General features: G+C 71.7%; 206 protein-coding genes, 1 tRNA gene, 7 pseudogenes and 1 riboswitch (2 of these 215 only partly in view). Of the genes and pseudogenes, 113 read left to right on the top strand and 101 right to left on the bottom strand.

Translation table 11 applies throughout. The features are described from left to right. The 6 genes from ABTX60_RS10710 to ABTX60_RS10680 form a co-directional block, all read right to left on the bottom strand. On the bottom strand, positions 1–19 hold the 5' end (the start) of the coding sequence (locus ABTX60_RS10710; RefSeq protein ID WP_352096721.1) for a hypothetical protein. 1,112 nt of this gene lie to the left of the window's left edge; 19 of the gene's 1,131 nt are visible here — the first part of the coding sequence; the start codon lies at positions 17–19; its stop codon lies beyond the left edge, outside the window. A gap of 416 nt (positions 20–435) precedes the next feature. After that, positions 436–594, bottom strand: a complete 159-nt coding sequence (locus ABTX60_RS10700) for an ATP-binding protein (protein WP_502992305.1) — start codon at positions 592–594, stop codon at positions 436–438. Between the two features lie 262 nt (positions 595–856). Further along, entirely contained in the window at positions 857–1,528 is a 672-nt protein-coding gene (locus ABTX60_RS10695; RefSeq protein ID WP_352096720.1) for an SMI1/KNR4 family protein, read from the bottom strand. 149 nt (positions 1,529–1,677) lie between these two features. Then, the gene (locus tag ABTX60_RS10690; RefSeq protein WP_502992304.1) at positions 1,678–2,214 is read right to left on the bottom strand and encodes an ATP-binding protein; all 537 of its coding nucleotides are present in this window, start codon (positions 2,212–2,214) and stop codon (positions 1,678–1,680) included. 453 nt (positions 2,215–2,667) lie between these two features. Beyond that, the gene (locus ABTX60_RS10685) at positions 2,668–4,230 is read right to left on the bottom strand and encodes a hypothetical protein (RefSeq protein WP_352096719.1); all 1,563 of its coding nucleotides are present in this window, start codon (positions 4,228–4,230) and stop codon (positions 2,668–2,670) included. Between the two features lie 255 nt (positions 4,231–4,485). Continuing rightward, positions 4,486–5,259 (bottom strand): hypothetical protein, encoded by a 774-nt coding sequence (locus tag ABTX60_RS10680; protein ID WP_352096718.1) that lies wholly within the window; start codon positions 5,257–5,259, stop codon positions 4,486–4,488. A gap of 474 nt (positions 5,260–5,733) precedes the next feature. Here ABTX60_RS10680 and ABTX60_RS10675 point away from each other — a divergent pair. Together ABTX60_RS10675 and ABTX60_RS10670 are read left to right on the top strand one after the other, a co-directional pair. Then, a pseudogene (locus ABTX60_RS10675) lies at positions 5,734–6,551 on the top strand (helix-turn-helix domain-containing protein). 14 nt (positions 6,552–6,565) lie between these two features. Beyond that, a complete protein-coding gene (locus ABTX60_RS10670; RefSeq protein WP_352096789.1) occupies positions 6,566–6,754 on the top strand; it encodes a DUF397 domain-containing protein in 189 nt (62 codons plus the stop codon). A 113-nt stretch (positions 6,755–6,867) separates the two neighbouring features. On the opposite strand, the gene ABTX60_RS10665 is transcribed toward ABTX60_RS10670, so the two are convergent. The 4 genes from ABTX60_RS10665 to ABTX60_RS10650 form a co-directional block, all read right to left on the bottom strand. Then, on the bottom strand, positions 6,868–7,128 hold the full coding sequence (locus ABTX60_RS10665) for a hypothetical protein (protein ID WP_352096717.1): 261 nt from the start codon (positions 7,126–7,128) through the stop codon (positions 6,868–6,870). A 394-nt stretch (positions 7,129–7,522) separates the two neighbouring features. Continuing rightward, positions 7,523–7,744, bottom strand: coding sequence for a hypothetical protein (locus ABTX60_RS10660; protein WP_352096716.1), 222 nt, complete (start codon positions 7,742–7,744; stop codon positions 7,523–7,525). Next, positions 7,741–8,076 carry a hypothetical protein gene (locus ABTX60_RS10655; protein WP_352096715.1) on the bottom strand — a complete coding sequence of 112 codons (336 nt, stop codon included), beginning with the start codon at positions 8,074–8,076 and terminating at the stop codon, positions 7,741–7,743. The genes ABTX60_RS10660 and ABTX60_RS10655 overlap by 4 nt, the downstream gene beginning before the upstream one ends. A gap of 120 nt (positions 8,077–8,196) precedes the next feature. Further along, entirely contained in the window at positions 8,197–8,820 is a 624-nt protein-coding gene (locus ABTX60_RS10650; protein ID WP_352096714.1) for an HD domain-containing protein, read from the bottom strand. A 171-nt stretch (positions 8,821–8,991) separates the two neighbouring features. Between ABTX60_RS10650 and ABTX60_RS10645 the strand changes: the two genes are divergently transcribed. Continuing rightward, the gene (locus ABTX60_RS10645) at positions 8,992–9,534 is read left to right on the top strand and encodes a hypothetical protein (protein WP_352096713.1); all 543 of its coding nucleotides are present in this window, start codon (positions 8,992–8,994) and stop codon (positions 9,532–9,534) included. A gap of 30 nt (positions 9,535–9,564) precedes the next feature. Here ABTX60_RS10645 and ABTX60_RS10640 read toward each other — a convergent pair whose 3' ends face one another. Then, the gene (locus tag ABTX60_RS10640; protein ID WP_352096712.1) at positions 9,565–10,524 is read right to left on the bottom strand and encodes an ATP-binding protein; all 960 of its coding nucleotides are present in this window, start codon (positions 10,522–10,524) and stop codon (positions 9,565–9,567) included. A 110-nt stretch (positions 10,525–10,634) separates the two neighbouring features. Between ABTX60_RS10640 and ABTX60_RS10635 the strand changes: the two genes are divergently transcribed. Next, a complete protein-coding gene (locus tag ABTX60_RS10635) occupies positions 10,635–12,149 on the top strand; it encodes an ABC transporter substrate-binding protein (RefSeq protein WP_352096711.1) in 1,515 nt (504 codons plus the stop codon). A gap of 9 nt (positions 12,150–12,158) precedes the next feature. Here ABTX60_RS10635 and ABTX60_RS10630 read toward each other — a convergent pair whose 3' ends face one another. After that, the gene (locus ABTX60_RS10630) at positions 12,159–12,560 is read right to left on the bottom strand and encodes a Rid family hydrolase (RefSeq protein WP_352096710.1); all 402 of its coding nucleotides are present in this window, start codon (positions 12,558–12,560) and stop codon (positions 12,159–12,161) included. Positions 12,561–12,688: 128 nt separating this feature from the next. Between ABTX60_RS10630 and ABTX60_RS10625 the strand changes: the two genes are divergently transcribed. Then, positions 12,689–13,069, top strand: coding sequence for a winged helix-turn-helix transcriptional regulator (locus ABTX60_RS10625; protein WP_352096709.1), 381 nt, complete (start codon positions 12,689–12,691; stop codon positions 13,067–13,069). Positions 13,070–13,089: 20 nt separating this feature from the next. Here ABTX60_RS10625 and ABTX60_RS10620 read toward each other — a convergent pair whose 3' ends face one another. Beyond that, positions 13,090–13,851 carry a CDP-alcohol phosphatidyltransferase family protein gene (locus tag ABTX60_RS10620; RefSeq protein ID WP_352096708.1) on the bottom strand — a complete coding sequence of 254 codons (762 nt, stop codon included), beginning with the start codon at positions 13,849–13,851 and terminating at the stop codon, positions 13,090–13,092. A 108-nt stretch (positions 13,852–13,959) separates the two neighbouring features. Here ABTX60_RS10620 and ABTX60_RS10615 point away from each other — a divergent pair, with 108 nt between their 5' ends. The 5 genes and pseudogenes from ABTX60_RS10615 to ABTX60_RS10595 all read left to right on the top strand — a co-directional run. After that, on the top strand, positions 13,960–14,940 hold the full coding sequence (locus ABTX60_RS10615) for a zinc-dependent alcohol dehydrogenase (protein WP_352096707.1): 981 nt from the start codon (positions 13,960–13,962) through the stop codon (positions 14,938–14,940). 170 nt (positions 14,941–15,110) lie between these two features. After that, the gene (locus tag ABTX60_RS10610; protein WP_030843501.1) at positions 15,111–15,509 is read left to right on the top strand and encodes a 6-pyruvoyl trahydropterin synthase family protein; all 399 of its coding nucleotides are present in this window, start codon (positions 15,111–15,113) and stop codon (positions 15,507–15,509) included. Further along, entirely contained in the window at positions 15,506–16,711 is a 1,206-nt protein-coding gene (locus ABTX60_RS10605; protein WP_502992303.1) for a glycosyltransferase family 4 protein, read from the top strand. Before ABTX60_RS10610 ends, ABTX60_RS10605 begins: the two co-directional genes overlap by 4 nt. Beyond that, positions 16,708–17,835, top strand: a complete 1,128-nt coding sequence (locus ABTX60_RS10600; RefSeq protein ID WP_352096706.1) for a class I SAM-dependent methyltransferase — start codon at positions 16,708–16,710, stop codon at positions 17,833–17,835. The genes ABTX60_RS10605 and ABTX60_RS10600 overlap by 4 nt, the downstream gene beginning before the upstream one ends. Beyond that, positions 17,832–19,046: pseudogene (locus ABTX60_RS10595) on the top strand (lysylphosphatidylglycerol synthase transmembrane domain-containing protein); the annotation flags it as partial. The gene ABTX60_RS10600 and the pseudogene ABTX60_RS10595, both read left to right, overlap by 4 nt. Positions 19,047–19,186: 140 nt before the next feature. On the opposite strand, the gene ABTX60_RS10590 reads toward ABTX60_RS10595, so the two are convergent. After that, entirely contained in the window at positions 19,187–19,915 is a 729-nt protein-coding gene (locus tag ABTX60_RS10590) for a creatininase family protein (RefSeq protein ID WP_352096705.1), read from the bottom strand. Positions 19,916–19,956: 41 nt separating this feature from the next. Between ABTX60_RS10590 and ribA the strand changes: the two genes are divergently transcribed. The 3 genes from ribA (at position 19,957) to ABTX60_RS10575 (ending at position 22,967) form a co-directional block, all read left to right on the top strand. Then, positions 19,957–20,616 (top strand): GTP cyclohydrolase II, encoded by a 660-nt coding sequence (ribA, locus tag ABTX60_RS10585; RefSeq protein ID WP_352096704.1) that lies wholly within the window; start codon positions 19,957–19,959, stop codon positions 20,614–20,616. A gap of 142 nt (positions 20,617–20,758) precedes the next feature. Further along, positions 20,759–21,820: a saccharopine dehydrogenase gene (locus tag ABTX60_RS10580; protein WP_352096703.1), complete on the top strand. Its 1,062-nt coding sequence runs from the start codon at positions 20,759–20,761 to the stop codon at positions 21,818–21,820. Continuing rightward, positions 21,810–22,967, top strand: coding sequence for a saccharopine dehydrogenase family protein (locus ABTX60_RS10575; RefSeq protein WP_352096702.1), 1,158 nt, complete (start codon positions 21,810–21,812; stop codon positions 22,965–22,967). Before ABTX60_RS10580 ends, ABTX60_RS10575 begins: the two co-directional genes overlap by 11 nt. A gap of 3 nt (positions 22,968–22,970) precedes the next feature. On the opposite strand, the gene ABTX60_RS10570 is transcribed toward ABTX60_RS10575, so the two are convergent. Then, positions 22,971–24,203, bottom strand: coding sequence for a serine hydrolase domain-containing protein (locus tag ABTX60_RS10570; protein ID WP_352096701.1), 1,233 nt, complete (start codon positions 24,201–24,203; stop codon positions 22,971–22,973). A gap of 243 nt (positions 24,204–24,446) precedes the next feature. Between ABTX60_RS10570 and ABTX60_RS10565 the strand changes: the two genes are divergently transcribed. Continuing rightward, a complete protein-coding gene (locus ABTX60_RS10565) occupies positions 24,447–24,857 on the top strand; it encodes a VOC family protein (protein WP_352096700.1) in 411 nt (136 codons plus the stop codon). Here ABTX60_RS10565 and ABTX60_RS10560 read toward each other — a convergent pair. Both ABTX60_RS10560 and ABTX60_RS10555 read right to left on the bottom strand, forming a co-directional pair. Then, positions 24,815–25,210, bottom strand: a pseudogene (locus tag ABTX60_RS10560) (MFS transporter); the annotation flags it as partial. The gene ABTX60_RS10565 and the pseudogene ABTX60_RS10560 sit on opposite strands and share 43 nt — an antisense overlap. A gap of 59 nt (positions 25,211–25,269) precedes the next feature. Next, positions 25,270–25,935: a TetR family transcriptional regulator gene (locus tag ABTX60_RS10555; protein ID WP_352096699.1), complete on the bottom strand. Its 666-nt coding sequence runs from the start codon at positions 25,933–25,935 to the stop codon at positions 25,270–25,272. A gap of 65 nt (positions 25,936–26,000) precedes the next feature. Between ABTX60_RS10555 and ABTX60_RS10550 the strand changes: the two are divergent. Beyond that, a pseudogene (locus ABTX60_RS10550) lies at positions 26,001–26,837 on the top strand (shikimate dehydrogenase); the annotation flags it as partial. A 34-nt stretch (positions 26,838–26,871) separates the two neighbouring features. Here the strand turns inward: ABTX60_RS10550 and ABTX60_RS10545 are convergent. Genes ABTX60_RS10545 through tkt form a run of 8 tightly spaced genes read right to left on the bottom strand, consistent with a single transcriptional unit; the run spans position 26,872 to position 37,373 of the window. After that, the gene (locus tag ABTX60_RS10545; RefSeq protein WP_352096698.1) at positions 26,872–28,338 is read right to left on the bottom strand and encodes a translocation/assembly module TamB domain-containing protein; all 1,467 of its coding nucleotides are present in this window, start codon (positions 28,336–28,338) and stop codon (positions 26,872–26,874) included. A 58-nt stretch (positions 28,339–28,396) separates the two neighbouring features. Next, positions 28,397–28,984: a histidine phosphatase family protein gene (locus ABTX60_RS10540; RefSeq protein ID WP_352096697.1), complete on the bottom strand. Its 588-nt coding sequence runs from the start codon at positions 28,982–28,984 to the stop codon at positions 28,397–28,399. A 3-nt stretch (positions 28,985–28,987) separates the two neighbouring features. Continuing rightward, complete coding sequence (gnd, locus tag ABTX60_RS10535) at positions 28,988–29,872, bottom strand: phosphogluconate dehydrogenase (NAD(+)-dependent, decarboxylating) (RefSeq protein ID WP_352096696.1); 885 nt, start codon at positions 29,870–29,872, stop codon at positions 28,988–28,990. A 1-nt stretch (position 29,873) separates the two neighbouring features. Next, a complete protein-coding gene (pgi, locus tag ABTX60_RS10530; RefSeq protein ID WP_352096695.1) occupies positions 29,874–31,538 on the bottom strand; it encodes a glucose-6-phosphate isomerase in 1,665 nt (554 codons plus the stop codon). After that, positions 31,531–32,466: a glucose-6-phosphate dehydrogenase assembly protein OpcA gene (gene opcA / locus ABTX60_RS10525; protein WP_352096694.1), complete on the bottom strand. Its 936-nt coding sequence runs from the start codon at positions 32,464–32,466 to the stop codon at positions 31,531–31,533. Before opcA ends, pgi begins: the two co-directional genes overlap by 8 nt. Continuing rightward, positions 32,463–34,136, bottom strand: coding sequence for a glucose-6-phosphate dehydrogenase (gene zwf, locus ABTX60_RS10520; RefSeq protein WP_352096693.1), 1,674 nt, complete (start codon positions 34,134–34,136; stop codon positions 32,463–32,465). Before zwf ends, opcA begins: the two co-directional genes overlap by 4 nt. Further along, a complete protein-coding gene (gene tal / locus ABTX60_RS10515) occupies positions 34,133–35,278 on the bottom strand; it encodes a transaldolase (protein WP_352096692.1) in 1,146 nt (381 codons plus the stop codon). Before tal ends, zwf begins: the two co-directional genes overlap by 4 nt. 19 nt (positions 35,279–35,297) lie before the next feature. Beyond that, on the bottom strand, positions 35,298–37,373 hold the full coding sequence (gene tkt / locus ABTX60_RS10510) for a transketolase (protein WP_352096691.1): 2,076 nt from the start codon (positions 37,371–37,373) through the stop codon (positions 35,298–35,300). A 136-nt stretch (positions 37,374–37,509) separates the two neighbouring features. Between tkt and ABTX60_RS10505 the strand changes: the two genes are divergently transcribed. Next, on the top strand, positions 37,510–38,421 hold the full coding sequence (locus ABTX60_RS10505) for a helix-turn-helix domain-containing protein (protein ID WP_352096690.1): 912 nt from the start codon (positions 37,510–37,512) through the stop codon (positions 38,419–38,421). Between the two features lie 51 nt (positions 38,422–38,472). Here the strand turns inward: ABTX60_RS10505 and ABTX60_RS10500 are convergent, their stop codons facing one another. Continuing rightward, a complete protein-coding gene (locus ABTX60_RS10500; RefSeq protein ID WP_352096689.1) occupies positions 38,473–39,867 on the bottom strand; it encodes a glycoside hydrolase family 16 protein in 1,395 nt (464 codons plus the stop codon). A gap of 320 nt (positions 39,868–40,187) precedes the next feature. Here ABTX60_RS10500 and ABTX60_RS10495 point away from each other — a divergent pair, with 320 nt between their 5' ends. The 4 genes from ABTX60_RS10495 to ABTX60_RS10480 all read left to right on the top strand — a co-directional run bounded on the left by ABTX60_RS10495 (position 40,188) and on the right by ABTX60_RS10480 (position 44,163). Continuing rightward, a complete protein-coding gene (locus ABTX60_RS10495) occupies positions 40,188–40,697 on the top strand; it encodes an SRPBCC family protein (protein ID WP_352096688.1) in 510 nt (169 codons plus the stop codon). After that, positions 40,690–42,309, top strand: coding sequence for a phytoene desaturase family protein (locus ABTX60_RS10490; protein WP_352096687.1), 1,620 nt, complete (start codon positions 40,690–40,692; stop codon positions 42,307–42,309). Before ABTX60_RS10495 ends, ABTX60_RS10490 begins: the two co-directional genes overlap by 8 nt. A gap of 48 nt (positions 42,310–42,357) precedes the next feature. Further along, complete coding sequence (locus ABTX60_RS10485) at positions 42,358–43,239, top strand: SDR family oxidoreductase (protein WP_352096686.1); 882 nt, start codon at positions 42,358–42,360, stop codon at positions 43,237–43,239. A 72-nt stretch (positions 43,240–43,311) separates the two neighbouring features. After that, complete coding sequence (locus ABTX60_RS10480; RefSeq protein ID WP_352096685.1) at positions 43,312–44,163, top strand: oxygenase MpaB family protein; 852 nt, start codon at positions 43,312–43,314, stop codon at positions 44,161–44,163. Between the two features lie 203 nt (positions 44,164–44,366). On the opposite strand, the gene ABTX60_RS10475 is transcribed toward ABTX60_RS10480, so the two are convergent. From ABTX60_RS10475 to ABTX60_RS10460, 4 genes are all read right to left on the bottom strand, one after another. Beyond that, complete coding sequence (locus ABTX60_RS10475) at positions 44,367–45,110, bottom strand: IclR family transcriptional regulator (protein WP_352096684.1); 744 nt, start codon at positions 45,108–45,110, stop codon at positions 44,367–44,369. A 175-nt stretch (positions 45,111–45,285) separates the two neighbouring features. Next, positions 45,286–46,641, bottom strand: coding sequence for an alpha/beta hydrolase family protein (locus ABTX60_RS10470; RefSeq protein ID WP_352096683.1), 1,356 nt, complete (start codon positions 46,639–46,641; stop codon positions 45,286–45,288). After that, the gene (locus ABTX60_RS10465; RefSeq protein ID WP_352096682.1) at positions 46,638–47,984 is read right to left on the bottom strand and encodes an MFS transporter; all 1,347 of its coding nucleotides are present in this window, start codon (positions 47,982–47,984) and stop codon (positions 46,638–46,640) included. Before ABTX60_RS10465 ends, ABTX60_RS10470 begins: the two co-directional genes overlap by 4 nt. Before the next feature lie 80 nt (positions 47,985–48,064). Further along, entirely contained in the window at positions 48,065–48,586 is a 522-nt protein-coding gene (locus ABTX60_RS10460) for a MarR family winged helix-turn-helix transcriptional regulator (RefSeq protein WP_352096681.1), read from the bottom strand. A 135-nt stretch (positions 48,587–48,721) separates the two neighbouring features. On the opposite strand from ABTX60_RS10460, the gene ABTX60_RS10455 reads away from it, so the two are divergent. Genes ABTX60_RS10455 through ABTX60_RS10440 form a run of 4 tightly spaced genes read left to right on the top strand, consistent with a single transcriptional unit; the run spans position 48,722 to position 52,503 of the window. Continuing rightward, positions 48,722–49,639 carry an SDR family NAD(P)-dependent oxidoreductase gene (locus ABTX60_RS10455; protein ID WP_352096680.1) on the top strand — a complete coding sequence of 306 codons (918 nt, stop codon included), beginning with the start codon at positions 48,722–48,724 and terminating at the stop codon, positions 49,637–49,639. Positions 49,640–49,650: 11 nt separating this feature from the next. Further along, positions 49,651–50,526, top strand: coding sequence for an amidohydrolase family protein (locus tag ABTX60_RS10450; protein ID WP_352096787.1), 876 nt, complete (start codon positions 49,651–49,653; stop codon positions 50,524–50,526). Positions 50,527–50,536: 10 nt separating this feature from the next. Then, positions 50,537–52,051, top strand: a complete 1,515-nt coding sequence (locus ABTX60_RS10445) for an acyl-CoA synthetase (RefSeq protein ID WP_352096679.1) — start codon at positions 50,537–50,539, stop codon at positions 52,049–52,051. After that, positions 52,048–52,503 (top strand): MaoC family dehydratase, encoded by a 456-nt coding sequence (locus tag ABTX60_RS10440; protein WP_352096678.1) that lies wholly within the window; start codon positions 52,048–52,050, stop codon positions 52,501–52,503. The genes ABTX60_RS10445 and ABTX60_RS10440 overlap by 4 nt, the downstream gene beginning before the upstream one ends. Here ABTX60_RS10440 and ABTX60_RS10435 read toward each other — a convergent pair. From ABTX60_RS10435 to ABTX60_RS10395, 10 genes and pseudogenes are all read right to left on the bottom strand, one after another. Further along, positions 52,494–53,321, bottom strand: coding sequence for a PaaX family transcriptional regulator (locus tag ABTX60_RS10435; RefSeq protein WP_352096677.1), 828 nt, complete (start codon positions 53,319–53,321; stop codon positions 52,494–52,496). The genes ABTX60_RS10440 and ABTX60_RS10435 overlap by 10 nt on opposite strands. A gap of 52 nt (positions 53,322–53,373) precedes the next feature. Further along, positions 53,374–55,056 (bottom strand): PHP domain-containing protein, encoded by a 1,683-nt coding sequence (locus ABTX60_RS10430; protein ID WP_352096676.1) that lies wholly within the window; start codon positions 55,054–55,056, stop codon positions 53,374–53,376. Between the two features lie 19 nt (positions 55,057–55,075). After that, entirely contained in the window at positions 55,076–56,911 is a 1,836-nt protein-coding gene (locus tag ABTX60_RS10425; RefSeq protein ID WP_352096675.1) for a LamG-like jellyroll fold domain-containing protein, read from the bottom strand. A 60-nt stretch (positions 56,912–56,971) separates the two neighbouring features. Further along, positions 56,972–59,905: a glycoside hydrolase family 2 TIM barrel-domain containing protein gene (locus tag ABTX60_RS10420; RefSeq protein ID WP_352096674.1), complete on the bottom strand. Its 2,934-nt coding sequence runs from the start codon at positions 59,903–59,905 to the stop codon at positions 56,972–56,974. Then, positions 59,902–60,477 (bottom strand): alkaline phosphatase family protein, encoded by a 576-nt coding sequence (locus ABTX60_RS10415; protein WP_502992302.1) that lies wholly within the window; start codon positions 60,475–60,477, stop codon positions 59,902–59,904. Before ABTX60_RS10415 ends, ABTX60_RS10420 begins: the two co-directional genes overlap by 4 nt. 134 nt (positions 60,478–60,611) lie before the next feature. After that, a pseudogene (locus ABTX60_RS43225) lies at positions 60,612–60,779 on the bottom strand (alkaline phosphatase family protein); the annotation flags it as partial. A gap of 160 nt (positions 60,780–60,939) precedes the next feature. Next, entirely contained in the window at positions 60,940–61,788 is an 849-nt protein-coding gene (locus ABTX60_RS10410; RefSeq protein ID WP_352096673.1) for a carbohydrate ABC transporter permease, read from the bottom strand. Then, a complete protein-coding gene (locus tag ABTX60_RS10405; RefSeq protein ID WP_352096786.1) occupies positions 61,785–62,669 on the bottom strand; it encodes a carbohydrate ABC transporter permease in 885 nt (294 codons plus the stop codon). The genes ABTX60_RS10410 and ABTX60_RS10405 overlap by 4 nt, the downstream gene beginning before the upstream one ends. Before the next feature lie 126 nt (positions 62,670–62,795). Beyond that, positions 62,796–64,073: an ABC transporter substrate-binding protein gene (locus ABTX60_RS10400; protein ID WP_352096672.1), complete on the bottom strand. Its 1,278-nt coding sequence runs from the start codon at positions 64,071–64,073 to the stop codon at positions 62,796–62,798. Positions 64,074–64,120: 47 nt separating this feature from the next. Continuing rightward, positions 64,121–65,173, bottom strand: a complete 1,053-nt coding sequence (locus ABTX60_RS10395) for a carbohydrate kinase family protein (protein WP_352096671.1) — start codon at positions 65,171–65,173, stop codon at positions 64,121–64,123. Between the two features lie 149 nt (positions 65,174–65,322). On the opposite strand from ABTX60_RS10395, the gene ABTX60_RS10390 reads away from it, so the two are divergent. The 5 genes from ABTX60_RS10390 to ABTX60_RS10370 all read left to right on the top strand — a co-directional run bounded on the left by ABTX60_RS10390 (position 65,323) and on the right by ABTX60_RS10370 (position 72,561). After that, complete coding sequence (locus ABTX60_RS10390) at positions 65,323–66,087, top strand: DeoR/GlpR family DNA-binding transcription regulator (protein ID WP_352096670.1); 765 nt, start codon at positions 65,323–65,325, stop codon at positions 66,085–66,087. A 184-nt stretch (positions 66,088–66,271) separates the two neighbouring features. Further along, positions 66,272–67,612, top strand: a complete 1,341-nt coding sequence (locus ABTX60_RS10385; protein ID WP_352096669.1) for a 6-phospho-beta-glucosidase — start codon at positions 66,272–66,274, stop codon at positions 67,610–67,612. A gap of 56 nt (positions 67,613–67,668) precedes the next feature. Next, the gene (locus tag ABTX60_RS10380; protein ID WP_352096668.1) at positions 67,669–70,710 is read left to right on the top strand and encodes an alpha-mannosidase; all 3,042 of its coding nucleotides are present in this window, start codon (positions 67,669–67,671) and stop codon (positions 70,708–70,710) included. 4 nt (positions 70,711–70,714) lie between these two features. Further along, the gene (locus tag ABTX60_RS10375) at positions 70,715–71,965 is read left to right on the top strand and encodes an alpha-L-fucosidase (RefSeq protein ID WP_352096667.1); all 1,251 of its coding nucleotides are present in this window, start codon (positions 70,715–70,717) and stop codon (positions 71,963–71,965) included. A gap of 77 nt (positions 71,966–72,042) precedes the next feature. Continuing rightward, positions 72,043–72,561: a cupin domain-containing protein gene (locus ABTX60_RS10370; RefSeq protein WP_352096666.1), complete on the top strand. Its 519-nt coding sequence runs from the start codon at positions 72,043–72,045 to the stop codon at positions 72,559–72,561. A 4-nt stretch (positions 72,562–72,565) separates the two neighbouring features. Here the strand turns inward: ABTX60_RS10370 and ABTX60_RS10365 are convergent, their stop codons facing one another. Continuing rightward, on the bottom strand, positions 72,566–73,702 hold the full coding sequence (locus ABTX60_RS10365) for an ATP-grasp domain-containing protein (protein WP_352096665.1): 1,137 nt from the start codon (positions 73,700–73,702) through the stop codon (positions 72,566–72,568). 258 nt (positions 73,703–73,960) lie between these two features. Between ABTX60_RS10365 and ABTX60_RS10360 the strand changes: the two genes are divergently transcribed. Continuing rightward, positions 73,961–74,821, top strand: coding sequence for a metallophosphoesterase family protein (locus ABTX60_RS10360; RefSeq protein WP_352096664.1), 861 nt, complete (start codon positions 73,961–73,963; stop codon positions 74,819–74,821). Beyond that, positions 74,818–75,477, top strand: coding sequence for a 4'-phosphopantetheinyl transferase family protein (locus ABTX60_RS10355; protein WP_352096663.1), 660 nt, complete (start codon positions 74,818–74,820; stop codon positions 75,475–75,477). The genes ABTX60_RS10360 and ABTX60_RS10355 overlap by 4 nt, the downstream gene beginning before the upstream one ends. 36 nt (positions 75,478–75,513) lie before the next feature. Here ABTX60_RS10355 and ABTX60_RS10350 read toward each other — a convergent pair whose 3' ends face one another. From ABTX60_RS10350 to ABTX60_RS10340, 3 genes are all read right to left on the bottom strand, one after another. After that, entirely contained in the window at positions 75,514–75,738 is a 225-nt protein-coding gene (locus ABTX60_RS10350; protein ID WP_352096662.1) for a hypothetical protein, read from the bottom strand. A gap of 177 nt (positions 75,739–75,915) precedes the next feature. After that, positions 75,916–76,446: a toxin-antitoxin system, toxin component gene (locus ABTX60_RS10345; RefSeq protein ID WP_352096785.1), complete on the bottom strand. Its 531-nt coding sequence runs from the start codon at positions 76,444–76,446 to the stop codon at positions 75,916–75,918. A gap of 32 nt (positions 76,447–76,478) precedes the next feature. Beyond that, positions 76,479–77,138 carry a helix-turn-helix domain-containing protein gene (locus tag ABTX60_RS10340; protein ID WP_352096661.1) on the bottom strand — a complete coding sequence of 220 codons (660 nt, stop codon included), beginning with the start codon at positions 77,136–77,138 and terminating at the stop codon, positions 76,479–76,481. Positions 77,139–77,376: 238 nt separating this feature from the next. Here ABTX60_RS10340 and ABTX60_RS10335 point away from each other — a divergent pair, with 238 nt between their 5' ends. From ABTX60_RS10335 to ABTX60_RS10305, 7 genes and pseudogenes are all read left to right on the top strand, one after another. Then, a complete protein-coding gene (locus ABTX60_RS10335) occupies positions 77,377–78,036 on the top strand; it encodes an MmyB family transcriptional regulator (RefSeq protein ID WP_352096660.1) in 660 nt (219 codons plus the stop codon). A gap of 68 nt (positions 78,037–78,104) precedes the next feature. After that, positions 78,105–79,259, top strand: coding sequence for an NAD(P)/FAD-dependent oxidoreductase (locus ABTX60_RS10330; RefSeq protein ID WP_352096659.1), 1,155 nt, complete (start codon positions 78,105–78,107; stop codon positions 79,257–79,259). Next, a pseudogene (locus ABTX60_RS10325) lies at positions 79,256–79,552 on the top strand ((2Fe-2S)-binding protein); the annotation flags it as partial. The gene ABTX60_RS10330 and the pseudogene ABTX60_RS10325, both read left to right, overlap by 4 nt. A gap of 79 nt (positions 79,553–79,631) precedes the next feature. After that, positions 79,632–80,996, top strand: coding sequence for an FAD/NAD(P)-dependent oxidoreductase (locus tag ABTX60_RS10320; RefSeq protein WP_352096657.1), 1,365 nt, complete (start codon positions 79,632–79,634; stop codon positions 80,994–80,996). After that, positions 80,993–81,883 carry a dihydrodipicolinate synthase family protein gene (locus ABTX60_RS10315; protein WP_352096656.1) on the top strand — a complete coding sequence of 297 codons (891 nt, stop codon included), beginning with the start codon at positions 80,993–80,995 and terminating at the stop codon, positions 81,881–81,883. Before ABTX60_RS10320 ends, ABTX60_RS10315 begins: the two co-directional genes overlap by 4 nt. A gap of 5 nt (positions 81,884–81,888) precedes the next feature. Then, positions 81,889–82,890: a proline racemase family protein gene (locus ABTX60_RS10310; RefSeq protein WP_352096655.1), complete on the top strand. Its 1,002-nt coding sequence runs from the start codon at positions 81,889–81,891 to the stop codon at positions 82,888–82,890. A 37-nt stretch (positions 82,891–82,927) separates the two neighbouring features. Beyond that, on the top strand, positions 82,928–83,599 hold the full coding sequence (locus ABTX60_RS10305) for a GntR family transcriptional regulator (RefSeq protein ID WP_352096654.1): 672 nt from the start codon (positions 82,928–82,930) through the stop codon (positions 83,597–83,599). Positions 83,600–83,628: 29 nt separating this feature from the next. Here ABTX60_RS10305 and ABTX60_RS10300 read toward each other — a convergent pair whose 3' ends face one another. Genes ABTX60_RS10300 through ABTX60_RS10290 form a run of 3 tightly spaced genes read right to left on the bottom strand, consistent with a single transcriptional unit; the run spans position 83,629 to position 85,807 of the window. After that, positions 83,629–84,564: a PDR/VanB family oxidoreductase gene (locus tag ABTX60_RS10300; protein WP_352096653.1), complete on the bottom strand. Its 936-nt coding sequence runs from the start codon at positions 84,562–84,564 to the stop codon at positions 83,629–83,631. Further along, positions 84,561–84,740: a hypothetical protein gene (locus ABTX60_RS10295; RefSeq protein ID WP_053674963.1), complete on the bottom strand. Its 180-nt coding sequence runs from the start codon at positions 84,738–84,740 to the stop codon at positions 84,561–84,563. Before ABTX60_RS10295 ends, ABTX60_RS10300 begins: the two co-directional genes overlap by 4 nt. Continuing rightward, on the bottom strand, positions 84,737–85,807 hold the full coding sequence (locus tag ABTX60_RS10290) for an aromatic ring-hydroxylating dioxygenase subunit alpha (protein WP_352096652.1): 1,071 nt from the start codon (positions 85,805–85,807) through the stop codon (positions 84,737–84,739). The genes ABTX60_RS10295 and ABTX60_RS10290 overlap by 4 nt, the downstream gene beginning before the upstream one ends. A 267-nt stretch (positions 85,808–86,074) precedes the next feature. Here ABTX60_RS10290 and ABTX60_RS10285 point away from each other — a divergent pair, with 267 nt between their 5' ends. Further along, entirely contained in the window at positions 86,075–86,644 is a 570-nt protein-coding gene (locus tag ABTX60_RS10285) for a hypothetical protein (RefSeq protein ID WP_352096651.1), read from the top strand. A gap of 548 nt (positions 86,645–87,192) precedes the next feature. Here the strand turns inward: ABTX60_RS10285 and ABTX60_RS43220 are convergent. The 3 genes and pseudogenes from ABTX60_RS43220 to ABTX60_RS10270 form a co-directional block, all read right to left on the bottom strand. Further along, positions 87,193–87,465: pseudogene (locus ABTX60_RS43220) on the bottom strand (transposase); the annotation flags it as partial. Positions 87,466–87,692: 227 nt separating this feature from the next. Continuing rightward, positions 87,693–88,109, bottom strand: coding sequence for a transposase family protein (locus ABTX60_RS10275; protein ID WP_352096784.1), 417 nt, complete (start codon positions 88,107–88,109; stop codon positions 87,693–87,695). A 111-nt stretch (positions 88,110–88,220) separates the two neighbouring features. Continuing rightward, on the bottom strand, positions 88,221–88,991 hold the full coding sequence (locus ABTX60_RS10270) for a hypothetical protein (protein WP_352096649.1): 771 nt from the start codon (positions 88,989–88,991) through the stop codon (positions 88,221–88,223). Positions 88,992–89,441: 450 nt separating this feature from the next. Between ABTX60_RS10270 and ABTX60_RS10265 the strand changes: the two genes are divergently transcribed. From ABTX60_RS10265 to ABTX60_RS10250, 3 genes are all read left to right on the top strand, one after another. Then, positions 89,442–89,579 carry a hypothetical protein gene (locus tag ABTX60_RS10265; protein ID WP_352096648.1) on the top strand — a complete coding sequence of 46 codons (138 nt, stop codon included), beginning with the start codon at positions 89,442–89,444 and terminating at the stop codon, positions 89,577–89,579. A gap of 95 nt (positions 89,580–89,674) precedes the next feature. Continuing rightward, positions 89,675–90,100, top strand: a complete 426-nt coding sequence (locus ABTX60_RS43215; RefSeq protein WP_502992301.1) for a peptidoglycan-binding protein — start codon at positions 89,675–89,677, stop codon at positions 90,098–90,100. Then, positions 90,097–91,275, top strand: coding sequence for a hypothetical protein (locus ABTX60_RS10250; RefSeq protein WP_352096647.1), 1,179 nt, complete (start codon positions 90,097–90,099; stop codon positions 91,273–91,275). The genes ABTX60_RS43215 and ABTX60_RS10250 overlap by 4 nt, the downstream gene beginning before the upstream one ends. On the opposite strand, the gene ABTX60_RS10245 is transcribed toward ABTX60_RS10250, so the two are convergent. Further along, positions 91,254–92,570 (bottom strand): MFS transporter, encoded by a 1,317-nt coding sequence (locus ABTX60_RS10245; protein WP_352096646.1) that lies wholly within the window; start codon positions 92,568–92,570, stop codon positions 91,254–91,256. The genes ABTX60_RS10250 and ABTX60_RS10245 overlap by 22 nt on opposite strands. 136 nt (positions 92,571–92,706) lie before the next feature. On the opposite strand from ABTX60_RS10245, the gene ABTX60_RS10240 reads away from it, so the two are divergent. Beyond that, entirely contained in the window at positions 92,707–94,758 is a 2,052-nt protein-coding gene (locus ABTX60_RS10240) for a phosphocholine-specific phospholipase C (RefSeq protein ID WP_352096645.1), read from the top strand. Here the strand turns inward: ABTX60_RS10240 and ABTX60_RS10235 are convergent. Together ABTX60_RS10235 and ABTX60_RS10230 are read right to left on the bottom strand one after the other, a co-directional pair. Further along, positions 94,748–95,695 carry a DMT family protein gene (locus tag ABTX60_RS10235; protein ID WP_352096644.1) on the bottom strand — a complete coding sequence of 316 codons (948 nt, stop codon included), beginning with the start codon at positions 95,693–95,695 and terminating at the stop codon, positions 94,748–94,750. The genes ABTX60_RS10240 and ABTX60_RS10235 overlap by 11 nt on opposite strands. Next, the gene (locus ABTX60_RS10230; protein ID WP_352096643.1) at positions 95,692–96,495 is read right to left on the bottom strand and encodes a phosphatase PAP2 family protein; all 804 of its coding nucleotides are present in this window, start codon (positions 96,493–96,495) and stop codon (positions 95,692–95,694) included. Before ABTX60_RS10230 ends, ABTX60_RS10235 begins: the two co-directional genes overlap by 4 nt. A 167-nt stretch (positions 96,496–96,662) precedes the next feature. On the opposite strand from ABTX60_RS10230, the gene ABTX60_RS10225 reads away from it, so the two are divergent. Further along, positions 96,663–97,271: a TetR/AcrR family transcriptional regulator gene (locus ABTX60_RS10225; protein ID WP_352096642.1), complete on the top strand. Its 609-nt coding sequence runs from the start codon at positions 96,663–96,665 to the stop codon at positions 97,269–97,271. Between the two features lie 153 nt (positions 97,272–97,424). On the opposite strand, the gene ABTX60_RS10220 is transcribed toward ABTX60_RS10225, so the two are convergent. Genes ABTX60_RS10220 through ABTX60_RS10210 form a run of 3 tightly spaced genes read right to left on the bottom strand, consistent with a single transcriptional unit; the run spans position 97,425 to position 101,332 of the window. Further along, complete coding sequence (locus ABTX60_RS10220; protein ID WP_352096641.1) at positions 97,425–98,774, bottom strand: DUF2510 domain-containing protein; 1,350 nt, start codon at positions 98,772–98,774, stop codon at positions 97,425–97,427. Positions 98,775–98,827: 53 nt separating this feature from the next. Then, positions 98,828–99,982 (bottom strand): anhydro-N-acetylmuramic acid kinase, encoded by a 1,155-nt coding sequence (locus tag ABTX60_RS10215; protein WP_352096640.1) that lies wholly within the window; start codon positions 99,980–99,982, stop codon positions 98,828–98,830. A gap of 45 nt (positions 99,983–100,027) precedes the next feature. Continuing rightward, positions 100,028–101,332 (bottom strand): MFS transporter, encoded by a 1,305-nt coding sequence (locus ABTX60_RS10210; protein WP_352096639.1) that lies wholly within the window; start codon positions 101,330–101,332, stop codon positions 100,028–100,030. 180 nt (positions 101,333–101,512) lie between these two features. On the opposite strand from ABTX60_RS10210, the gene ABTX60_RS10205 reads away from it, so the two are divergent. Further along, positions 101,513–104,197: an ATP-binding protein gene (locus ABTX60_RS10205; RefSeq protein ID WP_352096638.1), complete on the top strand. Its 2,685-nt coding sequence runs from the start codon at positions 101,513–101,515 to the stop codon at positions 104,195–104,197. Positions 104,198–104,299: 102 nt separating this feature from the next. On the opposite strand, the gene pcaDC is transcribed toward ABTX60_RS10205, so the two are convergent. From pcaDC to ABTX60_RS10170, 7 genes are all read right to left on the bottom strand, one after another. Next, positions 104,300–105,418 (bottom strand): bifunctional 3-oxoadipate enol-lactonase/4-carboxymuconolactone decarboxylase PcaDC, encoded by a 1,119-nt coding sequence (gene pcaDC / locus ABTX60_RS10200; RefSeq protein WP_352096637.1) that lies wholly within the window; start codon positions 105,416–105,418, stop codon positions 104,300–104,302. Beyond that, the gene (gene pcaB, locus ABTX60_RS10195) at positions 105,415–106,710 is read right to left on the bottom strand and encodes a 3-carboxy-cis,cis-muconate cycloisomerase (RefSeq protein WP_352096636.1); all 1,296 of its coding nucleotides are present in this window, start codon (positions 106,708–106,710) and stop codon (positions 105,415–105,417) included. Before pcaB ends, pcaDC begins: the two co-directional genes overlap by 4 nt. Continuing rightward, positions 106,707–107,312 carry a protocatechuate 3,4-dioxygenase subunit alpha gene (pcaG, locus tag ABTX60_RS10190; RefSeq protein WP_352096635.1) on the bottom strand — a complete coding sequence of 202 codons (606 nt, stop codon included), beginning with the start codon at positions 107,310–107,312 and terminating at the stop codon, positions 106,707–106,709. Before pcaG ends, pcaB begins: the two co-directional genes overlap by 4 nt. 6 nt (positions 107,313–107,318) lie before the next feature. Further along, positions 107,319–108,092, bottom strand: coding sequence for a protocatechuate 3,4-dioxygenase subunit beta (gene pcaH, locus ABTX60_RS10185; protein WP_352096634.1), 774 nt, complete (start codon positions 108,090–108,092; stop codon positions 107,319–107,321). Between the two features lie 111 nt (positions 108,093–108,203). Beyond that, positions 108,204–109,406, bottom strand: a complete 1,203-nt coding sequence (locus ABTX60_RS10180; protein WP_352096633.1) for a thiolase family protein — start codon at positions 109,404–109,406, stop codon at positions 108,204–108,206. Beyond that, on the bottom strand, positions 109,403–110,047 hold the full coding sequence (locus ABTX60_RS10175) for a CoA transferase subunit B (protein ID WP_352096632.1): 645 nt from the start codon (positions 110,045–110,047) through the stop codon (positions 109,403–109,405). Before ABTX60_RS10175 ends, ABTX60_RS10180 begins: the two co-directional genes overlap by 4 nt. Further along, on the bottom strand, positions 110,047–110,802 hold the full coding sequence (locus ABTX60_RS10170) for a CoA transferase subunit A (RefSeq protein ID WP_352096631.1): 756 nt from the start codon (positions 110,800–110,802) through the stop codon (positions 110,047–110,049). Before ABTX60_RS10170 ends, ABTX60_RS10175 begins: the two co-directional genes overlap by 1 nt. A 204-nt stretch (positions 110,803–111,006) precedes the next feature. Between ABTX60_RS10170 and ABTX60_RS10165 the strand changes: the two genes are divergently transcribed. Beyond that, positions 111,007–111,471 carry a MarR family winged helix-turn-helix transcriptional regulator gene (locus ABTX60_RS10165; protein WP_352096630.1) on the top strand — a complete coding sequence of 155 codons (465 nt, stop codon included), beginning with the start codon at positions 111,007–111,009 and terminating at the stop codon, positions 111,469–111,471. A 37-nt stretch (positions 111,472–111,508) separates the two neighbouring features. Here the strand turns inward: ABTX60_RS10165 and ABTX60_RS10160 are convergent, their stop codons facing one another. Beyond that, the gene (locus tag ABTX60_RS10160) at positions 111,509–112,435 is read right to left on the bottom strand and encodes a DUF3048 domain-containing protein (RefSeq protein ID WP_352096783.1); all 927 of its coding nucleotides are present in this window, start codon (positions 112,433–112,435) and stop codon (positions 111,509–111,511) included. A gap of 255 nt (positions 112,436–112,690) precedes the next feature. Between ABTX60_RS10160 and ABTX60_RS10155 the strand changes: the two genes are divergently transcribed. Beyond that, positions 112,691–113,881: a zinc-dependent alcohol dehydrogenase gene (locus ABTX60_RS10155; protein ID WP_352096629.1), complete on the top strand. Its 1,191-nt coding sequence runs from the start codon at positions 112,691–112,693 to the stop codon at positions 113,879–113,881. Between the two features lie 25 nt (positions 113,882–113,906). Here the strand turns inward: ABTX60_RS10155 and ABTX60_RS10150 are convergent, their stop codons facing one another. After that, positions 113,907–114,971 carry an ATP-dependent DNA ligase gene (locus ABTX60_RS10150; protein ID WP_352096628.1) on the bottom strand — a complete coding sequence of 355 codons (1,065 nt, stop codon included), beginning with the start codon at positions 114,969–114,971 and terminating at the stop codon, positions 113,907–113,909. Between the two features lie 74 nt (positions 114,972–115,045). On the opposite strand from ABTX60_RS10150, the gene ligD reads away from it, so the two are divergent. Beyond that, a complete protein-coding gene (gene ligD / locus ABTX60_RS10145; protein WP_352096627.1) occupies positions 115,046–116,077 on the top strand; it encodes a non-homologous end-joining DNA ligase in 1,032 nt (343 codons plus the stop codon). Here the strand turns inward: ligD and ABTX60_RS10140 are convergent. Both ABTX60_RS10140 and ABTX60_RS10135 read right to left on the bottom strand, forming a co-directional pair. Beyond that, positions 116,064–118,208, bottom strand: a complete 2,145-nt coding sequence (locus ABTX60_RS10140) for an OmpL47-type beta-barrel domain-containing protein (protein WP_352096782.1) — start codon at positions 118,206–118,208, stop codon at positions 116,064–116,066. The two genes, ligD and ABTX60_RS10140, sit on opposite strands and share 14 nt — an antisense overlap. Positions 118,209–118,252: 44 nt before the next feature. Then, the gene (locus ABTX60_RS10135; protein WP_352096626.1) at positions 118,253–120,733 is read right to left on the bottom strand and encodes a ThuA domain-containing protein; all 2,481 of its coding nucleotides are present in this window, start codon (positions 120,731–120,733) and stop codon (positions 118,253–118,255) included. A gap of 189 nt (positions 120,734–120,922) precedes the next feature. On the opposite strand from ABTX60_RS10135, the gene ABTX60_RS10130 reads away from it, so the two are divergent. Further along, the gene (locus ABTX60_RS10130; protein ID WP_352096625.1) at positions 120,923–121,900 is read left to right on the top strand and encodes a multicopper oxidase domain-containing protein; all 978 of its coding nucleotides are present in this window, start codon (positions 120,923–120,925) and stop codon (positions 121,898–121,900) included. Positions 121,901–121,992: 92 nt separating this feature from the next. Further along, positions 121,993–123,030 (top strand): LacI family DNA-binding transcriptional regulator, encoded by a 1,038-nt coding sequence (locus ABTX60_RS10125; protein WP_352096624.1) that lies wholly within the window; start codon positions 121,993–121,995, stop codon positions 123,028–123,030. Between the two features lie 51 nt (positions 123,031–123,081). On the opposite strand, the gene ABTX60_RS10120 is transcribed toward ABTX60_RS10125, so the two are convergent. Next, entirely contained in the window at positions 123,082–123,867 is a 786-nt protein-coding gene (locus ABTX60_RS10120) for a VOC family protein (RefSeq protein ID WP_352096623.1), read from the bottom strand. 212 nt (positions 123,868–124,079) lie between these two features. On the opposite strand from ABTX60_RS10120, the gene ABTX60_RS10115 reads away from it, so the two are divergent. Then, the gene (locus tag ABTX60_RS10115; protein WP_352096622.1) at positions 124,080–124,325 is read left to right on the top strand and encodes a WhiB family transcriptional regulator; all 246 of its coding nucleotides are present in this window, start codon (positions 124,080–124,082) and stop codon (positions 124,323–124,325) included. A 110-nt stretch (positions 124,326–124,435) separates the two neighbouring features. Here ABTX60_RS10115 and ABTX60_RS10110 read toward each other — a convergent pair whose 3' ends face one another. From ABTX60_RS10110 to ABTX60_RS10090, 5 genes are all read right to left on the bottom strand, one after another. Beyond that, positions 124,436–125,413: an acyl-ACP desaturase gene (locus tag ABTX60_RS10110; protein WP_352096621.1), complete on the bottom strand. Its 978-nt coding sequence runs from the start codon at positions 125,411–125,413 to the stop codon at positions 124,436–124,438. Between the two features lie 189 nt (positions 125,414–125,602). Then, on the bottom strand, positions 125,603–126,379 hold the full coding sequence (ddaH, locus tag ABTX60_RS10105; RefSeq protein ID WP_352096620.1) for a dimethylargininase: 777 nt from the start codon (positions 126,377–126,379) through the stop codon (positions 125,603–125,605). A 309-nt stretch (positions 126,380–126,688) separates the two neighbouring features. Continuing rightward, positions 126,689–129,121, bottom strand: coding sequence for an Orn/Lys/Arg family decarboxylase (locus tag ABTX60_RS10100; protein ID WP_352096619.1), 2,433 nt, complete (start codon positions 129,119–129,121; stop codon positions 126,689–126,691). 171 nt (positions 129,122–129,292) lie between these two features. Further along, entirely contained in the window at positions 129,293–131,569 is a 2,277-nt protein-coding gene (locus tag ABTX60_RS10095) for an ATP-binding cassette domain-containing protein (RefSeq protein ID WP_352096618.1), read from the bottom strand. A 10-nt stretch (positions 131,570–131,579) separates the two neighbouring features. Then, complete coding sequence (locus ABTX60_RS10090; protein WP_352096617.1) at positions 131,580–133,205, bottom strand: ABC-F family ATP-binding cassette domain-containing protein; 1,626 nt, start codon at positions 133,203–133,205, stop codon at positions 131,580–131,582. 309 nt (positions 133,206–133,514) lie between these two features. On the opposite strand from ABTX60_RS10090, the gene ABTX60_RS10085 reads away from it, so the two are divergent. After that, positions 133,515–134,159, top strand: coding sequence for a GOLPH3/VPS74 family protein (locus ABTX60_RS10085; protein ID WP_352096616.1), 645 nt, complete (start codon positions 133,515–133,517; stop codon positions 134,157–134,159). Between the two features lie 135 nt (positions 134,160–134,294). Here ABTX60_RS10085 and ssgD read toward each other — a convergent pair whose 3' ends face one another. Next, entirely contained in the window at positions 134,295–134,711 is a 417-nt protein-coding gene (gene ssgD, locus ABTX60_RS10080; protein WP_352096615.1) for a spore wall synthesis regulator SsgD, read from the bottom strand. A 294-nt stretch (positions 134,712–135,005) separates the two neighbouring features. On the opposite strand from ssgD, the gene ABTX60_RS10075 reads away from it, so the two are divergent. Together ABTX60_RS10075 and ABTX60_RS10070 are read left to right on the top strand one after the other, a co-directional pair. Then, entirely contained in the window at positions 135,006–136,049 is a 1,044-nt protein-coding gene (locus tag ABTX60_RS10075; protein ID WP_352096614.1) for a WD40/YVTN/BNR-like repeat-containing protein, read from the top strand. A gap of 70 nt (positions 136,050–136,119) precedes the next feature. Further along, the gene (locus ABTX60_RS10070; protein WP_352096613.1) at positions 136,120–136,443 is read left to right on the top strand and encodes a plasmid stabilization protein; all 324 of its coding nucleotides are present in this window, start codon (positions 136,120–136,122) and stop codon (positions 136,441–136,443) included. A gap of 10 nt (positions 136,444–136,453) precedes the next feature. Here ABTX60_RS10070 and ABTX60_RS10065 read toward each other — a convergent pair whose 3' ends face one another. Then, a complete protein-coding gene (locus ABTX60_RS10065; protein WP_352096612.1) occupies positions 136,454–136,747 on the bottom strand; it encodes a YciI family protein in 294 nt (97 codons plus the stop codon). Between the two features lie 61 nt (positions 136,748–136,808). Here ABTX60_RS10065 and ABTX60_RS10060 point away from each other — a divergent pair, with 61 nt between their 5' ends. Next, positions 136,809–137,501, top strand: a complete 693-nt coding sequence (locus ABTX60_RS10060; protein ID WP_352096611.1) for an endonuclease V — start codon at positions 136,809–136,811, stop codon at positions 137,499–137,501. Here ABTX60_RS10060 and ABTX60_RS10055 read toward each other — a convergent pair. Next, positions 137,489–137,683, bottom strand: a complete 195-nt coding sequence (locus ABTX60_RS10055; RefSeq protein ID WP_352096610.1) for a hypothetical protein — start codon at positions 137,681–137,683, stop codon at positions 137,489–137,491. The two genes, ABTX60_RS10060 and ABTX60_RS10055, sit on opposite strands and share 13 nt — an antisense overlap. Before the next feature lie 178 nt (positions 137,684–137,861). Here ABTX60_RS10055 and mmpA point away from each other — a divergent pair, with 178 nt between their 5' ends. Then, complete coding sequence (mmpA, locus tag ABTX60_RS10050; RefSeq protein ID WP_170320889.1) at positions 137,862–138,008, top strand: morphogenic membrane protein MmpA; 147 nt, start codon at positions 137,862–137,864, stop codon at positions 138,006–138,008. A gap of 16 nt (positions 138,009–138,024) precedes the next feature. Here the strand turns inward: mmpA and ABTX60_RS10045 are convergent, their stop codons facing one another. Continuing rightward, positions 138,025–139,203, bottom strand: coding sequence for a saccharopine dehydrogenase family protein (locus tag ABTX60_RS10045; RefSeq protein WP_352096609.1), 1,179 nt, complete (start codon positions 139,201–139,203; stop codon positions 138,025–138,027). Between the two features lie 91 nt (positions 139,204–139,294). Between ABTX60_RS10045 and ABTX60_RS10040 the strand changes: the two genes are divergently transcribed. The 4 genes from ABTX60_RS10040 to ABTX60_RS10025 all read left to right on the top strand — a co-directional run bounded on the left by ABTX60_RS10040 (position 139,295) and on the right by ABTX60_RS10025 (position 144,377). Next, complete coding sequence (locus ABTX60_RS10040) at positions 139,295–139,675, top strand: MmcQ/YjbR family DNA-binding protein (RefSeq protein WP_352096608.1); 381 nt, start codon at positions 139,295–139,297, stop codon at positions 139,673–139,675. 109 nt (positions 139,676–139,784) lie between these two features. Beyond that, positions 139,785–140,930: a CaiB/BaiF CoA transferase family protein gene (locus tag ABTX60_RS10035; RefSeq protein ID WP_352096607.1), complete on the top strand. Its 1,146-nt coding sequence runs from the start codon at positions 139,785–139,787 to the stop codon at positions 140,928–140,930. 11 nt (positions 140,931–140,941) lie between these two features. Continuing rightward, on the top strand, positions 140,942–142,156 hold the full coding sequence (locus ABTX60_RS10030; protein WP_352096606.1) for an acetyl-CoA C-acetyltransferase: 1,215 nt from the start codon (positions 140,942–140,944) through the stop codon (positions 142,154–142,156). A gap of 34 nt (positions 142,157–142,190) precedes the next feature. Then, on the top strand, positions 142,191–144,377 hold the full coding sequence (locus ABTX60_RS10025; RefSeq protein WP_352096605.1) for a 3-hydroxyacyl-CoA dehydrogenase NAD-binding domain-containing protein: 2,187 nt from the start codon (positions 142,191–142,193) through the stop codon (positions 144,375–144,377). Here ABTX60_RS10025 and ABTX60_RS10020 read toward each other — a convergent pair. Continuing rightward, positions 144,363–145,085 carry a MerR family transcriptional regulator gene (locus ABTX60_RS10020; protein ID WP_352096604.1) on the bottom strand — a complete coding sequence of 241 codons (723 nt, stop codon included), beginning with the start codon at positions 145,083–145,085 and terminating at the stop codon, positions 144,363–144,365. The genes ABTX60_RS10025 and ABTX60_RS10020 overlap by 15 nt on opposite strands. A 229-nt stretch (positions 145,086–145,314) precedes the next feature. Here ABTX60_RS10020 and ABTX60_RS10015 point away from each other — a divergent pair, with 229 nt between their 5' ends. Continuing rightward, positions 145,315–146,781, top strand: coding sequence for an amino acid permease (locus tag ABTX60_RS10015; RefSeq protein ID WP_352096603.1), 1,467 nt, complete (start codon positions 145,315–145,317; stop codon positions 146,779–146,781). A gap of 27 nt (positions 146,782–146,808) precedes the next feature. Here ABTX60_RS10015 and ABTX60_RS10010 read toward each other — a convergent pair whose 3' ends face one another. Continuing rightward, positions 146,809–147,693 (bottom strand): arginase family protein, encoded by an 885-nt coding sequence (locus ABTX60_RS10010; RefSeq protein ID WP_352096602.1) that lies wholly within the window; start codon positions 147,691–147,693, stop codon positions 146,809–146,811. Positions 147,694–148,188: 495 nt separating this feature from the next. Next, positions 148,189–149,682, bottom strand: coding sequence for a M1 family metallopeptidase (locus ABTX60_RS10005; protein ID WP_352096601.1), 1,494 nt, complete (start codon positions 149,680–149,682; stop codon positions 148,189–148,191). Between the two features lie 210 nt (positions 149,683–149,892). On the opposite strand from ABTX60_RS10005, the gene ABTX60_RS10000 reads away from it, so the two are divergent. The 3 genes from ABTX60_RS10000 (at position 149,893) to ABTX60_RS09990 (ending at position 154,938) form a co-directional block, all read left to right on the top strand. Continuing rightward, a complete protein-coding gene (locus ABTX60_RS10000) occupies positions 149,893–151,857 on the top strand; it encodes a Xaa-Pro dipeptidyl-peptidase (protein WP_352096600.1) in 1,965 nt (654 codons plus the stop codon). After that, positions 151,854–153,128: a M14 family metallopeptidase gene (locus tag ABTX60_RS09995; protein ID WP_502992300.1), complete on the top strand. Its 1,275-nt coding sequence runs from the start codon at positions 151,854–151,856 to the stop codon at positions 153,126–153,128. Before ABTX60_RS10000 ends, ABTX60_RS09995 begins: the two co-directional genes overlap by 4 nt. An 85-nt stretch (positions 153,129–153,213) precedes the next feature. Further along, positions 153,214–154,938, top strand: coding sequence for a BCCT family transporter (locus ABTX60_RS09990; RefSeq protein ID WP_352096599.1), 1,725 nt, complete (start codon positions 153,214–153,216; stop codon positions 154,936–154,938). Between the two features lie 136 nt (positions 154,939–155,074). Here the strand turns inward: ABTX60_RS09990 and ABTX60_RS09985 are convergent, their stop codons facing one another. Continuing rightward, a complete protein-coding gene (locus tag ABTX60_RS09985; RefSeq protein WP_352096598.1) occupies positions 155,075–156,025 on the bottom strand; it encodes an NAD(P)/FAD-dependent oxidoreductase in 951 nt (316 codons plus the stop codon). Between the two features lie 67 nt (positions 156,026–156,092). On the opposite strand from ABTX60_RS09985, the gene ABTX60_RS09980 reads away from it, so the two are divergent. Both ABTX60_RS09980 and ABTX60_RS09975 read left to right on the top strand, forming a co-directional pair. Then, complete coding sequence (locus ABTX60_RS09980) at positions 156,093–157,115, top strand: oxidoreductase (RefSeq protein ID WP_352096597.1); 1,023 nt, start codon at positions 156,093–156,095, stop codon at positions 157,113–157,115. Positions 157,116–157,143: 28 nt separating this feature from the next. Then, positions 157,144–158,784, top strand: a complete 1,641-nt coding sequence (locus ABTX60_RS09975; protein WP_352096596.1) for an ABC-F family ATP-binding cassette domain-containing protein — start codon at positions 157,144–157,146, stop codon at positions 158,782–158,784. On the opposite strand, the gene ABTX60_RS09970 is transcribed toward ABTX60_RS09975, so the two are convergent. The 4 genes from ABTX60_RS09970 to ABTX60_RS09955 all read right to left on the bottom strand — a co-directional run bounded on the left by ABTX60_RS09970 (position 158,781) and on the right by ABTX60_RS09955 (position 163,011). Continuing rightward, a complete protein-coding gene (locus tag ABTX60_RS09970; protein ID WP_352096595.1) occupies positions 158,781–159,329 on the bottom strand; it encodes a putative glycolipid-binding domain-containing protein in 549 nt (182 codons plus the stop codon). The genes ABTX60_RS09975 and ABTX60_RS09970 overlap by 4 nt on opposite strands. 113 nt (positions 159,330–159,442) lie before the next feature. Further along, a complete protein-coding gene (locus ABTX60_RS09965) occupies positions 159,443–161,842 on the bottom strand; it encodes a Tex family protein (RefSeq protein WP_352096594.1) in 2,400 nt (799 codons plus the stop codon). A 99-nt stretch (positions 161,843–161,941) separates the two neighbouring features. Further along, complete coding sequence (locus tag ABTX60_RS09960) at positions 161,942–162,067, bottom strand: LPFR motif small protein (RefSeq protein WP_267889763.1); 126 nt, start codon at positions 162,065–162,067, stop codon at positions 161,942–161,944. A 74-nt stretch (positions 162,068–162,141) separates the two neighbouring features. Beyond that, entirely contained in the window at positions 162,142–163,011 is an 870-nt protein-coding gene (locus ABTX60_RS09955) for an SCO6745 family protein (protein ID WP_352096593.1), read from the bottom strand. Positions 163,012–163,124: 113 nt separating this feature from the next. On the opposite strand from ABTX60_RS09955, the gene ABTX60_RS09950 reads away from it, so the two are divergent. Together ABTX60_RS09950 and ABTX60_RS09945 are read left to right on the top strand one after the other, a co-directional pair. Further along, positions 163,125–164,084: a GlxA family transcriptional regulator gene (locus tag ABTX60_RS09950; RefSeq protein ID WP_352096592.1), complete on the top strand. Its 960-nt coding sequence runs from the start codon at positions 163,125–163,127 to the stop codon at positions 164,082–164,084. Positions 164,085–164,116: 32 nt separating this feature from the next. Further along, positions 164,117–164,752, top strand: a complete 636-nt coding sequence (locus ABTX60_RS09945; protein ID WP_352096591.1) for a DJ-1/PfpI family protein — start codon at positions 164,117–164,119, stop codon at positions 164,750–164,752. Here the strand turns inward: ABTX60_RS09945 and ABTX60_RS09940 are convergent. Next, positions 164,739–165,494: an enoyl-CoA hydratase/isomerase family protein gene (locus tag ABTX60_RS09940; RefSeq protein WP_352096590.1), complete on the bottom strand. Its 756-nt coding sequence runs from the start codon at positions 165,492–165,494 to the stop codon at positions 164,739–164,741. The genes ABTX60_RS09945 and ABTX60_RS09940 overlap by 14 nt on opposite strands. A gap of 218 nt (positions 165,495–165,712) precedes the next feature. On the opposite strand from ABTX60_RS09940, the gene ABTX60_RS09935 reads away from it, so the two are divergent. Next, entirely contained in the window at positions 165,713–166,219 is a 507-nt protein-coding gene (locus tag ABTX60_RS09935; protein WP_352096780.1) for an ATP-binding protein, read from the top strand. A gap of 21 nt (positions 166,220–166,240) precedes the next feature. Here the strand turns inward: ABTX60_RS09935 and idi are convergent, their stop codons facing one another. The 3 genes from idi to galE all read right to left on the bottom strand — a co-directional run bounded on the left by idi (position 166,241) and on the right by galE (position 169,202). Then, positions 166,241–166,834, bottom strand: a complete 594-nt coding sequence (gene idi / locus ABTX60_RS09930; protein WP_352096589.1) for an isopentenyl-diphosphate Delta-isomerase — start codon at positions 166,832–166,834, stop codon at positions 166,241–166,243. Between the two features lie 311 nt (positions 166,835–167,145). After that, the gene (locus ABTX60_RS09925; RefSeq protein WP_352096588.1) at positions 167,146–168,084 is read right to left on the bottom strand and encodes a cation diffusion facilitator family transporter; all 939 of its coding nucleotides are present in this window, start codon (positions 168,082–168,084) and stop codon (positions 167,146–167,148) included. Positions 168,085–168,230: 146 nt separating this feature from the next. Then, entirely contained in the window at positions 168,231–169,202 is a 972-nt protein-coding gene (gene galE / locus ABTX60_RS09920) for a UDP-glucose 4-epimerase GalE (RefSeq protein ID WP_352096587.1), read from the bottom strand. A 278-nt stretch (positions 169,203–169,480) separates the two neighbouring features. Here galE and ABTX60_RS09915 point away from each other — a divergent pair, with 278 nt between their 5' ends. The 20 genes from ABTX60_RS09915 to ABTX60_RS09820 all read left to right on the top strand — a co-directional run bounded on the left by ABTX60_RS09915 (position 169,481) and on the right by ABTX60_RS09820 (position 190,598). After that, positions 169,481–171,286 carry a DUF5941 domain-containing protein gene (locus ABTX60_RS09915; protein ID WP_352096586.1) on the top strand — a complete coding sequence of 602 codons (1,806 nt, stop codon included), beginning with the start codon at positions 169,481–169,483 and terminating at the stop codon, positions 171,284–171,286. Next, positions 171,283–172,035, top strand: a complete 753-nt coding sequence (locus ABTX60_RS09910; protein ID WP_352096585.1) for a phosphocholine cytidylyltransferase family protein — start codon at positions 171,283–171,285, stop codon at positions 172,033–172,035. The genes ABTX60_RS09915 and ABTX60_RS09910 overlap by 4 nt, the downstream gene beginning before the upstream one ends. Continuing rightward, positions 172,023–173,084: an iron-containing alcohol dehydrogenase family protein gene (locus ABTX60_RS09905; RefSeq protein WP_352096584.1), complete on the top strand. Its 1,062-nt coding sequence runs from the start codon at positions 172,023–172,025 to the stop codon at positions 173,082–173,084. Before ABTX60_RS09910 ends, ABTX60_RS09905 begins: the two co-directional genes overlap by 13 nt. Further along, complete coding sequence (locus ABTX60_RS09900) at positions 173,062–173,841, top strand: CDP-alcohol phosphatidyltransferase family protein (protein ID WP_352096583.1); 780 nt, start codon at positions 173,062–173,064, stop codon at positions 173,839–173,841. The genes ABTX60_RS09905 and ABTX60_RS09900 overlap by 23 nt, the downstream gene beginning before the upstream one ends. 5 nt (positions 173,842–173,846) lie before the next feature. Further along, a complete protein-coding gene (locus ABTX60_RS09895; protein ID WP_352096779.1) occupies positions 173,847–174,719 on the top strand; it encodes a glycosyltransferase family 2 protein in 873 nt (290 codons plus the stop codon). A 105-nt stretch (positions 174,720–174,824) separates the two neighbouring features. Next, positions 174,825–175,754, top strand: a complete 930-nt coding sequence (locus ABTX60_RS09890) for an ABC transporter permease (protein ID WP_352096582.1) — start codon at positions 174,825–174,827, stop codon at positions 175,752–175,754. Further along, complete coding sequence (locus ABTX60_RS09885) at positions 175,747–176,538, top strand: ABC transporter ATP-binding protein (protein ID WP_352096581.1); 792 nt, start codon at positions 175,747–175,749, stop codon at positions 176,536–176,538. Before ABTX60_RS09890 ends, ABTX60_RS09885 begins: the two co-directional genes overlap by 8 nt. A 360-nt stretch (positions 176,539–176,898) precedes the next feature. After that, complete coding sequence (hpnC, locus tag ABTX60_RS09880; RefSeq protein ID WP_352096580.1) at positions 176,899–177,801, top strand: squalene synthase HpnC; 903 nt, start codon at positions 176,899–176,901, stop codon at positions 177,799–177,801. Beyond that, positions 177,798–178,748, top strand: coding sequence for a presqualene diphosphate synthase HpnD (gene hpnD, locus ABTX60_RS09875; RefSeq protein WP_352096579.1), 951 nt, complete (start codon positions 177,798–177,800; stop codon positions 178,746–178,748). Before hpnC ends, hpnD begins: the two co-directional genes overlap by 4 nt. Beyond that, entirely contained in the window at positions 178,745–178,879 is a 135-nt protein-coding gene (locus ABTX60_RS09870) for a DUF6380 family protein (protein ID WP_352096578.1), read from the top strand. Before hpnD ends, ABTX60_RS09870 begins: the two co-directional genes overlap by 4 nt. Next, complete coding sequence (gene hpnE / locus ABTX60_RS09865) at positions 178,876–180,288, top strand: hydroxysqualene dehydroxylase HpnE (RefSeq protein WP_352096577.1); 1,413 nt, start codon at positions 178,876–178,878, stop codon at positions 180,286–180,288. The genes ABTX60_RS09870 and hpnE overlap by 4 nt, the downstream gene beginning before the upstream one ends. Next, the gene (locus ABTX60_RS09860) at positions 180,288–181,421 is read left to right on the top strand and encodes a polyprenyl synthetase family protein (protein WP_352096576.1); all 1,134 of its coding nucleotides are present in this window, start codon (positions 180,288–180,290) and stop codon (positions 181,419–181,421) included. The genes hpnE and ABTX60_RS09860 overlap by 1 nt, the downstream gene beginning before the upstream one ends. A 122-nt stretch (positions 181,422–181,543) precedes the next feature. Next, positions 181,544–183,601: a squalene--hopene cyclase gene (gene shc, locus ABTX60_RS09855; protein WP_352096575.1), complete on the top strand. Its 2,058-nt coding sequence runs from the start codon at positions 181,544–181,546 to the stop codon at positions 183,599–183,601. Further along, positions 183,601–184,242 (top strand): phosphorylase family protein, encoded by a 642-nt coding sequence (locus ABTX60_RS09850; RefSeq protein ID WP_352096574.1) that lies wholly within the window; start codon positions 183,601–183,603, stop codon positions 184,240–184,242. Before shc ends, ABTX60_RS09850 begins: the two co-directional genes overlap by 1 nt. Before the next feature lie 5 nt (positions 184,243–184,247). Then, on the top strand, positions 184,248–185,270 hold the full coding sequence (gene hpnH / locus ABTX60_RS09845) for an adenosyl-hopene transferase HpnH (RefSeq protein ID WP_352096573.1): 1,023 nt from the start codon (positions 184,248–184,250) through the stop codon (positions 185,268–185,270). A gap of 4 nt (positions 185,271–185,274) precedes the next feature. Next, on the top strand, positions 185,275–186,432 hold the full coding sequence (ispG, locus tag ABTX60_RS09840; protein WP_352096572.1) for a flavodoxin-dependent (E)-4-hydroxy-3-methylbut-2-enyl-diphosphate synthase: 1,158 nt from the start codon (positions 185,275–185,277) through the stop codon (positions 186,430–186,432). Between the two features lie 28 nt (positions 186,433–186,460). Continuing rightward, positions 186,461–188,356, top strand: a complete 1,896-nt coding sequence (dxs, locus tag ABTX60_RS09835; protein ID WP_352096571.1) for a 1-deoxy-D-xylulose-5-phosphate synthase — start codon at positions 186,461–186,463, stop codon at positions 188,354–188,356. Then, entirely contained in the window at positions 188,353–189,768 is a 1,416-nt protein-coding gene (locus ABTX60_RS09830) for an aspartate aminotransferase family protein (RefSeq protein ID WP_352096570.1), read from the top strand. Before dxs ends, ABTX60_RS09830 begins: the two co-directional genes overlap by 4 nt. A gap of 66 nt (positions 189,769–189,834) precedes the next feature. Beyond that, positions 189,835–190,482 (top strand): helix-turn-helix domain-containing protein, encoded by a 648-nt coding sequence (locus tag ABTX60_RS09825; RefSeq protein WP_352096569.1) that lies wholly within the window; start codon positions 189,835–189,837, stop codon positions 190,480–190,482. Beyond that, the gene (locus ABTX60_RS09820; RefSeq protein ID WP_352096568.1) at positions 190,479–190,598 is read left to right on the top strand and encodes a DUF6126 family protein; all 120 of its coding nucleotides are present in this window, start codon (positions 190,479–190,481) and stop codon (positions 190,596–190,598) included. Before ABTX60_RS09825 ends, ABTX60_RS09820 begins: the two co-directional genes overlap by 4 nt. 16 nt (positions 190,599–190,614) lie before the next feature. Here ABTX60_RS09820 and ABTX60_RS09815 read toward each other — a convergent pair whose 3' ends face one another. Then, entirely contained in the window at positions 190,615–191,412 is a 798-nt protein-coding gene (locus tag ABTX60_RS09815) for a tyrosine-protein phosphatase (RefSeq protein ID WP_352096567.1), read from the bottom strand. Between the two features lie 179 nt (positions 191,413–191,591). Between ABTX60_RS09815 and ABTX60_RS09810 the strand changes: the two genes are divergently transcribed. The 5 genes from ABTX60_RS09810 (at position 191,592) to ABTX60_RS43210 (ending at position 197,317) form a co-directional block, all read left to right on the top strand. After that, the gene (locus ABTX60_RS09810) at positions 191,592–193,667 is read left to right on the top strand and encodes an alpha-galactosidase (RefSeq protein WP_352096566.1); all 2,076 of its coding nucleotides are present in this window, start codon (positions 191,592–191,594) and stop codon (positions 193,665–193,667) included. A gap of 316 nt (positions 193,668–193,983) precedes the next feature. Further along, positions 193,984–194,138: riboswitch (cyclic di-AMP (ydaO/yuaA leader) on the top strand. 4 nt (positions 194,139–194,142) lie between these two features. After that, a complete protein-coding gene (locus tag ABTX60_RS09805; protein ID WP_352096565.1) occupies positions 194,143–195,045 on the top strand; it encodes a M23 family metallopeptidase in 903 nt (300 codons plus the stop codon). A gap of 195 nt (positions 195,046–195,240) precedes the next feature. Next, entirely contained in the window at positions 195,241–195,957 is a 717-nt protein-coding gene (locus tag ABTX60_RS09800; RefSeq protein WP_352096564.1) for a DUF6250 domain-containing protein, read from the top strand. Between the two features lie 112 nt (positions 195,958–196,069). Further along, positions 196,070–196,888 carry an SGNH/GDSL hydrolase family protein gene (locus ABTX60_RS09795; protein WP_352096563.1) on the top strand — a complete coding sequence of 273 codons (819 nt, stop codon included), beginning with the start codon at positions 196,070–196,072 and terminating at the stop codon, positions 196,886–196,888. A gap of 243 nt (positions 196,889–197,131) precedes the next feature. Further along, positions 197,132–197,317, top strand: coding sequence for a hypothetical protein (locus ABTX60_RS43210; protein ID WP_502992299.1), 186 nt, complete (start codon positions 197,132–197,134; stop codon positions 197,315–197,317). A 434-nt stretch (positions 197,318–197,751) separates the two neighbouring features. On the opposite strand, the gene ABTX60_RS09785 is transcribed toward ABTX60_RS43210, so the two are convergent. Continuing rightward, positions 197,752–199,257, bottom strand: coding sequence for an MFS transporter (locus ABTX60_RS09785; RefSeq protein ID WP_352096562.1), 1,506 nt, complete (start codon positions 199,255–199,257; stop codon positions 197,752–197,754). 86 nt (positions 199,258–199,343) lie between these two features. Between ABTX60_RS09785 and ABTX60_RS09780 the strand changes: the two genes are divergently transcribed. After that, complete coding sequence (locus ABTX60_RS09780) at positions 199,344–200,294, top strand: helix-turn-helix transcriptional regulator (RefSeq protein WP_502992298.1); 951 nt, start codon at positions 199,344–199,346, stop codon at positions 200,292–200,294. Here ABTX60_RS09780 and ABTX60_RS09775 read toward each other — a convergent pair. Then, positions 200,291–200,902, bottom strand: a complete 612-nt coding sequence (locus ABTX60_RS09775; RefSeq protein WP_352096560.1) for a TetR/AcrR family transcriptional regulator — start codon at positions 200,900–200,902, stop codon at positions 200,291–200,293. The genes ABTX60_RS09780 and ABTX60_RS09775 overlap by 4 nt on opposite strands. Before the next feature lie 137 nt (positions 200,903–201,039). Then, positions 201,040–202,227 carry a glutamate dehydrogenase gene (locus ABTX60_RS09770; protein ID WP_352096559.1) on the bottom strand — a complete coding sequence of 396 codons (1,188 nt, stop codon included), beginning with the start codon at positions 202,225–202,227 and terminating at the stop codon, positions 201,040–201,042. Between the two features lie 140 nt (positions 202,228–202,367). Here ABTX60_RS09770 and ABTX60_RS09765 point away from each other — a divergent pair, with 140 nt between their 5' ends. Next, a complete protein-coding gene (locus ABTX60_RS09765) occupies positions 202,368–203,561 on the top strand; it encodes an MBL fold metallo-hydrolase (protein ID WP_352096558.1) in 1,194 nt (397 codons plus the stop codon). 25 nt (positions 203,562–203,586) lie between these two features. Here the strand turns inward: ABTX60_RS09765 and ABTX60_RS09760 are convergent, their stop codons facing one another. Then, complete coding sequence (locus ABTX60_RS09760; RefSeq protein ID WP_352096557.1) at positions 203,587–203,739, bottom strand: hypothetical protein; 153 nt, start codon at positions 203,737–203,739, stop codon at positions 203,587–203,589. 356 nt (positions 203,740–204,095) lie between these two features. On the opposite strand from ABTX60_RS09760, the gene ABTX60_RS09755 reads away from it, so the two are divergent. From ABTX60_RS09755 to ABTX60_RS09685, 15 genes are all read left to right on the top strand, one after another. After that, a complete protein-coding gene (locus ABTX60_RS09755; RefSeq protein WP_352096556.1) occupies positions 204,096–204,470 on the top strand; it encodes a CU044_2847 family protein in 375 nt (124 codons plus the stop codon). Continuing rightward, entirely contained in the window at positions 204,467–208,816 is a 4,350-nt protein-coding gene (locus tag ABTX60_RS09750; protein ID WP_352096555.1) for an nSTAND1 domain-containing NTPase, read from the top strand. Before ABTX60_RS09755 ends, ABTX60_RS09750 begins: the two co-directional genes overlap by 4 nt. 207 nt (positions 208,817–209,023) lie before the next feature. Next, positions 209,024–209,251 (top strand): hypothetical protein, encoded by a 228-nt coding sequence (locus ABTX60_RS09745; RefSeq protein ID WP_352096554.1) that lies wholly within the window; start codon positions 209,024–209,026, stop codon positions 209,249–209,251. Positions 209,252–209,855: 604 nt separating this feature from the next. Then, positions 209,856–212,153: a sensor histidine kinase gene (locus ABTX60_RS09740; protein WP_352096553.1), complete on the top strand. Its 2,298-nt coding sequence runs from the start codon at positions 209,856–209,858 to the stop codon at positions 212,151–212,153. A gap of 68 nt (positions 212,154–212,221) precedes the next feature. Beyond that, on the top strand, positions 212,222–212,653 hold the full coding sequence (locus tag ABTX60_RS09735; protein ID WP_352096552.1) for a roadblock/LC7 domain-containing protein: 432 nt from the start codon (positions 212,222–212,224) through the stop codon (positions 212,651–212,653). Positions 212,654–212,655: 2 nt separating this feature from the next. Next, entirely contained in the window at positions 212,656–213,027 is a 372-nt protein-coding gene (locus ABTX60_RS09730; RefSeq protein WP_352096778.1) for a DUF742 domain-containing protein, read from the top strand. Continuing rightward, complete coding sequence (locus tag ABTX60_RS09725) at positions 213,005–213,634, top strand: GTP-binding protein (protein ID WP_352096551.1); 630 nt, start codon at positions 213,005–213,007, stop codon at positions 213,632–213,634. Before ABTX60_RS09730 ends, ABTX60_RS09725 begins: the two co-directional genes overlap by 23 nt. Before the next feature lie 61 nt (positions 213,635–213,695). After that, positions 213,696–214,268, top strand: coding sequence for a GAF domain-containing protein (locus ABTX60_RS09720; RefSeq protein ID WP_352096550.1), 573 nt, complete (start codon positions 213,696–213,698; stop codon positions 214,266–214,268). Positions 214,269–214,447: 179 nt separating this feature from the next. Next, positions 214,448–215,476, top strand: a complete 1,029-nt coding sequence (gene tdh, locus ABTX60_RS09715) for an L-threonine 3-dehydrogenase (protein ID WP_352096549.1) — start codon at positions 214,448–214,450, stop codon at positions 215,474–215,476. 68 nt (positions 215,477–215,544) lie between these two features. Beyond that, positions 215,545–216,738 carry a glycine C-acetyltransferase gene (locus ABTX60_RS09710; protein WP_352096548.1) on the top strand — a complete coding sequence of 398 codons (1,194 nt, stop codon included), beginning with the start codon at positions 215,545–215,547 and terminating at the stop codon, positions 216,736–216,738. A 36-nt stretch (positions 216,739–216,774) separates the two neighbouring features. Continuing rightward, positions 216,775–217,677: a LysR family transcriptional regulator gene (locus ABTX60_RS09705; RefSeq protein ID WP_352096547.1), complete on the top strand. Its 903-nt coding sequence runs from the start codon at positions 216,775–216,777 to the stop codon at positions 217,675–217,677. A gap of 46 nt (positions 217,678–217,723) precedes the next feature. Next, the gene (locus ABTX60_RS09700) at positions 217,724–218,296 is read left to right on the top strand and encodes a helix-turn-helix domain-containing protein (protein WP_352096546.1); all 573 of its coding nucleotides are present in this window, start codon (positions 217,724–217,726) and stop codon (positions 218,294–218,296) included. Beyond that, positions 218,293–218,820: a GNAT family N-acetyltransferase gene (locus ABTX60_RS09695; protein WP_352096545.1), complete on the top strand. Its 528-nt coding sequence runs from the start codon at positions 218,293–218,295 to the stop codon at positions 218,818–218,820. The genes ABTX60_RS09700 and ABTX60_RS09695 overlap by 4 nt, the downstream gene beginning before the upstream one ends. 30 nt (positions 218,821–218,850) lie before the next feature. Continuing rightward, entirely contained in the window at positions 218,851–219,207 is a 357-nt protein-coding gene (locus ABTX60_RS09690; RefSeq protein WP_352096544.1) for an MmcQ/YjbR family DNA-binding protein, read from the top strand. A 123-nt stretch (positions 219,208–219,330) separates the two neighbouring features. Then, positions 219,331–219,404, top strand: a tRNA-Pro gene (locus ABTX60_RS09685). Positions 219,405–219,552: 148 nt separating this feature from the next. Here ABTX60_RS09685 and ABTX60_RS09680 read toward each other — a convergent pair. The 6 genes from ABTX60_RS09680 to ABTX60_RS09655 form a co-directional block, all read right to left on the bottom strand. Continuing rightward, complete coding sequence (locus ABTX60_RS09680) at positions 219,553–219,846, bottom strand: hypothetical protein (protein ID WP_352096543.1); 294 nt, start codon at positions 219,844–219,846, stop codon at positions 219,553–219,555. A gap of 48 nt (positions 219,847–219,894) precedes the next feature. Beyond that, positions 219,895–220,431: an NUDIX hydrolase family protein gene (locus ABTX60_RS09675; protein ID WP_352096542.1), complete on the bottom strand. Its 537-nt coding sequence runs from the start codon at positions 220,429–220,431 to the stop codon at positions 219,895–219,897. Positions 220,432–220,507: 76 nt separating this feature from the next. Next, entirely contained in the window at positions 220,508–221,647 is a 1,140-nt protein-coding gene (locus tag ABTX60_RS09670; RefSeq protein WP_352096541.1) for an amidohydrolase family protein, read from the bottom strand. A 1-nt stretch (position 221,648) separates the two neighbouring features. Next, positions 221,649–223,052 (bottom strand): type I glutamate--ammonia ligase, encoded by a 1,404-nt coding sequence (locus ABTX60_RS09665; RefSeq protein ID WP_352096540.1) that lies wholly within the window; start codon positions 223,050–223,052, stop codon positions 221,649–221,651. A 46-nt stretch (positions 223,053–223,098) separates the two neighbouring features. Continuing rightward, positions 223,099–223,911, bottom strand: coding sequence for an SAM-dependent methyltransferase (locus ABTX60_RS09660; RefSeq protein WP_352096539.1), 813 nt, complete (start codon positions 223,909–223,911; stop codon positions 223,099–223,101). 215 nt (positions 223,912–224,126) lie between these two features. Further along, positions 224,127–224,699, bottom strand: coding sequence for a hypothetical protein (locus ABTX60_RS09655; protein WP_352096538.1), 573 nt, complete (start codon positions 224,697–224,699; stop codon positions 224,127–224,129). A gap of 136 nt (positions 224,700–224,835) precedes the next feature. On the opposite strand from ABTX60_RS09655, the gene ABTX60_RS09650 reads away from it, so the two are divergent. Beyond that, positions 224,836–225,036 carry a hypothetical protein gene (locus ABTX60_RS09650; RefSeq protein ID WP_352096537.1) on the top strand — a complete coding sequence of 67 codons (201 nt, stop codon included), beginning with the start codon at positions 224,836–224,838 and terminating at the stop codon, positions 225,034–225,036. Between the two features lie 117 nt (positions 225,037–225,153). Here the strand turns inward: ABTX60_RS09650 and ABTX60_RS09645 are convergent, their stop codons facing one another. After that, a complete protein-coding gene (locus tag ABTX60_RS09645) occupies positions 225,154–225,969 on the bottom strand; it encodes a hypothetical protein (RefSeq protein ID WP_352096536.1) in 816 nt (271 codons plus the stop codon). Positions 225,970–226,170: 201 nt separating this feature from the next. On the opposite strand from ABTX60_RS09645, the gene ABTX60_RS09640 reads away from it, so the two are divergent. Continuing rightward, on the top strand, positions 226,171–226,753 hold the 5' portion of the coding sequence (locus ABTX60_RS09640; protein WP_352096535.1) for a helix-turn-helix domain-containing protein. The gene runs 95 nt beyond the window's last position; only the first 583 of its 678 coding nucleotides appear in the window; it begins with the start codon at positions 226,171–226,173; the stop codon falls past the right edge of the window.

Raw genomic sequence — 226,753 nt, 5'->3', positions numbered from 1 at the left:
GTGTCGGCGCGTCTGTCACGGCGCGTTCCCCCAGACTGTTCCGCGGTCGGCCGAGCTGCGGGGCGTGGGCCCCGGCTGCCGTCTCCGCGCGTTGCTTCGACGAGCGGCACAATGGCCGCTCGACGTCCTCCCCTTGAGGCGCAACCCTAGCGTCTCGTCGCATGATCGGCGCCACGTTGGGATAAGGGGGCCCGAGTGTGCAGGTGGGCGCCGTCAGCGTGAGGGCAGGCACGCGTGCGCGCTCGGCCCGCCGCCGGCGGATGGCCGCCGAAACCCTCGCCCCGAGCGCCGAAGTGCTCAACGCGGACCTCGTACCCTTGGCCATCGGTGATCTACACCTGCCCTTCCTGAACGACGAGGAACACCCGTCGACCGGCGTCGGCCACCGCGAGCACACCCGCCGGTGGAGCCGGATCGTCGACGGGGCGGACGGCTTCATGTCGTTGAAGGGCAGGTCACGTTCACGGACGCCCACACCGTCTTGCCGGGGCCGGAGCGGCGGTCGGTGACGCCCCAGGCGTCGGCCAGGGCGGTGACGAGGAGGAGGCCGCGGACGGACTCGGACTTGGCGTCGGGGCTACCGTCCCGTGACACTCAACTACCTCGGCCTGGTGCAGGTGGCCTGCCATGAACGCTCGGGAGGAGAAGAGGAACTGAACGCGTCCGTGGAGGCCCACCGGGAGGCGGTCGCACGTGCCAGGTGCACGCGGGCCCCTAGAAGGGATCTTCATCAGCGATCCCGGGTTCGAGCACTGCAAGAAAGCCGACACGGTCTGCGCGTGGAAGAAGGTCGGCTGACCTGACCTCTGACTGACCAAGCCTGGCCGGAGCACCCTGTGGTGCTCCGGCCGCGGTGCTATGCGAAGCGCGTCCAGTCCGGATCCCGCGGATGTGCCGGCCCGTCCCACACCAGCGCCTGATCGACGAGACCGGGCACCTTCGTGTCCTGGTGTCCGTCCGCGTACTCCACACCCCGGTTCTCGTACAGGGCGTCGGCGACTTCGATGAGGTAGTCGGCAAACGACGGCCAGACGCCCAACTTGGGAATGCCGGCCTCTTCGAAGGTGCCGATCCGTCCGTACCCCGGCCCTGGCGTGCAGTCCGTGAACAGCCCGTACAGACCGCTGCGGTCGGTCGCGGCGAACGCCAGGTATCGCACCATGGGGTCGTCCGGCATACCGATCGTGTGAGGGCCTTCATCCCAGTACGGCAGATGCTGCACGGGAGGAATCCCATGCTTCCTCGGCAACAGCCAGGCGGTCTCCTGTCCTTGTGGGGGGAGTCCGGTTTCGGGTTCGGGTGTCCAGCCGAAGTCACCGGGGTGACCCGTGCCGTTGTGGAGGCGATAGAACGCCTTGAGGCCTGATGGGATGGTGAGGTCGAGTTCCTGCTCGACCTCACGGATGTCGGCCTCCGGGGCGGGCACGGGAAGCATCCGGTAGGAGCGCGGAGCGTGCTGCTCCAGCCACTTCTCGATCCTCGCCCAGGCGCCCGCTACGGCCTGCTCCTGCTGCTGATCGTCCGTCATGTCCGCGACCCTACGGGTCACATGCCGCTTTCCGGCAACCGAACGAACCTCTTCTGCCGCACGAAGCGGAAGTCCGAGTGCGAGCGGTCCGAGTCGTCCCGGTGGGTCGTCGGTCCGGTGAGTCGTTGTCGCCCGCATGGGGCCCGTGCTCACGGGCTCGGCGGCAGACCGGCAGCTCGGTGGGGTGCCTGCCGCAGGGTGCCTCCGCGACCACTCGACGCGGTGCCCACAACCGCCCACACCGTCTTGCCCGGACCCGAGCGGCGGTCGGTGACGCCCCAATCGTCGGCGAGGGCGGCGACGAGGAGGAGGCCGCGGCCGGATTCGGACTCGGTTTCGGGTTCCGTTGGGCTGGTGGCGACGGGCCGGCGTTCCGCGCGGGTGTCGGAGACCTCCACGCGCAGCCGCCCGCCGTCCCCCTCGGCGGCCAGCCGGACGTGGAAGTCCCGGGCGGGCACCCGCCCGTGCCGTACGGCGTTGGCGCACAGCTCGGCGCTGATCAGGCTCAGCGTCTCGTTGACGTGGCTGTCGTAGGGGTGGCCCCAGGAGTCCAGGCAGCGCGCGACGAAGAGCCGGGCCAGGCGGGCTCCTCGCGGGGTCGGGGTGAAGGCCATGGCGAACTCGACAGGGGAGGCGGCGGGACCGGAGGGGAACAGCCGGTGCCGTCGAGGAGAAGGACTGTGCATGCCGTCAGAGTGGCGGTGGCGACAGGCGTGTCACCAGCAGCGACGCTTGTACGGGAGGGGCTGTACGCGGCGCGGGCGCCGGTGAGGGGCGGGGATGGAGGGTGTCGACTCTGCGGACAGGTACGGCCGTCGTCCCTGTGGTGGGTGGGGAAGGACGGCCGATGCTTGACGGGGGTTCTGAACGGGGCTCCGCGTCGGGCTGGACCGCTGCACGCGTGCGGGAGGTCGACTGAGGACGGGCAGGGCGAGCGGCCGGCTCGTCGGGAAGCGGGGGCCGCCGAAGCAGTCTCCTCGCTCGCTGCTCCGAGCGACGCACCACCGTCAGCGTGGCATCCTTCGGGCCCGCCGACGGGGAGAACGCCCGAACCACCGACGTGGAGTGGTGGTGAACCCGTGGGCGGGGCGACGGCGCCCCGCCCACGGGCGCGGTCGCGGACGAGGGCGGGCGGGAGCTCAGTCCAGCAGGGGACAGGTGAGGGGGAGAACGCGTTCGGTCAGTCGGCCGGTGAGGTGGGTGTCGGTGAGGGCGGGGTCGGTGAGCCAGTCCGCCGCAATCAGCCGGTCGATCAGGTCCCGCAGTTCGCCGGCGCCGACCGGGACCCGGGTGGCGAGGGCGTTCAGGGTGACGCCCCGGCCGCCGGGTCCGAGGCGTCCCACGTCGTCCGTCCACGTGGCCAGCGTCACGGCGAGCAGCCGGGCGCCGGCGGGTGCCTTGGCCTTGCGGAGCTTCTTGTCCGAGACCACTCTCTGGGCCCAACCGGAGAGCTTGGGCCGTGTCTTCCTGCCGAACGTGAACGGGCCCGTCCCGTCCTCGTCGGGCACCAGGGAGGGGACGGTGACCGGGGTGGGGTTCTCCGGCCGGGAGGCGAGCAGGTCGCCGACGGTGCCGGGGAGGGACAGCCAACCGCAGCCGGTCAATTGCTCGACCAGGTCATCCGGGTCGGTCAGGCCCAGAGCGTTGACGTCCTGGCCGACGAGGTTGCCGGTGCCGGTGTGCGCGGTGCGCAGGGTCAGCATCAGCACCAGCAGCCGTGCTTCCGCTCCGGGCAGCGGCGTGTGGCCGGCCACGTGCGCGAGGACGGAGCGCGCGTACTCCCACTGCGCCGGCACGGTCAGCAGGCGCGCCACGCCCGGTTCGTCGCCGTCCGGGACGCTACCGGTGCGGTGCTGGTGCTGGCGTCGGATGATGGCGGCGGCCTGCTCGGCGCGCTGGGCCTCCAGCCGCAGGGTGACGTCGCAACTGACGTCGGACCAGGTGAGGAAGGCGCGGGCCTTGCGTTCCTGGAGATCGGCCAGCATCGCCAGGTCGGGCTCGGGGCGCTTCTGGTAGGCGCGGAAGAGGTCACCGAGGTCGGTGAGTTCATCCCGCAGGGACAGGGGCCGCAGGTCGCGCGGAATGACACGCCGGCCGATCCTCGCCTCCGGCGGGCGGCAGCGCCGCGCGGGTGCGGGGCGGGGTGCGGGTACGGGGAGGGGCGCCGGACATCCCGTCCGGGTGGGGGCCTGCTGGTCGGAGAACTGCGGCGTGCCCGCGCCGGTGCCCGCCGCAGCGGGGGTCGGGCGGCCCGCGGTCCGGGGTGCGGACGGATGGGAGGTGGCCGCGGTCCGGGCCCCGGGAGTGGCGGCGGCACACCTGGAACAACACTCCAGGGCCTGCCACCAGCGTCCTGCCCGGTCGGTGATCACGGCCAGGACGACCGGTCCGCCGCACCGCCAGGGTTGTTCGGTACGCGCATGCCTGCCGGTGTCGGGGAGGTGGGCAATGCAGCCGTCGGCCCGGCAGGCGCAGTAGGTATCGGCTCTGGGGGCGGGGGTGGCGCGCAGATGCGCCTCCAGGTGGGCGAGCGCGGCCGTACGGCCTGCCGCCGCGGAGGGCAGACGCCGCTCGGCACAGGCGGGTCGGCTGCACGAGACGCGCACCTCCGAGCTGCCTCGGCCGACGGGGTCCAGACGCACGGTCCACCGGCGCCCCGGCACCCGTTCGTCCAGCTCGCTCCGTGCGGAGGCCTGTGTCATCCCGTTCGTCCTCCGTCTTCCGTGACCTGCGTGTCGCCGCCGCTTCCTGTTGTGCCGAGAGGTGTTCGGGCGGCGGGTTCACGGTATGCGGCACAGGGGTGAAGGAGGATGAAATCGCACACGGTGACGGCTTTCGGGTGACAACGCCGTCCGTCTCGGTGAGCCCGGGCTCGACGTCCGTCACGACGACGGAGACGGGTCTGAACCGGTCCTTTCGCGAGCGTACTTGGGCGGCTGGGGGGGATTAGCTGTCGGTCAGCTGCCCTGGTAGATCGTGGTGCACAGCAGCGTGGCGCCGTCGTCCACCAGGGCAGCCCAGTAGCGCGTCTGGTCGCCTGCCGCCCGGCGGCAGTTGTTCGCGTTGGCGCCCGCCGGGGCGCGGTAGACGCCTGTGATGTGCATGATCTCGTTGTACGGGACGGGTACCGGCTCGCGTCGGCAGGCCACGGCCGTCATCAGGGCGAGGGAGATCGAGTCGCCGGACTGCCGGCCGAGAATGCAGTAGTTGGCGTGGTAGACGCGGGTGAGGCAGAGCTTCGTGGTGTCGCCGGTGGTGGCGGACCGGTAGCTCCAGTACGACTTCCCATAGCCGGTGGGGCAGGCCGTGTTGAGGGCGGTCACCTGGACCTGCGCCTGCTCGCCGGCGCAGGACACGGGAGCCGGCGGAGCACCGGCGCTCCAGTCGACGCTGGTGGTGCCCCCGCGTCCCGTGTCGTGGACCGCCATGCAGTCGCCGGCCGAGATGGCTTCGAACGCCTCTTCGGTGGGATCCGGAGTGGGTGTCGACGGCTCGGGGTCGGGCTCGTCAGCGCTCCCCTCACCGGCGTCGGAGTCATCGGGGATGGGGTCGGTCGGAGAAGGAGTGTAAGGGGCCGGGCTGGAACTGGAGGGGGGCGAGTCGGACACCAGGTCCTTCAGCTCTCCCGCGTTGCTCACGCCCAGCCAGGTCAGGATCGACAGCACGGATGCGATTCCGCCTACGAGCGCCCATAACTTGGCAGTGGAATGATCATCGGATGCGTCTGCCACAATGCCCTCCCCCCTGAGGCTCAGGCGATGTTAACCATTCCGGCGCCGCTGAGAGCCGAGCTTCCCGTTTCTCAACGCCGTTGACCCTCATTCGCGTAGATCCAACACCCCACTGATCATCACCCGGCCGGATCATCCGTTTGTCGTCTTCGTCTACCTGCCCAACGAGCGGTACGGGCCGTGGGGTGGGGTGGGGTGACTTCAGGAGAGGGGAGGCGGCCCGTATCTCCGACGATTCCCTGACCAACGGCACGGTGTTCCTGGAGTGGCGGTGAGCCGCGCGGATGTGTATGTACGGGCGGTTGTTGTACGGGGAGGGCGGGCGTGCGTCCCCGGTACGGGGGAAGCGGGGCCAAGTGGCGCGAAGTAACGGTGCGTGTCCTTACAGTGGGTGGTGAGTGACGGTCCGGTGCGGTGCCTGCGGCGGGTTGAGGGGTGGGTGCCACTGTGCGGGTGGGCGAGGTGAGGTCACCGGTGACTACGGCTCACGGTGAGGGCGAGACGGGGATCCTGCGGTGCTTCGGGCAGCAGCTGCGGTTGCTGCGGACGAGCAGGGGGCTGACGCGGGCGGAGTTGGGTGCGAAGCTCGGGTATGGCGAAGACATGGTCACGTCGGTGGAGCTGGGGCGGCGCATCCCGAGACCGGAGTTCATCGACCGGGCGGATGCTGTGCTGGAGGCCGGCGGGCTGCTCACGGTGATGAAGGAGGAGGTGGCGCGGGCGCGGTACCCGGCGTTCTTCCGGGATGCGGCGAAGCTGGAGGCGGAGGCGGTTGAGCTGCATGTTTATGCCAACCAGGCTGTGCCGGGGTTGTTGCAGACGGAGGAGTATGCGCGGGCGGTGTTCGGCGTGCTGCGGTCTCCGCTGGATGACGTGGTCGTCGACGAGCGGATTGCCGCGAGGCTGGCACGGCAGGAGATCTTTAACCGCAAGCCAGCTCCGCTGGTGAGCTTCGTCATGGACGAGTCTGTACTGCGCCGCCCTCTTGGGGACCGAGCGGACTGCGCGGCCAGTTGGAGCAGGTGCTGCTCGTGAGTCGCATGCGACACGTCGAAGTACAGGTCATGCCGCTAGACCGCGAGGAGAACGCTGGGATGGCCGGTCCGTTCACCTTGATCGAGACGAAGGGAGGGCGCAGGATCGCGTACGTGGAGGTGTAAAACGTCAGCCGAGTCCACTGCGACCGTGAGCCCGTGCGGGCTCTCGAAGCCAAGTACGGGTCGCTGCGTGCACAGGCGCTGACGCCTCGCGAATCATCCGCGTACGTTGAGAAGTTGTTGGGAGAGCTGTGAGCACCGATAAGGCAATGCCTAGAGCGGATGCCCCCCTGAGTTGGGTCAGGAGTAGCTACAGCAGTGAGGAAGGCGGGGAATGCGTGGAAGTCGCCGTCGACGCTGTCACCGTCCATGTGCGTGACTCGAAGCAGGTGATGGAAGGTGGGCTTGTGTTGAGGGTCGGCCCGGCAGCGTGGTCGGCGTTGCTTAAGGCGATGTGATATTGGTGCCACCGTGAGTCGGCCGTCCCATGAAAGGACGAGCGGGGCACGCGGCGGCTAGCGAGCTGGACACTTCTCTCAAGGAAGCGCCCACCTCGCCATGAGAGGCGACCTCAGAATTCACGGCTTACAGTTGGATTCCAGCGGCCAGCAGCGATCTCCTTGTCCAAGCGGGCCTGGAAGTGCGCGTGGGCAGCGCGCATCTCACTTTCGCGGTCGACCTTGTAAAAGGGAGCTGTGTAGCCAGTTGGGGGTGGGGTCGTCTCAGGGTTTTCCAGATAGGCAAGCAGGTCCACGTAATCCTGCTTGGTTTGGTTGTAGCCGAAAGCATTGTGACTCGCAGAGATCCTGCGCCCCATTGCGTCGAAGTACATCTGCGACTCGTACTCGGATAGGACCGGGTAGCGCGATTTATATATGGCCGCGAGCTGGTCAGCGCTAATACCCAACCAGACTGACACTAGGGCGTCGAGCTCAACCAGGGCAGCCCGGCGTTCATACTCCGTGCGCAAAGGCGTGTCGTACTCCCAGTGTGGTTGGAGGTGCGCGGTGAGAGGCTTGAGATTGAGCGACCTGCGCCGCCTGCGCCTTCCGTACCCGTGGGTCGCGGAGAAGGAGCGGTTCGTCAAGGTGGCGCGGGTGGAACGCCACTGGGTATTCACGTAGGCACCCGGCGGGTGCCGAGCTCAGGACCGGCACCCGCGGCAGGCATGCCCCTGGTCGGAGCCGCTTTTCATCAGAGTCCGATGAACGGGGACCCGCCTTCTCCTAACCGGGCTGCGTAAGGCGGTATGCGACGGGCCGGTTCTCCACCTTCACCAGCAGGCCCTCGCCGACGAGGCCCCGGAGGATCTGCCGGGTGTACTTGTCTTGCGGGTCGTGCCCCGCGTCGCGCAGTGCGCGACGCCCGCGTTCGGTGTCCCAGAGGCCGCCGCAACTCCGCACGGCCTTCTCAAGGTCGGCGCGCTGGCTGCCGACCGGTTCAGTCAACGCTCCGCTCCCTGTGCCTGCTCGCGGACCGCGACGGCGTGCGCCTTCCCCGTGTGGTTGGCGATGCTCGCCGGTGCGCCGACGTAGTCGCATGACGGACACTTCCGCCACACCCCTTCGGACACGGCACGCGCGCTCACCGAGTGTCCGGGCCCGTAGCCGTGGCCGTGCAGCAACTGGGCGACGGAGGAACCGTACTCGGCCGCGAGCAATGCGGCTTCCGCCACTTTGTCGTGGCCGGGAGCGAAGAACGATCCGGCTCCGACCTTCTTGGCACAGCCGCACCAACAGGTTCCGGTCGCAGTGAGGTTGGGAAGAGGCTTCGTGGTCATGCCGTCACAGTAGGTCAGCTATCGATGGCGTAGGGGGCGTTCGTCGTGTTCGGTGCCTTCACCGAGCCCGCCATGAGAGCACCGGAACCGGAGCCGCATGGCCTTCCGGCCATGCGGCCTCTACCCCCGAACCACGGCAGCCGTTGCGTCTTCCTCCGTCCCGAAGCCTGGCCCGGACCCGCTGAGATCCGGTTCGCCGAACTCACTTCGCAATGCCTCGAAAGCCGTCACCTTGTCCTCGCCGAAGCGGCGGACGTAGGCGGCGTACTCGTCGGGGCAGAGGTATGCCTCGGGCCGGGACTTGGTGTGGAACTTGTCCGCGTACATCACCAGCCTCTCCTCCTCCGTCACCGCCACGTAGTCGGCGGGAGGGAGGGGCAGTGCCTGGCTGACGATGTCGTGCCGTGTGACTCCCACCCCGGTGTGGTGGGAGCAGAAGCGGCGGAGAGGTTCGGGGAAGCCCTCCGCTTCGAGGATCTCGTGGCCCAGCAGACCGTGCCGGATGTAGTTCCGGTGGTCCAGGCGTCCATCGGCGTCGTAGAGGCGGTAGACGCCGATGTCGTGGAGGAGACAGCCGGCGCGGACCAGTTCGGCGTCGAGGTGAGCGAGGTGGGGTGAGGAAAGGAGCTGCTCGGCGATTCCCCAGACGATCTCGCAGTGCCGGTGGACGAGGGTGAACGCCTCGGTGGTCGGCGCGTACTTCTCGTGCAGCGCCCGGATCTCTGCGGGTCCCGGAATCCTCATCGGGCGAGCGTAACAATCGCCCGCCCGGTGGAGAGGGGGAGTTCCCGCGGCGGCACTTTTCACGCGATCGGATGGTGGTTCGGGGAGCGGGCACCTGCCCGGCGTGCGAGCCGTTCGAGCTGGTGACGGGATTTGTTGTCCATCCTCAGCACGGAAACGGGAGCACACACCATGGGCCTGCACTTCCACCGCAACGCCGACGGCACGACGACCGGGCGCAACGAGGCCAACGGCTTCACCGTGACACATGCCGACGAAGAAGAGGTGAAACGGCAGTTGTACGAGGACGCGGGGTGGGAGTACACGCCTCCTCCGCCGCCGGTTCCGCCCGGGTTCCATCGGTTCTCCTTGGTGCACGACGAGTTCCGGGCATCCGGGTTCGAGGACGAGAGGTACGCGGGGCTGCGGGCCCGTCCGCCGGAGGGGTGCGTGCCGGTCGACCGGGGGTGCTTAGCCCTGGAATGCGAACGGCCCGGGAAGACGCTCCTGGACGCGGTCGCCGGTACCGTCGCGGAGGTCCGCAGAGAGCACGGCCTGGTGATGAACAGCCTGGGTGTCGAGAAACCTCAGGAATGGTTCGACGCGGACAGCAAGAACGGGTACGCCGCCACGATCGTCGCGCACTTGGTACTGATGGCAGCCGACCGCGCCCGACTGCTCGGTTACGGGCGCAAGGACGTGGCCCGGCTACTCGATGCCACGGGGATCGAGTAGCCGGAAGAGGTGTGGTCGGTGTGGTGCGCCTCAGGCCAGGGCGGTCGGCCCCGGCACATAGGCGGGGTCCACCTGTGCCGCCAGGTCCTCGCCCGTACGCGCGTCCGCCCAGGCGTGGACGTTGCGCAGGTGGAACTCGACCGCGTGGCGGTGGAGTCGATTCCAGTCCCGGACCTCGGCGTCGACCGCCTCGCGCAGGACCGTGAGGGCGTGGCGGTTGTGCGGCTCCAGCGACGCCAGTGCGTCCGGGCCGGACCCGGCCCGGCCCTGTTCCGCCGCGCGGATCCAGGGGGAGTGGACCAGGTGCGTCAGGAGGTCGTCACCCACCTGCTCCTTGAGGAAGAGCAGGTCGTCCTCGCCGGTCACCTTGTTGCCGACGACGGCGATGCGGATGCCGAACCGTTCCGCGTGGTCGCGGTACTGGCGGTACACCGAGACGCCCTTGCGGGTGGGTTCCGCCACCAGGAAGGTGATGTCGAAGCGGGTGAACAGGCCCGACGCGAAGGCGTCCGCGCCGGCCGTCATGTCGACCACGACGTACTCGCCGGCGCCGTCCAGCAGATGCCCGAGGTACAGCTCGACCGCGCCCAGCTTGGAGTGGTAGCAGGCCACGCCCAGGTCGGACTCGTCGAACTCGCCCGTCACCATGAGGGGGACGCCCCCTGCCCGGCCGACGTGCCGCGCGTGCAGTTCGTCGTCGCCGAGCGGACGCAGGAGGCGGGATCCGCGGCCCGGCGGGGTCGTCTTGATCATCGCCTCGGCGGAGGGGATGCGGGGATTGTCGCCCCGTAGATAGTCCTTGATCTCGGGCACGTGTGCGCCCAGGGGAGGGGCGGACTTCTCCTCGCCGCCCAGCGCCTCGGCCAGGTGCTGGTTGATGTCGCCGTCGACGGCGAGGACCGGGGCTCCGGAGCGCGCCAGGTGGCGGGAGAAGAGCGCGGACAGCGTGGTCTTGCCGCTGCCGCCCTTGCCGACGAACGCGACCCTCACGACGGCCCCACCTTGTTGAAAATGGATGTCATGTGGGTAGGTTTAGGGAGTGCTCGTCACCCCTGTCAAATCGCGTGAGCCGATCGGGTGTGCACCTTGATGCATAGGATGTGCAAGTGCGTGTCAAGAGCATCAAGAGTCCTGTCCGGTTCCTCGTTCCCCTCGTCCTTCTCCCGGGACTGACCGGCTGCTTCGTGTCCCCCGAGGGTGCGTCGTCGCCGGGCGGCGTGGCGTCGGGGTCGAGGTTGCGTGTCGCCCTCGCCTTCCCGCCCGCCGAGAACCTCTCGCCGTACGGAGCCGACGCCACGCTGCTCAGCCGGCTCGGCGTCACCGAGGGGCTGACCGCCCTGGACGCCAATGGTGCCGCGGCCCCCGCCCTCGCCCGGTCCTGGCGCCGGGTCGGCGACCACACCTGGCGCTTCACCCTGCGCGAGGCCACCTTCCAGGACGGCGCGGACGTCACCCCCGCCGCCGTGGCCTCCGCACTCACCCACGCCACGCAGGCCGGGCCCACACCCGCCGCCCTCGCCGGCGTCACCCTCGACGCGAAGGGCGACGGCGACGACGGCATCCGCATCACGACCGCCGAGCCCGACCCCGTCCTGCCCATGCGCCTGTCCAGCCCGAGCCTGGCGATCCTCTCCCCGAAGGCGTACGGGAAGAAGGGCGCCCCGACGCCGGTCGGCACCGCCACCGGGCCCTTCGAGATCACCGGGGTCAGCGGCGGCGGCTCCGCCACCCTCGACCGCTACGACCACCACTGGGGCGGCCTCGCCCACGCCTCCGGTATCGACGCGCGCTTCGTCAAGGACGGCACCGCCCGCGCCAACGCCGAGCGAACCGGCGACGTCGACATCGCCGAGGCGATCCCCGTCGCCCAGGCCGCCACACTCGACAAGGGCACCCTCGAGGAAGCCGGCACCACCCGGACCACCAGCCTGCAACTCAACACTGATACCGGGCCCTTCACGGACCCGCGGCTGCGCGCCGCGGCCCGCACGGCGATCGACTCCTCCGCCCTCGTCGAGGGCGTCTTCGAGGGATACGCCGACCCGGGCGCCGGCCTCTTCGGACCCGCCGTCACCTGGGCCGAGAGCAAGCGGGTGAAACCGGCCGGGCGCGCGCAGCCCGCTCGCCCCGGCGGGGCGTCGATCACCCTCGCCACCTACGACAACCGGCCCGAACTGCCCGAGGCCGCCCAGGTCGTGCAACAGCAGCTCCAGAAGGCCGGCTTCACGGTGAAGCTGGAGGTGCGCGAGTACTCACGGCTGGAGGGCGACGCGCTCGCCGGAAGGTTCGACGCGTTCATCGGCGCCCGCAACAGCCTTCTGGACACCGGCGACCCCGTCGGCGTCCTCGGCAGCGACTACACCTGCGACGGCGCCTACAACCTCGCCCGGTTGTGCGACCAGCGGGTCGACCGGGCCGTCGAGCGGGCGGTCGAGACCGACGGCACCGATGAGCGGCAGGACGCCGCGATGGCCGCCGAGGCCGCGATCCTCGGCACGGACGCGGTCGTGCCGCTGGCCCACCAGCAGGTCATCGCCGGTGTCTCCACCAAGGTCCGGGGCGTGCTGCTCGACCCCTACGAGCGGACCCTCGTGGATGCCGGAACGCGTCGCTGACCGGCCGCTTCAGGCGGGCAGCTTCGTGTCGATCACGCAGCTGATCTCGACGAGCTGCCCGGGGAAGGTCAGTTCGGTGACGCCGAGGGCCGTGCTGACCGGGCGGTGGGTGCCGAAATACGCCCGGTTGCCCTTCGCGGCCACCTCGGCGTTCCGCACCAGGTCCACCGCGTACAGCGTCTGGGAGACGATCTGGTTGCGGGTGGCACCGTAGTGGGCCAGAACCTTGTCGAGGTTGACGTGGGTCCGGTCGAGCTGGGCGGCGAAGTCGTCCTCGGGGTGGAAGGCGCCCGCCTCGTCGAACGAGAGCTGCCCGGAGACATGGACCAGGTCACCGGACCTGATCGCCTGGGCGTAGCCGAAGTGGCCCTCGGCCGGTATGCCGTGGTCGTAGACGTCGAGCGTGGTCATGGCGCGCGTTCCTTCCGTCGGGCACGGACCGCGGGCAACGGGTCCGTGCTCTCTTGCGGTTACTCGGAAACCGTAGGAGAGTGACCGCCGACCTGGAAGAACGCACTTTTCGGTGACTGGGGAACCAGATGGTGACCAAGCAGTTGAGAGACCTGCCCGAGAACGCGGACCTGCGGAGGGCGGATTCCCTGGCGCGAGAGATCTTCTCCGACGTGGCCAACAAGTGGGCGCTGCTGATCATCGAGGCGCTCGGGGAACGCACCCTGCGCTTCAGTGAGTTGCGCGACGAGGTCGAGGGCGTCAGCCACAAGATGCTCACGCAGAATCTGCGGATGCTGGAGCGCAACGGCCTGGTCGACCGGAAGGTGCACCCCACCGTGCCGCCCAAGGTCGAGTACACGCTCACCGAGCCGGGCCGCGCCCTGCGCGCCACGGTCGACGCGATCTGCGGCTGGACCAACCGGTACCTCGGGCACATCGAGGCGGCCCGAGGGCGCTTCGGCACCTGACCGGCGAGGGCGGCCGGGCGTCAGCTCGCAACCAGTTCCCGCACCTGACGGGCGGCCGCCGGCTCCTCGGCCCGCGAGGTCCGGTACAGCCACAGCACATCCCGTCCGAACGACCAGACCAGCAGGCCCAGTGCCAGGGCCGCGACGCCGAAGTTGGCCGCGTAGGGGAGGAGATCGGCGCCCGCCAGCAGCAGGAGCACGCCCTGGAGCGCGGCGACGGTCTTGCGGGCGGTGCTCGGCGGGAGCGCTGCGGTCAGCCAGGGCCACACCTTGGCCGCGGCGACGAAGACGTAGCGCATGCCGCCGATCAGCAGGACCCACGGTCCCAGCTGCATCGACACGTACACGCTGAGCACCAGGATCAGGAAGGCGTCGACCTCCATGTCGAAGCGCGCGCCCAGCGGGGTCGAGGTTCCGGTGCGGCGGGCGACCTTGCCGTCGACGCCGTCGAGGATCAGCGCCACCGCCGTCAGACCGACGAACAGTGAGACCGGCGGTGAGCTCTGGAACGAGTCGGCGACCAGGGCCGTGACCCCGCCGACGAGAGTGGCCCGGCCGAGGGTGACCCGGTTCGCCGCGCCGAAGGAGCGCAGCCGGGAGCGGTGCAGGGCCCGGGAGAGCACCGCCCAGGTGGCGATCGCGAACGCGAGGCCGCTCAGCCAGCCCGCCGGCCCCATCCCGATCGCCGTGCCGATCAGGGCCAGCAGCAGGACCTGCACGCCCGCCCCCAGGGCGGTCTCCTGCTGTACGAGCCTCGCGTCGTAAGTGTTGTTCAGGGCCACCGAACACCCTCCGGCCGTGTGACAGAGTCGATCAACGCCGCTACGTTGTGCGCGGCCTGTGCACCCCTCGGTACGCACTCAGCTTCCCGATCGTTCAGGAGGACTTCGATGAAGCACACCGGACGCGCGTTCTGGACAGACTCGCCCGGGCGAGGCGCGATCCGGGACGTCGCCCTGCCGGCGCCCGCAGAGGGCGAGGTGCTGGTCCGCACGCTGTTCTCCGGCGTGAGCCGCGGCACCGAGACGCTCGTCTTCCGCGGCGGCGTGCCCGTCAGCCAGCACACGGCCATGCGCGCGCCGTTCCAGGAGGGCGACTTCCCCGGCCCGGTGAAGTACGGCTACCTCAACGTCGGCGTGGTGGAGGAGGGGCCCGAAGAGCTCACCGGCCGCACGGTGTTCTGCCTCTACCCGCACCAGACGCGCTACGTCGTCCCGGCCGCCGCGGTCACCCCGGTCCCGGACACCGTGCCCGCCGAGCGGGCCGTGCTGGCCGGGACCGTGGAGACCGCCGTCAACGCCCTGTGGGATGCCGCGCCCCTGGTCGGAGATCGGATCGCCGTGGTCGGCGGCGGCATGGTCGGCTGCTCGGTGGCCGCCCTCCTCGCCCGGTTCCCCGGGGTCCGCGTCCAGCTGGTCGACGCCGACCCGTCGCGCGCGAAGACCGCCGAGGCGCTCGGCGTCGGCTTCGCCACCCCCGGGGACGCCGACGGCGACCTCGACCTTGTCGTGCACGCCAGCGCCACGCAGGCGGGCCTCACCAGGTCCCTGGAACTCCTCGCCGCCGAGGGGACCGTGCTCGAGCTCAGCTGGTACGGCGACCGGCAGGTGAGCCTCCCGCTCGGTGAGGCCTTCCACTCCCGCAGGCTCGTCATCCGCAGCAGCCAGGTCGGCACCGTCTCACCGGCCCGCCCGAACCGCACCTACGCCGACCGTCTCGCCGTCGCCCTCGACCTGCTCGCCGACCCCGCGCTCGACGCCCTGATCACCGGCGAGTCCTCCTTCGAGGACCTGCCGGACGTGCTGCCCCGGCTCGTCTCCGGCGAGATTCCCGCGCTGTGCCACCGCGTCCGTTACGACGAGAGCGATTGACGCATCGGCTGACGATTCGTTCCTTCCGGTACGAGTCGGCCACGACAAGAGCGCCTGACCTGAGAAAAGACGTACGACAGGCTGAACAGGGGAAGGCAACGGGCCGTACTACTCGGCATCCCCGGCACCGAGAGCGGGGAGCAGACGCGCCGCACCTGGAGGGTCGTCCGTTGTTCAGCATCACCGTCCGCGATCACATCATGATCGCCCACAGCTTCCGTGGCGACGTCTTCGGACCCGCGCAGCGCCTGCACGGAGCCACGTTCCTCGTGGATGCCACGTTCCGGCGCGAGCAGCTGGACGAGGACAACATCGTCGTCGACATCGGGTTGGCCACCCAGGAACTCGGTGCGGTCGTCAGCGAGCTGAACTACCGCAATCTCGACAACGAACCCGACTTCGCCGGGGTCAACACCTCCACGGAGTTCCTCGCCAAGGTCATCGCCGACCGGCTCGCCGAGCGCATCCACAAGGGGGCGCTGGGCGAGGGCGCCAAGGGCATCGCGGGCCTGACCGTCACCCTGCACGAATCGCACATCGCCTGGGCGAGTTACGAGCGTGCGCTGTGACCGACACGACCGTCGAACGGCCCGAGCACATGGGCCCGGCACCGGCACGGCTGAATTATGTTCCCGTGCAGCACGCCTCCCTGAAGAACGCCGAGATCATCCCCATGTCCCTGCGCACCGTGCACTTCGTACTGCCGGGCGGCATCGACGACCCGACGGCCCCCAGCGGCGGCAACGCCTACGACCGGCGCGTGTGCCTGGACCTGCCCGGCTTCGGCTGGCAGGTGACCAAGCACGCCGTGGCCGGCGACTGGCCCCGGCCGGGAGCCGACGCCCGTACGGAACTGGCCCGCGCTCTGGCCGCGTTGCCCGACGGATCCGTCGTGCTCCTCGACGGGCTGGTGGCCTGCGGCGTGCCGGAGATCGTGGTCCCCGAGGCGGAACGCCTGCGCATGGCGGTCCTCGTCCACCTCCCGCTCGGCGACGAGACGGGCCTGGACGCGGCGGTCGCCGCCGAACTGGACGCCAAGGAGCGGACCGTGCTGCGGGCGGTGCCGGCGGTGATCGCCACCAGCGACTGGGCGGTCCGCCGCCTGGTCTCCCACCACGGCCTTCCGCCCGAGCGGGTGCACGTCGCCGCCCCGGGCGCGGACATCGCGCCGCTCGCACCCGGAACCGACGGGGTGTCGCGCCTGCTGTGCGTGGCCGCCGTGACCCCGCGCAAGGGCCAGCACCGGCTGGTGGAGGCGCTGGCCGCGGTGAGCGACCTGCCGTGGAGCTGCGTGTGCGTCGGCTCGCTGACCCAGGACCCGGAGTACGTCGACCACCTGCGGTCCCTCATCAGGAAGCACGGCATCGAGGACCGGTTCGAGCTGGCGGGTCCGAAGTCCGGCCCCGCGCTCGACGCGAGTTACGCCACCTCCGACCTGATGGTCCTCACCTCCTACGCCGAGACGTACGGCATGGCGGTGACCGAGGCGCTGGCCCGGGGCATCCCGGTGCTGGCCACGGACGTCGGCGGGCTGCCGGAAGCGGTCGGCCGCGCCCCCGGCGGCGGGGTGCCGGGCATCCTCGTCCCGCCGGAGAATCCGGCCGCCATCGCCGCCGAACTGCGCGGCTGGTTCGGCGAGGCGGACGTGCGACGCCGCCTGAAGGCCGCCGCCCGCAGCCGCCGTGCCGCCCTCGACGGCTGGGCGACGACCGCACAGAGTCTGGCGGCGGTACTGCGCCGGCTCCCGACCGAACCCCGGAGGGCCGCATGACGAACCCGGCGACGACGACCCAGCAGAGCGGGGCGATCCCGGCACAGCCCGGGCCGAGGGAGGTCACGGGCGTGACGAACGGCGTATTTCCGGGCGGCAAGCCCGGCCCGGGGCAGTCCGCCACGACGGGCATCGCGGGCGCGGTTCCCGGCGGGACCGCGGCAACCCCGGGCCTGGGCTCCAGCGTGGAGTTCGTCCCGGGGTACGCCCCGGACGCCGTCATCCCCGGTGCCGGACCCAGCGGCCGGCCCGGCTCGCGTCCGACCGTCAAGCTGCGTGAGGCCAACCCGGACGACCCGCCCCGGTACGCGCCCGAGTGGCTGGAGCTGCGCGAGCCTGCCGATGCCGCCGCACGGGCGCACGACCTGCTCGACCCGCTGCGGATCCGGCTCGCCAACCTGCCGGGCAAGTCGGGCGTGGTCATCCACGACCTGGGCTGCGGCACCGGCTCGATGGGCCGCTGGCTCGCACCCCGCCTGGACGGCGCCCAGCACTGGATCCTGCACGACCGCGACCCCTACCTGCTGCACTTCGCCGCCGTCTCCTCCCCGCGCTCGGCCGCCGACGGCAGCCGGGTCAGCGTGGAGACGCGCCGGGGTGACGTCTCCCGCCTCACCCCGGACGCCCTGCAGGGCGCGTCCCTGGTGACGGCGTCCGCCCTGCTGGACGTCCTCAAACGCGAGGAGATCGACACGCTCGCCGCCGCATGTGCCGGAGCCGGCTGCCCCGCCCTGCTGACGCTGTCCGTCGCCGGGCGCGTGGAACTGACCCCGTCCCACCCGCTGGACGCGGAGATCGCCCAGGCGTTCAACGACCACCAGCGTCGTGACGGCCTGCTCGGACCCGACGCGGTCACCGCTGCGGCGGAGGCGTTCTCCGAGCACGGCGCGACCGTACGGCTGCACCCGAGCGCCTGGCGGCTCGGCCCCGAGCAGGCCGCGCTCACCGAGCAGTGGCTGCGCGGCTGGGTCGGCGCCGCCGTCGAGGAGCGCCCCGAACTGCGGGCCGAGGCCGACGTCTACCTGACCAACAGGCTGGCGGCCTGCGCGGCGGGCGAGCTGCACGTCACCGTCCACCACGTCGACCTCCTCGCTCTGTCCCGCCCGGTGGGCGGAGCGTCATGAGCCCGCAGGCGACGGGAACGCGCCCGCCCACCACGCTCACCGAGCACCCCCGGTCGCCCGCGACCGCCGGCGGCACCCGTGTGCCCGCGCCCTCCGGCCCGGTGGACACGGCCCGGGGGGACGCGGCCGTGCCGTGCCCGGTGGTGGGCGACAGGAGCGAGCCCGCCGCCTCGGCCCCGTCCGGCCCGATCCGGGTGGCCGAAGTCCCGACGAACCGTCACGCCCAGGACGACACCGGCCCGAACGCCCTCGGCCCGCAGGGCACCGGCGGCCCGGACGGCACTGCCCCGGAGGGCACCGGCGGTTCGGCCGGCACTGTCCCGGAGGGCGCCCGTGACCTGGACGGCACCGGCACGCCGGCGCCCGGCCCGGTCCGCGCGGCCCTGGCCCGCCTCGGCTCCCCGAAGGCCCGTACGCACCTCGGCACCCTCGCCGGAGTCGCCATTCTGGGCGTGCTGTTCTGGCGCCTCGGTACCGGCGTCTTCCTGGACGGACTGCGGCGTATCGACGGGGTGTCGCTGCTGCTCGCGCTCGGCATCGGGCTCGTCACCACCGTGTGCAGCGCGTGGCGGTGGGCGATCGTGGCCCGGGGGCTCAGGATCCGGCTGCCGTTCGGGCCGGCCGTCGCCGACTACTACCGGGCGCTGTTCCTGAACGCGGCCCTGCCCGGCGGCGTTCTCGGCGACGTGCACCGGGCCGTACGGCACGGGCAGAGCGAGGGGGACCTGCGGCGGGGCGTGAAGGCGGTCGTCCTCGAACGGACCGCCGGGCAGCTCGCGTTGTTCGCCGCCGGGGCCGTCGTCCTGCTGACCATGCCGTCCCCGGTGCTGGCCCAGGCCCGGAACATCGCCCCGCTAGCGGCCCTGACCGCCCTGGGCGCACTCGCCGTCGTCCTCGCCCTGCGCATGAACCGCTCGGCACCCTCGGCCCGCGGTCATAAGCTGCGCGCGCTCCTCGCCGAGGCCCGCGAAGGGCTGCTGTCGCGACGGAACGGGCCCGGAGTGGTTGTCTCCTCCGTGGTCGTGCTGGCAGGTTACGTCGCGATGTTCGTACTCGCCGCCCGGGTCGCCGGGACCGCCGCCTCCGTGGCCGTCCTGCTGCCCCTCGCCGTCCTCGCCCTGCTGGCGATGGGCCTGCCGCTGAACGTCGGCGGCTGGGGGCCCAGGGAGGGCGTCACCGCCTGGGCGTTCGGCGCCGCGGGCCTGGGCGCGGGCCGGGGGCTCGCCGTCGCGGTCGTCTACGGCGTGCTCAGCCTCGTGGCGAGCCTGCCCGGCCTGATCGTGCTCGTCGCCCGTTGGTACGCGGGCCTGCGGGCCGGGGCCACTCCCGGGGCCCCGGCGCCACAGGGTGACTACGCGTCGGAGGTCAGTATCGAGAAATACGCCCCGAACGAATCCGCAAGGCTCGCCAGCAGTTCCTTCCCCTTTTCCGCCGAACCCAGCGAAGGACGGCCGATGACACCGGAATCGGTATAGCCGGACATGCCGAGGGTGAGCAGATGACGCCGGTCGTCAGCGACGAAATCGGAGGTCTCATAACCGGGCCGGAGCATTTCGGGATGAGCGTGCAGAAGGATGGAGGTCTCGATTTCCCCCGCGTGCATGTCGGTGAGCAGCGAGGTGACCACACCCGCCCGCTCGCGCGCCGCCTCCCAGTCCTCCGCGGCCGGGAAGAGCGCCATCCGCTCGCCGCGGGCGGAGGATTCCTGAACCACGTTGCCCAGTACGTAGTTGCCGCCGTGCCCGTTGACCACCACCAGGGCGTCGACCCCGGACCGGCGCAGCGAAGCCGCAATGTCCCGTACCACCGCATGAAGGGTCACCGAGGAGATGCTCACGGTCCCCGGCCAGGCCGCGTGCTCGTGCGAGCACGAGATCGTCACCGGAGGAAGGAGGTGCACCGGATACGCGCCGGCTATCTCCCGCGCGACGGCACAGGCGACGAGCGTGTCGGTCGCCAACGGAAGATACGCGCCGTGCTGTTCGAAGCTCCCCACGGGAAGCACCGCGACCTGCCGTGAGACGCCGGCAGCTCGCGTCCGTACGTCTTCCGTGGTGTCCGCCGGCACCAGATCACTCATATCGTCACGGCCTTTCGTCTCTGCTTAGGAACTCGAGAATCATGACAGACAAAATTGGCGTACTCGGCAAGAAGGCACCGCAGCGGACCGGCGTGGAACGCGTCGTGAATGCCCCCTTGCCCACCGTGTACGGGAAATTCCAGGCGATCGGCTACATGGACCACGACCGCGGTGACGAACAGGTCGCGCTGGTCTACGGCGAGATCGGCGCGGACGACGTCCTCATCCGGCTGCACTCGGAGTGCCTGACCGGCGACGCCTTCGGTTCCCAGCACTGCGAGTGCGGCGACCAGCTCGACGCGGCCCTGCGCGCGGTCGTCGCCGAGGGCGCCGGTGTCGTGGTCTACCTCAGAGGGCATGAAGGCCGTGGCATCGGCCTGCTCGGCAAGCTGCGCGCGATGGCCCTGCAGGCGGAGGGCCTGGACACGGTCGAGGCCAACCTCGCCCTCGGCCTGCCCGTGGACGCCCGCGACTACGGTGTCGCCGCGCGGATCCTGGAGGACCTGGGCGTGCGGTCCGTGCGCCTGATGTCGAACAACCCGCGCAAGCGTGAGGCGCTGGTGGACCATGGCATCACGGTCGCCGAGCAGGTGCCGCTGCTCATACCGCCGTGCGAGAACAACATCACCTATCTGCGCACCAAGCGGGAGCGTCTGGACCATCACCTGCCCCACCTGGACGCGGTGGTGAGCTCCTCCTGACCGCTACGGCGGGTTCGGTTGCCCGACGTGACCTGGGCGAATCCGTACGCGGCCCGGTAGCGGGCCGCGTACGCTTCGTGGCGTCCGCCCCAGAAGCGTCGGCCCTCGGCGGCCGACGCCTCACGCCGGAGGCCCACCTGGTATGACCGAGCTCCATCTGTGGCTGCGCCACGAGGCCCGCACGACCGAGCGACGCACTCCGATCGTGCCCGACGACGCCCGGCGGCTCGTCGGGCACGGAGTGGAACTGACCGTCGAGGAGTCCCCGCAGCGGGTCTTCCCGATCGAGGAGTACGAGGCGGCCGGCTGCCGGGTCGCGCCCTCGGGTTCCTGGGTGACGGCGCCGCGGGACGCGGTCGTGCTCGGCCTGAAGGAACTGCCCGGCGAACCCGCCGGACTGACGCACCGGCACATCTTCTTCGGCCACGCCTACAAGGGCCAGCCGGGCGCGGCGGACCTGCTGGGCCGGTTCGCCGCCGGGGGCGGGGCTCTGTTCGATCTGGAGTACCTGGTGGACGACACCGGGCGGCGCCTGGCCGCCTTCGGGTTCTGGGCCGGTTATCTGGGCGCCGCCCTCGCCGTGCTCCGGCACCGGGGCCGGCTGCGGGCACCGTTGGCCCCGACCACCAAGGAAGACCTGGACGAGACGCTGAAGCCGGACGCCGCCGACGCCGGTTTCACCGGCCTCGTCATCGGCGCCCTGGGCCGCAGCGGCCGCGGCGCCCGCACGGCCTTCGCCACCGCAGGTGCCGACCCGACCTGCTGGGACCTGGCCGAGACCCGCGACCTCGACCGCGCCGCCCTGCTGCGGCACGACGTGATGGTCAACGCCGTGCTCGCCACCACTCCCGTCCCGCCCTTCCTGCGCCCACAGGACCTGGACGCCCCCGACCGTCGCCTGCGCACCCTGTGCGACGTGACCTGCGACGTCGGCTCCCCGCTCAACGTCCTGCCGGTGTACGAGGACACCACCTCCTGGGACGAGCCGGTACGCCGGCTGCGCGACGAGCCCCCGCTCGACCTGATCGCCATCGACAACCTGCCGTCCCTGCTGCCGCTGGAGTCCAGCACCGACTTCTCGGCCGCCCTGCTGCCCCACCTGCTCGACTTCGGCGTCTCCGGGGCCTGGGGGCGCTGCCTGGACCGGTTCCGTGACGCGTCCCGCGCCCACGGCCTCGTCAAGGGGGAGTCCCTTGACCAGTGAACCGGCACCGGCGAGTGGCGCCGTCCACTGGATCGGCGCCGGCCTGTCCACGGGCAGCGGTCTCGCCGCGCTGTGCGACACCGCCGAGCGGGTACGGCTCTGGCACCGCACCGAGAGCCGCGCCGCCGACGCCCTCGGCGAGCTCGGTCTCGCCGGCCGGGCCGAGCCCCGCGCGTACACGCCGTCCGGGCTCGCCGCCGAACTCGCCCCGGGCGACGTCGTCGTGTCGATGCTGCCCGCACCGGAGCACGCCCCGCTCCTCGCCGAGTGCGTACGGCAGGGGGCGCACTTCGCGTGCTCCAGCTATGTGTCGGAGGCGGTGCTGGAGCGAGTGCCCGCCGCCCGGAAAGCCGGGCTCGTCGTCCTCACGGAGGCCGGACTCGACCCCGGCATCGACCACCTGTTCGCCCACGCCCTGGTGGCCCGGGCCCGGGAGGCGATCGGCGACGGGACGCCCGCCTCCTACACCTTCACGTCGTACTGCGGCGGTGTCCCCGCCGTCCCGAACGACTTCACGTACCGCTTCAGCTGGGCCCCCGCGGGTGTCCTGGGCGCCCTGCGCTCCCCGGCCCGCTACCTCGAGGGCGGTGTGGAGACGGTCGCCGAGCGGCCCTGGGAGGCGACCCGGCGGCATGTCGTCGACGCGGAGACCTTCGAGGTCTACCCCAACCGCGACAGCGTCCCGTTCGTCGCGCAGTACGGGCTGCCGGACGCCTGGACACCGCGTACGTTCGTCCGCGGCACCCTGCGTCTGGAGGGCTGGCTGCGCGCCTGGGACGGCGTCTTCGAGGAGCTGAAGACCGGCGACGACGCCCGGATCGCCGCTCTGGCCCGGGAGCTGGCCGCCAGGTACCCCACCACGGACGACGACCGTGACCGGGTGGTCCTGGCCGTGTCGCTGGACGTGCGCGCCGAGTCGGGGCGCACGTGGCAGGGCGGCGGCCTCCTCGACCTGGTAGGCGATGCCGGGGAGAGCGCGATGGCCCGCTGCGTCTCACGGACCCTCGCCCTCGGCGTCCGCCACGTCCTGGACGGCTCCCTGCCGCCCGGCCTGAACCGCGCCGCGGAGACGGCTGCCCGGTCCGAGCAGTGGCTGCGTGAACTCGCCCGGGACGGCCTGGACTTCACCCTGCGCGTCGACCGGTAGCGGTCATCGGTCCGACAGGGCCTCGTGGACGAGCCGCTTGAGGTCCTTGAAGACCGTGTGGGAGGTCCGGGGCCGCACCTGCGTCATGAACTGCACCGTCAGGTCGCGGCCCGGATCGACCCAGAACGTCGTCGTCGCCACGCCGCTCCAGCCGAAGGCGCCGAGCCCGGACGGGACCAGGGTGCGCGACGGGTCGATCACCACGGAGCAGTTGAGGCCGAAGCCGAGCCCTTCGTTGCCGGGTTCGTCGTGGGCGGGGCGGCTGCCGAAGGCCCGCAGGTCGGCGCCGCCGGGCAGGTGGTTGCGGGTCATCAGCTCCACGGTCCGCGGATCGAGCAGCCGCACGCCGTCCAGTTCGCCCCGGCGGCGCAGCAGTTCCATGAAGCGGTGGTAGTCGTGGGCCGAGCACACCAGGCCGCCGCTGCCCGACAGGAACCGAGGCCGGCCGCGCAGCGGCAGCCCCGCGATCGGCTCGATGCCGCCGCCCTCCTTCTCCCCGTACATCTCCGAGAGCCGGGGCGCCTGTGCGTCCGAGACGTGGAAGCCCGCGTCCGTCATGCCGAGCGGCCCGAAGACGCGCTCGGCGCAGAACACGTCGAGCGGTCGGCCGGAGACGACCTCGATGATCCTGCCCAGGACGTTGCTGGCCACCGAGTAGTTCCACTCGGTGCCCGGCTCGAACTGCAGCGGCAGACTCGCGTACACCTCGATCGTCTCGGCCAGGTCCGCGCCCGGCGGCACCGACGACTCCAGGCCGGCCTCGCGGTACAGGGCGTCGACGGGGTGGGTGTGGTAGAAGCCGAAGGTCAGGCCAGAGGTGTGGGTCATCAGATGCCGGACGAGTATCGGGCCGTCGGCCGGGCGGGTCTCGACATCGGCCCCTTTGCCTCCGACATAGACCCGCGGCTCGGCGAAGGCGGGCAGGTGGTCGGCGACCGGGTCGTCCAGCGAGAGCCGGCCCTCCTCCACCAGCAGCAGCGCGGCGACCGCGGTGACCGGCTTCGTCATGGAGTACACGCGCCACAGCGTGTCGGGCTCGACCGGCAGGCGGGCCGCGATGTCGCGCATGCCGTGTGTCGTGAGGTGGGCGACGCGTCCGGCCCGGGCGACGGACACGAGGAAGCCCGGCAGACGCCCCTCCTCGACCAGCCGGGCGAAGTTCCGGTCCAGGCGGCCCAGCACCTGCGGATCCAGCCCGGCCTCATCCGGATCGACCTCTTGTCGCAGTTGTGCCATGGCTCGTCTCCCGTCGCGCTGGTCGAGGTGAGATCCGGCATACCCCGCCCGGACCGCCTCAGACCCCCATCGTGGTGCAGGAACGGTTCGTGACCGCGCAGGAACACGTGAGCGAGGGCCGTAGGGCCGCGGACGCAGGACCGATGGCCGATGGTGCGGTGGGGGCGGGCTTCCTAGGCTCGGATCACCGCCCCGCCGGGACACCAGGAGAACCGGCCGGGACGCCAGGAGAAAGAGGTCCCGATGCCCGTGAACGGTCGCAGCCACATCCGTATCGCCCGTCCCTCCCGGGACCTCGTGGCGGCCGAGCGGTTCTGGGGCCCGGGGCTCGGACTCGGTGTGCTGTGGCGGGCCGAGGGCGGGGACGGACCAGGGGAGCACGACCTGCTGATGCTCGGCTGGCCCGACGCCGACTGGCACCTGGAACTCGTGCACGAGCCCGCCCGCCCGGTCGAGCCCCGCCCCACGGAGGAGGACCTGCTGGTCGTCTACGTGGACGGCCCCGTCCCGGACGACCTGGTCGCCCGCCTGGAGGAGCACGGCGGCAAGAGGGTCGAGTCCCCCAACCCCTACTGGAACGAGTGGGGAGTCACGATCCAGGACCCGGACGGCTACCGCCTGGTCCTGTGCCGCCGGGCCTGGTCCAACAGCTGAAAAAAGCCCCGCGCCGACAGCGCGGCGATCACCGGCGGCACGCACAACGCCGCCGTGAAGAGCCCCACCGCCGACCAGCCGTCGGCCCCGGGCCCGGCGATCCGCGCCGCGAACCCGGCCGCCGCGAAACCGATCTGGGTGCCCATGGCCACCCCGGACAGCCGGACACGGGTCGCGAACATCTCACCGTAGACGGCGGGCCACACGCCATTCGCGGCGCTGTAGACCACGCCGAAACAGAGGACGCCCGTCAGGAAGGTCAACGGGTAGGAGCCGGTGGAGAGGGCCCACAGGTACAGGAACATCGTCACCGCGCTGCCGGCCGCGCCGATCAGGAACACCGGGCGGCGCCGAGAAGCGAGTGATGCTGCGCCCGCCTGCCGCCGGTGTCAAGAGGTCCCGCGCCGGGCCTTCAGTGGGCCGTGCGCTCCGCCGTCAGGTACGCGATCACCATGTCGCCCAGCATCGCGCGGTAGTGCGCGCGCTGCACCCCGTCGAGCAGGTCGCGGCCGAACAGGGCGCCGAAGGTGTGCCGGTTGGCGACCCGGAAGAAGCAGAAGGAGGAGATCATCGCGTGCAGGTCGACGGCGTCGACGTCGGCCGTGAACAGGCCCGACTCCTGCCCCGACGCCAGGATCCGCCGGATCACGTCCAGGGCGGGGGAGCCGATCTTCCCGAGCATCTCGGAGTCGGCGATGTGCTGCGCCTCGTGGATGTTCTCGATGCTGACCAGGCGGATGAAGTCGAGGTGCTGCTCGTGGTGGTCGAAGGTCAGCTCGGCCAGGCGCCGGATGGCCGCGACCGGGTCCAGATGGTCGACGTCCAGCTGCTGCTCGGCCTCCCGGATCACGCCGTACGCGCGCTCGAGCACGGCGGTGAAGAGCTGCTCCTTGCCGCCGAAGTAGTAGTAGATCATCCGCTTCGTGGTGCGGGTGCGGGCGGCGATCTCGTCGACCCGGGCCCCGTCGTAGCCGGCCCGGGCGAACTCCTGGGTGGCGACGTCGAGGATCTCGGCCCGGGTCCGGGCGGCGTCACGGATGCGCTCGCCGGGTCGTGCCGGTTCTTCGACGCTGGTCATCGGGTTCCTTCGGGCTCGGGGGCCGGTGCCGGTGATTCTAGAAGCAGGGGCCCGTCCGCTCGCCGGGTCTCGGTCCGTCGCTCAGCCCGGCACTGCACGAGCGGGAGGCCGAGCGGCAGGGCTTGCGCCTGGTGTACCGGCTGATCGACATCGACACACTCGGCGTGCCGCCCGAGGCGGTGGGCGATCTGCTGCGGGCCGCCCGGGACCTGGGCTTCGACGGACTCAACATCACGCATCCCTGCAAGCAGCTCGCCATCGAGCACCTGGACGCGATCGCCCCGCAGGCCAAGGCGCTGGGCGCGGTCAACACCGTCGTCTTCGAGGACGGACGCGCGACCGGCCACAACACGGATGTCACAGGCTTCGCCGCGTCGTTCGCGCGCGGGCTGCCCGACGCGCCACTGGAGCGGGTCGTGCAGCTGGGCGCGGGCGGCGCGGGAGCGGCCGTCTCCGACGCCATGCTCACACTCGGCGCCGGGCGGATCACCGTCGTCGACGCCCTGCCCGAGCGGGCCGCGGCGCTGGCCGGCTCCCTGAACCGCACCTTCGGGGAGGGCCGCGCGGCCGCCGCGCCCCCCGACCGGCAGGCCGACGTGCTCGCGCACGCCGACGGCGTCGTCCACGCCACCCCCACCGGCATGGCCGCCCACCCCGGCCTGCCCGTGCCCGCTGAACTTCTCCACTCCGGCCTGTGGGTGGCCGAGGTGGTCTACCGCCCGCTGGAGACCGAGCTGCTGCGCACCGCCCGCGCCCTGGGCTGCGCCACCCTCGACGGCGGCGGCATGGCCGCCTTCCAGGCCGCCGACGCGTTCCGCCTGTTCACCGGCCGGGAGCCCGATGCCGCGCGGATGCCGGCGGATCTGACCGCACTGGCCGGGGCCGTCGGGGCTTCGTCCTAGGGCACGGCCGACCGCGCAGCACACGGCGTGGCGCTCACTGGCGGCTGACGGTGCGGGTGATGCCGGTGACGACGGTGGTGGCGAGGATCCAGCCCATGAGCACGAGGGCGTAGGAGAGCCACTGGTAGCCGCCGGTGGGGGCGAACGCGGCCTCCTGTCCGAAGGAGATCACCGGAAGCAGCAGGTCGAGGGTGTAGAACAGCGGGTTGAACTGCGGCGCCTCGTCCGGCTTCAGCGGCGCGGGATGGTGCAGGGCGTAGACGAGGGAGCCGGCCATCAGCAGCGACACCAGCCAGCCCGCGGCCCGCAGCGGGCGGAAGCCGTAGCCCACGGTGGCGTCCTGCACATGACCCCACAATCGGCCGTACCAGGGCAGGGTGGCGCGCCTGCGGCGCTGCTTGGCGAGCTGGACGAGGCGGGCCGCGGGGTCGTCGCCGATCCTGCGGTAGGCGGCGGTCAACTGCTCGTAGGCGTGCGGGACATAACCCTCGCCGTCCCGCTCCAGCATCGCCAGCCGCCGCTCGGCCGGCTCGTGCGGGGTGAGGGAGGTGTAGACGAGGCTGTTGAGCAGGACCTCGTCGGGCACCACCTCCGGCTCCAGGAACAGCACGTCGAGCTGAGCGCGACGCAGGTTGAGGATGCCCTCCATACGAGGCCCCTTGCGCAGCCAGAGTTCGCCGATGGTGCAGCTGCTGGCCCGCAGCGCCGCGTCACCCGGATTCGCCAGCCGCGCGTGCGACAGGTCGAGACGGCCCGCTATGTGGGCGCCGCGCAGGCCGATCCAGCCCAGCACGTCCGCTTCGCGCAGCCTGGCGTCGCCCTCCACCGTGAGGGTCTCCGCGTCGAGGGCGACCGCACCGGCACCGGCCTCCAGTCGCGCCCCGTTGAGGTCGATCGTGCCGGCGACCGTCGCGCCCGACAGCCGTACCTCGCCGCGCGTGCGCAACCCCGGCGCCGACAGGCCGTCCCCGATGGTCACATGGTTGAGCTGGAGTGCCGGCTGACCGGCCGGCGGCTCGTCGATGGCTGCCCCGTCCAGGAACAGCGCGCCGGAGACCTGCGCCCCGCCCAGCCGTACGGGCCCGCCGAACCGGCAGTCCGACAGGCGCAGCACACCATCCACGCGCAGGGTCTCGGCGCTCAGGGCGGGCAGGGCGGAACCGCGCAGGTTCAGCTGCCGCAGGCGCGCCGCGTACAGCACGGGGGTGTCCTCGAAGAAGCAGCCACTGAGGCGCACGGCGTGGTCGATGTCGGCGTACTGGAGGAGCAGTTCCCCGGTGATCCGCGCGCCGGCCAGCCTGAGGGCGGCGGTCTCTCCGTCCTCCCGGGGTGCGCTCAGTAGCAGTGCCCGCACCACGGCCGCCCGTACGGTCCGTTCGGGTCCCCAGTCCGCGCCCCGCGCCGCGTCCTCGTCGGCTGTGCCCCGGAAGTCCACGTCCTGCCCCCGGGGAAAGGCGCGCCACACCCGCTCCTCGGCGGGCGTCATGTCGTCGATCTCCATCAGCCGGGACTCTGACGTGCCCGGCCGGAGGTGTCAACTCACCTCCGGCCGGGGCACGTTACGCCCGGGTGTTCCACTCCGCGATCACGGGCCGGCCGTGCTCGGTCGACAGCCGGCTGACCGTCCCGGTCTCCAGCCGGAACAGCCGCCCCTCCGCCGGGGACAGGCCCAGCCGGCGGGCGGTCAGCACGCGGAGGAAGTGGCCGTGCGCCACCAGCATCACGTCCCCGTCGGGCAGCGACTTCTCCGCCCGGGCCAGCACCCGGTCGGCCCGTTCGCCGACCTCCTCGGGGGACTCGCCCGGCTCGCCGTCGGGGCCGGGCGGGCCCCCGTCGGTCCACAGGTCCCAGTCGGGACGGGTGCGGTGTATCTCCTCGGTGGTGACGCCCTCGTAGGCGCCGTAGTGCCACTCGTGCAGGTCCGCGTCCTGCACGGTCCCGGTCAGGCCCGCGAGTTCGGCGGTGCGCACCGCGCGGCCGAGCGGGCTGGTCAGGACCAGCGCGAAGGAGCGGTCCGCGAGGAGCGGGGCGAGCGAGGCGGCCTGCTCCTCACCGTGCGGGGTGAGGGGCAGGTCGGTGAAGCTGGTGTGCTGTCCGCTCCGGCTCCACTCCGTCTCGCCGTGGCGGACCAGCAGCAGATCACCCACGTCTTAGGCCTTCTTCGCGGACTCGACGGCGTGGCCGCCGAACTGGTTGCGCAGCGCCGCGATCATCTTCATCTGCGGCGAGTCGTCCTGCCGGGAGGCGAACCGGGAGAAGAGTGAGGCGGTGATCGCGGGTAGCGGCACGGAGTTGTCGATCGCGGCCTCCACCGTCCAGCGTCCTTCGCCGGAGTCCTGGGCGTAGCCCCGGAGTTCCGCCAGGTGCTCGTCCTCGTCCAGGGCGTCCACCGCCAGATCGAGCAGCCAGGAGCGGATGACGGTGCCCTGCTGCCAGGAGCGGAACACCTCGCGGACGTTGTCCACCGAGTCCACGGCCTCCAGCAGCTCCCAGCCCTCGGCGTAGGCCTGCATCATCGCGTATTCGATGCCGTTGTGGACCATCTTGGCGAAGTGCCCGGCACCGACCTTGCCCGCGTGGACGTAGCCGTACGGGCCCTCCGGCTTGAGCGCCTCGAAGATCGGCAGCAGCCGGTCGACGGTCTCCTTCTCGCCGCCGACCATCAGGGCGTAGCCGTTCTTCAGGCCCCACACGCCGCCGGAGACACCCGCGTCGACGAAGCCGATGCCGCGCTTGCTCAGCTCCTCGGCGTGCTTCTCGTCGTCCGTCCAGCGGGAGTTTCCGCCGTCGACGACCGTGTCGTAGGGCTTCAGCAGGCCCGCGAGCTGGTCGACGACGTGCTGGGTGGGCTCCCCGGCCGGGACCATGACCCAGACCGTGCGGGGCGCTTCCAGCTGGTTGACGAGGTCGGCCAGACTGCTCGCGTCCGACTTCTCGGGGTTGGTGTCGTAGCCGATGACGGTGTGGCCGGCGTTGCGCAGGCGCTCGCGCATGTTGCCGCCCATCTTGCCGAGACCCACAAGACCGATCTGCATGTCAGTTCACTTCCCGAAGTTTGCGGTAGGCGGCCACCAGGGCGGCCGTGGACGGGTCGAGACCGGGGACATCCGCGCCCGCGGTCAGGGCGGGCTCGACGCGCTTGGCGAGCACCTTGCCGAGCTCGACGCCCCACTGGTCGAAGGAGTCGATGTTCCAGACGGCGCCCTGCACGAACACCTTGTGCTCGTAGAGGGCGATCAGCTGGCCGAGGACCGACGGGGTCAGTTCGGTCGCGAGGATCGTCGTGGTCGGGTGGTTGCCCCGGAAGGTGCGGTGCGGCACCTGCTCCTCGGGCACGCCCTCCGCGCGCACCTCCTCGGCGGTCTTGCCGAAGGCGAGCGCCTGCCCCTGCGCGAACAGGTTGGCCATCAGCAGGTCGTGCTGCGCCTTCAGTTCGTCGCTCAGCTCGGCGACGGGCCGGGCGAAGCCGATCAGGTCGGCGGGGATGAGCTTGGTGCCCTGGTGGATCAACTGGTAGTAGGCGTGCTGGCCGTTGGTGCCGGGCGTGCCCCACACCACCGGACCGGTCTGCCACTCCACCGCGTCGCCGTCGCGGTCCACCGACTTGCCGTTGGACTCCATGTCGAGCTGCTGGAGGTAGGCGGTGAACTTCGACAGGTAGTGGCTGTAGGGCAGCACGGCGTGCGACTGGGCGTCGTGGAAGTTGCCGTACCAGACGCCCAGCAGGCCCAGCAGCAGCGGGGCGTTGGCCTCGGCGGGGGCGTTGTGGAAGTGCTCGTCGACGATGCGGAAACCGTCGAGCATCTCCCGGAAGCGGTCCGGGCCGATCGCGATCATCAGGGACAGACCGATCGCGGAGTCGTACGAGTAACGGCCGCCGACCCAGTCCCAGAACTCGAACATGTTGTCGACGTCGATGCCGAAGCCGGCGACCTTCTCCTCGTTGGTCGACAGCGCGACGAAGTGCTTCGCCACCGCCTTGTCGTCGCCCCCGAGGCCTGCCAGCAGCCAGGAGCGCGCCGAGGTCGCGTTGGTGATCGTCTCGATCGTGGTGAAGGTCTTGGAGGCGACGATGAACAGCGTCTCCGCCGGGTCCAGGTCCCGCACCGCCTCGTGCAGGTCCGAGCCGTCCACGTTCGACACGAAGCGGAACGTCAGCTCCCGCGCGGTGAACGGCCGCAGCGCCTCATAGGCCATGGCGGGGCCGAGGTCGGAGCCGCCGATGCCGATGTTGACGACGTTGCGGATCCGCTTGCCGGTGTGGCCGGTCCACTCGCCCGACCGCACCCGTTCGGCGAAGTCCGCCATCTTGTCGAGCACCGCGTGCACAGCGGGCACCACGTTCTCGCCGTCGACCTCGATCACGGCGTCCCGCGGGGCGCGCAGCGCGGTGTGCAACACGGCCCGGTTCTCGGTGGTGTTGATCTTCTCGCCCCGGAACATGGCGTCCCGCAGCCCGAACACGTCGGTGGCCGCGGCCAGCTCCTGGAGGAGGGCCAGCGTCTCGTCGGTGATCAGGTGCTTGGAGTAGTCGATCCGCAGATCGCCCACGTGCACGACGTAGCGCTCGGCGCGCCCCGGGTCCGCCGCGAACAGCTCACGCAGGTCCGGCCGCGGCAGGGTGTCCGTGCGGTGGTCCTCCAGGGCGGTCCACTCGGGGCGCCGGCTGAGCCTGGGGGAGTCGGAGGGGGAGTCAGACATGAGCAGGGGTCTCCTCGGTCGCCTCGCCGTTCAGGGCGATGGCGTACATCTCGTCCGCGTCGAGGCGCCGCAGCTCCTCGGCGATCAGTTCGGAGGTCGCACGGACCTTCAGCGCGAGGGTGCGCGACGGCTGGCCCGGCAGGGTCAGCGTGGCCAGCGGCCCCTCGGGGCGGTCGATGACGATCTCGCCGTGCTCGGTACCCAGGCGCACGGCCGTCACGACCGGCCCGGCGGTGACCACGCGGTCGACCCGCACGTGCAGCCGTGCCTCCAGCCAGCGGGCCAGCAGCTCGGCGGCCGGATTCTCGGCCTCGGCCTCCACCGCCGCCGAGACGATCCGCGCCCGGGCCTGGTCCAGCGCCGCCGCGAGCATCGAACGCCAGGGCGTCAGCCGGGTCCAGGCGAGATCGGTGTCTCCGGGGGCGTACGAGCGGACCCGCGCCTGCAGCGTCTCCAGCGGGTTCTCCACGGCGTACAGGTCGGTGATCCGCCGCTGGGCCAGCGCACCGAGCGGATCCTTCGAGGGCACCTCGGGGGCGTCCACCGGCCACCACACCACCACCGGCGCGTCCGGCAGCAGCAGCGGCAGCACCACCGAGTCGGCGTGCTCGGAGACCTCGCCGTAGGTCCGCAGGATCACCGTCTCGCCGGTGCCCGCGTCGGCACCCACCCGGACCTCGGCGTCCAGCCGGGAGGACTGGCGGTCGCGCGGGGTGCGGGCGTGCCGCTTGATGACGACCAGGGTGCGCGAGGGGTGCTCGTGCGAGGCCTCTTCGGCCGCCTTGATCGCGTCGTAGGCGTTCTCCTCGTCCGTGACGATCACCATCGTCAGGACCATGCCCACGGCGGGCGTGCCGATGGCGCGGCGGCCCTGCACCAACGCCTTGTTGATCTTGCTTGCCGTGGTGTCGGTCAGGTCGATCTTCATGGCCTGCGCCAGCTCCGTCCGTCTCGTGCGAGCATCTCGTCGGCTTCCTCGGGTCCCCAGCTGCCCGAGGCGTACTGCGCGGGCCTGCCGTGCGTGGCCCAGTACTGCTCGATCGGGTCGAGGATCTTCCAGGACTCTTCCACTTCCTGGTGACGGGGGAACAGGTTGGCGTCGCCCAGGAGCACGTCAAGGATCAGCCGTTCGTACGCCTCGGGGCTCGATTCGGTGAACGACTCGCCGTAGGCGAAGTCCATCGTGACGTCCCGGATCTCCATCGACGTCCCGGGCACCTTGGAGCCGAAGCGGACGGTCATGCCCTCGTCCGGCTGGACGCGGATGACGATCGCGTTGGAGCCCAGTTCCTCGGTGGCGGTGGAGTCGAAGGGGGAGTGCGGGGCCCGCTGGAAGACGACCGCGATCTCCGTCACCCGGCGGCCGAGGCGCTTGCCGGTGCGCAGGTAGAACGGGACGCCCGCCCAGCGGCGGTTGTCCACCTGGAGCCTGATCGCGGCGTAGGTGTCCGTCGTGGAGGAGGCGTCGATGCCGTCCTCCTGCAGGTAGCCGCGTACCTTCGCGCCTCCCTGCCAGGCCGCCGCGTACTGCCCGCGCACGGTGTTCGCCCCGAGGTCCTGCGGGAGACGCACGGCCTTGAGGACCTTGAGCTTCTCGGTCAGCAGCGAGGGGGCGTCGAAGGCGGCCGGTTCCTCCATCGCGGTGAGCGCCATCAGCTGGAGCAGGTGGTTCTGGATGACGTCACGGGCGGCGCCGATGCCGTCGTAGTACCCGGCCCGGCCGCCGATGCCGATGTCCTCGGCCATGGTGATCTGCACGTGGTCGACGTAGGACCGGTTCCAGATCGGCTCGAACATCTGGTTGGCGAAGCGCAGCGCCAGGAGGTTCTGTACGGTCTCCTTGCCGAGGTAGTGGTCGATGCGGAAGACCTGCTCCGGATCGAACACGTCGTGCACGATGCGGTTGAGCTCCTCGGCCGACGCCAGGTCGTGCCCGAACGGCTTCTCGATGACCGCGCGGCGCCAGGATCCCTCGGGTGCGCTCGCCAGCTTGTGCTTCTTCAGCTGCTGGACGACCTTCGGGAAGAACTTCGGCGGCACCGAGAGGTAGAAGGCGTAGTTGCCGCTGGTGCCACGGGAGGCGTCCAGCTCCTCGACCGCGGAGCGCAGCTGCTTGAACGCCGTGTCGTCGTCGAAGTCGCCCGGGATGAACCGCATGCCCTCGGCGAGCTGCTGCCAGACCTCCTCACGGAACGGGGTCCGGGCGTGCTCGCGGACCGCGTCGTGCACGACCTGTGCGAAGTCCTGGTCCGCCCAGTCCCGGCGGGCGAAGCCCACCAGGGAGAAGCCCGGCGGCAGCAGACCGCGGTTGGCCAGGTCGTACACGGCCGGCATCAGCTTCTTGCGGGACAGGTCGCCGGTGACGCCGAAGATGACGAGCCCGGAGGGTCCCGCGATCTTCGGCAGTCGACGGTCGCGTGCGTCGTGCAGGGGGTTCTCGAAGTCGGTGTCGGCGTGCTCCGTACGGGGGGCGTGGCCGCTCACCCCGCTCTGCTCGACCCCAGCCGCCTCCTGGGCGGCCAGGGCCTCCTTCTCCTCCTTGGTCCCCTTGGTCTCCTGTTCGGCCGTCTGGGGGATGCCCTCGATGCCCTCGCTCATTCCGCGTCAACTCCCTTGTCGTTCAAGGACTTGGTGACCGCGTCCAGCAGCTCCTGCCAGGCCACCTCGAACTTGGCCACTCCCTCGTCCTCCAGTTGCCGCACCACCTCGTCGTATGCAATGCCGAGCCGTTCGACGGCCGCCAGGTCCGCGCGAGCCTGGGCGTAGCCGCCGGAGACGGTGTCGCCCTGGACGTCGCCGTGAGCGGCGACGGCGTCCAGCGTGGCCTCCGGCATGGTGTTGACCGTGCCGGGGGCGACCAGCTCGTCCACGTACAGGGTGTCCTTGTAGGCAGGGTCCTTCACACCGGTGGAGGCCCAAAGGGGGCGCTGCCGGTTCGCGCGGGCCCCGCCCAGCGCCTGCCAGCGCGCCCCGGCGAAGACCTGCTCGTACGCCTCGTAGGCGAGCCGCGCGTTGGCCAGGGCGGCCCGGCCCTTCAGGGCGAGGGCCTCCTGGGTGCCCAGCAGCGTCAGCCGCTTGTCGATCTCGGCGTCCACCCGGGAGACGAAGAACGAGGCGACCGACTGGATCGCGGCCAGGTCGAGGCCGGCCGCCTGCGCCTTCTCCAGGCCCGCGAGATAGGCGTCCATCACCTCGCGATACCGCTCCAGCGAGAAGATCAGCGTCACATTGACACTGATACCCGCCCCGATGACTTCCATGATCGCGGGCAGGCCCGCCCGCGTCGCCGGGATTTTGATCATCACGTTGGGACGGTCCACCAGCCAGGCCAGCTGCCGGGCCTCGGCGACGGTCGCCGCCGTGTCGTGGGCGAGGCGCGGGTCGACCTCGATGGAGACCCGGCCGTCCCGGCCCCCGGTCGCCTCGTACACGGGGCGCAGGACGTCGGCGGCGGCCCGGACATCGGCGGTCGTCATCATCCGGACGGCCTCGTCGACCGTCACACCGCGCACCGCCAGGTCGGCGAGCTGCTCCTCGTAGCCCGCGCCGGAGCCGATGGCGGCCTGGAAGATGGACGGGTTGGTGGTGACGCCGACGACGTTCCTCGTGGCGACGAGCTCGGCCAGGTTGCCGGACTCGATCCGCCGGCGCGACAGGTCGTCGAGCCAGATCGACACGCCCTCGTCGGACAGGCGCTTGAGTGCTCCCGCGTGCGCGGTCGCTTCGGACACAGTGATCATCTTCTTTCGGGCGGTCGGTTCAGCCACGGGCGGCGGTGAGGGATTCCCGCGCGGCGGCGACGACGTTCTCGGGGGTGAAGCCGTACTGGGCGAACAGGGTCTTCGCGTCGGCGGAGGCACCGAAGTGCTCCAGGGAGACGATGCGTCCGGCGTCCCCCACGAACCGGTACCAGGTCAGGCCGATCCCGGCCTCTACGGCGACCCGGGCCTTGACGGAGGGCGGCAGGACGCTGTCGCGGTAGGAACGCGGCTGCTCCTCGAACCACTCCACGGACGGCATCGACACCACGCGGGTGGGCACGCCGGCGGCCTCAAGGAGCTCGCGCGCACCGGCGGCGACGTGCACCTCGGAACCCGTGGCGATGAGGATCACCTGGGGCGTGCCGCCCTCCGCCTCGAACCGCACGTAGCCGCCGCGTGCCGCGGCCGGGTCCGGCTCGTAGGCGGGCACGCCCTGACGGGTGAGCGCGAGACCGTGCGGGGCCGGGGCGCTGCCGTGCCGCTTGAGGATCTCGGCCCAGACGACCGCGGTCTCGTTGGCGTCGGCCGGGCGCACGACGTTCAGGCCCGGGATCGCCCGCAGTGCGGCCAGGTGCTCCACCGGCTGGTGGGTCGGGCCGTCCTCGCCCAGGCCGATGGAGTCGTGCGTCCACACGTACGTCACCGGCAGCTGCATCAGGGCCGACATCCGCACGGCGTTGCGCATGTAGTCGGAGAACACCAGGAAGGTGCCGCCGTAGACGCGGGTGTTGCCGTGCAGGGCGATGCCGTTCATCTCCGCGGCCAAGGAGAACTCGCGGATGCCGAAGTGCACGGTGCGGCCGTAGGGGTCGGCCTCCGGCAGCGGATTGCCCTCGGGGAGGAACGAGCTGGTCTTGTCGATGGTGGTGTTGTTGGAGCCGGCGAGGTCGGCCGAGCCGCCCCACAGCTCGGGGACGACCGGGCCGAGGGCCTGCAGGACCTTGCCGGAGGCGGCACGGGTGGCGACGGCCTTGCCCGGCTCGAACACCGGCAGGGCGTCCTCCCAGCCCTCGGGCAGCTCGCCCTTGCTGACCCGGTCGAACGTGGCGGCCCGCTCCGGGTTCTCGGACCGCCAGGCGGCGATCCGCTTGTCCCAGGCGGTGTGCGCCTCGGCGCCCCGGTCGAGGGCCTTGCGGGTGTGGGCCAGTACGTCGTCGGCCACCTCGAACGACCGCTCAGGGTCGAAGCCGAGGAGGCGCTTGGTGGCGGCGACCTCGTCCTCGCCGAGAGCCGAGCCGTGGGAGGCCTCGGTGTTGCGCGCGTTCGGGGCGGGCCAGGCGATGATCGTGCGCATCGCGATGATGGAGGGGCGCTCCGTCTCGGCCCGAGCCGCACTCAGCGCCGCGTACAGCGCGTGCACGTCGACGTCGCCGTCCTCCCGCGGCTCGATCCGCTGCACGTGCCAGCCGTAGGCCTCGTAGCGCTTCAGCACGTCCTCGGAGAACGCGGTGGCGGTGTCGCCCTCGATGGAGATGTGGTTGTCGTCGTAGAGGAAGACCAGGTTGCCGAGCTTCTGGTGGCCGGCGAGCGAGGAGGCCTCGGCGGAGACGCCCTCCTGGAGGTCGCCGTCGGAGACGATCGCCCAGATCGTGTGGTCGAAGGGGGACTCGCCCGCGGGGGCCTCCGGGTCGAACAGGCCACGCTCGTAGCGCGCGGCCATCGCCATGCCGACGGCGTTCGCGACGCCCTGGCCCAGCGGGCCGGTGGTGGTCTCCACGCCGGCGGTGTGCCCGTACTCGGGGTGACCGGGCGTCTTGGAACCGTGCGTGCGGAACGCCTTCAGGTCGTCCAGCTCCAGCTCGTAGCCGGCGAGGTAGAGCTGTGTGTAGAGGGTCAGCGAGGTGTGGCCGGGGGAGAGGACGAAGCGGTCACGGCCGGTCCACTCGGGATCAGCGGGGTCGTGCCGCATCATCTTCTGAAAGATCGTGTAGGCGGCCGGCGCCAGACTCATCGCCGTGCCGGGGTGGCCGTTGCCGACCCGCTGCACGGCATCCGCCGCCAGCAGACGGGCGGTGTCGACCGCACGCCGGTCGAGTCCGGTCCATTCGAAGCTGTCCGCTGTCTGCGTGCTCATCTTCAAGAAGTCCTCGATCGGTGCGAAGGTGCTGGCCTGACGCGTTCAAAATTAAAAGTCTGACTTTTATGCCGGAAGGTCGCCGTGTGCCAGCCTGTGGTGAAAGTGGGACACCCACCGGCAGCAGGGCACGCACATGGGGCGGGACGAGGGGTACTTGGTGGACATTGTGGACAGAACCATCCAAGGCGGCGACGGAATCGATACGTTCCCCTTCCCGGTCGAGCTCAGCGTCGGCGGCGTCGGCATGCAGGTCGCCCCGATGGGCGACACCTGGCCGTCCGGCGTACCGCTGGAGCGCGTGCACCGCATCGACTTCCACATCGTCCTGCTGTTCGGCGCGGGCCCGGTCCGGCACATGGTCGACTTCACCGAGCACGAGGCCACGGCCGGGGACCTGCTGTGGATCCGCCCGGGGCAGGTCCACCGCTTCTCGCCCACCAGTGAGTACCGCGGAACCGTGCTGACCATGCAGCCCGGCTTCCTGCCCCGCTCGACCGTGGAGGCCACCGGCCTCTACCGCTACGACCTGCCGCCGCTGCTGCGCCCCGACGCGGCCCAACTCGCCGCCCTGCACGCCGCGCTGACGCAGCTGCGGCGCGAGTACGAGGACACGGCCACGCTCCCGCTGAGCCTGCACACCGCCGTCCTGCGCCACACGCTGACGGCGTTCCTGCTGCGGCTCGCCCACCTCGCGGCGAGTTCGCCCGAGGCGCGGCGGCAGCGGTCCGACTCGACGTTCACCCTCTTCCGGGACGCCGTGGAGCGGGACTTCGCCACCAACCACAGTGTCAGCGCCTACGCCGACGCGCTCGGCTACTCCCGCCGCACGCTGGTGCGTGCCGTGCGCGCCGCGACCGGGGAGACGCCCAAGGCCTTCATCGACAAGCGCGTGGTCCTTGAGGCCAAACGGCTCCTCGCCCACACCGATCTGCCGATCGGCCGGGTCGGCGTGGCGGTCGGCTTCCCCGACGCCGCGAACTTCTCCAAGTTTTTCCACCAGCACACGGACCAGACCCCGGCGGCGTTTCGCGCGGAGCTGCGCTGAGGACGGCGAAACGGGGCTCCGCGCACGCGCGAAGCCCCGTTTCAAGGCTCGTCAGTGCCCGAAGGTGAACCAATTGACGTTCACGAAGTTGGCCGGCTGACCGCTGGTGAAGGTCAGATACACGTCGTGCGTGCCCGTCACGGCGCTGATGTTGGCCGGGACGGTCCGCCACGACTGCCAGCCCCCGGTGCTGCCGACCGCGAAGCTCCCGACGGGTGCGTTGCTCCGGCTGTCCAGCCGCACCTCGACCAGTCCGCTGACGCCGCCGGCCGCTCCGCTCGCGACCCGGGCGCTGAACTGCCGGGCCGCCGCGGAGCCGAAGTTCACGCCCTTGAAGTGCAGCCAGTCGCCGCCCGCGAGCGCGCCGACGTTCTGCCCGCCGCCGGAGTCGGCCGTCGTCTCGGTGATCACGCCGGACTGGCCGTCGTAGGACTCCGCCTGGATGGTGCCGTAGGCGTCGCGGCCGCCGGTCGGGGGAGGCGTGGTGCCGCCGCCGGACGACAAAACCTGCACGTAGTCGACGACCATGGCGTGGCCGGGCTGCGTCCCGGCGTCCGGGCCACCGCCGAACGCGTCGGGGAAGCCGCCGCCCATCGCCACGTTCAGGATGACGAAGAAACCGTGGTCGGTGGCGTTCTTCCAGGTCGTCGCGTCGACCTGATCGGCGCGCACCGTGTGGTAGTTGACGCCGTCGAGGTAGAAGCGGATCTCCTCGACGCTCGTCGAGCGGTCCCACTCCATCCGGTACGTGTGGAAGCCGGCCTGGCAGGTCGTGCCCTGGCAGGTGGTCGAACCGCCGATACCGCTGGTCTCGTTGCAGGGCCCGCCCGGCGAGGTGCCGCAGTGCATCGTCGCGAACACCGTGTTCATGCCCTGGGTGTTCTCCATGATGTCCAGCTCGCCGACCGCCGGCCAGTTCCAGTAGTCGCCGCGGTACGGGCCGCCCAGCATCCAGAACGCCGGCCAGTAGCCCTTGGCGGCGGCACCGGTGACGTTCGGCACCTGGATGCGCGACTCGACGCGGAGCTTGCCGCCGGCCGGGGGCCGGAAGTCGGTGCGGTTGGTCTCGATCCGGCCGGAGGTCCAGTTGCCGGCGGCGTCCCGCCGGGGCGTGATGCGCAGGTTGCCGTTGCCGTCGAGCGAGACGTTGTCCGTGCTGTTCGTCATCGTCTCGATCTCGCCGGTGCCCCAGTTCGCGGGGCCGCCCGGGTAACCCTTGCCGGTCGCGTACTGCCAGTCGGAGGTGTTGACGCCGGAGCCGGCGGCGCCGTGGAAGTCGTCCACGAACAGCTGCGTCCAGCCCGAGGGGGGCGGGGGCGCGGAGGCGTTCGCGGACGGGGTGGCGACCGCGGAGGCGGTGGCCGCGAGCCCGAGGGTGGTGACCACGGCGACGAACGCCCGCCGCAGCGGACGCCGTCTGGGGGAGGTGCCGGTGGTGTCGCTCATGTGGGGATGCCTCTCGGATGGGAGACGGGTGAGAGCGCTCTCAAAGTGCCGTCAATGTGCTCCACGCCGCCTGGGGCGTCAAGAGGTAAAGCCGGGATTGGTGCGGACGCGGTGGATGAGTGCACAGCTTGAACACCCTCTGCCGAGGGGAATCGTGCGGGTGTGGCGTGGGAACGGCCCCGCGGTCAGGATGCAAGAGAGCGCTCTCAGAGTCTCTGCCTCACCTGTTTCGGTGCTCCGAAGCGCCACGCTGTTGAACAAGGGGTTCCGGGGCACTCGGGGGGTCGACGGACTACCGGTCGAGGCACCAGGAGGCATCCGTGGCCGTTCGCCATCACCTGATCCGAGTCGGCCCGGGCGCCGTGTGGGACGTCCTCGCCGACGGCCACCGCTACGCGGAGTGGGTGGTGGGAACCTCCGAATCCCATCCTGTGCGCGGGCAGTGGCCGCGCAAGGGCGCGGCGATCCGCTACGAGGTCCGGCTCGGCCCGATGCGGCTCACCAACGAGACCACCGTCCGCCACTGCGAGGAAGGCACCCGGCTGGAGCTGGAGGCCTACGCCGGTCCGTTCGGCACGGCCCGCATCGCGATCGAGCTGCGGCCCTGGGGCGAGCACTGCCTGGTGATCGTGGACGAGCACCCCCTGCGCGGCGCCGGCGGCCGGTTGCACAACATCGGATTCGAGGCGCTGATCCAGCTGCGCCACCGCGCGATGCTGGCCCGCCTCGCCAGGCTGTGCGAGGACGAGGCACACAACCCGGGCGGTGGCCGCCGCCCGCTGGGCCAGGTGACCGCGGGGCCCGGCGCGGGCGGAGCCCGCCATGCCTGACGCGGTGGTGATCGGCGCCGGCCCCAACGGCCTGGTCGCCGCCAACGTCCTCGCGGACGCCGGGTGGCACGTCGAGGTGTTGGAGGAGCAGCCCGAGCCGGGCGGCGCCGTGCGTCACGACCGGGGCGTCGACCCCGCGTTCGTCAACGACCTGTTCAGTTCCTTCTACCCCCTCGCCGCCGCCTCGCCGGTCCTGGCCCGGCTGCGTCTCGAGGAGCACGGACTGCGCTGGAGCCACGCGCCCAGCGTGCTGGCCCACCCCCTCACCGACGGCAGCTGTGCCGTTCTGGACCGCGACGCCGACACCACCGCCGCGTCCCTCGACGCCTTCGAGCCGGGCGACGGAGCCTCCTGGCAGCGGCTGCACGACGTCTGGCAGAGCGTGCGCCCCGACCTCCTGGACGCCCTGTTCACGCCGTTCCCGCCCGTCCGGGCCTCGGCGCGGCTCGCCTGGCGGCTGCGGGCCGCGGGCGGACTGCGCATGGCCCGCACCCTGGTGCTGCCGGTGCGCCGTCTGGGCGAGGAGGAGTTCCGCGGCCAGGGCGGGCGCCTGCTGCTCGCCGGCAACGCCCTGCACGCCGACCTCGCCCCCGAGTCGGCGGGCAGCGGCGGCTTCGGCTGGCTGATGACCATGCTGGGCCAGACCTACGGCTTCCCGGTCCCGGCCGGCGGCTCCGGCGCGCTCACCTCGGCCCTGGTGCACCGCCTGGAGACCCTGGGCGGCCGGGTGCGCTGCGGGCAGCGCGTGGAGCACGTCGTCGTCCGCGGCGGGCGGGCCGTCGGTGTGCGCACGGCGGCCGGTGACGCGGTGCGGGCCCGCCGTGCGGTGCTGGCGGACGTGTCGGTGCCCGCCCTGTACGGCGAGCTCCTCGACCCCGCGCACCTGCCCGCGCAGGTCCTCGACGACCTGCGGCGCTTCCAGTGGGACTTCGCCACGTTCAAGGTGGACTGGGCGCTCGACGGCCCGGTTCCCTGGCAGGCCGAGCAGGCCTCCCGGGCCGGCACCGTGCACCTGGCCGACGGCATGGACGAGCTGACCCGGTTCGCCGCGCAGATCGCCATGCGGGAGGTCCCGGACCGGCCGTTCGTGATCTTCGGCCAGATGACCACCTCCGACGCCTCCCGTTCCCCGCGGGGCACCGAATCGGCCTGGGCCTACACCCACATCCCCCACGAGATCCGCGCCGACGCCGCCGACGAGGGCATCACCGGCCGCTGGGGCACCAAGGACCAGGAGCTCATGGCCGACCGCGTCGAACGCCAGGTGGAACGCTTCGCGCCCGGGTTCCGCTCGCTGATCCGCGGCCGCCGCATCCTGGCGCCCCCGACCCTGGAGGCGCTCGACGGCAATCTCGCGGGCGGCGCCATCAACGGGGGCACCACCGCCATGCACCAGCAGCTCGTCTTCCGTCCCCTGCCGGGCGCCGGCCGCCCGGAGACGCCGGTGCCAGGCCTCTACCTCGCCTCCTCCGGCGCCCACCCGGGCGGCGGGGTGCACGGAGCGCCCGGAGCCAACGCGGCCCGCGCCGCTCTGCGCCGCAACCGGTCTCCCGGCCTGGCTCGCGCCCAGCGGCTCCTGGCCCGCCGCGACCGCACCGGAGCCAAGCGCTGACCCCTTCCCTCCGGGGGACGGACCCGGCGCCGCAAGGAAGGGCACCCCATGCGCAGCAGTCCGCTCGCCGAGCGCACGATCGTCGTCACCGGAGCCGCCCGCGGGGTGGGCGCTGCACTGGCCCGCGAGGTCGCCCGGCGCGGCGGCAGGGTGGCGCTCGTCGGCCACGAGAAGACCGCCCTGGACGCGGTGGCCGCTTCGCTGCCGGGCCCGGCCCTCGCCCTGGAAGCCGACGTCACCGACCTCTCCGCGCTGGAGGACGCGGCAGACACCGTGCGGGCCCGCCTCGGCCGTCCCTCGGCCGTGGTGGCGAACGCCGGCATCGCCGAGGGCGGTTCGCTGCTGGCCTCCGACCCGGCGGCCTGGCGCCGCGTGATCGACGTCAACCTCACCGGCAGCGCCCAGACCGCCCGGGCGTTCCTGCCGGACCTGCTCGGCTCGGCGGGCTACTTCCTCCAGGTCGCCTCCCTGGCGTCGATCGGCGCCGCCCCGCTGATGAGCGCCTACTGCGCCTCCAAGGCGGGGGTCGAGGCCTTCGCGCACTCCCTGCGGGCGGAGGTGGCGCACCGCGGGGTCGGGGTCGGCATCGCCTACCTCAACTGGACGGACACCGACATGATCCGCGACGCCGACCGGTACGCGGTGCTGCGAGAGCTGCGGCTGCACATGCCCCCGCCGGCCCGCCGCGTGTACCCCGTGGAGGTCGTGGCCGCACGCCTGGCCGGAGGCATGGAGCGACGGCGCACGGCCGTCTACGCACCGGGGTGGCTGCGGCTGGCCCAGCCGATACGGCCGGCCATGCCCCCCGTGGTCCTGCGCGTGGCGCGCCGCGCACTGCCCCGTCTGGAGGCCGCGGGCCCGGTCCGCTACACCGGGCCGCTGGGCGCCGGCGGCCTGGCCGACCGCACGGCGGCCGGTGAGCGGAACTGACAGGAGTTCTCCGGCCAGGCCCGGACGGGCGGTCATGCCGGACACTGGTCAGCAGGAGAAGGGAGGCCGAGCGTGCTGACCGGAGTCCGAGAACAGCTGGGTCAGGCCCTGTTCCGCCGCGTCGCGGGGCCGGGCGGGCCGGCGACCCGTGCCCGTATCCACCACACCCCCGGGCCGCGCTGGTTCGGGCCGGACCGGCCGATCCGCACGGTCCACGGTGACGCCTCGATGTTCATCGGCGGGCTGACCGCGCTGCTGCTGCAGTCGCTGCATCCCCTCGCGATGGCGGCCGTCGCCGGCCACTCCGGTTTCCGCGGCGACCCGTGGGGCCGGTTGCAGCGCACCAGCACTTTCCTGGCCGTCACGACGTACGGCACCGCCGCGGACGCCCAGCAGGCGGTCGACCACGTACGCGGCATCCACGAACGGATCCGCGGCACGACGGCCGAGGGCGTGCCGTACCACGCGGCCGATCCGCACCTGCTCGGCTGGGTGCACGCCGCCGAGACGGACAGCTTCCTGCGCGCGCACGAGCGCTACGGGGCCAGGCCGCTGGACGGCGCAGGCTACGACGCCTACGTCGCCGACACCGCGCGTGTCGCCGAGGCGCTGGGGGCGGTCGACCCGCCGCGGAGCCGTACCGAACTGGCCGAGTGCCTGACGGCCTACCGGCCCGAACTGCGGGCCACGCCCGAGGCCAGGGCGGCCGCCCGCTTCCTGCTGTTCCAGCCTCCCCTGCCCCTGGCCGTCCGGCCCTTCTACGGCGGGCTGGCCGCGAACGCCGTCACCCTGCTGCCGCCCTGGGCGCGCGGCATGCTGTGGCTGCCGCGGGTCCCGGTCGTCGAGGACCTCGCCGTGCGCCCCACGGGCCGGGTCCTGACCCGGACCATCCGCTGGGCCATGACCCCGGCCCGGGAAGCCTGACCCACGGGGCGTGCGGCGCCGTTCGAGCCCCGACACCGCTCAGGCTGTAATCCCAGCGTCTGCGGGGTCCCCGGCGCCGTTCAGGCTGTAATCCCAGCGTCTGCGGGGTCCCCGGTGCCGCTCAGGCTGTAGTCCCAGCGCCTGTGGGGTCCCCGGCGCCGCTCAGGGCTGCCACCCCAGCGCCCGCGGAATCCCGGCACCGCTCAGGGCTGCCACCCCAGCGCCCGCGAGATCCCCCGCGCCGCAACCCGCACGGCCGGGCCCAGGACCGGCACCTGGGCGTCGGCGTGGGGCACCACGATCGACACGGCGGCGGTCACCGTGCCATCGGCGCCGCGCACCGGCGCGGCCACCGACAGGGCGTCCTCCGTGACCTGACGGTCGCTCACCGCCACCCCCGACCTGCGCACCTCGGCGAGGACCCGCCGCAGCCGTTCCGGTTCGGTGATCGTGTACGGGGTGAAGGAGGCGAGTTCGCCCGCGCAGTACTCCGTGCGGAACACCGGGTCGCCGTGGGCCAGCAGGGCGAGGCCGACCCCGGTGGCGTGCAGCGGCCAGCGGGCGCCGACGCGGATGTGCACGCCCACCGCCGACCGCCCCGACAGCCACTCGATGTAGACGACGTCCCGGCCGTCCCGCACGGCCAGCTGCACGTTCTCGTGCGTGGCCTCGTACAGATCCTCCAGGTACGGCAGCGCGATCTGCCGCAGCGCGAGGCCGCGCGGGGCCAGCGCGGCCACCTCCCACAACCGCAGCCCGACGTGGTACACGCCGGACTCGTCCCGCTCCAGGGCGCCCCATTCGGTGAGCGCGCCCACCAGCCGGTGCGCGGTGGTCAGGCTCAGCCCGGCCCGCCGGCTGATGTCCGTCAGGCACAGCGCCGGATGCTCGTGGTCGAAGGCGGCGAGCACGGACAGCAGCCGGTCGGGCGCGGTGGGGGCGGTCATGGCCGGGCGTCTCCCGGGTGGGTCGGGGGTTTCTGATGGATCTCCGTGGAAGAAGGAGCGGCGTCCGGTGCGTGCGATCGGCGTGCGCCGTGGGCGGTCATGTGGCGGAGCCACCTGTCCGCCCACGGCGTGCGGCGAGCGTGCGTGCCGGACGCCGTGACGCCGCGGAGATCCATCAGAAACCCCCTAGATCGTAGGGGCGGGGGTAGGTGCTCGGACGGTACGGAAGGTAGCGGGGCTCGGTCGTCGGGTCCTCGGCCTTCGCCCGGGAGTTGAGGGCGCCCGGCGAGGTGTCCCAGCGGCCGGTGTCCAGGCGCTGCTCCAGGGTGTGCAGGGCGGCCAGTGTCTCGCCCGGGCCGAAGGTGCAGTGGCCCGGCGCGTCCACGTACGCCTGGCGGAGGAGCCCGGCGGCGCCCGACGCGGTGGCGGCCCGCCGGTAGGCGCTCTCCGACTGCACCGGGATCAGGGCGTCACCGGTGGTGTGGATGTTCAGCTGGGGGTCGCTGAGGCGGCCGGAGAGCACGCTGGTGTTCCGCATCCACCGCACCGCCGACGGGTCGGCGGAGACCCGCGGTGCCCGGCCCAGGGCCGAGAGGTCCGTGCGCAAGGACAGTCCCGCCTCCTTGTAGAGCTCCGTCACCTCTTTGTACAGCGGGGACCGTGCGAGCATCGAGGAGTAGTCGACGCCCGTGTTCCAGGACGGGTTGCCGCCCGCCCGGCTCTCGGCCTCCTGCCGCCAGCCGAACGCGGGCAGCTGGAGCAGACCCCGTACGGCGGCGTACTGGTTGGACTGCGCGGTCTTCCAGTCGCCGGGGCCCGGTTCGGTCTGCGAGGCGTCGTTGTGGCCGGGGATGTTGTGCAGGGCGGCGGCCAGGGCGATCCGGGCCCGCCCCCCGGGCGTCTGCTGGGCCGCGTCGACCTTCGAGGTGAGCGCCTTGCCGGCGGCGACCGCCTCGGCCTGGTCGGCGAACCCCGCGAGCCGCACACCGGAGTCCGGGGCGAGCAGGGTGCGCAGCGCGAACACCGGGTCCAGGGTGCTGTTCCAGTTGGCGACTCCGCCCTGCACCAGCCCGCACATCGACAGCGAGCCGTCGAACCGGCCGCCGTGCCGCTCGGCGAGCATGCTGGTGACGAAGCCGCCGTACGAGGTGCCCCAGGCGAGCGTCCGCCGGGCCGTGCCGAACTTCTGGGTGAAGAGGTCCAGCGTGGCGAGCTGGTCGGGCACCGCCTCGGCGATCGCCCAGCCGTTTGTCGCGTACGAGGAGCCGATCAGGGCGTAACCCTGGGCCAGCAGTGTGTCGCGGGCGGCGGAACCGGGGGCGTTCTGGGCCGGGTTGGGGGCTCCGGCCGGGGTGTAGCCGTGGCTGTAGAGCAGGACCCTGCCGTTCCAGGACGCGGGGATGTCCATCACGTACGCGGCGCCGGAGGAGAGCCTGCCCTCCAGGTGGGAGCCGGTGGGGGCGGCCTGCGCCGGCAGGGCGGTCGCGCCCAGGGACAGGCAGGCGGTCAGCAGGGCGAGGCGGATCCTCAACGCGGGGTTCCTTCCAGGGCGGGGGCGGCGGTGGGGGAGTCCAGGGCGTCCGTGTGCGTCTCGCGCAGCCGCCACACGGTGACCGCGGTGACGGCCGCGCCGGCGCACAGCAGCAGCGACACCGGGGTGCTGCCGCCGCCGAAGGAGGCCAGCAGACCGCCCGCGATCAGCGGGGAGAACCCGGCGCCGATCAGGGTCGCCCCCTGGTAGCCGAGGGAGGCGCCGGTGTAGCGGACGCGGGTGCCGAACATCTCGGTGAGCAGGGCGCCCAGAGGGCCGTACATCGTCGACTGGGCGACCCCGTGGCCCACGGCCAGCGCGAGGATCAGCAGGCCGGGCGAGCCGGAGTCGACCAGGGCCAGCACCGGGAAGGCGAGCGCGGCCGAGCCGACCGCTCCGGCGAGCACGACGGGCCTGCGCCCGACCCGATCCGACAGGGCGGAGGCGGCGGGCAGGACGACGAGGGCCACACAGGAGGCGACGGTCACCGCGGTCAGCACCTGCGGGCGGGTGTACCCCTCGTCGACGGCGTAGGAGATCATGAAGCTGGTCAGCAGCGACTGGGCGGTGAACGCGCCGATGCCGACACAGGCGGCCAGCAGCACGGGCTTCGGGCGGCGCAGCACCTCCACGATCGGGGGCCGGTCCACCGGCTCCCTCTTGGCCTGCGCGAACAGCGGGCTCTCGGTGACCTTCAGACGCACGAACAGGCCGACGCCCAGCAGCACGATGCTCAGCAGGAACGGCACGCGCCAGCCCCAGGAGCGGAAGTCGTCGTCCGGCAGGGTGGCGACCAGCGTGACCACACCGGCCGACAGCACGGATCCGAGCGGGGCGCCGAGCTGGGTGAAACTGGACCACAGGCCGCGCCGGGCACCTCGGGCGTGCTCGGCGTGTTCGACGACCATCAGCATCGCGCCGCCCCACTCGCCGCCGATCGCGATGCCCTGCACCACGCGCAGGGCGACCAGCAGCACCGGCGCCCAGACGCCGATGGTGTCGTACGTCGGCAGCAGGCCGATGAGGAAGCTGCCGGACCCCATCAGGACCATGGTCAGCAGCATCATCGACTTGCGGCCGATCCGGTCGCCGAAGTGCCCGAAGACGATGCCGCCGAGCGGCCGTGCGAGATAGCCCGCGGCGAAGGTGCCGAACGCCGCGACGGTGCCGACGGCCGGGTCGGCCCGCGGGAAGAACAGTTCGCCGAAGACGAGCGCGGCGACGGTGCCGTAGACGAGGAAGTCGTAGAACTCGACGGTCGTGCCGAGCAGGCCGGACACGGCGACCCGGCGCAACTGCCGGGAATCGGGGGAGGGTTGGGGGGTGGACGGAGTTGGCTGCACGGTGGGCTCCCTGGGGACGGGGCGCGGTTGGTCCGTGAAGTTATGCATCCATCGTGCAGCCGTCAATCATTTGCACAACATCAGTTCAGGCCGTCCTCCGCGATCCGCAGCAGCAACGCGTGCAGCGTCTCCCGCTCGGCCGGGTCCAGCGGCCCGAGCAGTTCACCGGTCACGCGCAGGCCGTCCTCGTCGGTGTCGCGGAGGAAGTCGCGGCCGCTCTCGGACAGCACGACGATCCGGCTGCGCCGGTCGTCGGGGGAGGGGCGGCGCTCGGCCAGGCCCAGCTTCTCCAGGTCGTCCACCAGGCCGACGATCGCGCTCGGGTCGTAGCCGAGCCGCGCGCTGAGTTCACGCTGCAGGGCGCCCTCGGTGGTGGCGAGGAAGCGCAGCACGGCGTAGTGGCGCAGGCGGACACCGGACTCCTGGAGGCAGGCGTTGAAGAGCTGCCCCGAGCGCAGGCCCAGGCGGTACAGCAGGTAGCCGGTGTCGGCGTGCAGTCCGCGCATCCACGGCTCGTGGGCGTCGATGGGCTTCGGGGTGACGTTCTGGCGTGCGATGGCGGGCTCCTCGGGCTCGGTCCTGCGTCCTGGCGATTCCAGCATCCCGCACCCATGGGTCGGCAACAACTATTGACGACAACAATTATTGCTCTTAGCTTCGATCTCGCAGTCGAACCCGTGCGACGCGGTGTGCAAGCCGTACGAAGCGCAGTCGAACCCGTGTGAAGGGACCCACCCGTGCCCAGCATCGATCTCTCCGGCAAGGTCGCCGTCGTCACCGGCAGCGGCCGCGGCCTCGGCCTCGCCTATGCCCATGCCCTGGCCGCCCGCGGCGCGTCCGTGGTCGTCAACGACGTCGACGAGGCGGTGGCCGAGGCGGCCGTGAAGTCCATCGCGGAAGCGGGCGGCAAGGCCGTCGCCGAAGTCGTCCCGGTGGGCACCTCCGAGGCTGCCGAGCGGCTGGTGAACCGCGCGGTCGAGGAGTTCGGCCGGCTCGACATCCTCGTCACCAACGCGGGCATCCTGCGCGACAAGGTGCTGTGGAAGATGACCGACGAGGACTTCGACGCCGTGATCACCACCCACCTCAAGGGCACCTTCACCTGCGCCCGCGCCGCCGCCGTGCGGATGCGAGAGCAGGGCGAGGGCGGCTCGCTGATCCTGGTCGGCTCCCCGGCCGGGCAGCGCGGCAACTTCGGCCAGACGAACTATGCCGCCGCCAAGGCCGGAATCGCCGCCTTCGCCCGCACCTGGGCCATGGAGCTGGGCCGGGCGAACATCACCGTCAACGCGATCGTGCCCGTCGCCGCCACCGCGATGACCGAGACGATCCCCGCCTTCGCCCCGTACATCGAGGCCATGAGGAACGGCGAGCCGCTGCCGGACTTCCTCCGCAAGGGCGAGGGCTTCGGCACCCCCGAGGACTGCGCCGCCCTCGTCCCCTTCCTCGCCTCCGAGGCCGCCCGGGGCATCACCGGCCAGGCCATCGGCATCGGCGGCGACAAGGTGGCACTCTGGTCCCATCCGCAGGAGATCAAGGCGGCGTACGCCGACGGCGGCTGGACCCCGGACACCCTGGCCGACGCCTTCCCCACGTCGGTCGGGGCCGAACTCCAGACGGTCGGCATCCCGGCGCCGAAGTTCCCGGAGGCGTGATGGACCGCTCGATGAACGTCGACGACCTGGTCGCGATCGACGTCCACACCCACGCGGAGGTGTCCTCCAAGGGCCACTCCTCCCTGGACGACGACCTGCACGACGCCTCCTCCGCCTACTTCAAGGTCGAGGGCAAGCGGAAGCCGACGCTGGAGGAGACCGCCGCGTACTACCGGGAGCGGAAGATGGCCGCCGTGATCTTCACGGTCGACGCCGAGTCCGCGACCGGCACCGCGCCCGTCCCGAACGAGGAGGTCGCCGAGGCGGCCGCCGCGAACTCCGACGTCCTGATCCCCTTCGCCTCCATCGATCCCTTCCGGGGAAAGGCGGGCGTCAAGCAGGCCCGCCGGCTGGTCGAGGAGTACGGGGTGAAGGGCTTCAAGTTCCACCCCAGCATCCAGGGCTTCTTCCCCAACGACCGGGCGGTGGCGTACGACCTGTACGAGGTGATCGAGGAGACCGGCGCGATCGCCCTCTTCCACACCGGCCAGACGGGCATCGGCGCCGGAGTCCCGGGCGGGGGCGGCATCCGGCTGAAGTACTCCAACCCGCTGCACGTGGACGACGTGGCGGCCGACTTCCCGCACCTGAAGATCATCCTGGCGCACCCGTCCTTCCCCTGGCAGGACGAGGCCCTCGCGGTCGCCACGCACAAGCCGGGCGTGCACATCGACCTGTCCGGCTGGTCGCCCAAGTACTTCCCGCCGCAGCTCGTGCAGTACGCGAACACCCTGCTGAAGGACAAGGTGCTCTTCGGCTCCGACTTCCCCGTCCTCACCCCCGACCGCTGGCTCGCCGACTTCGACAAGCTGACGATCAAGGACGAGGTCCGGCCGAAGATCCTCAAGGAGAACGCCGCCCGCCTGCTCGGGCTGACGAAGCCGTAAGGGGCCGTAGATGCGCAACGAGGGACTGGGGTCGTGGCCCGCACGCCGGGCCCGCAAGACCCCGCACCGCACGGCCCTGATCCACCACGGGTCCGCCACCGACTACGGCACTCTCCACGCCCGCACCACCCGCCTGGCCCACGCCCTGCGCGCCCGGGGTGTGCGCCGCGGCGACCGCATCGCCTACCTCGGCCCGAACCATCCCTCCTACCTGGAGACCCTGTTCGCGGCCGGCACGCTCGGCGCGGTCTTCGTCCCGCTCAACATCCGCCTCGCCGGACCGGAGATCGCCTACCAGCTGGCCGACTCCGGCGCGCGGGCCCTCGTCTACGGCCCGTCCCACGCGGGTCTCGTCGCGGGCCTGCCCGGCAGCACGGACGTACGCCTCTACCTGGAGGTCGGCGACGAGTACGAGGCGGCCGTCGCCGAGGCGTCCGAGGAGCCGGTCGACGAACCGGTCGGTGCCGACGACACCTGCATCATCATGTACACCTCGGGCACGACCGGCCGTCCCAAGGGCGCCATGCTCACCCACGGCAACCTCACCTGGAACGCGGTCAACGTCCTCGTCGACACCGACCTGATCGCCGACGAACGGGCCCTGGTCTCCGCCCCGCTGTTCCACACGGCGGGACTGAACATGCTGACGCTGCCGGTCCTGCTGAAGGGCGGCACCTGCGTCCTGGTCGAGGCCTTCGACCCGGACGCCACCTTCGACCTCGTCGAACGCCACCGGATCACCTTCATGTTCGGCGTGCCCACGATGTTCGACCAGATGGCCCGCCACTCGCGCTGGCCCGACGCGGACCTGTCCTCGCTGCGCATCCTCACCTGCGGCGGCTCCCCGGTCCCCACCCCGCTGATCGCCGCCTACCAGGAGCGCGGCCTGACCTTCCTCCAGGGCTACGGCATGACGGAGGCCGCCCCCGGCACGCTGTTCCTGGACGCCGAGCACGCCGTGAGCAAGGCGGGATCGGCGGGTGTGCCGCACTTCTTCAGCGACGTCCGCGTCGTCCGGCCGGACCTGGCGCCGGCCGAGGTCGGCGAGGTCGGCGAGGTCGTGGTGCGCGGCCCGCACGTCATGCCCGGCTACTGGGGGCTGCCCGAGGAGACCGCCGCCTCCTTCGCGGACGGCTGGTTCCGCAGCGGCGACGCGGCACACGTCGACGAGGACGGCTACGTCCACATCGTCGACCGCATCAAGGACATGATCATCTCGGGCGGCGAGAACGTCTACCCGGCCGAGATCGAGGACCGGCTCCTCGCCCATCCGGACATCGCCGAGTGCGCGGTGATCGGAGTGCCGGACGACAAGTGGGGCGAGGTGCCGCGCGCGGTCGTCGTGCCACGCGAGGGCGCCTCCCTCGACCCCGACGAGGTACTCGCGTCGCTCGCGGGCCGCCTCGCCAAGTACAAGATCCCCAAGTCGGTGGTCCTCGCGGACGAACTCCCGCGCACCGCCTCCGGGAAACTCCTCAAGTCCCGTGTCCGTACGCGCTACGGCCAGAGTGAAGGATCCGCATGAGCATCACCGTCAACGGTCTCGACGAACTCAAGAAGCTCGCCGGCGGCGACCTCGGCACCAGCGAGTGGATCGAGGTGACGCAGGAGCGCATCGACACCTTCGCCGACGCCACGGGCGACCACCAGTGGATCCACGTGGACCCCGAACGCGCCAAGGACGGCCCCTTCGGCGCACCCATCGCGCACGGCTACCTCACGCTGTCCCTCTTCATCCCCCTGTTCACCGAGCTGCTGGACGTCCAGGGAGTGACGACGAAGGTCAACTACGGCCTCAACAAGGTGCGTTTCCCCTCACCGGTCAAGGCCGGCTCCCGCATCCGCCTGGCGGCGAGGCTCGCCGAGGTCGAGGAGGTGCCGGGCGGCGTGCAGATCACCGTCGAGGGCGCCATCGAGATCGAGGGCGGCACCAAGCCCGCCGCGGTGCTGCAGAGCCTGTCGCGGTTCTACGCCTGAGTCCGCGCGGGCACCAGGTCCAGAAGGCGTTCCGAGGCGTCGCGGACGAGCGGTGAGAGCCGCTCGTGCACGGTCCGGAACGTCTTCTCGGCCTGTTCGGCCGGCCAGTCGTCCGGCAGATGCCCGACGGGCAGCCGTGGGTCGCGCCGGACGATCTGCAACCACTCCGTCTGGAGCCGCAGCCGCAGCACGAGGGCGTCGTCGGCGTCCGGCAGGTCGTCCTCCCACGCCTGCCAGCGCCGTACGAATCCCGCGTAATGTCCGGCCAGGTCGGACAGTTCCCACGTCTCCTCGATCATCCGGCCGATGTCCGTGCCGGTGTCCGCGTGTGCCCGGAAGACCTTCACATGCGCGGACAGGCCCAGCTCGGCGACCAGCGCCGACACGTCGACCTCGCCGGGGGCGATCCACAGGCCGTTGAAGAGCGGACCGAAGCCGCTCCAGGTCAGCCGGGAGCGCAGGTCGTGCCGCTGGCGCTGCCAGGACTCCGGCAGGGAGAAACCGAGCAGCGTCCAGGTGCCGTCCCACCGGCGGTTGACGGCACCCGTGCGCCAGATCCGCTCCTCGCCGTCGCGCAGCACCGCCTCCGATCGCTCGGTCAGCCCGAAGTACATCCGGCGCCCCTCGCGCTGCCGGCGCAGCAGATCACGGCCCGCCATACGGCTCAGCGTGGAGCGCGTCGCCTGCTCGCCGATCCCGGCCCGGGCGAACACGTCGATCACACTGCCCGAGTACACGCACACGTCACGGCCGAGCACCTGGTCGCCCAGGAACGTCAGCATCAGGGACTGGGGCCGCAGCGGCTCTTCACCGGTCACGCGGCCCACCGTACCTCCGCTCCATCCGTCGGTGACCTGCTGGTACGCCGGGTCAGGAGCCTTCGACGTCCACGAACACCGGGTTCGAGTAGAACCAGGTGTCCGCCCACGGATCACCGTCCCCGGGCGCGTGCGGGACGGGCCCGTGCGGGTCGACCGAGGCGCCGAGGTAGCCGGCGCCGTTGCGGTTGCCGTCGCTGCCGCGCAGCCGGACGTAGAAGGACTCCTCGCCCGCGGTCAGCGGGATGCGCAGGGTGTAGGTGCCCTCGCGCCCGGAGACGTCCTCGGTCCGCACGACCCGTGTGTCCGGGGCCTTCCAGACGTCGCGGTCGGCGACCGGCCCGCGCACCGCGCCGCGGATGACGTCCACATGTGCCAACTCGGGCAGGATCCCCTGCGGGTTGGGCCGGGAGGCGGTCGTCACCGTGACGTTCAGAGTGAGTTTCTCGCCCTTGCGGATTCGCAGCCGGCCGCCCAGCGTCACGCCCCGGCCCCGGTCGCAGTCCCGGGTCAGGCGGACGTCGAGCCCGTCGAGCAGATGCCCGTGGTCCAGCCAGACACGGCCCGCGCGCATCCCCGACATCACCGCGCGGTAGCCGTAGCGGGTCACGCCCACGTGCGTACGGCTGAACTGGCCGGGCCAGAAGTCGCTGCCCGGTTGCGGGGTGCCGGTGTTCACCGGGTCGGGCAGCTTCCCGGTGTTGTCGAAGGTCTGCCCGGGCTGCCAGTCGCCGTTCCTCCAGGTGTCGAAGACGATCCGGTGGGCGTCGGAGTTGGTGGTGACCGAGAACAGCCGGCCCTCGGCGAGCATCGCGTCCCACAGACCGCCGACGGTCGCGGTCGCCCAGTCGAAACCGCCGTAGGTGAGGTAGGCGTCCGCCGGATAGCCGGGCCAGGACTGCGCGGACGGCTTGTTCTCGTACTCGCCGCGGATCGACGTGGCGCCCCGCCAGCCGGGGATCGCCGCGCCCTGGGCGCCGGGCGCGCCCTCCATGCCGATCACGATCCCGGGCGCGGCGTCCCGCCAGTTGCGCAGCTCGTGCGGGGAGTCGATGCCGAGGCGCATGGGATGGTTGGCCAGCACCAGCACGTCGTCGACGTAGCCCGAACGGCGCTGCTCCGCCAGCCACTTGAGGCCCTTGAGGGCATGCGCCTCGTTGCGGGCGGTGTCCGCGTCGGCGGGGCCGCCCTTGTCATAGGCGAGGAGCTTGCCGTCGTAGGCGCTCTCGAAGCGGGTCAGCACGTCGACCTCGTGCGGGCCGGGCGCGGTGAACACCGTGCAGTGCTCGGCGGCCGGGATGTACCACTCCAGGCCCTGGAAGATCAGCTGCCGCGGGTTCTCCGCCCGCGCCTTGAGGATCTCCCGGTGCTCCATCGCGGCCCCGAAGTCGGCGTGCCCGAAGTTGGAGTGCTCGGTGAACACCATCCAGTCCAGGCCGTATGCGGCGCCCTTCGCGGCCAGCTGGGAGAAGGTGTACTTGGCGTCGTGGCTGTAGACGGAGTGGATGTGGTGGTCGCCGACGAGGTAGGCGAGGCGCGGGTCCTCACCGCCCAGTGGCCCCCCGTGACCGGCGGCGAAGGCCGGGGTCCGGCCGGTCGCCGCCGAGCCGAGGGCGAACGCGGCGCCGAACAGGCCGGCGCGCCGCAGCAGTCCGCGGCGGGACACGCCCTGCGGGTCGAGGGCGGCGGGGGAGACGGACGGATCGGCCCAGGCGGGCAGCTGCTGCTCGGTCATGATCGTGGGCCCTTCGGGATCAGTGGTTCATGAAGGAGGTGACGGGCAGCGCCCGGGCGACGATCCGCACGTCGCCGAGCCGGCCGTGGAGGATCTGGTCGATCTTCCCGGCGTACTCGTAGCCGCCCAGCAGCCACGGGAGACCGACGGAGGTGATGCCGACGGAGGACGCCTTGGGGTTGCGGACCACCGGGCAGCCCTCGACGTACAGCGTGGTGTGCCTGCCGTCGTTGACGACCGCCAGGTGCCACCAGGTCTCCAGCGGTGTCTCCTGGCCCCAGTTGGTGGCGATGCCCTGCTGGTCGAGCGGGCGCATCGCCCACTGCGGCTCACGGTCGTTGGACAGCGACAGCGTGGCCAGCGGCTCGTCCGGGTCGTCGGCGGTCTTCCCGGCGGCGCCGCCCGTGCCCGTGCGGGAGACCAGGCCCGACCAGGCGTTGTGGTCCGGGTCCCAGTCGGCGGGCAGCCGGTAGAACGCCTCGATGGTGTAACCGTCCCCGAAGGTGGCCTTGTTCAGCGGGGCGCCGTCGACCGTGCGCAGGTAGGCGCCCTTCAGCGGGGACTTGAAACCCTGGAACTCCAGGCTGCCGTGGCCCGGCTGGTCGGGGTGGTGGTCGGCCGACCAGCCCAGCGTGCCGCCGCCCACCGTGACGAGGGAGAGGTCGTTGCCCCGGCCGGACAGGTCGCGGACCGTCCCGGCCGTGCCGTCGACGGGCTTCTCGAAACGCCAGTACGCCACCGTGCCCGGCAGCAGCATCTTCGAGGCGGGCCGGGCCGGACGGGCGGGCACGGGCGCGAAACCGGAGAAGCGCTCCTCGAAGTCGATCTCGACGGAGAACCGGTCGGCGTCGCCGCTCAGCTCCATCTCCTGCCGCTCCAGCTCGTTGAGCCCCTTCGCGGCCCTGCCCAGGATCCACGGCGAGAGCGTCTGCACGTCGATGACCCCGCGGTCCAGGTCGAACCGGTAGAGACGGATCATCGCAGCGCCGCCGAAGTAGCGGTTCTGATAGTTCGTCAGATGCAGATGGACGTCGTGCCCGGCGGCGTTCTTCCGCGTAGCGCGCCCGGCGGGCCAGTAGTGCCCGCCGAGGGCGAGGAAGATCTGGTCGTGGTCCTGGATCAGCTGGTCCCACAGCTGCTGCCCGTAGTCCGACAACGTGTCGTCCTCGACGACCAGTTCGTGGGTGGTGAGGATCACCGGTGTCCTCGGGTGCTTCGCCAGGACGTCCTTCGCCCAGGCGTAACCCTGCGGCGACAGCCGCCAGTCCAGCGCGAGCACCAGCCACTCCCGGCCGCCCGCCTCGAACCGGTGGCAGGTGTTGTAGCCGTCCGGGGAGGCGCCGCCGAACGTCGGCTTCCCCTCGAACCGCTGCGGCCCGAAGGCCTCCAGATACGGGGTCGCGCCGCGCTGGTCGGTCGTCGACGACTTCACGTCGTGGTTGCCGGCCAGGACGCTGTAGCCGACACCCTGGCGGTCCAGTACCCGGAACGCCTCGCCGATGGCGGCGAACTCCTCCTTCGCGCCGTTCTGCGTGAGGTCGCCGAGGTGGGAGAGGAAGACGAGGTTCTCCTCCCCGCCGTGCTCCAGCAGATACCGCAGCGACGCCTCCACCGGAGCCTTGTCGATGCTCGGACCGTCGAAGAGGTACTGCGTGTCCGGCATCACCGCGAGCGTGAAGCGGCGGCTGCGCGGATCGGGACGCCGGCGCGCGGGCGCCGCCTGCGCGGTGACGGCCGGCAGTGCGGTCACCGCGGCGGCCGTCGCGCCGAGCAGCGCGGTGGCGCGGAGGAAACCGCGTCTTCCGGCACCGGCCTGGGGCGCTTCGCCCCGGTCGTGGTCATGCGAAACGCACATGGGTGCTCCATGGGGTGACTGACGATCGGTGACTGAGAGGGAGGGAGGAAACGAGGAAACTCAGAGGACGCGCAGCGTCCAGCTCCAGCGGTGGACACGGGACGGGACGAGGTAGGAAGCGAAGGTGTCGGGCCCGCACGAGGCCGTGCCCAGCCCGCGGTGCGCCGCGTCGATGTGCACCACGCACCCGGCCCGCGGCACCAGTTCGTCGTGATGCGCGACGGCGGCCAGGTCGGCGGCGCGATACCGGGTCACGGAGACCTGACGGGCCCGGTCCAGCCGCACCGCGAGGCCGGTGGCGTCGGGCGCGGACAGGGTGAACCGGCGCACGCCGTGCCGCCCGCCGCTCTCCTGGGGCCGCAGATACGGTGTGAACAACTCGTCCACCGGCAGGCGGTGGTGGCCGACCGGCGCGCCCGCGGACCGGTCCGGATACGACTCCCAGGGGCCCTGCCCGAACCACTCCAGGAGGTTCAGCCCGGCGGCCGTCTCGAAGACGGTCCCCACCCGGGCCACGTCGTACAGCGCCTCGGGCAGCTCGGCGCACTCCTCGACGAGCACACCGTCCTCCACCGCGGTCAGCACCTGCTCGTGCCGGACGGTCCCGCCCGCGCAGAGGTAGTCGGACACCACGGCCACCCGGCCCGGGGCACGCCGCACGGAGACGACCTCGCGGACGGGCGCCTCCAGACCCCAGTCCCGCCAGCGGGCCGCCATGCCGCCCAGCTCGTCGTTGTCGGTCGGCGCCCGCCACAACGACAGCGTGGGCGCGGCCGTCAGCAGCGGATGGACCAGCAGCCCGTCCTCGTCGACCTCCACCGGACGGTCCGGGGCGGGGGCGTGCTCGACCGGGAGCGCCGCCCGCAACCGCACCTGCGGCAGGCACACGACCGTGCCGCGCGGTGCCCACGGCTCGTCCCGGGCCGTCGTGACCCGCAGCGTCAGCCACGCCTCGCCGCCGTCCTCCGGCAGCGCGAGCGGCAGCGGCACCACGGCCGTCTCACCCGGTCTCAGCTGGGGCAGCCCGGCCGGAGCCGTCAGGGTCGTGCCGTCGGCGAGGGACAGCTCCCACTCGCCGGACAGCCAGTCCAGGCTCCGGAAGTGCTGGTGGTTGCCCACCACCACGCCCTCGTGGCCGTAGGACTCGATCCGCACCGGCGCGGCGATCTCCCGGTGCTCGGACATCACGGGCTTGGGCGTGCGGTCGGGGAAGACGACGCCGTCGGCGATGAAGGCGCCGTCGTGGTCGGTCTCACCGAAGTCGCCGCCGTACGCCCAGCGATGCCCGGGCGCGGCGACACCGTTGTCATACAGCCCGGCGCCCCCACGCCCGGCCGGTCTGCCGTCGTTCACACGCTGGAGGATGCCGTGGTCCCAGAACTCCCAGATGAACCCGCCCTGAAGACCCGGGGTGGTCTCGATGGCCTCCCAATGGTCCGCCAGCGTGCCGTTGCTGTTGCCCATGGCGTGCGAGTACTCGCACTGGATGAGCGGCTTGGTCTGCGTGCCCGACATGGCGTGCGCGATGCACTCCTCCAGCGGCGCATACATCGGGCAGGCGATGTCGGAGGCCAGGTCCGCATCGGCCCAGCCGCGCTTGGCCGCTCCCTCGTACTGCACCGGCCGGGTGGGGTCGTGGCGGCGCACCCAGCCCGCCGCCGCGTCGTGGTTCGCGCCGTAGTCGGACTCGTTGCCCAGCGACCAGATGATGACGGACGGGTGGTTCTTGTCCCGCAGCACCATCCGGGAGACCCGGTCCACGAAGGCGTTCAGGTAGCGCGGGTCGTCGGCGATCTCGTGGGCGTGGTCGTGGGACTCGATGTCCGCCTCGTCGACGACGTAGAGCCCGAGCTCGTCCGCCAGGTCGTACAGGGCCGGGTCGTTCGGGTAGTGCGCGGTGCGGATCGCGTTGAAGCCGAAGCGCTTCAGCAGGACGAGGTCCGCGCGCATGTCGTCGAACGTCACCGTCCGCCCGGTCAGCGGGTGGAAGTCGTGCCGGTTGACGCCCCGGATGAACACCCGCTCACCGTTGACCAGCAGGTCCCGTCCGGCGATCTCGACGTCGCGGAAGCCGACGCGGTGCCGGGAGGTGTCGGCGACCGTGCCGTCGGCGCGGTGCAGGCGGACGGCCAGGTTGTACAGCTCGGGCGTCTCGGCCGTCCAGGTGCGGACACCCGGTACGGCGGCCCGCAGCCGGGCCTCGCCCAGGAAGCCGGAGACCCGCTCGTCCTCGGCGTTGGCGCGGTCGAACTCCGCGTCCTGCGTGAGCAGGTGACCCTCCAGCTCCCCGCTGACGTACCAGCCCTCGGGCAGCGCCCCGCCCGCGTCCCGCACCCGGCAGTCCACCAGCAGGTCGCCGTCCCGGCGGGCCCGCACGGTCACGTCCGCGAGGTGCAGCGGGTCGACGGCGTACAGCAGCACCGAGCGGGTGATACCGCCGTGCCACCACTGGTCCTGGTCCTCGATGTGCGAGGCGTCCGACCACTTCACGACGGTCAGCCGCAGGGTGGCCCGCTCCCCGGGGCGCACCAGGCCCGTCAGGTCGAACTCGGCGGCCAGATGCGAGTCCTTGGAGATCCCGGCGGGCCGCCCGTCCACGTGCACCAGCAGCACGCTCTCGGCGGCCCCGACCTGGAGCACGATCCGCCGCCCGGCCCACTCGGCGGGCACGTCCACGGAACGCTCGTACACCCCGGTCGGATCGGCGGCGGGCACCTGCGGCGGGAACTCGGCGAACGGCATGCGGACGTTCAGGTACCGCGGGAGATCGTCCGTGCCCTGCACGGTCCAGACACCGGGGACGTACGACGACGACCAGACCTCCCCGAGCGGGGCGTCGGGCGCGGGCAGCAGCTGGAAGCGCCAGTCGCCGTCGAGAGTGACGGCTCCGGGGCGCCGGTCGACGGCGTTCATCGGCAACCGGCGCCAGGAGGTCACCTCGGGTGCTTCCCAGGGGCGCAGGGCGATCAGGGGATCGGGACGTTCGTCGGTCATGACCATTCCGGAGTCGGTGCGGTGGGGCGGGGCAGGACACGGCCCTGCAGGCCCCAGGCGGGGTCGACGGGGATGCCGAGACGGCGCAGGACGGTGGGGGCGATGTCGACGAGGCGGGGCCTGTCGAGCCGGGTGCCTCCGAGGGTTCCGGGAGCTCCGGGCTCGGCGAGGATGACGAAGACCTCCCGTTCGGCACGGGAGTCACCGCCGTGACCGCCGGAGTCGAGGTGACCGTGGTCAGTGGTGATCAGCACGGTCCAGCGCTCCCGGGCGCGTCCGGGAGCCGCCGCCCGGGCCCCGATCGCGTCCAGCAGGTGCCCGAGGTGGGTGTCCTGGGCGAGGAGGGCCCGGTCGTAGGCGGGAGAGAGGGGGCCCGTGGCGTGGCCGGCCTCGTCGGTGGCGCCGAAGTACACGAACATGACGTCCGGGTCGGACTTGGTGAGCCAGCGGAGGGCGGTGCGGGCGACGCGGCGGTCCGCGGTCTCGTAGCCCCGGGACTCGCCGTTGTGGCGCACACGCCGGCCGATGGCCCGGCCGAGGGTGCCCCGGCGGACCAGTGCCGGCCAGGACACGCGGCCACCGTGCGCAGACCGGGCCGGGCGGTGGCGGCGCGGGTCAGGAGGTCGGGGTAGCGGGTGTAGTCGGCACCCTTGAAGTCGTTGCCGGTGACGCCGTGGCGGTCGGGCCACACCCCGGTGAGGATGCTCGACCAGCCGGGGCCGGAGTCGGTGTAGGCCGTGCCGGCCGCGGGCTCGCCGTCGGCCCGGCCGTAGGGGAGCAGGCTCGTTCCGTGGGCGCCCGTGGCCATCAGGTCGTGCAGTACGGGTGCGGTGGACGGGGAGCGGGTCAGCCGGTCGTAGCGCAGGCCGTCCATGCCGACGACGAGCACCTTGGGGCGTTCGCTGTTGGTGTCGACGTTCGTCACCGGGAGCCTCTCTCGTGTGGTTGCCAAGAGCCGGGGACCGCCGGCCGGTTCTTGGCTGCATGTCCGTTGTGGCTGGTCGCGCAGTTCCCCGCGCCCCTCTCGGGGCGCGTCAGCTGCCCTGCACCGCCCCCTCCGTGGCGCCCGCGATGAAGCCGCGGGCGAAGAGCGTGAAGACCACGACCAGGGGCACGGACGCCATGAGGACACCGGCCATGACCATGCTGTAGTCGGTGGTGTGGCCGACATGGAGCTGGGCCAGCGCCACCTGGAGGGTGAGGTGGCTCGGGTCGTTGAGCACGACCAGGGGCCAGATGTAGTCGTTCCAGGCGCCGACGAAGGCGTAGATGGCGAGGAAGGACAGCGCGGGCCTGATCATCGGCAGCACGATGTTCCAGTACTGGCGGAAGAATCCCGCTCCGTCGATGCGCGCGGCGTCGAGCAGTTCGTCCGGCACGCCGTTCTCGATGTACTGGCGCAGCCAGAAGATGCCGAAGGCGTTGGCGAGGGCGGGCAGGACCAGGGCCTTGAGGGTGCCGACCCAGCCTATGTCGGACATGAGGATGAACTGCGGCAGGACGGCCAGCTGGAGCGGCAGCATCATGAACCCCACCAGCATGGCGAACAGCACCTTGCGGCCGGGGAAGTCGAACTTGGCGAAGACGAACGCCGCCAGGGAGTCGACGAACAGGACCAGGACGGTCGTGACGGTCGCGACGACGAGCGTGTTCAGCATCGAGCCGAAGAAGTCGATGGTGTCCAGCACGTGCCGGATGTTCTCCAGCAGGTGAGAGCCGAAGGTCAGCTTGGGCGGGCTCTTGTAGATGTCCTCGGTGGTGTTCGTCGCCATGACGATCGTCCACACGAACGGGAAGACCGAGATCAGCACGGCCAGGACGAGGACGATGTGCGCGGTCAGGCCCTTCGGGCGCCGGGACCGCCTGGGGACCACTGCGGTCATGACTTCCTCCCGCGCTGGACGACCCGCCAGTTGACGACGACCAGCACCATGATCAGTACGAAGAAGGCCCAGACGATGGCCGCGCCGTAGCCGTAGTCGTTGTTGACGAAGGCCGACTGGTAGAAGTAGAGGAGCGTGGTCAGGCCGGCCTGGCCGGGACCGCCGAGGTTGGGGTTGGCGGCGTTGCTGCCGAAGAGGACCTGGGGTTCGCTGAAGCTCTGCAGGCCGTTGATGGTCGAGATGATGACGGTGAACAGGATGATGGGCCGCATGATCGGCATGGTGATCTGGAAGAAGGTGCGGATCGGCCCGGCACCGTCGAGCCTGGCCGCCTCGTAGATCTGGGTGGGGATGGCCTGGAGGCCGGCCAGGTAGATGATCATGTTGTAGCCGGTCCACATCCAGGTCATCAGCAGCGCGATGACCAGCTTGATCAGCCACGGATTGCTCAGCCAGGGGACGGGTGGGATGCCGACCGTGCCGAGGATCGCGTTGACCAGACCGAAGTTGTTGCTGAACACCGCGCCGAAGAAGATCGACACGGCGACGATCGAGGTGACGTTCGGTATGTACAGGGCGATGCGGTAGAAGCCCTTGAAGCGGCGCACCGAATGCAGCAGCGTCGCCAGCACCAGGGCGCCGAACAGGGTGGGAACGGTGGACAGCACCCAGATCACCAGGGTGTTGCGGATCGACAGCCAGAAGACCGGGTCGTCCCAGAGGAACTCGAACTGCTGCAGGCCCACGAACTGCACGGTGCCCAGGCCGTCCCAGCGCTGGAAGGCGAGGTAGAGCGAGTAGAAGACCGGGAAGAACGAGAAGACGCCGAAGATCAGGAAGAAGGGCGAGATCGCCAGGTACTGCCGCCAGTGCGACAGCACACCGCGACGCCCTGGCCGCACGGTGTCCGCGGGCTGCGTGCGCCGCGGGCGGAAGCGGGCCGGGCCGGGCCCGCCGTGGTGCCGGGGCACCGCGGCGGAACCGGTGACCGGAGGTGACGCCATCGCTCAGCTCACCCCCTGCCGCCGGGCGATCTGCTTGGCCTGGGCGACCGCGTCCTTCCAGGCGTCGTCGGGCTTCTTGCCCTTGGCCTCGATGCTGGACAGCTCGGTCATGAAAGGCGCCATGACTGCGGCGTCGGCGGGTGCCTCGTAGGCGGCCGGAATGGCCTTGGCGGCGGGGCCGAAGACATCGATGATCTTCTGCCCGCCGAAGAACGGGTCACCGCCCGTCATGGCGGGCATGGAGTAGGCCGCCGGTGCGGCGGGGAAGATGGCGGCGTCGGTGAAGCCGCGGGCGTCGTTCTCCGGGCTGAGGATCCAGCTGATGATCTTGAACGCCTCTTCGGGGTTGCGGCACTGCTTGGGCAGGGCCAGGTAGGACCCGCCCTGGTTGGCCGGTCCGCCGGGCATCGCGCAGACCCGCCACTTGCCCTTGGTCTTCGGGGCCGCCTGCTCGATGTCCAGGGCGTGCCAGGCGGCACCCAGTTCGGTGGTCAGGGTCTTGCCGACGGCGGCGTTCCAGGTGTTGTCGTTGATCTTGGCGTCGAGACCGAGGGTGTAGGGGCGGACCGCCGTGGTCCACGCCTTGCGGATGTGGTCCTGGTCGCCGATGAAGCGGTTGTCCTTGTCGATGAACCGCTCGGTGCCCTGCCCGACCGCCATGGTGAAGACCGAGCCGATGTTGTTGACCAGGTAGGTGCCCGGCACCTTCTTGCGCAGCTCGGTGCCGAGGGCGAAGTACTCCTCCCAGGTCCCGGCCCGGGCGGCGACCTTGTCGGGGTCGGTGGGCAGTCCGGCCTTGTCGAACAGGTCCGCGCGGTAGAAGAGGGCGGTCGGGCCGATGTCGATCGGGAAGCCGATCTGCTTGCCGTCCTCGGTCCGGGCGAGCTTGGTCTTCCAGTCCAGGTACTGGGACGCGATCTTCTTGAAGCCCAGGTCGTTCAGATCGAGGAAGCGGCCCGCGTTGGGCAGGAAGGACGCCATGTCCTCGCCCTTGATGCCGGTGATGTCGGGCACGGAGGCGCCCGCCGCGAGGGTGGTGGTCAGCTTCTGCTTGAAGTCGCCGCCTATGGAGGCGGCGGTCAGCTTCACCTGGCCGCTGAAGTGCGTCTTCGCGTCGGCGACGACCTTGTCGCTGAGCGCCCCTCCCCAGTACCACAAGGTGAGGTTCTTGCCGTTCTTACTGCCGGCCGAGCCGGATCCGCCGCCGCAGGCGACGGTCAGACCGGAGGCGGCCGCGGTGAGCGCGGCGGCCTGGAGGAAGCCTCTACGAGAAAGGTCCACGGGTCACTCCTGTTGTTCCTGTTCGACGTGGAGAGGGGTGGGAGGGGTCAGTGCGGCCCTTCGGAGGCACGCGGACCGACGGGAGTGTGAGGGGTGGGCGGGGTGACGGGGGCGTGCTGCACGGGCGGCCCGGGATCGGCCGGGACGCGGTCGGCCAGGAAGCCGTAGGCGCGTCGCAGGTCCGGGTCGCTCAGGGAGCGCCACCAGCGTGCGATGCCGTACCAGCCGGGGGCCGCGAGGGCGCCGCCGTGGTGCCGGACGGACAGCCCGGCCGCGAGCACCGCGAACCGCAGCCGCTCCACCAGCGGCCAGCCGCCGAGGGAGGCCGCCACGAAGCTCGCGCCGAAGACGTCGCCGGCGCCCGTCGCGTCCAGGACGTCGGCCGCCAGCGCCGGGACCTCGGCGTACTCGCCGGTGATCTGGTCGACGGCGATGGCGCCGGCCCCGCCCCGGGTCACCACGGCGACGGGCACCAGCTCCGAGAGCGTGCCGAGCGCGGCCAACGCGCTGTCGGTGCGGGTGTAGGCCATCGCCTCGGTCTCGTTCGGGAGGAAGGCGTGGCACAGGGAAAGCTGGTCCAGGAGGGCCGTCGGCCACTCCTGGGTGGGGTCCCAGCCGACGTCGGCGTAGATCTGTGTGCCGTTCGCCGCGGCCTTGGCGAGCCACTCGCGGGGCTGGGCTTCGAGGTGTACCAGGGCGGTCCGCGCGTCGGGCGGGTCGCCCATCAGCACGTCCTGGGAGTACGGCGGCTCCTGGCCGTGGGTGAGCAGGGCCCGGTCGTGGCCGTAGGCGACGGAGACGGTGACCGGGGTCGGCCAGCCGTCCGCCGTACGGGAGAGCGAGAGGTCGACGCCTTCCTGGTCGCACAGGACGTCCCGGCAGTGCTCGCCGTAGAAGTCGTCGCCGAACACCGTGGCCAGACAGGTGCGCAGGCCGAAGCGGGAGGCGGCCACGGCGAGGTTCGCGATGCCGCCCGGGCCGCAGCCCATGCCCCCCGTCCAGATCTCCTCGCCCGGAGTGGGCGGCCTGTCGAGCCCCGTGAGGACGAGGTCGTAGAAGAGCAGCCCGGTCAGCAGCACATCGGGCCGGTCGTCGTCCACGGATGCGTCCTCTCGCTCAGGGCTTCGACGGAGATCGTCAAAACTCTTCATTTCGGTGACCGGAATCGTGCGCCGCTCAGCGAGATTGGTCAATACCCGAGCAGAAATAAGCATGGCGATGATTGGAGATGACGAGTAATGTGCACGCCGTGCTGGCTGAACGACGACACCAACTCATCCTGCGGGCCCTGCGTGCCGGCGGGCCCGCGGCCGTGACCGACCTCTCGGAGCAGCTGGGCGTGAGCCCTGCCACAATCCGGCGTGACCTGGTCAAACTGGAAGAAGACGGACTGCTCACCCGCGTCCACGGCGGCGCCGTCGTGGAGGAGGGCGACCAGCCCTTCGCCGAGGTCGCCGAGGTGCGCGTGACCGAGAAGGACGCCATAGCCGAACGCGCCGCCGCCATGGTCCGGGACGGTCAGTCGGTGCTGCTGGACATCGGGACGACGGCGTACCGGCTGGCCCGGCAGCTGCACGGCCGGCGGCTCACCGTGATCACCAGCAACCTCGTGGTCTACGAGGAGCTCGCCGACGACGAGGGCATCGAGCTGGTCCTGCTCGGCGGCATGGTCCGCCGCGAGTACCGCTCCCTGGTCGGCTTCCTGACCGAGGACAACCTGCGCCAGCTGCATGCCGACTGGCTCTTCCTCGGCACCAGCGGGGTACGGCCCGGCGGGCAGGTCATGGACACGACGGTCGTGGAGGTGCCGGTCAAGCGGGCCATGATCAAGGCCGGCGAGAAGGTGGTGCTGCTCGCCGACGCGGCGAAGTTCCCCGGGAACGGGATGGCGAAGGTGTGCGGTCCCGAGGACCTGGACGCGGTGGTGACGAACGAGCCGGTCGACACGGCGACGCTGACCTCCTTCCAGGAGGCGGGCGTCGAGGTGGTCGTGGCGGGAAAGGCGCAAGCTTGAACTCTCTCCCGGCCGACGGGCACCAGGACAGGATCGCCCCGCCGTTCCGTGCACAACGACCACTCACACTCTCGACACCGACCGGGCTGGAACCAGCCCGGGGTCCTGAAGCAAGTTCAAGGAGGTGGCGCGTGTCCGGATCCCGCTCCATGCCGCGCACGGCCCGCCGAATCGGAGGTACCCGGTGAAGCTGACGATTCTGGGCGGCGGAGGATTCCGCGTGCCGCTGGTGTACGGGGCGCTGCTGCAGGACCACGCCGAGGGCCGGGTGGCCCGTGTCGTCCTGCACGATCTGGACGCCGGACGGCTGTCGGCGGTGACACGTGTCCTCGCCGAACAGGCGGCCGGCGTCCCCGACGCACCCGAGGTGAGCGCCACCACCGACCTCGACGAGGCCCTGCGCGGCGCCGACTTCGTGTTCTCCGCGATCCGCGTCGGCGGTCTGGAGGGGCGTGCGAACGACGAACGCGTGGCCCTGGCCGAAGGGGTGCTGGGCCAGGAGACGGTCGGCGCGGGCGGCATCGCCTACGGCCTGCGCACGGTCCCGGTCGCCGTCGACATCGCCCGGCGGGTGGCCCGGCTCGCGCCCGACGCCTGGGTGATCAACTTCACCAACCCGGCCGGCCTGGTCACCGAGGCCATGTCCCGCCACCTCGGCGACCGCGTCATCGGCATCTGCGACTCCCCGGTCGGTCTGGGCCGCCGCATCGCCCGGGTGCTCGGCGTCAAGAACCCAGCGGAGGCGTGGATCGACTACGTCGGCCTCAACCACCTCGGCTGGGTGCGGGGCCTGCGCGTCGCCGGCCGGGACGAGCTCCCGCGCCTGCTCGCCGACCCCGACCTGCTCGGCTCGTTCGAGGAGGGCAAGCTCTTCGGCGCCGACTGGCTGCGCTCCCTGGGCGCGATCCCCAACGAGTACCTGCACTATTACTACTTCAACCGCGAGGCCGTCCGCGCCTACCAGCAGGCCGAGAAGACCCGCGGCGCCTTCCTGCACGACCAGCAGGCCCGCTTCTACGCCGAGATGCGCAACCCCGACGCCCCCGCCCTCACGGCCTGGGACCGCACCCGCGCCGAGCGGGAGGCCACGTACATGGCGGAGAACCGCGAAACCGCGGGCGCCGGCGAACGTGACGAGGACGACCTGTCCGGCGGCTACGAGAAGGTGGCTCTCGCGCTGATGCGGGCGATCGCCCGGGACGAGCGCACCACCCTGATCCTCAACGTCCGCAACCAGCGCACGCTGTCGGTTCTCGACTCCGACGCCGTCATCGAGGTGCCCTGCCTCGTCGACGCCAACGGCGCCCACCCCGTCACCGTGGACCCGCTGCCCGACCACGCCACGGGTCTGGTCTGCGCGGTCAAGGCCGTCGAGCGCGAGGTGCTGGCCGCCGCCGACTCCGGCTCCCGCACGACCGCCGTCAAGGCCTTCGCCCTGCACCCGCTCGTCGACTCCGTCAATGTGGCCCGCAGGCTGGTCGAGGGCTATACCGAGGTCCATCCGGGGCTGGCGTACCTTAGGTGAGCACCGAGAGGTAAGCGCTTTCCCCGTCGCTCTTCCCCGCTTCCTGGAGACATCCCATGCACGACGAAAGCCGCCGCATCGAGGAGCGCGTGCAGCGCCTTCACGACCAGCGCATCAAGTCCGCGGTCTACGCGGCCACCGTCCCCTTCGAGGTGGAGGTCTGGCAGGCCCCGGGGGAGCCGGTCCCCTTCGAGGAGGCCGCCGCCGCCTCCTACGAGCCGTTCACGATGGGCACCCCGTGGGGCCCGCCCTGGGGCACCACCTGGTTCCGCATGCGCGGACAGGTGCCCGCCGAGTGGGCCGGGAAGCGCGTCGAGGCCGTCATCGACCTCGGCTTCGTCGGCGACTGGCCCGGCAACCAGGCCGAGGCCCTCGTCCACCTCACCGACGGCACCCCCCTGAAGGCCGTCAACCCGCTCAACCAGTACGTGGCGATCGCCAACCCCGCCCGCGGCGGCGAGACGGTCGACTACCTGGTCGAAGCCGCCTCCAACCCGGACATCCTCGCGGACAACTTCTCCAAGGTCACCTGGCTCGGCGACAAGCTCACCGCGGGCGACAAACCCCTCTACACCTTCCGCAGCGCCGACATCGCGATCCTCGACGAGGAGGTCTGGCACCTCGACCTCGACGTGCAGGTGCTGCGCGAGCTGATGCTGGAGCTCGGCGAGCACGACCCGCGCCGGCACGAGATCGCGCACGCCCTCGACCGGGCGATGGACCTCCTCGACCTGGACGACATCTCCGGCTCGGCCGCCGCGGTGCGCGAGGCGCTGAAGCCGGCGCTGTCCAAGCCCGCACACGCCAGCGCGCACACGATCTCCGGCGTCGGCCACGCGCACATCGACTCCGCCTGGCTCTGGCCGATCCGCGAGACCAAGCGCAAGACGTCCCGCACCTTCTCGAACGTCACCTCGCTCGCCGACGAGTACGACGACTTCATCTTCGCCTGCTCCCAGGCCCAGCAGTACGAGTGGGTGCGCGACAACTACCCCAAGGTGTGGGCCCGCATCCAGGAGTCGGTCAAGAACGGCCAGTGGGCGCCGGTCGGCGGCATGTGGGTCGAGTCCGACGGCAACCTGCCCGGCGGCGAGGCGGTCGCCCGCCAGTTCGTGCACGGCAAGCGGTTCTTCATCGAGCACTTCGGCATCGAGACCAAGGGCGTGTGGCTGCCGGACTCCTTCGGCTACAACGCGGCCTACCCGCAGCTCGCCAAGCTCGCCGGCAACGAGTGGTTCCTCACCCAGAAGATCTCCTGGAACCAGACCAACACGTTCCCCCACCACACCTTCTGGTGGGAGGGCATCGACGGCACCCGGATCTTCACCCACTTCCCGCCGGTCGACACCTACAACGCCCGCTTCAGCGGCGTGGAGATGTCCCGCGCGGTCCGCAACTACGCGGAGAAGGGCGGCGCCTCCCGCTCCCTGGCCCCCTTCGGCTGGGGCGACGGCGGCGGCGGCCCCACCCGCGAGATCATGGAACGCGCCCGCCGGCTGGCGGACCTGGAGGGTTCCGCGAAGGTCGTCGTCGAGCACCCCGACGAGTTCTTCGCCAAGGCCCGCGAGGAGTACCCGGACGCACCCGTGTGGGTGGGCGAGCTCTACCTGGAGCTGCACCGCGCCACCTACACCTCCCAGGCCCGCACCAAGCAGGGCAACCGCCGCTCCGAGCACCTCCTGCGCGAGGCCGAACTCTGGGCGACCACGGCCGCCCTGCACGCACCGGGCTACACCTACCCGCACGAGAAGTTGGACCGGCTGTGGAAGACGGTGCTGCTGCACCAGTTCCACGACATCCTGCCCGGCTCCTCGATCGCCTGGGTCCACCGCGAGGCCGAGGCCGAGTACGCCCGCGTCGCCCGGGAGCTGCACGCGCTGACCGCCGAGGCGGTGTCCGCGCTGGGCACCGGCGAGACCCGCGTCTTCAACACCAGCCCCTACGACCGCGCCGACGTGGTCCGCACGGCCGACGGCGCACCGGTGTACGTGGAAGTGCCCGCGAACGGCTCCGCGCCCCTCACCGACTCCGCCCCCCAGCAGCCGGTGACGGTCGACGGCCGGATCCTCGACAACGGACTGGTCCGGGTGGAGGTCGCCGAGGACGGCACGCTGTCCTCCGTCCGCGACCTGCGCGCCGGCCGCGAGGTCCTCGCCGGGCCGGGCAACCTGCTCCGCCTGCACACGGACCTGCCCAACTACTGGGACGCCTGGGACATCGACAAGCACTACAAGAACCGCTACACCGACCTCCTGGACCCCTCCTCCGTCACGGTCGTCGAGCAGGACCCGCTGATCGGCACCATCCGCGTCGAGCGTTCCTTCGGCAAGGGCTCCACGATCACCCAGACGATCACCGTCCGCGCCGGCAGCCCCCGCATCGACATCGAGACGGACATCGACTGGCACGAGACCGAGAAGATCCTCAAGGCGGCCTTCCCCGTCGACATCAGGGCATCCCACTCCTCCGCCGAGATCCAGTTCGGCCACATCCAGCGCCCCACCCACACCAACACCACCTGGGAAGCGGCCCGCTTCGAGGTCTCCGGCCACCGCTGGGTACACCTCGGCGAGCCGGGTTACGGCGTCGCCGTCATCAACGACTCGACCTACGGCCACGACGTCTCACGCACGGTCCGCGAGGACGGCGGCACCACGACCACCGTCGGCCTCAGCCTGGTCCGTGCCCCGCGCATCCCGGACCCCGAGGCCGACCAGGGCCGCCACCGCTTCACGTACGCGCTGCTGCCCGGCGCGACCATCGAGGACGCCGTCGCCGAGGGCTACGCCCTCAACCTGCCGCTGCGGGTGGCCGACGCGGCCGGCGCCCCCGCACCGGTGGTCTCCGCCGAGGGCGAGGGAGTGACCGTGGAAGCCGTCAAGCTCGCCGACGACGCCTCCGGCGACGTCGTCGTCCGGCTCTACGAGTCCCGCGGCGGCCGCGCCACCGGCACCCTGCGCACCGGGTTCCCGCTCGCCGGCGCCCAGGTCACCGACCTGCTGGAGCGACCGCTGGAGGACGCGGAGATCACCGAGGGAGGCGTCGCCGTCACGCTGCGGCCCTTCCAGATCCTCACCCTGCGCCTGCGAAGGGGCTGACCTCATGGCCATGCAGCCGTGGTTCGAGGACGCCAAGCTCGGCATCTTCGTCCACTGGGGCATCTACGCCGTCGACGGCGTCCAGGAGTCCTGGTCGTTCTACGACGACATCGTTCCGCACGACCGGTACATGTCCCAGCTCGAGCGGTTCACGGCCGCCCGCTACGACCCGCGCGACTGGGCGAGGCTCTTCGCGCGGGCCGGCGCCCGGTACGCCGTCCTGACCAGCCGTCATCACGACGGGGTCGCCCTGTGGGACACGGCGTACGGCGATCTGAACGTGGGCCGTGACCTGATCGGCGGCTATGCGGAGGCCCTGCGCGAGCAGGGCCTCCGGGTCGGCCTCTACTACTCCCACTCCGACTGGAACCACCCCGACTACGCCTCCACCCGCAAGCCCGGCCGTCCGCCGGAGCTGGAGGACAACCGCTACTCCGAGGTCGCCGCCGAGTTCGAGGACCTTCAGGCCTGGGAGAGGTTCCTCGCCTACCGCGACGGCCAGATCCGTGAACTCACCAGCCGCTACCGTCCCGACCTGCTGTGGTTCGACGGCGAGTGGGACCGCAGTGAGGAGCAGTGGCGCATCCCCGAACTGGCCGCCCTGATCCGCTCCGAGGTACCGGACGTCGTCCTCAACGCCCGGATGCTCAGCGAGGGCGACTACGCCACCCCCGAGCAGGGCGCCCCCGTCATCCCGCCGGAGGGGCCCTGGGAGCTGTGCCTCACGATCAACGACTCCTGGGGGCACCAGCATCACGACCACCACCACAAGTCCGTCGACCAGCTGGTCCGCTACTTCACCGAGACCATCGGCGGCGGAGGCAACCTGCTGCTCAGCGTCGGCCCGCGGGAGGACGGCACGATCACCGACGAACAGGCGCGGCGGCTGGAAGGGCTCGGCGACTGGATCGCCCGGCACGCCGAAGCCGTGTACGGCACCGTACGCGGACTCCCGCCGGGCCACCACTACGGCCCGAGCACCCTCTCCAAGGACCGCCACACCCTGTACCTGGTCCTCTTCGACGCCCCGAGCGCCGAGATCAACGTCCGGGGCCTGCTCAGCAAGGTCCGCCGCGTCTCGGTCCTGGGCAGCGGCACCGCACTGTCCCACAGCGTCACCGGCGGCCTCCACGAGACACCCGGCATCCTCTGGATCGAACCCCCGCCGGCCTCGGACCTCGACCCGCACGCCACGGTGCTGGCCGTCGAACTGGAAGGAGAACTGGAGCTGTACCGAGGCGAGGGCCGCTTCTGACGGCGCCGAATTGACCCACGATTCCGGCCCCGGAATGCCCCCTGCCGTGGGTCGCCAGGCTCCGTAGGGTCGTTGTCATGACGACGAAACAGAACGAGGCGGCACACACCGGCACCTTCGCACCGCTCCTCACGCGTGCCGCCGGAGCCGAGACGACGCGCGACCCGAGCAGCGTGATGACCCTCCTGGCCGACTCCGGGAACACCGGCGGGCGGCTCACCAGCTACCGTTCGACCTTCGCCGAAGGTGCCATCGGCGCCCCCGCCCACCTGCACACCGAGGCGTCCGAGATGTTCTACGTCATCGACGGCGCGCTCCAGGTACTGGTGGGTGAGGAGATCACCGTGCTGGAGGCCGGCGACTTCCTGCTGGTGCCGCCGCACACCCCGCACGCCTTCGCCGCCGCACCCGGTGCGACGGCCGACGTGCTGTTCGTCTTCACCCCGGGCGCGGGACGCTTCGACTACCTGCGGCTCCTGGGCCGGGTGATGCGCGGCGAGGCCGACCCGCAGGAGATCAAAGACTCCTCGGAACGCTTCGACAACCACTACGTCGACAGCCCCGTCTGGCGCGAGGCGCTCGCGGCCAGGGTCTGATGCCTCACAGGCGCAGGGCCCGAGCCGCCGCCCCGACGGAGCCGGACTGCTCGGCGGTGGCGGGCGCGGGTACCGCCGGGAGCGGCTCCGTCGTCTCGGCCCGCTGCTGCGGCAACGACACCGGCCGCAGCGGACGCGGCCCCGACACCACCGTGTAGTCCTGGCCGAGGAACGGCGGGACCATCTCGCCCGGGTCCTCGCCGAGCGCCAGCCGCACCGCGGCCCAGGGGGCGTTGACACCGCACTGGGACAGCTGGTGCAGCCCGCCGGCCGGGCGCGTGTTGACGTCCATGAGCACCGGCCGGTCGCCGAACATCCGGAACTGGATGTTGGACAGGTAGTGCAGACCGAAGCCCTCGGCGATCCGCCGGGCCGGGTCCAGCCACTGCTCGTGCAGGGTGAAGCCCCGGCGGCGGCCGTTCTTGGTGCGGCCCACCGCCAGCCGGACCCGGTTGTCCGGGCCGGTCAGGCAGTCGACCGACACCTCGGGCTGCTCCAGACGCGGCATCACCAGCCAGTCCACCGGCTCCTCACCCTGCCGCAGTGCCTCCAGCACCAGGTCGAGCGGCACGTACGGGCTGGGGAACCCGCTCAGATGCATCAGCGAGAAGGGCGTACGTGTGATCACGCGGAAGCCCACCCCGCCGGCCCCGGACGCCGGCTTGAAGCACGCCTTGTGCCCGCCCCCCTCCAACTCCTCGACCGCCGCGACGAGTTCGACCTCCGAGCGGACCCGGAACCACGGCGGCACCGGCACACCGATCGCCTGGACCGCCTCGTAGGCGATCACTTTGTCGTGGAAGACGGCCACGGCCTCGGGCGGCGGCGCCAGCACCGCCGTGCCGGCCGCCTCGAACTCGGCGCGGTGCGCCACGATCGCCGACTGGTGCAGCCGGGGCACGAACACGTCGATGCCCCGCCGCGCGCACTGGTCCAGCGCGTACTCGACGTACCCGGCGGGGGAGAGGTTCTCGGGCTCCAGCTCGGCGGTGTCGGCGGCGGCCAGCACCGGCGAGTCGGGGTCGCCGTGCGTGGCATGGATCTCGACCGCCCGGTCGCTGGGATTCCTCCGCAGCTGATCCATGAAGAACACGTTCTCCGCGTACGTGCGGTTGAGCCAGACGCGTACGCGAGAGACCATGCAGGCCGCCTTTCACGGTTCGCGGGCAGGGCTGAGCGGCCCGTGCCCGGGCAGGAGAAGGGAGGGACACCAAACCGCCCCTGTGTGAGGGAAGTTCGTAGCGGTGGTGTTGGGCCAGATCATACGGCTTCGGCGGGCCCCCTCGTGCAACGCGCGTGTGAAGGAATTCTCCCGCCGCGGCTCCCGGGCCGCGCTTGTCCCGGTCGCACGGATGTGATCTCTTGGTGACGTCCGGAGTGCGCTGAGGGGGGCGAAGAGGTGACGTCGACGGCCGGTGGCGCCGCACAACTGCTGGCCATCAGCGATCTGCACATCGGGTACCCGGAGAACCGCGCCCTGGTCGAGGACATGCGGCCCGGGACGGACGACGACTGGCTGCTGATCGCCGGGGACGTCGCGGAGACCGTGGCGGACATCCGCTGGGCCCTGAAGACGCTCGCGGGCCGCTTCCGCAAGGTCGTCTGGGTGCCCGGCAACCACGAGCTGTGGACTCATCCGAGCGACGCCGTCACCCTGCGCGGCGCCGCCCGGTACGAGTACCTGGTCGACCTGTGCCGTGAACTCGGCGTGACGACACCGGAGGACCCCTATCCCGTCTGGGAGGGCCCCGCCGGCCCGGTGGCCGTCGCCCCGCTGTTCCTGCTGTACGACTACTCGTTCCTGCCGGCCGGCTGCACCACCAAGGAGCAGGGCCTGGAATACGCGCAGGGCACCGGGATCGTGTGCACCGACGAGTACCTGCTGCACCCCGACCCGTATCCGAGCCGGGAGGCCTGGTGCCGGGCTCGGGTCACCGCGACCGAACGCCGGCTCGCCGAACTGCCCGGCGACCTGCCGGTGATCCCGGTCAACCACTATCCACTGCACCGGCACCCGATGGACGTACTGTGGCACCCGGAGTTCGCCATGTGGTGCGGCACGGAACTGACCGCCGACTGGCACCGCAGATTCCGAGTGCACACCATGGTCTACGGCCATCTGCACATCCCCCGCACCACCTTCCACGAGGGCGTGCGTTTCGAGGAGGTGTCGGTGGGTTATCCACGCGAGTGGAGCAAGCGGCCCCGGCCGCCGGGACGGCTGCGGCGGATCCTGCCGGGGGAGGGCGAACAGCGGTGATCGAGGAACTGCTGCCGGAGACGGTGGTCGGCGTCGAGGCGTACGGGTACGAGGACGCGGACACGCCGCTGTACCCCGAGGAGGCGGCCCTGCTGACACGGGCCGTCGACAAGCGCCGCAGGGAGTTCGCCGTCGTGCGCTCCTGCGCCCGCAGAGCCATGGAGAAGCTCGGCGTCGAGCCGCAGCCGATCCTGCCCGGGGAACGCGGCGCCCCCGGCTGGCCGGCCGGGCTGACCGGGAGCATGACCCACTGCGACGGCTACTGCGCCGCCGCGCTGGTCCGCGCCACCGACCTGGCGTCGCTCGGCATCGACGCGGAGGTCCACGGCCCGCTGCCCGAAGGTGTCCTGCCGTCCGTATCCCTGCCGGCCGAGGCCGACCGGCTGCGACGGCTCGCGGCCGAACGCCCCGACGTGCACTGGGACCGGCTGCTGTTCAGCGCGAAGGAGTCCGTCTACAAGGCGTGGTTCCCCCTCACCGGGAAGTGGCTGGACTTCATGGAGGCCGACATCGACCTCGCCGCCGACGGCACCTTCCGCGCGGAGCTGCTCGTCCCCGGGCCATGGGTGGGTGCCCGCCGCCTCGGCCACTTCGACGGCCGCTGGACGGCGGGACGGGGCCTGATCGCGACGGCGATCGCCGTACCGCACACCTGACCCCGCTCCCCGGCGCTCGCCCCGTGGCACTCCCGGTCAGGGGCAGGGCTCCGGACACCAGTTCTCCAGAAGGCGGAAGAACGCCTCCTCGTTGCCGGTCAGTCCGGCGCGCTCCAAGGCCTGCTCCGCCTCGGCGAGCACCGCGGGCGGGACGAGCGGCGGGCCGGCCTCCACGTCGAAGGCGGCCCGGACGGTGTGCAGCAGCCGCAGATAGGCCTGGACGGCGGTGCGTTCACGATCGGTCAGAACGGCGGTGGGCATCGGTCGGCTCTCCCCGTGTCGGCGTCGTCTGTCCCGCGCCCTCGCGGCGCGTACGCCCCGCACAGCGGTGGCGCACCTCCAGCTTGCCGCCCACCACTGACAATCCGGTCCCGCCGCCCTCCGGTTCGCCCGCTCGGCGGAGGCGGACCGCACAACGTCGCCGCGCGGTGCGGCCCGTCAGCCCTGTGGTCCGCGGTAGCCCAGCGACGCCTCGATCCGCCCCGCCAGATGGTCCCGCTGCACCGGCCCCCGAGAGGAGGAACCGGCCAGCCACGCCCGGCACTTGCTGGCGAGCAGCAGACCGAAACTCTCGGCGTCGCGCTCGTCGTCGAGGTCGAAACGGGTGCGCGCGGCGACCTTCAGCACGGTCGCCTGGAGGTCGGCCCCGTCGTCGAGCAGCCTGGCCGCGACGGCCGCGCCCTCGACGTGGTGGGAGCAGTGCCCCGCCTTCATGTGCCACAGCTCATGGCCCAGGATCACCAACTGGTGATCGGGAGCGGTGCGTTCCTCGATCACGACGAGGTCCTGCTCGGCCATGTCCAGCCAGAGCCCACTGGCGGTCCCGGGCGGGAACGCGGCCGTGCGGAAGCGCACGGGGCGGCCGCGGCGTCTGCTCATACCGTCGCACAGGGCGGCGTACAGCTCCTCGGGCCGAGCCGGCGCGGGGAGGGTCAGCTCCGCGACCAGCTCGCCGCACAGACGGCGCATTTCCTTACCGATGCCCACAGTTCTCCCCACGGTCACGACTCGGGCCGCTTGACGCTCTCCAGGAGCATGTCCAGCCACTCCGCGACCTTGTCGCGGTGCTGGTCGGTGGGCAGTTGCGCGGCACGCCAGGCGATGCCGCGCACGCCGTGGTCCTGCAGCAGCCGCTCCAGCGGGTCGTCCTGCGCGGCGGCCGCCTGCCGCTCACGGTCGGCGAGCTTCTGCAGCAGGTCCTGCTCGGTGTGCTGGAGGGCGCTGACGAGCGCCTCGGGGTCCTCGGCCGTCAGGAAGCCGGCGTGCACCCGGAAGAACCGCTGCAGGGCGTCGCAGTGCTCCATCGTCGGCCGCCGGTCGCCGTTGATGAGGGCGCCGGCCTGCTGGCGGGACATGCCCGCGCCGTCGGCGATCTCCTGCTGGGTGTACTTGCGGCCGTTGGGCTTGAGCCGGGTCCGGCGCAGCAGGTCCAGCCGCTGCAGGAACCGGGCCTGCACATCGGGCTCGCCCGCGGGCCTGCCGCACAGCAGGGCCTTCACCACCGCCTCCGGTACACCGGAGGCGACGGACAGCCTGCCGACGTCGAAGACCTCGGCGTGCGGCACGCCGAGCCGGTCGGCGAGCGCGCCGACACGGGAGACGACGGCCGGCAGCACGACTGTCGGCGTGACGCCCGGACCTTCGACGAAGCCACCCGTCACCGACAGATCTCCTACGTATCTCACAGGCTTCTCACAAGTGGATGCCGTGACCTACCCCGGCGTGAACTTCCCGGAGCGTAACCGGTGGTTCGAACTCACATCCAGGTCTCGCCACAACTGTGGCCAATTTCAGCCGTCAACAGCCATGGAATGCCACGATAGTTGACACGCGTCGATCCGGGGCAGCAGGATCGGGGCGCCGCGTCAAGGCCGCACAGGCAAGAGGGGTGACCTCCCGATGGCATATCAGGCAGGAGGGCAGCGGCCGGCACCGCGGCCCGTCCCCGAGACTCCCGAGGCCCAGGCCTACCTGGAGGACTACGCCGGGCTTCTGGAAGGTGTCTCCTTCCCCACGCTCGTCGTCGACCACTGCTGGGACGTGGTGCTCACCAACGGCGCCTTCCGGTCACTTTTCCGCGAGGTCGGCCCGCACCCCACGGCGATGCCCGCCGACAACTTCCTGAGGTTCGTCCTCTTCCACCCCGACGCCCCCGCGGTCCTCGGCGATCACGAGGCGAGCTGGTGCCTGCCGATGCTCGCGCACTTCGCACGGACCGTGGAGAACCACGGCCCCGACCACGGACTGCAGGCCATCCGCCGCGACATCGCGCAGGATCCGATCATGGAGGCCGCCTACCGCCACGGCCTGCCGCACTGGATACGCGCGGTCGGCGAGGGCGCCGTCGAGCAGGACGGTGCCGTGCGCCCGCTCCTGCACCCGGACCCGCACCGGGGCGCCACGGAGTGCCGGGTCGTCGTCGAGACGTCCAGGACGCTCGAGGAACTGGGCTGCGCCCGGGTCACGTTCGTCCTGCGCGAGGCCCGCCGCTCCGCGTCCCGGGAGCGCCGCACGCGCCGTACCGCCTCCCACCTGAGGGTCGTCCCCGAGGCCGACTGAGCCCCGCAGGGTGTCCGCGCCTTGTCGGCACCCTTCCCGGCCTGTGTGGTGTGTGACATAGTACTGGCGTGAGCGAGTCGCTGACCTGCGATGTCGTGGTGGTCGGGGCCGGAGTGGTCGGCGCCGCCGCCGCCCTGTACGCGGTCCGCTCGGGCCTGGACGCCGTCGTGGTCGACCGGGGCCCGGTGGCCGGCGGCACGACCGGAGCGGGGGAGGGAAACCTCCTCGTCTCCGACAAGGAACCCGGACCCGAGCTCGACCTGGCCCTGTTGTCCGCCCGGTTGTGGGCCGCCCTGGCCCGGGAGGGGCTGGGCCGGTCCGTCGAGTACGAGCCCAAGGGCGGTGTCGTCGTCGCCGGCACCGGCCGGGCCCTGGCAGGGCTGGAGAAACTCGCGGCGGAGCAGCGCGCGGCCGGGGTCGACGCGGTCCCGGTGCCGCCCGACCGGCTCACCGACCTGGAGCCGTACCTGGCCCCCGGCCTCGTGGGCGGCGTGCACTACCCGCAGGACGCCCAGGTGATGCCCGCCCTCGCGGCGGCCCACCTGCTGCGCGCCTCGAAGGCCCGGGTGCTCACCGGCCGGGAGGTGACCGGAGTCCTGCGCGGCCCGGGCGGCGCGGTGCGCGGCGTGCGGACCGACCGCGGTGACCTCCACGCCCCCGCGGTCGTCAACGCGGCCGGAACCTGGGGTGGCGAGGTGGCGGCCCGCGCGGGCGTGTCCCTGCCCGTACTGCCCCGGCGGGGGTTCGTCCTGGTCACCGAGCCGCTGCCACCCCGCATCCGGCACAAGGTGTACGCCGCCGACTACGTGGCCGACGTCGCCAGCGACTCGGCGGCGCTGCAGACCTCCCCCGTGGTCGAGGGCACCCCGGCCGGACCGGTCCTCATCGGCGCCAGCCGCGAACGGGTCGGCTTCGACCGGTCGTTGTCGCTCCCGGCCCTGCGCGCCCTGGCGGCGGGGGCGACCGGGCTCTTCCCCTTCCTGGCCGGAGCCCGGGCGATGCGGACCTACGCCGGCTTCCGGCCGTATCTGCCGGACCATCTGCCCGCGATCGGCGCCGACCCGAGGGCGCCCGGGCTCTTCCACGCCTGCGGGCACGAGGGTGCGGGCATCGGACTCGCCACCGGCACCGGGCATCTGATCGCCCAGGTGCTGACCGGGCGGGCGCCCGACCTGGACCTCGGACCGTTCCGGCCCGACCGCTTCACCGGGGAGGCCGAGTGAACCCGCTGGAACGGGCGGAGGCCGGACCGGGCCCCGCCTTCACGGTCACGTTCGACGGACGGCCGGTCCGGGCCCTGCCCGGGCAGACGGTCGCCGCCGTGCTGTGGGCGGCCGGCGTCACGTCCTGGCGTGCCACGCGCGGCGAGGGCCGTCCGCGCGGGGTGTACTGCGGGATCGGCGTCTGCTTCGACTGCCTGGTGACCGTCAACGGACGCCCCAACCAACGCGCCTGCCTGGTGCCGGTACGGCCGGGGGATGCCATCGGCACGCAGGAGGGGACGGGGCATGAGGATGTTCCCGGCTCGCGGGACGGGGCGGGCCACGGGGGTGTGACCGGCTCGCCGGGCGGGACGGGCCGCGGGGAGGTGCGCCGTGCGGACTGATCTCGCCGTGATCGGTGCCGGACCGGCCGGGCTCGCCGCCGCCCTGGCCGCCTCCGCGCGCGGCGTACGGGTCGGGCTCGTCGACGCCGCGGCGCAACCCGGCGGGCAGTTCTACCGGCAGCCCGCCGCGGGACTCGGCGCCGCGCGGCCCGAGGCGCTGCACCACGGGTGGCGGGCCTGGGAGCGGCTGCGGGACGGACTTGCCGCCAGTGCCGTGCGCGTCCTGACGGAACACCACGTGTGGTGCGTGGAGCGGACGCCGAAGAGCTTCACCGTGCACGCCCTGCTCGGGCCGGAACAGGAGGAGCCCGCCGAGGTGCACGCCCGTGCCGTGCTCCTGGCCACCGGCGGCTACGAGCAGGTGCTGCCCTTCCCCGGCTGGACCCTCCCCGGCGTCGTCACGGCCGGGGGAGCCCAGGCCATGCTCAAGGGCGCGCTGGTGGTGCCCGGGCGTCGAGCCGTCGTGGCCGGGACCGGACCGCTGCTGCTGCCCGTGGCGACCGGGCTCGCCGCAGCCGGCGTCGAGGTCGCCGCGCTCGTCGAGTCGGCCGGGCCCGGGCGCCTCGCCCGCCACGCCCCCGCCCTGGCCGGGAAGCTCCCCGAGGGTGCCGGACACGCCGCCCGGCTGCTGCGCCACCGCGTCCCGGTCCTCACCCGGCACACCGTCGTCCGCGCCCACGGCGACGACCGGCTGACCGGTGTCACGGTCGCCGCGCTCGACGCCCGGGGCCGTGTCCGGCCCGGCACCGAGCGGCACCTGCCCTGTGACACTCTCGCCACCGGCCACGGCATGCTCCCGCACACCGACCTCGCGGAGAGCCTCGGATGCCGCCTCGACGGACTCACCGTGGCCGTCGACCCCGAGCAGCGCACGGACGTGCCCGGCGTGTGGGCTGCCGGTGAGGCCACCGGCATCGGCGGTGCCGCCCTCGCCCTCGCCGAGGGACACATCGCCGGCTGCTCCGCCGCCGCCCGCCTGCGCGGCACCGCCCCGGACCCGGCGCCCGCAGCCCTCAAGGCCCGTACGAAGCTCAGACGATCCGCCGCCGCCCTCGACTCCGCCTACCGGCCACCCGCCCACTGGCCCGAGCAGCTCACCGACGAGACCGTGATCTGCCGCTGCGAGGAGGTCACCGCGGGGTCCGTGCGCGAGGCCCTGCACCTCGGGGCGGGCGACGAACGCACCGTGAAGTTGCTCAGCCGGGCCGGGATGGGCTGGTGCCAGGGCCGGATGTGCGGCACCGCGATCGCCGCACTCGCCGGCTGCGCACCCACCCCGGCCAAACGCCCGTTCGCCCGTCCCGTGCCGCTCGGCGTCCTCGCCCGGCAACACTCCCAGGAGGGACCTTCATGACCGAACCCCGCCCCTGGCGCGGCGTGCTCGTCGCCACCGCGCTTCCGCTGAACGACGACCTCTCGGTGAACCACGACCGGTACGCCGAGCACTGCGCCTGGCTGGTCGACAACGGCTGCGACGGCGTCGTGCCGAACGGTTCCCTCGGCGAGTACCAGGTGCTCACGCCCGAGGAGCGGGCCCGGGTCGTCGAGACGGCCGTCGCCGCGATCGGCGGGGACCGCGTGATGCCCGGCGTCGCCGCCTACGGGTCCGCCGAGTCCCGCCGCTGGGCCGAGCAGGCCGCCGAGGCCGGCTGCCGCGCGGTGATGCTGCTGCCCCCGAACGCCTACCGCGCCGACGAACGTGCCGTCCTCGCCCACTACGCCGAGGTCGCCCGGGCGGGCCTGCCGGTCGTCGCGTACAACAACCCGATCGACACCAAGGTCGACCTCGTGCCCGAGCTGCTCGCCCGGCTGCACGGCGAAGGCCACATCCAGGGCGTGAAGGAGTTCTCGGGCGATGTCCGCCGGGCCTACCGGATCGCCGAACTCGCCCCTGAGCTGGACCTGTTGATCGGTGCGGACGACGTCCTGCTGGAGCTGGCCGTCGCAGGCGCCAAGGGCTGGGTGGCGGGCTACCCGAACGCGCTGCCCCGGTCCTCGGTCGAGCTGTACCGGGCCGCCGTCGGCGGCGACCTGGACACCGCCCTGCCCCTGTACCGGCAGCTGCACCCGCTGCTGCGCTGGGACTCGCGGGTGGAGTTCGTCCAGGCCATCAAGCTGTCCATGGACCTCGTCGGCCGCCACGGCGGTCCCTGCCGCCCGCCCCGGGTGCCACTGCTGCCCGAGCAGGAAGCCGCCGTCCGGGCCGCCACCGAGAAGGCCGTCGCGACCGGACTGAGCTGAGGACCATGCGCACCAAACTCGTCCTGCACGCCGTCGACTCGCACACCGAGGGCATGCCCGCCCGCGTGATCACCGGTGGCATCGGCACCATTCCGGGTGCCACCATGAACGAACGACGGCTGTGGTTCCGCGAACACCGCGACGACATCAAGCAGTTGCTGATGAACGAGCCCCGCGGCCACTCCGCCATGAGCGGCGCGATCCTCCAGCCGCCGACCCGGCCCGACTGCGACTGGGGCGTCTTCTACATCGAGGTCTCCGGCTATCTGCCGATGTGCGGGCACGGCACCATCGGTGTGGCGACCGTGCTGGTCGAGACCGGCATGGTCGAGGTCGTCGAGCCGGTCACCACCATCCGGCTCGACACCCCGGCGGGCCCGGTCGTCGCCGAGGTGGCGGTCGAGGGCGGGGCAGCACAGGCGGTCACCCTCCGCAACGTCCCCTCCTTCGCCGTCGGCCTCGACCGCGAGGCCACCCTCGCCGACGGCCGGACGGTGACGTACGACCTCGCGTTCGGCGGCAACTTCTACGCCATCCTGCCGCTGGAGCGGTTCGGCCTGCCCTTCGACCGGTCCCGCAAGGACGAGATCCTCGCAGCGGGCCTGTCCCTCATGGCCGCCGTCAACGCCGAGGACCCGCCCGTCCACCCGGAGGACCCCTCCATCCGCGGCCTCCACCACGTCTACCTGGCCGCCCCGGGCTCGACCGCCCGCCACTCCCGGCACGCCATGGCCATCCACCCCGGCTGGTTCGACCGCTCGCCCTGCGGCACCGGTACCAGCGCCCGCATGGCCCAGCTGCACGCGCGCGGCGAACTCCCGCTGCACACCGAGTTCGTGAACGAGTCCTTCATCGGCACCCGCTTCACGGGCAGACTGCTCGGCACGACCGAGGTCGCCGGACACCCGGCCGTGCTGCCCAGCTTCACCGGCCGCGCCTGGATCACCGGCACCGCCCAGTACCTGCTGGACCCCGAGGACCCGTTCCCGGCGGGGTTCGTCCTGTAGGCCCCCGCAAGCGCACACGAGAGGAACCCCGACCGTCATGGCTCCGCAGCACACCCCCGCCCTGCCCGTGCTGGGCAGCAGGAAGCCCAGTCACCGGGAGCGGGTCGCGGACGCGCTGCGGGCCGCCCTGATCGCCGGTGAACTGCGGCCCGGCGAGGTCTACTCGGCCCCCGGCCTGGCCGCCCGCTTCGGCGTCTCCGCCACACCGGTGCGCGAGGCCATGCTCGACCTGGCGAAGGAGGGCCTGGTCGACACCGTGCCCAACAAGGGCTTCCGGGTCACCGCCGTCTCCGAGCGGCAACTCGACGAGTACACCCACATCCGGGCGCTGATCGAAATCCCCACCACAGCGGACCTGGCCCGCACGGCCGACCCGGTGGCACTGGAGGCGCTGCGCCCGGTCGCCGAAGAGATCGTCGCCTCCGCGAGAGCCGGCGACCTCATCGCCTATGTCGAGGCCGACCTGCGCTTCCACCTCGGCCTGCTGGCCCTCGCAGGCAACGGCCATCTCGTGGACGTCGTACGCGACCTCAGACGCCGCTCCCGGCTCTACGGACTGACGGCGCTGGTGGAACAGGGGCGGCTCGAGGCGTCGGCCGAGGAGCACCTGGAGATCCTGGACGCGCTGCTCGCCCGCGACGAGGAGGCCGTACGCGCCGTGATGGCCCGGCACCTCGGACATGTCCGGGGCCTGTGGGCCGCGCCCTGAACAGGCCCGGCCGGGACAGGGCGGGCCGTTCACAGGTCCAGGACGAGCCGCTTCCCACGGCAGCGGGACACGCAGATCATCATGGTCTCGCCGGCCGCGCGCTCGTCGTCCGTCAGCACCGAGTCCCGGTGGTCCGGCTCGCCGCCCAGGACGTCGGTCTCACACGTGCCGCAGGTGCCCTCGGTGCAGGAGTACAGCACTTCGACCCCGGCGGCACGCACGGCGTCGAGCACGGACACGTCCGGCGCGACGGTCAGCGTCCGTCCGCTCCGCGCGAGCTCCACCTCGAACGCGGTGTCGTCGCCGCTCTCCTGCTCCTTCGGCCGGAACCGCTCGACGCGCAGCACCCCGGACGGGCACCGGGCCTCGACCGCGTCCAGCAGCGGCCCGGGGCCGCAGCAGTAGACGAGGGTGCCCTCCGGCACGTCGTCCAGCACGGACGGCAGGTCCAGCAGGCCCGACTCGTCCTCGGGCGCGATCGTCACGCGGTCGCCGTAGCGGCCGAGTTCCTCCGCGAAGGCCATGGACCCGCGGGTGCGCCCGCCGTACAGCAGCGTCCAGTCCGCGCCCGCAGCTTCGGCCGCCGCCAGCATGGTCAGGATCGGCGTGATGCCGATGCCTCCCGCGACGAAGCGGTACCGGGGAGCGGGCTCCAGACGGAAGTTGTTCCGGGGGCCGCGCACCCGCACCTTGCCGCCCGCACCCAACTGCTCGTGCACATGGGCCGAGCCGCCCCGCCCGGGGCGCTCGCGCAGCACCGCGATCCGCCAGGCCGACCGGTCCGCCGGATCGCCGCACAGCGAGTACTGCCGCTCCAGACCGGGCGCTGGCAGGACGTCGACGTGGGCGCCCGGTTCCCACGCCGGGAGCGGCTCGCCCAGTGGATGGCGCAGGGTCAGGGCGAGCACGCCATCGGCCACGAACTCCCTGCGCTCGATGACGAGTTCGGATTCGTACACACTCATGAACTGTTTCCTCGTGGCTCGTCGACCAAGTGCCCCTGCGGATGGGCGAGCATCCACTCCCACATCTCGACGGGGTCCTGCGCGGTGTGCTCGCGGCCGCAGTGGCACGTGCCGTGCAGGGTGTCGGTGCCGGGCAGCCAGGCGATGCGGTAGACCTCGCCGGTCGGAGCGGTCACCGGACCTTCTCCACGGGCTTCTCGCCCTGCTCCACCAGCCGGGCGAGGATGCGGCGGGCGGCCAGGCCACCGGTGTCGATGTTGATGCTCAGCTCCTGGTAGCCGGTGCGTTCGGTGCCGAGGGTCCTCTGCAGCAGGTTGAGCGCGGTGACGTCCTGCATCACCACCGTGTGGTTGTTGCCCCGCAGGAACTCGGTGACCTCGGCGTCGTCGGTCGCCCAGTCCCGGGACACCGCCCAGAAGTCGTACACCGAGCCGTCGCCGGACGGCGTGATCGCGTAGGTGATCTCGGTGTGGAAGCCGTTCGGGTCGCTGCCGTCCGCCTCCGGCAGCACCCCGACCGGGGCGATCCGGCTGTGCAGCAGATAGAGGCAGGGGGCGTGGTACTCGATGTCCTGCCAGCGGGTGATCCGGCCCTCGATGCCGGTCGACCTGGCGTAGAACGGTGGGCACTCGGCGTCGTCCATGTGCCGGCTCACCCGGACGATCCCGGCACCCTCGTCGACCTCGGTGGTGATCGGCGTCTCGGCGACTTCGGGAGTGCCGATGTAGCCGCCGTGCAGATACGTCTCGTGGGACAGGTCGAGGAGGTTGTCGACGAGCAGGCCGTAGTCGCAGTCGATGGGCTCCATGCCCCGCACGGTGACCCAGCCGGGGGAGTCGAGGTGCCGGGCCCGGGGGATGGTCTGCGGATCGGCGAGCGCCGGGTCGCCGATCCACACCCAGATCAGCGAGTCCTGTTCGACGACCGGGTAGGAGGCGACCCGCGCGGTGCGCGGCACCCGCTTCTGCCCGGGCACGTACACGCACGTACCGGACGTGTCATAGGTGAACCCGTGGTAGCCGCACACGATCCGGTCCCCGTCCAGCCGCGTCGGCGCTTCCGACAGGGGGTAACGGCGGTGCACACAGCGGTCGTGCAGGACGACCGGCGTACCGTCCTCCTCGGTCCGGTAGAGCACGAGCGTCTCACCGAGGATCGTCCGGCCGAGCAACTCCCGCCCCACCTCGTGGCTGTAGGCGGCGACGTACCACTGGTTCCTGGCGAAGGCGGTCATGTGAGGCATGGGGTTCCCGTCCCTGTCGGCGGGGCGTCGTCGCCCCGCGTGCCGTGGTTGGACTCAGGGTCCTGACGGGTGTGGCTGTCGCGCAAGGCGGCTTCCGTCAGGCGGAAGCGTCTCTGTGGAAGAGCTGGTCAGGGCCTTGCTGTGGGTCCTGCTCATCACTGGCTCACACGGACGCATCCCCGGAAGGTGTCAGTGAAACCACGCAATCGCCTACCTAACCGGTGTGCTGGGCGCCCGTGCTCATTTTCCCGCGGCTAGCCTCACCGCATGCCTCTCACCGTTGATCAATTGGCCGGGTACGTGGATCGGGATCTGGACGCCGACCTGGCGCGCTGGTTTCCCGACGAGCCGCGGGTCGACATCCCGGCGTCGACCCGCCCGGTCGAACCGTTCCTCACCAGGCTCCCGCGCGCCGCCGCGACCGCGTTGGCCGGCTTCGACCGCAGGGTCCGATCGGGAACCATGCCGGCGGGGTTTCTCGACATCTACGACTGGTCGTACGGCTTCGACTTCGCGGCCAACGACTGCCAGATCCTCGACTCCGACTATGAGACGGAGCTTTCCGATGACGATGTGTGGTCCATCGGCGCCGACGGAGGAGGCAACTACTACGTCGTGCTGACCAACGGCCGGGTCGCGGTGTGGTTCCACGAGGAGGAGGTCATAGAGGCCCAGACGCAGTTCGACAACCTCGACGTCTTCCTGTGGTCGGTCATCCGATACCACGCCGTGCGCGCCGGTGTTCTCGACCTGGCAGCGGTCGAAGCCGACTTCCGCGCCCTCGGGCAGCCTGGAGTGCTGGCGGGAGGGACCGGACTCCTCGCCTCGCTCTCGTGATGCCAGGGCCCGGCAATCGGCAGCGTCTGTTGGGCACCTCGGACACGGGGGCGGGTACTCAAGGCTCACGGGCCGCCCTCCGCGATCAGGCAGAAGCCGGACATCGCGGCCTGGGTGATCGGCGGTGGCGAAGCAGACCTCTGTCGCCGGACCGGCCGCAGCGGGGCGGACTACGCCCACAGCGCCTTGCGTTCATCCATTCGGCGATGCGGGCGACGTTGCGGGCCAGCGCGGTGATCACGGGCTGCCCGTGGGCTTTCGCCGAGCCGCGGTAGCGGTAGCGGCGCAGGCCGTGGGCGCGGACGGGCAGTCATCGGACTGTCCCTCCTGGAGCGGATTCGGGCCCACCGCACACCTCTCCCGGATCACGGTCTTGGGCGGCGGCTGTCGGCGTCGAGGGCTTCGGCGAGTTCGGCGCGCAACAGGTGACGGGTGCGCACCAGGATTCGCCCGAGCAGGTTCCTTCCGTTCCCGGTCCTGCCTCGACCCCGGTAGTGATCGGTGGTGGTGTCTTCGACGATCTCTTCGTCACCGGTGGAAAGCAGAATGTCATCCCTGCCGTGCCCGCGGTCCCTGGAGCGGTGCAGGACGGGCACGTCCTTCCAGGGAAGTCGCCTCAACTGGCCTGCGAGCTTGGGCTGGTTGTTCTTGATCGACAGCAGGTAGTGGGCGTGGCGTTGTTCGACGAGGTAGCTGGCGTGGTCCTTCTGTGCGTGCAGGGCGTCCACGGTGACCACGGCGTCGGCCAGGCCGGTGTCGTCGATCTGGTCGAGGAGCGGCGTGAATTCGGGAATTTCGTTGGTCTTCGCTCCGATCTCACGCAGGGCCGCGGTCAGGGTGTCGTCGTGCCGCACGGAGGTCAGTACGAACACGCGGCTGCCGTCGGCGCGGACTGCGCCGCGCAGACACTTTCCATCCACCGCGAACGCCCGTCGCGACGGCCGAACGTCGCCTTGTTGCGGTGCGGCGGTCCCATGCGCACGCGGTCGTTCCCGCTCACGGACACCGTCCGGTGCCGTGGCGCAGGGGGATGAGGGCGTCAGGGCCGTCAGGCGGGCGAAGCCGGCCTGGGTGAGCGCGGCGGCGTCCACCTTGCCGAAAACGTCCCGCAAGGTCCGCTCGCCGGGAGCTGTGAAGCGGCCGGTGAACGGATCGTGGGGGCAGCCGAGGCGCGCAAGTACCGCTTGGTCGCAGCGTCTTGCCACTCGGCGATCGCGGTCAGTGAGTTGTGCCCCGCGCTGGTCATCGCACACACGCCCACCGCGAGTAGCGTCGCCAGCCGGTGTCGCACACCCCGGGGATCACGCGGGTCAGGCACCCGGCTCAGCGCTTCCACCAGCCCGCAGGCACGAGCGTCCCCGGCGGCGAGGAGGGCAGGGGCGCCGCGTCCGGGGCGATGGGCGTAGGCGATGATGAAACAGCGAGCACGGCAACCTTGCAGATCGTGACGCGTAGAGAACTCCATGATCACAAGGGGCAGTGCTCGCCTTGCACCCAGGGCTGACACAGCGTCACATACTCAACCGGGCGAACGTGACTGCCCCCGGGGCCTGCAGTTGACCTGCAACGATCGAGGCTAGAAGGCGGCAGCGGCCACTGCCTCGGCTTCCGGCAGCAGGTCCTTGCTCTCCTGGATCACCCTCTCGTACGTGCGCTCGTGGTCCCCGCTTTCGAGAGCGAACCGCAGGAGCGAGGCGGACCAGTTGTCGAAGAGCGAGAACGTGCGGTCCACCACCCGCTTGGCTTCCTCGCGCTGTGCGTCGTCGAGGGACGGCAGGCTTTTCTCTTCCACCTCGGGCGACTTTATGCTGTGCGACGCCTCCGCCATGTAGTGTTTGGTGCCGAAAAACTCACATTCGCGACCGTCCCGCAGGGCGATTCCCCGGCAGTGGGTGAAGATCGTGATGGAGACAGCCTCGATGGACTCGACCATCGCGAAAACGGCGTAGGTGGGGGCGCCCGCGGCGAGCGCGGCCAGTTCCAGGCAGAGACGTCGAGAGTGGCTGAAGTCGGCGCTCCACAGGACCCGCGTGGCGTCCGACAGGGGCATGCTGCTGTCGGCCCCCAGCTTCTCCAGGTCGGTCAGCATCCACTGCCAGTGGAAGTCCTCTTCGTACGTGTGCGCGTTCAGAAGGGCCTGCAGCTGATCGGGCCGGGCGTTGCCTTCGTCTTTGCGGAAGACGTACTTGTTCAGGTCGGAGTAGCCCATGATGAAGGGAACCACGCTGGGCCCCCACGCCAGACGCCTTTCTCCGGGGAGCGACTCGTCGGTGAGCAGGCGAGTGAAGAATGCATGGTTCTCGTACGTTTTCCGATGTTCTTCGATGTAGTCGATGACCTTCTGCATGGAAAACTCCGTTCAAGACGTGTCGACATCTCCGCAGCGACAGGCGGAGAAGACACCATCGCATGGGTCTCTTCAACTCATCGTGTTTCACAGAGCGTTGACATGGAGTCTGTTCTCCCTTCCCGTCGGGATTGCCCATCCTTCTGGAGCGCACAGCCGCACCGCGACCGGCCCGTGATCCCCGACAGGTGAGGACGCCAACCAGGTTCAGCACCACCGCACCCCGACGCGCGCACGGTCAACCCGAGGCCGTCCTGACCCTCGACGGCGTCCCGTGATCAAACGGGCGAACGTGACTCTCCCCGGGGCCCTGTCACCCTCCATGGCATCCCATGATCAAAACGGACGAAGGCCACTCTCCCCGGGGCCTTGGGGGACCGGGTGCGTCTTGCCTGTCGGCTACGCGAGGGAGGCCGCCCCGCCTGGGGCACCGAGCCGACGGTGGTGTCGGTGAGCCGGACGGTGCTCGTCGAGACGCTGGAGCGCGGCCTCGTCATCGCCGAACGCGAGTGGTCTGCCCGGCTCGCCGCCGGCCTGGGACGAGTGTCCGCGAACGAGAGAAGCGTTCGCGGACACCCCGCGCGATGATGCGCTGGTCGAGAAGCAGTTGCCGCGTCAAAAAGTGAAAGCGCAACGGATTCCCCCGACTTCTTCGTCACGAGAAATGCGCTTAATCTGGATATATGGAAAAGACACAGTTCTATGTGGTCAAGCGCGGTGACACCCTCATCAAGATCGCGTCCATGCACCATGTGACGCTCGACCAGATTCTCGAGTGGAATCCCGAGATCGAGAATCCCGACATCATCCATCCCGGTCAGCGAATCCGTGTGGCGGCACCGGCCATGCACGGGGATTTCGAACCGTTCCCGGGCGCCGACTTCTTCCAGTCCTCCGTCACGAGCCCCGTCATCGAGGCCATGGGCTTCCGCCTCATCGAGGAGGACTGTTCGGCGTACGCCGGCGGGCCCGACTCCCAGTGGAGCGAGGCGGACCGGAAGTCGTATGCGATGTGGCAGCGCAAGCTCGGATTCAGAGGCCACGACGCCGACGGCACGCCGGGCCCGAAGTCATGGGAGAGGCTTCACGTACCCGCCGTCTTCGAGTGATCGGCATCGCGCCGGGCCGCCCGCCGCGGACGGCCTGGCGCGCACGGGCCCGGGCGCGCATCGCCTATCTCGAAGCGGAACTGGAACACGAAAGTGCCAGACGGGCTCGCGGCGACAGGGCGGCGCTCATCGAGGGAATGCGGGGGCATCTCGAAAAGGCCCGCGTGGCCGCGGACGAGGATTTCGGATGGCGGAAACTGTGGTCGGGATCGGCTGCCCGTGAGGGCGTTTGCTCGAACATCCGCAACGCCGAGGTGTTGCTGATTCAACTGGTTTCCGACGAAGAAGCCGCGGGCCGCGTCAGTGAGATCATGGCGCTGGTCAAGGACCATCTGGACGCGGACGACCCACGGCGGGTCCGGCTGGCCCTGCGCCTGCGTCCCATCATCTCCGGCGACGTCACCGCGAGCGACCGGGACCTCATGGCCCGGGCGCTCGACGCCGCGTACTGCAGCCTGGACGACGAACTGGCCCGGGTGCGCAGTCTGCGCAACATCCTCTGGGCCGCGACGGTCCTCGTGGTGATCGGGGTGGTGAACCTGGCTCTGTACGGATGGTTCTCGCCCGGTTCGCTGAGCCTGTGCTTCTCACCCCAGGGCGGCTCCGGAGACAAAGTCACCGTCGTGTGCCCCACCTCCGAGCACTACGGCCGGGCCGCCGACACCGACGCGAGCGAACTGGCCGGCCCGACGGACATCCTCACCGTCGAGATCGCCGGACTCGCCGGTGCCGCCCTCACCGTCATCGCGTCGCTGCGCCGCATCCGGGGCACCGACTCCCCCTACATGCTGCCCCTGGCGTCGGCGGTGCTGAAGCTGCCCACCGGCGCCCTGTCGGCCTTCCTCGGGCTGCTGCTGATCCGGGGCGCCTTCGTCCCCGGACTGAGCGACCTCGACAGCAGGGCGCAGGTCCTCGCCTGGGCCGCGGCCTTCGGCGCCGCACAGCATCTGGTGACGCGTCTCGTCGACGACCGTGCCCAGATGACGCTGTCGGAGGTGGGCCGGACCACCGACGCCGTGATCAAGCCCGAGAGAGTCGCTGTCAGGGAAGGACTGCCGGCGTCCGCCGCCGGGTCGCCCAACGGCGCCGGACCGCACGACGAGCCGCACGGGCACGACGGGGGCGGCGAACCGGTTCCCGACGGCGGGCCACCTCACCGCCGCAACGGGGCGTGAGCCGTCTCCGGCAGCCGCAGGTACACCACCGACGACACCAGGCAGATCACCGCGACGTACCACGGGAACAGCCCCGCGTGCCCCTGCTCCTTGAACAGCGTGCCCACGTACGGGGCGGTGCCGCCGAAGAGGGCCACCGTCAGGGAGTAGGGGAAGCCGATGCCCGCGGCGCGGACCCGGGGCGGGAAGATCTCCGCGTTCACGGCCGCGCTGATCGAGGTGAACCCGGTCAGCAGCACCATGCCCACGCACTGCACGAGCAGCAGCACGGCGAACGAGTCGCTCAGGGTGTGCAGCAGCGGCACCGCGAGCAGCGCGAAGCCCAGGCCGAAGAAGAGCAGCAGGGGGCGGCGGCCGAAGCGGTCCGAGAGCAGACCGCCGAGCGGCTGCAGCAGGGCGAAGAACGCCAGTGAGATCGTGCCCGCGAGCAGCGCGTCCGACTTCTCGACACCGGCGTTGAGTTCGGCGTACGTCGGCAGGTACGACGTCCACGTGTAGTAGGCGATGGTGCCGCCCGCCGTGATGCCGCCGATGAGCAGCGACTCGCGCGGGTGCCGGCGCAGCGCCTCGAACAGGCCCGGGCGCGGCGCGTGCTGCTGCTCGGCGCTGCGGGTCTCCTGCGCTCCCTGCCGGATCCAGAACCCGACCAGACTCAGCACGGCGCCGAGCACGAACGGCACCCGCCAGCCCCAGCCGTTCATCTGCCCGTCGCTCAGCGTGTCCACGAGCAGGGTGGCGACGGCGGAGGCGACCAGCTGCCCCACCGTCGTCGACACGTACTGGAAGCTGGAGAACAGTCCGCGCCGGCCAGGGCCCGCCGACTCCACCAGGAACGTCGTCGAGGCCGCGAACTCGCCGCCCACGGAGAGTCCCTGCAGCAGCCGGGCGAGGACGAGGACCACCGGCGCCAGGACTCCCACGGCCGCGTAGGTCGGGGTGAGCCCGACCAGCAGACTGCTGCCGCCCATCAGCAGGATGGTGACCGTGAGGGCGGCCCGCCGCCCGTGCCGGTCCGCGACCGCGCCCATCAGCAGTCCGCCCACCGGCCGCATGAAGAACCCCACGGCGAACACCGCGAACGTGGACAGCAGCGGCACCAGTGAGTTGTCCGCGCTCTTGGGGAAGACCTGGGCGGCGATGTACGTGGCCAGAAACGTGTAGGCGTACCAGTCGTACCACTCCACCGCATTGCCCACCGAGGCGGCGAGGAGCTGGCGAACGGGCCGTTTCGTGGGCGGGGAAACCGTCTGCGTCTCTGTCACGCCCCTCACCCTCCCCCGGCAATGGCCCGGCATACCGTCCGTACCGGCGACTTTCACATGAGTGTCACGTGCCCCTTCCTTGGCGTTTGGTGTCCCTGAAACACTCCTTCCGCGCAGATTCCGTCAGGTTCCGGCCATCCCGCACCTCAGGATGAGAGGTCTGTCCTTCATGTCCGAAGTAAACCGGCGCCGCTTTCTCCAACTCGCGGGTGCCACCACGGCCTTCAGTGCCCTGTCCGCCAGCATCCAGCGCGCCGCCGCCCTTCCGGCGAACCACCGCACCGGGTCGATCGAGGACGTCGAGCACATCGTCGTCCTGATGCAGGAGAACCGTTCCTTCGATCACTACTTCGGCACCCTGAGAGGCGTCCGCGGCTTCGGCGACCCCCGCCCGGTCACCCTCGACAACGGCAAACCGGTCTGGCACCAGGAGAAGGACGGCAAGGAGATCCTGCCGTTCCACCCGGACGCCGACGACCTCGGCATGCAGTTCCTGGAGGGCCTGCCGCACTCCTGGCCCGACGGCCACCAGGCCTACGACGGCGGCAAGTACGACCGCTGGGTGCCCGCGAAGGGCACCACGACCATGGCGTACCTGACCCGCGAGGACATCCCGTTCCACTACGCCCTCGCCGACTCCTTCACCGTCTGCGACGCCTACCACTGCTCGTTCATCGGCTCCACCGACCCCAACCGCTACTACATGTGGTCCGGGTACACCGGCAACGACGGCACCGGCGGCGGCCCGGTCCTCGGCAACGACGAACTCGGCTACGGCTGGACGACCTACCCCGAGCGCCTGGAGCGGGCCGGCATCTCCTGGAAGATCTACCAGGACATCGGCGACGGCCTCGACGCCCAGGGCTCCTGGGGCTGGATCCAGGACGCCTACCGCGGCAACTACGGCGACAACTCGCTGCTCTACTTCAACACGTACCGCGACGCCAAGCCCGGCGACCCCTGGTACGACAAGGCCCGCACCGGCACGAACGCCAAGGCCGGCGAGGGCTACTTCGACCTGCTGCGCGCCGACGTCAAGGCAGGCAGGCTGCCGCAGATCTCCTGGATCGCCGCCCCCGAGGCCTTCTCCGAGCACTCCAACTGGCCCTCGAACTACGGCGCCTGGTACATCGCGCAGGTCCTCGACGCCCTCACCTCCAACCCGGAGGTCTGGTCGAAGACCGCCCTGTTCATCACCTACGACGAGAACGACGGCTTCTTCGACCACGTGGTGCCGCCGCTGCCCCCGAAGGACGCCTCCCGCGGACTGTCCACCGTCGACGTCTCCCTCGACCTCTTCCCGGGCGACGGCAAGAACACGGCGGGCCCCTACGGTCTCGGCCCCCGCGTACCGATGCTGGTCGTCTCGCCGTGGAGCAAGGGCGGCTACGTCTGCTCCGAGACCCTCGACCACACCTCGATCCTGCGGTTCATGGAGCGCCGCTTCGGCGTGCGCGAGACGAACATCTCGCCCTGGCGACGCGCCGTCTGCGGTGATCTGACGTCCGCGTTCGACTTCTCCCGCAAGGACGCCCGCCCGGTCCCGCTGCCCGGTACCGACGGATACGAGCCGCAGGACCGCGAGCGCCACCCCGACTACAAGCCGGTCCCGCCCGCCGATCCGCGCATGCCCCGCCAGGAGCGCGGCCTGCGCCGCTCCCGGCCACTGAGGTACGCCCCGCACGTGGACGCCTCGGTCGACACCGCGGCCGGGAAGCTCACCCTCACCTTCGCCACCGGGGCGAAGGCCGGCGGCGCCTTCCACGTCACCTCGGGCAACCGCGCCGACGGCCCCTGGATGTACACAACGGAGGCCGGCAAGACGCTCTCCGACACCTGGAACTCGGCGTACTCCGGCGGCTCCTACGACCTGACCGTGCACGGCCCGAACGGCTTCGTGCGCGTCTTCAAGGGCTCGAACAAGGCGGCCGGCTGCGAGGTCACCGCCCGCCACACCGGTGACGACATCGAGCTGACCATCACCAACCGTGGTTCCGGCGCCGTCCGTCTGAAGCTCGCCGACGCGTACGGCGGCCGGCCCGCGACCGTCACCGTCCGCCCGGGCGCGAAGGTGTGCCGGACCGTCGAACTCGCCGGCAGCCGCCGCTGGTACGACCTGACCGTCACCGCCGAGGGCGACAAGGCGTTCCTGCGGCGGCTCGCCGGGCACGTCGAGAACGGGCAGCCGGGGGTGAGCGACCCGGCGATCATCACCGCGTAGCGGGAGTGAGGTGCCCCGGATCGTGCGGCCGGGGCACCAGCGCCGGTTCGGGTGTGGCCGAGCCGGGCTCCAGGGCCAGGACGGCGGCCACCGGGTGGTCGTCGTCGGCGGGGGCCGGCGCGGGTGCCGCCCGGGTCAGCAGCACCACGCCCCAGGACGCGAGGCCCGCCCCGGCGAGCGCGAGCAGCATGCCCGCCGGCCCGCCCTGGAGGCGCTCGCCGAGCAGCGACAGGCCGATCACCGCGGCGGCCAGCGGGTTGGACAGGGTCACCATCGCGAGGGGCCCGCCCAGACCGCCCCGGTACGCCGTCTGCGACAGCACCAGCCCGCCGGCCGCGAAGGCCGCCACGAGCAGGGCCACGCCGACCACCTGGACGCTCAGCACCGGGCCGGACCGGTCCGTGGCGGCCACCGTCACGCTCTGCGTGAGGGCCGAGGCGACCCCGGAGGCGAGACCGGACGCGGTAGCGTGCCGCAGCCCGGGGCGGGCGCCGGGCCGGGACAGCATCCCGATGAGCGCCGCGGTGGCGCCGGCCACCGCGAGCGCCTCGGGAACGCTCAGCACACCGTCCGGCGCCGGGCCGGACGCCGTGACCAGGATCGCGCCCAGTCCCAGGAGGGTCAGGGCGGTGCCCCTCCACTCGACCGCGCTCACCCGCCGTCCGGCCATCCGCGCCCCCATGGGCACCGCCGCGACCAGGGTGAGCGCGCCGAGCGGCTGGACCAGGGTCAGCGGGCCGTACCGGAGGGCGACGACGTGCAGCAGTGCGGCCGACGCGTTCAGCCCGACCGACCACCACCAGGCGCCGCTGCCGAGCAGCCGCAGCGTGCCCGCTCCCGGGGAACGGGAGGCGAGCCGCTCCTGGGCGACCGCCGCGGCGGCGTAGGCGACGGCGGAGACGAGGGACAGGGCGACGGCGATCAGTACGGCGTTCATCGGCCGGCTCCCACGAGCGCCTGCCCGTCCCGCTGAGCCGGTACGAGGCTGCCCTGCGCCCGGCCGGCCGTGGTCGCCGTGCGGTGCGGCAGCGGAATCACCGAGAGGGCGAGGCCGAGCAGGGCCGCCGCCACCATCGCGTCGAGCCAGTAGTGGTTCGCGGTGCCGACGATCACCAGCAGTGTCAGCAGGGGATGCGCCAACCAGAGCAGGCGCCACCGTGAGCGGGTGGCGGCGATCAGGCCGATCGCGACCATCAGCGCCCAGCCGAAGTGCAGCGACGGCATCGCCGCGAACTGGTTCGACAGGGAGTCCGTCGCGGGATTGCCGTAGACCGACGGCCCGTACACCCGCGCCGTGTCGACCAGGCCGGTCGCGGCCAGCATGCGGGGCGGGGCGAGAGGGAACAGCAGGTGCAGGGCGAGTGCGGCGGCCGTGACCGCGGCCAGGACCCGGCGGGCCCAGACGTAGTGGACCGGCCGGCGCAGGTAGAGCCAGATCAGGAAGGCGGCGGTGGCGGGGAAGTGGACGGCCGCGTAGTAGGTGTTCGCGATGTGCGCCAGGCCGTCACCGTGCAGCAGGAGCGACTGCACCGCTCCCTCGCCGGGCAGATGGACCGCTCGCTCGAAGTCCCACACGCGGTGTGCGTTGTGGAAGGCCTCACCGGTGTGGCCGGTGGCCAGCTGCCGGCCGAACTTGTAGACCAGGAAGAGCCCTGCGACGAGCAGGAGCTCCCGGACGAGCGGCGGTCGCGCTATCGCGTCGGACCCCGCTGGCGCAGGCTCGGTTCGGGCATTCATCCCCCGGCCCCTTCGGTGACGGTGGTGCTCTTATCGGTACGAGAGCGTACCGATACGCCAGTGTACCGATACGGCTGCGTACCGGTACACTGGCGTATCGATAGACGTAGGACACACCGCCGGCCGGGAATTTTCCGTCCGCCCGAGGAAAGCCAGGAGCCCCGCCCATGACGTCGCAGGCTGCGGACCGGCCCGAGCCGCTCGGTGCCACGCGCCGCTCCAAGATCACGCCCGAGCGTGAGCAGGAGTTCTACGACGCCGTGCTGGAGCAGCTCCGTGAGTGCGGCTACGACTCCGTGACCATGGAGGGGATCGCCGCCAGCACCCGGTGCAGCAAGTCCACGCTCTACCGCCAGTGGAAGACCAAGCCACAGCTCGTGGCGGCGGCGCTGCGCTCGCACCGGCGGACGCGCTGCATCGACACCGGCTCGCTCGCGGACGACCTGCGCGAGGCGGCCCGGGCGGCGGGAGAGCTGTCGGGCCGGGACACCAAGCTCCTCCAGGCGCTCGTTCACGCGGCCCCTCAGGACCCGGAGCTGCAGCGCGCCCTGCGCGAGGCGCTGGTGGAACCGGAGATCGCCGCGCTGAAGGAGATCATCCGGCGCGGGGTCGAACGGGGGGAGGTGCCCGCCGACCACCCGGCGCTGGAGTACATCCCGGCGCAGATGTTCGGCGTCCTGCGCATCCGGCCCGTCCTGGAGGGCCAGTACGCGGACCCGGACTACCTGGTCCGGTTCGTGGAGGCCGCCGTGCTGCCGGCCCTGGGCCTGAGCTGAAGCCCGGGCCGCCGTCCGCCGGATGACCGGACGGCGGCCCGACCGCGCCGACCCGTGGGGACGGGGGCGGCGCGCACCCCCCGGCCGGGTGGGGTGCCCCTGTGAGCGGCGGGGGCGCCCCACCCGGCCGACCGGTGTACGGGGCGCCGGGCGTCAGACGCCCTGGCCGTTGCCGCTGCCCGTCGACACCTTGATGCCCTTGGTGATGTCGTCGAGCACGGTCTCCTTCTGGTCCGCGTCGACGCCGAACCGTACGACCACCATCTGCTTCGCGTTCGCGGGGGAGGGGAACACGAGCGACTCCACGATGCCGTCGGCGCCCTTGCTCGTGACGGCCTTCCAACGGACCAGGTAGCCCTGCTGCCCGGCCACGGTCACGGCCTTGGAGTCCAGCACGTCGTGGGAGGTGATCCCGCCGTAGGACTTGCCGCCGTACGACTCCTCGGCGTTCTTCGCGATGTCCGCCTTCGCGATCTCCTCGGCGGTGGCGCCCTTGCTGCCGAGCAGCAGGGCCGGTGCCGAGTAGGCGCCGCCCTTCGTGCAGGTCGAGGAGGTGTCGCCGGGGCACTTGTAGGACTCGTCGGAGGTCACCTGGGCGCCGGCCTGGGCCTGCTGGCCGTACCAGCCCTTCGGGATCGGCAGACTGATGCCGCTGACCGCATCGGTCACCGACCCGCTCCTGATCTTCGGCGGCTGGGACTGCTCGGGCCGCGGACTCTGCCCACCGGACCCACCGTCGCCGCCGGACCCGCCCGAGCCACCGGATCCGCCCGGCCCGCCCTGGCCACCGGATCCGCCCGGCCCGCCCTGGCCACCGGGTGCGCCCGGCCCGCCGGGCCCCTGCGAGGTGGGCGAACCGCCCCCGCCGCCGTTGTCCGTCAACGCGTAGACGCCCACGCCGATGCAGGTGAGGACGACTGCGGCAGCGGCGACGGCGGCACCTATCCGCAGCCGCCGCCCTTTGCCGCCCGGAGGCACGGCCGGATAGGAGGGGTAGGCGGGGAACCCGGCAGCCGCCGGGTAGGCGCCGCCGACGGGCTGTCCGCCGGCCCCCGGCTGCCCGGCAGCACCTGGATGTCCGACGGACCCCACGCTCCACGCCCCGGCCGGCTGCCCGGTCGTGGGCTGCGCGGGAACGCCGCCGGGCTGTCCGGTGGTCCCCGGGGCTTGGACGCCTGCCGGATGTTCGGCTGCGGGCTGTGCGGCGTCGCTGGGCGGCCCGGGGGTTCCCGGTGCCTCGGCGGCAGCCGGCGACCCGGCGTCGGCCGGTTCTCCGGCTCCCCGCGGGGCGGCCGGTGCCGTCGACGTGCCTTCGGGGGGCGTCCGGTCCGAGGGTGCGGGTCCGGCGGACGCCGGACCGGTCGGGGGACCCCAGGTCGCGGGCGGCTGCGCCGGACGGATGCGGTCCGTCCAGGCCCGGCCGTCCCACCAGCGCTCGGTGGCGGGCCCGTCACTTGTCTGTCCGGGATCGGCGTACCACCCGGGAGGAGTCTCCTGCGTCATGCCCCCACCGTATGAGGCGTCGGTGAAAGAGGCATGAGAGGAGTCGGAACCGGCTATTCCAGCAGCAGCCGCCTCGGCCGCCGGGCCGCCCGTGGCGGAAGCCGCAGCCCGACCCGGCCGGGGGTCACCGACCCCAGCACACTGGGGTGCCGGGCCCCCGTGCTCGCCGGTTCCGTGCCCGGCAGTCCGTGCAGGGTCAGGAACCCCAGCACGGCGAAGGCGTACGCCTCCTTGGCGTCCGACGGCAGGCCGAGGTCGTCGGAGGTCCGCAGGACCACCCCCCGCAGCAGGTCCCCGAGCATCGACATCAGCACGGGGTTGCGGGTCCCGCCGCCCGACGCGATCACCTCTGTCGCGTGCACCGACCGCACCGCGTCCGCCACGGTCCGGGCCGTGAGCATCGTGAGCGTGGCGACGACGTCCTCGGCGGGCAGCGTCCCGAACCCGGCCAGCGCGTCCCGCAGATGACCGAGGTGGAACAGCTCCCTGCCCGTCGTCTTCGGCGCGGGCAGCGCGTAGTAGGGCTCCTCCAGCAACCGGTTCAGCAACGGCCCGTGCACGCGGCCCCGCGCGGCCAGCAGACCGTCCGTGTCACAGGCGAGCGCTCCGCCGCTGAACCCCCGGGCCGCCTCGTCGACCAGCACACAGCCCGGCCCGGTGTCGAAGGCCGTCCCGTCGGGCGCGGTGAGGTTGGCGATCCCGCCGATGTTGAGCGCGACGGGGCGACCCTGCCGCCCGCGCAGCCACAGCAGGTCGATCAGGCTGACGAGGGGCGCGCCCTGCCCGCCGGCGGCGATGTCACGCGGCCGGAAGTCGGCGACCACGGGCAGCCCGGTCGCCTCGGCGATCCAGGCCGGCTGCCCGAGCTGGAGCGTGCCGTGGACCTGACCTCCGGCGACCCAGTGGTGAACGGTCTGGCCGTGCGAGGCCACCAGCTCGGCCCGCCCTTCGCACAGTTCGCGGTCGGCCCGGACCGCGGTCGCCGCGAAGGCCTGTCCGATCCGGGTGTCCAGCCGGCACACCTCGCCCGGTGTCGTGGTACCCGGCGGCAGCGCGGCGGACAGCGCCTCGCGCAGTGCCCCGTCGTACGGATCGCTCACCAGGCCGAGCGGCTTCAGCACCAGGCTGTCGCCGACGAGGTCCAGCTCGGCCGCCGCCGCGTCGATCGCGTCGTACGACGTGCCGGACATGAGACCGATCACCCGCATCCGATCACCCGCGTCCGTCTCACCGGACCGATCACCCGCATCCGTTCAACCAGCCCTCTCCACCGATGTCTTCGCCACCCCGGCACTCCGCGCGGGCGGCCTCATGAGAAGCGCCGGTACGCTCACCGCGCACGCTGCGGCCGCATAGTACGCGGGCACGTCCACGCTCCCCGTCCGCTCGACCGTCTCCGTGATGATGAGCCCGGCACACCCCGAGAACACCGCATTGGACAGCGCGTAGGCGAGTCCCAGGCCCGTGTACCGCACCCCGGTGGGGAACATCTCCGACAGCATCGCGGGCCCCGGCCCGGCCATCAGGCCCACCACCGCACCCGCACCGCACACGGCGACACCCTTCACCGGGTCCGAAACGCCGGGGTCCTGCAGCAGGTTGAGCAGCGGCACCGCGAGGACCGCCACCAGCACCGCGCCTGTCACCATCACCGCACGCCGCCCGAGCCGGTCGCTGAGCAGCCCCGCCGGCAGGATCGTCGTCGCGAAACCCAGATTGGCCAGTACGGTCGCCACCAGCGCCTGCTGGAACGTCGCGCCCAGTGAGCTCTGCAGATACGACGGCAGCACCACGAGGAACGTGTAACCCGCCGCGGCCCAGCCCATGATCCGGCCCGCACCCAGCACGACGGCCCAGGCCACCTCGCGCGGGGGAGGAGTCTCCTTCGACCGCTCCGCCACGAACACCGGCGTCTCGTCCAGCCGCAGCCTCAGCCACAACGCCCCCACCCCCAGTGGCAGGGTGAGCAGAAACGGCAGCCGCCATCCCCACGCGCCCAGCTGCTCCTCCGACAGCACGGTGGCGAGCAGCGCCGCCGTCCCCGCCCCGGCCAGCAGACCCAGCGCCACGGTGAACGACTGCCACGCCCCGTACAGACCGCGCCGGCCCGGCGGAGCGAACTCCGTCATCATCGACACCGCCCCGCCGAACTCCCCACCCGCCGAGAGGCCTTGGACCATCCGCAGGAAGGTCAGCAGCCAGGGCGCGAGAGCACCTGCCTGTGCATAGGTCGGCAGCACGCCGATCAGCGTCGTCGCCACCGTCATCAGCACGATCACCAGGACCAGCACCGGGCGCCGCCCGGCGCGGTCGCCCAGACGGCCGAAAAGCGCCGCCCCGACGGGACGGAAGAAGAAGGCGAGGGCGAAGGACGCGTACGTCTTGACCAGAGCCTCGGCCGCGCTGCCGCCCTCCGGCGTGAAGAACCGCGCCGCGATGATCGTCGCGAAGTAGCCGTAGACGCCGAACTCGTACCACTCGATGAGATTGCCCACCGACCCCGCGACCAGCGCCCGCCGGCCGCGCCGGGTGTTCCCTCGTTGCTGAATGAACGTCACATCCCTTGCGTTTGCGAGCCGTTGACCCGAGAGTGGCTGGTGACGGGACAAGTGCGTCGCCCGGCCGCACCCGGTGTCACCCGTCACGGCAAGAGGTGCCCCGACCACCCTCCACTCAGGCAATCGGACGGCTACGCTCGATGTCTGTACGTCGTTCGGGCGACTTGGGGAGGTAGCGGGATGACGGAGGTACGGCCCACGGCCGCCGCCTCGGCTTCCCTGTGGGAGCGCGATGAGGAGGTCGCCGCGGTCGAGCGGGCGGTCGACAGCCTGTGCGCGGACCGTTCCTCGTCCGGCGGATTGCTGGTCTTCCGCGGCGAGGCCGGACTCGGCAAGACCGCCCTGCTGGCCGAAACCCGCCGCATCGCCGAGGCCCGCGGCTGCACGGTCTGGTCGGCGCGCGGCGGCGAGACCCTCAGGTCGGTCCCCTTCAACGTGGTACGGCAGCTGTTGCAGCCGGCGCTGGTGTCGATGCTGCCGGAGGAGGCCCGCGAGTACCTCGGCGACTGGTACGACATCGCCGGCCCCGCCCTCGGCATCGCGGAGCCCGGCGACCGGCAGGCCGACCCGCAGGGCGTGTGCGACGGCCTGGTCGCGGCCGTGCGCCGGCTCTCCCGCCGCGACTGGCCGCTGGTGCTGCTGATCGACGACGCCCACTGGGCGGACCAGGAGACCCTGCACTTCCTCGCGGGACTCGCCGAGCGCCTCGACGAGATGTCCGTCCTGGTCGTCGTCACGCGCCGCCCCGAAGAGGTCTCCGGCGCGAGCGCCCGCCACCTCGACACCGTCGCCGCCGCCGCACACGGGCCCGCCACGACCCTGAGTGCCCTCACCCCGGACGCGACGGCCGGACTCACCCGCGCCACCCTCGGGGAACACGCCGACGCCGCGTTCTGCCGCGAGGTCTGGGCCGTCACCGCGGGCAACCCCTACGAGGCCGTGGAACTCCTCGCCCGAGTGCAGGACAGCGAGCTCGAACCGGTCGAGGCCCGGGCCGGTGAACTGCGCGAACTGAACCGCTCGGCCCGCGGCGGCGGCCTCGTCGCCCGCCTGGAGGAACTGGGCATCGACGCCACCAGGTTCGCCTGGGCCGCCGCCATCCTCGGCACCAGCATCTCCATCGACCTGGTCGCCAAGCTCGCCACCCTGCGACCGGACGACGCCCGCCGCTGCGCCGAACTGCTGCGTACCGCCCGGATCCTCACCGAGCCCGACCCCGCGACCGGCCGCAGCGCCGACGGCGACCTCGAATTCGTCCACCCGCTGATCGCCACCGCCGTCTACAACTCCATCCCCGACGCCCTGCGCACCGCCATGCACGGCATCGCCGCGCGGATCGTCTCCGACGAGGGACACGGCGCCGCGGCGGCCGCCCGCCACCTCCTGGAAGTCCACCCGGACGACGACGAGGAACTCGTCACGCAACTGCGCGAGGCCGCCCGCGAGCACCTCGCCGTCGGAGCCCCCGACGCGGCCCGCCGCTGCCTGGAACGGGCCCTGGAGGAACCGCCCCGGCCCGAGTCGCACCCGCAGGTGCTGTACGAACTGGCCGAGGCCACCTTCCTCACCGCGCCCGCCCGAACCATCGGCCATCTGCGCACCGCGCTCGGCATGCCCGGCCTGCACGGCGGCCAGCGGGTCGACGCCGTCTTCCGGCTCTCCCAGGCGCTGCTCCACAACGACCAGCTGGAGGAAGCCGTCCGCACGGTCGAAGCGGAGGCCGCCCGGCTCCAACCGGGCCCCGAGCGGATGCGGCTGCAGGCCGCGCAGTTCATGTGGGAGGGGCTGCACGCCGGTGAGGCGGCCTCACCCGGCCGCTCCCAGCGGCTCGCCGACCTCGCCCGCCCCTGCACCGGCCGGGACAACTCCGAACGCGCCCTGCTCATCCTGCGCGGCTTCGACGCCCTGATGCACGGCGAGAACGCCGAGGAGGTCGCCGAGCTGTGCGACCGCGCCCTCGTCAACGGCCGCCTCGCGCCCGGGCTCGGCTGGACCGACACCGAGTGGGGCATCGAGCTGCTGCTGATGCTGGCCAACGCCTACGGCTTCACCGACCGCCTCGACCGCGCCGAGACCCTCTACAACGAAGCCCTGCGCGCCTACGAGACGGCGGGCTGGAGCGGCGGCCACCTCGCCCTGGCCCACGCCTACGTCGGCATCGGCCACCGCAGGCGAGGCCGTCTGAAGGAGGCCGAGGCGTCCCTGCGCGAGGCACTGCGCCTGGCCGAACGCGTCGGCCGCGGCCTGCCCCTGTACTGGTCCGCGACCTGCAGCCTCGTCGACACCCTGCTCGCCCGCGGCCGGGTCGAGCAGGCCTGGGACGTCGCCGAACGGCACGGCTTCGCCCCGCCCTACCCGTCCACCATCGTCCTGCCCGATCCGCGCTCGGTGCGCGGCCGGCTGCTGCTGGCCGTCGGCCGCACCAAGGACGGCATCAACGAACTGGAGGCCGCGGAGAAGGCGGCTGCGGCCCGCGGGCACCACAACCCCGTGCTCGTCCCCTGGGCGGCCGACCTCGCCCGGGCCCTGCGCACCGAGGACCCCGCCCGTGCCGCGCGGCTCGCCGTCGACGTACGCCGCCAGGCCGAGCGCTTCGGCACGGACACGGCGATAGGGGAAGCCCTGCGCTGCGCCGCCGACCTGGAGACGGGCCAGCGGGCGGTCCGGCTCTACGGCCAGGCCGTCACCTACCTGGAGGCCTCGCCCTGCCAGTACGAACACGCGGCGGCCCGGATCGAGTTCGGCATCGCCGCCCGCTCGGCGGCCGACCTGCGCCGCGGCCTGGACCTGGCGGTCTCGTGCGGGGCCGACGGACTGGCGGACCGGGCACGTGCCGCGCTCAGGGCCGGTGTCGGCCCGGCGTAGGGCGGACGCGGAGCGGCGGGTCTCCACGGCCGGAGCGGCGAGGCGGGCAGGTGTGGCGAGACCCGGCCCGGGCTCATGACCCGCGGGGTCGCCCTCCGGCGCTCACGAGGTGCCCTCCTCTTCCGCCAGCACCCGCTGGGCCGTCGCGAACGCCGAGTTCGCCGCCGGCACCCCGCAGTACACGGCCGTCTGCAGCAGCACCGCGCCGATCTCCTCCGGGGTGAGGCCGTTGCGGCGGGCCGCGCGGACATGCATGGCCAGCTCGTCGTAGTGGCCGTGCGCGACGAGCGCGGTGAGGGTGATCATGCTGCGCTCACGGCGGGACAGCGTCGGGTCGGTCCAGATCTCGCCCCACGCGTAGCGCGAGATGAAGTCCTGGAAGCGGGCCGTGAACGGGGTCTGGCGGGCCTGCGCCCGGTCGACGTGCTGGTCGCCGAGCACCTCGCGCCGTACGGCCATGCCCAGGTGGGCGCCCCGGCCGAAGTGGGCGCGCAGGGCGGTCAGCACCGCCTCCGGGCACTGGGCGGGCGCCAGGTGCGAGGCGCCCGGCAGCTCCACGAGCGTCGCGCCCGGCACGGCGTCGGCGATCTCCCGCAGATGCGCGGGCGGCGTCGCGGGATCCTCGCGGCCGGCGACCAGCAGGGTCGGCACGGCGATCTCCGGCAGCCGGTCGCGCAGGTCGAACGCGGCGAGCGCGTCACAGCAGGCGGCGTACGCCTCCGGGTCGGCTTCCCGGTGGTCCCGGACCAGGCGCGGCACGGTGAAGTCGCCGGCGAACCAGCGCGCGCCGGCGTTGTCCGCAAGCGCGGCCAGCCCCTCCCGCCGTACCAGCGCGGCCCGCTCCTCCCACGGCCCGGACCCGTTGAAGTGGGCCGACGAGCAGATCGCGGCGAGCGACGTCAGGCGCTCGGGATGGTGCACCGCGAGATGCAGCCCCACGGCCCCGCCCAGCGACACACCCGCGTAGGCGAACCGTTCGATGCCGAGCGAGTCGGCGAGCGCCAGCACCTGCCCGGCGAGGTCGCCGACGCTCGCGCCCGCCCGGACGAGACCGGCCGCCGAACCGCCGTGCCCCGGCAGGTCCCAGCGCACCACCCGGTGGGTGATCGACAGCTCGGGCGCCACGCCGTCCCACAGGGCGTACGACGTGCCGAGGGAGGGGCCGAGCAGCAGCGGGGGAGCGGAGGCGGGCCCTTCCGCATGGTGGTTCAGAAGTGTCAACGTCGCTCCAGAGCACGGTCGGTGAGGACTCCGGCGGAGCCGGTGTAATGGGCCGGATCGAGATCCATCCCGGCCAACTCGGGTGCCTCGGCGGGCGGTTGCCCCTCGGAGGCCAATCGTGTGAGGAGCTCCTTGGCGCGGGCGCGGCCCAGCACCGGGGTCAGTCCGGCGGACAGCCGCTCGGAGACGATCAACCCGTGGTTGAGGTCCAGGTGTTCGCGCATGGCCTCGGGCCTGACCCGCAGCCCTTCGGTCAGTTCGGCGGCGTCCCGGGCGGCACCGCCGGTCAGCCGCAGCAGATCCCGCAGCGGCTCCCACTCGGCGTGCCAGGCCCCCGCCGGGCGTTCGTCCTCCGCGGCCATCGCCCCGTACAGCGTCGCCGCGAGCTGGGGTGCCCGGCGCGCGGCGGAGGCGATCAGAGTGGACCGTACGGGGTTGGACTTGTGCGGCATGGCGGACGAACCCCCGCCGCTGCCCTCCGCGACCTCGGCGATCTCGGTGCGCGACAGGGTGAGGACGTCCACGGCGAGCTTGCCGAGCGCGCCCGCCGTGAAGGCGAGACACCCGGCGAGGTCGGCGACCGGTGTCCGCAGGGTGTGCCAGGGCAGGCCGGGTGCCCGCAGGCCGAGTTCCCGGGCGTAGGCCTCCGGCAGCCCGGCCGGATCGCTCGCGCCGTACGCCCCGAAGGCCGCCAGCGTTCCCGCCGCGCCGCCGAGTTGGGCGGGCAGCGACTCCCGCACGGCCCGCACCCGGTCCCGCGCGTCCAGTACCAGTGACCGCCACCCGGCCGCCTTCAGCCCGAAGGTTGTCGGCACCGCGTGCTGGGTGAGGGTCCGCCCCGGCATCGCGGTGTCGCGGTGCCCGGCGGCCAGCCGGGACAGGGCCTGTTCGGTGCGGCCGAGGCCGGCGAGGACCACGTCGAGGGTCCGCGCGGCGACCAGCATCGTCGCCGTGTCCATGATGTCCTGGCTGGTCGCGCCCCGGTGGACGTAAGGCCCGTACGTCTCGCCCACGGCCTCGGTCAGATCCGCGACCAGGGGGATGACGGGGTTGCCGCCCGCGCGGGCGCGCTCGGCGAGGGACCGTACGTCGAAGGCACCGGTACCGGCCGCCTCGGTGACCGCCGTCGCCGCCTCGGCCGGGGCGAACCCCATGGCGGCCTGGGCGCGGGTCAGCGCGGCCTCCGCGTCGAGCAGCGCCCGCAGATACGCCTCGTCGCCGGTGGCGGCGGCCGCCGCCGAGTCGGCCCACCCGGGGGCGAGCAGGCCGGGGTCGCCGGGGTGCGCTGTCACGTGAACTCCAGGAAGACCGTCTCGCCTTCGCCCTGAAGGCGGATGTCGAAACGGTACGTGTCGTTGCCCTCCTCCGCCGCGATCAGCGTGTCGCGGCGAGCGTCCTCCAGCCCGGACAGCAGCGGATCGGCCGCGAGCACCGCCGCGTCGCCCGGCAGGTAGATCCGGGTGTACAGGTGCACGAGCAGCCCGCGCGCGAACACGCACACGCTGAGGTACGGGGCGCTGCGCCCCCGCGCGCCGGGCCGCAGCGTGCGCGCGTACCAGTGGCCGTTCGCGTCGGTCTGGATGCGCCCCCAGCCCGTGAACTCCACGCCGTTGCGCCCGAGGAAGCCTCCGGAGGCCGGGTCGCGCCGCATGGAGCCGTCGGCCTTCGGCAGATTGCCGTCGGGGTCCGGTCCCCACAGCTCGATCAGGGCGTCCGGCAGCGGGTTGCCCGCGCCGTCGGTGACGTGGCCGTGCAGGGTGACGGTGTCCGGATGCCCGAGGGGCGCGATGTCCTCACCGCCGCGGAACGGCAGGGCGTGGCCGTAGAACGGGCCGACGGTGTGCGACGGGGTGGGCAGCACGCTGTCGGGCCGGCTGCTGTCGATCTTCGCCATGTCCGGTCAGCGCCCTTCTTCGATCCAGGTGGCCCGGGGGCCGTCCAGCACGATGTCCCAGTGGTAGCCCATCGAGAACTCCGGGACCGACAGGCTGTGGTCGTATGTCGCGACCAGCCGCTGCCGGGCGGCGTCGTCCGTCACGGACTGGATGATCGGGTCGTAGGGGAACAGGGGGTCGCTCGGGAAGTACATCTGGGTCACGAGCCGCTGGGTGAACGCCGTGCCGAACAGCGAGAAGTGGATGTGCGCCGGCCGCCAGGCGTTGACGTGCTGGCGCCAGGGGTAGGGGCCCGGCTGGACGGTGGTGAAGCGGTAGTGGCCGTCGTCGTCGGTGAGGGTGCGGCCCACACCGGTGAAGTTGGGGTCGAGCGGGGCGTCGTGCTGCTCCCGCTGGTGGGCGTAGCGGCCGGCGGAGTTGGCCTGCCAGATCTCCACGAGCTGACCGCGCACCGGCCGGCCGTCGCGGTCCAGCAGCCGTCCGGAGACGGTGATGCGCTCGCCGATCGGCTCGCCGTCGTGCTGCCGGGTGAGGTCGTTGTCGATCTCGGTGATGTCCCGCTCCCCGAAGGCGGGGGAGAACAGCTCCACCAGCTCGGGGTCCTTGCTCACGTCGATGGTGACCGGCGGCTGCTTGGGGTGCCGGAGCACCGAGGACCGGTACGGCACGTAGTCGCGGCGCGGCTGGTGCTCGACGGGTCCCCCGTCGGCGAGCCGCTTCTCGTACGCGGCGCGCTCGGCCGCGATCTCCTGATCGATGTCGTGCTGAGTGAGAGTCATGGGATTCCCTGAGGTTCGTACCGTTCTCGTCGACGGGGGCGAGGATCGCGCCCCTCAGGGGCGCGGGGAACTGCGCGACCAGCCACAGGCGGCCCGCAGCCGGAAGAAGGGCTACCGTTCCAGAACGAGGGCGAGCCCCTGCCCCACCCCGATGCACAGCGTGGCTACACCCACTCCACTGCCACGCCGGGCCAGCTGATGAGCCACCGTCCCGGCCAGCCGGGCGCCGGACGCACCCAGCGGATGCCCCAGCGCGATCGCGCCCCCCTGCGGGTTGAGGATCGCCGGATCGAACTCGGGCCACTCGGCCACACACCCCAGCACCTGCGCGGCGAACGCCTCGTTCAGCTCCAGCACGGACAGGTCGCCGAACCCCCTGCCGGCCTTGGCCAGCGCCCGGTTCACCGCCTCCACGGGCGCGAGCCCGAAGTACTGCGGGTCGGTCGCGGAGACACCCGTCGCGCGGACCCGGGCCAGCGGTTCGCGGCCCGTCGCCCGCAACCCCTCCTCGTCGACGAGCAGCAGCGCCGCCGCACCGTCGTTCAGCGGGGACGCGTTGCCCGCCGTCACCGTGCCGCCCTCCGTGCGGAACGACGGCTTCAGCCTGGCCATCGCCGCCAGGGAGGCGTCCGCCCGGACACTTTCGTCGGCGGCGAAGACCACCGGCTCACCCTTGCGCTGCGGGATCGTCACGGGCGCCAGTTCACCGTCGAAGAGGCCCTCGGCGTGTGCCCGCGCCGCCTTCTGATGGCTGCGCAGCGCGAACTCGTCCTGCTGTTCCCGGCTGATCCTGTGCTTGTCAGCGATGAGTTCGGCCGACTCGCCCAGCGGGATCGTCCACTGCGGTTGCATCCGCGGGTTGACCATCCGCCAGCCGAGCGTCGTCGAGTACAGCTCGGCGTGCCCGGCCGGGAAGGGCTTGTCGTTCTTCGGCAGCACGTACGGCGCCCGGGTCATGGACTCGACGCCCCCGGCCAGCGCGATGGACGCGTCGCCGAGCGCTATGGCCCGGGCCGCCTGGATCACGGCCTCCAGGCCGGACGCACAGAGCCGGTTGACCGTCACGCCCGGAACGGACGTGGGCAGCCCCGCGAGCAGCGCGGCCATCCGGCCCACGTTGCGGTTCTCCTCGCCGGCCCCGTTCGCGTTCCCGAAGTACACGTCCTCGACCCGGGCCGGGTCCAACCGCGGCGTTCGGTCCAGGAGTTCGCGGACGGCATGCGCGGCCAGGTCGTCCGGGCGCACGCTCGCGAGGCCCCCGTTGTAGCGGCCGACCGGCGTGCGGACGGCGTCGACGATGTAGACGTCCTTCACCTCAGTCCCTCCGGCACGGTCAGTGCGGCGTCCGTCCTGGCGGCGATCTCGTCGGCGGTGACGCCCGGCGCGGTCTCCACCAGCACGAGCCCGTCGTCGGTGACGTCCAGGACGCCGAGGTCGGTGATGATCCGGTTCACGCAGCCCTTGCCGGTCAGCGGCAGGGCGCACTCGGTGAGGAGTTTCGGCGAGCCGTCCTTGGCGGTGTGGGTCATGACGACGACGACCGTACGGGCGCCGTGCACCAGGTCCATCGCCCCGCCGATGCCGGTGATCAGCTTGCCGGGGACGGCCCAGTTGGCCAGGTCGCCCCGCTCGGACACCTGCATGGCGCCGAGCACGGCCACGTCGATGTGCCCGCCCCGGATCATCGAGAAGGACAGCGCCGAGTCGAAGAAGGAGGCCCCGGGCAGGACCGTCACCGTCTCCTTCCCGGCGTTGATCAGGTCCGGGTCGACGGCGTCCTCGGTGGGGTAGGGACCGGTGCCCAGGATGCCGTTCTCCGACTCGAGCACCACTTCGACGCCCGGGGGGAGGTAGTTGGGGATGAGCGTGGGCAGGCCGATGCCGAGGTTGACGTACTGGCCGTCCCGCAGCTCCCGCGCCGCCCGCGCGGCCATCTCCTCACGCGTCCAGGCCATCAGGACCTCACCGTCCGCTGCTCGATCTTCTTGTCCGCCGCCTGTTCCGGGGTGAGCGCGAGCACCCGCTGCACGAAGATGCCCGGCAGATGCACCGCGTCCGGGTCGATCCCGCCGGGCTCCACCAGCTCCTCCACCTCGGCGATCGTGACCTTCCCGGCCATCGCGGCCAGGGGGTTGAAGTTCCGGGAGGACTTGTTGAAGACGAGGTTGCCGTGCCGGTCGCCGCGCGCGGCCCGCACGAGGGCGAAGTCGGTGCGGATGCCCCGCTCCAGCACGTACTCGGTGCCGTCGAACTCCCGGACCTCCTTCGGTGGCGAGGCGAGCGCCACCCCGCCCTGGCCGTCGTAGCGCCAGGGCAGTCCGCCGTCGGCGATCTGGGTGCCGACGCCGGCCGGGGTGTAGAACGCGGGGATCCCGGCGCCGCCGGCCCGCAGCCGCTCGGCCAGCGTGCCCTGCGGGATCAGTTCGACCTCCAGCTCGCCGGCCAGGTACTGCCGGGCGAACTCCTTGTTGGCGCCGATGTAGGAGCCCGTGACCCGGGCGATCCGGCCGGCGGCCAGCAGCACCGCCAGGCCCGACTCCATCGCCCCGCAGTTGTTGGAGACCACCGACAACCCGGCCACGCCGCGCCCGTACAGCGCCTCGATCAGCGCGTTCGGCACACCGCTCAGCCCGAAACCGCCCACCGCGAGCGACGCGCCGTCCGGCACGTCGGCCACCGCCTCCAGGGCCGTGGCGACCACCTTGTCCATCCGAGAAGCCCCATCTCTTCCAAGCGACCCGACCAAATTAATCAGGGCACTGAGTATTTCCGCGAGCTGCCCCTCACGCTGCCACCGAGACGGAAGGGCGTCAAGGCCTGGGAGAATAGGCCGGTCAACCTTTGCGGAACCGGCAGACAGCGGACATCGTGTTGAGTATCGTTCAGTGCACCTACGAACGAGCGAGGGGTGCACATGGCGGCCGCGGACCTCACCACCCACCCCGGGCACCTGGCCCGGCGGCTTCAGCAGGCGCACTACCTGCTGTGGAACGCGATGGTCTCCGAGGAGATCACCTCGCCCCAGTACGCGGTCCTCAACACGCTCGTCGCCGAGCCCGGCCTGGACCAGCGCACGGTGGGGGAGCGGGTGGGGCTCGACCGGTCCACCATCGCCGAGGTGATCAGCCGGCTCAGCCGGCGCGGACTGCTGGACAAGGTGCGTGATCCCCAGGACGGCCGCCGCTCCCTGCTGCGTCCCACGGACGAGGGGGCGCGCACCCATCGCAAGCTGACCGTGCGCACCGCCCGGATGAACCAGGTGTTCCTCGCCCCGCTGACCGCCGACGAGCGCAGCGTGTTCTTCGACCTCATCCGGCGGGTCGCGGACGCGGCCGAGGGGCTCCGCAATCCCGATGAGCCCCTGGTGGCGCCGCGCTGAGGGAGGCGTCCGGGGCGGTACGGAGGGCGAGGGCCGGTCAGGGCGCCTTGGTGAACACCACCCACACCTGCCCCTCGGCGAAGTTCACCGGCGTGCCGTCGCCGGTGGTGAACGCGGTGCCGTCCGTGGCCTCCTCCCGCTTCCAGTTCACGTCCCAGGCCCGTCCGTCGCGCAGCACCTGCGCCTTGCCCGAGCCGACCGTCTCGGCGTACGGCGTGTTGTTGCCGAGGAAGTCCCGGAAGGCGGACTCGCGCACCTTCACGTACTGCACGACGACCGTCGCGGCCGCCATCCGCTCGCCGCCGGCCGTCGTCGCGGGCGCGCCGTCCATGCCGATCAGCCAGCGGTCGCGGGAGTCCGACCAGGTGAAGGTGAACCGGGCGGCCGGGTAGCGCACGGTCCGCGAGTCCGTCGCCGTGCCGCCCTCGGGTGCCGCTCCGTAGTGGAAACCGGTGGTCAGGGCGGCCTCGCCAGGGGGCTTGGGCACGATACGCCCGGGCCGCAGGTAGAGGTTGTGCGGGGCGCTGCCGGGGCCGCGGAAGTAGGCGTCGGCCGCGTTGCCCGGTGTCTCCGCCCGCAGCGGCGCCTGGTCGATCAGCGGCAGGAGCTTCTTCTGCGCGCCGGAGAAGGCGAGGGTGGGCCGGTCGAACTGGCGCAGCAGCTCGAGGTCCGACTCGCGTGCGCTGCGCACCGGCCCCACCGACTCCGGCAGCCGGGTCGCGTACACCGCCATCAGCCGGCTCAGCCCACCCTCGACCTGCTCCGCGTAGACCACGTCCGCCGCATCGACGCCCGTGTGCGGACGGGCCGCGGCCGCGTTGTCGATCTTGACGGCGAGCGCGGAGGGGCCGGTCGCAGACGCGGACGCGCCCTGTTTCGAGTCCTTCGGGGCGCCCCGTCCGTCGTCACGCGGTCCGCTCCCGGCGGTGCAGCCCGCCGCCAGGGCGGCCGTCACCGTTGCCATCAGCAGCGCCGCCGCGCTCGTGGCGCGTCGCCCGCGTGCCCCTCGTCTCTTGCTCACCGTCGCCACCGCGCCCCATGTCCTCGACGTGTCTTGATTGTGCGCTTATCTGAACATCGATGGCCATAGTCGATCGTCCCCGTCGAGGAGGTGTCTCCGCCGCGTCCGTCGATCGGCTCAAGGTTCAGCGCGGGGGGTCCGGGTACCCGGACGGCGCCGTACGACCGACGCGCACGCCGACGGAGGGAGCGCGAGGCGATGAGGGCAGTGACCTGGCAGGGCAAGCGGGACGTCCGGGTGGAGAACGTGCCCGATCCGGCGATCCAGGAGCCGACGGACGCGATCATCCGCATCACCTCCACCGGGCTGTGCGGGTCCGACCTGCACCTGTACGAGGTGCTCACCCCGTTCATGACCCCGGGCGACATCCTCGGCCATGAACCCATGGGCATCGTCGAGGAGGTCGGTGCGGGCGTCCCGGACCTCCAGGTGGGGGACAGGGTCGTGGTGCCGTTCCAGATCGCCTGCGGCAACTGCTGGATGTGCCTGACCGGCCTGCCCACCCAGTGCGAGACCACCCAGGTACAGGGCGAGGGCATGGGCGCCGCACTGTTCGGCTACACCCGCCTGTACGGCTCGGTGCCGGGCGCCCAGGCCGAGTACCTGCGCGTCCCGCAGGCGCAGTTCGGCCCGATCAAGGTCCCCGAGGGCCCGGCCGACGACCGTTTCGTCTACCTCTCCGACGTCCTGCCCACCGCCTGGCAGGCGGTCGCCTACGCCGACGTCCCCGAGGGCGGCAGCGTCGCCGTGCTCGGTCTCGGGCCCATCGGCGACATGGCCTGCCGAGTCGCGCAGGTACAGGGGGCCGGGAGCGTGTTCGGCGTGGACCTGGTCCCGGAGCGGCTGCGCCGGGCGAAGGCACGGGGCGTGGAGACCTTCGACCTGAGGTCCTTCGACAGCGAGAAGGAACTCGTCGAAGCGATCCGCGACCGGACCGACGGCCGCGGCCCCGACGCCGTGATCGACGCGGTCGGCACCGAGGCCCACGGCAGTGCGGCCGCGCGCCTGGTGCAGAACGCCGCCGCGATCCTGCCCCGCAAGCTGGGCGGCCCGATCGCCGAGCGGTTCAGCGTCGACCGCCTCGCCGCGCTGCACACCGCCATCGAACTGGTACGCCGCGGCGGAACCATCTCGCTGTCCGGCGTCTACGGCGGCATGGCGGACCCGCTGCCGCTGCTCACCCTGTTCGACAAGCAGATCCAGATGCGGATGGGCCAGGCCAACGTCCGCCGCTGGACCGACGACATCATCCCGTACCTGACCGACGAAGACCCCCTCGGCGTGGACGACTTCGCCACCCACCGGGTGCCGCTGTCGGAGGCGCCGCACGCGTACGAGATGTTCCAGCGCAAGCAGGACGGCGCGGTGAAGGTCATCATGCAGCCGTGAGGGCCGCCGGTGCTGGTCGGCGCTGCTAGGCGCCGAGGATCTCGGCCAGGTCGTAGCGGACCGGCTCCTCCAGCTGTGCGTAGGTGCAGCTCTCGGGAGTCCGGTCCGGGCGCCAGCGGCGGAAACGGGCAGTGTGCCGGAAGCGCTGCCCGTTCTCCATGTGGTCGTACGCCACCTCCGCCACCCGGTCCGGGCGGAGGGGCACCCACGAGAGGTCCTTGCGGCCGGACCAGCGGCTCGGCGCCCCCGGCAGCCTGGCCTTTTCATGGGCGGCCTCCTCGGACCACGCCGCCCACGGATGCCCCGACACGTCGTCCAGGCGCAGCGGTTCCAGCTCCGCCACGAGCTCGGCGCGCCGCTTCATCGTGAAAGCGGCGGACACCCCGACGTGCTGGAGGGTCCCCCCGTCGTCGTACAGGCCGAGCAGCAGCGAACCCACGACCGGGCCGCTCTTGTGCAGCCGGTACCCGGCGACCACGACGTCCGCCGTCCGCTCGTGCTTGATCTTGAACATGGCACGCTCGTCCGGCCGGTAGCGCACGGCCGGCGGCTTGGCGATGACACCGTCGAGCCCGGCTCCCTCGTACTCCTCGAACCACTGCCGCGCCACCTCGATGTCGGTGGTCGCCGGGGCCAGATGCACCGGCGCCCGCACCCCGGACAGTTCGGCGGTCAGCCGCTCCCGCCGCTCGGTCAGCGGCGCGTCCATCAGCGACGCGTCGCCCAGCGCCAGCACGTCGAACACGACGAGCGAGGCCGGCGTCCGCTCCGCCAGCGTCCGCACCCGCGAGTCCGCCGGATGGATCCGCTCCGTCAGCGCGTCGAAGTCCAGATGCCCCTCCCGCGCGATCACGATCTCCCCGTCCACCACGCACCGCTCGGGAAGCCGCTCCCGCACGGCCGTCACCAGCTCCGGGAAGTACCTGGTCAGAGGCTTTCCGGTACGGCTGCCCAGCTCGACCTCGTCCCCGTCGCGGAACACGATGGCCCGGAAGCCGTCCCACTTCGCCTCGTACTGCATGCCCCCGGGGATCGCCGCCACGGACTTGGCGAGCATCGGCAGGACAGGGGGCATCACCGGCAGATCCATGGCTCGATTCTGCTCTGATATCTCTCGAGCCGCCCGATATGCGAGGTGTGCGCGCTGCGCCTACGGTGTCGAGCATGGGTGACGCGGTGGAACTGGAGGTCGACGGCCGGACCGTACGGCTGTCCAGCCCGGACAAGGTCTTCTTCCCGGAGCGCGGATTCACCAAGCTGGATCTCGCCCGCTACTACATCGCCGTCGGCCCCGGCATCCTGCGCGCCCTGCGCGACCGGCCGACCACCCTGGAGCGCTACCCGGAGGGCGTGAACGGCGAGAACTTCTTCCAGAAGCGGGCGCCGAAGAACATGCCCGACTGGATCCCGACCGCGCACATCACCTTCCCCAGCGGCCGCAGCGCCGACGAGATGTGCCCCACCGAGGCCGGAGCGGTGGTGTGGGCGGCCCAGTTCGGCACCCTCACCTTCCACCCCTGGCCGGTGCGCCGCGACGACGTCGACCACCCGGACGAACTGCGCATCGACCTCGACCCGCAGCCCGGCACCGACTACGACGACGCCGCCCGCGCCGCCCACGAACTCCGGCAGGTGCTTGACGAGTTCGGCGGGCTGCGCGGCTTCCCCAAGACCTCGGGCGGCCGGGGCCTGCACGTGTTCGTGCCCATCGAACCGCGCTGGACCTTCACCCAGGTCCGGCGCGCCGCCATCGCCGTCGGCCGGGAGATGGAACGGCGGATGCCGGAGCGGGTCACCATCAAGTGGTGGAAGGAGGAGCGGGGCGAGCGCATCTTCATCGACTACAACCAGACGGCACGCGACCGCACGATCGCCTCCGCCTACTCCGTACGCCCCCGCCCGCACGCCCCCGTCTCCGCGCCCCTGCGCTGGGACGAGGTGGGTGTCGCGCACCCCCAGGACTTCGATCTCGCGACCATGCCCGCGCGCTTCGCCGAACTCGGCGACGTGCACGCGGACATGGACGACAAGCGCTACTCCCTGGAAGCCCTGCTCGACCTCGCCCGCCGTGACGAACACGATCACGGACTGGGCGACCTGCCGTACCCGCCCGAGTATCCGAAGATGCCGGGGGAGCCCAGACGGGTACAGCCGAGCAGGGCCCGCAAGGAGAAGGAGCCTCCTACAGCTCCTTGATCCGGATGTCCCGGTACGAGACGACATCCGTCGTGCCGTGCACCTGGAGCCCGATGTAGCCGGAGGCGAACCGCCGCCCGTCCGTGCCCGGGTCGTCCGAGCGGGGCGGGCTGAACTCCTGGCCGCCGGTGTTGTCGAACTCGTTGATCAGCACACCGTTGCGGAACACTGAATAGTGCTGGCCCTCCACGCGGATCTCGTAGTCGTTCCAGGTGCCCTTCTGCGTCACGCCGGCACCGGCGAGACCGACGCGGTCGAATCCGTAGACCGAGCCGGTCTTGTACATGTCGCCGTCGGGCCGGTCGAGCACCTGCACCTCGTGCCCGTACTTGATGGCGACCCACTCGGGGCGGGATTCCTCCGGGTGGTCGTGGACCCACGGGAAGCGCACGAAGACGCCCGAGTTGGCGTTGCCGGCGCCCGGGGCGTCGTCACGCCACTGGAGCTTCAGCGAGAAGTCGCCGTACTTGCGCTGCGGGAACCACAGCATGCCCATGCCGGGCGTGGTGGTGCTGGAGGTGATGGTTCCGTCCGGGTTCAGTCCGAACGAACCGCCGCCCACCTGCTGCCACCTGGCGAGGGACTCCGCGGTGCCGTCGAAGAGCGAGCGGTAGCCCTCGGTCTGTCCCGGCTTGCCGATGCCCGACTCGCGGGCCGCCGTCCGGATCGCCTTGGACTCCCGATCGTCGACGACACCTTCCTTCAGCAGCCGGTCGAGCACGGCCGTCACGTGCTTGAGGAACAGCGCCTGGGATGTCCACTCCTTCTCGTCCTCGATCAGCTCGCCGATCCGGCAGCGGTTGTCGGTGACCCGGTTGCGCACCCCGGAGTCGACCGTGCCCACGATCACCGTCAACCGCTCGTCGTACTCGGGGCAGTCCGGCGCCGGGACCTGACCGGAGACGACCGTGAAGGTCACCGTGCGGGCCGCCGCGGTGTTCCCGGCCTTGTCCGTCGCCCGGTAGGCCACGGTGTGCGCCCCCGCCCGGTCGACCACCACCGGCGCCGAGTAGGCGAGGTAGGGCCCGCCGTCCAGCGAGTACTCGATCTTCCCGACGCCCGAACCGTGCTCGTCGGTCGCCGTTACCGTCACCCGGGCATGGTTGACGTACGCCCCGCTCGAGTTCCTGGTGCCCTCCACGGCCACGCCCGTCACCGGCGGCGTGGTGTCCTGCGCGGGTGCCGCGACGACCGCGAACCGCACGCTCTTCTCCGCCGCCACGTTGCCCGCCTTGTCGGTGGCCCGGTAGCGGACGGTGTGCTCACCCACCTGGTGGACCATCACGGGCCCGGTGTACGGCTGCCAGGCACCCGACCCGACCGCGTACTCGATCGTGTTGACCCCGGATCCCGTGTCGGAGGCCGAGACGGTGACCGTCGCCATGTCGATGTACGCCCCGTCGGCGTTGCGCTCACCGCTCACCGTCGCCGAGGTCTCCGGCGCGGTGGTGTCGTCCGACTGCGGCGCCACGACCGTGAACGCGGCGCTCTTCTCGGCGGAGACGTTCCCCGCCTTGTCGAAGGCCCGGTAGCGGATCCGATGGCTGCCGACCTGGTCGACGACGACCGGCGCGGTGTACGGCTGCCAGGCACCCGTCTCGCCGGTCGCGTACTCGATCCGGTCGACGCCGGAGCCGCCCTCGTCGGTGGCGTGCAGGGCCACGCTCGCCGAACCGACGTACTGACCCTGCGTGTTCTGCGTGCCGCTGACGTGCGCCGACGCCTCGGGCGCGGTGGTGTCCTCGCCGGTGCCCTCGGTGACGACGAGGATGCCCTGCATCTGGCCGTGGCCGGGGATCGTGCAGTGGTAGAAGTACCGGCCGGGCGTGAGGGTGACCTGGGCGGTGTGCTTGCCGCCCTGCGCGTCGTTGGGGTTGGCCAGGATGTTGAGCTGCACGTCGCTGTTGAACTCGGGATCACTGGTGACGAACGTCAGCGTGTGCGGCATGCCCGAGGTGTTGCCGGTGGCCGCGCTGTTCTCGAAGACGATCGTGGCGGCACCGGCGACCGCCGTCTTCGGCGCCGAGAGGTACTTGTCGATGTCGTTGCCGGCGGTCCAGGTGAGCACCTGGTCGGCGGCCTCCTTCTCGGGTTGCCCGGCGGCGGGCGGCGCCTGCACGCCGAGCATCATCAGCAGGGCGGCCAGCAGGACGGCCCAGATTCTTCGCTGCCCGGTCACTCGGTCCCCCTCGCCAGCTGCCCCGCGGCCGGCGTGGGCCCGCCGCCCTTGTAAGTGACCCGCCACAGCGCCGACTTGGAGTCCGAGGTGAAGAAGCCGCGCCCGTAGTCGAGGACGTACAGCGCACCGTCCGGACCGAACTTCCAGTCCATCAGGTTCCTGATGCCGTCGTTGCCGACCGGCACGATCTTCTTCAGCGACTCCGCGTGCACCGGAAGACCGCCGTCGCCTTGCGTCCTCGGGTCCATGAGCACCGCGTTGCGCGGCTGGTCGGCGTCGTAGAAGTCACCGACGAACCACTTGCCGTCCCAGTACGCCGGCCACTTGACGGCGCTGTCGGCCGCGACCGTGCCGTACCGGTAGACCGGCCCGTTCATCGCGGCCTGCCCGCCGCCCTTCAGCCAGGGGAGCCGGTACGTGGCCTCAGCCGGCTTGTACGACGGCACACCGCTCGCGTCCCGCGGGTAGTCCGGGCCGCCTCCCGAGGGCGAGTACCAAATGTTGTTGCCGGTCACCGGCGGCAGGTTGACCAGGCCGTCGTTGTTCGGCGACTCGTTCTTCGGGTGGTCGCAGTCGTACCAGCCCAGCGGCTTGGACGGATCCGGCAGGTTGCGGTCCCGGTAGGGCTGTTTGTTGCCCATGCAGTACGGCCAGCCGCGGTTGCCCGCCTCGGTGATGGCGGCGAAGGTGTCGTACTTGGCCGGGCCCCAGGTCGTCGAGGGCGCACTGGCGTCCGGGCCGACCCAGCCCGCGTACAGCACGTCGGTGGACGTGTCGACGGAGATGCGCGCCGGGTTGCGGACGCCCATCACATAGATCTCGCCGCGCGTCTTGCCACCGCCCTCGTCGGGCTCCTTGCCGGTGAAGAGGTTGCCTTCGGGGAGCGTGTAGGTGCCGTCCGGCTCGGGGTGGATGCGCAGGATCTTGCCGTTGAGGTTGTTGGTGTTGCCGGCGGTGCGGCGCGCGTCCGCGAAGGAGACGCCCTTGTAGTTCGGCTGCGGGTTGTTGCCCGAGTAACCTCCGCTGAAGCCGCTGGAGTTGTTGTCACCGGTGGCGATGTACAGGTTGCCCCTGGAGTCCCAGGCCATCCCGCCGCCCGCGTGGCAGCAGCTGTGGATCTGCACCGGCCACTTCAGCAGCACCTTCTCGCTGGACAGGTCGAGCTTGTTCGTGGTCCGGTCGAGCGTGAACCGGGAGACCCGCCGCTCCGCCATCCGCGTCTCGCGGTTGATCCGCGCGTGTGGCGTGTAGTGCAGGTACACCCAGCCGTTCTGCGCGAAGGCCGGGTCCAGCTCGATGCCGAGCAGCCCCTCCTCGACCTTGACCAGTTCGTCGCCGCCCCCCTTGTTGCCGAAGACGGTGAGCGCCCCGGCCAGGGTGACCTGCTTGGTCTTGGGGTCGTAGACGTGGATCTCGCCCTTGCCCTTGCCGATGTCGGGGTTGTTCCAGTCCGTGATCACGGGCTGCGAGGAGTCGGCGCCGCCTCGCCCGATGTAGAAGACCCGGCCGTCGGGCGCGGTGACCATCCCGTGCGGCTCGCCGATCTGGTCGTTCCGGCCCGGCTGGTTGGGCTTGGTCAGCCGCTCCGCCGCGTAGTTGGCGTTGATGGTGGCCTTGCAGTCGGCCTGCTCCAGACGGGTCGTCCACATCAGCGCACCGCGCAGATGGTCACGGAAGTCGGTCTCGTCGTACGACGAGACAGTCCCGCCCATGCCCGTGTAGAAGGACCGCCCGCCGTCGTAGTCCCGGCACCAGCTGACCGGGTGGTCCCAGCCGTTGGAGCCCGATCCCGGCTGGTACGTCGACTCGCGGACCCGGGCCACCGTGTGCACGTCGCCCGACGGGTTCTTCGCCCAGTTGAGCCACCGGTCCGGGCGCTTCCACTGCACCGGCAGGTCCTTGGTGGCGGGGTGGGTGCGGTCGCCGACCTCGACGGTCGCCCGCTGCACGGTCGTGGGGCTCGACGCGGCCGGGCGGGCACCCACCAGTCCGGTGAACCAGTCCGAGTACGGCTCCGCGCGGGCCGCGTCGTGGATGCCGACGAATCCGCCGCCGGCCTCCATGTACGTCTCCAGGCCCGCCTCCTGCTCCGCGTCGAGGACATCGCCCCCGCCGGTCAGGAACACGATCGCGTTGAAGCGGCCGAGCCGGGCCTCGTCGGTGAAGACCGAGGCGTCATCGGTGGCCTGGACCTTGAAGCGGCGGTTCGCCGGCCCCGACAGGCCGATGTCCTCGATGGCCTCGATCCCGGCGTTCACGACCGGCGACTCCTCCCCGGCCGCCGCGGAACCGTGGAAGATCAGCACCCGTACATTCGCGCCGCCCGGCGGCGACTTGATCGACATCGTTGTCAGCGGGGGTTCCGGAAAGGGGCGCGCGTTCGCGGCGGGACCCGACAGCAGCCCGGCGGTCACGACCCCGGCGGCGAGGGACGCCGCCCCGACGCGTCTTGACTTGCTCAACCCTCGTAAGTGCATGGGCACCTCCTCGGTCACAGCAACACCGCCAAGGAAGCTAAACCCCTTTGCATGTCCCGCCAATACCTATGACCGGTATGGCGCCAACTTTGTCTTGAGTGTGGATAAACGGGTGCGCGGCCGGTACCGTCTCACAGGTTCATCACAGGTACGCCTCCGTAAAAGCCTTACCAGGGTGGGGAGTTCCGCATGGACAGACGCAGCTTCAACCGGCGGGTCCTGCTGAGCGGTGCGGCCGTCGCGACGTCGCTGACCGTGGCGCCGGAGGCCGTGAGCGCCGCAGGGCCCGCGAGGACGGCTCCCGCCGGGGGTGAGGTGAAGCGCATCAAGCTCTACGCCGAGAAGCTCGCCGACGGGCAGATGGGCTATGGCCTGGAGAAGGGCAAGGCGAGCGTTCCGGGGCCGCTGATCGAACTCAACGAAGGCGACACGCTGCACGTCGACTTCGAGAACACCATGGACGTGGCGGTGAGCCTGCACGTCCACGGCCTGGACTACGAGATCACCAGCGACGGCACGAAACTGAACCGCAGTCACGTCGAGCCGGGCGGCACCCGCACCTACACCTGGCGCACCCACGCCCCGGGCCGCCGCAAGGACGGCACCTGGCGCTCGGGCAGCGCGGGTTACTGGCACTACCACGACCACGTCGTCGGGACGGAACACGGCACCGTGGGGTTGCAGAAGGGCCTCTTCGGCGCGGTCGTCGTCCGCCGCAAAGGCGATGTCCTGCCCGACCGCACGCACACCGTCGTCTTCAACGACATGCGCATCAACAACAGGCCGCCGCACTCGGGGCCGGACTTCGAGGCCACGGTGGGCGATCGCGTCGAGTTCGTCGTGATCACGCACGGCGAGTTCTACCACACGTTCCACATGCACGGTCATCGCTGGGCGGACAACCGCACCGGCATGCTGACCGGTCCCGACGACCCCAGCCAGGTCATCGACAACAAGATCACGGGGCCGGCGGACTCCTTCGGCTTCCATGTGATCGCGGGGGAGGGGGTCGGCGCCGGCGCCTGGATGTACCACTGCCACGTCCAGAGCCACTCCGACATGGGAATGGTCGGACTGTTCCTGGTGAAGAAGCCGGACGGGACCATTCCGGGGTACGAGCCGCACGAGCACGCTCAGGAGCCGCCCGGCGGCGGCCACGAGCACTGACGGCAGCTCGCTCCGCCGAGCACACGAGAGCGCTCTCACCACGCCGCGTCCCGGGGCTATCCTGATCCGCAGCCGCAGGTGAGGAGCCCGAAGTGACCGACACAGCGCCGCGTCCCACCCTGGAGGCCGTGGCCGCCCGGGCCGGTGTCTCGCGGGCGACCGTGTCCCGCGTGGTCAACGGCGGGGACGGCGTGCGGGACGTCCTCGTGGAGAGGGTCCGCAAGGCCGTGGAGGAACTCGGGTACGTGCCCAACCAGGCCGCCCGCGCCCTGGTGACCCGGCGCCACGACGCGGTCGCGGTCGTCGTCGCCGAACCGGAGACCCGGGTCTTCGCCGACCCGTTCTTCGCGCTCCAGCTGCGCGGCATCAGCAAGGAGCTCACCGCCCACGACAACCAGCTCGTGCTGCTGCTCACGGAGGGCAGGGACGACCATGCCCGGGTCGGCCGCTACCTCGCCGGCGGGCATGTCGACGGCGCCCTCGTCTTCTCCCTGCACCTGGACGACCCGCTGCCGGAGCTGATCCAGCGGGCCGGTGTCCCCACCGTCTTCGGCGGACGGCCCGGCTGGAGCGGCGACCGGCGCGACGTGGTCTACGTCGACAGCGACAACCGCGGTGGCGCCCGCGACGCCGTACGGCACCTGGCAGGGCTCGGCCGCACCCGGATCGCGCACATCACCGGCCCCCTCGACCAGACCTCCGCCGCGGACCGCCTCGACGGCTACCGGGACGTGATGGTGGACACCGACCCGCGGCTGATCGCCGAGGCCGACTTCACCCCGGCCGGCGGTGAGCGGGCGATGCGCGAGCTCCTGGAGCGCTGCCCGGACGTGGACGCGGTGTTCGCCGGCAACGACCTCATGGCCTCCGGCGCGCTGCGCGTCCTGCGCGCGTCGGGCCGCCGCGTCCCCGACGACGTGGCCGTGATCGGCTTCGACGACATGCGGCCCGTCGCGGAACAGACCGACCCGCCGCTCACGACGGTCCGTCAGGACATCGAGGAGATGGGCCGCCTGATGGCCCGCCTGCTGCTGCGCGGCCTCGACCGGGGCGCCCCGCGTGAGGGCGTCGGGGCGCCCCCGTCGAGCGTGGTACTGCCGACGACGCTGGTGCGGCGCGGGTCGGCGTAGGGCCGGGGCCCACGCCGCCGGGGCGATCCGGCCGGCCTGCCCCGGTCCGCCTCAGCCCTGCCGTGGTTCGCTGTGGATCACCGCGAAGCGGGCGCCGTAGGGGTCGGCGAGTTTGGCGAGGCGCCCGACGGACGGCAGGTCGGTGGCCGGGAGGCGGACCGTGCCGCCCAGCTCCTCGGCCCTGGCGACGACGGCGTCCGGGTCGGCGACCTCGAAGTACGGCAGCCAGTGCGCTTCGTTCTCCGCCGGGTCGTCGGCCAGGGGCACGACCCCGCCGAACATGGCGTCCTCGCTCTGTCCGGCGGGGTGGAACGTGGTGTACGTGCCGCCTGCGAAGTCGGCGCCGAAGGTCTCCAGACCCAGCACGGAGTGGTAGAAGGCCGCCGCGGCCGGGACGTCCGCCGTGTACAGCTCGACCCAGCAGAGGGAGCCGTGCTCCTGGACGACCTCCAGGCCCTTGTTGCGGCCCGGCTGCCACAGCCCGAAGGGCACCCCGGCCTGGTCGGCGAGAATCGCCATCCGGCCCAGGTCCTGCACGTCCATCGGCTGCACCGGCACCGCGCCGTGCGCCTCCTCGGCCGCCCGGGCCGTGGCGTCCGCGTCCGGCGCCTGGAAGTACACCGTCCAGGACGGCGGGCCCTGCTCCGGAGTGGTCTGCATGCCCCCGGCGGCCGTCCTGCCGCCGAGCTGGAACAGGCCGTACCCTCCGACCTCCGGGCCGCCCGGCTGGAACCGCCAGCCGAACAGTCCGCCGTAGAAGGCGGCGGCGCCGTCGATGTCGGGGGTGCCGAGATCGATCCAGTTCGGAGCGCCGGTGACAAAACGGGTGGTGAGCATCGTCGCCCTCCTCGCACAGGGGCCGTTCTCCGCACACTGCCGAGTCTCGCACCGCCCGGTGACGGCCGCCGCCGGAACGCCGCCGCCGGTGTTCGCGCGCGCCGCCGTGCGTCTTCCGGCCCGGTGGGCGATCATCGAGCGGCCGGGAGGGGCGAACGCGGTGTTGATCCCGCGTTGATCGAACGTTTTTCGCCGCCCGCGACGCTCTCGTCATGCACCTCGACACCATCACCCCGCCCGAACTCGGATGGCAGCAAGAGGCGTTGTGCGCGCAGACGGGGGCGGACTTCTTCTTCCCCGAGCCGGGCAGTTCGGTGCGGGAGGCGAAACGGATCTGCGGTATGTGCCCGATCCGGGCGGCCTGCCTGGCGTACGCGCTGGAGCACGACGAGCGCTTCGGCGTCTGGGGCGGTCTTTCGGAGAAGGAGCGGCTTCAGCTGCGGCGGGTGCCGCGATAGCCGTCACGGGAACGGGGCCTCCCGGTTCCGCGCTGTTCGCCGCCGGTATCGCACAAGGCCCCGGCCGCTCGTGGCGGCCGGGGCCTTGGGGCCGTGCGTGCGGGTCGGCGTCAGGCGCCGGCCCGGGCGGCCATGCGCGCCTTGCGAGCGGCCAGCTTCTCGTCGAACTTCGACGCCTCGGAGTCCAGACCGCCCATGTACAGACCGAGCTCCTCCTGCGCCTTGCGGCCCTCGGGGCCCAGGCCGTCGATCTCCATGATCTTCAGGAAGCGCAGCACCGGCTGCAGCACGTCGTCGTGGTGGATGCGCATGTTGTAGATCTCGCCGATCGCCATCTGCGCGGCGGCCCGCTCGAAGCCGGGCATGCCGTGGCCGGGCATCCGGAAGTTCACGATGACGTCGCGCACCGCCATCATCGTCAGGTCGGGGGCCAGCTCGAAGGCGGCCTTCAGCAGGTTCCGGTAGAAGACCATGTGCAGGTTCTCGTCGGTGGCGATGCGCGCCAGCATGCGGTCGCAGACCGGGTCCCCGGACTGGTGGCCGGTGTTGCGGTGCGAGACACGGGTCGCGAGCTCCTGGAAGGCCACGTAGGCGACCGAGTGCAGCATCGAGTGACGGTTGTCCGACTCGAAGCCCTCGCTCATGTGGGACATCCGGAACTCCTCCAGCTTGTCCGGGTCCACCGCGCGGGAGGTGAGCAGGTAGTCGCGCATCACGATGCCGTGCCGGCCCTCCTCCGCGGTCCAGCGGTGCACCCAGGTGCCCCAGGCGCCGTCGCGGCCGAACAGCGAGGCGATCTCGTGGTGGTAGCTGGGGAGGTTGTCCTCGGTGAGAAGGTTGACGACGAGCGCGATGCGTCCGATCTCGGTGACCTTGGACTGCTCCTTCTCCCAGGCTTCGCCGTCCTCGAAGACACCGGGGAAGTTGCGGCCGTCGGTCCACGGCACGTACTCGTGCGGCATCCAGTCCTTGGCGACCTTCAGATGCCGGTTGAGCTCCTTCTCGACCACTTCCTCCAGGGCGTACAGCAGCTGGGCGTCGGTCCAGGCGCCGGCCGGGCTGCCGAGGTGGGGAGTGGTGATCGTCATGGACTCTCCAGGGGACAAACGTACGAGCGGTGAGCAGTAAACCTACGGCATCGTAGGCTACGTCTCCGTAGGTTACGAAGCCGTAGGTTAAGGGTGCTGTAAAGGCCGCTGATCAGCAGGGTCGCCCCGGTGATGCGTCAGCCCCCCGGACCCGCAGGTCGAGGGGCCGGACGGGGACACGCGGGCCGCTCAGACGTACAGCTCCCGCAGCCGTACCGAGAGGCACGTCACACACCCCTCGAGCTTCTCGAACTCGCTGATGTCCACGACGACCGGTTCGTACCCGAGGTCGGCGAACAGTTCGGCGGTCTTCGGCGCGCTCGCCGCCATCAGCAGCTTGTCGCCGCCGAGCAGGACCACGTGTGAACCCGCCTCCTCCGGGACCGGCAGGAAGCGCGCGAACAGCGACGGCGTGTCCATCTTCGGGATGTGCCCGATGACCGTGCCGTCCGGCAGCGCCGTGACCGCCGACTTCAGGTGCAGCACCTTGCTGACCGGAGCGGAGACGACCCGCGCGCCGAGCGGCTCGAACGCGGCGCGCAGCTGCCGGACGCCGGCGGCGTTGGTGCGGCCGCCCCGGCCCACGTAGACCGTGTCGCCGATCTTCAGGACGTCTCCGCCCTCCAGGGTGCCCGGCTCCCAGATCCAGTTCACCGAGCAGCCCAGACCGGCCACGGCCTCCTCCACCCCGGCGGTCTCCTCCCGCCGGGACTCGGCGCCCGGCCGCGCGATCAGGGCCACGTTCTTGTACATCACGACCGTGTCCTCGACGAACACCGAGTCGGGGCAGTCGTCGGCCGGGTCCACCTCGATGGTCTCCCAGCCGTGCGTGCGCAGGGCCTCCACGTACGCCTCCCACTGCTCGACGGCGAGGCCGGCGTCGACCTTCTCCCGCTCGATGTGGGTCACCAGCCCTTCGGCGAGACGCGGACCGGGGCGGCGGACGAGGGCCTTCTTGCTGGGCACGAGCGTGACTCCGTATCGGATGGGACGGTCGGGACCGCACCGACGGAGCCTCCGGGATCGACCGGAACCCATCGGGCGTCGGCCGACCATCATGCAGGGCGAACGAGGGCGAGGACAGCCCCGGGGAGGGCCGGAGCGGGTGGAGGGGCCGAGCCACCGCCCGCCGGGTACCCGCCGAGCGCCAGGCGCAACTCGACCCGCCGCCCCCCGGCCTGCTCCGCCCCTGCAGTGCGGCGGTCCGTCGCGTTTTCCAGTCCAGTCCAGCCCAGCCCACCCGCTTCGCCCGGCGCCCCGGCCGCGTTCCTCGGCTCAGCCCACCGACCCGGCCCCCTCTCGCCCTCGTCGCTGCGCCGGCGTCGCCGCACCGGCGGTGGTCTTCCGCTGCTCGTCCGGACGCAGGCACTCGATCAGGTATTCACCGGTGTCGGGGTCGCGGGTCACCCCGTGGGTCTCGCTGCCGAAGCCGGGGAAGTGGCGGTCGAAGGACTCCAGGGCGCCGAGGTAGCGCAGGAGGGGACCGTCCGCGTCTCCGGTGCTCTCGCCCGGCATGAGGACCGGGATGCCGGGTGGGGTCACCGTGACCATCGCCGCGGCGACCCGTCCCGGCGCGTCCGCCAGGCGGACCCGCTCCGTGCCACCCCGGATCAGACGCTGGTAGCACAGCTGCGGTGGGGCGACCGGCTCGGGCAGATCCCGGAAGGCGGTGTCGAGCAGTTCGACCAGGCGGGCCGCGCGCAGATGGTCGTGCATCTCCTGGCACAGATCGCGCAGGGTCAGCCCGCTGTAGCGCGGGTGCTCCGCCACCAGCGCGGGCAGCACACGGTCGAGCGGGGCGTCACCGTCGTAGAGGTCCTTGAAGTCCATGAGGGCGTCCAGCAGGGTGCCCCACTTGCCCTTGGTGATGCCCATCGAGAACAGCACCAGCGTGGTGTAGCTGTCGGTCTTCTCGACGACGATGCCGCGCGTCGTCAGATAGGCGGTGAGCACCCGGGCCGGGATGCCCCGGTCGGACATCTGCCCGGTCGCGTCCAGCCCCGGGCAGGTCAGGGTGACCTTGATCGGGTCGAGCATGCAGTAGCCGTCGGTCAGCCCGGGGAAGCCGTGCCAGTCCGCGCCGGGCGCGAGGTGCCAGCAGGACGGCTCGGTGCGCAGCAGGTCGGCCGGTGCCTCGTCGAAGGGCAGGCGTTTCCCGCTCGCGGGGTCCGTCACCTCGTCCGGCTGCCATACCCCGAAGAACCACGGCGGCCGGTCACCCGCCGCCTCGATCCGCCGCCCGATCCGCACCATCTCCTGGCGGAACCGGATCGCCTCGGTCACCGCCTCGTCGACCAGCCACTGTCCCTGCGGACCGTCCATCATGGCCGTCGCGACGTCCAGCGAGGCGATCATCGGGTACAGCGGCGACGTGGTCCCGTGCATCATCAGTGCCTCGTTGAACCGGTCGTGCTCGACCGGTGCCCGCGGTGCCGGCCTGACGTGCACCATGGCTCCCTGCGACAGGGCCGCCAGCAGTTTGTGGGTGGACTGGGTCGCGAACACCGTCGGCCGGTCGGGGCCGGGGAAGGCCTCCTCGTCCACCGACATGCCGTAGCGCCCGGCGTAGAGCGGATGGAAGCGGGCGTAGGCGAACCACGCCTCGTCGAAGTGCAGCCGCGGCGTGGCCGTGGCGAACGCCCGGGCCGCCGCCACAGCGTCGTAACACAAGCCGTCGTACGTGGAGTTGGTGAACACCGCGTACTGGGCGCGCGAGGAGACGGCGTCCGAGGTCAGTGGATTCGCGGCGATCCGCGCGGCCACCGAGTCCGCCGCGGTCTCGGCGGGCGGCAAGGGGCCGGCGAGGCCGTAGCCGTTGCGGGTGGGGACCAGGTACACCGGGCGCGCGCCGGAGACGACCAGGCCGTGCAGGACGGACTTGTGGCAGTTGCGGTCGACCAGGGCGATCTCGTCGCGGGTCACGCTGAAGTGTCCGACCAGGCGGTTGCAGGTGGAGTCGCCGTGCAGGACGAAGTAGGTGTGCGCGGAGCCGAAGACCCGCGCGGCGTTGCGCTCCGCCTCGCCGATCGGCCCGGTGTGCTCGAACAGCGAGCCGAGCTCCTCCACCGAGATCGACAGGTCGCTGCGCAGCAGCCGCTCCCCGAAGTACGCGTGGAACACCCGGCCCACGGGCGACTTGAGGAAGGCGACACCGCCGGAGTGCGCGGGTGTGTGCCACGAGTACTCGTGCGCGTCGTCGAAGCGCCGCAGCGCCTTGAAGAAGGGCGGGAGCAGCGCGTCCTGGTAGGCGCGCGCGGCGGTGGTGATCCGCCCCGCGATGAACGCCGGCGTGTCCTCCAGCGGCCACACGTAGCCCACCACCGACTGGGACACCCACAGCGGCAGCTCGCACAGCCCCTCGTCCGCCATGACCAGGAACACCGGCAGGTCCTGGAACCGGCGCCCGATCCGGCGCAGCACCGTCGCACCGCCCGGTCCGCCCCCGGCTCCCGCTTCGCCCCCGCCCTCGGCTCCGGCACGTGCTCCGCCCCGGCCCCCCGCTCCGGGCGGAAGGTCCCAGGCGACCACCGCGGCGGCCAGCCCGGCCTCGGTCCGCAGCACCGCGTCGGCGTCGGCGACGCTCACCACCCACCGGACCTGTAAGCCGCGCGCCCGGATTCCCTCGGCGATGCACGTCAACTGCTCCGCGGCGGCACCCCCGTCGTCCGGATGCTCCGCCACCGCCACCAGAACCGTGCCGTCGGCCATGCCGTTCCGCCTCCCCGGTGGCCCGCGCCACCCCCCTCCAGTGTTCGCGGGCCCCGCACGCGTGATCGGCCGGTACCGGGCCAAACCACTCCATCGATCCAACGCCCGGGCCGCGCGTTGACGCTCGGTCCGGCACCCGGACCGCTCATCGACGCTCGGCGTGGCTCCGGCTCACCGGCGGTGCCGCACCGCCCGCCGCAGATGCTCGCCGGTGAACGAGCCCTCGGCCTCCAGCAGTTGCCGGGGTGTCCCCTCGAAGACGATCTCACCGCCGTCCCTGCCGCCGCCCGGGCCGAGGTCGATCACCCAGTCCGCCCGGGCGACCACGTCCAGGTTGTGCTCGACCACGACGACCGTGTTGCCTCCGTCGACGAGCCGGTCCAGCAGGGCGACGAGCCCCTCCACGTCCGCCATGTGCAGACCGGTCGTGGGTTCGTCGAGCACGTAGACCGCCCCGGTCCGGTGCAGCCGGGTGGCCAGCTTGATGCGCTGCCGCTCGCCCCCGGAGAGAGTGGAGAGGGGTTGGCCGAGCGTCAGGTACGTGAGGCCCACGTCCCGCAGGGCACGCAGCCGGCGCCGTACGCCCGGGTCGTCGAAGAAGCCCAGCGCCTGCTCGGCCGTCATCTCCAGGACGTCCGCGACGGAACTGCCCCGCACGGTCAGCCGCAGCACCTCCTCCTTGAAGCGCCGCCCCTCGCAGGCGTGGCAGGTCGTCGTCACCGGGTCCATGAAGGCCAGGTCGGTGTAGAGGAGACCCCGGCCCTCGCAGCTGCCGCAGGCCCCGAGGGAGTTGAAGCTGAAGAGACCCGCCTCGGCCCCCGTCTCGCGGGCGAAGATTTTGCGTACGGTGTCCATGACCCCCAGGTACGTCGCGGGGGTGGACCGGCCCGAGATGCCGATCGACGACTGGTCGACGACCACGGCCTCGTCGTGCGCCGCGGTGAACTCCCCGGCCAGGGTGCTCTTCCCGGACCCGGCGACCCCGGTCACCGCCGTGAGCACACCGGCCGGGAAACGTACGGTCACGTCCCGCAGGTTGTGCCGGCGGGCGCCCTTGACCCACAGCTGTCCGACGGGCTCCCGCACTTCGGCCTTGACCGTCGTACGGCGGCGCAGGCACCGCCCGGTGAGTGTGCCGGACGCCGCCAGCTCCTCCGGCGTCCCTTCGAACACCACCGTGCCGCCCCCGGCACCGGCGCCCGGCCCCATGTCGACGACGTGATCGGCCAGCGCGATGACGTCCGGGTCGTGCTCGACGACCAGCACGGTGTTGCCCTTGTCGCGCAACCGCAGCAGCAGGTCGCCGAGACGGCCCACGTCCCGCGGGTGCAGGCCGACGCTCGGCTCGTCGAAGATGTACGTCATGCCGGTCAGGCTGGAACCGAGGTGCCGCACTGTCTTCAGCCGCTGCCCCTCCCCGCCGCTGAGCGTGGCGGTCTCCCGGTCGAGGCTGAGATAGCCGAGGCCGATCGCCTCGATGCGCTCCAGCGCGGCCACGGCGGCGGAGGCGATCGGCCCCGCCACCGGGTCGTCGATCTCCTTCAGGGCGATGATCAGATCCGTGACCTGCATGCGGGTGCAGTCGGCGATCGACCGGCCGTTGACGCGGGTCGCGAGCGCCGCGGCGTTCAGACGGGCCCCGCGGCAGACCGGGCAGGCGCCCTCCACCAGGAACGCGCGGACCAGGTCCCGGGTCTTCTCGCTCATCGCGGACAGGTCCCGCTTCAGGTACAGCCGCTCGAAGCGGACGGCCAGCCCCTCGTACTCGGTGGTCCAGGTGCCGCCGCTGCCGTTGACGGTGACCGTGCTGCCCGGCCGCCCGCGCATCAGGAACTCGCGTTCGGCGGCGGTGAACCGCCCCACCGGTTTGTGCGGGTCGAGGTCGGTGCTGTTGGTGTACGCCTGCCCCTGCCAGGTACCGGCGGCGAACGGCGGGAAGCGGACCGCCCCGTCCGCGAGGGAGCGGCCCGGGTCGAGGATCCGGTCCCAGTCGGGCCGCACCGTCCGGCCGAGGCCGTCGCACTCGGGACACATGCCCGACGGGTCGTTGAACGAGTACGCCGTCGCCGGTCCGGCACTCGGGACGCCGTGCCGGGAGAACAGCACCCGGATCACCGAGTAGACGTCCGTCATGGTGCCGACGGTCGACCGGGAGTGGCCCCCGACCTGCCGCTGGTCGACGACGATCGCGGGGGTGAGGTCCTCCAGGCCGTCCGCGCGCGGCCGCTCGAACTTGGGCAGCCGGTTGCGGACGAACCAGGGGTAGGTCTCGTTCAGCTGGCGCTGCGACTCCACCGCGATCGTGTCGAAGACGACGGACGACTTCCCCGACCCCGAAACGCCGGTGAACACGGTCAGCCGGCCTTTCGGGATGCGGAGGGTGACGTCCTTGAGGTTGTTCTCGCGTGCTCCGGTCAGGGTGATGGCATCGTGTGCGAAGTCGGTCATGCCACCGACGCTAGGAGGAAATCCCGACAGCCTCTGGCGTGATTTCCCTGAGTTCTCCTTCCTCCAGCAGCAGCCAGCGCGTGATGCCGATCGACTCCAGGAACGGCAGGTCGTGACTGGCCACGACCAGCGCTCCCTCGTACGACTCCAGGGCCGTGGTGAGCTGCCGGACGCTCGCCATGTCCAGGTTGTTGGTCGGCTCGTCCAGCATGAGCAGCTGCGGCGCGGGCTCGGCCAGCATCAACGCTGCCAGCGCCGCGCGGAAGCGTTCGCCGCCGGACAGGGTCGCCGCCTTCTGGTCGGCGCGGGCGCCCCGGAACAGGAAGCGCGCCAGCCGCGCCCGGACCCGGTTGTTGGTGGCGCCCGGAGCGAACCGGGCCACGTTCTCGGCGACGGACAGCTCTCCGTCGAGGACGTCGAGCCGCTGCGGCAGGAACCGCAGCGGGACATGTGTCCGCACCTCGCCCGACTCCGGGGCGAGCTCCCCGGTGATCGTGCGCAGCAGCGTCGTCTTGCCCGCGCCGTTGCGCCCGACCAACGCGACCCGCTCGGGCCCGCGCAGCTCGAAACCGCCCTTCACCCGGGCGCCGTACCGCAGCCCGAGATCCTGGAGGGTGAGCACGGTCCGCCCCGGCGGCACGGCCGTGTACGGCAGGTCGACGCGGATCTCGTCGTCGTCCCGTACGGCCTCCACCGCCTCGTCGAGCCGCTCCCGGGCCTCGGCGAGCTTCTCCTCGTGCATGATGCGGTGTTTGCCCGCGGACTCCTGCGCCGCGCGCTTGCGCGCCCCCATGACGATCTTCGGCTCACGCTTCTGGTCCCACATCTTCTGTCCGTACCGCTTGCGGCGGGCCAGCTTGACCTGGGCGTCGACCAGTTCGCGCTTCTGCTTGCGGAAGTCGGACTCGGCGACGCGCACCATACGCTCCGCCGCCTCCTGTTCGATCTCCAGTGCCTCCTCGTAGGCCGAGTAGTTACCGCCGTACCAGGTGATCTCGCCGGAACGAAGATCGGCGATCTGGTCGACGAGGTCCAGCAGTTCGCGGTCGTGGCTGACGACGATCATCACGCCGGGCCAGGACTGGACGGCCGCGTACAGCCGCCTGCGGGCGTACAGGTCGAGGTTGTTGGTCGGCTCGTCCAGCAGCAGCACGTCGGGCCGGCGCAGCAGCAGTGCGGCCAGGCGCAGCAGGACCGACTCGCCGCCGGACACCTCGCCGACGGTGCGGTCCAGCTCGACGTGACCCAGGCCGAGTTCGCCGAGCGTGGCCAGGGCGCGCTCCTCGACGTCCCAGTCGTCGCCCACGGTCTCGAAATGCGACTCGGAGACGTCGCCCGACTCGATGGCGTGCAGGGCGGCGCGCTGTGCGGCGATGCCGAGAGCCTCGTCCACGCGCAGGGCGGTGTCGAGCGTGACGTTCTGCGGGAGGTATCCGATGTCGCCGGCCACGCGGACGGTGCCGTCGACCGGTGCGAGTTCACCGGCGATCAGCTTCAACAGGGTTGATTTCCCGGACCCGTTGACGCCGACCAGGCCGGTCCGGCCGGGGCCGAACGCGACGTCCAGTCCCTCGAAGACGGGACTGCCGTCGGGCCAGGAGAACGCAAGGGACGTAACGGTGATGGAAGTGGACATGGGGCCTCACTCGCGGTTGCTCGAAGCGGTCAGGGGCAAACGCGTGTCGAGACACCTGCGACCAGGGGGAGGAGGATCCATGGGCACGTCACGGACATGAAAAATGCCCTGCACCGGGAGGACGACTCGAACGCCGAGGTCACACGCAGCGCACATCACAGAGGGATGTGACGCGGTGTCTCAGGACCTCAGACGAGCAACGTCCTTCTCCAATCGGCGGCAACAGGACTTGTACACCGTACGAAGGCGCTGTGGACCTGTCAACGCATTAACGCGCAACCTGATCTTCCAGCTTCGAGGAGGCCTCCCGTGCCGCACGGCCCGCTCTCGCTGCCGGCCCGGCTCTGCCTGCTGGCCTGGGACGCCGCACGCCCCGCGGCCGGCCGCACCGCCCTGCGGCCCGGCCTGGTGCGGGCCGGTGCCCTCGTCGAGCTGGCCCAGCGCGGGCTGCTGACCGACGTGGACGGGATCGCCACGCCGGTGGACCTGGACGTGAGCGCGGGCGACCCGGTCCTCGACGGGCTGCTGGACCTCGTCCGCGAGTCGTGTCCGCACCCCTGGCGGACCTGGGTGACGCTGCGGGCGCGGGTCACCTCCGACGCCGTGCGGGAGCAGCTGGTGGCCGAGGGCTACCTCCGGGCGGAGAAGCGCCGGGTGCTCGGAGTCTTCCCGTCCGTGGAGTACGCGCTGGAGCGTGCGGCCGCCGTGGCGGCGCTGCGCGAGGAGACCCGGCGGGTCCTTCGGGGGCCGCTGCCCGCCGCCGGGATCTCGGAGCGCGACGCGGCGGTCGCCCTCCTCGCCGCCGCCGCGGACCTCTTCGGCGAAAGCACTCCCGAACAGCGCACCCGGGAACTCACCGAACGGGCCGGAGCGGCGACGCCCGGACAGGGGAGCATCGTCCGCGAGGTGAGCAGGGCGGTGACCGCGGGGAGGGCGGGGGCGGCCTCGCCCTGACTCCGGCCGCCTGCGCCCTGGTCCGCCGGGCCAGGAGGGAGCCGCTGGACCGGGGAACCCACGGGGGGCGCGGGCGCCGGCCGACGCACTCGGCCACGGCGATGGCGGCGCCCCGTCCGGCCCGCGCCCGTCAGCTCAGCAGGCGTCCCGCATCAGCTCGGCGAGACCGTGGTCCAGATCCAGCTGGAGGTGCTCCAGACCGACCGGCACGAGCTCGCTCGTGGCCTCGAGGAACCGGCGGATCTCGCTGGAGCGGACATGGACCACGGCGGTGCCCTCCGGGGCGTGGAACTCCAGCACCGTGCGGTCGTAGCCGTAGGGGCGCACGCGCACGTCGCCGTGCCCCTCGGAGCCCTTCTGGCCCGCCGCGAGCAGCTCGCGGGAGAAGGTCCAGCAGACCTCGACGCCCTCCAGCGTGGCCGGGGCGGGGAAGGTCATGCGGACCGCGAAAGGATCACGCCGGTCGTAGTGCAGCGTCGCGGGAATGCTCGGCATACGCGGCGCGGCGGCGACGAGGCGGGCCTCCACGGGCTGCTCGATGACGATGGACAACGCCTTGCTCCCTTGTGACGGCTGGACGGACACTTCCGGGCGGATGAGGCCGGGCACTGGAAGAGACGACGGAATCAGCCAATCCGTGCACACGAAAGGCGAGTGACCTCTGTCACCGCGTTCATGCACCAGAGTGACGTGACTCTCCTTGTGTGCCTCCAAGGGCACTTGTGGCGCCCACCGCACCTCCCGCGAGGCCATCTGGACGGCACCCGGACGGCGGGCTAGCTTCCCGCCATGAGGCGCATGGGGAGCACGCGACGGACGGGACGGACACGAGGCAGGGCGACCGCTATGGCGGCCTGCGCGGCGGCACTGGCGGCCCTGACCGCCGTACCGGCGCAGGCACACGGGCCTGAGCACCGGCCGCCGCACTGGGAACTCAAGGACACCGGCACCCCGCAGGCGCGCTTCCGGGGCCTCGCCGCCGTCAGCCGGAACACCGCCTGGGTCGCCGGCACCGGCGGCACCGTGCTGCGCACCACCGACGGCGGGAAGAGCTGGCGGAACGTGTCGCCGCCCGGCGCGGGGGAGTTGCAGTTCCGCGACGTCGAGGCGTTCGACGCCCGCCGGGCCGTGGTGCTGGCCATCGGCGAGGGCGAGGCGTCCCGGGTCTACCGCACCGACGACGGCGGAGCGACGTGGACGGAGTCCTTCCGTAATCCCGACCCGAAGGCGTTCTACGACTGCCTCGCCTTCTTCGACCGCCGCCACGGTCTGGCGATGAGCGACCCGGTGGACGGGAGGTTCCGCATCCTGTCGACCGGCGACGGCGGCCGTACCTGGAAGGTGCTGCCCAACCAGGGCATGCCGACCGCGCAGGAGGGCGAGGCCGGGTTCGCGGCGAGCGGCCAGTGCCTGGTGACGTCCGGGACGAGGGACGTCTGGCTGGCCACCGGCGGGGCGGCACGTGCACGGGTCCTGCACTCCTCCGACCGCGGACGCACCTGGACGGCCACCGACTCGCCTCTCCCGGCGGGCGACCCCGCCCGGGGCGTCTTCGCGCTCGCCTTCCGCGACCGCACCCACGGTCTCGCCGTCGGCGGCGACTTCCGCCCCGACCAGCCGTCACCGCAGGCCGCCGCCCGCACCGCCGACAGCGGCCGTACCTGGCGCCCGGCCGCCGCACCCCCGCCCGCCTACCGCTCAGGCGTCGCCTGGCTCCCGCACAGCCGCACCGCCGCCGTCGCCGTCGGCCTCACCGGCACCGACCTCACCACGGACGCCGGCCGGACCTGGCGGACCGTGGACACGGGCTCCTACGACACCGTCGACTGCACCCCGGACTGGTGTTGGGCCGCCGGTGAGAAGGGCCGGGTTGCCCGCCTGGAGCACTGAGCATGCGGGGTGCCCTGATCGTTGGCAGGGTGGGTACTCGTTCACTGATCAGGAAAGGAAGTGAGCGGCAATGCCACGCGGTTCGAGCTCCAAGCGGGAGCGCCAGTACGAGCACATCAAGGACAGTGCGAAGGACCGGGGCGAAAGCACCGGCCGCGCCGAGGAGATCGCCGCCCGGACGGTGAACAAGGAACGCGCCCGCTCCGGCGAGTCGAAGACGGCCAGCCGCACCTCCACGAAGGACATGTCGTCCGGCAAGCGCGGTGGCCAGCGGTCGGGGCAGGGCTCCCAGGGCCCCACCTACGACCAGCTGTACCAGGAGGCCAAGCGCAAGGGCGTCGAGGGCCGTTCCAGCATGAACAAGAGCGAGTTGCAGCGCGCGCTGGGCAAGTGAGGCGGACGCCTCAGAGGGTCTCCCGGTAGGCCTCCAGCGTGGGTGCCGTCTTCGTCGCCGCGAACTCGGTGACGCGGTACGCGCACACGCCCGCGGTGACGAACGGGTCCTGCGCGGTGATCGCCTCGATTCGCGCGCGATCCTCCGCGACGGCGATGATCACCCCGCCGTCGCGGGGGTTCTTGCGCCCGGACGCGAGGAACACCCCCTGCCGGTACTGCTCGTCGAGCCAGTCCACGTGGTCCTTCAGCACGGCGTCGACGGCTTCCAGCGGGGCGGTGTACGTCAGCTCCAGCACGAACATGCCCGGGAGCCTACTCCCGGGCATCCGTGCGCCGCGGGGGAGCCCGTAGGCTCGGGCCACCATGACGACCGTACGCATCCCCGATGACTGGCCCGCCACCGAGGAACAGGCCCGCGCCGTCCAGGACGAACTGCGCGTCCGCGTGATCCTCGACGAACCGGGACCACCGCCCCGGACAGGCCGGGTGACGGGCGTGGACGTCGCGTACGACGACGAACGGGACGTCGTGGCGGCGGCGGCGGTCGTACTGGACGCGTCGAGTCTCGAGGTCGTCGCCGAGGCCACGGCCGTGGGCCGGGTCTCCTTCCCCTATGTGCCCGGGCTGCTCGCCTTCCGCGAGATCCCGACGGTCCTCGCCGCGCTCGAGGCGCTGCCCTGCCCGCCCGGCCTGGTCGTCTGCGACGGCTACGGCCTCGCTCACCCCCGCCGCTTCGGCCTGGCCAGCCACCTCGGCGTCCTGACCGGACTGCCCACGATCGGCGTCGCCAAGAACCCGTTCACCTTCACGTACGACGACCCGGACAGCCCGCGCGGCAGCACGGCCCCCCTGCTCGCCGGCTCCGAGGAGGTCGGCCGGGCCCTGCGTACCCGCGACGGTGTCAAGCCGGTCTTCGTCTCCGTCGGCCACCGGGTGACGCTGGACGACGCCTGCGCCCACACCCTCGCGCTGACCCCCGCCTACCGCCTCCCGGAGACCACCCGCAGGGCGGACGCGCTGTGCCGCGAGGCGCTCCGGGAGACCTACTCGGCCTGACCGTCCACCCGCCAGCGGCCCACCTCCCGGTACTCCGAGTCGTAAACCGCCGACTCGTCGCCGGGGGCGAGCGCGTAGTGGCGCAGATTGCCGGCCCAGTACCTGAGGATCCGGCCCAGCTCGCCCGCCGGGTCCTTCGCCAACGCCGCTTCGTCCAGGGAAACTTCCAGAAGGAATCTCATGCCTTCAAGGGTTTCATTGAACTCCTTGTTGGCACTTCTCGAACCGTTGCCGCAGGCGGAACGCCGAAAGTCTCAAGCGCGGGGAGAGGTGCGGGCCGGGCGGGCGAGCACATCTGAGTATCGGCCCTGAGTACCCGTACGGATGTCCGGGGGCGGCTGCGCCGACAGGCTGGGGCGCATGACAACGCACCGCGCCCCCAAGCCTGTTGCCGCCCCGACCCAGACCGTCGAGCGGGCCGTCACCATAGGGCTGATCCTCGCCGTTCTGGCCGGGCTCGGCTGGATCGCAGGGATGATCTACACCCTCGCCGAGTGGCCGCTGTAGGCCCCTCGGCGGGCCCTCAGCGGGTCGACGCGACGCGGAAGCGGATGCCCGCCGCGCGCAGCCGGCCGATCAGCGCGTCGCCCATCGCCACCGCCGTGGTGACCTGACCCGCCGTCTTCGGAAGGTCGTCGAAGGCCAGGCACAGCGCCGACTCGGCGAACATCTTGGCCGTCTCGTCGTAGCCGGGATCGCCGCCCGAGACCTCCGTGTACACCCGCGAGCCGCCGCCCTCGCCCACGAAACGCACGGAGAACCAGCTCTTCGCCCGCTTCTCGGGGCTCGGCCCGTCGCCGGGCTTGAGCCGGTCCGACAGCCAGCGCCGCGCGGGTGCCACCTGCGCCGCCGCGACCAGCGCGCCGACCGCCGCGACCCCGCCCACGGCGACGGGCAGGTGCCGCACGGCCGCGTACTGCCGGTAGCGGAAGTCGGGGCCGTACCGTTCGAGAGCCGCCGCCGAACGCCGCACGATCTGCGGGTCGATGGTCGGCATCGGCAGCGCCCACGCGCCGACCTCCTTGGCGAACCGCGGAGCGCCCACCGGTGCCGACGTCCGCCGGCCCACCAGCCGGGGCTCGTGCCGCCGCCGGTCCCGCGCGGCCGCCGCCATCTCCCGCTGTCGTGCGAACTGGCCCAGTGCGGAGGCGAAGGTGCCGCCGGAGAAGGCCGCGTCCGCCGTGACGAAGCCCTCCACGGTCAGCGGCACGTCCTCGGGCAGCTGCTGCACGGTGAAGTACACGCCCAGGTCGTGCGGGATCGAGTCGAAGCCGGCGGCGTGCACCAGCCGCGCCCCGGTCTCCCGCGCGCGTGCGTCGTGCCGGACGTACATCAGGTCCACGAACTCGGGCTCGCCGCAGAGGTCCAGGTAGTCGGTCCCGGCGTCCGCACACGCGGCGACGAGTTCCTCCCCGTACGTCACGTACGGGCCGACGGTCGTGGCCACGACGCGCGCCTGCCCCGCGAGGTCGCGCAGCGAGGCCGGGTCGCAGACGTCCGCCCGCAGCACCCCGATCTCCGCGTCGGCGGGCAGCCGCTCCCGCAGCCGTTCCAGCTTCTGCGCGCTGCGGCCCGCGATGGCCCAGCGCAGCCCCTCAGGCGCGTGGGCGGCCAGGTACTCCGCGGTGAGCGCCCCGGCGAAACTGGTCGCTCCGAAGAGCACGATGTCGTACGAACGGTCCGTTCCGCTTTGCCTGCTCATGACACCCCTCGGTCGTGCAGCCCGTGCCGCTGTCGGTGGCCGAGGCTAGCGTGAGGAGTGCGGAGCCCGACGACGAGCCCGGAGGACCATGATGGCCGTGCCCAGGAATGCCCTGAAGAAGTGGGAGAAAGTGCGCGCGTTCGCACTGGGGCTGCCGGATGCCGTCGAGGAGTTCCCCTGGGGCGAGTCCGTCGCGAAGGTCAACAAGAAGGTGTTCGTCTTCCTCGGGGTCGTGGACGGCGGTTACCCCTTGGGGGTGACGGTGAAGCTCACCGACGAGACGGCGCACGCCCACGCGCTGGCCTGCCCCGGCGCCGAGCCTGCCGGGTACGGCCTTGGCAAGGCGGGCTGGGTGTACATCCCCCTGGAGCAGCGGGGCGCCCCGGCCGCGGAGGTGCTCTGCGACTGGGTGGAGGAGAGCTACCGCGTCATCGCCCCGAAGCGGCTGATAGCCGCGCTGGACGGGACCTGACCTCCTCCGGCAGATTGCTAAGCGCTTGCTCGTTCAGGTCTTGTGCCGAGTGGAACACGTTCTTAGCATCACTGGTGTTACATCAGTTGTGTCACAGCATGGGGGCTGGATGACCACGGCAAGGACGCCAGGACACGGCCCGCTCGGCGGCGTGCGCGTCGTCGAGCTGGCCGGCATCGGGCCCGGCCCGTTCGCCGCCATGCTCCTGGCCGACCTCGGGGCCGACGTCGTGCGCGTGGACCGCCCGGGCGGCCCCGGACTCGGGATCGACCCGGCGTTCGACGTCACCAACCGCAACAAGCGCTCGGTGGTCGTCGACCTGAAGTCACCCGAGGGCCGGGAACAGGTGCTCGACCTCGCGGCCCGTGCCGACGTCCTGGTCGAGGGCTACCGCCCCGGCGTCGCCGAACGCCTCGGCGTGGGCCCCGAGCCCTGCCACGCCCGCAACCCGCGTCTCGTCTACGGCCGGATGACCGGCTGGGGCCAGGACGGCCCGCTCGCCCGGCGCGCCGGGCACGACATCGCGTACATCGCCCCCACGGGCACCCTCGGCATGATCGGCAGGCCGCAGGAGGCGCCAACGGCCCCGGCCAACCTGCTCGGCGACTACGCGGGCGGCTCCCTCTACCTCGTCGTCGGTGTCCTCGCCGCCCTCCACCACGCCCGCGCGACCGGCACCGGCCAGGTCGTCGACGCCGCCATCGTCGACGGGACGGCCCACCTCACCACGATGATCCACGGGATGCTCGCCGCCGGCGGCTGGCAGGACCGCCGCGGCGGCAACCTCCTGGACGGCGGCTGCCCCTACTACGGGACCTACGAGACGGCCGACGGCCGGTACATGGCCGTCGGAGCCCTTGAACCGCAGTTCTACGCCGAGTTCCTCGGCCTCCTCGGCGTCGACGACCGGGCCGAGGCCCGCACGGACGTCACCCGATGGGACGAACTGCGCGAAGAGATCGCCGTCCGCTTCAAAACGCGGACGAGGGACGAGTGGACGGCCGTCTTCGACGGCTCCGACGCCTGTGTGGCGCCCGTGCTGTCGCTGCGCGAGGCCCCGCACCACCCGCACCTGGCCGCCCGCGGCACCTTCACCGACCACGGCGGCATCACCCAGCCCGCCCCGGCCCCCCGCTTCTCCGCGACCCCGACCTCCGTCCGCACGGGCCCGGCCCGGCCGGGCGCCGACACGGCGGACGTCGCCCGGGACTGGGACGTCCCCGGGCTGCTCCCGTCGTCCCGCACCCCTCAGTGAAAGGCCTCCTCGTGAGCACCGAAGCGTATGTGTACGACGCGATCCGCACCCCGCGCGGCCGCGGCAAGGCCAACGGAGCCCTGCACGGCACCAAGCCCATCGATCTGGTCGTAGGACTCATCCACGAGATCCGCGCCCGGTTCCCGGACCTGGACCCGGCCGCGGTCGACGACATCGTCCTCGGCGTCGTCGGCCCGGTCGGCGACCAGGGCTCCGACATCGCCCGGATCGCCGCCATCGCCGCGGGGCTGCCCGACACCGTGGCCGGTGTGCAGGAGAACCGCTTCTGTGCCTCGGGCCTGGAGGCCGTCAACCTGGCCGCCGCCAAGGTGCGTTCGGGCTGGGAGGACCTGGTCCTCGCGGGCGGTGTCGAGTCGATGTCCCGGGTGCCGATGGCCTCCGACGGCGGTGCCTGGTTCAACGACCCCATGACCAACCTCCAGGTCAACTTCGTGCCGCAGGGCATCGGCGCCGACCTCATCGCCACCATCGAGGGCTTCTCCCGGCGCGACGTCGACGAGTACGCGGCCCTCTCCCAGGAGCGGGCCGCCACCGCGATGAAGGACGGCCGCTTCGAGCGGTCCGTCGTCCCGGTGAGGGACCGCAGCGGCCTCGTCGTCCTCGACCACGACGAGTTCCCGCGCCCCGGCACCACCGCAGACTCCCTGGCCAAGCTCAAGCCGTCCTTCGCGGACATCGGCGAGCTCGGCGGCTTCGACGCGGTCGCCCTCCAGCAGTACCACTGGGTGGAGAAGATCGACCACGTTCACCACGCGGGCAACTCCTCCGGCATCGTCGACGGCGCCTCGCTCGTCGCGATCGGCTCCAAGGAGGTCGGCGAGCGCTACGGCCTCACGCCCCGCGCCCGGATCGTCTCCGCCGCGGTCTCCGGCTCCGAGCCGACCATCATGCTCACCGGACCCGCCCCGGCCACCCGCAAGGCCCTCGCAAAGGCGGGCCTCACCATCGACGACATCGACCTCGTCGAGATCAACGAGGCGTTCGCGGCGGTCGTCCTGCGCTTCGTCAAGGACATGGGCCTGTCCCTGGACAAGGTCAACGTCAACGGCGGCGCGATCGCGCTCGGCCACCCCCTCGGCGCCACCGGCGCGATGATCCTCGGCACCCTCGTCGACGAACTCGAGCGCCAGGACAAGCGCTACGGCCTCGCCACGCTGTGCGTCGGCGGCGGCATGGGCGTCGCCACGATCGTCGAGCGCATCTGACCCCCTCCCGACGGATCACACGGAGCACCTCCACATGAGCACTGAGTCCACCACCATCCGCTGGGAACAGGACCGCACCGGCCTCGTCACCCTGGTCATCGACGACCCGAACCAGTCCGCGAACACCATGAACCAGGCGTTCCGCGACTCCCTCGCCGCCGTCACCGACCGCCTGGAGGCCGAGAAGGACTCCATCCGGGGCGTCATCATCACCTCCGCCAAGAAGACCTTCTTCGCCGGCGGCGACCTGCGCGACCTCATCCGCGTCACGCCCGAGACCGCCCAGGAGCTCTTCGACGGCGGCATGGCCATCAAGCGGAACCTGCGCCGCATCGAGACCCTCGGCAAGCCCGTCGTCGCCGCCCTCAACGGCGCGGCCCTCGGCGGCGGTTACGAGATCGCCCTGGCCTGCCACCACCGCGTCGCCCTGGACGCACCCGGCTCGAAGATCGGCTGCCCCGAGGTCACCCTCGGCCTGCTGCCCGGAGGCGGCGGCGTGGTCCGCACCGTCCGCCTGCTGGGCATCGCCGACGCCCTGCTGAAGGTCCTCCTCCAGGGCACCCAGTACAGCCCCCGCCGCGCCCAGGAGAACGGCCTCGTCGACGAGGTGGCCGACAGTCAGGAGGACATGCTGGCCAGGGCCCGTGCCTTCATCGACGCCAACCCCGAGTCCCAGCAGCCCTGGGACAAGCCGGGCTACCGCATCCCCGGCGGCACGCCGGCCAACCCCAAGTTCGCCGCGAACCTGCCCGCCTTCCCGGCCGGCCTGCGCAAGCAGACCAACGGCGCCCCCTACCCGGCCCCGCGCAACATCCTCGCCGCCGCCGTCGAGGGCTCCCAGGTCGACTTCGAGACCGCCCAGGTCATCGAGGCCCGCTACTTCGTGGACCTCGCGGCCGGGCAGACGTCGAAGAACATGATCCAGGCCTTCTTCTTCGACCTCCAGGCCGTCAACTCCGGCGCGAACCGCCCGAAGGGCATCGAGCCCCGCAAGGTCCGCAAGGCCGCCGTCCTCGGCGCCGGCATGATGGGCGCGGGCATCGCCTACTCCTGTGCCCGCGCCGGCATCGACGTCGTTCTGAAGGACGTCTCCCTGGAAGCGGCCCTCAAGGGCAAGGCCTACTCCGAGAAGCTGTGCGCCAAGGCCGTCGCCAAGGGCCGTACGACCCAGGAGAAGGCAGACGCGCTGCTCGCCCGCATCACCCCCACCGCCGAGGTCCAGGACCTGGCCGGCTGCGACGCCGTGATCGAGGCGGTCTTCGAGGACACCTCCCTCAAGCACAAGGTGTTCCAGGAGATCCAGAACGTCGTGGAGCCGGACGCGCTGCTGTGCTCCAACACCTCGACGCTGCCCATCACCGCCCTCGCCGAAGGAGTGGAGCGCCAGGGTGACTTCATCGGCCTGCACTTCTTCTCGCCCGTCGACAAGATGCCGCTCGTCGAGATCATCAAGGGCGAGCGCACCGGCGAGGAGGCCCTGGCCCGCGCCTTCGACCTGGTCCGGCAGATCAACAAGACGCCGATCGTCGTCAACGACTCGCGAGGCTTCTTCACCTCCCGTGTCATCGGCCACTTCATCAACGAGGGTGTCGCCATGGTCGGCGAGGGTATCGAGCCCGCCTCCGTCGAGCAGGCCGCGGCCCAGGCCGGCTACCCGGCCAAGGTGCTGTCCCTGATGGACGAGCTGACGCTGACCCTGCCGCGCAAGATCCGCGCCGAGTCGAAGCGGGCGGTCGAGGAGGCGGGCGGCACCTGGACGCCCCACCCCGCCGAGGCCGTCATCGACCGCATGGTCGACGAGTTCGGCCGCACCGGCCGCAGCGGCGGCGCCGGCTTCTACGACTACGGCGACGACGGCAAGCGCACCGGCCTGTGGCCCGGGCTGCGCGAGCACTACACCAAGCCGGGGTATCGGATCCCGTTCCGGGACATGCAGGAACGCATGCTGTTCTCCGAGGCGCTGGACACCGTCCGGCTGCTGGAGGAGGGCGTGCTGACCTCCGTCGCCGACGCCAACATCGGCTCCATCTTCGGCATCGGCTTCCCGGGCTGGACCGGCGGCGTGCTCCAGTACATCAACGGCTACGAGGGAGGCCTGCCCGGCTTCGTGGCCCGTGCGCGGGAACTCGCCGGCCAGTACGGCGAGCGCTTCACCCCGCCCGCGCTGCTGGTGGACAAGGCGGAGAAGGGGGAGCGGTTCAGCGACTCAGCCCGCGTCTGACCCGCCGGACTCCGACGGCCCGGTGAGCCACTCGCCCAGCTCTTCCTTCAGCGACCGCTGAAAAGCGGTGAGGAGCGCCTGCACCACCAGCGGGTGCATGTGCGCCGACAGGGACCGCACGTCCCGCGCGTCACGCTCCGCCACCTCACCGCGGAAGAGCCGGGACAGCTCCCGGGCCGCGGCGCACGCGTGCTCGACGAGGACGGTGCGCGCCGTGAAGATCGCCTGCTGGGACAGCGGTACGTCCAGCAGCCCCGTGCCCAGCCGGAGCAGACCGAGGTCGGCTTCGTACCCGCCGTCCGCGGGCCGGACCACGCCCATGGCGACGAGCCGCTCGACGTCCTCGTCGCCCAGCGGCCGCCCGGCCCGCCGCTCCAGCTCCGCCCGCGTGACCGTCTCGACGGTCTCCGGTGCCCAGGAGGCCACCACGGCCCGGTGGATGGCCAGGTCGTGCGCGCTGAGATCCGGCGGCAGTTGCCGCAGGTAGCGCTCGATGCCGGCCAGCGTCATGCCCTGCTGCTGCAACTCCTCGATCAGCGCCAGCCGGGCCAGGTGCTCGCGCCCGTAGTGCCCCACCCGCCGCGGACCGAGCACCGGCGGGGGCAGCAGCCCCTTCGTGCCGTAGAAGCGGACCGTGCGCACCGTGACTCCGGCCCGGGCCGCCAGCTCGTCGATCGTGAGGGTCGGCTCCTCGGTGTCGGTCGTCATGTGCAGCAGTATCGCTGTCTCACCAGTGCTGTGAAACCTCCGGAGATCCACGGGACGTCAGGGACGTCCCGTGTGAGAAGTCGCGCTCTGTGACGTATGCCACCGCGTGAGTCGCGAAGGGCGGGGGAAGGTGGCCCCTTGGTCTGTGCCTTTACCGAGGGCGCGGACCTTATGTACGTCCGGAAAGCCGAGCGCGACCCGCTCGGGAGCACCAGAGAGTGGATCCACCGTGAGCAAGGACGCCGTGAACACGGCAGCAGCCGCATCCCGCAGTGACGCGGCCCAGGTGCCCGCGGACGCGGGCGACGCCGGCTACAGCAAGGACCTCAAGCCCCGCCACGTCAACATGATCGCCATCGGAGGCGCGATCGGCACCGGACTCTTCCTCGGTGCGGGCGGCCGCCTCCACAACGCCGGCCCGGCCCTGGCGATCGCGTACCTGGTCTGCGGCATCTTCGCCTTCTTCGTGGTCAAGGCCCTCGGTGAGCTCGTGCTCTACCGCCCTTCCTCGGGCTCCTTCGTGTCGTACGCGCGCGAGTTCCTCGGTGAGAAGGGCGCGTACGTCGCCGGCTGGATGTACTTCCTGAACTGGTCGACCACCGGCATCGCCGACATCACGGCGATCGCGCTCTACACGCACTACTGGAGCCTGTTCACCGACATCCCGCAGTGGGTGCTCGCGCTGGTCGCCCTCGCGGTGGTCCTGGTGGTGAACCTGATCTCGGTGAAGATCTTCGGCGAGATGGAGTTCTGGTTCTCGATCATCAAGGTCGCGACGCTCGTCGGCTTCATGCTCATCGGCATCTTCCTGCTCGCCACGCAGCAGAAGGTCGGCGGTGGGACGCCGGGCCTGAGCGTCATCACCGACAACGGCGGCGTCTTCCCGCACGGCATGATGCCGGTCGTCCTGGTCATGCAGGGCGTGATCTTCGCGTACGCCGCGCTGGAGCTGGTCGGTGTCGCCGCGGGCGAGACCGCCGAGCCGGAGAAGATCGTCCCCCGTGCGGTGAACTCGATCATGTGGCGCGTGGGCCTCTTCTACGTCGGCTCGGTCGTCCTGCTGGCCCTGCTCCTGCCGGGTTCGGTCTATTCGGCCGACCAGAGCCCCTTCGTCACGGTGCTGTCGAAGATCGGCATCCCGGCCGCCGGCGACGTGATGAACCTGGTGGTCCTCACGGCCGCCATGTCCTCCCTCAACTCCGGCCTGTACTCCACGGGCCGCATCCTGCGCTCCATGGCGATGGCCGGCTCCGCGCCGAAGTTCACCGCCCGCATGAACCGCAGCCAGGTGCCCTACGGCGGCATCCTGCTCACCTGCGCGGTGTGTGTGCTCGGCGTCGGCCTGAACTACCTGGTGCCGGCCCAGGCCTTCGAGATCGTGCTCAACGTGGCCTCCCTCGGCATCATCAGCACCTGGGTGATCATCATGATCTGTCACCTGGTCTTCGTCCGCCGCGCCAAGGCGGGCCTGATCAGCCGCCCCTCGTTCCGCCTCAAGGGCACCCCGGTCACGGAGATCGCCACGATCGTCTTCCTGCTGGCCTGCCTCGGCATGATGTGGAACGACCCCGAGGTCGGCCGCAAGACGCTCCTGCTCGTCCCGGTGATCGCGGCCATGCTGGTCGCCGGCTGGTACGGCGTCCGCCGCCGGGTCTCGCAGACGGCGGACCAGGAGCTGTCGCAGCTGACGAAGTAGCGGGACGGGGCCTCTGGCAGCCGCCGGTCAGCCCTGGCTGTCGAAGGCCCCTGTCAGGCAGTCGGTGAGGCGCTGTGCGAGGGTGCCGTCGGGGTCCAGGCGGGGGTTGAAGATCGTGACGGTGAGGCCGACGGCGCCGCCGCCGGACAGGGCCGTGCGCAGGACGGTCTCCAGCTCCTGCCAGGTCAGGCCGTCCGGCTGCCGGTAATCGACGGCGGGCATGAGCGCGTCGTCCAGCACGTCGACGTCGAGATGGACCCAGTACCCGGCGTCCGCGCCGCCGCTCAGCAGCCCGACCGCGCGGCGGGCCGCCTCGGCTGCCCCCAGCGCACGCACGGTGTCCAGTTCCATCGCGTGCAGCGCGGGCGGCAGCGGCTGCATCCCGTGTCCCGCGGACTCCTCCGCGTCCCGGAACCCCAGCGCGACGACGTCCTCGTCCCGCACGAGCGGGCCCCGGCCCTCCAGGTCGGCCAGCACGCGCGGGCCGCGCCCGGTGGCCAGGGCGAGTTCCATGGAGGCCACCTCGCCGGCCGGCTCGGCCGAGGGCTGGTAGAAGTCGGTGTGGCCGTCCAGGAAGAGCAGACCGTGCCGGTCGCGGCGGCGCAGCGCGAGCAGGGGGCCGAGCAGCACGCTGCAGTCGCCGCCGAGCACGACCGGAAACCGGCCGTCGTCGAGGACGTCGCCCACGGCGCCGGCAAGCGCGACGGAGTAGGCGGCGATACCGCCCGGGTTCAGGGCCCCCGTTCCCGGGTCCCGCTCCGAGTCGTACGGGGGCGGCTCGATCCGCCCCGCGTGCACCGCCCCGAGCCCCTCGGCCAGCCCCGCCCCGAGGAGCGCCGACGGCAGATCCTCCACACCGGTGGGGCGCAGCCCGAGCACGGACGGGGCCTCGATGATCGCCAGTTTCCGCAACGCCGGCTCCCTCGTCGGCCGCCGCGGCCTTACTCGTCACGGCGCATGAACTCACCGTAGACGGCCGGCCCCCGTCCGGCAGCCCGGGTTCCTCCCGACGGCGGGGCGCCGCCACCCCGGCACGGCGAGCCGCCTGCGGCCGGTCCCAGCCCCGGCGCGGCCGAGACCCCCGCCCGGACCGCGTCGGACACGCCTGCGCGGCCGGGGCCCTGGCCGGACCGCGCCGGATACCCTGCGCGCCGACGTCCCGGCACGGCGAGCCGTCTGCGACCGGACCGCGCCGGATACCCCTGCGCGCCGTCGCCCCGGCACGGCGAGCCCGTCTGCGGCCGGTCCCAGCCCCGGCGCGGCCGAGACCCCCGCCCGGACCGCGTCGGACACGCCTGCGCGGCCGGGGCCCCGGCCGGACCGCGCCGGACACCTGCGCGCCGACGCCCAGCACGGCGAGCCGCCTGCGACCGGATCGCGCCGGATACCCCCTGCGCTACGACGACGTCAGTGCCCGTGCACCCCGTTCGTCGCCGCGATCCGCTTCCACGACCTGGGCCGCGAGACGCCCTCCGCGGCCTTGGCCACCGCGGCGGCCCGAGCCGCCGGTGCCCCCGGCTTCGACGGCTGGAACAGCCACGTGTCGAACAGCGCGGCCAGCGGCTTGCCCGACACCTCCTCCGCGTACCGCCGGAAGTCCGCCACCGACGCGTTGCCGTGGGCGTACTTCGACGGCCAGCCCTTGAGGATCGTGAAGAACGCCTCGTCGCCGATCCGGTTGCGCAGCGCCTGGACGGCCAGTGCGCCACGGTCGTAGACCGCGATGTCGAACTGGTTCTCCGGGCCGGGATCCCCGGGCTTCACCGTCCAGAACGGGTCGTCGGCGGGATGCGAGGCGTACACGTAGTCGGCGAGTTCCTGCGCCGTGCCCTCGCCCTCGTGCTCGGACCACAGCCACTGCGCGTACCGCGCGAACCCCTCGTTGATCCAGATGTCCTTCCAGCCCTTCAGCGACACGTCGTCGCCGTACCACTGGTGGGCCAGCTCATGGACGACGACCGACACGTTCGACCCGTTCGCGAACTGCCGCGGGCTGTAGAACGGCCGGGTCTGGGTCTCCAGGGCGTACCCGGTGTCCGTGTTCGGCACGTACCCGCCGAGCGCGTTGTAGGGATACGGCCCGAAGTACCCGGCCAGCCAGTCCGCGATCTCCCCGGTCCGTTCGATGCTCGCCCGTGCGGCCCCGGCGTTCGCTCCGAGATCCTTGCTGTAGGCGTTGAGGACCGGGATGCCGCCCTCGGTCGTGCCGGTCGTGATGTCGAACCTCCCGACCGCGAGCGTGGCGAGGTACGTGGCCTGCGGCTTGTCGGACCGCCAGTTCCAACGGGTCCAGCCGAGTTTCGAACTCGTCGACTGGAGCGTGCCGTTGGAGATGGCCTGGGTGCCGTCCGGGACCAGCACGGAAACGTCGTAGGTCGCCTTGTCCAGCGGGTGGTCGTTGCCCGGGAACCACCAGGCCGCCGCCTCCGGCTCGTTCGCCGCGACGCCCCCGTCCGGGGTGCGGTGCCAGCTGGTGAAGCCGTAGGCCTGCTTCGACGACGGCACCCCGCTGTAGCGGACGACGACGGTGACGGGCGCGCCCTTGGCCAGCGGGCTCTTCGGCGTGATCTCCAGCTCGTGCTCGCCCGAGGTCCGGAACGAGGCCTTCGCCCCGTTGACCCGTACCTCGGCGACGTCCAGCAGGAAGTCCAGGTCGAAGCTCGACAGGTCCTGGGTGGTGCGGGCCACGAGGGTGGCCGTGCCCTCCAGCTCGTCCGTGGCCGGCTGGTACTTCAGCCGGAGGTCGTAGTGGGAGACGTCGTATCCGCCGTTGCCGTAGGCCGGGTAGTAGGGGTCGCCGATACCCGGCGCGCCGGGGGAGTGGGAGGCGGCCGATGCCGGGATCGCCAGCAGGAGAACGGTCGCCGCCAGCGCTCCCGGCGCGATGATTCTGCGGTGCACGCAAGGCTCCAAGTCGTAGGTTCCCGAGGTCTTCCGGGGTCTGTCCGGAGCCTATTGACTCCCCGTGCCCCTGATCATGTCCATGGCCCCTGCTGTCACACGATCGCCATTCGGCCGACATGAGACACCCGCCCCGAAGGCCCCCGGGGACACGCCGGTCCGTCAGCTGCCCTCTTCTGCACGGGAGTTCACCGATGTACCGTCCGGCGCATGCCGAAACGCACGCGCTTCACGACCTGGAGACCGCTCGCGACGGCGGCCACGGCCGCCCTCTTGGCCACCCTGATCACCCCGGCCGCCGCACAGGCCGCACCGGCCGCCCCGCGCGGGAGCGAACCCGTCTTCTCCTACGAGAACGCCATCCGCGAGGCCGTCTGGGTGGACACCGGGCTCGACGGCGACCGCGACGGGAGGACCGACCGGGTCGCCGTCGACATCGTCCGCCCCCGCGAGACCGCCCGGCAGGGCCGCAAGGTCCCCGTCATCATGGACGCCAGCCCTTACTACTCCTGCTGCGGGCGCGGCAACGAGAGCCAGAAGAAGACCTACGACGCGCAGGGCCGTGTCGACCGGATGCCGCTCTACTACGACAACTACTTCGTCCCGCGCGGCTACGCCTTCGTCGGCGTGGACCTGGCCGGAACCAATCGCTCCGACGGCTGCGTCGACGTGGGCGGCCGCTCCGACATCCAGTCAGCGAAGGCCGTCGTCGACTGGCTGAACGGCCGCGCCAAGGCCTACACCAGCCGCACCGGCACCGCCCGCGCCCAGGCCGGCTGGACCAACGGCCGCACCGGCATGATCGGCAAGAGCTGGGACGGCACCATCGCCAACGGCGTCGCCGCCACCGGCGTCAAGGGCCTGAAGACCATCGTCCCGATCAGCGCCATCTCCTCCTGGTACGACTACTACTTCCAGCAGGGCGCCCCGCTCTACGACTCCGGCCCCGAGTGGCTGTCGGACTACGTCGACAGTCCCGACGCCCGCGCCAAGTGCGCGGCCGTCCAGCAACAGCTCGCCGACGGCGCCCCACGCACGGGCGACTGGACTCCGCTGTGGACCCAGCGCGACTACGTGAAGGCCGCGCGCAAGGTCGAGGCCAGCGTCTTCCTGGTGCACGGCATGCAGGACCTCAACGTCCGCATGAAGCACGTCGGCCAGTGGTGGAACGCCCTCGCGAAGAACGGCGTCGAGCGCAAGATCTGGCTCTCCCAGACCGGTCACGTCGACCCCTTCGACTTCCGCCGCGGCGCCTGGGTCGACACCCTGCACCGCTGGTTCGACCACGAACTCATGGGCTACGACAACGGCATCGACCGCGAGCCCATGGCCGACATCGAACGCGCACCCGACCGGTGGGACACCTCCAGGACCTGGCCGCCGAGCGGCACCCGGGCCGCCACCCTGCGTCCCGACCGCGGCTCCCAGGCCGGCGTCGGCACCCTCGGCCTGCACCGCGGCCACGGCACCGAGACCTTTACCGACGACCCGAAGCGGGGCGAGACCGACTGGGCCGCCCAGCTGGACGAGCCGGCACCGGACAAGGCCGGGTTCAGCACCGGCCCGCTCACCCGTGACCTGCGCCTGGCCGGCTCCTCCCGGGTCACCGTCACCGCCACGGCCTCCACTTCGACGGCCCACCTCTCCGCCGTCCTCGTGGACGTCGGCCCCGCCCGTATCCGCGACTACGCGGACGCCGGCGAAGGCATCACCACCCTCACGGACCGGACCTGCTGGGGCGCGAGCACCGCCGGCGACAGCTCCTGCTTCAAGGAGACGAAGGCGAAGACCGCCGACGTCGGCTTCACGGTCGTCAGCCGCGGCTGGGCCGACCTCGGCAACCACGCCTCGGACCACAGGGGCTCCCCGCTCACCCCGGGCAAGCGGTACACGATCACCCTCGACCTCGCGGCGACCGACCACGTCGTCCCGAAGGGCCACCGCCTCGCGCTGATCGTCGGCGGCACCGACCAGGGCCTCATCGACCCTCCCGCCGACAAGCCGAAGCTCACGCTCGACCTGTCCCGCACCTCGGCGCGCGTCCCGTTCGCGGGCGGAGCAGCCGCCTTCGCCCGTGCCACCACGGGCGCCGCAACCGCCGTCCCCGACGCCACGTACCTGGACGGCGTTCGCAAGCCGCGCACCACACACCGTGTCCCGGAGGCGAGCCAGTGACCCGTGCAGGCGCCCTGATGGTGACCACCGCGGCCCTCGCGGCCTCCCTGGTCGCCGCACCGGCCCAGGCGGCCACCGGCTCCCCGCCGCGCACCGGCTTCGAGCAGTCGGACGGCGCCCGCTGGACCACCCAGCCCGAGGAGCAGGACTTTCTCCGGACCGTCGACCGGTCGGGCGGCCGCGTCTCCGTGACCCGCTTCGGCACCACGAAGCAGGACCGCCCGCTCCAACTGGTGCGGATCGGCAACCGCCCGACCACGAACAAGGTCCTGCTCGTCTGCAGCCAGCACGGCGACGAACCCTCCGGCCGCGAGGCCTGCCTGACCACCGTCCGCGACCTCGCGTACGCCCGCGACAGCAGGACCCGTCGCTTCCTGGACCGCACCACGGTCCTGGTCGTACCCACCGCCAACCCGGACGGCCGGGCCGCGAACACACGCGGCAACGGCGACGGCGTCGACATCAACCGCGACCACCTCGCCCTGAAGACCGCCGAGGGCCGTGCCCTGGCCGCCCTCATCCGCGACCAGCGCCCCGACATCGTCTACGACCTGCACGAGTACGGCGCCACACCCCGGTTCTACGACAAGGACCTCTTCGACCTGTGGCCGCGCAACCTCAACACCCACGAGGCCGTCCACGACGAGGCGCGGACCCTCTCCGAGGCGTACGTCCGCCCCGCGGCACAGCGCGCCGGGCACTCGACGGGCACCTACGGCATCTGGACCGACCCGGAGACCGGTGAGCCGGTCAAACAGGTCGCCGGCGACGGACAGGAGCGCATTCTGCGCAACATGTCCGGTGTGAAGCACTCCGTCGGACTGCTCATCGAAAGCCGCGTCGACCCGCTCACCGAGGCGGAGAAGGCGGACGGGGCGCTCAACAACCGGCGCCGGGTCACCTCCCAACTGGACGCGCTCAAGGGCATGTTCGGCTACACCGACCAGCGTCGGGCGCGCATCGGGGCGGCCACGGCGGCGGCCCGGCTCGCGGGCTACGCCGACACGGGCCCCGTCTACCTCGGCGGTGCCGACAACGATCCGCCCGAACCGGCAGAAATCATCCCGAACCCGCCCTGCGGCTACCGGCTCACCGCCGCCCAGTACGCCGAGGTGGGTGACGAGCTCGCCCTGCACGGCGTGCAGGTGCGCAAGGACCGCGAGGGTGTGCTCGTCCCGCTGCGCCAGCCCCTGCGGGCTCTCGTGCCGCTGCTGCTCGACGACCGGGCCGAGTACCACCTGACAGGAGCTTCATACGAAACCGCATGTTGAGAGGGGTGAAATTCCGCCACACGTGGTAGCAGCGTTTACGGAGGGCCTACATCCTCCCTCGCTGTCCCGATGAAAGGTTCCGCCTGTGACGCAAGAACGACCAAGCGACAAGGACTCCCCGGAGGGAGCCGCGCTGCCGGGGTCGGAAGCGGGCCTGCCCGGTCAGGACCGGCCGCAGACCGACCGCATCGTCTTCGGCGTCACGGCGGCCCTCACCCTCGCCTTCGTGGTCTGGGGGGCGACGGCGACCGACTCGCTCGAGAGCGTCTCCACCAGCATGCTCGGCGGGCTGATGCACAACGGCGGCTGGGCGTTCATGCTCGCCGCCTCCGGCTTCGTCGTCTTCGCCCTCTGGCTCGCGATCAGCCGCTACGGCCGTATCCACCTCGGCGCGGAGGGCGAGGAGCCCGAGTTCCGCACGGTGTCCTGGGTCGCCATGATGTTCAGCGCCGGCATGGGCATCGGCCTGATGTTCTACGGCGTGAGCGAGCCGCTGTCGCACTACGGCACGCCCCCGCCGGGCAGCAACCCGGCCGACTCCGGCGATCGCATGGAGACGGCCATGGCCACCACCCTGTTCCACTGGACACTCCATCCCTGGGCGATCTACGCCGTGGTGGGTCTCGCCATCGCCTACAGCACCTTCCGCAGGCGCCGCCGGCAGACCATCAGCGCGGTGTTCACCCCGCTCATCGGCAAGAAGAACGCCAACGGCGGCATCGGCCGGGCCATCGACGTCCTCGCGATCATCGCGACCGTCTTCGGCTCCGCCGCCTCCCTGGGCCTGGGCGCGCTCCAGATCGGCTCCGGTGTGCAGGAGCTGAAGTGGATGGACAAGGTGAGCACCGGGCTGCTCGTCACGATCATCGCGGTGCTGACCCTGGCCTTCGTCGCGTCCGCGATCTCCGGTGTGGAGAAGGGCATCCAGTGGCTGTCCAACACCAACATGGTGCTGGCGCTGATCCTCGCCCTGTTCGTGTTCGTGGCGGGCCCGACCATCATCGTCCTGGACCTGCTGCCCACCTCCGTCTTCGCCTACCTCGGCGACCTGCCCCAGCTGGCCGGCCGGACCGAGGCCAGCGGTGGCAAGGGCGTGGCCGACTGGCTGGGCAGCTGGACCGTCTTCTACTGGGCGTGGTGGATCTCCTGGACGCCGTTCGTCGGCATGTTCATCGCCCGCATCAGCCGGGGCCGCACGATCCGCCAGTTCGTCGGCGGTGTCATCCTCGTGCCCAGCACCGTCAGCCTGATCTGGTTCGCGATCTTCGGCGGCTCGGCGATGAAGATGCAGGAGGAGGGGCAGCTCAGCAAGGAGGCCACCCCGGAGGGCCAGCTCTTCGGCGTGCTCCAGCAGTTCCCCATCGCCACCGTCACGAGCCTGCTGGTGATGATCCTCGTCGGCATCTTCTTCGTCTCGGGCGCCGACGCGGCCTCCATCGTCATGGGCACCCTGTCGCAGAAGGGCGCGCTCGAACCCGGCCGCTTCGTGGTCGTGTTCTGGGGCGTGGTCACCGGCGCGGTGGCCGCGATCATGCTCCTGGTCGGCAGCGGTCAGGGCGACGCGCTGACCGGTCTGCAGAATCTCACCATCCTCGCGGCGGCGCCGTTCGTCATCGTGATGATCTTCATGTGCGTCGCCCTCATGCGCGACCTGCGCCGTGACCCGGTGATCGTGCGCGAGCAGATGGGCTCCGAGGCCGTCGAAATGGCCGTCATGGAAGGCCACAAGAAGTACGACGGAGAGTTCGAGTTCCGCGTCGGCCCGGGCCGCGGCCCGGACGTGGAGGGAGACCCGATCGGCAAGCACTGATCCGCACGGCAGGGGCGGCCCGGGTTGCGAGAACCCGGGCCGCCCGCTGCCGTCCGGACGGCGCACGAGCCATACGGCCGGCTCGTGGGCCCCTCACCCGTCAGGCCCGAACACGCCGTACGGGGTGCCGCGCGTCTCAGCCGGCGACCAGCCGGGCCGCTTCCTCCGCACAGCCCCAGGCCACGGTGATGCCCGCACCGCCGTGGCCGTAGTTGTGCACCAGCAGCCGCCCGTCCGGCAGGGTGTCACGCTCCAGCCGGACCGCCGGCCGGGTGGGTCGCAGCCCCACCCGGTGCCGCAGCACGCGGGCGCCGGCGATCTCCGGCTTGAGGGCCGAACAGCGGCGGACGATCGCCTCGGCCGTGGCGGGGTCCGGCTCCAGCGACCACGCGTCCTCCTCGGAGGTACCGCCGAGGACGAGCCCGCCCGGCTGCGGGAAGAGGTACGCGTGCTCCCCGGCCGCGTCGGTGGAGACCAGCCAGGTGTCGATCCCGGGGTTCTCCACGACGACCAACTGCCCGCGCACGGGCCGCACGGAGGGGTCCGGCACGAGCTCCCGGGCGGCGAGCCCCGTGCAGTTGACCACGACGGGCGCGTCCGCCTCCGCGAGGGCCGACACCGTACGCGTCTCGACCACGCCGCCCGCCGCGACGAACCGCTCCCGAAGCCACGGAAGATGGGCCGGCATGTCGATGAGCGGCAGCCGTGCCCACAAGCCCGTCCCCGCGTATTCGCCGGCCGTGGCCGCCCGCAGCCCCGGCACCCGGCCCGCCAGCCACGCGTCGGCCTCGTCGACGCGGACCTCGCCCTGCACCCCCTCGACCATCCGTACGCCGGCCGGTTCGGCCCCTGCCGCCAGCTCCTCGTACACCTCCAGCGACCGCAGCGCCCACACGCGTGCCGCCGCGACCGGCTCGATCCGGTACGGCCACCACAGCGCACCCGCGACGGCGGAGGTGGTCGCCTCGACGGCGTCCCGCGTCCACACCCGCACCCGCCGGCCCCGCTCCGCGAGAACCAGGGCGGTCGTCAGCCCGATGACCCCGCCGCCCACCACCACGATCTCGCCACTCGGTTCACGCGTCATGCCCCGGACCGTAGCGGAATCCGTCATGCCGTGCTCACATCACGCGCAGTGTGGGGATACTCACCGTATGTGTGCCGAGTACGCGACCTTCGGCCTGGCGCCCGCGATGCGGGCCGGGGGAGTACGCAACGACGGTGGTTACCAGGTCCACCGGGACTTCGTGGACTTCATCGTCGACGGACGCCCCCTGTTGTTCCAGCTCTCCGACCTCGACGCGGTCTCCCCGCTCGCCTCCGACGTCCCGCCCGCGATCTTCACCGCGCAGGTCCGCAGCCTGCTCCTGGAAAGCCCGGCCCCGCTGCCCGGCGGCCGCTACGTCGTCTACGGCTGCCCCGAGTGCGAGGACCTGGCCTGCGGCGCCGTCACCGCGGTGATCCGCGGCGACGGCGAGGACTTCGTCTGGCGGGACTTCGCCTGGCAGACCGACGAACACGCCGATCTGGAGCTCAACGGCTACCACGGCATCGGGCCGTTCCGCTTCCGCGGCGGCGAGTACCGGACGGCGCTGAGCGCCCTGCTGGACGGCGCCGCGTCCGATTCCCGGCGGCGGGTCCTGCTGATCGGCGCCCGCGTCGCCGTCCTCGCCAAGCTGGCCGCCGCCCTGCGCATCATCGGCGTCGGCGCCGACATCGCCCAGGACGCCGACGGTGTCCCCGCCGACGAGCTCCGCGGCTACGGCGCCGTCGTCCTCGGTCATGCGGCCGGGGAGCAGGAACGCGCCGCCGTCCGCCGCGCCTTCCAGCGCGCCGGGGTCCCGGCCGCCCGCGTCGACGGCCTCGCCCCGATCGTGCCGCTCCTCGTCGCCCAGATCGAACACGCACTGGACCGCAGCCCGGCCGAGCGGCGCCGCCTCACCGGCCTGACCGCGACCGACTGCGGCGCGGACGTCGAGGTCACCTCGGCCTGCCGGGTCACCCTGACCGCGTACCGCCTCGACCGGCTCTCCCGCACCCACACCCACGAGATCTTCGACGGCGTCCTCGAAGCGGGCCGTCATCGCCTGCCCCTCGACGCGAAGGCGGCCAGGGGCCGGTCGTTCGTCGTGGCGCGCACCGCCGGAAGCGTCCTGGTGGCGGCCGTACGGCAGTGAGCGGGCGGCGACTAGGATCGACGCCCTGATGACTGCCACCCTCGTCGCCAAGAACCTCGCCGCCGGCCACGGCGACCGCTCCCTGTTCACCGGGCTCGACCTGGTCGTCGCGCCCGGCGACGTGATCGGCCTGGTCGGGGCCAACGGCGCGGGCAAGTCCACCCTGCTCAGGATGTTCGCCGGCCTCGCCGCCCCCGAGCAGGGCGAACTGCGCCTGTCCCCGCCGACCGCCACCGTCGGCCACCTCCCGCAGGAACCGGACCGTCGGCCCGGCGAGACCGTACGGGCGTTTCTCGCCCGCCGCACCGGCGTCGCCGAGGCCCAGCGGACCATGGACGAGGCGACCCAGGCCCTGGTCGACGGAGCGCCCGGCGCGGACGACGCCTACGCCACCAGCCTGGAGCGCTGGCTCGGGCTGGGCGGCGCCGACCTCGACGAACGCGCCGAGGAGGTCGCGGACAGCCTCGGTCTCGCGGTCGGCCTGGACCAGCCGATGACGTCCTTGTCCGGCGGCCAGGCGGCCCGCGCCGGACTCGCCTCCCTGCTCCTGTCCCGCTACGACGTCTTCCTCCTCGACGAGCCGACCAACGACCTCGACCTGGACGGCCTGGAGCGCCTCGAACGCTTCGTCGGCGGACTGCGCGCCGGCACCGTGGTCGTCAGCCACGACCGCGAGTTCCTCACCCGCACCGTCACCAAGGTCCTCGAACTCGACCTCGCCCAGCGGCAGATCAACCTCTTCGGCGGCGGCTACGACGCCTACCTGGAGGAGCGCGAGGTCGCCCGCCGGCACGCCCGCGACGAGTTCGAGGAGTACGCCGACAAGAAGGCGGCCCTCCAGGACCGCGCGCTGATGCAGCGCTCCTGGATGGACAAGGGCGTGAAGAACGCGCGCCGCAAGGCGGGCAACGACAACGACAAGATCGGCCGCAAGTTCCGCAGCGAGGCCAGCGAGAAGCAGGCGGCGAAGGCCCGCCAGACCCAGCGGATGATCGAGCGCCTGGACGTCGTCGAGGAGCCCCGCAAGGAGTGGGAGCTGCGCATGGAGATCGCGTCGGCCCCGCGCTCGGGCGCCGTCGTCGCGACCCTGCGGGACGCCGAGGTGCGCCGCGGCGGCTTCGTCCTCGGCCCCGTCTCCCTACAGATCGACTGGGCGGACCGGGTGGCGGTGACGGGCGCGAACGGCGCCGGCAAGTCCACGCTGCTCGGCGCCCTCCTCGGCCGTGTCCCGCTCGACGCCGGGCACGCGGCGCTGGGCTCGGGCGTCCTGCTCGGCGAGGTCGACCAGGCCCGCAAGCTGTTCCACGGCGAGGAGGCGCTGCTCGACGCCTTCCGTACGGCCGTCCCGGACACCGAACCGGTCGAGATCCGCACCCTCCTGGCCAAGTTCGGGCTCAAGACCGATCACGTCCTGCGCCCCGCGGCAAGCCTCTCCCCGGGCGAGCGCACCCGGGCCGCGCTGGCGCTGCTCCAGGGCCGGGGTGTCAACCTGCTGGTCCTCGACGAGCCGACCAACCACCTCGACCTGCCGGCCATCGAGCAACTGGAAGCCGCCCTCGACGCCTACGAGGGGACCCTGCTGCTGGTCACCCACGACCGCCGAATGCTGGACGCCGTGCACGTCACCCGCCGCCTGGAGGTTGCGGACGGCAAGGTGACCGAACGCTAAGGGGTCGTCAGACGGGTGGCCAGCCGCGGATAGTCGAGGACGTACCCCTCGTCGTCGAACTCCAGGTCGCTGCGGAAGTCGCCGGAGGAGTACCGGGCCCGTCCGGGTCCGAGATGCGTGTAGGTCTGCCGCGACGGCCGCACCGTCAGGTCCGGCACCGACACCCAGGCCATCAGGAACTCCCGCTCGCCGGGCGCCCGATGGAGCCCGTGGCGGAGCACCGGCATGGTGTTGGTGAGCGGGCACAGCCCGAGATCGCAGTCGAGCGCTCCGTCGACGGCGGGCAACGGCTCGCCGTCCGCGGTCCATCGGCCCTGACCGTCGTGGAGCAGATCGAGCGCGCGGGTCCCGGCCTCGGCCTCCGCCGTGACAGTCAACCGCCTGGTCACGAATCCTTCGGCGGTCTCCAGCTCGTACGAGATCCAGTACGGCTCCGGAACGGTACCGACAGCCCGCCCACGCGCCCGCAGCACGCCTTCTCCGAGCTGGACCCAGGCGGTCTCGAACCCCTGGCTCCCGGACACTTCCCAGGTGATGGCACGCATTCGGCAACCCTAGAACGGAAAGGGCGCGAAGCGCCTCTTTCCCAGGGAGGCGGGGAACTGCGCGACCAGCCACAACGGCCCCGCAGCTCCCCACGGCCTCCCCGACGGAACAGTCAGCGCTTACCGCCCTTGGGATCCGCCAGCCCCGCGCGGCGCAGCGCATCGGCCATCGCGCTGTTGGCAGGCGGCGGCGCCTGACGCGAACCGCCACCACCGCCACGGCCCCCACCACGCCCACCCTGCCGCTGCTGCGGCGGACGCCCACCCCGCTGCCGGCGCTCACCGGAGCCCCCGCCCTGGCCCTGCGAAGCAGCCGCCTCGTCCTCCAGACGCAGCGTCAGCGAGATCCGCTTGCGCGGGATGTCGACGTCGAGCACCTTCACCTTGACGATGTCGCCGGGCTTCACCACGTCCCGCGGGTCCTTCACGAACGTCTTCGACATCGCGGAGACGTGCACCAGGCCGTCCTGGTGAACACCGACGTCGACGAACGCCCCGAACGCGGCGACGTTCGTGACGACGCCCTCCAGGATCATCCCGGACGACAGGTCGGAGATCTTCTCCACGCCCTCCTTGAAGGCGGCCGTCTTGAAGGCCGGGCGCGGGTCGCGGCCGGGCTTCTCCAGCTCCTTCAGGATGTCCGTGACGGTGGGCAGACCGAACTTCTCGTCCACGAAGTCCTGCGGCTTCAGCGAGCGCAGCACGCCGGTGTTGCCGACCAGCGAGGCGACCTCCTGCCCCGCGGTCTTCACCATGCGCCGGACCACCGGGTATGCCTCCGGGTGCACGCTCGACGCGTCCAGCGGGTCCTCACCGCCGCGGATCCGCAGGAAGCCCGCGCACTGCTCGTACGCCTTCGGGCCGAGCCGCGCCACCTTCTTCAGCTCGCCGCGTGCCTTGAACGGCCCGTTCTGGTCCCGGTGCGCCACGATGTTCTCGGCGAGCCCGGAGGTGATGCCGGAGACCCGGGCGAGCAGCGGGGCCGACGCCGTGTTGACGTCCACGCCCACGCCGTTCACACAGTCCTCCACCACCGCGTCCAGCGAACGCGACAGCTTCACCTCGGACAGGTCGTGCTGGTACTGGCCGACGCCGATCGACTTCGGGTCGATCTTCACCAGTTCGGCCAGCGGGTCCTGGAGGCGGCGGGCGATCGACACGGCGCCGCGCAGCGACACGTCCATGTCGGGGAGCTCCTGCGAGGCGAAGGCGGACGCCGAGTACACGGACGCGCCGGCCTCGGACACCATCACCTTCGTGAGGTTCAGCTCGGGGTGTTTGGTCATCAGTTCCCCGGCGAGCTTGTCGGTCTCCCGGGACGCCGTGCCGTTGCCGATGGCGACCAGCTCGACCGCGTGCTCCTCGGCGAGACGGGCCAGCTTGGCGATGGCCTCGTCCCACCGGTTGGCCGGGACATGGGGGTGGATGACGTCCGTGGCGACGACCTTGCCGGTCGCGTCGACCACGGCGACCTTCACGCCCGTACGGAAGCCCGGGTCCAGGCCGAGCGTCGCGCGCGTGCCCGCCGGGGCGGCGAGCAGCAGGTCGCGCAGATTCGCCGCGAAGACCCGCACCGCCTCGTCCTCGGCGGCCGTACGCAGCCGCAGCCGCAGGTCGATGCCGAGGTGGACCAGGATGCGGGTGCGCCACGCCCAGCGGACCGTGTCCTTCAGCCACTTGTCCCCGGGGCGGCCCCGGTCGGAGATCCCGAACCTGTGGGCGACGATCCCCTCGTACGAGGAGGGGCCGTCCGTCTGCTCCTCGGGCTCCAGGACGAGGTCCAGGACCTCCTCCTTCTCCCCGCGGAGCATCGCGAGAACGCGGTGCGAGGGCAGCTCGGTGAACGGCTCGGCGAAGTCGAAGTAGTCGGCGAACTTGGCACCCGCCTCCTCCTTGCCGTCCCGCACCTTGGCGGCGAGCCGCCCGCGCACCCACATGCGCTCGCGCAGCTCGCCGATCAGGTCGGCGTCCTCCGAGAACCGCTCGGTGAGGATCGCCCGGGCGCCGTCCAGCGCGGCCTGCGGGTCCGCCACGCCCTTGTCGGCGTCGACGAACGCGGCGGCCGCCGCGAGGGGGTCCACGCCCGGATCGCCGAGCAGCCCCTCCGCCAGCGGCTCGAGCCCCGCCTCGCGGGCGATCTGCGCCTTGGTGCGCCGCTTGGGCTTGTACGGGAGGTAGATGTCCTCCAGGCGCGCCTTCGTCTCGGCGCCCCGGATGCCCGCCTCAAGCTCCTCGGTGAGCTTGCCCTGCTCGCGCACCGACTCCAGGATCGCCGTCCGCCGGTCCTCCAGCTCCCGCAGATAGCGCAGTCGCTCCTCGACGGTGCGCAGTTGCGCGTCGTCGAGCATCTCGGTCGCTTCCTTGCGGTAGCGGGCGATGAAGGGCACCGTGGAACCGCCGTCGAGCAGTTCCACGGCGGCCCTGACCTGCCGCTCTCGTACGCCGAGCTCCTCGGCGATCCTGCCTTCGATGGACACTGCGTTGATGGACCCGTTGGACCCGGGTGTCGTCACGATCCCGTACCGCCTTCTCCGCTGAGGTTGCGCGGCAATTGTGGCAGGTGGCACCGGCACATGGGGATCAGGGCGGCACCCGGCAGGTCGGAATCCGGATCAGGCCCTGCGGGTGGAGGACGAGGCTCCGCCGAACAGCCGGGCCAGGGCCCGGAAGGGCAGGGTCACGACGGTGGCGATGGCACCGCCGATCTGGCGCAGCACGTCTGCGATAGCACGGAACACGAAATTCCCCTTTCTCCACTCCCGGCCGCGCCGGCCGGTGGAGTGCGGGTACCTCGCAGACGCGTCACTATGCGTCACCCTTTGCCGATCAAATCCGCCGGGAAAGCCCCCGCCCCGAGCGCCGCCTGCGCGAACCCCCCGCCCAGCTCGGTCAGCCGGGCCACTCCCTCCGGGCCGAGGTGCTCGTACGGGGCGCGGTCCAGGCGGTCCGTCTCGTCCTCGATCTCCCGGCGCAGGGCCACACCCCGCTCGGTGAGCTCGCCGGAGGCCCCCAGCAGCCCGCGCTCACGCAGCCGGTCCGTCGCCGCGTCCCATTCGTCCCGGCTCCAGCCCCGGGTGGCGCACACCCACTTCGGGGCCATGCCCTTGCCCGTCGCCGTGTGGGTCACCATCGCCTCCAGGCCGTCGAGACCCGCGGACACCAGGACGGCCAGGTGCCCGTCGCCGCGGTGCTCGCGCAGCAGGGTCGCCGCGTGCCAGTAGGCGAGGTGCGCCTCCTCGGGGACGGGCAGGTCGGCGTGTGCCGAGTACAGCGGCCGTGCCGCGCGCGAGCAGGCCTCGGCGGCGCGCAGCGCCAGCCGTGCGGCCTCGGCCATCTCCGCCGACGCCAGGGCCTCCTCGCCGAGCAGGCGGCGCAGTGTCGCGTCGACCGCACGCGTGCGTGCGTCCAGGACCTGTCCCGGGGTGGCGGTCTCCCACACCGCCGGCACGTACCGGGCCACGAGCTCGTGCTTGTAGTTGTAGAAGGCGGCGGTCACGGCCCCGGCCCCGACCGGTCCGAAGGCGGCGGCCCGCACGGCGAAGTTCACGGCACGCGGGTCGGTCACCCCGACGGCCCCCAGCTCGCGCCCGAGGTCGGGGGAGAAGTAGTGCGTCGCGTGCAGCGAGTTGAGCACGGTGTTGCAGCGTCGGCCGGCGCGCGGCTCCAGGGCGGCAGTCGTCATGCCCGGCAGGTTACCAACCGCTTGGTATGTGCTCCAGGGGTGGGCGCCCGTGGCAGGAAAGGTGGGGTACTCGTCCTTGCAGCCGTGCGGACCCCCCGCGAAGAATCGACGGCATGGCCCCCCGCACGGTTCTCGCCGTCCTCTTCGACGGCCTGCAGAGTCTCGACGTCACCGGACCCCCGGAGGTCTTCGCGGGCGCGGACCTGCTCGCTCCGGGCGCGTACCGGATCCGCACGGCCTCGCTCGACGGGGCGCCCGTGCGGACCACCAGCGGCCTGACGCTCGTCCCCGACGAGTCGCTGGCCTCCGCGCCCGACCCGGACGTCCTCCTGGTCCCCGGCGGCACGGGCAGCCTGCGGCCGGACCCGCGCCTGGTCCGCTGGGTGCGCGAGCGCGGACCACGCGTCGAGCGCCTGGTCTCGGTGTGCACCGGTGCCGCCGTGCTCGCCGAGGCGGGCCTGCTGGACGGCCGCCGCGCCACGACCCACTGGGCGTACTGCGACCGGCTCGCCCGCGCCCACCCGGCGGTCGAGATCGACCCCGACCCCGTCTACGTACGTGACGGGCACATCGCCACCTCGGCCGGTGTCACCGCCGGCATCGATCTGGCCCTCGCCCTGGTCGAGGAGGACCTGGGCCGGGACGCCGCCCTCACCATCGCCCGCCACCTGGTGGTGTTCCTGCGCCGCCCCGGCAACCAGGCCCAGTTCAGCGCCCAGCTCGCGGCCCAGACCGCACAGCGCGAACCCCTGCGGGACGTCCAGCGCTGGATCACCGACCACCCGGACGCGGACCTCTGCGTCGACACCCTCGCCGTGCGCGCCCGCCTCTCACCCCGCCACTTCGCCCGCGCGTTCCGCGCCGAGACCGGCATGACGCCGGGCCGCTACGTGGACCGCGTCCGCCTCGAACACGCCCGGCGCCTCCTGGAGGACACCGCCGACGGCATCGAGGAGATCGCCCGCACCAGCGGCTATGGCACGCCCGAGGCCATGCGCCGCGCCTTCGTCAGGACGCTCGGAACGCCCCCGGCCGAATACCGCCGTCGCTTCCGCCCCGCGACCACGCCCTGAACGCCCACGACATCTGCCGAGGAAGGAACTCCATGCAGATCGCCATCGTCCTCTACGACCGCTTCACCGCCCTCGACGCCGTCGGCCCCTACGAGACCCTCGGCCGGCTCCCGGACGCGGAGACCGTCTTCGTCGCCGAGGAGGCCGGCCCCGTGCGGAACGACTCGGGGAACCTCGCGATCACCGCCGACCGCACCCTGGCCGACGTCCCCCGCCCCGACATCATCGTGGTCCCCGGCGGCCCGGGCCCGCTGCCGCTGGCGGCGGACGGCCCCCTGCTCACCTGGCTGCGCACCGCCGACGCCACCAGCACCTGGACGACGTCCGTGTGCACCGGCTCCCTGCTGCTCGCCGCCGCCGGACTCCTCCGGGGCCGCCGCGCCACGTCCCACTGGCTGGCCCTGGAGGAACTGAAGCGCCACGGTGCCGAGCCCACGGGGGAGCGGGTGGTCACCGACGGCAAGTACGTCACGGCGGCCGGCGTCTCCTCCGGCATCGACATGGGACTGACGCTGCTCGGCCGGATCGCGGGCGACGACCACGCACAGCTCGTCCAGCTCGCCGCCGAGTACGACCCGCAGCCGCCCTACGACGCCGGTTCACCCGAGAAGGCTCCCGCACACCTCGTCGAACTGTTCCGCACGCACTCCGGAGTCATCCTGACGTAGGCACGCTCCAGCCGAACCGCGGCTGCCGGCGCTCCAGGAAGGCGGCGACACCCTCCGCGGTGTCGCCGCTCGCGCGCGCCTGCCCGGCCCAGTGCGCGTCCCGGTCCGTACGCCCGTCCGCGAACTCCTTGGCCGCCGCCTGCGTCAGCTGCGAACGGGACGCGAGGATCCGGGTGAACTCGGCGACCCGCTTGCCGAGTTCGCCCCCGGACAGCACCTCGTCCACCAGCCCGGTGCGCAACGCCCGCCGCGCGTCGATCAACTCCCCGGAGAACAGTAGGTACTTGGCGGTGGCCGGCCCCACCAGGGACACCAGCCGCCGGGTCGAGGAGGCCGGATACACGATGCCGAGCTTCGCGGGAGTCACACCGAACAGTGCCCCCTCCTCGGCGAACCGCAGATCACAGGCCGCCGCCAGCTGGGACCCGCCACCCACGCAGTGCCCCCGGATCGCGGCCAGCGTCGGCTTAGGGAACGCGGCCAGCGCCTCCTCGGCCCGCACGGCCAGCCCCTGCGCCTCCTCGGGCGAGCCGCGCAGCGTCGAGATGTCGGCCCCGGCGCAGAACGTGCCGCCCTCGCCGGTCAGCACCAGCGCCCGCACGGCGGGATCGCCCGCGAGCTCCTCCAGCAGCGAGGGGAGGGAGCGCCACATGGCGGCCGTCATGGCGTTGCGCTTCTCGGGATGACGTATGACGACCGTCGCGACCGAGTCGGTCACGCGGTGCTGCAGCTGCGGCTCCATGCGCCGGATGCTATCCGGATGCCAAACCCGTACAACCCGAATAGTTCGCCGAGACGGCACAACAGGGACAGGACCAGTCCCACAACTGACCGTGTCATACGCCAACGGTCAGAAGCGCTCGATACTTGCTGACTTCTGTTCAGTCCCGGGGTGTGAGGCGCATCGTTCCCAACACTCGGTGTGTGGCGACAATCGAGCGCGAGGGTGGCGACCGGACTATGGACGACGACGGGCGCGGGTTCGGTCCGCGCCCAGAGGGCGGCGCGGCGCCCCTCGGCCCGGGGCCCGCGGATCCGCTGCCGTACGAAGGGGTCTGGAGGTTCACCGCACCTGCGGTCGACGCCTCGGTCCCCCAGGCACGGCACGCCGTGCGGGACCTGCTGCTGCGTCAGGGAGTGCCGGTCTCGGACGACCTGGCGCAGGGGCTGCTGCTGATCGTCTCGGAGCTGGTGACGAACGCCGTGAAGCACGCGGCCGTGCTGTCCCCGACGATCGCCGTCGAGCTGGCCGTCGGCGCCGAGTGGCTCCGGGTGTCCGTGGAAGACAACCATCCGTACCGGCCCACCGCGCTGGAGACCGACCACGCCCGCACCGGGGGGCGCGGACTGCTCCTGGTGCGCGAGGTCACCCGGGAGGCCGGCGGTGTGTGCGAGGTCGAATTCACCGCGAGTGGCGGCAAGGTGATCTGGGCCGCCCTGCCGCTCAAACCCGCGCGCTACGCGTGAGGTCCCGTCTCCGGGCCCCGGTCACCAGCCGGCCGACGGGCCCGTCAGCTCCCTGATCGCCGGCCGGGCCGCGTCCAGGACGGTCATGAACCAGGCCGAGAAGGTGTCCTTGGCGTGCCGCTCCGCCAGCTCCGGTGGGGTCACGAACGCCGTCGACGCCACCTCCTCCGGGTTCGGCCGCACCACGGCCTGCACCATGCCGACGAAGAGGTGGTTGTACTCCTGCTCCACCAGGCCGGACTCCGGGTCCGGGTGGTTGTAGCGGACCGTGCCCGCCTCGGCCAGCAGGGACGGGGACGCGCCGAGCTCCTCGAACGTGCGCCGCGCCGCCGCCGCGAAGGGCGCCTCACCGGGGTAGGGGTGGCCGCAGCACGTGTTGGACCACACACCGGGGGAGTGGTACTTGCCCAGCGCGCGCTGCTGGAGCAGCAGCCGGCCGTACTCGTCGAAGAGGAACACCGAGAACGCGCGGTGCAGCTGTCCGGGCGGCTGGTGGGCGGCGAGCTTCTCCGCGGTGCCGATCGTCACGCCGTCCTCGTCGACCAGTTCCAGCAAAATCGCGTCTGCGGTGCCGTTCGACGGGTTGTGCGTCGCGGTGGCAGGTGTGATCGGCATACCCATCCTTCACATCGGTCTTCGCGCCCCAAGTCTGCCGTACGAATCCGGCACTCCCGGCACTTCGCGGCACGCCCGCATGTCCCGCGCTGCGGCGCGGACCGCGGCCGGCACCGGTCGGACGCCGGGACAGGGACCCGGTAGATGATCGTGCCCGGCCCGGCAGGCGGAAAATCGTCGCTGCCGGAGCTGTGGGGCTCAGGGCGCGGGCGTGTGGCGGAGGGTTGCGTTCTCCGGCGCACGTGCAGTGAAGTGCGCCCCACCTGCTCCCGCTCGCCCCGCCTCTCGCACGCACCCGCGGAGCCGCCGGGTCAGTGGCAGAGCCGTGCCTCGTGCTCCGCGTGCCCGCTCGGTTCCAGCTGGAAGGTGCAGTGCTCCACGTCGAAGTGGTCCCCGAGGCAGCCCTGGAGCTCGTGGAGCATCTTCTCGTGGCCCATCGCGTTCAGCACCTCCGAGCTGACGACGACGTGCGCCGACAGCACCGGCATACCGGAGGTGATCGTCCAGGCGTGCAGGTCGTGCACGTCCTCCACACCGTCCGTGGCGAGGATGTGCGACCGCACCTCCGCCATGTCGACGCCCTTGGGGGCGGCCTCCAGGAGCACGGAGAGCGTCTCGCTCAGCAGCTTCCACGTCCGGGGCGCGATCATCAGCGCGATGACGAGCGAGGCGATCGGGTCGGCGGGCTGCCAGCCCGTGAGCATGATCACCACCGACGAGACGATCACCGTCACCGAGCCCAGGGCGTCGGCCGCCACCTCCAGGAACGCGCCGCGCACGTTCAGGCTCTCCTTCTGCCCGCGCATCAGCAGCGACAGCGACACCAGATTCGCCACCAGACCGATCGCACCGAACAGCAGCGCCAGCCGGCCCTCGGTCTCCGCCGGCGTGATGAAGCGCTGGACCGACTCGTACACGACGTAGCCGCCGGCCCCGAGCAGCAGCAGACAGTTGGCCAGGGCGGCGAGGATCTCGGCCCGGGCGTAGCCGAAGGTGGCCCGCTCACTGGGCGGCCGGTTCGCGAAGTGGATCGCGAGCAGCGCCATGCCCAGGCCCAGGGCGTCCGTCGCCATGTGCGCGGAGTCCGCGACGAGCGCCAGGGAGTCTGCCAGGGCGCCGCCGACGATCTGCACGACCACGATGCCGAGCGTGATCGCCAGCGCGACGCGCAGCCTGCCGCGGTACGCCGAGGTCGCCGTACCGCCGGCCCCCGCGCCGTGCGCGTGCCCGTGATCGTGCCCAGCCCCCATGAGAAGTCAGCCTCCTGCGTCTGCCTGATCGTGCTCGGGCACCCCAGTGAACTACGGGGAGGGGGTATGTGCAACGCGGCACTGAACACCGTTGTCATGTGCCCTGACCTGCGGAAACGATGCGCAGGTCAGGGCGCCGCGGGGGGTCACGAGCCGTGGTGCAGCTGCCAGCCCCGCCAGGCCGACTCGGTCATCTCGCGCACCCCGCGCCGGGCGGTCCAGCCGAGCTCGGCGGCCGCCCGGGCGGCCGAGGCCACCGCACGGGGGGCGTCTCCGGGGCGGCGCTCCTCGACGAGCGGAGGCCGGCGGTCGCCGGTGACCTCGCCGATGACCGTCACGAGTTCACGGACCGAGACACCCTCGCCCCGGCCGATGTTGACCGTCAGATCACCCTGGCCGCCGCCCCCGGCCAGTCGCCGGGCCGCCGCCAGATGGGCCTCGGCGAGGTCGGCGACGTGAATGTAGTCACGGATGCAGGTGCCGTCCGGGGTCGGGTAGTCGTCGCCGAAGATCCGGGGCGCCTCGTCGCGCGTCAGCCGGTCGAAGACCATCGGGACGATGTTGAAGACACCGGTGTCCGCCAGCTCCGGCGCGGCGGCACCCGCCACGTTGAAGTAGCGCAGACATACGGTGGAGATCCCGTGCGCCTTTCCCGCGGCCCGCACCAGCCACTCCCCGGCCAGCTTGGTCTCGCCGTACGGGTTTACCGGCGCGCACGGGGTGTCCTCCGTGATGAGGTCCACACCCGGGTCGCCGTACACGGCGGCCGACGACGAGAACACGAAGCGCTCGATCCCGGCCTCGGCGACCGCGTCCAGCAGGGTCGCCAGACCGCCGACGTTCTCCCGGTAGTAGCGCGTCGGCTGCGCGACTGACTCGGCTACCTGCTTGCGCGCCGCGAGATGCACCACGCCCGTCACGCCGTGCTCGGCGAAGACCCGCTTCAGCAGATCCCCGTCCAGCGAGGAGCCCCGCACGAGCGGTACCTCGGCGGGGAGCCGCGCGGGCACCCCGGCCGACAGGTCGTCCAGGGCGAGAACGCGTTCCCCGGCCTCGGTCATGGCCCTGGCCACATGTGCTCCGATATAGCCGGCACCGCCGGTGATCAGCCACGTCATGGTCGCCCACCCTATGCGGCCACGGCCACTGCCTGCGCAATGTCCTCGATGTCCGCTTAAGGGGGCACGGTTTGTGGGGCGGGCCCCGGATCCACGATGATGATCGCGGCAAAGGCTCGTGCGAACCGCGTCGATCCATCCGCCGAACAGGCGGTGAACGTGGCCCTCCCGGCATCCGATAGCCTCTGCCGACACGCCGCCCGGGAGCCACCGGAGAAGGCGCCCCCATCATGTACGTCACCGGCGTCGACGCGCCGGTATCCAGGGAGTGAATTCGGTTGTCGACCGCCATCCTCACCGGCCAGCCGGTCCCCGGATCGTCGATCGAGGCCGACCTGCGGTCCCTCGGGTTCGACCTCCGGACCGCGACCGACGCCGCCGAGGCCGAGACCCTCCTCGCCGAGGTACCCGGCGACGAGCGGGTCGCCCTGGTCGACGCCCGCTTCGTGGGCCACGTGCACGCGCTGCGCCTCGGCCTCACCGACCCCCGCTTCCCGCTCGCCGCGATCCCCGGCGCCGTCACCGCCCAGCCCGCCGGCCGCCAGGCGCTGACCCGGGCGATGGCCCGCGAGAACTCCGCCGGCGGCGGCACCACCGTCGTCGACAGCCTCGCCGACCGCATCCTCGCCGCCCTGGACGCCGACGGCACCGCCGTGCACCGCCCCGAGCTGGGCAGTCTCGTCGCCGCCGTCCCCGCCGACCCCCAGGCCCGCAACGAGGCACGGCAGGCGGTGACCGACGTCGACGACGAGGCCGTACGCCTGAAGTCGGCCGTGAAGGCCCGCGACGGCTTCTTCACCACCTACTGCATCAGCCCCTACTCCCGCTACATCGCCCGCTGGTGCGCCCGCCGCGGCCTGACTCCGAACCAGGTCACCACCGCCTCGCTGATCACCGCCCTCATAGCGGCGGCCTGCGCGGCCACCGGCACCCGCGGCGGCTTCGTCGCGGCCGGCGTCCTGCTGATCGCCTCCTTCGTGCTGGACTGCACCGACGGCCAGCTCGCCCGCTACTCCCTGCAGTACTCCACGCTCGGCGCCTGGCTGGACGCCACCTTCGACCGGGCCAAGGAGTACGCCTACTACGCGGGCCTCGCGCTCGGAGCCGCCCGCGGCGGCGACGACGTGTGGGCCCTGGCCCTCGGCGCCATGGTCCTGCAGACCTGCAGGCACGTCGTGGACTTCTCCTTCAACGAGGCGAACCACGACGCCACGGCCAACACCAGCCCCACCGCCGCACTCTCCGACAAGCTCGACAGCGTCGGCTGGACGGTGTGGATCCGCCGGATGATCGTGCTGCCGATCGGTGAGCGCTGGGCGATGATCGCCGTCCTGACGGCGCTGACCACGCCCCGCATCACCTTCTTCGCGCTGCTCATCGGCTGCGCCTTCGCCGCGACGTACACCACGGCCGGGCGGGTACTGCGGTCCCTGACCCGGAAGGCACAGCGCACGGACCGGGCAGCGAAGGCGCTGGCGGACCTGACGGACTCGGGCCCGCTCGCGGAGCTGGTCTCCAGGCTGCGCAGCCCCCGGGGCAAGATCCTCCCGTACACGCCGGTCCTCGTTGCCGCGGCCGGTGCCGCACTCCTGCTGGTCAACACGATCCTCCACGGAGCCGGGGGAGCGGTCATCACCGCCCCGTTCTACGTGGTGTTCGCCGGATGCGCGCTCATGCAGCCGCTCAAGGGCCCCCTCGACTGGTTGGTCCCCCCGGTCTTCCGCGCCGCCGAGTACTGCACCGTCCTGATCCTCGCGGTCAAGGCGGACGTGACCGGGGCCCTTCCCGCGGCCTTCGGGCTGGTGGCCGCCGTCGCCTACCATCACTACGACACGGTCTACCGCATCCGCGGCGACGCCGGAGCGCCCCCGGCCTGGCTGGTGCGCTCCATCGGGGGGCACGAGGGTCGGACGCTGCTCGTCACCGTCCTCGCCGCGCTGCTCACCGCCTCGCAGTTCAACGTCGCGCTCACGGCACTGGCCGTGGCTGTGGCTCTCGTGGTGCTCGTCGAGAGCATCCGCTTCTGGGTCGGCGCCCATCAGGGTGGCGCACCCGCCGTACACGATGAAGGAGAAACCGCATGATCGGCCTCGTGCTCGCGGCCGGCGCCGGACGGCGTCTGCGCCCCTACACCGACAGCCTCCCCAAGGCACTGGTACCGGTGGGCCCCGCGGGCATAGAAGGCGAGCCCACGGTTCTCGACCTGACTCTCGGCAACTTCGCCGAGATCGGTCTCACCGAGGTCGCGGTCATCGTCGGCTACCGCAAGGAGGCCGTGTACGCGCGCAAGGAGGCCCTTGAGCAGAAGTACGGCCTCAAGCTCACCCTGATCGACAACGACAAGGCCGAGGAGTGGAACAACGCCTACTCCCTGTGGTGCGGGCGTGACGCCCTCAAGGACGGGGTGATCCTCGCCAACGGCGACACCGTCCACCCGGTCTCCGTCGAGAAGACGCTGCTCGCCGCCCGCGGTGAGGGCAAGAAGATCATCCTCGCCCTCGACACGGTCAAGGACCTCGCGGACGAGGAGATGAAGGTCGTCGTCGACCCCGAGAAGGGCATGACGAAGATCACCAAGCTGATGGACCCCGCCGAGGCGACCGGCGAGTACATCGGCGTCACCCTCATCGAGGGCGATGCGGCCCCCGAGCTCGCGGACGCGCTCAAGGCCGTCTGGGAGACCGACCCGCAGCAGTTCTACGAGCACGGCTACCAGGAGCTCGTCAACCGCGGCTTCCGTATCGACGTGGCGCCGATCGGCGACGTCAAGTGGGTGGAGATCGACAACCACGACGACCTCGCCCGCGGACGGGAGATCGCGTGCCAGTACTGACCCGGCTCATCCCCTCGCCGCTGGTCGTGGACATCCGCCCGGGTGCCCTCGAGGACCTGGCGTGCGTCCTCGCCGACGAGCGCATCTCGCACTCCGGCCGCCTCGCCGTGGCCGTCAGCGGCGGCTCCGGCGCCAAGCTGCGCGAGCGCATCTCGCCCAGCATGCCCGGCGCCACCTGGTACGAGGTCGGCGGCGGCACACTCGACGACGCGGTCCGGCTGGCCGGCGACATAAAGGCCGGCCATTTCGACGCGGTCGTCGGCCTCGGCGGCGGCAAGATCATCGACTGCGCCAAGTTCGCCGCGGCACGCGTCGGCCTGCCCCTGGTCGCCGTGCCGACGAACCTCGCGCACGACGGCCTGTGCTCGCCGGTCGCCACCCTCGACAACGACGCGGGCCGCGGCTCCTACGGCGTGCCGAACCCGATCGCCGTGGTCATCGACCTGGACGTCATCCACGAAGCCCCGGTGCGTTTCGTGCGCGCGGGCATCGGTGACGCGATCTCCAACATCAACGCGATCGCCGACTGGGAACTGGCCAACCGTGTCAACGGCGAGAAGATCGACGGACTCGCCGCCGCCATGGCGCGCCAGGCAGGCGAGGCGGTGCTCCGGCACCCTGCCGGGATCGGCGACAACGGCTTCCTCCAGGTACTCGCCGAGGCGCTCGTCCTCACCGGCGTCGCGATGTCGATCTCGGGCGACTCGCGGCCGGCCTCGGGGTCGTGCCACGAGATCAACCACGCCTTCGACCTGCTGTTCCCCAAGCGCGCCGCTTCCCACGGCGAGCAGTGCGGCCTCGGCGCTGCCTTCGCGATGTACCTGCGCGGAGCCCACGAGGAATCGGCGTACATGGCCGAGGTCCTGCGCCGCCACGGCCTGCCCGTGCTGCCGGACGAGATCGGCTTCACGACGGACGAGTTCGTCAAGGCCGTCGAGTTCGCCCCGGAGACCCGGCCCGGCCGCTACACCATCCTCGAACACCTCGACCTGAACACCGAACAGATCAAGGACATCTACGCCGACTATGTCAAGGCCATCGGTAGCTGAACTCCGCCCCGTCGTTCACCCCGCGGGGGTGAAGGACCGGCGCAGCGGTGAGCACTGGATGGGACGCCTCTACATGCGTGAGGTGTCCCTGCGGGTCGACCGCTACCTGGTGAACACCAGGGTCACGCCCAACCAGCTCACCTACCTGATGACCGTGTTCGGTGTGCTCGCGGCCCCGGCACTCCTCGTGCCGGGGATCGCCGGCGCCGTGCTGGGCGTGGTGTGCGTCCAGATGTACCTGCTGCTGGACTGCGTCGACGGCGAGATCGCGCGCTGGAAGAAGCAGTACTCGCTCAACGGTGTCTACCTGGACCGTGTCGGCGCCTACCTGACCGACGCCGCGGTGCTCACCGGCTTCGGCCTGCGCGCCGCCGACCTGTGGGGCAGCGGCCGCATCGACTGGCTGTGGGCCTTCCTCGGCACCCTGGCCGCCCTCGGCGCCATCCTGATCAAGGCCGAGACCGACCTCGTCGGCGTCGCCCGGCACCAGGCCGGGAAGCCGCCGGTCAAGGAGGCCGCCGCAGAGATGCGCTCCTCCGGCATGGCGCTGGCCCGCAAGGCCGCCGCCGCCCTGAAGTTCCACCGGCTGATCCTCGGCATCGAGGCGTCCCTGCTGATCCTCGTGCTGGCGATCGTCGACCAGGCCCGCGGCGACCTGTTCTTCTCCCGGCTCGGTGTGGCCGTCATGGCCGGCATCGCGCTGCTGCAGACCCTGCTGCACCTCGTGTCCATCCTCGCCTCGAGCAGGCTGAAGTGAGCGGCATGAAGGTCGGCGCCGTCATCATCACCATGGGCAACCGGCCCGAGGAGCTGCGCGCCCTCCTCGACTCCGTCGCCAAGCAGGACGGTGACCCGGTCGAGGTGGTCGTCGTCGGCAACGGCTCGCCCGTCCCGGACGTCCCCGAAGGCGTCCGCACCATCGAACTGCCCGAGAACCTCGGCATCCCCGGCGGCCGCAACGTCGGCATCGAGGCCTTCGGGCCCTCCGGCCGGGACGTCGACATCCTGCTCTTCCTCGACGACGACGGACTGCTCGCGAGCCACGACACCGCCGAGCTGTGCCGCGAGGCGTTCGAAGCCGACCCGACGCTCGGCATCGTGAGCTTCCGCATAGCCGACCCGGAGACCGGCGTCACCCAGCGCCGCCACGTCCCCCGGCTGCGCGCCGCCGACCCGATGCGCTCCTCGCGCGTGACCACCTTCCTCGGCGGCGCCAACGCCGTGCGCACCCGCGTCTTCGCCGACGTCGGAGGGCTCCCGGACGAGTTCTTCTACGCCCATGAGGAAACCGACCTGGCATGGCGGGCCCTCGACGCCGGCTGGATGATCGACTACCGGTCCGACATGGTGCTGTACCACCCGACGACCGCCCCCTCGCGGCACGCGGTCTACCACCGCATGGTCGCCCGCAACCGCGTCTGGCTGGCCCGCCGCAACCTCCCCGCGCCGCTCGTCCCGGTCTACCTCGGCGTGTGGCTGCTGCTCACTCTGCTGCGCCGCCCCTCCCGCAGCGCGCTGCGGGCCTGGTTCGGCGGATTCCGCGAAGGCTGGACCACCTCGTGCGGTCCCCGCCGGCCCATGAAGTGGCGTACGGTGTGGCGGCTGACCCGGCTGGGCCGGCCCCCCGTCATCTGACAAGCTCGTATCCGCGAACACCCGGGAGCCCCCGGGCCGTACCCTGGCCCCGGCGCGTGCCGGACCGGCACAGGCCGAGCATCTCGAAGACGAAAGTTTCCACTAGTGAGTGAGACAACGCACGACGCCACGGTCGCGGTGACCCCGCCCGCGGCGCCCGACGAGGGCCTCACGGCGAGGGAACTCGCCGCCAAGCACGGGCTGACCGTGAGCGGCGCCCGTCCGTCCCTCATCGAGTACGTCCGTCAGCTCTGGGACCGGCGGCACTTCATCCTCGCCTTCTCCCGGGCGAAGCTGACCGCCCAGTACAGCCAGGCCAAGCTGGGCCAGCTGTGGCAGGTGGCCACGCCGCTGCTGAACGCGGCCGTGTACTTCTTCATCTTCGGCCTGCTCCTGGAGGCCGACCGGGGCATGTCCCGGGAGGTGTACATCCCGTTCCTGGTCACGGGCGTGTTCGTGTTCACCTTCACGCAGAGCTCGGTGATGGCGGGCGTGCGCGCGATCTCCGGCAACCTCGGCCTGGTCCGCGCCCTGCACTTCCCGCGTGCCTCGCTGCCGATCTCCTTCGCGCTGCAGCAGCTCCAGCAGCTGCTGTTCTCGATGATCGTGCTGTTCGCCGTCGCGGTCGGCTTCGGCAGCTACCCGGATCTGTCCTGGGCGCTGATCGTGCCGGTGCTCGTCCTCCAGTTCTGCTTCAACACCGGTCTCGCGCTGATCATGGCCCGGGCGGGCGCCAAGACCCCGGACCTGGCGCAGCTGATGCCGTTCGTGATGCGCACCTGGATGTACGCGTCCGGTGTGATGTTCTCCATTCCGATCTTCCTCAAGGACAAGCCGGAGTGGATCGCGAACGTCCTCCAGTGGAACCCGGCCGCGATCTACATGGACCTGATGCGCTTCGCCCTCATCGACGGCTACGGCTCGGAGAACCTCCCCGACCACGTGTGGGCGGTCGCGGGCGGCTGGGCCGTGCTGTTCGCCCTCGGCGGGTTCGTGTACTTCTGGAAGGCGGAGGAGAGGTACGGCCGTGGCTGAGCAGCAGGCTGACCAGAGGCAGGACGCACGCATCCCCACCGTCGTCGCGGACGACCTGCACATCGTCTACCGCGTCAACGGCGCCAAGACCGGCAAGGGCAGTGCCACCGCGGCCCTCAGCCGCATCGTCAAGCGCGGCGAGGAGCGGGGCGTGCGCAAGGTGCACGCCGTACGGGGCGTCTCCTTCGTGGCGTACCGCGGCGAGGCCATCGGCCTGATCGGCTCCAACGGCTCCGGCAAGTCGACCCTGCTGCGTGCCATCGCCGGTCTGCTCCCCGCCGAGCAGGGCAAGGTCTACACCGACGGCCAGCCCTCGCTGCTGGGCGTCAACGCGGCCCTGATGAACGACCTCACCGGCGAACGGAACGTCATATTGGGCGGCCTCGCCATGGGCATGTCCCGCGAGGAGATCAAGGAGCGCTACCAGGACATCGTCGACTTCTCCGGCATCAATGAGAAGGGCGACTTCATCACCCTGCCCATGCGCACCTACTCCTCCGGCATGGCGGCCCGGCTCCGCTTCTCCATCGCGGCGGCCAAGGACCACGACGTCCTCATGATCGACGAGGCCCTGGCGACCGGCGACCGCAAGTTCCAGAAGCGCTCCGAGGACCGCATCCGGGAGCTGCGCAAGGAAGCCGGCACGGTGTTTCTGGTCAGCCACAACAACAAGTCCATCCGCGACACCTGCAACCGCGTCCTGTGGCTGGAACGCGGTGAGCTGCGCATGGACGGCCCCACCGACGAGGTCCTCAAGGAGTACGAGAAGTTCACGGGCAAGTAACCCGCTTTCGGACAGGGCCCCGACGGAACTGCTCCGGCGGGGCCCGGCGTCTGCAAAGGAAACGTCAACTCCGGCCCATCTTCGGAATCTTGGGGCCAATCGGTGTGTTCTCGTGATGTGCGGGACACCCTGGCGAATCGTGTCGCGTTGTACAACGTAAGCTGTACCGGTCCCGAAACACGGCAATCAGGGCGATAATGCGCGACACCGCCCGTCGGGCCACCGTGCGGACGGCGGGGCGGCGTGTCCGAAATAGTGTGTATTGGGTCGGCAGTGTAGAACGGGAGATGTGACGGCGATGGCTACGGAAACTCCCCAGCTCCACGCAGCACGTGCCGTCCCCGCGCCGGGCAGCCGGCGGTGACGGGAACCGGCACGGCGCGCTCCCTCGATCCCGAGCGCGGCACGCTCGACAAGGCCGCCGGCGAGAACTTCCCGGTGGCCCCCTTCTTCCTGCCCCGGGCCTGGCGCACCGACCTCATGGCCGTCTACGGCTTCGCCCGCCTGGTCGACGACATCGGCGACGGCGACCTCGCCCCCGGCGGCGCCGACGCCCGGCTGCTCGGCGTCTCCCCGCAGGAGGCCGAGGACCGGCTGGTGCTGCTCGACGCCTTCGAGGCGGATCTGCGCAGGGTCTTCGACTCGACGCCGCGCCACCCCCTGCTGCGCCGCCTCCAGCCGACCGTGCGCCGCTGCTCCCTCACGCCCGGCCCGTTCCTCGGGCTGATCGCCGCCAACCGCCAGGATCAGCAGGTCGGCCGCTACGAGACCCATGACGACCTGCTCGCCTACTGCGAGCTGTCCGCCAACCCCGTCGGCCGTCTCGTCCTCGCCGTCACCGGCACCTCGACGCCCGAGCGGATCCGCCGCTCCGACATGATCTGCACGGCCCTCCAGATCGTCGAGCACCTCCAGGACGTCGCCGAGGATCTCGCCCGCGACCGGGTCTACCTGCCCGCGGCCGACATGAAACGCTTCCACGTCCAGGAAGCCGATCTCGCCACGAAATCCGCCGGAGCGTCGGTCCGTGCGTTGATTGCGTACGAAGCGCAAAGGGCCAGGGATCTCCTGAATGAAGGCGCCCCCCTGGTGGGTAGCGTCCACGGCAGGCTGAAGCTGCTGCTCGCAGGGTTCGTGGCGGGGGGAAGGGCGGCCGTCCACGCGATCGCCGCCGCCGGATACGACGTACTTCCCGGCCCGCCCAAGCCCGGCAAGGTCCGGCTGCTGCGTGAGGTGGGCGTGACTCTGCGAGGAGAGGGGTGATCCGGACCGTGGAGTCGGAACCACACACGTCCCCGCCGGTACTCGCCGCCTACAGCTACTGCGAGGCCGTCACCGGGCGGCAGGCCCGCAACTTCGCCTACGGCATCCGGCTGCTGCCGGCGCCGCAGCGCCGGGCGATGTCGGCGCTGTACGCGTTCTCGCGGCGGGTCGACGACATCGGCGACGGCGCGCTCGACGACGACGTCAAGGTGGCCAGGCTGGAGGAGACCCGGGCCCTGCTCACCCGGATCCGCGAGGACCGGGTCGACGAGGACGACACCGATCCGGTCGCGGTCGCCCTCTCGCACGCCGCCGGGGCCTTCCCGCTCCCGCTCGGCGGCCTGGACGAGCTCATCGACGGTGTCCTGATGGACGTCCGCGGCGAGACGTACGAGACCTGGGACGACTTGAAGGTCTACTGCCGCTGCGTCGCAGGCGCGATCGGGCGTCTCTCGCTCGGCGTGTTCGGCACGGAACCGGGGGCGCGCGGAGTGGACCGCGCGCCGGAGTATGCCGACACGCTCGGGCTCGCGCTTCAGCTCACCAACATCCTCAGAGACGTCCGCGAGGACGCCGTGGGCGGGCGGACCTACCTGCCCGCCGACGATCTCGCCAAGTTCGGCTGCTCGGCCGGCTTCAGCGGGCCGCGACCGCCGGAGGGCTCCGACTTCGCGGGCCTCGTGCACTTCGAAGTGCGGCGGGCCCGCGCCCTGTTCGCCGAGGGCTACCGGCTGCTCCCCATGCTCGACCGGCGCAGCGGCGCCTGCGTCGCCGCCATGGCCGGCATCTACCGCCGCCTCCTCGACCGTATCGAGCGCGACCCGGAGGCCGTGCTGCGCGGCCGGGTCTCCCTGCCCGGCCGGGAGAAGGCGTACGTCGCCGTGCGCGGCCTGTCCGGTCTCGACGCCCGGCACGTGACCCGGCGGACCGTCAGGAGGCGTGCGTGAGGGACACAGACGCCGCCGTCGGCGAGAAGCGGCGGGCAACCCTCCGGCCCGGGGCCGCGTCCCTGACGGAGACGGCCGGGCGTGCACCGTTCGAGCGGCCCGCCCGAGCCGCGGGGGAGGGTGCGCGATGACCCATGACACACGGTCAGGGGGACCGGCCGCACAGGGGCGGCACACCGTCGTGGTGGGCGGCGGGCTCGCCGGTGTCACCTCGGCGCTCGCGCTCGCCGACGCCGGGGTGCGTGTCACGCTGCTGGAGGGCAGGCCGCGGCTCGGCGGACTCGCCTTCTCCTTCCGGCGCGGCGACCTCACCGTCGACAACGGCCAGCACGTCTATCTGCGTTGCTGCACCGCCTACCGCTGGTTCCTCGACCGCATCGGGGGCGCGGCGCTGGCCCCACTGCAGGACCGGCTCGATGTTCCCGTCCTGGACCTCGCCCGCCCCGAGGGGCGGCGGCTCGGCCGGCTCCGGCGGGACGCCCTGCCCGTGCCGCTGCATCTGGGCCGCAGCCTCGCCGCCTATCCGCACCTGTCGCTCGCCGACCGCGCCAAGGTGGGCCGGGCCGCGCTCGCGCTCAAGGGACTCGACCTCACCGACCCGGCGCTGGACACGCAGGACTTCGGTACGTGGCTCGCGGCGCACGGTCAGTCGGCGCGCGCCGTGGAGGCCCTGTGGGACCTGGTCGGGGTCGCCACCCTCAACGCGGTCGCGTCCGACGCCTCGCTGGCGCTGGCCGCGATGGTGTTCAAGACCGGTCTGCTGTCCGACCCGGGAGCGGCCGACATCGGCTGGGCACGGGTCCCGCTGGGCGACCTGCACGACCGGCTGGCCCGCGAGGCGCTCGACTCCGCGGGCGTGCGCACCGAGGTCCGTACCCGCGTCACCGCCGTCTCCTGCGACGGGGACGGGCGGTGGAGGGTCGAGGTCGCCGGCGAGACACTGGAGGCCGACGCCGTGGTCCTCGCCGTACCGCAGCGCGAGGCGCACGACCTGCTGCCCGCGGGCGCCCTGGACGCGCCCGAACGGCTCCTGGAGATCGGCACCGCGCCCATCCTCAACGTCCATGTCGTGTACGACCGCAAGGTCCTCGGCCGGCCCTTCTTCACCGCCCTCGGCAGCCCCGTGCAATGGGTCTTCGACCGGACCGAGGCGTCCGGGCTGCGCCAGGGGCAGTACCTCGCCGTGTCCCAGTCGGCCGCCCAGGACGAGATCGACGCGCCGGTGGCCGTTTTGCGTGAGCGGTACCTGCCAGAGCTGGAGCGGCTGCTGCCGCCGGCCCGCGGCGCCGAAGTGAAGGACTTCTTCGTCACCCGGGAGCGCACCGCGACGTTCGCTCCCACCCCCGGCGTCGGCCGCCTCAGGCCCGGCGCCCGCACCAAGGCATCCGGCCTCTGCCTGGCCGGAGCGTGGACCGCCACCGGGTGGCCCGCGACCATGGAGAGTGCGGTCCGCAGTGGTGTGAGCGCGGCGGACGCCGTGCTGGGCGCCCTGGGCCGGCCACGCCCTCGCCACCTCTTCGACTTCGAGGAGGCGGCGTGATGCCGGCCCAGGCCGGCGCGGCGGGCGTCCCCCGCACCCCCGGTACCGCAACAAGAGGAGAGACTGTGCCCACTGTGCCCCCGGCCTCGAAGACTGCCGAGGCGGTGGACGTGACCGCGCTGCTCGAGCGCGGCCGGACCCTGGCCACACCGGTACTGCGGGCGGCCGTCGACCGCCTGGCACCTCCCATGGACACTGTTGCCGCCTACCACTTCGGCTGGATCGACGCCCAGGGCAGGCCCGCGGAGGGGGACGGCGGCAAGGCCGTGCGCCCCGCCCTCGCGGTGCTGTCCGCCGAGGTCATGTCGGCCGCCCCCGAGACGGGCATCCCCGGCGCCGTCGCCGTGGAACTCGTCCACAACTTCTCCCTCCTCCACGACGACCTCATGGACGGCGACGAGCAGCGCCGTCACCGCGACACGGTGTGGAAGGTACACGGGCCCGCCCAGGCCATCCTGGTCGGCGACGCCCTGTTCGCCCTGGCCAACGAGGTGCTCCTGGAACTCGGCACCGTCGAGGCCGGCCGCGCCACCCGCCGCCTGACCACCGCCAGCCGCGCCCTGATCGACGGCCAGGCCCAGGACATCTCCTACGAGCACCGCGACCGCGTCAGCGTCGAGGAGTGCCTGGAGATGGAGGGCAACAAGACCGGCGCCCTGCTCGCCTGCGCCAGCTCCATCGGCGCGGTCCTCGGCGGCGCCGACGACCACACCGCCGACACCCTCGAGAAGTACGGCTACCACCTGGGCCTCGCCTTCCAGGCCGTCGACGACCTGCTCGGCATCTGGGGCGACCCGGTCTCCACCGGCAAGCAGACCTGGAGCGACCTGCGCCAGCGCAAGAAGTCCCTGCCGGTCGTGGCCGCCCTCGCCGCGGGTGGCTCCGCCTCCGAGCGGCTCGGCGACATCCTCGCCGCCGACGCCAAGGCCCACGACTTCGAGAACTTCTCCGAGGAGGAGTTCGCGGCCCGCGCCGCCCTCATCGAGGAGGCCGGCGGTCGCGAGTGGACCGCCGACGAGGCCCGCCGCCAGCACACCATCGCCGTCGAAGCCCTCGACGCCGTCGACATGCCCGACCGCGTGCGGGCACAGTTCACGGCCCTCGCCGACTTCGTCGTCGTACGAAAGAGATGATCACTATCGGCCGAATAGCCCTCGCGTAGTCGCCGGCCGGTGCCGCGAGTGAGCACGGAGCACCGGCCGACGGCGGACCCACAGCAGCTGCACACCTTGCACCACTGCACGAAGGGGAAGCCATGACAGCGACGACCGACGGAAGCACCGGGGCCCTGCCATCCCGAGCCGCCGCGGCCAGCGACACCGACACGAACACCCCCGGGGCGGCCGGGGTACCGGAAGCCGCCGCACGCGCCGCCCGGCGTGCCACCGACTTCCTGCTCTCCGTCCAGGACCCGGAGGGCTGGTGGAAGGGCGACCTCGAGACCAACGTCACGATGGACGCCGAGGACCTGCTGCTCCGTCAGTTCCTCGGCATCCGCGACGAGAAGACCACGCGGGCCGCCGCCCTCTTCATCCGGGGCGAGCAGGGCGAGGACGGCACCTGGGCCACCTTCTACGGCGGACCGGCCGAACTGTCCGCCACCATCGAGGCGTACGTCGCCCTCCGGCTGGCCGGTGACGCCCCCGACGCCCCGCACATGGCCAGGGCCTCCGCCTGGATCCGCGCGCAGGGCGGCATCGCCGCCGCCCGGGTCTTCACCCGGATCTGGCTGGCCCTGTTCGGCTGGTGGAAATGGGAGGACCTGCCCGAACTCCCGCCGGAGCTCCTCTTCTTCCCCAAGTGGGTGCCGCTCAACATCTACGACTTCGGCTGCTGGGCGCGGCAGACCATCGTCCCGCTGACGATCGTCTCCGCGAAGCGGCCGGTACGCCCCGCACCCTTCCCGCTCGACGAGCTGCACACCGACCCCGACCGTCCCAACCCGCCCAAGTCGCTTGCTTCGTCGTTCAGTTGGGACGGGGCGTTCCAGCGGATGGACAAGGCCCTACACGCCCTGCGGAAGGTCGCCCCGCGCAGACTGCGCAGAGCCGCCATGAACAGCGCCGCCCGCTGGATCATCGAGCGGCAGGAGAACGACGGCTGCTGGGGCGGCATCCAGCCCCCGGCCGTGTACTCGATCATCGCCCTGCACCTGCTCGGCTACGACCTCGAACACCCCGTGATGCGCGAGGGGCTGGCGTCCCTGGACCGGTTCGCCGTGTGGCGCGAGGACGGGGCCCGGATGATCGAGGCCTGCCAGTCACCGGTGTGGGACACCTGCCTGGCCGCCATCGCCCTCGCCGACGCCGGACTGCCCGCCGACCACCCGCAGTTGGTGAAGGCGGCCGACTGGATGCTGGGCGAGGAGATCGTCCGACCCGGCGACTGGTCCGTGAAGCGGCCCGGACTGCGGCCCGGCGGCTGGGCGTTCGAGTTCCACAACGACAACTACCCCGACATCGACGACACCGCCGAGGTGATCCTCGCGCTGCGCCGGATCACCCACCACGACCCGGAGCGGCTGGACCGGGCCGTCGTGCGCGGCCTGCGCTGGACGCTCGGCATGCAGTCGAAGAACGGGGCCTGGGCCGCGTTCGACGTCGACAACACCAGCCCCTTCCCGAACCGGCTGCCGTTCTGTGACTTCGGCGAGGTCATCGACCCGCCCTCCGCCGACGTCACCGCACACGTCGTGGAGATGCTCGCGGTGGAGGGCCTCGCCCACGACCCGCGCACCCGGCGCGGCATCGAGTGGCTGCTCGCCGAGCAGGAACCGGACGGCTCGTGGTTCGGGCGCTGGGGCGTCAACTACGTCTACGGCACCGGGTCCGTCGTGCCCGCGCTGACCGCCGCCGGCATCCCGGCCGCGCACCCGGCGATCCGGCGGGCCGTGGCCTGGCTGGAGTCCGTCCAGAACGACGACGGCGGCTGGGGCGAGGACCTGCGCTCCTACCAGTGCGCAAGGGAGTGGAGCGGCAAGGGCGCCTCGACCGCCTCGCAGACGGCTTGGGCGCTGATGGCCCTGCTCGCGGCGGGGGAGCGCGACTCCAAGGCCGTCGAACGCGGCGTCGAGTGGCTCGCCGCCACGCAGCGCGAGGACGGCTCCTGGGACGAGCCGTACTTCACGGGGACGGGCTTCCCGTGGGACTTCTCGATCAACTACCACCTCTACCGGCAGGTCTTCCCGCTCACCGCGCTCGGTCGCTATCTGCACGGGGAGCCCTTCGCCGCCAGGCTCCCGGGGAGCGGTCGGGCCGAAGAGCACCGAAGCGGCGGGGCCGGCACGCCGCTCGCCGAGGCCGAGGGGAGCTGATGAGCACACAGCCCGCCACGGTCCCGCTGCTGATCGCCTGCGCGCTCGGCATCGAGCAGTTCGCCCTGCGCGCGGGCGGCCGGGGCGGGGCCGGCGGGCCGGTCACGGTGCTGCGGACGGGCATGGGACCGGCGGCCGCCGAGCGGGCCGTCACCCGCATGCTGGCCGACCCGGCCCTGCTCGACGCCGCCGTGCTCGCCACCGGCTTCTGCGCGGGCCTCGCGCCCGGGATGCACCCCGGCGATCTGGTCGTCGCCGAGGAGACCCGCGACGCGCGCGGCACGACGCCCTGCGTCGGGACCGGGCTGCTGGTGAAGGAACTGGCCCGCGCGCTGCCCGGCCGGACCGTGCACACCGGGCCGCTGACCGGCTCCGACCACGTCGTGCGCGGCCCCGAACGGTCCGCTCTGCGCGCGACGGGCGCGATCGCGGTCGACATGGAGTCCGCCGTCACGCTCCTGAGCGCCGTACGCGCGGGCGAGCGCCCGGTTGCGGCCGTCCGGGTGGTCGTGGACGCTCCTGAACATGAACTCGTCCGGATCGGCACGGTGCGCGGTGGAATATCAGCTTTCCGTGTCCTTCGTTCCCTGCTTCCCGCTTTCTTCGAATGGCACCGTTCCTTGCTGCTCCCCAGGAGGTGAGCCAGATGGCCATGCCGCTCCGACAGTCCATCAAGGTCGCTACATATTTGGCTGAACAGAAGATCCGCCGCCGTGACAAGTTTCCGCTGATCGTCGAGCTGGAACCGCTGTTCGCCTGCAATCTCAAGTGCGAGGGCTGCGGCAAGATCCAGCATCCGGCCGGGGTGCTCAAGCAGCGGATGCCCGTCGCCCAGGCCGTGGGGGCGGTCGTGGAGTCCGGCGCTCCGATGGTTTCCATCGCCGGCGGCGAGCCGCTGATGCACCCGCAGATCGACGAGATCGTGCGTCAGCTGGTCGCCAAGCGGAAGTACGTCTTCCTCTGCACCAACGCGATGCTGCTGCGCAAGAAGATGGACACGTTCACGCCGTCGCCCTACTTCGCCTTCGCGGTCCACATCGACGGACTGCGGGAGCGGCACGACGAGTCGGTCGCCAAGGAGGGCGTCTTCGACGAGGCCGTGGAGGCGATCAAGGAGGCCAAGCGGCGCGGCTTCCGGGTCACCACCAACTCGACCTTCTTCAACACCGACACCCCGCAGACCATCATCGAGGTGCTGAACTTCCTCAACGACGACCTCCAGGTCGACGAGATGATGATCTCGCCCGCCTACGCCTACGAGAAGGCCCCCGACCAGGAGCACTTCCTCGGCGTGGAGCAGACCCGCGAGCTGTTCAAGAAGGCCTTCTCGGGCGGCAACCGGCGGCGCTGGCGGCTCAACCACTCACCGCTCTTCCTGGACTTCCTGGAGGGCAAGGTCGACTTCCCGTGCACCGCGTGGGCCATCCCGAACTACTCGCTCTTCGGCTGGCAGCGCCCCTGCTACCTGATGAGCGACGGGTACGTGCCGACGTACCGGGAGCTCGTCGAGGACACCGACTGGGACAAGTACGGCCGCGGCAAGGACCCGCGCTGCGCCAACTGCATGGCGCACTGCGGCTACGAACCCACCGCCGTCCTCGCCACCATGGGGTCGCTGAAGGAGTCCCTGCGCGCCCTGCGCGAGACGGTCTCCGGGAACCGGGAGTGACGTCATGACCGCTGTCCAGCTGGGCGTCCCCGAGGTGCCGGTCCGGCCGGTCGCGCAGCGGCGGGTCTCGCGCCGGATCCAGGTCGGGCCGGTGACGGTCGGGGGCGGGGCCCCGGTGTCGGTGCAGTCGATGACGACGACCCGTACGTCGGACGTCGGCGCCACGCTGCAGCAGATCGCGGAGCTGACCGCGTCCGGCTGCCAGATCGTCCGGGTCGCCTGCCCCACGCAGGACGACGCGGACGCGCTGGCGACCATCGCGCGCAAGTCGCAGATCCCGGTGATCGCGGACATCCACTTCCAGCCGAAGTACGTCTTCGCGGCCATCGAGGCGGGCTGCGCGGCCGTCCGGGTCAACCCCGGCAACATCAAGCAGTTCGACGACCGGGTCAAGGAGATCGCCCGGACGGCGAAGGACCACGGCACGCCCATCCGCATCGGCGTCAACGCCGGGTCGCTGGACCGGCGGCTGCTCCAGAAGTACGGCAGGGCGACCCCGGAGGCACTCGTGGAGAGCGCGCTGTGGGAGGCGTCCCTGTTCGAGGAGCACGGTTTCCGGGACATCAAGATCTCCGTCAAGCACAACGACCCGGTCGTGATGATCGAGGCGTACCGGCAGCTGGCCGAACAGTGCGACTACCCGCTGCACCTGGGCGTCACGGAGGCGGGCCCGGCCTTCCAGGGCACGATCAAGTCGGCGGTGGCGTTCGGGGCGCTCCTCTCCCGGGGCATCGGCGACACGATCCGGGTGTCGCTGTCCGCGCCGCCGGCCGAGGAGGTCAAGGTCGGCATCCAGATTTTGCAGTCCCTCGGGCTCAAGGAGCGCCGGCTGGAGATCGTGTCGTGCCCGTCCTGCGGGCGCGCCCAGGTCGACGTCTACAAGCTCGCCGAGGAGGTCACGGCCGGGCTCGACGGCATGGAGGTGCCGCTGCGCGTCGCCGTCATGGGGTGTGTGGTCAACGGGCCCGGCGAGGCGCGGGAAGCCGACCTCGGCGTCGCCTCCGGCAACGGCAAGGGCCAGATCTTCGTCAAGGGCGAGGTCGTCAAGACCGTCCCCGAGTCCAAGATCGTCGAGACGCTGATCGAAGAGGCGATGAAGATCGCCGAGCAGATGGAGCAGGACGGCGCGGGGCCGGGGGAGCCGGCCGTCACCGTGAGCTGAGCAGCACGGAAACCGAAGGGGGCCGAGCGTGACGATTCTGGAGAACATCCGGGCACCACATGACTTGAAGGCGCTGTCCGAGGCGGAGCTGGGGGAACTGTCCGAAGAGATCCGGGAGTTCCTGGTGCACGCGGTCGCCAGGACCGGCGGCCACCTGGGACCCAACCTGGGCGTGGTGGAGCTGACCATCGCCCTGCACCGGGTCTTCGAGTCACCGGCGGACCGCATCCTGTGGGACACCGGCCACCAGAGCTACGTCCACAAGCTGCTGACCGGACGCCAGGACTTCTCCAAGCTGCGCGGCAAGGGCGGCCTGTCCGGCTACCCCTCGCGCGAGGAGTCCGAGCACGACGTCATCGAGAACAGCCACGCCTCCACCGCCCTCGGCTGGGCCGACGGGCTCGCCAAGGCCCGCCGGGTGCAGGGGGAGAAGGGCCATGTCGTCGCGGTCATCGGCGACGGCGCCCTCACCGGCGGCATGGCCTGGGAGGCACTGAACAACATCGCCGCCGCCAAGGACCGCCCGCTGATCATCGTCGTCAACGACAACGAACGCTCCTACGCCCCCACCATCGGCGGCCTCGCCAACCGCCTCGCCACGCTGCGCACGACCGACGGCTACGAGCGGGTCCTGGCCTGGGGCAAGGACCTGCTCCAGGGCACCCCTCTGGTCGGCAACACCCTCTACGAGGCCCTGCACGGCGCGAAGAAGGGCTTCAAGGACGCGTTCGCCCCGCAGGGCCTGTTCGAGGACCTGGGCCTGAAGTACCTGGGGCCGATCGACGGGCACGACACCGGGGCCGTGGAGTCCGCGCTGCGGCGCGCGAAACGCTTCCACGGCCCGGTCCTGGTCCACTGCCTGACGGAGAAAGGCCGCGGCTACGAACCCGCCCTCGCCCACGAGGAGGACCACTTCCACACCGTCGGCGTGATGGACCCGCTGACCTGCGCACCGCTCTCCCCGGCGGGCGGCCCCTCCTGGACCTCCGTGTTCGGCGAGGAGATCGTCCGGATCGGCGAGGAGCGCCAGGACGTGGTGGCGATCACCGCAGCCATGCTGCACCCGGTCGGTCTCGGCGCCTTCGCCGAGCGGTTCCCGGACCGGGTCTGGGACGTCGGCATCGCCGAGCAGCACGCGGCGGTGTCCGCTGCGGGCCTGGCGACGGGCGGTCTGCACCCGGTCGTCGCCGTCTACGCCACCTTCCTCAACCGTGCCTTCGACCAGTTGCTCATGGACGTGGCCCTGCACCGCTGCGGGGTGACCTTCGTGCTGGACCGGGCCGGGGTCACCGGCGTCGACGGGGCCTCCCACAACGGCATGTGGGACATGTCCGTCCTCCAGGTCGTGCCCGGGCTCAGGATCGCCGCGCCGCGCGACGCCGACCAGTTGCGCGCCCAGCTGCGCGAGGCCGTCGCCGTGGACGACGCGCCGACGCTCGTGCGCTTCCCGAAGGAGTCCGTCGGCCCGGCGGTCCCGGCGGTCGACCGGGTGGGCGGACTGGACGTGCTGCACCGCTCGCCCGAACCGCGGGTTCTCCTGGTGGCCGTCGGCGTGATGGCACCGGTCTGCCTGCAGGCCGCCGAGCTGCTCGAAGCGCGCGGCATCGGCTGCACCGTCGTCGACCCCCGCTGGGTCAAACCCGTCGACCCGGCGCTCCCGGGTCTCGCCGCCGAACACCGCCTGGTCGCCGTCGTCGAGGACAACAGCCGCGCCGCCGGGGTCGGTTCGGCTGTGGCGCTGGCCCTGGGCGACGCCGACGTCGACGTGCCGGTACGGCGGTTCGGCATCCCCGAGCAGTTCCTCGCGCACGCCAAGCGCGGTGAGGTGCTCGCCGACATCGGCCTGACACCCGTAGAGGTCGCCGGACGGATCGGCGCGAGCCTGGCCGTCAAGGAAGAGCTGTCCAAGGAGCCACAGGAATGACCACCGCCGAATCCGCGTCGGAGTCGTCACAGGCCGGGGAGTTCGACCTCGGCAGGCTGCTGGCCGAGCGCGGAGCCGAGCGCTACGAGCTGCACACCCGGTACCTCAACCACCAGCTCCCGCGCATGCTGCGCACCATCGGCTTCGACAAGGTCTACGAGCGCGCCGAGGGCGCCTACTTCTACGACGCGGACGGCAACGACTACCTGGACATGCTCGCCGGGTTCGGGGTGATGGGCCTCGGCCGCCACCACCCCGTCGTACGCAAGGCGCTGCACGACGTCCTGGACGCGCAGCTCGCCGATCTCACCCGGTTCGACTGTCAGCCGCTGCCGGGCCTGCTCGCCGAGAAGCTGCTCGCGCACAGTCCGCACCTGGACCGGGTGTTCTTCGGCAACAGCGGCACCGAGGCCGTCGAGGGCGCGTTGAAGTTCGCCCGGTTCGTCACCGGCAGGCCGAGGATCCTGTACTGCGCGCACGCCTTCCACGGACTGACCACCGGCTCCCTGTCCGTCAACGGAGAATCCGGTTTCCGCGACGGCTTCGCCCCGTTGCTGCCCGACACGGCCGTCCCGCTCGGCGACCTCGACGCACTGGAGAGGGAGCTGCGGAAGGGCGACGTCGCCGCACTGATCGTCGAGCCGGTCCAGGGCAAGGGCGTCCTCACAGGTCCGCCCGGGTGGCTGCGGGCCGCGCAGGAGCTGCTGCACCGGCACAAGGCGCTGCTCATCGCCGACGAGGTGCAGACGGGCCTCGGCCGCACCGGCGACTTCTACGCCTACCAGCACGAGGACGGCGTGGAGCCCGACCTGGTGTGCGTGGCCAAGGCACTCTCCGGTGGCTATGTGCCGGTCGGCGCCACGATCGGCAAGGACTGGATCTTCAAGAAGGTCTACTCGTCGATGGACCGGGTGCTGGTCCACTCGGCGAGCTTCGGGTCCAACGCGCAGGCCATGGCGGCGGGTCTCGCGGTGCTGTCGGTGATGGAGAACGAGCAGATCGTCGCGGGCGTCCGGGCCACCGGGGACCGGCTGCGGTCCCGGCTGGCCGCGCTCACCGACCAGTACGAGATGCTCGCCGAGGTCCGCGGCAGGGGGCTGATGATCGGCATCGAGTTCGGCCGGCCGCAGTCGCTGAAGCTGCGCAGCCGCTGGACCATGCTCCAGGCGGCGCGCAAGGGACTGTTCGCGCAGATGGTCGTCGTACCGCTGCTGCAGAAACACCGGATCCTCACGCAGGTCTCCGGCGACCACATGGAGGTGATCAAGCTGATCCCGCCGCTGATCATCGGCGAGCGTGAGGTGGACCGCTTCGTCGACGCCTTCACGGCCGTGATGGACGACGCGCACAACGGCGGGCTGGTGTGGGACTTCGGCAAGACACTCGTCAAGCAGGCGGTGGCCAACCGGTGAATCCGCTGCTTTTGCCTGTGAGGCAAGAAATTTGCCGCTGAGGCAAGACTCCGGCTGAATGGAGGCATGAGCTCCTCCGAGACCGAGCGGCCCCCCGGGGCCGACTCGCCGGCCGACCAGGCCGCAGGTGCGCTGCCCGCCGTGGTGGCGCCCCAGCTGCGGGCCCTGCGGCGCCAGGCCTCCCTGACGCTGGAGGCCGCGGCCCGCGCCGCCGGGCTGTCGCCCGCCCACCTCTCCCGGCTGGAGACCGGACAGCGCCAGCCTTCACTGCCGATGCTGCTCGCACTGGCCCGCATCTACGGTACGACCGTCTCCGAGCTGCTCGGTGAGACGGTCGCCGACCGGGACGCCGTCATCCGCGCGGCCGACATGGAACCCACCGCGGCGGGCGGCTGGACCTACTGGCAGGCCGGTGCCCCCGGCCGCGGGATGCAGGCCCTGCGCGTCCACGTCCCCCACGGCTCCCAGGGCGACATCGTGCGCGTCCACCCCGGCGAGGAATGGCTCCACGTGCTGCGCGGCCGACTGCGTCTGCGGCTCGGGGACACCACGCACCGGCTGGCGGCCGGCGACAGCGCCCACTTCGACTCGCTCACCCCGCACCGGATCGCCGCCGAGGACCACGACGGCGTCGACCTGCTCTTCGTCCACACCCTGCTGCAGAGCCCCACGGCCGCCCTGTGCCTGGGCCCCACCCCCGGAGACGCGTCATGAGCAACATGGAGGAGAAGTTCCCCCGGGCCCTGTGGGTGAGGTTGTTCATCTACCTCATCGCCGGCCACTTCTTCGCCGCCTTCGTGTACCTGCTGTTCGAGGTGGGGGCGAAGTAGCCCCCGCTCCCGTTCCTCAGTCGAGAAGCCGCTCGCGTAGCCGCTCCCGGGTCTCCGCGTACAGCCCCAGCCCCTTCTCCAGGTAGGTGTCGACGCCGCCCCACGTCTCCTCGATGGTGTCGAAGGCCGCCGTCAGGTACTCGGCGCGCGCGTCGAAGAGGGGGCTGAGCAGCTCCATGACCTCGGGGGAGTAGGCCGAGGCGGCGGAGCTGGAGCGGTGCACCTTGTAGCGGCGGTGCTTGGCGTTCGACTTCAGGTAGTCCTCGACGATCGCCTCACGCTCGACGCCCACGGCGAGCAGCGTCACCGCGACGGACAGCCCGGCGCGGTCCTTGCCCGCCGCGCAGTGCATCAGCGCGGGGACGCTGTCCTCGGCGAGCGCGTGCAGCACCCGGGAGTGCTCGTCGGTGCGGTGCTTGATGATCGTGCGGTACGAGGCGATCATGCGGCCCGCGCCCTTGCCGTCCGAGAGGATCTCGCGCAGCTGGTCCAGGTCGCCGTCGCGGACCATCTTCCAGAACTCGGCGCCGTCGGCGGGGTCGCTCAGCGGCAGGTTCACATTGCGCACACCGGGCAGCTCGACGTCCGGCCCCTCGAGCTTCTGGTCGGCCGCGTTGCGGAAGTCGAAGACCGTGTGCAGGCCCAGACCGGTCAGGAAGGCGGCGTCCTCCCCGGTCGCGTGGGCGAGGTGGCCACTGCGGAACAGCACGCCCTGGCGCACCCGCCGCCCGTCCACGGTCGGCAGCCCGCCCACGTCACGGAAGTTGCGCACTCCGGCCAGCTCGGGCTCGGTCGACGGGACCTGCTGTGTCACGAGGGCTCCTCCCCTTCGGCGCCGCCGGCGCGGCTCGTCGACGGGCGTCTTCCGACGATACGACATGCCTGCCTGGGGCAATGAGTTGTCCACAGGCGTTGCCCGGAACCCCCACCTCGCCCGATGATGTTGCCGCCTGGTCGCACCTGGTCGGGCTTGTTCGAATATGTGAGGGCACGATGCTGGACATCTCCGAAGACGGTCGTACCTGGGTGCTCTCCGGCCCGGCCAGCAGCTATGCCGTCCATGTCACCGACCGGGACGAGCTGCTGCACCTGCACTGGGGCCCTCGTATCGGCCTGGCCGACGCCGAGGCGCTCGCCGTCCGGCCGCTGCCGGACTACTGGCCCTTCGAGTCCCCGCTCGACGGGCGCGAGGAGTACCCGGTCGAAGGCGGCCCCCGCTTCGTCCGCCCCGCCCTGTCCGTCCGCACCGCCGGGCGGCGCGGCACCGAGTGGGCCTACGAGGGGCACGACGCCGAGGACGGCGAGTTGCGGCTCCGGTTCCGCGACGGCGATCTGGCCGTCACCCTGCACTACCGGATGCGCCCCACGGCGGATGTCGTCGAACGCTGGGTGACCCTGGACAACCAGGGGCCGGCCGTCGAGCTGCTGCGCGCCGACTCCGCCACCTGGACCCTGCCCGACCGTGACACCTGGCGCCTGTCGCAGCTGCACGGGCGCTGGGGCGCGGAGTCGCGGCTGACCCGCACCGGCCTCACCCACGGCGAGAAGGTCATCGGCAGCCGTCGCGGCCACACCTCCCACCAGCACCTGCCGTGGGTCGCCCTCGACACCGACGCCACCGAGGAGCGCGGCGAGGTCTACAGCTGCGCCCTGGGCTGGTCCGGGTCCTGGCGCATCGCCGTGGCCCAGCTCCCGGACGCGCGCGTGCAGATCACCGGCGGCGCCGGCCACGACGACTCCGGCCTGCTGATGCTCGGCACGGGGGAGTCGTACACGACGCCCGTCTTCGCCGGGCTCTTCAGCGACGGCGGCTTCGGCGGGGCGAGCCGCGCCTGGCATGCCTACCAGCGGGCGTACGTGATCCCGGACGCCGATCGGGACCGGCCCGTGCTGTTCAACTCCTGGGAGGCCACCGAGTTCGACATCTCCGAGGAGCAGCAGCGGGAGCTCGCCGAGCGGGCCGCCGCCATGGGCGTCGAGCTGTTCGTGGTCGACGACGGCTGGTTCGGGGCGCGCACCAGCGACCGGGCCGGGCTCGGCGACTGGACCCCGAACCCCGACCGCTTCCCGGGCGGGCTCAAGCCGCTCGCGGACCATGTGCACGGCCTCGGGATGCAGTTCGGGATCTGGGTCGAGCCCGAAATGGTCAACCCGGACAGCGACCTGTACCGCGCGCACCCCGACTGGGCGCAGTACCAACCAGGACGAAAGCGGACGGAATTCCGTAATCAGCTCGTCCTCAACCTCGCCCGCGAGGACGTCCGGGAGTACCTGTGGGAGCAGCTCGACGGGCTCCTCTCCGGCGCGCCGATCGACTACGTGAAATGGGACTTCAACCGCTGCTTCACCGACGCCGGCTGGCCCGACGACGCCTACCCGCAGCGGCTGTGGATCGACCACGTGCACGGCCTGTACGCCCTGCTGGACCGGCTGCGGGCCGCCCACCCGGGGGTGGCCTTCGAGTCCTGCTCGGGCGGCGGCGGACGGATCGACCTCGGTGTGCTGAGCCGCACGGACCAGGTGTGGACCTCCGACAACACCGACCCCCTCGACCGGCTCGCCATCCAGCACGGCTTCAGTCAGATCCACCCGGCGCGGGTCATGGCCGCCTGGGTCACCGACAGCCCCAACGCCATGCTCAACCACCGGGCCAGCTCGCTGCGGTTCCGGTTCGTCAGCGCCATGGCCGGGGTGCTCGGGGTCGGCGGCGACCTCACGAAGTGGACGCCGGAGGAGCTCGCCGAGGCGGCGGAGTGGGTGAGGCTCTACAAGGAGATCCGGCCCGTGGTGCAGCGCGGCGACCAATACCGGCTGCGGGCTCCGGAGGGTGGGCTGAGCGCCGTGCAGTACGTCCTCGGCGAGGAGACCGTCGTCTTCGCCTGGCTCCAGGCGCAGCGCTACGGAGAGCCCGTTCCAGCGCTCCGGCTGCGCGGCCTCGATCCGGCAGAATCGTATGAATGCCGTGAAACGGGCGAAGTTCACCGAGGGGCCGTCCTGCTTCATCACGGACTGCGGGTCGGCTTGCGCGGGGATCTGGACGCCGTGATCGTCCACCTTAAGCGGAAGTAGCCATTCTGTCCGAATGGAGAGAATTGGCGGCTTAGGGATAACGTGCCCCGATCGTAAAGGAGATGAGGTCGGGGTGCGTGACCATCGTCATATTCGTGACGATGTGCTGTCGCCATGTTCACGTAATCCCCGCAAAAACCAGGGCTGTCGAGCAATGCGGGAGATCGGTAATCCACGCTCCGTGACGGCGAATGTGGCGACGCGTCAAGAAAAACACCGTCACGGGCAACCGCAAGCTTGTCCTATTGCGTCGTGGTCGCTTACGTTCCACACCAATCCGGACGGACGCCTAATCCTGCCGCCGCCCGGAGCCCGCACACACTGACCCGAAGCACGGCAGGAGCGGGGGACCCACAGGTAAGACGCCTGTTCCGGTTCCCGGAACGGCTTGGGGTTCAGCCGCGCCCCGGCGCGGCCGGGCATCTCCAGCCCGCACCCGACAGCTCACCTCGCAGGCGACGGAGAGGAATTCGCCATGCCCGCGAAGGGTAAGCACCGCCGTCCCAAGACCCAGCGTTTCACCCGCTCCATCGCCGTCGCCGGAACCGGCGGGGCCGCCCTCGCCCTGCCGCTCATGGGGGCCACCGGCGCTCACGCCGCCACCCCGCAGTCGGCTCCGGAAAAGGCCGTCCAGTCCGCTCCGGCCGCCGGGGAAAAGGCCGCCGAAAAGACCAATGGCGCCCACACGTACACCGTGAAGGCAGGCGACTACCTCGCGAAGATCGCCGGCGAGCAGCACGTCAGCGGCGGCTGGAAGAAGCTCTACGCGGACAACCGTGACGCCGTCGGCTCCGACCCGTCGCTGATCCACCCGGGCCTGAAGCTGTCGATCGGCAAGAAGGCGGCGAGCGCTCCGAAGGCCTCGGCTCCCTCCGCGCCGAAGGCCTCGGCCCCGAAGCCGTCCGCCGCCGATGCGGCCCCGAAGGCGGAGACCGCCGCGAAGCCGGCCGCCGCCGAGAGCAACTCCAGCGGTTTCACCCTCCCGGTGACCGGTGCCACCATCGGCACCCCGTACCACATGTCCGGCAGCATGTGGTCGAGCGGCTACCACACCGGTGTCGACTTCGTCGTCCCGACCGGCACCTCCCTCAAGGCCGTCGGCGCGGGCACGGTCGTCTCCGCCGGGTGGGGCGGCGCGTACGGCAACCAGGTCGTCATCAAGCTCGCCGACGGCTACTACGCCCAGTACGCCCACCTGTCCCAGCTCTCCGTCTCGGCCGGCCAGACCGTGACCGCCGGGCAGCAGGTCGGTCTGTCGGGCGCGACCGGCAACGTGACCGGACCGCACCTGCACTTCGAGATCCGCACCACGCCGGACTACGGCTCGGACGTGGACCCGGTCGCCTTCCTGCGCTCGCACGGCGTCTCCGTCGGCTGACCCGCCGCACGACCACCTGCCTGACAGGCGGCCGAAGGCCGGACCCCGATCCCCGGGTCCGGCCTTCGGTGTGTGCGGATACCGGCGCTCGTCCCAAGGGATCGACAGGCGGCGGCAGTTGGGACAGAGTGATCACGGCCGGAGTGCAAGCGCTTTCCAGAGCCTTCCCGGCGGATCCCGAGGAGTGGTGTCACCGTGCCGACCACCCGCAGAGCGTTCGGAGCCCTGGCCGCCGGAGCCGCCCTGACGGCCCTCGCCCCCACAGCCGCCGCGCACGCCGCGTCCCCGCACCGCCGTCTCATCGCACACGACGACTTCTGCCACGGCCTCGGGCAGTGGGCGACCGAACTCCAGGGCGGCGGCACCGTCACCGCCGCACACGGCACACTGGAGATCGACGTACCCAGCGGTGCGACCGTGTGGTTCAGGAAGCGGCTCGAAGGGCCCTACGTACTCGAGTACACCGCCACCCCCGTCTCCGAGGGCGGGGCCAACGACCGGGTCTCGGACCTCAACAACTTCTGGAACGCGACCGACGTCCGCTCCCCGCGCGACCTCTTCGCGACACCACGCGGCGGAGCCCTCGACGAGTACGACCACCTCACGACCTACTACGCCGGCTACGGGGCCAACTACAACACCACGACCCGGCTGCGCCGCTACGTCGGCGAACCCGGCGTCCGGCCCCTGGTCTTCGACTACACCCAGCCGCTGCTGGTGCCGGGCGAGCCGAACCGGGTGCGGATCGTCTCCGACGGCTCCACGGTCCGATGGTGGAACAACGGCCGGCTCGTCTTCGACTACAGCGATCCGCAGCCCTACACGGGCGGCCATTTCGCCTTCCGGACCGTCTGGAGCCACTTCCGGATCACTGGGTTCCGGGTCTGGCGACTCACCCCGAAACATCCCTGACAAGCGGGGTATTCCGGAGTTGGCGAACACTTTAGGAGTGGGTTATCTCACCGCCCGTCAACCCTTCCCTACGGTCGCGTAGGTCACATTCGAAGGTGAATCATGGGCTGCTGTGGCAGACGATTCGAAGAGTGACAGCAAAGCAGAGATCGGGTCGTACGTGGCGGTGGGGGACAGCTTCACCGAGGGCGTCGGCGACCCCGGCCCCGGCGGGGCGTTCGTCGGCTGGGCCGATCGGTTCGCCGTTCTGCTCGCCGACCGCAGGCCCGAGGGCGACTTCCAGTACACCAATCTCGCCGTACGCGGAAAGCTCCTCGACCAGATCGTGGCGGACCAGGTTCCGCGGGCCGTCGGCATGGCCCCGGACCTCGTCTCGTTCTGCGCCGGGGGCAACGACATCATCCGGCCCGGCACCGACCCGGACGAGGTGGCCGAGCGCTTCGAGCGGGCGCTGGCCCAACTCACCGCCGTGTCCGGCACGGTGATGGTGACGACCGGTTTCGACACCCGTGGCGTGCCCGTGCTCAAGCATCTGCGCGGCAAGATCGCCACGTACAACGGACACGTCCGGGCCATCGCCGACCGGTACGGCTGCCCGGTGCTCGACCTGTGGTCCCTGCGCAGTGTGCAGGACCGCCGGGCGTGGGACGCCGACCGGCTGCACCTGTCGCCCGAGGGGCACACCCGCGTGGCGCTCCGCGCGGGGCAGGTGCTCGGCCTCGACGTGCCGGCCGACCCCGAGCAGGCGTGGCCTCCGTTGCCCCCGCGCGGCGTGCTCGACGTGCGGCGTGACAACGTCGCCTGGGCGCGTGAGTTCCTGGTGCCGTGGATCGGGCGCCGGCTGCGCGGGGAGTCCTCGGGCGACCATGTGACGGCCAAGGGGGCGCTGTCGCCGGACGACATCAGGATGCGGATCGCCTCGGTGGCGTGAAGGCGGCTCCTGCACGTGCGGGTCGCGCCGGTCGCGACACCGACGCGGCCCGCACGCACAGGAGTTGCGGCTTCGAGAGCGGGTCCTCCCGCTCGGCCCGGCGCGACGCGGCGTGACGGTGCTGGGTGGGGTCGGTGAGCCCCCTGGCCCCGGCGTGATCCGAAGGACACCGTCTAAGAGGCCGTCTCGATTGGTTCGTATGGACGGGGTGATGGCGCTGTGGCCCTGGTTCGCCGACCTGCCATGATCACCTCATCGTGTTCCATGACGGGTCCGGAAGGCGTGAAGGGGCCACGCCTTGGGGCGGTGGTCGCTGTCGTCCCCGATCACATCTGCACGCCTGCGAATCTCGCCGATGAGCTGCTGGTTGTCCGAGACCGGGAGGTCATCGACCGCCGGCCGGTAACGGCCCGAGGTGCCGACACCTGAGCACGGTTTCCGGCCGGGAGCCGGCGGTAGCAGATTCGGAATCGCGGTTATCCCGGCGCAGGCGAGGAAGTGTTCGGCTTTGCGCTCACGGCGACGGTGAAGGCGGCGGCACCCGGCCGGCCAGGCCACCGTCCGCTCCACGGTCCCAATGGCGGCCCCCCCAGTCGCTGCGAGGACTCGACTCCTGGCCAGCCACCCCGGGGCCGCGGCGGAGCGGTCGGCACCACCGGCTGAAACAGCTCCCACGACCCGTCCGGCACCAGGCGCTCCACCATCGCCATCACGGCCGCCGGCCCAGAGATCACGCCGGTCGAGATGAGGTCCCGACCAGCGGCTCTGGCCTGCTCGCCGTCGCGGCCGTGGACCCGCAACCCTGGGCGGACCACTTGTGCTCGCGTCGCCAGGTTCGGCTGAGAGAGGTGCGTTGGCGTGGATCATCGGGTCTCGGCCGTCTCATTCTCAGCCGCGGTGACTTCGGCCGGGCGGCGCAGCCAGCGGAGCGCGACGAGTCCGAGGACGAGATGCAGGACGCCGGCTGCCGCCGCGGCGACGTGCAGTCCAGTGAGGAAGGCGGACTTGGCGTCGGTCACGATCACTGCTGTCAGCTCAGGCAGCTGGAGTGTCTCGTCGAGGGTGGGGGCGAGGTCGGGGCCTTGGAGGCGGAACAGCAGAGCTGCCAGCGAACCGAGCAACGCGATACCGAGAGCATTGCCGATCTCGTTGCTGGTCTCCGCGATCGCGCCTGCGGATCCGGCGCGCTCGGGAGGGACTGCGGCAACGGCGGTGTCGGCGACGACAGCGAAGGAAATGCCATAGCCGAGGCCCGCGACCGCGGTGGATGCGACGTACCAGCCGATTCCGCCTGTGATGGTGGTGGGCAGCAGCAGGAGCAAGCCGGCGGCGATGGAGAAGTGGCACACGAGCAGCGCGGCGCGCTTGCCGACGCGGTCGACGACCAGCGGGGTCACGATGCAGGTGGTGGTGAGTACGACGGCTCCAGGCAGCGCCCAGAGCGCGGCCTGCAAGACGGGGACGTCGAGGACGGACTGCAGGTAGATCCCGGACAGGTACGCGGCAGCCGACCATGCTGCGAGCGGCAGCAGACCGGTGATGACGGCGACGGTGAAGACCCGGTCGCGGAAGAGCGAGAAGTCGATGAGCGGGTGCTCCAGTCGCCGCTGCCGTAGACCGAACCACGCCAGCACGGCAATGCCCGCGAGCACGGTGGCCACGGCGGTGACTGTCAGGCCTTGGGCGGCCGCGTGCTTGACGCCGTAGATCGCCAGCAGGAGCCCGACGGCGGAGGTCACGACGCTGGCGGTGTCGATCCTCCCCGGCCGGGTCGCCCGGACCTCGCCGAGCAGCACCGGTGCGAAGCAGAGGAAACCGACGATGACGGGGAGGTTGATCAAGAACACCGATCCCCACCAGAAGCGCTCCAGCAGCACGCCGCCGATGACCGGTCCGATCGCGAAGCCGGCAGCGAATGCCGCGGCGAAGACGCCGACGGCCTGTGCGCGTTGCTTGGGGTCGGTGAACAGTTCACTCAGAATCGCCAGCGCGGAGGGAAGCAGGGTCGCGCCGGCGACCCCCATGACCGCGCGGGCGGCGATGAGCAGTTCCGGTGTGGGGGCCAAGGCAGCGGCAGCAGAGCCGAGGCCGAAGAACATCGCGCCGATCATGAGGAGCCTGAGGCGTCCGTAGCGGTCGCCGATGTTCCCGAACGCGATGAGCAGTGACCCTACGGCGAAGCCGTAGATGTCCAGGGTCCACAGTGCTTGGTCGGCACTGGGGCTCAGCGCCTGACTGACCCGGGGCATCGCGAGGAACAGGATGGATCCGTCCATCGATACCAGCAGCACGGGGCCGAGGACGACGAGCAGACCGAGCCAGGCCCGGAGGGTACCGGCGTTGGTCGCGGGTGAGGCGTGGTGAGTCATGGATGCAACGCTCCAGGCGCCCGGCCGTTGCATCCAGACACCTTGTGTGGCTACACCCAGCAGGTGCACCCACACCACCGCGAACCATGTCTAGGCTCGATGGTGTGGAGAACTTCGGAGCGTTCTTGAAGAGCCGCCGCGACCAGGTCACACCGGACGCGATCGGGTTACGCACCTACGGCAGCAGCCGGCGCGTACCCGGGCTGCGCCGAGAAGAACTGGCTCACCTCGCAGGCGTCAGCGCCGGCTATTACACGCGGTTGGAGCAGGGACAAGCGGGCACAGCCTCGGCGCAGGTTCTCGACGCACTGGCCCGGGTGCTGGAACTCGACGAGGTCGAGACAGTCCACCTTCACAACCTCGCCCGCCAGACCGACCGGCCCGGCCTCACCGAACCGCCCGCCGAACATCCCCAGCCTCGTGTGCTCGCGCTGCTCGACTCGCTGGGCGAGGCCACTCCCGCGATCGTGCTCGGCAGGCGCGGGGACGTGCACGCCTGGAACCGCACGGGTCACGCGCTGCTCGCCGAACACATGGAATTCGACGCCCCGGCAGACCCGGCTCGTCGTCCCTCCATCCCGCGAATGTTCTTCCTCGACCCCCTCACCCGGGACCTGCACCGCAACTGGGACGAACTCGCGCGCATCCACGTCGCGTACCTGAGGCTCACCGCCGGCCGGTTCCCGACCGACGCGCGACTGGCGAACCTCATCGGCGAGCTCACCATGCGCAGCGACCAGTTCGCCCGGATGTGGGCAACCGGAGAGGTCGCCGACTGCACCACCGGCGACATGCACCTGCAACACCCCACCGTCGGTACCGTGAACATCGCCTACCAGGTGTGGCTCCAGCCCGACAGCCGGGACCACCGCCTCGAGCTCTACACCCCCAACGACGCATCCTCAGCAGACGCACTCCACCTCCTCACCCGTCACATCGCGGACGAGGACGACTCCAACATCAAAGGGACCGAGCGGCCCACCGCCGGTCGAGGTCACGATCGATCCGTCAGCAACCTCGCGCCCCGCAACCTCTAAGGCGTCAGCCGGTCCGCCGTCAGGTCCAGTTCGCGGGTCAAGGCCTCCTCCACCCACTCCTGGGCCCGCGCACGCGGCACCGCGCCGGCATAGGACGTCAGCTGGACGGCGATGCCGTCGAGGAGGGCGGTCAGACGCAGGGCCGTGCCGGCCGGGTCGGGGCAGCGGAACTCGCCGGCGGCCACGCCCTCCGCGATGACCTCGGCGAGGGCCGCCTTCCACTGCCGGTCGAGATCCTGGGCGACCTCCCGCAGCACCGGGTCGCGCAGCGCCGCCGCCCAGCCCTCGATCCACAGCCGCCAGCCCTTGGCCTGCCCGGTCGGGGCGTACCACCGCACGGCCGACCGCAGTCGGCGCAACGCCGGCGAACGGCGGCCGAGCAGTTTGCGCAGATGCGCCAGGTCGCCCTCCGCCGCGTGCCGGAACGCGGCGGCGACCAGCTGCTCCTTCGATGAGAAGTGGTAGAGGACCAGCGCGTTGCTCACGCCGAGCGCCGAGGCCACGTCGGCGATCCTGACCGCCGCCACGCCCCTCGCCTCGATCTGCTCGATGGCGGCCCGCAGCAGATCTCCGCGCCGCTGAGCCACACTCAACCGGACTCTGGTCACGCCGTCACCCTACCCACGGCCGGGCAGCCCCTCGACGGGGCGTTTCGGCCTGCCCGGCAGGGCCCGCGACGACGGCCGCCAGAGAGGCGTCGGGTGCCTCACCGGAAGCCAGCCGGGTCGGGGAGGCGGCGGGTGCCTCACCGGAACCAGCCGAAGCGCTCCGCGATCAGTGGCAGCCGGTCCGCCGCGATCGCGTGTGCGGCGGACCGCGGAGTCGTCCCGTCGGCCTGCGCGCGGGCCAGCATCCGCTCGACCAGCGCCCGCATCGAGCGGCGGACGTACGCGAAGGCCTCCTCGGCGTCGGCGCCGATGTCCCCGAACAGCGTCCACCACCACCAGGCGTTCGTACCCGAGTTCACCACCACGTCCGGCAGCACGGTCACCCCGCGCGCGGTCAGCAGCAGCTCCGCGTCCGGACGTACGGGCATGTTGGCCGCCTCCACGACCCAGCGGGCGGTGATCCGCTCCTGGTTCCCGGTGTCGATCGCATACGACACGGCGGCCGGAACCAGTACGTCCGCGTCGGCAGCCAGCCAGGCGTCGCCCGGCCGTTCACGGTCGCCGCCACGCAGCGCGGAACGGTCCACCGTGCCGTGGGCGTCCCGGGCCGCGAGCAGCGCCTCGACGTCCAGGCCCGCCGGGTTGGCGATCGTGCCCTTGAGGTCGGCGACGGCCACGACCGTGAGCCCCGCGCGCGCGAGGAAACGCGCGGTGGCCCCGCCCATGGTGCCGAAGCCCTGGAGGGCGACCCGGGTCCCGGTGGCGGGCACACCGGCCCGGTCCAGGGCGGCCAGGGTCGCCTCGGCCACACCGCAGCCCCCGGCCAGCTCGTCCAGACCGATGCCGTCGACCTCGACCGCGAACGCGTCCCGGAGCCGCCGCCGGGCCGCGGCCTCGTCGTCGAGCAGGGGATACACGGCCTGGATCGAGGAGACCAGCCCCGCCTCGGCCGCCGCCCGGTCGACCAGGTCCTGGGTGAGTCCCAGGTCCTCTCCCGTCGTCCAGCAGCTCTCTATGTACGGCCGCATCGCGCGCAGGTACCGCACCAGCAGCGGGTACGCCCCGGGGTCCCGGGGGTCGCAGTCGATGCCGCCCTTGGCGCCGCCGAGCGGGACGTAGCGGCTCGCCGGGTCGTAGTGCAGGGCCTCCTTGAGGGTCATACCGCGGGCGAGACCGGCGACCTCGTCCAGGGTGCAGCCCGCGCGCATCCGCAGACCGCCGCTGGCGACCCCGCGTACCAGTCGGTCGACGACCAGGAAGCCCTGCCGTCCCGTGAGGTGATCAGTCCATGTCAGGGACAACAGGGGGGTGGCGGGGGTGACCATCCGGGCTCCTTCGCGACGCTGTTTACTGAATCATCGGTCAGTATCGCCCCGGGCACGCTTCCGGTGGGGCCCCTGTGATCCGGTGTTGTCGGAGGGGCCGACCATAATGGAAAGCCTGACCGACTCCACCTGGAGGTACCGTGGCCGGTTTCCGTACCCTCAGCTCCGGGCTCCGCGCGCTGCGGCCCGGGGCGTTCGGCGCCGACCCGAGCGGTGAGCGCATGGCGCGCATCCGCAGATCACCCCACTTCGAGGACGGGGTCTTCCAGAACCCCGGCGGCCCCGCGCGGACCCGGCCCTCCGGCTCGGCCCTGGACTTCGCGAAGGTCTTCTTCGACAGGGACACCCGGCCCCGCCGCGCCCCGAACGGCACCGTCCCCGTGCACTCCACCACCCTCGCCGATATAGCCCGGCCCCCGGCCACCGGGCTCCGGCTGACCTGGATGGGACACTCCAGCGTGCTCGCGGAGATGGACGGCCGGCGCGTCCTGTTCGACCCGGTGTGGGGCGAGCGCTGCTCCCCCTTCCCCTTCGCGGGCCCCAAGCGGCTGCACCCCGCGCCCCTGCCCCTCGCCGCCCTCGGCCCGGTCGACGTCGTGGTCATCTCGCACGACCACTACGACCACCTGGACATGCCCACCATCAAGGCACTCGCGGGCAGGGACACGCTGTTCGCCGTGCCCCTCGGTGTCGGCGCGCACCTGGAGCACTGGGGCGTGTCCGCCGGCCGGCTGCGCGAGTTGGACTGGCACGAGTCCACCGAGATCGGCGGTCTCACCCTGACCGCCACCCCGGCCCGGCACTTCTGCGGCCGGGGGCTGCGCAACACCCAGCACACCCTCTGGGCCTCCTGGGTCGTCACCGGCGAGCAGCACCGGATCTATCACAGCGGCGACACCGGCTACTTCGACGGTTTCAAGGAGATCGGCGCCGAGCACGGGCCGTTCGACGCCACGATGATCCAGATCGGCGCGTACTCCGACTTCTGGCCCGACATTCACATGACGCCTGCCCAGGGAGTGCAAACCCACCTTGACCTGCAGGGAGGTGACGCGAGCGGGGTGCTGCTGCCGATCCACTGGGGGACGTTCAACCTGGCGACGCACGCGTGGGCCGAGCCGGGGGAGTGGACCAGGGATGCTGCCGAGGAGGCCGGCCAGGCGGTGGCGCTTCCGCGGCCGGGTGAGCCGTTCGAGCCGGCGGGGCAGCTTCCGGTGGAGGCGTGGTGGCGTGGGGTGTCCCATCCGATCGCTCACCCATGGCGTCGGCCCCAGCCGACGCAGGCTGCTGCCGAGATCCCCAGGCAAGATCTGGACCTCGCGGGGGAGCGGTGACCGGCGGTGTTGGTCCATGCCTGGGTCAGGCGCGGGAAGAGTCGTAAGTGAAGCACTGCGGGTCGTGTGTGGTGTTGTTCTGAAGGTCGTCGACGGCGGTGATCTCGCCGGCGTGGTCAGCACTGTGGTTGACGACATCCAGCGCGGTGGCCGAGGGGTGCACCATGCTGCTGGGCACGGGCCCGGGCGGTGCGGTACCTGCCACGTTGGCTGCGGGCGTGCGACCGGTATGGGCGGTGGCTGCTGGACGCGGATGACGACCAGCCGCTCGAGGGCCTCGATCTGCGTGGTGTGCCGGAGGTGGTGGCCCCGCGGCGGTGGACGGGTGTGGCGCGGTGTGCGGTGTGGGCCCGGGACCCTTGTCTGCCCCTGCGGCCACGTGCCGCTACGGCTTTCGCGTCGGGGTTGAGTCACCGGATGGAGATGCTGCGGCGGTTGGCGACTTAACTCCTGCCTCTTTCGCGGGAGTTGAAAGAAGAGAGATCATGCGGTGCAGCAGACTGGCGGAGACCGGTATGGCCGAAGGGGGAAACGGTGGTCTATCTCGTGGAAGTGCCGGTCGCCGGGGCGGACGGGCAGTCAGAGATCGTGAAGGTGCAGATCGAGGCGCAGGGAGACGGCCTGGTCAGGGTCGCCAGGCCGGGACAGGTCGTTGCGCGGGCCACCCGCTCGTTGGGCGAGATGGTGGCGGCGGTCAGACCGGTCGCCCAGAACTTCGTCGACGGCTTCCAGAACATGACCCGCAGACCGGACGAGATCAGCGTCGAGTTCGGCCTTGCTCTGTCGGCCGAAGCCGATGTGGTGATCTCCAGCACTTCGGCGCAGGCCAACTTCAAGGTCGCGCTCGTCTGGCGCCAACCCTCGGCTGATCCCTCAGGCGCTTCGACGGGAGACGAGCCCACGCCATGACGGCGTTCGAGCGGCCGGACGGGGTGACGCCTGACCCGGCCGGTTCCGACGCCTCGACGGTTGATCCTCCCGGGCAGGAGTCTTCGGTCCACGTTCATGCCGCCGACGGGGGCACCAGGGCCCTGGAATCGGCAGTGCTCCAGATCCGGGGCCGACAGGGCGAACCGGTGGGTGTGGGCTTCCTTGTCACCGACGATGTGGCGCTGACCTGCGCGCATGTCGTCAGCGCGGCGCTTGGTACCCCAGCGGATACCGAGCCCGCCGCCGACGCCCGCATCGCAGTGACGCTGCCCTTGCTGCGGGCCCCGGCCGGAAGCGCGCCGGACGGTGCCGCGATCGGGGTGCCGCACGTCATGGCGGGCGTCGAGCGTTGGGTTCCCCCGCGGTCGTCCGGTGCCGGAGACGTGGCCGTACTGCGCTTGGAAGCCCGACTGCGGGGTGGCCGGCCCATCCGCCTGGTGGACGAACCGGAGGTGTGGAGGCACCCCGCGCGGGTCTTCGGTTTCCCCGCGAACCGCCCCGGGGGCGTATGGCACTCGGCCCTGCTCCGCGCGCGGCAGGCCGACGGATGGGTTCAGGCCGATTTGGCGGAGGGCGGCTACCCGGTCTCCCGCGGCTTCAGCGGCAGCCCGGTGTGGGACGAGGAACTCAACGGCGTCGTCGGCATGATGGCGCTGGCCGAGGCAGACAAGCCCCCGGCGAGCTACCTGATCCCGACGACCGGCTTGCTGGACGCCTGGCCCGAACTGCGAAACCTCGCACTGCCACCGTCGCCGTTCCGACGGCTGCTGGCATTCGAGGAGGCCGACGCCGCTGTCTTTCACGGTCGCCTGGCCGAGTCCGAGGCGGTCGCCCGTATGGTCGCTGGTGAGCGCTGGACCGCGATCGTGGGCCCCTCCGGCTCCGGTAAGTCCTCCCTGGCCCTGGCCGGAGTCGTACCGAGGCTGCGGCCGGACGGCACCTCGGTGATCGTGCTGCGGCCCTCGGCGGGCAGCACCCCGACGGCCGGCCTGGCCCTGGAACTGCTGGCGCTGCTGGAGCCCAGCCTGTCCGAGACGGACCGGCTCGAGCAAGTTCCGACGTTCACCCAGGTCCTGGTCAGGGACGGCGGCATGGCCGATGCCGTCCCGCGATTACTGAAACGGCAGGGCCGCCGTCGACTGCTGGTCGTGCTCGACCAGTTCGAGGAACTGCTCGCCCGCGATGCGGCGGCCGTCGACGAGCTGGCCGGGGTGTTGTTCGGCGGAACCCTGCCGGACACGGTCCGCGTGCTGACCACACTGCGGGCCGACTTCCTGGGCGCCGTCCTCGACCACCCGCGGCTCGGGCCCGCATTCGGCGGGCAGCAGACGTACGCCCTCGGCCCCATGCACCCCGACCAGCTCCGTGACATCGTCACCCTGCCGGTGGACGCCGTCCCCGGCGTGCGGTACGAGCCCCACCTGGTCGACCGCATCATCGAAGACACCGGTGCCGAGCCCGGTGCGCTGCCCCTCCTCGGCTTCGCCCTCGACCAGCTCTGGCGGGAGCAGCAGCAGACACAGGGACGTCTCACCCATGAGGCGTACGAGAAGATCGGCGGAGTCGCCGGCGCGCTGCACGACCACCTCGTCAAGGTCTGGAACGCCCATGTCCCGGATTCCTACGAGGAGGCTGCTCGGCGGTTGTTCACCCAGCTCATCCGCGTGCCCCTGGAATCGGCCGGCGTCACCCGGCGGATGGTGACGCGCGCCGAACTGGACGAGGCGGAATGGTGGGTCGCTCAACAGCTCGCCACCACCCGCCTCCTGGTGACGGGCCGGGACGCCGAGGGGACCGAAACCGTCGAACTGGCCCACGAGGCCCTCATCTCCAGCTGGGACAGGCTGGCGGAGTGGGCCGCGGAGGATCGTTCCTTCCTGGTCTGGCGGGAGTCGCTCCGCCACGACAGGAGCCGCTGGGACGAGGGCGGACGTCCACCCGAACTGCTGCCGACGGCAGTCGCGTTGGCAAGCGCCGGGCCGTGGCTGGACGAACGCGGCACCCAACTCACCGACGCCGAGCGCGAGTACCTGGAACTCGGCCGCGCGTATCACCGGTCACGCACCCGCCGACGCCGGGCGCTTTGGTCAGGCTTCGGCATTCTCGTCGTCCTCGCGTTGCTGCTCGGCACGCTGTTCGCGTACGCGCGACAGGAAAGTCAGGAACGGCAGGCACTTGCCGACTCGCGTTCCCTGGCCCAGTTGTCGCAGGACCAAGCGGAGTTCGACCCGGTGCTGTCGGTGAAACTGGCGCTCGCGGCGTATGAGACCGCGCCCACGACGGAGGCGCGCGGCCAGTTGCTGCGACACTATCTGGCCCACTCGGGCTCCACCCGCATGGTCTCCGGACTGCTGGGAACAGTGCAGCAGTTCCAGACCAGCAGGGACGGCAACGTCGTCTTCGCGAGGTCGGCCTTAGGCCGCGCGACCCTCTTCGTGGGGGCCCTCACCGGCACCGTGCGCAGCGAACAGTTTTCCCGCGAACAGCTGATCATGGCCATGGTGTCGGCCGACGGCAGCAGGGTCGCGTTCGTCTGCGCGGACGGTTCGGCCGGCTGGTTCGACGTGCACCCGAACGCCGAACACCTCATCGGCGCCGTCCACGCACTGCCCAAGGTGAAGAAGCTGATCAACTACTCGGACAGCAGCAGCGGGTTCGCCATGTCCGAGGACGGACGGACCGTCGCCGTGCGCGACGGGGACGACCTGATGTGGTGGGACCTGGACAGCGGCACCGTCGGCGGCAGGGTCCCAGCGCCGCCGAACATGGGCGGCAACCTGTGGATCGACCCCGGTAAGCGGCGCCTGTTGGTGGAGGTCTCCCCACCGGAAGAGGACGAGTTCCGCGTCGCCCTGCTCGCCGTCGACATGGCCACCGGCAGGAGCCGGACCGTCGTGCGCGAAGCCGACCGGCTCCTGGTCTCTGGCGACCGGTCGACCGTCGTCGTCTGCCGCCCCGACGGGCACTCGGCCAAGTCAGTCACCCTGCGGCGAATCTCCGACGGCGCCCAGCGGGGGCGCCGCTACGTCTTCGACGACGGGGACTGCGGACTCGAGGGCGTCGACGTGACCGGGCGGTACGTCGTCACGGGCACGCCGGGCAGACTGGTGCTGACGGACCTCTTCCAGGGCAAGTCGATCAGTGAGTCCGCCCGGCCCAGAGGAACGGTGGTGATCGCCTGGGATCTGGTGTCCAGCGGCGGCAGACTGTTCGCCGCGGCACACGACCGATCGTTGATCAATTACGTCGAACTGTTCACCGAGCCCAACGTCGTCGATGTGAACGATCAGAAACTCAGCGCGGACGGCGGGAGGACCGTCAGCCTCGTGGACGACGGTGCGAGCCTGCAGGTCCGGTCGGTGGAAAGCAAGGCGGGCGACCCGCCGACTGCCGAGGCGAGCCGCCCGCGACCGTACTGGCACCCCAAGGACGCGTACCTGCTGGCGCTCGACTCGGACCGGACGCTCCTGGCCGACTGGGTGGCGGAGGACACCGTCCTCGTCCGGGAGGTGTCCACACTGCGGCAGACGGCCCGGATCACCGTCCCCAAACCGCCGTCCACGTCAGAGTTCCAGTACTTCTTCGACCGGGACGCACACCTCGTGACCGTCTCCGGGACACGGGTGCAGCAGTGGGACACGCGCACGGGCAGGCAACGTGCCCACTTCGACATCAAGACCATCATCGCCGACAGCCGCAGCGCGAGCACTCCGCCGACGGTGAAGGTCGGTCACTACCCGGGGGACAACCAGGTGGCCGTGCTCCTCTGGGGAGATCCCACGGTCCGTGTCGTCGACCTCGCCACGGGACGTACGAAAACCACCGTGAAGGTGCCCGTCGACACCGTCGCCACGCAATTCGATCCCAGCGGTCGCTACTTCGCCGCCATGCGCAGCGGCGGCATCGTGGAACTGTGGCGGCGTGACCCGCTGCGCAGGGAACTGGGGCCGCTGCGCAGCGTGGCCGAGGACGCCGGGACGCCATACGCGGCAAGGTTCATCGACGGGGAGGGCGGCTTCGCCGTGGCAGCCAACAGTTCCGTACGGATCTACGAGGTCGGCAGGCGCGGCTATCGCGAGTCGTACGACTTCGGGCGGGTGCCCTCCAGCCAATACCTGGCGGACGGCTCGTACGTCTTCCGGGACATCACTCCGGACGGCGGGTCCGTGATCTACCAAAACTCGATCAACACCGGCGGACCCTTGCGCCTCGATCCCGAGAGCTGGCGGCGGGAGCTGTGCGAAGTGATCGGTGACCAGCCGTTCAGCGCTGACGAGAAAGGCGGCCTTCCGGCGCGCGTGCCGGCTCGCCCGGTCTGTTCCTGACCGGAGCGCTCCGGCGCCGGCTCCGCGCTTGCGGATGCCGGAACGCGTGGCCACTGGGGCTCAGACCGTGGCTTGTGAAGTACCCGATGAACGGGGGAAGTCGGCGAGAGCCCGGAAGTCTTCCTCGCGCAGGCCGATCCGCGGGGTGACGTGGCGCGGAAGGCCACATGCACGGTGGTGGCCTTCCGCCTGTTGCCGGGGGCGAACTTGTATTCGCCGTTCGAGCCCGCCGCCGAGAACGTCCCGTCCGAGCCGTGGTGGCGTGGGGTGGCGCTCGCCCCGGCGGGTGGCTTCCAGGCCGCGGAAGCCCTCGCCGACGCCACGATCAAGACCGCGTCGGACACGGCAGCCATGGCCCAGGCCGACACGGTGAGTGACGGTGGTCGTTGGGGTGGGCAGGGGCAGCGAGGACCCCGAGACGCTCCGGCGGGCTGACCCGGGGCCGACGGCGCACCGACGGCGAGGGCCGGGGAGCGTCTCGCTCCCCGGCCCTCGCCGTTGCTCCGCGACTGCTTCTGACCAGGCCAGATCGATCTCTTGCCGTTCATGTTCGGATGTGGCGGGGTGCTATCGGTCTGTCGTACGAGACCTCATACCAGAGCGGGACGCTCACCGTATGAGTTTGTCAACTGCCCACCGCACATGATGCGCTGGCGACTACTGTCAGTGGCCGTCGGAGAACAGGGCGGATCAGGAAGCGGGGGGCCGGTACGTGCAGGCGCAGGGCGGACGAGGGAGTCGACGCGACGGGGATCCCCGCTGCCCGCGCGCCACCGACGCCGGCCCGGGCGCGGCCGGAGACACGGGTGCCCGGGACGGTGACGCCACCGCCGCCGCGGGGGTTGCCGAGGCCGGCTCTCGTGGTGCCGGGGCCCATGGCCCGGGCCGGCACGCGAGCCCCGGCGGCGCCGGGGCCGGACGGAAACGAGGGGAGCCCGGGCGCGCGTCCCGGGGCGTGCGCAAGCGGCCGCGCGAACCCGGTCGCACCCCCGCGAGCTCCCCCGGCACCCAGGCCCGACGTACCAGTACGAGGACACCGATGTCTCACCTCCGCGCACCGGCCGCGCGCGCAGACCGCCGTGAGGGCGGACGGCACGGGCGGCCCGTCGTCCGTACAGCACCCGCGCTGCCCGAGACCCCCATACGGCCCCAGCTGCTGCGGCTCGCGGTGCTGCCCCCCGTCGCCGTCGCACTCAGCGGGTGCGCCGCCGTTCTCTTCACCGTCCGGTCCACCGGAACGCGCCCGGGCCCCACCCTGTGGGCGGTGCTCGGCGGCGCGGTCTTCGTGGCACTCGTCGGCATCGTCGTGGCCGCCGTCGCCGCCGACCGGGCCGCCCGCTCCGTGCACGACCGCATCGGCGTGCTGCGCCGCGGCACCGCCCGGCGCGAAGCCGATCTGCGCACCCTGGTCGAGACGCTGCGCCGCGGCGACGGCCCGCCTCAGCCAGCACCGCCGAGCCGGACCGGGGCTCCCCCGGAGGACGCCGACGACTTCGACCTCCTCGCCGCCGACCTGTCCCGTGCACACGACGGCGCCGTCACCGCCGTCGTGCAGGCCTCCCAGCTCTCCAGCCAGGCCGGAAGCGAACAGAAGCTCGAGGTGTTCGTCAACCTCGCCCGGCGCCTGCAGTCCCTGGTGCACCGCGAGATCTCCATCCTCGACGAGCTGGAGAACGAGATGGAGGACCCCGACCTGCTCAAGGGGCTCTTCCACGTCGACCACCTCGCCACCCGCATCCGCCGCCACGCCGAGAACCTCGCCGTGCTCGGCGGGGCCGTCTCGCGCCGTCAGTGGAGCAACCCGGTCTCCATGACCGAGGTGCTGCGCTCGGCCATCGCCGAGGTCGAGCAGTACTCGCGGGTCAAGCTCGTGCCTCCGATCGACGGGCAGCTGCGTGGCCACGCCGTCGCCGACGTCATCCATCTCCTGGCCGAACTCGTCGAGAACGCCACGGTGTTCTCCGCTCCGCACACCCACGTCCTGCTCCGCGCCAACCTCGTCACCTCCGGGCTCGCCGTCGAGGTCGAGGACCGCGGACTCGGCATGCCATTGGAGGAGCAGACGCGGATGAACGCGCTGCTCGCCGACCCCGACCAGGTGAACGTCGCCCGGCTCCTGGCGGACGGCCGCATCGGCCTGTTCGTCGTCTCCCAGCTCGCCCGGCGCCATGGCATCACCGTCCGGCTCCAGACCAACATCTACGGCGGAGTGCAGGCGGTGCTCGTCGTGCCGCAGGCGCTGCTGGGAGCGCGGGCAGGAGCGGAGGCCGGGGCGGGAGCGCCCGGGGGAGCGGGGCAGCCGCAGGGCGGAACCGGAACGGCCGGAGCGGAGCGACCGGCGGTGGCAGAGCCAACGGCCGGGCAAGCCGGGCAGGGAGGCCAGGCCGGGCAGCGTGGGCAAGCCGGGGAGGGAGGCCAGGCCGGGCTGCAGGGCCGGACCGGGCCGGCGGCGGCCGGTGCCGGTACCGGGCCGACCGCCGTCGGTGGTGCCACGTCCCCGGGGCGGCCCTCGGCCGAGGGCACCGGATTCGGGGCCTCCTCCCTCCAGTTGCCCGCGTCCGGATCCGGGGCGTCGATGCCGCTCGCGGGACCCGGGACCTCGCGCGGGCACGAACAGGAAGCCGAACCAGCCCCGGGTGGGAACGCTCCGGTCGGCAGGCCGGCGCCCCTGCCCCTGCGCGGTGCCCGCCGGGAGCGTCCTACCCCGGCCGAGGCACGGCCCGGCATCAGTCCCGACGACCGCCGCGTGCTGGCCGAGAACGTCGCCGAGCTCCCCACCCCCCGCGAGGGCACCGTGCGGGGCACCATGGGCAAGCCCCAACTGCCCCGTCGGCGCGCCCAGGAGCACATCGCACCCCAGCTGCGCGACGGCCCGGCGCCGCGCCAGGACCCCGACCACCTCGTGGGCCACGATCCCGGTCTGATGGCAGCCTTCCAGCGCGGCATCAGCCTCGCGGAAGCCCAGCAGAACATGGAGGCCGGACACACGGACTGGGACGGCATGGAGTCCCCCCATACAGGCCCGGCCCACGCCGATCCCTCTCCCTCGGGTTCGCCCCACACGGACTCATCGCACGTGGGTTCGGCCCACACAGGCCCTCCCCCCATGGACCCTTCCCACATGGGCTCCGCGCACATGGACTCCGCCTACACAGGCCAGACCCAGACGGATCCCGCACCCGGCGGGTCCGCCCACAGGGAGCCGATGCCCGTCCGGCCGGTTCACTTCGAGGCGCTCCCGTCGGAGCTGTCACCCTCGAGCGGGCCGGCGCCCGGGTCCCGTTCCGACCACCGCACGACCACCACCCGGCAGGACGGGAGCGCACCCGCCGGATGACCACCCCCCTTTCCACCCCCACCCCCAGCGCTCCCACAGACCTTCGTACCCCAAGGAGTCGATCCACCATGGCGAGCGATGCGCCGACCGCCCATGTTTCCGACCTCGACTGGCTGATGAGCGGCCTCGTGCAGCGCGTACCGCACACGACCGCCGCGGTGCTCCTGTCCTGCGACGGGCTCGTGAAGTCCGTGCACGGCCTCGACCCGGACAGTGCCGACCACATGGCAGCGCTGGCCTCCGGCCTGTACTCCCTCGGCCGTAGCGCCGGCGTCCGTTTCGGCGACGGCGGCGACGTGCGGCAGGTCGTCGTCGAGCTCGCCTCGACCCTGCTGTTCGTCACCACGGCGGGCTCCGGCACCTGCCTGGCCGTGCTCGCCGGCCGCGAGGCCGACGCGGCCGTGCTGGGCTACGAGATGGCGATGCTGGTCAAGAGCGTCCGCCCCTACCTGGTGACCGCCCCCCGGCAGTCCGTGGATTCCCCGGCGATGAGGTCTTGAGCGTGACGGCGGCCGGTGACGGGCCCTGGCTCGACGACGCGGCCGGGCGGCTGGTGCGGCCGTTCACGGTCAGCGACGGCCGCACCCGTCCGACCGTCGCGCTCGACCTGGTATCGCAGGTGATGGCCACCGGGGTGACCCCCCTCGGCTATCTCGGCCCGGAGCACGCGCAGGCGATCGAGCGGTGCCGGGTGCCCGTCGCCGTCGCCGAGGTCGCCGCCCATCTCAAACTGCCGGTGGCCGTCACCAAGGTACTGCTGGCGGACCTCGTCGACTGCGGGGCCCTGACGACAAAGCCCCCCGCGTTCCACCACAACCCGACGGACCGGGCCCTTCTGGAGGCAGTGCTCGATGGACTACGACGACAGCTCTGACTACACCGACGGACCGGCCCACGCCGCCGACCCGTTCCCCACCGCGCTGAAGATCCTGGTGGCGGGCGGGTTCGGCGTGGGCAAGACGACCTTCGTCGGCGCGGTCAGCGAGATCGCGCCGCTCAGCACGGAGGAGCTGCTCACCACCGTCAGCGCCGCGACCGACAACCTCGACGGCATCGAGAACAAGCTCGAGACGACCGTCGCCATGGACTTCGGCCGCATCACCCTCGACCCGCGACACGTGCTGTACCTGTTCGGCACACCCGGACAGGAGCGGTTCTGGTTCATGTGGGACGAGTTGTGCGAGGGCGCGCTCGGCGCGGTCATCCTCGCCGACACCCGCCGGCTTCAGGAGTGCTTCGCGGCCGTCGACTTCTTCGAGCAGCGCGGCCTCGGCTTCATCGTCGCCGTCAACGAGTTCGACGGCGCCTACCGCTACGACCCCGACGAGGTGCGCGGTGCCCTGGATCTGTCCGCGGACGTCCCCGTCGTGTGCTGCGACGCGCGGATCTCCAGCTCCGGGGTCCAGACCCTGCTGACGCTGGTGCGTCATCTCATCGCCCACACGCCGGCGCCTGCTACGGGGTATGGCGCCCACACGTGACCCCTCCACACCCGCCAGGGAGCCCGTATATGACGCGAGTCCACAGCCTAGGAGCATGCCCATGACCTACGACCCGCCGCGCCCGGCCGGTCGTCTGCTGCTCACACCCGAGGACAAGGAGGCCCCCGCCCGCACCGGCCGACTGCGCCGACTGGGCCTGGGGGAGCACCCCGAACCCGCACTCGACGCCTTCGCGCACCGCCTCGCGGAGCTCACCGGGGCGCCGTACGCCATGGTCAACCTCCCCGGTGAACAGGGGCAGTTCTACGCGGGCCTGTACGTGCCTGCCGTCGCCCCGGTCGTGCGCAGCGACGGCACCAGTCCGCGCCTCGGCCGTGCCCTGCCCCGCGATCACGGCTTCTGCCCCCATGTGGTGGCGCGCCGCAAGGCCCTCGCGCTGGAGGACGTCGGCGACTATCCGAGGTTCGCGGGCAACCCGGTGGTCGACGAGTTCGGCATCCGCTCCTACCTCGGTGCACCGCTCATCGACGGCACGGGCCTGGTGCTGGGCACGGTCAGCGTGGTGGACGTCGCGCCGCGGCAGTGGGGGAAGCCCGGCCTGACGGCGATCAAGGAACACGCCGCACGGCTCGTGATGGAGCTGGAGAGCCGCGAGGGGCTGCCGCCCTACTGAGGCCCGGGTTTCCACGGGACCCCTGGGGGCGTGAAGGAAAGCTGAGGCGGCGCTTAAGAAATCCTCGATGGACCGGCAGGCCGCCGTACGGCAGATTGCAGTGCGATCCCACTCCTCTCCCGGTCCAGGGGTTCCTTCGGCATGCCCGGAGCCGGGACTCACCCACAGGAGCCGTAGCGGTGAAGGCGCTGGTCAAGCAGAAGGCGGAACCCGGGCTGTGGCTCGCGGACGTCCCCGAGCCCACCGTCGGGCCCACAGACGTGCTCATCAAGGTGCTGCGCACCGGCATCTGCGGCACCGACCTGCACATCAGGGCCTGGGACGGCTGGGCCCAGCAGGCGATCAGCGCCCCGCTCGTGGTCGGGCACGAGTTCGTCGGCGAGGTGGTCGAGACCGGGCGGGACGTCACCGACATCGCGATCGGCGACCGCGTCAGCGGCGAGGGCCACCTGGTGTGCGGCAAGTGCCGCAACTGCCTGGCCGGCCGCCGCCACCTGTGCCGGTCCACCGTCGGCCTGGGAGTCGGCCGGGACGGCGCGTTCGCCGAGTACGTGGCCCTGCCCGCCGGCAACGTCTGGGTGCACCGGGTGCCCGTCGACCTCGACGTGGCCGCCATCTTCGACCCCTTCGGCAACGCCGTCCACACCGCGCTGTCCTTCCCGCTCGTCGGCGAGGACGTCCTGGTCACCGGCGCGGGCCCCATCGGCCTGATGGCCGCCGCCGTGGCCAAGCACGCGGGTGCCCGCAACGTCGTGATCACCGACGTCAGCGAGGAGCGGCTGGAACTCGCCCGCAAGATCGGCGTCAGCCTCGCGCTGAACGTCTCCGGAGCCGCCATCGCCGACGGGCAGCGCACGCTCGGACTGCGCGAGGGCTTCGACATCGGCCTGGAGATGTCCGGCCGCCCCGAGGCGATGCGCGACATGATCGCCAACATGACGCACGGCGGCCGCATCGCCATGCTCGGCCTGCCCGCCCAGGAGTTCCCCGTCGACTGGGCCCGCGTCGTCACCTCGATGATCACCATCAAGGGCATCTACGGCCGCGAGATGTTCGAGACCTGGTACGCCATGTCGGTCCTGCTGGAAGCCGGCCTGGATCTCGCGCCCGTCATCACCGGCCGCTACGGCCACCGCGACTTCGAGGCGGCGTTCGAGGACGCGGCGAGCGGCCGCGGCGGCAAGGTCATCCTCGACTGGACTGCGTAACTCTGGGACTGCGTAACTCCGGGACTGCGTAACTCCCCTCCACCGCGAACACCTCAGGAGCTTCCCCCATGTTCGACTCCGTGCGCGACGACCTGCGCGCCACCCTCGACGAGATCCGCGCCGCCGGCCTGCACAAGCCCGAGCGCGTGATCGGCACCCCGCAGTCCGCCACGGTGAACGTCACCGCGGGCGGCCGCCCCGGCGAGGTCCTCAACTTCTGCGCCAACAACTACCTCGGCCTCGCCGACCACCCCGAGGTCGTCGCCGCGGCCCACGAGGCCCTGGACCGCTGGGGCTACGGCATGGCCTCCGTCCGCTTCATCTGCGGCACCCAGGAGGTGCACAAGGAGCTGGAGGCGCGCCTGTCCGCCTTCCTCGGTCAGGAGGACACGATTCTCTACTCCTCCTGCTTCGACGCCAACGGCGGTGTGTTCGAGACGCTGCTCGGCCCGGAGGACGCGGTCATCTCCGACGCGCTCAACCACGCCTCCATCATCGACGGCATCCGCCTGTCCAAGGCCCGCCGCCTGCGCTACGCCAACCGCGACATGGCCGAACTGGAAGCCCGCCTGAAGGAGGCGTCCGACGCGCGCCGCCGCCTGATCGTCACCGACGGCGTCTTCTCCATGGACGGCTACGTGGCCCCGCTGCGCGAGATCTGCGACCTCGCCGACCGCTACGACGCGATGGTCATGGTCGACGACTCCCACGCGGTCGGCTTCGTCGGACCCGGCGGCCGGGGCACGCCCGAGCTGCACGGTGTCATGGACCGGGTCGACATCATCACCGGCACCCTCGGCAAGGCCCTCGGCGGCGCCTCCGGCGGCTACGTCGCCGCCCGCGCCGAGATCGTCGCCCTGCTGCGCCAGCGTTCCCGGCCGTACCTCTTCTCCAACACGCTCGCGCCGGTCATCGCCGCGGCGTCTCTCAAGGTCCTCGACCTGCTGGAGGCGGCGGACGACCTGCGGGTGCGGCTGGCCGAGAACACCGCCCTGTTCCGCAGCCGCATGACCGAGGAGGGCTTCGACGTGCTCCCCGGCGACCACGCCATCGCCCCGGTGATGATCGGGGACGCGGCGGTCGCCGGTCGCATGGCGGAGCTGCTGCTGGAGCGCGGCGTCTATGTCATCGGCTTCTCGTACCCGGTGGTGCCGCAGGGCCAGGCCAGGATCCGTGTCCAGCTGTCGGCCGCGCACTCCACAGACGACGTCAACCGCGCGGTCGACGCCTTCGTCGCGGCCCGGGCCGAGCTGGAGGGCTGACCGGCAGCACCCGGTGCATTTGAGACAATCGATCGCATGATCGAAGCGCGGCGGCTCCACATCCTCCGGGCGGTGGCCGACCACCGTACGGTGACGGCGGCTGCCGCCGCGCTGTATCTCACCCCGTCGGCCGTATCCCAGCAGCTCGCCGCCTTGGAGCAGGAGACCGGCCACCGGCTCGTCGAGCGCGGCGCCAAGGGCGTACGGCTCACTCCCGCCGGGGAGATCCTGCTCAACCACACCAACGCGGTCCTCGCCCAGCTGGAGCGGGCCGAGGCCGAGCTCGCCGCGTACAGCTCGGGCGCGGCCGGCACCGTCACGGTCGCCTCCTTCGCCACCGGCATCGCCCTGGTCGTCGCGCCCGCCGTGGCCGGTCTCGCCCGGTCGGCGCCCGGGATCCGCATCCGCGTCCAGGACGCCGAGGGCGACGCCAGCCTGCCGATGGTGCTGGACCGGCAGGTCGATGTGGCGGTCGCCGTCGAGTACCGCGGGGCCCCGGCCGCCGACGACCCGCGACTCGCCCACGTACCGCTGTACGCCGAGCCCTTCGACGCGGTCCTGCCGGTCACCCACCGCCTGGCCGGCACGGCCGAGGTGCCGCTCGCCGAACTGGCCAAGGACGCGTGGATCGGCCCCTACCCCGGCAATCCATGCCATGACGTGGTGGTCCTGGCCTGCGAGAACGCCGGGTTCCAGCCGCGTATGGAGCACTCCTCGGACGACTTCCGCGCGGTCGTCGCCATAGCCTCGGCCGACGCGGGCGTCGCCCTGGTACCGCGCTCGGCGCTGCGCGGCATGGACCTCACCGGGGTGGTCGTCCGCCCCGTCGACGGGACGCCCCCCACCCGCCGGGTGTTCGCCGCCGTACGCAGGGGAGCCGAGGAGCACCCCCTTATCCGCCCCGTACTGGACGCGCTCGGCGCCGCGGCCCGGGTGTGAGCACGTCGTAACACCGCCGTCTCACATCAGGGATAGCGTCCCGGATGTGAGACGTGACGAGACGGACCCCGTCGACGTCCGGCTGGGCGCACGCCTGGCCGAACTGAGGGGCGAACACGGCTGGTCCCTGGGTGAGCTGGCGGACCGCAGCGGGGTGAGCCGGTCCACCCTGTCCCGGGCCGAGCGGGCGGAGACCAGCCCGACGGCCGCACTCCTGAACCGCCTCTGCGCCGTCTACGGACGCACCATGTCCCAGCTGCTCAGCGAGATCGAGGCGGAACCGGAGAGCGTGGTCCGCTCCGACGGGCAGCCCGTGTGGCACGACCGGGCCTCCGGCTTCGTACGGCGGTCCGTGTCGCCCCCGCACACCGCCCTGCGTGGCGAACTGATCGAGGCCCGCCTCTCGCCCGGCGCCGACATCGCCTACGACCGTCCACCCCTGGCCGGGCTGGAGCAGCACATCTGGATCCTGGAGGGGGCCCTGGACGTGACCGAGCGGGACACCGAACACCACCTCGCCACCGGCGACTGCCTGAGAATGCGTGTGTGGGGCCCGACCCGGTTCCGGTGCGCCGCTCCCGAGGGCGTGCGGTATCTGCTGGCGGTGGTGCGGCCGTGATCCGGCTGGACGAGACCGGGCTCCTGGAGCGGGCGGGGACGTTGGCGGATCTGCTGGCCGACACCGTGGACGGTGGTGCGTCGGTCGGATTCCTCGCCCCGCTCACCCGGGCGGAAGCCCTGGCCTGGTGGGAGGAGCGGGCAGCGGTCGTCGCCGCGGGCCGGCTCGCCGTCTGGGTCGCGTGCGAGGGGGAGCGGGTGCTCGGCACCGTGAGCCTGGCCTTCCCCGGCAAGACCAACAGCCGGCACCGCGCCGAGCTCGTGAAGCTGATGGTGCACCGGGAAGCCCGTGGTCGTGGTGTCGGCCGCGGACTCCTGGCGACGGCGGAGGACGCGGCAGCGGCGGCCGGTGTCAGCCTCCTGCACCTGGACACCGAGACCGGAAGTCCCGCCGAGCGCCTGTACCGGTCCGCCGGCTGGACCCCGATCGGTTCGATCCCCGACTACGCGGCCGATCCCGGCGGGGTGCTGCGGCCGACGACGATCTACTACAAGCGCCTGCCGGAAGCCGCTCCCACCAGGTGAGTGTCAGTGCGAGCCGATACGGTGCCTGCCATGCCGGATGCCGAAGACGTACGACGGATCGCCCTGTCCCTGCCGGGCACGACGGAGAAGATCGCCTGGAGCATGCCCACGTTTCGGGTCGCGGGGAAGATGTTCGCCACGGTGCCGGAGGACGAGACCTCCATCGCCGTGCGCTGCCCCAAGGAAGAACGGAACGAGCTGGTGCTCGCCGAGCCGGGGAAGTTCTGGATCGCCGACCACGAGTCCCAGTTCGCCTGGGTGCGGGCCCGGCTCGACGCCATCGAGGACGACGCCGAACTGCGCGACATCCTCGCCGACTCCTGGCGACAGGCGGCCCCGCCCCGGCTCCTGGAAGCCCATCCCCGGCTGGGTCTCCCCGCGGACTGAGGCTCCGGCCGTCACACCGCAGGGAAGCCCTCAGCTCTGGAAACGGGTGCGCGATCACCGGTACGAGTGCGGTATTGTTTCCCTGCGCGTTCGGCCGGGGGAATCCCCAGGTCAGACGGGCAACGGGACGTGGCGCAGCTTGGTAGCGCACTTGACTGGGGGTCAAGGGGTCGCAGGTTCAAATCCTGTCGTCCCGACGTGTGAAGCAGCAGGTCGGCGGCCGTATCGGAGTATTCCGATACGGCCGCTCGATCGTTTCAGGAACTGCGAGCTGCCTGCACGCTTGCGTGATCTCCCGCTCGGTCTCGGCGCGTTCGCCGACGGCCGCTCCGAGCAGCAGCGCGGTCAGCGGGCGGAACCGTTGAACGCCTGCGGGGTGAGCATGTCGGTGAACAGGTCATGACCGGCGAACGGCCCCGTTTGCTGCCCGGCCGCGACGATCGCGAAGATCGACACGGCGGGCAGCTCCACCTCACGGCTGATGGCCACCACGGCGTCCAGCAGCCCCTGCATCCGGTCCATCGCGTCCAGCAGGGCACGCAGCTGCTCGTCGATCCGGCTCAGCTCGCTGCGCAGGCGCACGTGCAGTTGGGGCAGGTGCGGCTGCCCCGGGAAGGGGTCCTGGTGCCCTGCCGCCATCACATGCGCCTCCCTGCCGGAGGTCGGTCACGTGTTAGAGCTTGGGCATCAGAGCCCGCAGCCCGCATGCGCCAGTGCCTGCTTCAGGAGTACGCCGTGCCCGCCCGGCATCTCGCTCTGCACTGCCTCCGAGACGGCGTCCTGCGGGCTGAACCACACCAGGTCGAGTGCGTCCTGCCGAGGCCGGCAGTCGCCCGTCACCGGCACGATGTAGGCCAGGGACACCGCGTGCTGGCGCGGGTCGTGGTACGGAGTGACGCCCTGCGTCGGGAAATACTCCGCGACCGTGAACGGCTGGAGCGACGCCGGGACGCGGGGCAGCGCGACCGGGCCGAGGTCCTTCTCCAGGTGGCGCAGGAGGGCGTCGCGGACGCGCTCGTGGTGCAGCACGCGGCCGGAGACCAGCGTCCGGCTGACCGTGCCGTCGGGCCCGATGCGCAGCAGCAGGCCGACACTGGTCACTTCGCCGCTGTCGTCGACGCGTACCGGGACGGCCTCGACGTACAGGATCGGCATGCGGGCACGTGTCATCTCCAGTTCGTCGGAGGACAGCCAGCCGGGCGTGGTTTCGGTCATGTCAGACATTGCTTGATCATACTTTCAGCCGTTCGGACTTCCTGGGTAGCCGCTTCAGGGGAACTGTGACCGGCTCCACGCCTGTTCAATCGTCCCGAGGCGGATCGTCCTGCAGCCGGTAGACCCGGAGGGCGTTGTCCCGCCCGGCCCACCGGGCGATCCGCAGCGCGTCGGGCAGGGCCAGCTCGTCGGCGTCCACCCGCTCCTGGAGCAGCCCCGCGAGCCCCTGCCGGAACGCGAGCGCGCCGAGGTGGTGGAACTCGGGCACACCGTAGGCGTCGGAGCTGTACAGCAGTTTGCGGAACGGGGTGATCTCCAGGGCCTCCGCGAGGACCGCACCGGCCCGGGCGGGGCCGACGTGGTGGAGGGTGAGGCCGACGTCGAGGTACACCCGCTCGAAGACCGCCGCCAGGTAGGCGGCCTGCCGCTGGTAGGGCCAGCAGTGCAGGAGGAGGACGGGGATCGTCCCGGCGGTGAGGTGCAGCCAGTCCGTGAGGTGGGCGGGGTCGACGCGGTGCAGGCGGATGTCGCTGTCGCCGAACCCGGTGTGCAGCTGGAGCGGCAGACCGAGGTCCACGGCGGTCCACAGCAGGTGCCGGACGAGGACCGGATGGCCGAGACGTCCGCCGCCGCGGAGCCAGGACCGGGCCGCTCCCGCGACCTCGGCATCCGACGGGCGGGCCGGGTCCAGGTCGAAGCCGGTGCGGTAGGCCGCCACCGACTTCACGGCCACCACGCCGGGCCGCCGCACGGCGTCCAGCGCGGCCGTGCGGAAGGCGTCCGCGTACGCCTCGGGTTCCACCCCCGCGGCCCCCACCGACTCCGCGACGCCCTCCAGGCGCACGACCTCGTACGACCTCCCGCCCGCGGCCTCGGCGATGTCCCGGGGCGTGGTGATGCGTTCGGGGGCGTAGCCGGTGTCGACGCAGAAGACGTCCGTGCCCGTCGCGCGCAGGAAGCGGCGCTGCACCTCGCGCCAGCCCAGTTCCGAGCGGCGGGCGAGGTACTCCCCGGGGGAAGCGTGCCGGGGCAGGTCGAGCAGGGGAGCGCAGTGCCGGCGCACGGCCACCCCCGCGGGGCTGTCGAAGGGCGAGATGCCGGGCCACGCCTCGCCCTCCGTGAGAAGCGACTCGAACGCGTCCCGGCCGAGGTCGGCCGTGACCGTGCCGTGGCAGTGGTGGTCGACCAGCCGTACGGAGTCGAGCGCCTCGCGGACCGCGGCCATGTCAGTACTTCCAGCGGTACGCCGCCGCCACCCGGTCGTCGTCCAGACCGGCCACGGACGCCAGTTCTCCGAGACGTACCGCGATCACCGCGTCGGCCAGGACCGGGCCGAGGGCCGCGCGCAGCACGTCGTCCCCGCGGAACTCCTCGACGGCCCGCTCCAGCGACACCGGCAGCCGCCGCACGCCCCGGCCCGCCGCCTCGGCCTCGCCCAGGTGGGCCGGGTCGCCGGTGGTCTCCTCGGGGAGGGCGGCGGACGAGGCCAGGCCGTCCAGCCCGGCGGCGATCAGGGAGCCGATCGCCAGGTAGGGGTTGGCGGCCAGGTCGACGGGCTTGATCTCCAGGTTGGCGGCCTGGTGGCGCAGACCCGCGGTGCCGGTGACGACGCGGAGCGCGGTCTCCCGGGTCTCACGTCCCCAGGCGGTGAACACCCCGGCCCACTGGGAGGGCCTGAGCCGCAGGTAGCTGGCGGGGCTCGGGGCGGTGACGGCCGTGAGGGCCGGCAGGTGGGCGAGAAGCCCGGCCGTGAACGACTCCGCCTCGGCCGTCATGCCGTACCGTCCCTGGCCGCCGGAGTGCAGGTTGGCCCCGTCGCGCCAGGCGGAGAGGTGCACGTGCCCGCCGTTGCCGACGCCCCGGCCCACGACGGCCGGGGCGAAGGACACCCTCAGCCCGTGCCGCCCCGCCACCGACCTGACGGTCTGCCGGACCAGCACGCTGCGGTCGGCCGCCGCCACCGGATCGAGGGCACCCACCGAGATCTCGAACTGCCCGGCCGCGTACTCGGGATGGAGCTGTTCGACCTCGATGCCCTGGGCCGCGCACGCCGCCAGCACGTCGGCGGTGTAGTCACCGAGCTCGACCTGCCGGGTCGCCCCGTACGCCGGTCCGGTCGTCGCGGGCACGAACCCGTCGTCGGGTGCGTCGCCCCGGGCCACCGTCCACTCGACCTCGATGGCCGCCTTGAAGGTGAGGCCGTGCCGCTCGGCCGCCTCGGCGACGATCCGGCGCAGGAGCGTACGCGTGCAGCCGGGATGCCGCTCGCCGTCCTGGGTGATCCGGTCCACCGGCGCCCAGGCCCAGCCGGGCTGCCCGGCCAGGACGACGAGCCGGTCCAGATCCGGGTACAGGCGCAGATCGCCGTCGGGGGAGCCCAGGACGTCGGTGGTGACGATGGAGTCGTTCGCCAGGAAGGTGTCGAACACCGGTGACATGCCGACGCCCCAGGCCGCCGCGGAGGAGAGCCGGGCCGTCGGGACGGTCTTCACCCGGGCGATGCCCGCGGTGTCGACGTACGCCAGCACCACACCGTGCACACCCCGGCCGGCGAGCTCGCCGCTCAGCGCGGTGGCCCGCTCGACGTCGCCGGGACGGCCGCCGGGCACGGGATCGGCCAGGGTGGTCATGCGTCCTCCCGCGGTTCTCCGGACGTGTGCGACGGGGGCGGCGCCGTCAGGGCTTCACGGCCACCGCACCGTACTGCGGTACCAGTACGGCCGATCCGGGCTCGGCGCGCCACTCCCCGCACGACACCATGCCCGGTTCGAGCACCTGGAGGCCCTCGAAGAACGCGGCGATGTCCGCGCCGCCGCGGGCCGTGATCGGGGGAGTGGCGTTCTCGTTCCAGAACTTCATGGCGGGGATCTGGCCCGCGCCGCCCAGTTCGTCGTCGAAGGTCGGGTGGGTGAGGACCAGGAAGCTGCCGGAGGGCACCGCGGCCATCACCCTGCGCACGATGTCCCGGGCCTTGTCGACGTCCAGTACGAAGTTGAGGATGCCCAGCATCATCACCGCGACGGGCTCGGTGAAGTCGAGGGTGTGCCTGGCCCGTTCGACGATGGCGTCCGGGTCGTGCACATCGGCGTCGATGTAGGCGGTGACGCCGTCGTGGGTGCCGGTGAGCAGGGTGCGGGCGTGCACCAGGACGATCGGGTCGTTGTCGACGTAGACGATGCGCGAGTCCGGCGCGAGCCGCTGGGCGATCTCGTGGGTGTTGTCCGCCGTCGGCAGTCCCGTGCCGATGTCGAGGAACTGCCGCACTCCCCGCTCACCGGCGAGGAACGACACGGCCCGGCCGAGGAAGTCGCGGTCCGCCCGGGCGATGTCCCGGATGATCGGGAACATGCCGGCGACGTGCTCGCCGACCCGCTGGTCGACCTCGTAGTTGTCCTTGCCGCCGATCCAGTAGTTCCACACGCGCGCGTTGTGCGCCACACCGGTGTTCAGCCTCGCCGACCCTCCCGAAGGGGTGTGGACATCACTCACGACTCGTCCTCTCCTCGCACGCACGACCCAAGCCGGTCATCGCCGTCATTGTGCCGTTCCGATGATCAGCTGTCCCGGGATTCGGCGGAGCGGGAACGGCGGTCGGCGCCGGAGAGGGGCTTCTCGGCGTGTCGAACGGCCTGAGGGGTGTCTCCGTCCGCCAAGCACGACGACATCGGCGGGACGGCCGCGGGGGCATGGGGGGCTGGGGTTCTTCAGTCGGCGGCCGTACCGGGTATGTGCTTCGCGACATGGTTGACCGGTCCGATGAGAAGCCAGAGTATGCACGCACCGGCGAGTGCACTTGTCCAGGGGGCGCGCAGACCGGACAGCCACGGCACGGCAAGCAGGAACGGCACCGCGTACACCAGCATCACCGCGCTCACCAGCGCAAGCACCAGCCCGGCCAGCGGGACGCACAACAACACCAGGTGCGCCGGCCGCAGTCTGTCCCACAGCCAGCCGGGCTCCCCCTGGTCGTCGGGCGCCAGCCCGGCCACGACCTGCGGCTTGCCACCCTTGTCGGCGATCAAGCCGCGTCTCAGCCAGCAGGCCGCGCGCCACACCACCATCACCCACAGCACCCCGCAGCCCAGCGCCGCACCGCCAAGGGCCAACGCCTGCTCCTGCCCCGTCCGGTCGGGCCGCCACCACAACAGCGCCCCGGCCATCAGCCCCAGCAGCACCGCGGCGGCCGCAAGGAGCCGGGCGGCCGCGATGACCCACACCCCCGTCCGCCGCGCACGACCCCTGTCTGCGTGCAGCCCGTTCACCCGGTAGAGGCTCACCAGTTCGCCCCGCTCCCGCCGACGCCGCCCGCGCGGCCCAGACTATGGCTCCAACCTGCCGGTCCGTCGTACAGGCCCGATGCGCCGATCGGGCGTACCGCCCGTGCCCTGGACCCGCAGGGCTCGTTTGCAGCGCATGAAGAAGATCATTTCGGCCGCCGCGCTCACCGCCGCCGCCCTCACTCTGGTCACCCCGGCCGCCCACGCCGCGCCCATCTCCACCCAGCAAAAGCCGGTGGGCTCGGCCATGCGCGCCGACGGCCCCGTCGGACCCGGCCTCAGCGATCTCGTGGCGATCGCGGGAGGCATCCTGAGGACGTACGGAATCACGCGCTGATATCCCGGGAGCCGTCCGAGCAGGTCGCCTGGCTCCGTCGACGCCCCGCTGCCGGCATGTGGCACCGGGGCGTCGTGTCGCGTGTTGCTGTATCAGGTCTTGGCCGGCGCAGAGCCCCTACGTGGGGCTCGCGGCGGGCGACTTCCCGGCCAGGACGTCCTCCAGCCGCTGGGTGCCCTGTCGCGCCGCCTGCTTCATGGAGTCGTCCTCGCCCCCGTCGAGCCCGCCCGCCGTGACGGTGATCGCGTCGTCGCCGACCCGTACGGCGGCGACGTCCAGCGTCAGCGTGGTGTCGTCGCCGCCGGCCGAGCCCCGCACAGTCACGCGCAGGCCCTGCCGGGCGTCACCCACCTTGGGCACCGAGGTCTCGATGACCTGGACGGTGCGCTTGTCCGTGCCGTCGGTCACGGTGAACTGGTCGCACTCGTCCGGCAGCGTCGCCATCCAGTTCAGGGAGTCCTGCGGATCGGTCCGGTCGTAGGAGGCGACCTGGTACAGCAGGCGGGAGTCGCCCTGCTCGAAGCCGCGCAGTTCGGACGCGCCCGACGGCCGGCCCAGCAGATCGTCGTCGTACAGGGAGTCGAGGAGCCGCTGGCAGTCGGACGCCTGGGCCTTGCCGGACACGAAGTCGGACACGTCGACCGTGCCGATGAGCAGGCTGTCGCGCCAGTTCTCGGCCTCCGTGTCCTTGACCTGCGTCCAGTCGTCCTCGATGTCCGCCTCGGTGATCAGCGCGGTGCGCGCGCCGTCCGTGGAGAGGGTGGCGGTGGGGGAGGGGGTCTGCCGCATCTCGGCGACCTGGGACGCGGTGACGCCGGAGACCCGTGAGCCGTCCGTGCCGCCGTCGTCCGAGCAGGCGGCGGTGGAGAGCAGCGTGCCCGCCGCCAGCGAGGAGGAGAGAACACGGACGAGCCTGGACGGACGACGGGTCATCGGCAGTGCCTCCTGAGAACGTGACGCGTGCCCCCAGCGCACCACCGGCACCGGCGGCCCACCACCGGCGTCGGACCGTTCGGGTGAGCGCCGCCGGGGGGCGCTCGGGGTTCACCTGCCGGGCCCTGGCGTCACGGCTCACACGCGCTGTTCAATGTAGCTGCACAGTGTGCACCGTCTTCCCGAGCAGAGGAGCCGCCTGTGTCCCCCGCCGTCGTGCCGCCCGTCGGAGCGCGCATCCGGCAGGCGCGCCTGGATCGCGGGACGAGCCTGCGCGCGCTGGCCCGGGAGATCGGTGTGTCGGCGAGCCTCGTGTCGCAGATCGAGACCGGCAAGAGCCAGCCGTCCGTCAGCACGCTGTACGCGATCACCGAGGCGCTCGGAATCTCCGTGGAGTCGCTCTTCGACGCCCGGGAGAGTCCACGGAAGATGGTCCGGCAGAGCGTCCGGGAGGGCGCCGGGGCGGTTCCGCCCGCCGTGCCCCCCGCCACCGTGCCACTCGCCCTCGCGGCCTTCGCCGCCGAGCCGGGGCGGCGGATCGGGCCGCTGGTCGCCGCGGGCGGTCGCGAGACGCTGGAGCTGGACTCGGGGGTGGTGTGGGAGCGGCTCGGGCGGGTCCCGGGCGCGCAGACCGACTTCCTGCTGGTGACGTACCGGCCCGGCGGCTCGTCCTCCGGCTCGGGAGCGCTGATGCGGCACCCCGGCACCGAGTACGGCTATCTGACCTCCGGCGAGCTGATCCTCACCCTCGCCTTCGAGCAGTACACGTTGCGGCCGGGCGATT

Source organism: Streptomyces sp. NPDC126510 (assembly GCF_040302345.1).
GTDB lineage: Bacteria > Actinomycetota > Actinomycetes > Streptomycetales > Streptomycetaceae > Streptomyces.
The sequence above is the reverse complement of the archived record's forward strand: the minus strand, read 5'-3'. Positions and strand labels throughout refer to the sequence as shown.

Excerpts from the sequence above, each read along its gene's own strand:
- ABTX60_RS10695 (WP_352096720.1), bottom strand. The coding sequence starts at position 1,528 with ATGACGGACGATCAGCAGCAGGAGCAGGCCGTAGCGGGCGCCTGGGCG.
- ABTX60_RS10690 (WP_502992304.1), bottom strand. The coding sequence starts at position 2,214 with ATGCACAGTCCTTCTCCTCGACGGCACCGGCTGTTCCCCTCCGGTCCC.
- ABTX60_RS10685 (WP_352096719.1), bottom strand. The coding sequence starts at position 4,230 with ATGACACAGGCCTCCGCACGGAGCGAGCTGGACGAACGGGTGCCGGGG.
- ABTX60_RS10670 (WP_352096789.1), top strand. The coding sequence starts at position 6,566 with ATGCCTAGAGCGGATGCCCCCCTGAGTTGGGTCAGGAGTAGCTACAGC.
- ABTX60_RS10665 (WP_352096717.1), bottom strand. The coding sequence starts at position 7,128 with ATGTACTTCGACGCAATGGGGCGCAGGATCTCTGCGAGTCACAATGCT.
- ABTX60_RS10655 (WP_352096715.1), bottom strand. The coding sequence starts at position 8,076 with ATGACCACGAAGCCTCTTCCCAACCTCACTGCGACCGGAACCTGTTGG.
- ABTX60_RS10650 (WP_352096714.1), bottom strand. The coding sequence starts at position 8,820 with ATGAGGATTCCGGGACCCGCAGAGATCCGGGCGCTGCACGAGAAGTAC.
- ABTX60_RS10645 (WP_352096713.1), top strand. The coding sequence starts at position 8,992 with ATGGGCCTGCACTTCCACCGCAACGCCGACGGCACGACGACCGGGCGC.
- ABTX60_RS10630 (WP_352096710.1), bottom strand. The coding sequence starts at position 12,560 with ATGACCACGCTCGACGTCTACGACCACGGCATACCGGCCGAGGGCCAC.
- ABTX60_RS10625 (WP_352096709.1), top strand. The coding sequence starts at position 12,689 with ATGGTGACCAAGCAGTTGAGAGACCTGCCCGAGAACGCGGACCTGCGG.
- ABTX60_RS10615 (WP_352096707.1), top strand. The coding sequence starts at position 13,960 with ATGAAGCACACCGGACGCGCGTTCTGGACAGACTCGCCCGGGCGAGGC.
- ABTX60_RS10600 (WP_352096706.1), top strand. The coding sequence starts at position 16,708 with ATGACGAACCCGGCGACGACGACCCAGCAGAGCGGGGCGATCCCGGCA.
- ABTX60_RS10590 (WP_352096705.1), bottom strand. The coding sequence starts at position 19,915 with ATGAGTGATCTGGTGCCGGCGGACACCACGGAAGACGTACGGACGCGA.
- ribA (WP_352096704.1), top strand. The coding sequence starts at position 19,957 with ATGACAGACAAAATTGGCGTACTCGGCAAGAAGGCACCGCAGCGGACC.
- ABTX60_RS10580 (WP_352096703.1), top strand. The coding sequence starts at position 20,759 with ATGACCGAGCTCCATCTGTGGCTGCGCCACGAGGCCCGCACGACCGAG.
- ABTX60_RS10570 (WP_352096701.1), bottom strand. The coding sequence starts at position 24,203 with ATGGCACAACTGCGACAAGAGGTCGATCCGGATGAGGCCGGGCTGGAT.
- ABTX60_RS10565 (WP_352096700.1), top strand. The coding sequence starts at position 24,447 with ATGCCCGTGAACGGTCGCAGCCACATCCGTATCGCCCGTCCCTCCCGG.
- ABTX60_RS10555 (WP_352096699.1), bottom strand. The coding sequence starts at position 25,935 with ATGACCAGCGTCGAAGAACCGGCACGACCCGGCGAGCGCATCCGTGAC.
- ABTX60_RS10545 (WP_352096698.1), bottom strand. The coding sequence starts at position 28,338 with ATGGAGATCGACGACATGACGCCCGCCGAGGAGCGGGTGTGGCGCGCC.
- gnd (WP_352096696.1), bottom strand. The coding sequence starts at position 29,872 with ATGCAGATCGGTCTTGTGGGTCTCGGCAAGATGGGCGGCAACATGCGC.
- pgi (WP_352096695.1), bottom strand. The coding sequence starts at position 31,538 with ATGTCTGACTCCCCCTCCGACTCCCCCAGGCTCAGCCGGCGCCCCGAG.
- opcA (WP_352096694.1), bottom strand. The coding sequence starts at position 32,466 with ATGAAGATCGACCTGACCGACACCACGGCAAGCAAGATCAACAAGGCG.
- zwf (WP_352096693.1), bottom strand. The coding sequence starts at position 34,136 with ATGAGCGAGGGCATCGAGGGCATCCCCCAGACGGCCGAACAGGAGACC.
- tal (WP_352096692.1), bottom strand. The coding sequence starts at position 35,278 with ATGATCACTGTGTCCGAAGCGACCGCGCACGCGGGAGCACTCAAGCGC.
- tkt (WP_352096691.1), bottom strand. The coding sequence starts at position 37,373 with ATGAGCACGCAGACAGCGGACAGCTTCGAATGGACCGGACTCGACCGG.
- ABTX60_RS10505 (WP_352096690.1), top strand. The coding sequence starts at position 37,510 with ATGGGGCGGGACGAGGGGTACTTGGTGGACATTGTGGACAGAACCATC.
- ABTX60_RS10500 (WP_352096689.1), bottom strand. The coding sequence starts at position 39,867 with ATGAGCGACACCACCGGCACCTCCCCCAGACGGCGTCCGCTGCGGCGG.
- ABTX60_RS10490 (WP_352096687.1), top strand. The coding sequence starts at position 40,690 with ATGCCTGACGCGGTGGTGATCGGCGCCGGCCCCAACGGCCTGGTCGCC.
- ABTX60_RS10485 (WP_352096686.1), top strand. The coding sequence starts at position 42,358 with ATGCGCAGCAGTCCGCTCGCCGAGCGCACGATCGTCGTCACCGGAGCC.
- ABTX60_RS10475 (WP_352096684.1), bottom strand. The coding sequence starts at position 45,110 with ATGACCGCCCCCACCGCGCCCGACCGGCTGCTGTCCGTGCTCGCCGCC.
- ABTX60_RS10460 (WP_352096681.1), bottom strand. The coding sequence starts at position 48,586 with ATGCTGGAATCGCCAGGACGCAGGACCGAGCCCGAGGAGCCCGCCATC.
- ABTX60_RS10450 (WP_352096787.1), top strand. The coding sequence starts at position 49,651 with ATGAACGTCGACGACCTGGTCGCGATCGACGTCCACACCCACGCGGAG.
- ABTX60_RS10445 (WP_352096679.1), top strand. The coding sequence starts at position 50,537 with ATGCGCAACGAGGGACTGGGGTCGTGGCCCGCACGCCGGGCCCGCAAG.
- ABTX60_RS10440 (WP_352096678.1), top strand. The coding sequence starts at position 52,048 with ATGAGCATCACCGTCAACGGTCTCGACGAACTCAAGAAGCTCGCCGGC.
- ABTX60_RS10430 (WP_352096676.1), bottom strand. The coding sequence starts at position 55,056 with ATGACCGAGCAGCAGCTGCCCGCCTGGGCCGATCCGTCCGTCTCCCCC.
- ABTX60_RS10425 (WP_352096675.1), bottom strand. The coding sequence starts at position 56,911 with ATGTGCGTTTCGCATGACCACGACCGGGGCGAAGCGCCCCAGGCCGGT.
- ABTX60_RS10420 (WP_352096674.1), bottom strand. The coding sequence starts at position 59,905 with ATGACCGACGAACGTCCCGATCCCCTGATCGCCCTGCGCCCCTGGGAA.
- ABTX60_RS10410 (WP_352096673.1), bottom strand. The coding sequence starts at position 61,788 with ATGACCGCAGTGGTCCCCAGGCGGTCCCGGCGCCCGAAGGGCCTGACC.
- ABTX60_RS10380 (WP_352096668.1), top strand. The coding sequence starts at position 67,669 with ATGCACGACGAAAGCCGCCGCATCGAGGAGCGCGTGCAGCGCCTTCAC.
- ABTX60_RS10375 (WP_352096667.1), top strand. The coding sequence starts at position 70,715 with ATGGCCATGCAGCCGTGGTTCGAGGACGCCAAGCTCGGCATCTTCGTC.
- ABTX60_RS10370 (WP_352096666.1), top strand. The coding sequence starts at position 72,043 with ATGACGACGAAACAGAACGAGGCGGCACACACCGGCACCTTCGCACCG.
- ABTX60_RS10365 (WP_352096665.1), bottom strand. The coding sequence starts at position 73,702 with ATGGTCTCTCGCGTACGCGTCTGGCTCAACCGCACGTACGCGGAGAAC.
- ABTX60_RS10350 (WP_352096662.1), bottom strand. The coding sequence starts at position 75,738 with ATGCCCACCGCCGTTCTGACCGATCGTGAACGCACCGCCGTCCAGGCC.
- ABTX60_RS10345 (WP_352096785.1), bottom strand. The coding sequence starts at position 76,446 with ATGCGCCGTCTGTGCGGCGAGCTGGTCGCGGAGCTGACCCTCCCCGCG.
- ABTX60_RS10335 (WP_352096660.1), top strand. The coding sequence starts at position 77,377 with ATGGCATATCAGGCAGGAGGGCAGCGGCCGGCACCGCGGCCCGTCCCC.
- ABTX60_RS10315 (WP_352096656.1), top strand. The coding sequence starts at position 80,993 with ATGACCGAACCCCGCCCCTGGCGCGGCGTGCTCGTCGCCACCGCGCTT.
- ABTX60_RS10310 (WP_352096655.1), top strand. The coding sequence starts at position 81,889 with ATGCGCACCAAACTCGTCCTGCACGCCGTCGACTCGCACACCGAGGGC.
- ABTX60_RS10305 (WP_352096654.1), top strand. The coding sequence starts at position 82,928 with ATGGCTCCGCAGCACACCCCCGCCCTGCCCGTGCTGGGCAGCAGGAAG.
- ABTX60_RS10300 (WP_352096653.1), bottom strand. The coding sequence starts at position 84,564 with ATGAGTGTGTACGAATCCGAACTCGTCATCGAGCGCAGGGAGTTCGTG.
- ABTX60_RS10290 (WP_352096652.1), bottom strand. The coding sequence starts at position 85,807 with ATGCCTCACATGACCGCCTTCGCCAGGAACCAGTGGTACGTCGCCGCC.
- ABTX60_RS10285 (WP_352096651.1), top strand. The coding sequence starts at position 86,075 with ATGCCTCTCACCGTTGATCAATTGGCCGGGTACGTGGATCGGGATCTG.
- ABTX60_RS10275 (WP_352096784.1), bottom strand. The coding sequence starts at position 88,109 with ATGGAGTTCTCTACGCGTCACGATCTGCAAGGTTGCCGTGCTCGCTGT.
- ABTX60_RS10270 (WP_352096649.1), bottom strand. The coding sequence starts at position 88,991 with ATGCAGAAGGTCATCGACTACATCGAAGAACATCGGAAAACGTACGAG.
- ABTX60_RS43215 (WP_502992301.1), top strand. The coding sequence starts at position 89,675 with ATGGAAAAGACACAGTTCTATGTGGTCAAGCGCGGTGACACCCTCATC.
- ABTX60_RS10245 (WP_352096646.1), bottom strand. The coding sequence starts at position 92,570 with ATGCCGGGCCATTGCCGGGGGAGGGTGAGGGGCGTGACAGAGACGCAG.
- ABTX60_RS10240 (WP_352096645.1), top strand. The coding sequence starts at position 92,707 with ATGTCCGAAGTAAACCGGCGCCGCTTTCTCCAACTCGCGGGTGCCACC.
- ABTX60_RS10235 (WP_352096644.1), bottom strand. The coding sequence starts at position 95,695 with ATGAACGCCGTACTGATCGCCGTCGCCCTGTCCCTCGTCTCCGCCGTC.
- ABTX60_RS10230 (WP_352096643.1), bottom strand. The coding sequence starts at position 96,495 with ATGAATGCCCGAACCGAGCCTGCGCCAGCGGGGTCCGACGCGATAGCG.
- ABTX60_RS10225 (WP_352096642.1), top strand. The coding sequence starts at position 96,663 with ATGACGTCGCAGGCTGCGGACCGGCCCGAGCCGCTCGGTGCCACGCGC.
- ABTX60_RS10220 (WP_352096641.1), bottom strand. The coding sequence starts at position 98,774 with ATGACGCAGGAGACTCCTCCCGGGTGGTACGCCGATCCCGGACAGACA.
- ABTX60_RS10215 (WP_352096640.1), bottom strand. The coding sequence starts at position 99,982 with ATGCGGGTGATCGGTCTCATGTCCGGCACGTCGTACGACGCGATCGAC.
- ABTX60_RS10205 (WP_352096638.1), top strand. The coding sequence starts at position 101,513 with ATGACGGAGGTACGGCCCACGGCCGCCGCCTCGGCTTCCCTGTGGGAG.
- pcaG (WP_352096635.1), bottom strand. The coding sequence starts at position 107,312 with ATGGCGAAGATCGACAGCAGCCGGCCCGACAGCGTGCTGCCCACCCCG.
- pcaH (WP_352096634.1), bottom strand. The coding sequence starts at position 108,092 with ATGACTCTCACTCAGCACGACATCGATCAGGAGATCGCGGCCGAGCGC.
- ABTX60_RS10175 (WP_352096632.1), bottom strand. The coding sequence starts at position 110,047 with ATGGCCTGGACGCGTGAGGAGATGGCCGCGCGGGCGGCGCGGGAGCTG.
- ABTX60_RS10170 (WP_352096631.1), bottom strand. The coding sequence starts at position 110,802 with ATGGACAAGGTGGTCGCCACGGCCCTGGAGGCGGTGGCCGACGTGCCG.
- ABTX60_RS10165 (WP_352096630.1), top strand. The coding sequence starts at position 111,007 with ATGGCGGCCGCGGACCTCACCACCCACCCCGGGCACCTGGCCCGGCGG.
- ABTX60_RS10160 (WP_352096783.1), bottom strand. The coding sequence starts at position 112,435 with ATGGCAACGGTGACGGCCGCCCTGGCGGCGGGCTGCACCGCCGGGAGC.
- ABTX60_RS10155 (WP_352096629.1), top strand. The coding sequence starts at position 112,691 with ATGAGGGCAGTGACCTGGCAGGGCAAGCGGGACGTCCGGGTGGAGAAC.
- ABTX60_RS10150 (WP_352096628.1), bottom strand. The coding sequence starts at position 114,971 with ATGGATCTGCCGGTGATGCCCCCTGTCCTGCCGATGCTCGCCAAGTCC.
- ligD (WP_352096627.1), top strand. The coding sequence starts at position 115,046 with ATGGGTGACGCGGTGGAACTGGAGGTCGACGGCCGGACCGTACGGCTG.
- ABTX60_RS10140 (WP_352096782.1), bottom strand. The coding sequence starts at position 118,208 with ATGATGCTCGGCGTGCAGGCGCCGCCCGCCGCCGGGCAACCCGAGAAG.
- ABTX60_RS10135 (WP_352096626.1), bottom strand. The coding sequence starts at position 120,733 with ATGCACTTACGAGGGTTGAGCAAGTCAAGACGCGTCGGGGCGGCGTCC.
- ABTX60_RS10130 (WP_352096625.1), top strand. The coding sequence starts at position 120,923 with ATGGACAGACGCAGCTTCAACCGGCGGGTCCTGCTGAGCGGTGCGGCC.
- ABTX60_RS10120 (WP_352096623.1), bottom strand. The coding sequence starts at position 123,867 with ATGCTCACCACCCGTTTTGTCACCGGCGCTCCGAACTGGATCGATCTC.
- ABTX60_RS10115 (WP_352096622.1), top strand. The coding sequence starts at position 124,080 with ATGCACCTCGACACCATCACCCCGCCCGAACTCGGATGGCAGCAAGAG.
- ABTX60_RS10110 (WP_352096621.1), bottom strand. The coding sequence starts at position 125,413 with ATGACGATCACCACTCCCCACCTCGGCAGCCCGGCCGGCGCCTGGACC.
- ABTX60_RS10100 (WP_352096619.1), bottom strand. The coding sequence starts at position 129,121 with ATGGCCGACGGCACGGTTCTGGTGGCGGTGGCGGAGCATCCGGACGAC.
- ABTX60_RS10095 (WP_352096618.1), bottom strand. The coding sequence starts at position 131,569 with ATGACCGACTTCGCACACGATGCCATCACCCTGACCGGAGCACGCGAG.
- ABTX60_RS10090 (WP_352096617.1), bottom strand. The coding sequence starts at position 133,205 with ATGTCCACTTCCATCACCGTTACGTCCCTTGCGTTCTCCTGGCCCGAC.
- ABTX60_RS10075 (WP_352096614.1), top strand. The coding sequence starts at position 135,006 with ATGGCGGCCTGCGCGGCGGCACTGGCGGCCCTGACCGCCGTACCGGCG.
- ABTX60_RS10070 (WP_352096613.1), top strand. The coding sequence starts at position 136,120 with ATGCCACGCGGTTCGAGCTCCAAGCGGGAGCGCCAGTACGAGCACATC.
- ABTX60_RS10065 (WP_352096612.1), bottom strand. The coding sequence starts at position 136,747 with ATGTTCGTGCTGGAGCTGACGTACACCGCCCCGCTGGAAGCCGTCGAC.
- ABTX60_RS10060 (WP_352096611.1), top strand. The coding sequence starts at position 136,809 with ATGACGACCGTACGCATCCCCGATGACTGGCCCGCCACCGAGGAACAG.
- ABTX60_RS10055 (WP_352096610.1), bottom strand. The coding sequence starts at position 137,683 with ATGAGATTCCTTCTGGAAGTTTCCCTGGACGAAGCGGCGTTGGCGAAG.
- mmpA (WP_170320889.1), top strand. The coding sequence starts at position 137,862 with ATGACAACGCACCGCGCCCCCAAGCCTGTTGCCGCCCCGACCCAGACC.
- ABTX60_RS10045 (WP_352096609.1), bottom strand. The coding sequence starts at position 139,203 with ATGAGCAGGCAAAGCGGAACGGACCGTTCGTACGACATCGTGCTCTTC.
- ABTX60_RS10040 (WP_352096608.1), top strand. The coding sequence starts at position 139,295 with ATGGCCGTGCCCAGGAATGCCCTGAAGAAGTGGGAGAAAGTGCGCGCG.
- ABTX60_RS10035 (WP_352096607.1), top strand. The coding sequence starts at position 139,785 with ATGACCACGGCAAGGACGCCAGGACACGGCCCGCTCGGCGGCGTGCGC.
- ABTX60_RS10025 (WP_352096605.1), top strand. The coding sequence starts at position 142,191 with ATGAGCACTGAGTCCACCACCATCCGCTGGGAACAGGACCGCACCGGC.
- ABTX60_RS10020 (WP_352096604.1), bottom strand. The coding sequence starts at position 145,085 with ATGACGACCGACACCGAGGAGCCGACCCTCACGATCGACGAGCTGGCG.
- ABTX60_RS10000 (WP_352096600.1), top strand. The coding sequence starts at position 149,893 with ATGCCGAAACGCACGCGCTTCACGACCTGGAGACCGCTCGCGACGGCG.
- ABTX60_RS09985 (WP_352096598.1), bottom strand. The coding sequence starts at position 156,025 with ATGACGCGTGAACCGAGTGGCGAGATCGTGGTGGTGGGCGGCGGGGTC.
- ABTX60_RS09980 (WP_352096597.1), top strand. The coding sequence starts at position 156,093 with ATGTGTGCCGAGTACGCGACCTTCGGCCTGGCGCCCGCGATGCGGGCC.
- ABTX60_RS09975 (WP_352096596.1), top strand. The coding sequence starts at position 157,144 with ATGACTGCCACCCTCGTCGCCAAGAACCTCGCCGCCGGCCACGGCGAC.
- ABTX60_RS09970 (WP_352096595.1), bottom strand. The coding sequence starts at position 159,329 with ATGCGTGCCATCACCTGGGAAGTGTCCGGGAGCCAGGGGTTCGAGACC.
- ABTX60_RS09955 (WP_352096593.1), bottom strand. The coding sequence starts at position 163,011 with ATGACGACTGCCGCCCTGGAGCCGCGCGCCGGCCGACGCTGCAACACC.
- ABTX60_RS09950 (WP_352096592.1), top strand. The coding sequence starts at position 163,125 with ATGGCCCCCCGCACGGTTCTCGCCGTCCTCTTCGACGGCCTGCAGAGT.
- ABTX60_RS09945 (WP_352096591.1), top strand. The coding sequence starts at position 164,117 with ATGCAGATCGCCATCGTCCTCTACGACCGCTTCACCGCCCTCGACGCC.
- ABTX60_RS09940 (WP_352096590.1), bottom strand. The coding sequence starts at position 165,494 with ATGGAGCCGCAGCTGCAGCACCGCGTGACCGACTCGGTCGCGACGGTC.
- ABTX60_RS09935 (WP_352096780.1), top strand. The coding sequence starts at position 165,713 with ATGGACGACGACGGGCGCGGGTTCGGTCCGCGCCCAGAGGGCGGCGCG.
- idi (WP_352096589.1), bottom strand. The coding sequence starts at position 166,834 with ATGCCGATCACACCTGCCACCGCGACGCACAACCCGTCGAACGGCACC.
- ABTX60_RS09925 (WP_352096588.1), bottom strand. The coding sequence starts at position 168,084 with ATGGGGGCTGGGCACGATCACGGGCACGCGCACGGCGCGGGGGCCGGC.
- galE (WP_352096587.1), bottom strand. The coding sequence starts at position 169,202 with ATGACGTGGCTGATCACCGGCGGTGCCGGCTATATCGGAGCACATGTG.
- ABTX60_RS09910 (WP_352096585.1), top strand. The coding sequence starts at position 171,283 with ATGATCGGCCTCGTGCTCGCGGCCGGCGCCGGACGGCGTCTGCGCCCC.
- ABTX60_RS09900 (WP_352096583.1), top strand. The coding sequence starts at position 173,062 with ATGTCAAGGCCATCGGTAGCTGAACTCCGCCCCGTCGTTCACCCCGCG.
- ABTX60_RS09895 (WP_352096779.1), top strand. The coding sequence starts at position 173,847 with ATGAAGGTCGGCGCCGTCATCATCACCATGGGCAACCGGCCCGAGGAG.
- hpnE (WP_352096577.1), top strand. The coding sequence starts at position 178,876 with ATGACCCATGACACACGGTCAGGGGGACCGGCCGCACAGGGGCGGCAC.
- ABTX60_RS09860 (WP_352096576.1), top strand. The coding sequence starts at position 180,288 with ATGCCGGCCCAGGCCGGCGCGGCGGGCGTCCCCCGCACCCCCGGTACC.
- shc (WP_352096575.1), top strand. The coding sequence starts at position 181,544 with ATGACAGCGACGACCGACGGAAGCACCGGGGCCCTGCCATCCCGAGCC.
- ABTX60_RS09850 (WP_352096574.1), top strand. The coding sequence starts at position 183,601 with ATGAGCACACAGCCCGCCACGGTCCCGCTGCTGATCGCCTGCGCGCTC.
- hpnH (WP_352096573.1), top strand. The coding sequence starts at position 184,248 with ATGGCCATGCCGCTCCGACAGTCCATCAAGGTCGCTACATATTTGGCT.
- ispG (WP_352096572.1), top strand. The coding sequence starts at position 185,275 with ATGACCGCTGTCCAGCTGGGCGTCCCCGAGGTGCCGGTCCGGCCGGTC.
- ABTX60_RS09830 (WP_352096570.1), top strand. The coding sequence starts at position 188,353 with ATGACCACCGCCGAATCCGCGTCGGAGTCGTCACAGGCCGGGGAGTTC.
- ABTX60_RS09825 (WP_352096569.1), top strand. The coding sequence starts at position 189,835 with ATGAGCTCCTCCGAGACCGAGCGGCCCCCCGGGGCCGACTCGCCGGCC.
- ABTX60_RS09820 (WP_352096568.1), top strand. The coding sequence starts at position 190,479 with ATGAGCAACATGGAGGAGAAGTTCCCCCGGGCCCTGTGGGTGAGGTTG.
- ABTX60_RS09810 (WP_352096566.1), top strand. The coding sequence starts at position 191,592 with ATGCTGGACATCTCCGAAGACGGTCGTACCTGGGTGCTCTCCGGCCCG.
- ABTX60_RS09805 (WP_352096565.1), top strand. The coding sequence starts at position 194,143 with ATGCCCGCGAAGGGTAAGCACCGCCGTCCCAAGACCCAGCGTTTCACC.
- ABTX60_RS43210 (WP_502992299.1), top strand. The coding sequence starts at position 197,132 with ATGATCACCTCATCGTGTTCCATGACGGGTCCGGAAGGCGTGAAGGGG.
- ABTX60_RS09785 (WP_352096562.1), bottom strand. The coding sequence starts at position 199,257 with ATGACTCACCACGCCTCACCCGCGACCAACGCCGGTACCCTCCGGGCC.
- ABTX60_RS09780 (WP_502992298.1), top strand. The coding sequence starts at position 199,344 with ATGTCTAGGCTCGATGGTGTGGAGAACTTCGGAGCGTTCTTGAAGAGC.
- ABTX60_RS09770 (WP_352096559.1), bottom strand. The coding sequence starts at position 202,227 with ATGGTCACCCCCGCCACCCCCCTGTTGTCCCTGACATGGACTGATCAC.
- ABTX60_RS09750 (WP_352096555.1), top strand. The coding sequence starts at position 204,467 with ATGACGGCGTTCGAGCGGCCGGACGGGGTGACGCCTGACCCGGCCGGT.
- ABTX60_RS09740 (WP_352096553.1), top strand. The coding sequence starts at position 209,856 with ATGTCTCACCTCCGCGCACCGGCCGCGCGCGCAGACCGCCGTGAGGGC.
- ABTX60_RS09735 (WP_352096552.1), top strand. The coding sequence starts at position 212,222 with ATGGCGAGCGATGCGCCGACCGCCCATGTTTCCGACCTCGACTGGCTG.
- ABTX60_RS09725 (WP_352096551.1), top strand. The coding sequence starts at position 213,005 with ATGGACTACGACGACAGCTCTGACTACACCGACGGACCGGCCCACGCC.
- ABTX60_RS09720 (WP_352096550.1), top strand. The coding sequence starts at position 213,696 with ATGACCTACGACCCGCCGCGCCCGGCCGGTCGTCTGCTGCTCACACCC.
- ABTX60_RS09710 (WP_352096548.1), top strand. The coding sequence starts at position 215,545 with ATGTTCGACTCCGTGCGCGACGACCTGCGCGCCACCCTCGACGAGATC.
- ABTX60_RS09705 (WP_352096547.1), top strand. The coding sequence starts at position 216,775 with ATGATCGAAGCGCGGCGGCTCCACATCCTCCGGGCGGTGGCCGACCAC.
- ABTX60_RS09690 (WP_352096544.1), top strand. The coding sequence starts at position 218,851 with ATGCCGGATGCCGAAGACGTACGACGGATCGCCCTGTCCCTGCCGGGC.
- ABTX60_RS09680 (WP_352096543.1), bottom strand. The coding sequence starts at position 219,846 with ATGGCGGCAGGGCACCAGGACCCCTTCCCGGGGCAGCCGCACCTGCCC.
- ABTX60_RS09675 (WP_352096542.1), bottom strand. The coding sequence starts at position 220,431 with ATGTCTGACATGACCGAAACCACGCCCGGCTGGCTGTCCTCCGACGAA.
- ABTX60_RS09670 (WP_352096541.1), bottom strand. The coding sequence starts at position 221,647 with ATGGCCGCGGTCCGCGAGGCGCTCGACTCCGTACGGCTGGTCGACCAC.
- ABTX60_RS09665 (WP_352096540.1), bottom strand. The coding sequence starts at position 223,052 with ATGACCACCCTGGCCGATCCCGTGCCCGGCGGCCGTCCCGGCGACGTC.
- ABTX60_RS09650 (WP_352096537.1), top strand. The coding sequence starts at position 224,836 with ATGAAGAAGATCATTTCGGCCGCCGCGCTCACCGCCGCCGCCCTCACT.
- ABTX60_RS09645 (WP_352096536.1), bottom strand. The coding sequence starts at position 225,969 with ATGACCCGTCGTCCGTCCAGGCTCGTCCGTGTTCTCTCCTCCTCGCTG.